Below are 230686 nucleotides of genomic sequence, written 5' to 3'. Positions count from 1 at the left end.
CGTTCCACCTCAGCGAATACCGCGCCAATTGGAAGGGCAAGGAGGCGGTTACCGCTCATGCGCCAGTCCGCAGGGTACAGGGAGTAACGGAGTGGCAGGCGTTTCAGGATATCAACTATCATTCGGACGACTTCGAGGCATTAGGGGCTTCGTTCGAAGCGCAGTGCCCCGATGCGTATATCCATGGACGCGTAGGAAAGGCGGACTGCATACTGGCTGAACAGCGGGCCATGGTGGATTATGCCGTGTCGTGGATGGAGAAGAACCGTTAAATGTTAGCGGCGCATCGCGCAAGCTTTCGGAGTTGCCGCGGGCGAGTGTTGGGGCCGACGCAACACAAGATATCCGGACATCACCACGGGCTATAGTCAGTTCTTGCCAGCTGCCAATGACCTCCAGGTGCAGAGGTGCCGTTTCGAGGGTAATAGGACGTAATGGCACGGCCTGCAGGTTGCGGGCCTCAAGCTGAAGGAGGGACTTGAGATGTCTTGGTGGATGTGGCTGCTCAATTTGGCAGGCTTGCTGTTGTTGATCTATCTGTTTTACAGCATGGACAAGAAGTGGTCCAGCAGGCCTTTGCTGCTGGCGCCGCTGCTCATTTATATCCTGATATCGGTCGAGGATCTGCTCGGCTGGATTGATCTCATGCATGTCGTACCCGGAGAAGGCGGCATGCGGGCCCTGATTCTGCTGTTTTCATTATGCTCCGTTATTTTCTATGTGCTGTATATCTTCGATAAGATTGCAGACTCTGTCCATCAGCATGTCGATATGAAAACGACCCTGGTTCGGATCAGCATGGCGGCGGGGATGTGCATTCTATTTTTCACGGTGGTGTATATGTCGATCTATAAGCTGTTCGGGGGCGTTTCCTTCGAAGGCGAGAACCTCGGTCAGGATTTGCTGAGCCAGTTCATTACCTTCCTGTATTTCAGCATGGCGACGTTTGTCACGGTCGGGTATGGCGATGTAGCCCCTGTCGATAATACGTCCCGGCTTGTCGTGGTGCTGGAGATTGCATTCAGCTTCGTTACCGTTGCTTATGCGCTGTCCATGCTGGGGACGCTGCGCCGGATCTTTAAGCCCGGCGACGACGGACTGGAGACGGAGGGCGGCGAAGTGAAGACAAAGGGCAATATGCCGCATCGCAGAAAACATTCATCCAAGTGAAACAGGCGCGCCGACAACGGTGCTCCTTTATTAGTTATAGCTAACGGGGCAGGAAAGCGAAGGCTGGATGAAAGCTAAGGCTTCATCAGCTTTTTTAAAATGCCCAGCCCGTTCTTGGAAGGATAACGGAATTTAAAATCAAACCGGTTGGTTTGCTTAAGCACGCTTTTTCTATGGGAGAACGTGTGAAAGCTGTATTCCCCGTGATACGAGCCGATCCCGCTCTCGCCGACGCCTCCGAACGGAAGGAAGGGGGTTGCCAGGTGCATCAGCGTGTCGTTGACGCATCCCCCGCCAAAAGAAACCGAGGAGAGCACGTAATCCTGCACATCTTCATTCTCGGTAAACAGGTAAAGCGCGAGCGGCTTAGGACGGGCTTGAATCGCTTGGACCGCCTCGTGCAGATCCTCATAAGTCAGGATCGGACACAGCGGACCGAAGATTTCTTCCTCCATGATCGGCATATCCCAGGTGATATCGTCAAGCACGGCGGGCTCGATGAGCAGCTTTTCCCGTGACGTGCCCCCGCCGTGGCGCAGGGTTCCGTTGTCCAGAAACTTGGAAAGCCGGTCAAAATGCTTCTCCGAAACGATGCGCCCATAATCGGGATTGGTTAGCGGGGTCTCGCCGTAGAATGAAGTGATGGCGTCTTTCAGGTGCGCGATGAACTTCTCCTTCACCTTGCTGTGCACAAGCACATAATCGGGAGCGACGCACGTTTGGCCTGCATTCGTAAACTTGCCGAATGCGATACGCGAAGCCGCCAGGGCAAGGGGCGCATCCTCGTGGACGATGCAAGGGCTCTTGCCCCCGAGCTCCAGCGTTACCGGTGTCAATTGCTTGGCGGCGGCTTCCATGACGATTTTGCCGACGTGGGTGCTGCCGGTAAAAAAGACATAATCCAAAGGCTGCTCCAGCAGGCTCGTGCTAACCTCGGGTCCTCCCTCTACAGAAACCACGTATTCCGGCTCAAACGTCTCCTTCGTGATGGCCGTAATGAGTCCGGATACGTTAGGCGTCAGTTCGGAGGGCTTCACAATGGCCGTGTTCCCGGCGGCCAAGGCACCGATCAGCGGGGAGATGGCCAGCTGCCAAGGATAATTCCAGGGAGCGATAATCAGAACCGTCCCATAGGGCTCCGGGTAGACCATTCCCTTGCTGCCCACATGCGTCAGCGCGGTTTTGACGCGGTGCGGCTTGGCCCAGCGCTTCAAATTCTTTATGATAAAGGAGAGCTCCTTGTAGACGATTCCGATCTCGGTCGTGAAGGCTTCCTGTTCACTCTTGTTCAGGTCCTTGCGCAGCGCCTCCATGATATCGTTCTCTCTGGCAATCAGGATTTGGCGCAGCTTGGTCAGCTGCTGGAGACGGAAATCCACTTCCTTGGTAATGTCTTTATGAAAAAAATGCCGCTGTGCCGAAACTATGGCTGCGATCGAATCGTTAACAGTCATATATAAACCCCTTTCTCTTGTTATTTCATGTATATGAATAAACATAAGAGCGTTAATACTTGAATTCTTTCATTATTATATAGGAGGATGTCCCCCTATGAGAAATCTATCTTCGGAGATGCCCCAGGGTACAGCCGGCGGGGAGGCGAAGCGAGATCTTAAACAGAAGAGGATGTCGCGCCGCCGATTTCTGAAGATCGGCGTTTCCGTCTTGGCCGGAGCTGGCCTTGCGGGCGGAGCTTATGCGTCGTTATGGGAGCCTCGTCAATTGGATATTACGAGACACACGCTAACGTTTCCTTCGCTGCCCAAGGCTTTTGATGGCATGAAGATCGTCCAGTTTAGCGATTTACACCTGGGCTTTCATGCAGGGGCGGACAACGCGGCCCGTGTGGTGCAAGCCATTCATCATGAAAAACCGGACATGATCTGTTTTACGGGAGATATGGTGGACGGCAATGCGGAAGATATGAGGGCTGCGATACAACCGCTCGCTCAGCTGAAAGCCCCGCTAGGCTTATTCTCTATATTAGGCAACCATGATTACGGGGACGTTCAGAAATTGATTGCTCTGGAGGAGGAGGCCGGGTTTCAAGTGCTGCGAAACGACGCCGTGAAGCTGAGGCGGGAGGGTGCCGTCTTCGCCGTTGCGGGTTTGGACGATGGCATCTGGGGAACGCCGGATCCGGAAGCCGCCATTCGGGATCTGCCCGAAGGCATGTTCAAGCTGCTGCTGATGCACGAGCCGGATTATGCAGATACTGCGGCAGCCTATCCCTTTCATCTTCAGCTATCCGGACACAGCCACGGAGGACAGATCCGCCTGCCTTGGATGGGCGAGGTGATCACGCCGCCTGGAGCCAAACGTTACGTGCAGGGCCTGTACACTATAGGTTCCCGAAGCATGCAGCTCTATGTAAACAGGGGAATCGGCACGACGCATCTGCCTTTTCGTTTTCTATGCAAGCCGGAGCTTACCGTGCTTACATTGCGGTCCATGGTTTAAGCGAAAGCGGAATATGTAATCTGAAAAGTTCAAGATGAAAGGATCACTTGGAATTTGTTACACAATTGAAATATACCTGTTATCAAACTCTAACAGCAGCGGGTTAAACTTATCACATGACCCCCTTTTGAGAATATATATTATGTTTTGGACCCGGTAACGGGTCCACTTTTTTTGCCTATTTTGCGGCCAATATACCGATATAAATGAAAAAAACAGAAGGAGTACCTGTTAAAGAGGTACGGGCACCTTCTGTTTTTGTTCGAAATAGACCCATTCCGTGTATCCGATTTCCTTAAGCACCTTGGCCACTTCGTCAAATTCGTCTCCGACCCGGGACGGTTTGTGGGCATCGGAGCCGAAGGTGACCTCGACGCCGTGATGGTGAGCTACTTCCAATATGGCGTTCGACGGATACCAGCCGCCGCACAGCTTGGTTTTGCCGGACGTGTTGATTTCGATGGCGAGGCCCGATTCCGCAATGACTTTCAGCGTTTCCTCGATCGCTTCATCGGCTTTGATCTCGGAGAACAGCGGATAATTGCCCTTCATCGCATCCATATGGGCAATGATCTGGAACATTCCGCTTCTGGCGGATTGGCGGATCAGATTGAAGTATTCCTCTTTATCCGCAACCTGCTGCTGAGGCGTCAGCTTCTTCCAGCGGTTCTTGTTGAAGATGCTGACATCCCTGACGTGATGGATGGAGCCGATGATGTAGTCAAAGGGATAGGCCGATAACGCCTGCTGGTAAACCTGGGCATGGTTCGGGAAATAATCGGATTCGATGCCCAGCAGGACCTTGATTTTCCCCTCATATTCCCGTTTTAAGTCCAAAACCTCTTGCACGTATGCCGCAAAGTCCGCTTTTGCCATGGAGATGGCCGGGAAGGGCTGCTCTTCCGGGCTTCCGAAGTATGGCGTATGGTCGGAGATCCCGATGACCTTTAAATCTGCCGCGATCGCAGCCTCGATGTAATCCCGGATATTGCCGTCGGCGTGGCCGCAGCGAAAGTGATGGGTATGCAGATCGAATTTCATATTGACCTCCTTCATGTCGATTGATTGGTTATGGTTCTAAGGGGCGGCCCGCATTATTCACTGCTGATGAATTGGGTCTCGGGCATGCCCTTCAGGTCGCTAAGGAATTGGCGCATGGCCGAGCTGACATAACGCCCGCTCTTATAGATTACGCCGACAGGGTGGCTGACTTCAAGCTCGCTTAGGGGAACGATCTGCAGGGTGCCGTTGCGCAGCTCCGTCGCGACGGATTGCTTCGATATGATCGCTGCGCCCAGATTGATCTCGACCATCCGCTTGATTTCTTCGCTGCTGGACAGTTCCATGACCACCTGAGGATCGACGCCGTGCTTCTTCATGACTTCATCGGCGAAGCGGCGGCCGACGGTGTCGCGCGTTAGCAGAATAAGGGGGGTTCCGGCCAGCACATCCATGTTGGCCGTGGAAAGCTTGGCCAGCGGATGCTGGGGTGATACGACCAGCTCAAAGGTATCGTAATACAGAACGGATGTGCTTAAGTTGGGATTGCGCTCGATCAGATAGCCGATCCCGATGTCGATGAGCCCGTTCTCCACGCTGTGGTAGATTTGGGAAGAGGCCATGGATTGAATGGTTGTTTTTATGTGAGGGAATTGATCCTGGAAGTAGGAAAGTACCCGCGGCAGGATCTGAATCGCTATGGAAGTGGTTGTGCCCAGCTGGATATGACCCTGGGGGGTTTGATCAAGGTCCGACAGCCGCTGCTTCAGCTCATCCACGATGCCGAGGATCTGCTCGGCATGGTCCACGAAGACCTGGCCCCGGTCCGTTAACGTCACGGGCTGGCTCCGGTCCACCAGCACCGTTTTAAATTCTTCCTCCAAGCTCTTGATCTGGGCGGATACCGCCGGTTGTGTCAGATTAAGAAGCTCTCCCGCTTTGCGAAAGCTCATCGTTTTGGAGATGGTAATAAGCGTTTCCAATTGGCTGATGTTCATAGCCTTCCTCCTTCTTGATTTATTCTTCCGCTCATCTATCGCGTGCAACCTGTATGTTTTAAATTATAGGTTATTCTCCCCGGTGGAGCAACGAAGGGAGCAAACCGGACGGTTTTCGGCCGAAAAAGATGAAAAACATTTTTATTTTCATTTTAATTATTATTAAAAGATGGGGAAACGATCCGATAATAGTAAAGTAGACATAGAAAAAAGGTAAGACCTAAGGCCCGTTTAAGCGAAAGGAATATCTTCGTACTAAAGCGTTCCAAGCGATAGCTGACATGGTAAGACCGTGGTCGGAATGAGGGCTGTCGCTATTTTGTGATGATTTATTACAAGGTATCCATTATAATGTTTAAATATATAGGTGGGACTTTGGGACCCTGACCAACAACCCAGTGAAAGGGGCGTAATGAGGAATGAAAGCGGAAGTCATCAATCCTTTTTTAGAGTCCGCACGACACGTTATCGAACAAGTCATACAGGTTTCACCCTCCACGGGGAATCTTGGGGTCAAAGAGATCGGATATATGGAGAATCATATCTGGATCCAAATCGGCATGACAGGCCAAATGAACGGTGACATTGTATTTGGAATTCAGGAGCAGGTAGCGCTGCAGATGGTATCGGTGATGATGGGCGGCTATGTCATTACCGAAATGGATGAGATGGGGCAAAGCGCGATTTCAGAGCTCGGCAACATGATCAGCGGCAATGCCAGCACCATTTTATCGAACCAGGGCGTCAGCGTGGATATCACACCTCCCAAGGTAATGAAGTCGGATAGCACCTCCAGTCTTATTCAGAAGAAGGCGCTTTGTATTCCGCTTCGAATGGAAGGAATCGGAGAGCTGGATATTCAAGTCATGATTTCATAAAATAGGAGTAATGAACCCAAGTCCGTGCGTAAAGCTGCTCTCTGGATATTTTAGAATGGAGGGCTGTGCCGGTGAGGAAAGGGATAATGAAATCATGCTGAATCATAAAGTTGTAGTTGTTACGGGAGCATCCAGCGGAATCGGTGCCTTGATCGCGGAGAAGCTCTCCGCTCAGGGAGCTTACGTTGTTCTGTGCGCCCGTTCGGCCGATCGTCTGCAGGAGGTGGGTGCGCGTTTATCCGGTCCCCACGAGCTGGCAACCATGGATGTTCAGAACTCTGAGCAGGTGTCGTCTGTCATGGAGGCCGTATTTCAGCGGCACGGCAGAATCGATGTGCTGATTAACAACGCCGGATACGGCAAGTTTGAAAGTATTATGGACATGCCGCAGGAAGAGTTTCAGGATATGATGGACGTCAACTATATGGGCATTGTACGCTGTACGCAAGCGGTGCTGCCGTGCATGCTGAAGCAAGGGGACGGCCAAATCGTCAACATTGCATCCATGGCGGGGAAGATCGGAACGGCCAAATCCACCGCCTATTCGGCTACCAAGCATGCCGTGCTAGGGTTCAGCAATTCACTCCGGCAGGAGCTGCGGAACACGGGCATAACCGTATCGACCGTAAATCCCGGACCGATTGATACTCCGTTCTTTTCCTTGGCCGATCCGACCGGCGGGTATGTCAAGAATGTAAGCTGGTTCATGATGAAGGCGGATTATGTTGCGGATCAGGTTGTAAAGCTGGTTCATAAACGCAAGGAAGAACTGAATCTTCCGAGACTGGCCTCCTTTGGCATAAGGCTGTATCAGCTGTTTCCGCGGTTTGCAGACCGTGTGTCTTACAAATGGATGAATAAGAAATGAGGGCCGTGCGCGCTACAAAGCTTCCGTTTCGGTTATAAGGTCCTGAAGCAGCGCAGTGGCTTGTTTTGTTTTTTCTGTATCCGATGAGAGCAGCGTGATCACTTGGTCCAGGCGTTCCTTGTAATTCGCCGGCTTGCGGAAGAAGGTCTCGATCATGGCCACCGCACGCTTCTCATTGATACAGTACATTTCATTTTTGGCAAAGAGCACCTGGTTCAAGCACGAAATGGAGCGGAAGCAGTGACCTGTAACATACGTGACGTCATCGCTGGAAGCCGTTTTACTCGCCAACATCAAAGAGAAGGATGCCTCGAAAGTGAAATAGCCGATCATCGCATCCTGCAGTGGCTTCGGATAGGGAGCCGTTTTGGCTTTCAGAGTCTGTATGCGGTTATCCGAGTCCCACAATATACGGCAGATCGCAATTTCCCCCATATACATGACATTCAGATAAGCATGCGGATGTCCGGTTTGGTAATGGGCGGACACCTTACCTCCCGAACAGTCGTCGATGATGCCGGACACGCGGTGCACATCCCGGAATAAGAAATCCACATGATACCCCTCGATCACTAACCAGCCGCCTCCGTTAACCCAGGCTCCCCATTCGCCCAATGAAGTGATAATCCCGTCCCGATGCTCGTCATCTAATTTCTTCGCGATTTTGGCGATGTCCTCCACCCTGAATCCTTGGGCTTCATCATAATAAATGCCGATATCGATATCGGAATCCGGTCTGGCGGTTCCTTTGGCCCTGGATCCCCCGAGAACGACTCCTGTAACGCCGGGTACCCCGCGAAGCTCTTCCGTTATCCGCTCAATTAAGCGATCCACTTGTGAAGTCATGCATATTCTCTCCTTCATTTCTCCCAACTGGGATTGAGTTGTCCTTATGTATACCTTAGCCTCATGGATTCAATTTTCTCCCGGGTCCATTGAACTGCTTCGGCTGGGGAGGTGATGACAGCCTCCTCTCCGAGACGCCATACATAGTCCGAATAAAAGTTGACGTCGGTTGCCGGTATTTCAAGCCGAACGACCCCGCTGCCGTCCGTGTTCCTATGGATATGGGAACCGAGCCGTGTATCCGTCTCGAGCAGCCAAACCCCTTTGGAAGTTAATTCTACCTCAAAAAACTTCATCTCGACATCCCCGATCCCGGGAATGTCCTGCAGCGTTTGACTCGCGATATCTTCACGGATCGATAAGGATTCATTGGGGCTGGCCGCCGTCATCCGGTCAACCCTGAATTGCCTGATGTCCTCTTGCGTAAAGCAGTAGGCGGGACAATACCAGTACCCCGAGCTTGCATACAGCCCGATCGGCTGGATATGCCGCTGGCTGCTTCCGGCGGAAGAACGATAGGAGATCGTGACCGCTTGCCGGACCATGACGGCTTGCATTAACGTTTGTAAAATATCGGCCGACATCGGACGGAACGGGCTGTGAATCATGACGCGATCCTTAAGACGGTCGATCTGCTCCTTAATATCTGCCGGCAGGTAATGATAGAACTTATGGAGTGCCGTGGCGGCTCCTTCACCAAAGGGCAGCGTACTGAAGTAGCTCAGGGATTGGCAGGCAAAAAAGATGGCAATCGCTTCGCTTTCCGTGAAACTGATCGGTGGCAGCATACGTTCCTGCAGCAATCTGTAGCCGCCGCCTCGTCCTTGCACAGAGTAAATGGGGACGCCGAGCCCGCTCAGCTCATCCAGATCTCTTGATATCGTTCGGACGGAGAGTCCGAATTCGTCGGCCAGCTCTCTTACGGTAAACGACTTTTTTGCATTGATCATCATCATTAATTGAATCAGGCGCTGCGATTTCTGCATAAATGCCCCCCCCATTCTTCATTATTTATTTTATCTTATTCTCTAAATAAGACAACATTTGTCTTATTTAGAGGATATGATGTTCTCAAGCAGCAAGGGTTCCATTGAATCCTTGGAACAAAGGTACATTATGGAAGGGGAATATGCATGACTAAACAACAAAAAATGATGAAGGAAGAACTGGGGTTTGTTTTTATACATGGGGCCGGAATGAACGGAGGCGTGTGGGATATCGTTGCGGAAGGACTGGGCTATCCGTGTCTGAAGGTTGATTACCCGTCGCGGGAAGAGGCTGCAGGGATGCCCGGGCATCATTTGACGCTGGAGGATTATGTAAGCCATATGGCGGAGCAGGTGAGGAGATGGGATACGGACAAGTTCGTCCTTGTGGCGCATTCCCTGGGCGGGGTGTTGGCCATGGAGCTGGCCGCCAGGTTAGCCGAACGGGTAGCCGGATTCGTTGCCATCGGTGCCGCCATACCTAAGCGCGGCGGTTCGTTTGTTTCGGCGCTTCCGTTTCCCCAGAGGATCATCATGCCGGTATTATTAAAAATGGCCGGAACGAAGCCGCCTGAATCCGTGATCCGCAAGGGGCTGTGCAGCGATTTGCCGGAGGAGCAGGCCTCCCGCATCGCAGCAGAGTTCATCCCGGAATCCCGTAGGGTCTATACGGATCGCGTTCAAGCATCCGTACCCCAAGTGCCTAAGCTTTACGTGAAGCTCACCCAAGACAAGGAGTTCGGAGAATCCTTGCAAGAGCGCATGGCAGCCAATCTGTCGGCGGACTGGGTGGAGAGCCTCAGCACCGGTCATCTGCCGATGCTGAGCGATCCCCTTGGTGTCCGGCGCATTCTGGAAGGCTTCGTTGGCCAAGTGAAAGCAAGCCGTGAATCAGCTATCTCATCATAATCTGATCCCGTCTCGGGCCGACGGAGATCGTCTTGACGGGTACGCCAATGGACGATTCAATAAACTGCACGTATTGCTGCGCGGCTTCCGGGAGCTCGTCGAAGGAACGGATATGCGACAGGTCGCATTTCCAGCCCTTCAGCGTTCGCAGGACAGGCTTTGCGGACTGCAGATCGGCCGTTACCGGAAAATGGTCAATGATGCTTCCATCCTCTAATTCATAGCCGACGCATACCGGAATGTCATCCAGATACCCCAGTACGTCAAGGTTGGTGAGAACGGCTTCGGTAGCTCCCTGAATCATGCAGCCGTAACGGGTGGCTACCGTATCAAACCATCCCATTCGTCTTGGCCGGCCGGTCGTAACTCCGTATTCGCCTGCATCGCCGCCAAGGCGGCGGAGTTCATCCGCTTCATCTCCATGCAGTTCGGTCACGAAGGGGCCTGCGCCGACGCAGCTTGAGTATGCTTTAACAACGGCAATGACTTGGCTGATAGCGTACGGCGGAAGTCCTGCCCCGACCGGTGCATAGCCTGCCAGCGTGGAGGAGGAGGTGGAAAACGGGTAAATCCCGTGATCCGGGTCGCGCAGTGCTCCTAACTGGCCCTCCACGAGGATCGGATCGCCTTTCATATAAGCTTGCTGCAGCAGCGTGGTCGTATCCTGGATATAGGAGGATAGGAACTGGAAAGGCTCCAATAGCTGCTTGACCATCTCATCAACGCTCAGCGGGTCCCTTCCGTAAAGATGCTGCAGCTGCACATTCTTGATGTCAAGCATCTGCTTGAGCCGTTCACGAAGTCGTTCGGGGTGTAACAGATCAGCGACCTGAATGCCCAGCTTGGCATATTTATCCGCATAGAAGGGCGCGATTCCGCGTTTCGTGGAACCGAATCCCCGGGCGCCGAGCCGTTCTTCCTCGAGTTCATCCAGCAGCCGATGAATGGGAAGCACGACCTGAGCGCGCTCGGATATAAACAGCTTGGGCGCGGGAACGTTTCTGGCTTCCAGTTCCTGCAGTTCCCCGATCAATACCTCCATATCCAAAGCCGTTCCCGGACCGATGATATTCGTTACGTTTGGATAGAATACACCCGATGGCAGCATATGCAGCGAAAATTTCCCGTAATCGTTGATAATGGTGTGCCCCGCGTTACTCCCTCCCTGAAATCGAACGACATACGACGATTGCGCCGCAAGAACATCCGTCATTTTACCTTTGCCTTCATCTCCCCAATTGGCTCCTACAATGGCTGTGACTGTCAACGTGTTCGCCTCCTACGATCATTTTCTTGTACAGGGCTCATTATATGAGCTGCTTGATTATAAATAAAATTGATATTAGTAATAGTGGACATTAGTTTGGCTTATGTTATACGATTCTTTAGAAAGAATACGGGTAGCGGAGGAATTCGAAGATGAACTCTCGAATTTCAATCCAAGGTTCCTGTTATCATTTGATAAAATCGAGGTCATCATGATGGAAATCAATATGGAGTGGTATCGCGTCTTTTATTGGACTGCGCGGCTCGGCAGTTTATCGAGGGCAGCGGATCATCTGCATATCACCCAGCCAGCCGTCAGCCATACCGTTAAGCATTTGGAGGAAACGATCGGAGGTCCGCTGTTCTTTCGGACCACCAAGGGAGTGAAACTCACGTCCGAGGGCGATGTGCTGTTTCGCTATATCGAGCAAGCCTTCGGTTTGATCGAAATCGGCGAGAAGGCGATCGCGGACATGCATAATTTGCACAGCGGCGAAATCAATATCGGGGCAAGCGATACGCTGTGCAAGTATTACCTGCTGCCGCATTTGGAGTATTTCCACGCCGCCTATCCGGATATTCGCATCCGCATCACCAACCGAACCACCCCGGAAACGCTGTCGCTTCTTAAGGAAGGGAAGATTGATTTTGGCATCGTCCATTTACCGGCTTCCGATAAACAAATCGACTTTCGCTCAAGCTCGCCGATCCATGATTGTTTAGTGGCCGGCAGGTCGTATGCGGAGCGGGCCGGATTACCGCACCCGTTGTCCCTTCACGATATCGGGAACTACCCGCTGCTTATGCTGGAGACCGGCGGAAGCACGAGGAGGTACGTGGATCAATTCGCCGAGCTCCAGGGCGTAAAGCTAAAACCGGAGTTCGAGCTTGGCAGCATCGAGCTGCTGGTACAGTTTGCCCGAAGCGGCTTCGGACTGGCTTTTGTCATTCGCGACTATGCCAACGACGAATTGCAAACAGGCCAGCTGATCGAGGTGCCGCTCGATCCGCCGATTCCCGAGCGCAGCATTGGAATTGCAACGCTTCGAGGCATTCCGCTATCTGCGGCGGCCAAGTCGTTTCTCGCTCTACTGCCCTAGGCATGACCATCAAGCATAGATGAAATAACCTGCATGAAACGCAGAGCACGTCCGTTTCTCATGTTTGATTTGGTGGCAACTCCTGTTTTGGCATATAATGAGAAAGAGTGAACAAGACTCGTTCGAAAAGACGCCTGCTGTACCTTCAATAAAGGAAACAAACTGCACGTAACGGAAGTTTCTACAGCGATATCAGGCAGACGCGCTTTGGAATCATAGACTTCTGATATCTAAAAAAAGGATGGACTAACATATGACTGGAACTACATTTCATACATTAGGAATAGCGGAGGATTTGTCCTCCCGATTGGCGGAGTTCGGCATTGTCACGCCTTCTCCCGTTCAGGCCGAGGCGATTCCTCCCATACTCGAAGGCAAGGACGTGCTGGCGACTTCCCAGACGGGCACGGGAAAGACGCTTGCTTATTTGCTGCCCGTTCTTCAGGGCATCGATCCGGAGATCAAGGGAGCCCAGAAACTGATTCTCGCTCCGACGCAGGAGCTCGCCGTCCAGATTGTGAGAGAGAGCGAGCGCTACGGGGAAGCCCGCGGAATCGGCGTGCTCGGCCTGATCGGCGGTGCCGCGGCCAAGCGTCAGATTGAGAAGCTGCGGCTGCATCCGCAGCTGATCGTCGGAACACCGGGACGCGTGCGGGAACTGATCGAAATCCGGAAGCTGAAAATGCACCAAGTGACCACGATCGTGGTGGACGAAGTGGACCAGGTGTTTAATCTGGGCGGCGCCGGCGATGTGGATCGCATTCTGCGCAGTGCCTTGCGCGACCGTCAATTGGTATTCTTATCCGCAACGGTGAGTCCGGAGACGGCCGAGCTCGTGAAGAAGGAGATGGATCAGCCCGTTGAAATCGGGATCGATCCGGAGCGTCGGACGCCGTCCGCTCTGGAGCATTATTATTTCGTCTCGGAAGAGCGCGACAAGCTGGACATGCTGCGCCGCGTGGTTCGGCATTACAATCCCGACCGTGCGATCGTGTTCGTCAATGCCACCGAGGATTTGGCAGAGGTGGAGGCGAAGCTGAATTACCTTGGATTAAACGCAGCTGCCCTTTACGGGGACGCCGACAAGATGACCCGAAGCCGGGTTTTGAACGCGTTTAGAGAAGGGCGCACCAAGCTTCTGGTGGCTAGCGATGTCGCCGCCCGGGGGCTCGATATCGAAGGTCTCGGCATGGTGATCAATTACGATCCGCCTATTGATGCCGAGCATTACACGCACCGCGCAGGCCGTACGGGACGCATGGGGCGGAGCGGCATGGCGATTACGCTTGTCACGGACCGTCAAACGTTCATCATGCGCAAGTTCAATCGCGAGCTGGGCATATCGATCGAAGAACGCGCCCTGTATGGCGGCAAGGTAAGAACCCCGCGTTCCGCGCCAACCGATCGGGGCCAAGGTCCCCGCGGGTCAGCTGCGGGGGCTGCCCGAAAAGACAAGCCTACCCGAAAGCCCGCTTCCATCAGCGTTAATGGCAAGTCCGGAAACGGCAAGGCATCGGGCGAGCGTCAAAGTGAACGGGAGCGTGACCGCAAGAACAAGGGCGCTCCGAAATGGTTGAAGAATAAGCCTCCACGGGGCTAAACGCTGCAGCCTCCGCGAGCGTTGGAGCTTGCAGTCATTAAGTTGTTTATGGGTCCGATTCAAGCGGATTCGGTAAGGTCATCATCCGTGTGGATTGGACTCTTTTCAGAATAAGAGGTGATCGATAATGAGCGAACAGCCGGTATTGTCTGTTCAAGGATTAAGCGGCGGATATAGCATAAACCGACCGGTTCTGCATGATGTAACCTTTCAGGTGGAACCGGGGGAAATGGTAGGTTTGATCGGCCTGAACGGCGCGGGCAAGAGTACGACGATGAAGCATATCCTCGGTCTGATGAATCCGCAAAAGGGGACCATCCAGGTCCAGGGGAAGAGCCGCTCGGAGCATTCGGAAGCGTATCACAGCGCCTTGGCTTTCGTTCCCGAATCCCCGCTGCTGTATGAGGAAATGACGGTGCGCGAGCATTTGGAATTTACGGCTCGTTCCTACGGCGTGTCCCGCGAGGATTATGAGACGCGCTCGGCGCAGCTATCGAAGATGTTCCGAATGGAAGAGAAGATGGACAGCCTGTCCACGCATTTGTCCAAGGGCATGCGCCAAAAAGTGATGATCATGTGCGCGTTCGTCGCGAGACCGTCGCTGTACATCATCGACGAGCCCTTCCTTGGGCTTGATCCGCTCGGGATCCGTTCGCTGCTTGACTTTATGCTGGAATTGAAAGCATCCGGTGCTTCCGTATTGCTAAGCTCCCATATTCTCTCGACGATCGAGAATTATTGCGACCGGTTCATCGTGCTGCACCGCGGCAGCATCATTGCTCAGGGGACGCTGAAGGAAATCCAGGATCAAGCGGGAAGACCGGGCATGTCCCTGGAAGAGCTGTTCAATGTGCTGATTCAGGACGGTAAGGGCGAATGAATCTGCGTGAGCTGTATGTCAAACGACGCGGGCAGTTCTGGGGTGAAATCCTTCCCTATTTGGGTTATGTCATACAGAGCGGCGTAGCCGTCGTATTCCTGTTCCTGCTGATTGCATTCGCGGCATGGTATACCGCACTTCTGCAGCAAGTTCCGCCAGATCTGCCGATACGCTGGATCATGCTGATTTTCCTTGCGCCCCTCATGATCAACAGCAGCATCCGCACGTATCTGCGCACGGCGGATACGGTGTTCCTCATTCCGCAGGAATCCCGAATGAAGGAATATTTCCGCAAAGCATGGTTTAGCGGAGTCATATATAAAATCATCGGCTTGGGATTGGTCCTGCTCATTCTATGGCCTCTATACATACGCAGCGATGTTTCGCCAAAGGCGCTGCTGGCTACGTTTGCTGTCCTGACCGTGTTCAAGCTGCTGTCCAGCTATGGCAGCTGGAAGGAGCAGCTTATGGTGTCACGGAACGCGGCAGCAGCCTATCGGGCACTCCGCTGGATCGTTCCGGCACTGAGCCTGGCTGCCTGGCTATGGCATCCAACGGGCCGTGCCCTTCTATTCATGGCGCTGCTCGGCCTCACGTATGTTGCTGCGTTATCCGTTCCCGTCAAACACTTGGTCGCCTGGGAGCGATTAATCGCCGTCGAGCAGCGGCAGGCAAGCCGGGTTATGATGGTGCTGAGCTGGTTCGTGAATGTGCCTCAGCGGGAGCAGCGCGTCCATGCGCGGAAATGGCTGTCCGGATGGGGGAAAGGATTGGCGTGGAAGAAGGAGAGCGCTTATCGTTTTCTTCTTATCAAGAGCCTGACACGCAGCGATATTCTGGGCATTCTGTTCCGTGTCGGACTGCTCGGAGCCTTTATCGTATGGGCCACCCGGGATGGCCTGGTATCGGCGCTTGTATATCTGATCAGCCTGATGATTGTCGGGCTCCAATTGTCTGCGCTGCGCAAGCTGCACCCGGAATCGTTCTGGCTGCACGTCTATCCGCTTCCGGAAGGAACTCGCCGCGACAATGAAGGCAAGCTGATCTTCCAGGTACAGCTGTTCTGGGCCGTACTGCTGTGGCTTCCGCTCGTTCCGGGCATCCTTAACGCGCCAGGGCGGGTCCTCGGGACGATGGCTGCAGGCATCGCGATTGTGTTCCTGTTCCGAAGCGCCGCTGCCCGAAAGAGCCGGCGCGAAGACGATGACGACGAATAAAACGGGAAGAGGCCGGGACATTAGTGTCCCGGCCTTCTATCGTTGGTTATCGTATGGGTTAGGGTTGGCTGTAGAAATCGCAGTGCGTCGTGTGGCGACCTGCGATTTCTAGTATAGGCTGTTATCTAGTTGTCATTACACCCAGAAAGAACGAGTGATGATAACGAGCAGGATAAAGAGAACCAGGATTGCTCCGACTCCGTATCCACCGCCGTATCCGCCGTATCCACCGTGTCTTACTTCTTCAACTGCACCCATGTTCATTCCCCTTTCAGTTCGTTGATTTATAGTACACGGTATTGTATGTAGCTATTGGTCTATGTGTATGGGCGAGCGTTTAGATGTGGCAGAAGAAAAAATAAAGACCGGGGAGAATCCCCGGTCTTTATTTTACCTAAAAGGTTATATATTCGGATGCAATGGATCATCAAGCCTTCTGCAGATCCTGAATCCCTTTGTATACCAGGTCGAACAGATCCTCCAAATACTCCTCGTCAATACAAGAGAAGGCGATCCGGAGATCATGCTCGCCGAGGGCGATGGTTCCTACGCCATACTCATGAATGAGATGGGAGCGGAGCTCCTCGGCGTTTACCGTGTTCAGCTTAAGGCACATGAAGTAGCCGGAGTTGAACGGATAATACTCCCAAACATCGCCGTATTTGCCGCTGTCGAGGATGGACTTCACTTTGTTGGCTCGGCCCTTCATGATGACGAATTTCTCTTCCTTCTGCTCGTGGAATTCAGGCGATTTCAGCGCTTCCAGAACAAAGGTCTGCGAAGGGTGGGAGGCACTGGATATCGTTGCGCGGATAATGCCGAGCGTTTTCTGCTCCAGAGCGTCCAGCACGTCTTTATCTTCAGCCGCATACGTAATGAAGCCGACCCGGAATCCCCAAACGAATTCTTCCTTCGTAGCACCGTCGACTTTCACGGGAAGCACGCGAGGATGAAGGCCTGCCAGGCGTCCGAAGAGCGATTCCTTCAGCGAATCTTCAAAGAACAAGCCGAAATACGCATCATCCGTTACGACGACAACGTTCATGCCGGCCTCGGCAGCTTCCTGGATCGCGGACACGATGGCCGCACCTTCTTCCGCGCCGGGCGTGTAGCCCGTCGGGTTGTTCGGGAAGTTCAGCAGAACGACGGCTTTGCCTTTATCCTTCTGGCTCAGCAGAGCCTGACGAAGTCCGTCGGCGTTAAATTTCATATCGTCCGTGAAGAGAGGATAGGTTACATGAATGCCATGGCGGCGAATGCCGAAGGTCAGCTCGTAATTTTCCCAGTTTTTGTCGGGATAAATGACGGCATCCCCTTCATCCACGAACAAATCGGCTACGATGCTAAGTCCATGCGTCAGCGCATTCGTGACGATTGGATTGCTGAAGCTCTTGCCTTCAAGCGAAGGATTTTCCTGAATCATCTTGTTCCGCCATACGGAGCGAAGCTCCGGCTTGCCGGCCGGAGGAGCATACGGGTACAGATCCTTCGGCTGGTATGCCGAAAGTTTGTCTTGGATGACGCCCAGATGCATCGGGATTCCGCCCTCGGTTGCAATGCCGATCGTAGCGTTATATTTTTTCGCATGGCTCGTCGCTTCCGCGGATTGGCTCAGGATGCCTTCCTTCGGGAAGTAGATTTCCCTGCCGAGTGTGGAGAGCATGTCGTACACATGCGGATTGCCAGCTTGCATTTTTCCATTCAATTGACCAACCAATGGGTTCATGAACTGATTCCTTCCTTCCGAATACTTTTGGTTAAGGTAAGAGCAGGTGACAAGTTGCCTTTACGTTTTCATTGCCTAACATTATACCACCTACCCCAGGAACCGTCACGGATAAATGTAATGCTTTAACGCGGTCCAGGGTGATACTTGCAAATCAGTCCTGCCGTCTCCTCGTCCCGATTCTTGCCGCGGCATTCCAGGCCTTCGACGACGGCTTGGAGCCGATCCGGCTTCAGGTTCTGGCCGAACTTGAACTTGGCGCTCATCCGCTGCGGAGTCAGCCGGATGACGGCTACCCCTTTCAGTCTGGAGGTGTAAGCCCGGTCGTTCGCGTCGATGGCGCGGTATCCGCCTTCAGGCTGCAGCTTTTGCATCAGCGCCTCCATCGCAAGCGCTTTTTCCTCCAGATCGTCTACAATCACGGCCTCGCCGATAGCGGTAACGCTTTTGAAATAGGCCGTGGCCGGGCATGCCATCTCGGGGTCGGAGAAATAGGAAGGGATGAGGGCATACTCATCCGCTATGGTGAAGCATACGGCGGGCGTCCGGCGGAGATGGTCCATTTTCTCACCCATCCGGCTGCCGTGAAAATAGAACGCTCCGTTGACATAGGCAAAATTCAAAGGCGTTACACGTGGGATTCCTTCCTCATCGGCCGTTCCAAGGAAACCAAAGCTCATCCCGCGAAGGAAGTTCTCGATCTCTTGGGGATCCTCCATCGCAAATTCGTCTCTTCTCATGGTTACATGCTCCCCCTATCATTTTGAATAACAGCATACGATGTTCATTGACAAGGAAAAAGCGCCAATTTAGAGTAATTTGTATAGTCCAATTTGATCGTAATCCCAAAATAGAGGAGACATCGCCATGGAGCTTGGATTGCCATTCGAGACCTATGTGGAACAATATCGATTTAAATATTTGGCTCTGTACCACGCGATTCGCGCTGCGATCCATAGCGGCAAGCTGCCGGAAGGCACGAGGCTTCCCGCAACCCGCGAGCTGGCCAAGCTCTACGGGGTGTCCAGGGGATCGGCCGCGCAGTGTTATGACATGCTGATGGCCGAGGGCTACGTCGTATCCCGGCAGGGCAGCGGAACTTACGTGGCCGAGGGGATCGCTGCCACGGCAGACCAGCCGCCATTGGCCGAGCGGGCACCGGCGCTCTCCGCTTGGGGGCAGCGACTGATGAGCCAAAGCGGGGAATATGTCTCGGCACAGCTGCTGCTGAAGGAGCCTCCCCCGGGTACGATCTCTTTCGCGAATGCGAGGATGCCCATGGAGGATTTCCCTTATTCGGAGTGGCGGAGCGCGTTATCCTATGCAGGCGGAAGCGGGGGAGCCGAGCTGCAGAACGGAGCGCCGCCGGAAGGGGATATCGAACTGCGCCGGGCGATAGCCGGACACCTTCGGTTCACGCGGGGCATACAGGCGGATCCCGAGCATATCGTGGTTTTCAGCGGTTCCATGCAGGGACTTGTCCTGATGTTTCAGCTGCTGGTTGATCCCTGCGATCACGTGGTGATGGAGGATCCGGGTTATCAGGGAATCCACCGGGGCATAAGCTTGAGCGGCGGGATTCCGCTGCCGTCCCCTGTCGACGACGCCGGATTGATTCCGTGCGAATGGGACGCAGGCCTGCTGGTCGTAAGCCCCAGCCGTCAATACCCGACGGGCGCGGTGCTGCCGCTGGAGCGAAGAAGGGCGCTGCTGAATTGGGCGCGAAGCCGCCAGGCCTTTATTATCGAGGATGATTACGACAGCGAATTCCGCTGGGGCGGCAAGCCGATCGAGCCTCTGAAAATGCTGGACGACGAGGGACGCGTCATCTTTGTCGGTTCATTCTCCAAAACGATGTTCACCGGCCTCCGCATCGGTTATGCCGTGCTTCCCCCGAGCCTGGTTGAGGCGGTCGTTCAGGCCAAGGCTCTGTACGAGCCGATCTCGCCAGCCGTATTGGAGCAGCGCGCCTTGGCCCGCTTTATTGTAAGGGGAGGTTACGGGCGGCATCTCAGAAGAATGACTCGGCTGTACGGCGCGCGGTATGAGGCGCTTCGCCATGGGATGGAAACCCATGCCTCGGGTTTGTTTCGCCTTCACCCCGGCGATGCCGGCCTGCACGTCTACGCGAACTGGCTGCGCTCCGCGGAAGAGTATGCCCTGTTCCAGAAGGCTGCCCGCAAGCGCGGCGTCATGTTTCGGGATGCAGCTGCCTATCATCGTACGCCCGGGCCGCCTGCCGCCTGCTTCGGCTTCTCGCATCTCGGCATATCCAGCATCGAAGAAGGGGTTGCCCGGATGGCGCAGGCATGGCGGGACATGCAAAAAACATAAAAAACGGGTATGATGGGAAAGAGGTCAATTTTTGAATGAGATGAGGGGGTTATGACGAGATGCTGAATGCATCGCCGTCTTCGTTTATAATCATGCCTGCGCTTGCCAAAATCGTTTGCGAGCCGGGCTGGAAATGGCAAAAACGCGAAAGGCCCATGCAGAACTACGATTTGTTCTATGTATGGAGCGGCGAAGGCACGGTCGAGCTTAATGACGAGCCCTTTACCGTGGGAAAGGGAAGCTGCTTCCTGTTCCGACCCGGAGATCATACGAGCGCGACGCATAATCCGCAGAAGCCGCTCGTATTGACATATATCCATTTTGACGTGACCGACCCGGTCGAAGAGATTCCGGCATCGTATCGCAAGCTGACGGAAACGATGGATTTCGAATATTTGCTTGCACGCTATGTGCGTTTGTATCTGGACAAGCCCTATGGTTCACTGGAAGAGGGCCAGCTCATTCTGAAGCAGCTGATGATTCATCTGCTGCGCTCGGATCTGGATGCGCCGGTGGTCAAAAAAGCAAGCAATCAGCTGTCCGAGGCGATCCATGAAATCGCGAATTACGTCCGCCAGCACCCGGGGGTTCCCCATCGGGTCGAGGATTTGGCGGCCAGAGCGGGGTTGTCTCCCCGCTACTTCTCGATCAAGTTCAAGGAGCTGATCGGCACGCCGGTGCAATCCTATATCATTCAGATGCGGATCGAGCGGGCGCAGCATCTGCTGCTGCATCAAGGGATGAACGTAACTGAAGTGGCCGACGCGCTGGGTTATCGGGATATTTTCTTTTTCAGCCGACAGTTCAAGCAGTATACGGGCAAGAGCCCATCCGAAATTCGGTGATTCCCCGCCCTTCCATAACTTACCTGCTTGGTGGAAGGGGCCCATGGGTTTCATAGCAAGCGATTTAGGGTAAAAACGACGTACAGTTTCATTTTATGAAGGGGGGAGAGGGGAATGAGCCCAAGAAGACGGGTGCGTGGACGTTTCTTCAGTCGTGGCGGCTGCGGTATATTCAGAAATCGCTTGCGCCGCATGAAGACAACGAATCAGGATCATCAGGACGTTTGGTTTTAAAGGACCTTGGCCTACATACGGGTGACGTTGAATCCCGTTATTATATACGCATTTCGCTGGAAACACGCAAAAGGGAGCTGACAAGCTCCCTTTTTTATTGGGATTTATTTTAAAAGTGAGGACGGACTCGGACTGCATTGCAAAAATTTGATATATTGGGAATATACATAAAGCGCTTAAGAGCAGAGCTCGAAAAAGTAAAGGATTAGGCATTTTGGATAAAGGAAGGATGTTGGCTGTGAGAGAAATAACGGCATCGGCGGAGCCGGCGGTGATCCGGTGGTAAAGGGGAGAGCAGGGAAGGCTGCGCTGGTCACGGGCGCGTCGAGCGGGTTCGGACTGCTGATCAGTCTGGAGCTGGCAAAAGCAGGTTATGACGTGGCCGCGGGTCTTCGCAGACCTGAGGCGGCGGCAGAGCTGTTGGCTCAGGCTGAACAAGCCGATGTTACCGGGCGCATTCACATCTTCCGACTGGATATATGTGCCGAGGAGCAGGTCAAGGCTGCTGCTTTGGCGCTGGAGCAGAAGTTCGGCCGCTTGGACGTGCTGGTGAACAACGCCGGCGAGGCGGTGGGCGGCATGGTGGAGGAAGTGCCGCTGGGCGGCTGGCGAAAGCAGATGGAGACGAATTTCTTCGGGACCGTATCGGTGACGCAGCATATGCTCCCGCTGCTGCGCAAGTCCGGACGGTCCAAAATCATTCTCATGAGCAGCATTAGCGGCAGGGTCGGCTTTCCGGGTTATGGTCCCTATGCGGCGTCCAAATTTGCGCTGGAGGGGTTCGGCGAGAGCCTGTCCATGGAACTGATGCCCTTTGGCATCGATGTCGTGCTGGTCCAGCCCGGTGCCTACGGCACGCCGATCTGGAATAAGAGCTTTGGGGAGTTAAAGGTTAAGGAAGGATCACCCTACAACGCTCTGCTGAAGGGCGTGCTGGACTATTCCGAGCGGACGGCCAAGGGAAGCGGGGATCCACAGGAGGTAGCCAGGCTTGTGGCAAGAATCGCGTCTATGTCCAAGCCCAGGTTCCGCTATACGCTGCCCCGAGGCACGCGGATGACCGCGCGGATCAAGGGCGTGCTGCCGGATCGGCTGTTTCAGCGGATCATTTACCGGCTGCTGAGCAGGCGGTAAACATTCATGCAGCTACCGCATGCTGGGCCGGCATTAATCATTCATCCGTCGAATGTTTCATGGAGTTTGTAGCGCGGTGCTTGGAAGGAGAAAGGAATTACCCTTTTCGGGCTGTGGAAGGGTGCAGCAAACCAAGCAGTTCCCCCATCTTCACCTTGGAGCCCGGCTCCAAGTCGCCGCGCGGAGTAAACGTGCCGTTCTCCGTCAAAAGCACGACGGTAGAGCCGAATTCAAAGTACGCAAGTTCGTCGCCGATGTCGTATTTCTTCACGCTCTCGTCGGCATAACGGATGCTGCTTACGTTCATGGCTCCGACCTTCACGACCGCAACTTCGCCGAATTCATGGGCAATATAGGTAATGAGACGCTCGTTGCGGCTGAGCACGTTCCGGATATGGGTCATCGCAAAATCGTTCACGGGGTATACCCGGCCCTTCAAATGCTCGCTTTCCGCTTGAATGCCGGTTACCGGGGAATGTATGCGATGATAGTCGGTCGGGCTTAAATACAATACGAATGCATAACCGTTGATGTAATTCTCCATTCTCGGTGACTTGGCGAGCAGCTCGCTCAGGGTATAATCCTGTCCCTTGACGCTGAGAATGGTGCCGGCGTTGACGGTGCACATCGCCGAAATCGTGGCATCGACGGGGCTTACCATGGCATCGGCGGTGTCGTCTATGGCGCGCAGGCCTATTTTTAACCGGCGGGAAAAGAATTCGTTCAGCGAACGGTATTCGTGGATCTCCTTCTCCGCTTCATGCGCCGGGATTTGGTAGATTCGTATAAATGCAGGTATTAGATGACGGCTCAGCCGGCTGTGGGAACAATGCCCCATAATGCGGGACAGCCACTTGCGGGAGGACAGCTCGGTCATCAGACGCAGCAATTGTTTAGCCATGTCATTCTCCTTTGTGCATAGGTGTCGGCAATAAAACGTTGGTGGAAAAGCCAATCACTCTGATATTGACATAGAATGAGCCGGAAATCAATAAATAGCCATTTTTGAAAAAAGGTTCTTGCTAATTGGGGAACGAATGTGTATTTTAAGATTAACATGAAACCGAATAGGGAATACGGGTGCTTGAGTGAATCAGGCTGAGATTGCAGCTGCTATCCGCTGTTGACCGTTAATCTGAACTGGGTAATGCCAGCGTAGAGAATATCCGACCCTGCCTATATAGGGCCTATTTTTCCGTCTGCGCGTTTTTCCAGACGGTTTTTTGTTGTGTTTATACAAAAATAGCGGTGGAGAGGGGAATGTGTTGTTATGGGAACGTCAGTGCAAGAGAAATTGGGGGTACAGCCTAGAAAAGGGCTGCGTTTAAGCGATATTTTGGTGACGGTGCTGTTATCGCTTGTGCTCGGCGTCATTTATCACTTCTGGGGATCGGTTTACAATCTGCTGAAACCGCTGTTCTTCGAAGCGGATGAACTGTTATACGGCATGTGGTTCGCAGCGGCCACGCTCGCTTACCTGCTGATCCGCAAGCCGGGAGTGGCTATCATCGCGGAGGTGGCGGCGGCCCACGTGGAAGTTCTGTTCGGCAGCGGCTGGGGACTGACGCTGCTGCTGTACGGCCTCATTCAAGGGCTGGGCGCGGAATTGGTATTCGCGGCGTTCCGTTACCGGAGCACCTCGGCGTGGACGGTGGCGATTGCCGGGGCCGGCGCGGCGGTCGGCTCGATGGTGATGGACTTCTATTACAGCTATACCGATGATCTGCAGACCTGGATGTTCCTGGCCAAGTATGGCATGCGGATTCTCAGCGGCGCCGTCATTGCCGGCTTGCTCATGCTGCTGCTGGCCAAAGCGCTCGACCGTACGGGCGTTACATCGCTGCTGCGCCCCGCGTCCAAGAAGGATTATGAAGCACTGGATGATCCGCGCCATGTCTAAAACCGCCGCCCGCTGGGTTTCGGCTTCAACCGCCGAGGCGGTTCCAGAGCAGGCCGTGCATGTGGAGGGATTGCGCCTGAAGTATCCGGGCGAGGAGCGTTTGATGTTTAAGGACTTGTCCTTCTCGGCTGCCCGGGGGGAGAAGGTGCTGCTGCTCGGTCCGAGCGGCTGCGGCAAATCCACGCTGCTTCAGGTGCTTAGCGGGATGATTCCCCGCGCCACGGAGGTGCCGATGAAATGCGAAGTCCAGCTGGTGCCTCGCTCTTGGGGATATGTATTCCAAGATCCGGATACCCAGTTCTGCATGCCGTACGTGGATGAAGAGCTGGCCTTCGTGCTGGAGAACCTCAGCGTTCCCCGCGACGAGATGAAGGAGCGAATGCAAGCCGTCCTGCATGAGGTAGGGCTTGACCTTCAGGAGCTGCATATGCCGATCAGTCATCTGTCGCAGGGGATGAAGCAGAGGCTTGCGCTGGCTTCGGCCCTTCTGCTGGAGCCGGAGGTGCTGTTCCTTGATGAGCCGTCCGCGCTGCTCGACCCGGAAGGCAGGGAGCAAATCTGGTCTGCGGTGAAGGCCGTATCGGAAAGGCGTACGCTGATTATCGTGGAGCACCGGATTGAAGAAATGGCCCAATACGTGGACCGCGTGGTGCTGTTCACCCCGGATGGCGCCATTCTGGGCGATGGCCCGCCGGCAGCGATATTCGCCGAATATGCGAGCGAGCTTCAGGCGTATGGCATCTGGTATCCCGGCGTATGGGAGGATTATGCGGAGTCTCGGGCAGGACGGGAGCTGTTTGCTCCGGTCGACGCGCCAGGCGATGAGCTGGGAAGTCTCATGCATGAGGCAGACTCATCGTACGACCACCTTGGGGAGCCTGTCATTCGGTTAGATGATTTCCGGGGACTGCGATGGGATAAACCGGTCATCTCCCTTCCTTCGGCTGAGGTATACCCCGGAGAGTTCATTGCGGTGATCGGTCCGAACGGCGCAGGCAAAAGCTCGCTGCTGCTCAGTTTGATGGGGCTCCTGCGCGCCGAAGGGACCTATGTGCTCTGCGGGGAGGAGGTCATCCAGGGCAAGAGCAGGAAGGTGAAGAAAAAGAGAGAGCGGCAGCTGCGCCAAATCGGATTCGTGTTTCAGAATCCGGAGCTTCAGTTTCTGACGGAACGTATCGGCGATGAGGTGATGTACTCGCTGCTGGTGGACCATATGCCGCCGGATGAAGCGAAGGCACGGGCCGACCGATGCCTGGAACGCTTTGGGCTGGACGGCATGGATAACAGGCACCCGTACCAGCTGTCGACAGGCCAGAAGCGCCGGCTGAGCGTTGCTACGGCCATGGCAAGACAGCCGGCCGTCCTGCTTTTGGATGAACCGACCTTCGGACAGGATGCGCGGAACACGTTCGCAATTCTGGAGATGTGCGAACGGCTGCGCCGCGCCGGAACCGCCATTCTCATGGTGACCCATGAAATGGAGATCGCGGAGCGGGCGGCCACGCACATTTGGGAGATTCGGGAAGGGCGGTTGACGTCAAGTTTGCCTTCCCCGCGCTGGTGTAGCGGGACGGAATTCGGACGGGAGACGGGCGAAGCGAATCACGCTGATGCTTCGCGGGATACGCTGGCAGCATCCGGTCATCTCCATACGGGGGTGAACGCATGAATATATGGAATCCTGTGCGGATCACTTGGCTGCACCGGGCGAATCCGGTGGTGAAGCTGGGACTGATCTGTGCGCTGTTTTTTATGACGGTGCTGACCCATGATCTTGATTTTGTCATGTATCAGGCCTTTATCTTTATGATTTGCCTCGTGGTGCTCAGCGGGGTGAAGCCGTGGAAGATGCTGCTGTTTTTCATTCCGTTCCTGCTTGCCTTCATATCGTCCGCCTCTTCCATGATGCTGTTCGGTAAGGGGGAGACGATCTGGTGGGAATGGGGGTTGTTCCGGGTATCGGAAGAAAGCTTCTATCGGGGGCTGCATCTGGGCTTTAAGGGGATTGCCTTTGCATCGGAGGGGCTGCTGCTCGTGACGACAACGTCCTCGGTGGATCTGTTCTACAGCCTGATGCAGAAGCTGAGGCTGGCGCCGAAGTATGCATACAGCTTCATGGCTTCGATCCGGCTGCTGCCGATGGTCTGGGAGGAATATGTGATCCGCCGCCAGGCCTTGAAGGTACGGGGAGTCCGCCCGATTCGGGGAGTTCGCGGCATGGTGAACCGTGCAGGCATGTATGTGGTGCCGCTCCTGGCGCAAAGCATCCGCCGGGCACACCGGGTAGCTGCGGCGATGGAGGCGAAGCAATTTGACGGGGAACGGGCGAAGGCCCGAACGTATTATTACCCGTCACGATATTCCCGCTACGATCTTCTGGTCGTCGGTTTACTGGCAGCAGCCGCCTGCTGCGCCTATATGGCGGCCGGATATTTTCCTTGGTTCGGCATTGGCGACGTGCGGTTTGATTAAACCGTTGTTCTCCGGGCAAGAGCCTGCTTACGGCTTGTAAGCAGGCTCTTTTTTTGTTGATAACTCTGGATTTTATGCTGATTGAGGCGTTATAATACTAATGGTACCGATATAGTATTTTTGGTACCAGAAGGAGGGTTTGGTCACTTGCGCGAGCGAATATTGAATGAAACGATCCGCTTGATTCAGCGGCAGGGGTTCACGTTTACGGTCAGTGATCTGGCCCGTGGCCTTGCGATTAGCAAACGGACGATATATGAGCATTTTTCATCCAAGGAAGAAATCGTTGAGCATATCATTGACGGGATGATTCGTCACATCCAGCAGCGCGAACGCGAAATTGCGGCGGACCAGACGCTTACCGTTCTGGAGAAAATCCATCAGATCCTGATCTGCCTGCCTCAGGAGATGGAGAAGATGGATTTGGGGATGCTGCCGGATCTGAAGCGGTCGCATTATCCGCAGTGGGAGAAGCTGGACACCTTTTTCCGAGAAGAATGGGGCATTGTCACGGAGCTGATGGAGCAGGGCATGGTAGAAGGCAGCATCAAGCGGATTCATATGCCGCTGTTCATCGACCTGTACCTCGGGTCGCTCCATCAGATTTACGATTCGAGGGCGACGGTGAAGCATCAACTGCCGCTGGGGGAGTTGCTGCAGTCCGTCATGGATATTTTATTGTTCGGCATAGCCGCTGAGAAACGGAAGGAGTCTTGAGATTATGCATTGGATATATCTAAGTTTGGCTATTCTGTTCGAGGTGGCGGGCACGCTGAACATGAAGCTGTCGGAAGGATTCAGCAAACCGCTGCCAAGCGTGCTGCTGGTCGTGTTCTATATTTGCAGCTTGAGCTTCCTGACATTGAGCCTGAAACAGATTGAAATATCCGTGGCTTACGCGATCTGGTCGGGACTCGGGATCATGATCATTACGCTGATCGGATACATGTTCTTTGCGGAGCAGATTAACGGGCTCAAGGTATTCTCGATTCTGCTGATCATCGCAGGGGTCGTGCTGCTCAATTTATCCGGCAGCGCGCATGCGCAGGAGCAACCGAAGACGCACCAGTCCGGTCATTAAGGGCGAACAAGCTGGAAACTCCCCTTCAGAATGTTCCACACGGGAATCCAAAGTACCCCGGTGCTTTCCATGGCAACATGGGAAACCTGGTGAGACTGAAGCCAATCCCGCAGCTGACACAGTTCGTTTGTAGTCGTTCCAAACGTTTTAACTGCTTGATTCGACTTTTGATTCAAAGGGGCCGGTTAAAACACAAGCAACAACCGTAGCTTGATGAACGTCCAGACCGCAACAACGTTCTAAAATAGCGTCCATTGTGCATCCCTCAGATTTAAAAGATGCGGGTCATGCAGCCTTCGATTTGTATTTTTGTACACGTGCTTCATGCGACACTCGGCGGTACGCAAGGCTGCAACAGATCAGTTTGTGGGGTTATTTTAGTTTGAGCGGTTATTTGAAGATGAATCTGAATATACCTTGGGGCCGTTGTATCCAGTATATTAGAGTTATGGACGTAAAAAGAAAGGCGTGAATGACGTGGCTTCGAACATACTTCTTGTAGAGGATGACAGCTCGATTGGCGAAATGGTAGAGAGCTATTTGACGATGGAAGGTTTTCAGGTGGTGCTTGCCAAAGACGGAGAGGAGGCGCTCGAGCGGTTTGCCGAACGAGATTATGACCTCGTACTGTTGGATATGATGCTGCCCAAGATCAGCGGTATGGATTTTCTTAAAAAAATCAGGGAGAAAAGCCATGTGCCGGTACTGATCGTATCCGCAAAGGATGGGGAAGTGGACAAGGCGCTCGGCCTTGGTTTTGGCGCGGATGACTATATTACGAAACCTTTTTCGATGATTGAGCTGACGGCGAGAGTGAAGGCCGCTATCCGCCGCGTGACGGCTTATGTAATAGCACCCCCAACGGAGCAAAATAAAATCATCCGGGTCCATGAACTAGAGATGGATCTGGATCATTTGACCGTGACCAAAAACGGCCAGGAGATCAAGCTGACGGCCAAAGAGCTGCAAATCTTAAAGCTGTTTATGACGAATCCGAAAAAGGTATTCACCAAGCAGCACATTTTCACATCCGTCTGGAATGAGGACTATTTCGGCGATGAAAATGTCATTAATGTGCATATGAGCCGTTTGCGCGATAAAATTGAAGATCAGCCCTCCGATCCGCAGTACATCAAAACGCTGTGGGGCATCGGCTACCGTTTGGGGGAATTTTAGTGGTTGCCGTTCTGCTGATTGTTGTGATCATGTTGGCGTTGCTGAATGTGATGCAGTGGATGGGTCGGAAAAAAAGAGCTAAGCAGCTCGGCTACATCATCGATAAACTGAATACGATTGGCGATTCGTCCTCGCAGGAGCAGCTGCTGCTTTTTACGGAGGATCCAGGATATCGTAGACTGTTGATTGCCATCAATCACTTGCTTTTGCAAACCAGGCAGTCCGAGACAGGATTTATGCGTACAGAAATCGCGATGCGCCGGATGTTGGCAAACATATCGCATGATTTGAAGACGCCGCTTACCGTGGTGCTCGGTTATATCGAAACGTTGAACCAGAAGGCCGACTTGCCAATGGAGGAAAGGGAGCGGCTACTGGATAAGGTGCATACGAAGACTGTAGAGATCGTAGAGTTGATCAACCGTTTTTTTGACCTGGCCAAGCTGGAATCGGGGGATAAGGAGATGCCCCTGACCCGCATACATATCAATGAAATTTCCAGAAACAGCATGCTGATGTTTTATGATCTGATCGAATCCGAAGGGTTGCGGGCAGACATCGATATTCCGGAAACACCGCTTTATGCATGGGGCAATGAAGAAGGGCTAAACCGCGCATTAAACAATGTGCTGAGCAATGCGATCCGTTATGGTTCACAGGGCAAGGTGATCGGCATGAAGCTGCGGGATGAGCAGGGCCGGGTGCTTATCGACATTTGGGACAAAGGCAAAGGTATTCATGAACGGGATCAGGAGCTTATTTTCGAGCGGATGTATACGCTGGAGGATTCAAGGAATAAAAGATTCCAGGGCAGCGGTTTGGGTCTGACGATTACGAAAAGACTGATCGAGCTGATGGGTGGGGAAATTCGCGTCGCAAGCAAGCCGTATGAACGGACCGTTTTCACGATTTCGTTAAAGAAGCTATCGTAGCGCGGCTTCTTAACATCATATTAGTGCTAGACAAAAAGCGAAAGTAGCGTAGGAGACGGGATCGATTCTTACGAAGCTGAAATAACCCTCTGATGTCACGCTACAATGGCTGGCGTCAGAGGGTTTTCTGTTTGATTCTCGTTCTTGGGAACGATCCCACCGTATTGGGAGACCATGAGAAATCTCTTAAACGAACGTGTCGGCACATTAATCTGACGGGTTGTGAGTGAACCGGTCTTTTTTATTCCATGTGATATGATTGTTTATAATCGAGGCGCTTTCTTCACTTAAGAGATTCGTAAGAATTGCGCAAGAAATATGAAAATGTTGGCGGTTATACTATGATCAAGAGATAAGTGAGAGGGGCAAATATAATGAGTTATGTCATCAGTACCCGCCATGTCAGCAAAACCTATAAAGGCAAAGATGTTGTCTCTGACGTCAGTATGAATATCAAGCAGGGGCAGATTTACGGACTGCTCGGTCCAAACGGAGCCGGTAAAACAACGCTAATGAAAATGATGCTGAATCTGGTCAAACCAACCAGCGGTGAAATTGAAATATTCGGAGAGAAGCTTACGCCTTCATCGGTTGAAATGTTTAAACGCATTGGCAGCATCATCGAGTATCCGATTTTTTACGATAAAATGACGGCGATTGAAAATCTGGAGATGCATGCGGAATATATGGGTTATTATAACAAACATGCAATTAACGAGGCACTTGAGATGGTTAATCTAACTTCCATCCAAGGCAAATCGGTATCCGAATTTTCGCTTGGCATGAAGCAGCGCCTGGGCATGGCCCGCGCCATTATAACCAAACCCGAGCTGCTCATTCTGGATGAACCAATCAATGGACTTGATCCGGTCGGGATTAAGGATTTTAGAAGTTTGCTGAGCATGTTGAGCAAGGAGTACCGGATGACGCTGCTGGTCTCCAGCCATTTGCTGGGTGAGATCGAACAAGTTGCAGATACGATCGGCATTCTTCAGGGCGGTAAATTTATCCGTGAAGTGTCTATGGATGAGATGCGCAGCGAAAACACAGATTATATCGAAATTGTGACCCCACAATGCAAACAAGCTTTATTTGTACTGGAAGATCAGTTGAAAGTCAGCAATTTCAAAATCGTCGGTGATTCAGCCATACGCATTTACGAGTCCAAATTTACGCAGCAGGAATTGACCAAGGCGCTGGTACTGAATGATGTGGCGATTGAATCGATAAACCATAAGCATACTTCGCTTGAGGAGTATTTTATGCATCAGATTAGCGGAGGTGAGCAGTATGCTTAAGCTGATCCGTATGGAGATGAAAAAGCAGAAGTTAGCCTGGTTTTACAGAGGGGCGGTTATTGCAACGATCCTATGCGCCGGTTTCATGTGTCTTATAGCCTACACGGAGGGGGGCGGAGATCCTGCATTCGGGAGTCTCGCCGATATAGCCTACACGGAGAGGGGCGGAGGTCCTGCATTCGCGAGTTTCGTCGATGCGTTATCGATAGCGGGGCTACTTTGCCGTGCGATATTTATCGTGTTTGCTTCAGTCTTGCTAAGCAGATTTATTATTGAGGAATACAAAAATAAAACGATCAGCTTATTGTTTACGTACCCGGTCGAGCGTAAAAAACTGATCATGGCGAAAATGCTGCTGGCTCTGGCTCTTACGTTTGGAGCGATGCTCATCTCGACTTTTATAATCTGTATATCCATTCTGGCTCTGAACAGCCATTTTCAGTTTATTCCGGGAAAACCGGAGGCCGGCGTACTACTGCATACGGGGATCCAATTGTTGATCCAAACATTGTCAGCAGCGTGCCTCAGCCTCATTCCTTTATTCTTCGGGATGCGAAAAAAATCCGTACCGACAACGATCGTATCCTCGATCATTATCGTGGTCTTAGTCAGCAACAACACCCAGGGCCTTTCGCTTAGCACAAATATTACGATACCGTTGATCTTGGGAGTTATCGGTCTCCTGATTGCTTATCTCTCGTTCCGTAACGTAGATAAGACGGACGTAGCTTAACTAAAAAAGCACTCTTCTTAACGGCAGCTTCGCCTGAAAGAAGGGTGCTTTTTTACGGAGATACCTACATCAATTTGGTGTTCATCTCAGGGGAATTCGGCCTGGCTTAGCTCCGGCAATTTTGCAGTGCATATCCATCTCGGATAAAAAAGCGATCAGGCTGGGCATGATGCCTTTGTTGGTGCGCGTATTTTCCGCCAGACTTCAGTACATATCCCCAGTATTAAGACTTAAGAAAACATTAAGAAACAAGAAAGGGAAAAGATAGAATCATTTTTTAAAATAATGGCATGGGTTTCTGGTTTTCCGCGATCTAACTAAACAAATGCCTTCCTGCAGGGAATAAAGGCGAGGTCTAACTGCAGAAGACCGATTCAAAAATGAAAAGGAAAGATGTGACCGATAATGAACATGTTAGCTACCATTACGAAGGCAAGCGCTCAGTCGGTATGGATGGCTTGGGAAGCGGTTTTTGATCAAATCACGAAACTGCGCAGCGCCGGACTAAAAAGATACGGGATTTGCAAGCTGGTCATCCGCCGGCATCATGGAAAAAACCTGAAGTGCCAGGACGGAGAGTGGATTTATTCGGGAGATTGGGTCGGTGAACTCCATTTGGACAACCGGCAGGTATTGGAGCTTTCCAAAGAGCTGGGGGCTGACCGGGCCGCACTTTTGACCGCAAGAATGCTGCGGAGATCGATCACGCAAATTAGCGAGGCGATGGAGACGGAACCGGAGCTTGCGCAGGTCAAAGCTTTGACTGGAATAACGCTGTTGCACCGCGGTATTATTCACGGGCTCGGTTTTGAGCTGCATCCGCTGGAATCCAAGGGGTTTCGACTGTTCTCTACTTATTATTTGCGGCTTTTACTCAAGGTGCTGCATCCGGTGGGCCGGGAACGCACAAAGAAAAATGCTCCCAAGCTTGTGCCCAAAATGCTGATGCTGACCAGAAAATCATTGCTTTTGCGTTATTCTAAGGAAACGGCATGAGTATGGTGATGCTGAATCTGCTGCTGATGTTTGTCTTTATCTATATGATCATTCCATATGTTATCACACGGATCTGGGGATTTGGAGTAACCCTGCGCGGTCGGCGTGGCCGGCAGATCGCTTTTACCTTTGATGATGGCCCAGACCCGCTGCATACTCCTAAACTGCTGGATCTTCTCAAGAAAAAAAGGATCAAGGTGACCTTTTTTGTACTGGGCAGCAAAGCGGAGCGATACCCGGAGCTTATGAAACGCATCCACATGGAAGGGCATCAAATCGGGATTCACAACTATTCCCATCTTCCCAATTGGCTAATGAGTCCGCGCCATATCCGGAATAAGCATGTCCACCGGTCTGCCGATATCATCGAACGAATCACGGGCGAGCGCCCGGCATTTTACCGTCCTCCATGGGGGATTTTGAATTTAGGCGATTTATTTGCTTTGCGAAAATACCGGATCGTGCTGTGGTCGATCATGGGGTGGGATTGGGGCAAGGGGAGCAAGAACAAACCGCTCAAAGAACGGATCTTGGATCAGCTTGAGCCTGGCTCGATTATTTTGCTGCATGACAGCGGAGATACTTGGGGGGCGGAGCCTGATGCCCCAAGCAGAATGATCGCAAGCCTTGAGGAAGTGATTGACACGGTCCATATCCAAGGGTATGAATGCGTCCGCGCCGATGAACTGCTGCATAAGCCGCATGATTCGCGCAGCGACCTTTCAAAAGGCTTCCGGGTTGGATGATGCGTGTAATATTAACAAAGAATGATCATTCAATTGTTTTCCGGTCCCATGATCGACCGTGTTCCGCTGCGGGGGCTGCTGGTATATACCCAGCTCTCTTTAGGCCCTGCTGCTGCTCATTGTGCCTGTGGCGCATTATTTCGGCTTTTTGACGGTCGGTTTAGTGCTTGCCATTACGCCGATACTAATGACGCTGAACATGTGGTTTTATCCGGCTCAAATGTCGGGGCTTCCCAAAATCCTTGATAAGAAGCTGCTTACGCAAGGAAACTCCTTGTTCTCCATTGCTATCAAGCATCGAAGTGGCCTGCAATGCGTTTTCCGGCGCTTTGATTATTGTACTCGGCGCTGTTTCGCTCTATTTATGGAACTCGTTGGGATTTTTCATCGGAGATCTTTTGTTTACCCAACTGAGAATCAAAATACCAATCAGTAATCCTTATAACAACGTTATTTCAATATTGGATGACGAGACGAATCGATCGAAAACACGCCGGGATCATTTGATATATCGGATATGAAAGAAAGACAGTTTTCTCGATTCTGCTGATCATCGCAGGGGTCGTGCTGCTCAATTTATCCGGGAGCGCGCATGCGCAGGAGCAACCGAAGACGCACCAGTCCGGTCATTGAGGGGCGGTGTCATGAAATGATTTTCGCTCAAGGGCCGTACTCATTACGGCTCTTGTTCTGCTGCAATAATGTACTATGCCCCGCTTCGCGTCCGGCTCTATAATGACAAAGGAAATTCCTTTGTTAGGAGCTATCATCATGAACCTGTCTTCGTTTTTTATTTATTGTTTTATCGTGGCCTTCTCGCCGGGACCGTCCAATATCGTCATTCTGTCTTCGGTTCAGAACTCCGGCATGAAGAAGACCTTGCGCTACATCGCCGGTGCCTCCATCGCTTTTTTCTTATTAATCGCCGCTTCGGTCGTATTAGGCCAGCTGCTGTCCTCCGGCATGCCGATCATTCTGCCGATCATGCGGGTAGCCGGCTGCCTGTTCATGCTGTATCTTGCGTATCAAGTGTATAATATGGACGTATCCAAGTCCGGCGTTAACCAAACGGCTTCTTTTACGTCTGGATTTCTGATGCAGTTTCTCAATCCGAAGGTGGTAATGTTCACGCTGACGGTCATTCCCAGCTACGTGATGCCGCATTATACGGCAGGCCCCGTCATTTCGGCGTTCGTTGTGGCGGTTTCGTTAATCGGGCTGTCCGCGTATATGACCTGGGCCGTGTGCGGTAGCCTTTTTCAAGGAATTATGCAAAAATATCGGAGGACGACCAACACGATCCTGGCTTTGTTTCTGCTGTATTCGGCCATCGTCGTATCCGGCATACCGGAGCTCATAAAGGGGTGAAGGAAGATGGAGCAGTTTATTTATAAAAAAGCGGTGGGCATCACCGCATTATCCGCGAGCCTGACGGATTTCAAATACAAGAAGCATTACCACGAAGAGTATGCCCTCGGCGTTACGCTGCGCGGCATACAGAAGTACTCCCTTGACGGCAGCCAGCAGGCTTCTTACCAAAGCGGGGTCATGCTGTTCCATCCGGAGCAGAATCATGACGGCTGGTCCCAGGAACGAACGGGCATCGACTATGTGATGATCTATATTCACCCGGAGCTCTTTCTGGAATTGACTCAGAAAAAGGATATCGTGCGGTTCCAATCTCCGATCGTATATCATGCCGGACTGCGGCAGAGCATTCTCAATGTGACGAGGTCGATCTTCACGGGTCAGCCGGAGGCTAAGAGCAGCGAGCTGCTGCTGGGCCTGGCGGCGCATTTTAACGAGGATATTCTGAACCCGGACAGCCGGAAGGACAGCGTATTTACGCGGAAGGCGAAAGACATGATGCACGATCATCTGGAGCATGTCCTCCGTTTGGACGAATTGAGCGGGGAGTTCGGGATGTCGAAGTATCAGTTCATCCGTACCTTCAAAGCGAATACGGGGCTGTCGCCCTACCAGTATTATTTGAACTGCAAAGTGGAGCGTGCCAAGCATCTGATCGAGGACAGCCGGGATGTATATCAAGCCGTGACCCAATGCGGCTTCACGGATCTTGCCCATTTGAACCGGCATTTCAAGAACGTGTACGGCACGACGGCGTTTGATTATATGTCCCATCTGGATAAGTAGAGGCGGCAGGAGACGATCATGCGCGCGATTTTTCAAGCCAGGCTTGGCATTTGTGAATAAACTCCGTTATAATGTGTATAGAATGTAAAAGGGACCGTGCGCGAACACGATCCCGGCGTACAACGTACCGCTATAAGAGCGGCCTTACTATAGGAAATCCGATCAGAAATAGACCGTGATCCTGACCAAGGGCGGTCTATTTCTTTTTAAGATTATAGAATTTATAAGTTTTCAGCGAAGCTGAACTCATTCGATAATCGCAAGAAAAACGTCCTCTAAACGCGGTCTGTCTTCTGTGAATGTACGTCGATAGACGGTTTTTCTTATGGAACGAAAGTATTAACACCACCAGCGTCGCGAACGAGATCATTAGCGTCAATGTTTGGTATACTTCCATGGCATCACCTCCCATCCTGGGGAGATTAGCCGACCGCCCTTATTAGCCGATATATTATACTTCCCAAATTATAGCATACAAGCCCTGCGTTCAGGGGCTTTTTATGGTCGGATCGAGAGAGGTTTTGAAGCTTCTGTTAGCTGTGATCATGCTTCCACCGCGACATTATTGCGGTTTTACGCGTGCCGAACCGACCTTTGGTCTTATCGAAGGGAAAGGTAAACCGTTCGTTGAAACTGTGAGCAGGGAGCCGGAACCGGATTTTGAGATATGGCCAAGGGATGTTAATCTGTATGAGGAATCATTGGAAACTACTCAGGCTTTAGCCGGATGGAAGGAATCGTTCGAATGGAATATATCTATGAATCAGCCCAGCGCAGCTACGAGGATTTCGCCAGCGGCCGGGTGCTGTATAATGCGCAGGGAACGACGTCGTTTCCCGTCAGGCTGGCTAGCGAGATTGCCCAGCGGTGCTTTCATATATTAGAGGAAAAAGGCGTACAAGGGCCATATACCTTATACGATCCCTGCTGCGGCGGGGCGTATCTGTTGACGGTGGTGGGCCTTCTGCACGGGCGGCGCATTCGCCGCATGATCGGCTCGGACATTAACGCGGAGGTGCTCGGCATCGCCGGGAAGAACCTGTCGCTGCTCCGTGAAGAGGGGCTGGAACAACGCACTGAACAGCTGAAAGAGCTGCTCGCGCTCTATCATAAGCCATCCCACCAGGATGCGCTGGAAAGCGCTGACCGACTGAGGGAGCTGATAAGAATGTCCCGTTTGGAAGAAGCGGTTTGTTTTCAAGCCGACATCACCGAGCCCCAACCGGAGGAAAGCCTGGCCCCCTGCAAGGGGACCCAGATCGTCATGACCGATCTCCCTTACGGGGACATGGTTAGCTGGAGCGGCGGAAGCCAGGCGCCGGTGGAGGATTTTTTTAACGGCATACATGCAATCCTGGACCCTGCCCGTTCGGTGGTTGCCGTCATTTCCGACAAAGGCCAGAAATTAAAGCATGACCGGTTTAAAAGAATTCAGCATCTGAAGATTGGCAAGCGGCAGGTTGCCATCTTTGAACCGTTATGAGCGCAGTTAAACGGACCGAAGTCTCTCTGCCTTCCTCACGGATAATTTCTTATCTAATGGAAGCATTGGCTTCCCCAGCAGCCCGCTTTTGGCGACAAGCCAAAGGCGGGTTCTTTTTTGCCCATCGATGGTCGAATGAACGCTATTAAGGAACGTATGTTCGTCTAAAATCTAAAAAAATATAGCATTTCTTGCGGAATGCCGGCTCTCAGGTAGAATTCGTGCAGGGACTCTCCCGCTCCGGGCACGAGACCTGCGGTCAACAGGGCAATGGCAAAGCGGTTTGCTTGCCGCTCCAGTTTGCCCGGGCTGAAATAGGAATGCTCCTCCAGAAAAAAACGGCTGATTCCCTTATGAAGACGGTCATGCCCCAGCTCATGCGCGCATACGAAGCGCTGCCACGGCGGCGGCAGCTGATTGTGGATGACGATGAATCTCCGTCTTAGTTTACGGAAATACAGTCCTTTGGTCGTCTGGCCTAAATCCGCGAACCGAATATGTATGCCCAAGGAAGCCGCTATTTCAAAGGGGCAGTTGGTGTGATGTTTTTTGATCAGCTGACGGATTAAAGGTTGTAAATGATCATCCATGGCAGTTCACCTGCAATATTGGTTTTGGTTGAATCGTAAGAATCGTTATGTATCTCCTTATGCATGTGGATTTATTTCTTGCGTTTGTTCATCTGCTTGGCTTCCCAGAACAGTCCGGTCAAGACGTCCTTGATGCGCTGCTTGTCCTCCCCGCTCAGAGGGACCCCGTCAAACATGAGCTCGCCGTCATCCTCGAGCATTTTCTTGAAATCCCGTTTATCCCTGGAGGTTGCCCAAGCGGGAGCCGGTATCTCTTCGTGCTTGGCGGCATCCTGCTGCAGATAACCTGCTTTGTTCATCAGCTCTTCATAGGGAACCTCGAGCGCCTCCGCCATTTTGCGCAGCGTTTGCGGCTTGGGTATGCCCCGCAGCCCATTCTCGATCCGCGAGATCTGCGATCCGCTGATGTCGGCGGCCTGGGCCAGCTGATTGATGCTCCAGCCTTTGTTCTCCCTCATCTCTTTCAAGTACGATCCAAATATGCGTTCCACGTTCCGGCCACTCCTCACCATAGTCCATCTGAAACATCTACTTATAGTATAAACGCACCCCCATCCTTTGCCAACAGGTAAAATAAAAGAGAGCATCATTGCCAAAAGGCAAGAAAACGAGAGGGATGTCCCATATACCTCTATTTAGTTCGTGCATTTGAAGGTTTACGCCGGTCTCCAAATAGTGGTATATTAATGAAAAATACGAACAACATACGAACATAGAATGAAGACCGACTTCTGCCAAATGGCAAAATGTAGCTTGACCATGACAATCAAAGGGGAGTGTTTCCGAATGAATCCATTGTTACCGGAATTGGATCGCAGAAAGACCCAAAGCGCCGTTGAAGCGATATTCGAAAAATATCGCATCTATAAAACCATTACATTCGAAGTCAGGGAGATGAGCTTGACCGCATCCTACACGGAACGGTTCCACGGGCCGACCAACGTCACCTCGGACCAGACGGCAGCGGTTGCCATATATAATGTAGATATGCCGGCGGCCAGGAAGCAGTATTGCGAAACGATCGAATCGATCGTGGAACGGCTTGGCGAGCGGGAGCAGATCCTGATTCGGGAACGGTACATGAAGCAGGACGACGTATTCGATTACAAAGTGTACAACCATATCCTTGAGCCGCCGGTCAGCAAGGACACATACACGAAGATCCGCACCCGGGCTTTTTATAAATTGGCCTTGGCCTTGGCGGACAGAGGACTGCTGAAGCTGCAGGAATTGGAGAAAGCCGCCAAGAGCAAAATGAGCTAACAAACGCGAGCATGGATCATCACATCGAGCAAAACCGGAGGACCTCATAATGGAGGTCCTCCGGTTTTTTATTCCTAATATAGAAGGCAGCATTTCACGGGAAAAGCAAGTTAAGACTGGGAAATCAACTATAAATACGAACATAGGTTCGTACTATTTTCCGCCGACATTCCGCTTAAAGTTCAGCATGAACCGTCCCATAAGGCGTCAGCGCATCCGATTTAGGGGTGTAAGATTGTATTATCGGAAATGAAGCAAAACAGAGCGTACCGAACACACACACAGTCGATGTGAGCCGGCCTTGAGAAGGACCGGTTTTTTGCTGCGGTTGATGCCTGGGGCGTCTCATTTCCGATTCTTTATACGAAAAGAAAGGAGGGGGTCATATTGCACAAGCATGTGATCGTTCTGAGCAGCTGGCTGTCCTATGGCCGACCGGAGAGCGTCCGGCAAACCGCGGAATGAGAGGGGCGGTCAAACAGGCCGTTGCATTCCTCATTCCGGAGCTTGACGGCCATGTATATGACGTGCATCCGCCGGACGGGGTAAGCGAACCGCTATATGCCGTGATCACGCTCGGCGAGGACGTCTGGAAATCCTCATGGGCCGGGTACCGGCAGGTGGTGCGATTGAAGCTGCATGGGGATCGTTCCGATCTGCCGCAATTGGATCGATGGGCGGATTTACTCATTCAGGGACTTCATCGCAAGCGGGTTTCCGGAGCGGAGGGCAATGCATTCAAGCTTCATTATTTGGGTGTTCCGGAGGCCGACAAGCTTGATCCTGTTTCAGGCAACCTGATCCGGGTCTTGCGATTCGGGATCTATATGCCGCAGGCATCCGGGACAGGCTCCGTCGGACAGCCGGATGAATGGCTGAATACGCTGACAGCCTGGACAGGTGATATGCTGGGTGGTCCTTGGCGCATCTACCATACGGCATGGCCTGCGGGGCGGGAGGATCACGCCGTATTATGGCGGATGACCGGCTGCGAGACCCGAATGGCGGGAGCTTCGATGTTCGAGGTCCGCAAAACCTTTATCGGTCATATCGCCTCCCTGGATTCCGCGGACGAGCAGCTCACGGCTGCAAGGCTGGTGGAGGAGCTAGGCACCCAGGTCCAGCTGGTTCTGGACTTACAGGAACGCCGTTATTTATCCGTTGCGGAAATTTCCTCCGATATGCAGGCCGATCCCATTCTGGACGGTCAGCTGAAGCTGACCCTGGCCCAGCGGAAGAACCGTTCGCCGGAGGAAGCCGCCTTGATCAGGCGCGTTAACATTCATCCTATCTTAAAGTGAGGTGGCCAGTATGGCTGTGAAAAAAACACTCAAATCCGAAGCTAGCGGGAGCAGCGCTTCCCGATATGCCTTGGCAGAACTTGAAGCACACGCCCATGAACTGTTCCAGGTTCGGGCGGAAGTGCTCGCAGGTGCCATGTATGGGGCAGACGGAGAGCAGTTCACGGTAACCGAGGTCAAAGAAAGAATCCAACAATTCATGAAAGCGAAGGTGGTCTAATCATGGCAGGTGGAACATGGGAAAGCACGAATAAACCGGTACTGCCGGGTTTGTATATGAATTTCAAGGCTGCAGCCGCGTCGGCTGTTCAGGGCGGCAGTCGCGGTACGGTCGTCGTGCCGGTCAAAGCCAATTGGGGACCGGTGCGGGAGTTCGTGGAAATCGGGAGCGAGTTCGCGATTTCCGAGCTGTATTCCGCAGATAGCCAGGATGGCGCTACCGCTTACGAGACGCTTTATCTGGCCTTGCTCGGCGGTCCGAAAAAGCTGCTGGCTTATCGTTTGGCGGACAACACGGCGGCAGCGGCTAGCGTGACGCTTCAAAACGCGGAAGCTGCGCCTTCGGACGTGCTGAAGCTTCAGGCCAAATACCCGGGCAGCCGCGGCAACGGCTTCTCCGTAACGGTGCAGCCGTCGCTGATCGACCCGGCCGCACGCGAGCTTCGCCTCTATGAAGGCGCCAAGCTGCTTGGCACCTATTCCAGCCCGGACGGATCCGCCGCGTCGATGGCGGCGCAGATCAACGAAGATGCCGAGAACCTCTGGGTGACGGCAATTGCACTGGAAACGTCCGGCGTTCCCGCTGACGTGAACGGAGCCGCGCTGTCCGGAGGCACGAGCGGCAACGGCGGCATGACGAATGCAGATTATATCGAGATGTTGGATGCAGTCGAAGGCCAGGAATTTAACGTACTCGCCTTGGATTACGCTGCGGATATGGCTCTGCTGCAGAGCTTTGCGGCCTGGGTAAAGCGTCTCCGTCAAGAAGGACGCGGCGTGATGGCCGTATTCGGCGGAAGCGCGGCGGACGACATCTCCAAGGATGCAGCCAAACTGGCTGCAGACCGGTCCCTTGCATTGAACCATGAAGGGATCATCAATGTGGGTACGGGCGTGCGTCTGTCCGGCGTGAACTACAGTTCCGCGCAGACGGCTGCTTACGTGGCCGGGCTTATTGCCGGTCAACGCTTGAACCAATCCGCTACATACGCGGTAACGCCGTTCGAGGATGTGACCCGCCGCTGGACTCGCTCCGAGCAGGAGCAGGCCGTACGCAACGGCGTGTTCGTCCTGTTCTACGACGGTCGTCAGGTCAAGGCGCTGCGCGGCATCAACACGCTGGTGAATCCGGCGGAAGGCCAAAACAATGCCTGGAAAAAAATCCGTTCCATCCGCGTGATGGATGCGATCCATGCGGATTTGCAGCTGGCCGCGGAACAGACCTACATCGGCAAGGTGAACAACACCGAGGAAGGCCGACTCGCGCTGATCGGCGCCGTGAAGGAATACCTCGCTTCGTTGTCGTTGAGCAATGTCATCGAGCCGGATGGTTATGACGTCATTCTCGATCCGGCCTACTATGGCGACTCCGCCGTGAACACGCCGGAACCGGACCAGGTCTTCCTGCAATGGAACGTGAAGCTGACCGACGTGATGGAGCAGCTGTTCGGCACGTTTTACGTGCAATAACGAGAACGTCGATCAGCTTATTTAAGATGAGAACCGGACTGTCTTCTGTGGATGCATGTCCATAAACGTTTTTCTTATAAACTTATCGAAATCGAGGAGGAACTTAACATGTTGGATGCTTCAAGAGTCATTATGGGGACATACGGCCAGGCATATATTGACGGGGTCTGGCAGACGCACATTAATAAGCTGGAAGCCAGCGTGGAATTGGAGAAGCGCGAGCTGAAGCTGGTCGGCAACGACTGGACGGTGCACAAAAACGGCAGCAAAAAAGGAACCGGCACGATGAGCGGGTACAAGGTCACTTCCGATATGATCTCCCGCGGCTTCACCAAATTCGATATCATCTCCAAGCTGGACGATCCCGAATCCTACGGCCATGAGCGCGTTCGCCTGATCCGCTGCATGCCGGACAAAATCCAGCTGGCCAATTGGACGGCCGGCGAGGAAGTGCAGGAGGAAACCTCGTTTACCTTTGAGGGGTACGAGCTGTTGGATCCGATTCAGGGGGATTAAGGCTGTATGCCTTAAGCACGGTTTGAGAGCGGTCAATAAGCGGGGCTTCGCCCGGCATGGCGTGTCTGGTTCGGGCGAACGTCCCCGCTAAGTTTAGGGCTACTATTTTATGAGTAAAGGAGATATACGCATGAGCTTGCACGAGAACATGAGCGAAGAGCAAATTTTGGACAGTCTGTTTGAAGCGGCAGAGAAGCTGCCTGAGGAAACGGTGCGCATTAAGCGGCTGGATATGCAGATGGTGCTGCAGGGCTTGACTTCAAGCAAGGTGGACAGCATCCGCGAGCGCTGCACGGTTCGCCGTACGGTGAAGGGTGCGGTGGATGAGAAGGTGGATACCGAAACCTTTAATGCGCTGCTCATCTCCGAAGCGACGAGCAGTTTGTCGGTGAAGGGCTTGACGCTGAGCGGCTGGGGCGATCCGCGGATTACGAGCCGCTTGAAGCTGTCGGGCGGTGAGCAGGCGGTCCGCCGCATGCTGCTGGCCGGAGAACTGGACGCCGTAGGCGATAAAGTGCTGGAGCTGTCCGGCTTCGGGGTTGAGATTGCTGACCTAAAAAACTGATCGGCTCCGGGGGAATGACGACGATGCTGTATCATCTGTGGGTCCGGCATCACCTTCGTCCCGGAGATTTTTGGCGGCTCCCGCGAGGCGAGCGCCTGCTGCTGCTTGCTTTCTCCCAGGAGGAGATCGAGGGCATGGCCGATCAGAGTGTGAAGTGAACAGGAGGTGAAACGAAATGGCTGAAGCCATGAACTACCGCATGAATCTGGTCATCGATCCGAAAAACGTGATCAAAGCCAACCGCGAGCTGCGGGCGATGGAACGTTATTTTGAGCGGATCCAGGGACGCGTCCTGCGAATCGGGCGTACCCGAATGGTGCCAGAAATCGTGCTGAAGGACAGCGCCTCGAAAGGGCTGGACAACCTGCTGGCCAAAATGCAGCGGGTGAAGTCGCAAGTCATCCAAGCCTCGGCGAATGTGAAGCTGAACGTGCAGAAGCAGGTTGAGTCGAGTGTTAAAGTGGATTTGAAGGCAACAGGGATTGATTTCTCACCGATGATTGATGCGTTGAAGGCGAATACGGATGCGGTAAATCAGCTTACAAGTACGCTTGAGTCGCAAAAGTCAGGGGACGGGAACGGTAAAAAATCTTTTTGGGATAAGGCGATAGTTGCGCTAGGAATCGTCTCTTTGGCTGGCTCCACGCTTCGAAACGGGGGGCTAATGAAGGATAAATCAAAAAAGATGTTTGATTCTTGGGGTAAAGATAAATCTGCAACAAACACGCGTCCTGTGGTCGACAAAAACAGAAGGGTTGGTCCTAGAAATAGAGGGCGCTCGGCCAATCAAAGCACGGTTGCTGCTCCTAAGACAGAACAAGCGGGTAAGCCTCAAACAAAGTGGGGCAAGGCTTTTAGCAGAGCTGAAAAAACGGGAGACGTTATTGAATCCGCTGGCAACCTAGGGAAAGGGGCATTGGATCTAATCAAGAAAGCCTCAGATTTCGCTAAGGGGATGTTCGGTGGCGGTGGTGCCAGCGGTATCGTTTCCGGAGGTGTAAGGGGTGCTGCCAAGACAAGTGTAGGTTCCAATGCAGCTAAACAAGCTGCGAAAGGCGGCACACAAGCGAGCGTGGTAAAGAGTGTTGGCAAAAGCACCCTAGACTCCGGCTTGATGAAGGGTATTGGCAAACGCGCCCTTGGCCCGTTGAGTTATATAGCTGATGCGGCCGCAATCGCTTCCGCTGCACCAGGGAAAGAGCGTAACCAAGCGATCGGCTCTGCTATCGGTGGCGGTATCGGCAGCACAATCGGCGGTTTCGTTGGCTCTGTGGTTCCGGGCGCAGGCACATTCGTTGGCTCCATGCTTGGCGGGACCGTCGGAAGTTTTGTTGGCGAGAAGGTGGGCGGCGCCATTACGGGTATCAGCGATTCGCTCAAAGAAAGCAAGGAGAAGGTCACCAAGTGGTTCTCCAAGACGTTTTCTTTCGGGAAAAAAGACAAGGAAGCCGTGCAGTCGAAGGATGCTCCAAAGATATCACCTTCCAGCTCAACGGCGGTTGCTGTTCAAGGACCGATAATTTCAAATGCTGCTCCCGCAAATGTAAGTGCGCCACTGCTTCCTAATCAAGCATCGAAACAGACATACGGCCCGTATGTGCCGCCTACTCATGCTACAAGCATGAGTACTTTGGGTCCACCTGCGAGTGCAGCGCAAAACCAAGCTTTTGCAGGGAAGCCGACGTCCCCGCAATCCGTTCAGATCAGCCCGGAGCAGATGAGCACGATATCCGGCTTGCTGATGGATTTCAAAACAGAGACAACCGTGAATTACAATCTACCTTCAGGCGCGGTACAGGTAACGGTGCATGAGGAGCACCCGATCGATGTAGAAGGATTGATTCTTCTGATCGGGCAGCGGCTAAGAGCCGAATTCAGCAAAGCAGCCCAGAACCGGAAGCCGACTCCGATGGCCTATTGAAGATGATGGTTAACGGCAAGTATGAAGCGGGTCCGAAGGCATCCATACAGAAAGGAGGGGCCCAAGGTGGAGTTTATTTTGAAGAACGGCAAAGGCATGACTTTCCGATTCCCGGTTAATCCGGAAGAGGTAACCATTTCAAGGCAAAAGGGACTGGAAACGGCCACGATTCTCAACTATGGGGAGTTTGATTTTCCACAAGGCCATCGGATTAAGGAGATATCGTTCTCTTCCTTTTTCCCACAAGAGTATGATGCAGCTTTTTGTAAAGGCCATGAGAGAGATCATATCAAACCGCAAACCGCGATGAATAAACTCAACGAGTTTCTGGCATATAAAACACCGCTGCAATTTGTCATTACCCAGACGGCGGTGAACGTACCGGTGTACGTCGCCTCCCATCAGTCCACGTTCCGGGGCGGGGAGGTTGGGGACGTATATTTTGACATCACGCTCCGGACATGGAGCGACATGAAGGTGGCCAAAACGGCAGGCAGCAGCGGGGCAGCAGGAACCAATAAAAAGCCCCGGGTCGACATGAAGGACAAGAACAAGACGTATATCGTGAAGGCGGGAGACTCCCTTTCCAAAATCGCCAAGCTGGAGCTCGGGGACAGCTCGAAATGGAACCAGATCTACAAGCTGAACCAGAAGAAAATCGGCAAAGACCCGAGCGCCATCGAGCCCGGGCAGAAGCTGGTGCTGTCATGAGTTACAAGGTGATTTTGCAGGATCAATACGATCTGTCTCCCTTGGTGGAAGCTATCAACCTGCGGGATTCGCTTGAACAAGTCGCATACCAGGGAACCGTCAATCTGGTTGTCACGCCGGATATGCCGCCGATTTCGCCGGGAATGGCGATCCGGATCAGCGGAATTCCATACGGTAAAAAAGATTATGTCCCCCTGCTGCACCCGGCTGTCGTGTGGGAAGTGGAAACCTCCAATAATGGGGTGAAGCGGATGACCCTCACACTGTACGATCGGACGGTATACCTCGACAAGTCGGAGGATGAATATCTGTTCCCGGCGAAGCAGACCGCCACCCAGCGGTTCAAAAAGTATGCGGCGGACTGGAACCTGAAAATTGCCGTTTTGCCGGATACCGAGAAGCAGCTGGGGCGTTCCGTTTACCGGACGCAGTCGATTTATGCCAGCATGTTCGCTGATTTGCGGGAGACGGCCAAAGCCGGCGGCAAGCTGTATCATCCGCGGATGATCTCTTCAGGGCTTGAGCTGTACGAGTTGGGAACGAACAAAGAAGTCTACATCCTGGAGGCTATCACGGATACCACGCAATCGCGGACGTTGGAGGGCGCGGCGACCAAGGTCAATGTGCTGGCGACAGCCGCCAGCGAGACCGGGCAAGAGGTTCCTTCCAAGGTAATGGCCATCGAGGAGAAGGATATCGCCAAATACGGCCAACTCCAAGCGATCATTCAGGATGATGAAGTGAAGTCGCCTGCGGCTGCCCGCCAGCTGGCACGGAGCAAACTGAGAGGGATCCGGGAGACCATCTCCCTGAATGCACCCGATATCAATACGATCCGTGCAGGTGATGCGGTCATGCTGGGCTCGATGAAGCTGCTCGTGATTTCCGTCAGCCGTGAGCTGGGAAGCCCGGGGAGCATGATGCTGGAGCTGGGGAGTTATGACGATGTAAAAAGGAGGTTTTACCTTGAATAAAGACCCCTATGGACAATTGGCGTCCTCCTTATATGCCTCTTTGAACAAGCAATCCCGTCAAGCCATGGGCGGCGTAGGGGCCGTGCTCGGCACGATAACCTCGACGGGACTTAAGCTGGATGATTTTAAGCATGAGCTGCAGGATTATATGGTGGCGGAGCTGCCAGGAATGCTGTCCTTGCCCCGTTATACGGCTGCTGGTACCGCCACTTTGGGAGGACAGCAGCAGGAAATGACATTTGATGTGGAAGAAAATGAAGTCGAAGATACCCTTTTTGAGCTAGGAAAAGGCTTGAAACCGGGGGACCGCGTTCTGGCCGTTCGGGTCAACAGCGGCAATGACGTGGTGGTTGTATGCAAGGTGGTGAGCAGCGGTGGCTAATTTGTTTCCCGAGAACGAGGACATGGTTTGGACAAATGCCACGGATCCGGAGGTACTGGAGGTTGAAGGAGCTGTTTTTGGACGGAGCTGGCGGTATGATTTTGAAGCCGGCGAGTTCGTGATGACTCCCACCCGGAAGATTCCGGTTGCGGACGACAAGGAAGCCTGGGTCATCTGGTGCGAAAAAGCGATCCGTACGCCGCGTTATCGCCATTTGATCTATACGCGCGATTACGGCAGCGAGCTGGAGGAGCTGGTCGGCAAAGGCTACGACCGATCTCTGCAAGAGAGCGAAATTCAGCGCATGGTAAACGAGACGCTGCTGGCGGACGCGCGGACGGAGAGCGTGGATCAGTTTCTTTTTGAATGGGAAGGAGAAGCCTGCCGTTTCAGCTGCCGCATTACGAGCGTACGGGATGAGACGGAAATCATAGAAAGCGTGGTGATCTGATGGCAGATTTGCCGTTGTATTTGTTGGATCAGACGGAAGAGAACATTATGAACCGCATGCTGAACAAAGTGCCTTCGGACATTGACAAGTCGGAGGGCTCTTTTATTTGGGATGCGCAGGCGCCGGTTGCCTTTATGCTGTCTGAGGCTGCCTTGTGGGCGCAGGAGCTGCTGCGTCGGGGCTTTGCGAGCACCGTGGCAAGCGATCATCCCGATATCCGGTCTGCCGAACTCGATCTGAGGACGGCAGAGCATGGGATTACCCGGAGGGAAGCGGTCGCTTCGTCCGGCAGCGTTGTGTTTACGGGGAAGCCGGGGACGATCGTTCCTGCCGGAACCTACGTAGCTACGCCAGCCGATGAGGGCTCCGGTGAATCCTCCGTGGAGTATGTGACTACGTCAGGGGTGACGCTGAGTGATTTGGGTACCGGCACGGCGCCAATCCGCGCGGTTACGCCGGGCAGCAGCGGGAATGTTCCTGCAGGCGTCATTCAGCTTATGATGACGTCGGTCAGCGGGATAACATCGGTTACGAACCCGGAACCGACGCGGAGCGGGACGGATACCGAAAGCGACCAGTCGCTTCTGGAGCGTTTTTACGCCAAAGTCCGCAGCCAGGGAACGAGCGGCAACAAAGCACAGTATATGCAGTGGGCCAATGAGATTGCCGGCGTTGGCGGTGTGGAAGTGGCGCCGTTGTGGAAAGGGCCCGGCACCGTTGGGCTATATCTCATAGATACGGACAAGCGTGCGGCAAGCCAGGATATCGTGGACGCCGTTCAGCAGTACATTGACCCGTCCCAGGATGGACAGGGCGAAGGCGTTGCCCCGGCCGGTCCGGTAATCACGGTGATGCCTGCGGCGGAAGTGGCGATTGATATCTCCGTCAAAGTGCAGCGAACGCAGGAGCAGCCTTCGACGATGGACGAAATTCGGAAGCTGATCGAGGACGGCGTTCGGGCGTATTTACAGCAGATTGCTTTTAATAGGAAAGATCCGTTGGTAAGATACACTCGTATTGCCGCCGTACTGCTGGATATCCCGATTATCGTCGACTACTCGGATTTGACGATTAACGGCCATACCGAGCAGCAAAACATCGAAATAGGCTCCGGTCAGGTAGCGGTGCTGGGGACGGTGAGCGTAAGTGAATAATGCCCGAATGAACAGCTTGCGCGGTCGCGAGCTGTTTTCTTATCTTCCGGCTTATTACGAGACCTCCCGCGTCATGCAATCCGATATGGATGCCAAGGGCAGCGAGCTGGACGCACTTTACCAAGCGCTGAACTCAGCCGCAGACCAGTTTTTCGTCCGTACAGCAACCTGGGGCTTGGAGCGCTGGGAGATGGAGCTTGGCATTCCCACCGACCAAAACAAGCCGATCGAGCAGCGGCGGGCGGTGCTGGGGTCCAAGCTGCGCGGAGCGGGAACCTTCTCCGGTGCGCTCGTGAAAAACGTGGCGGAGGCTTACGATGGCGGCACGGTCGAGGTGTCTTTTCAGCCCGAGGAATGGGGCTTTACGGTTAAGTTCGTGGATACGTTCGGCATCCCGCCGAATCTGGAGGATTTGAAGTCAGCGATCGAGGAGATCAAGCCGGCGCATCTGGCGGTGGCGTATGCATTCAACTACTTGCTGATACGCGATATTCATGACGTAATGACTTTGGGCGAGCTGGGGCAGACGCCGTTAAACAAATTTGCAGGAGGTGTTTGAGTTGTCCAGTAACACACCGAATTTAGGATTGTTGAAGAAAGACCCGATGGTGGATGGCAATGAAACCTTTAACATCGAGACGATGCTGAACGAGAATTGGGATAAGGTTGATGAGGCTGTGGGACAGGTCCGGGAGGAACTTGGAAATATCGATGTGGATATTCCGGAAGCTTCGTTGACAGAGAAGGGGATTGTGCAGCTATCCAGCGCCACGAATGGTACGCGGGAGAATGTGGCGGCTACGGAGAAGGCGGTGAAGGCGGCTTATGATCGGGGAAGTGAAGGCGTAACAGCAGCAGATGCGGCACAAGTAAAGGCAAGTGCAGCAGAAACAAATGCAAAAAACTATGTGGATGCAAAGCAGTGGCAGAAAAATAGGGTCACAAATGACAATGGCGTAACTCTTAACATTAGTAATCAGAATTTAAACTCCATCGTATCTACTGGATTTTATGCTGGAGAAAACATAGTAAATGCTCCTACAACTGCTGTTGGGGCTTGGTGGTATATCGAAGTGATTGCAATGAGCGGGTCGCATATTAAACAAATAGCTATGGATTTATTTAATAATTCCTATCAGCAAAGAACCAACAATGGCTCAGGCTGGAGTGCATGGTCACCGGAGCTTTTTACCTATGTCGCTAACGGGAAACAGGCGATCGCTACCGCCATTAGCGGCAAGGGAGTAACAGCATCAGGTAGCGACGAGTTTGCGGTATTAGCGAATAAAATATCTCAGATTAAGACGGACGTTAAAATTGCTACAGCCAGTCTTAATACTGCCGCTGGAACGATTGCGAACTTACCCCTAAAACCCATGATGATTATGTGTAGAGTAAATCCAAGGGCCTGGTCTTCCAGTGGAGGATCAGCATATTTTGGGGCGGGATATATAGGAGCTTATTTAAATTCTTCTTTGCAAGTTGTTAAATTAGCTCCTGTACAAGGGGGGCGTTACAACGACACCACGAGTTCAGTGCATCTAACCGATGTAACGTTCGGCGAAAATTCGGTTTATGTGAACTTAACTTACTACACTGAAGCCGGAAATTACACTCTCGACTGCACGATTTTTGGAACTTAAACGAGGAGGTACTGCAAATGAAAACCATTGAACCCCTCGGTAGGCGCTTCTTTTGGGTGAAGTCTACTGGGAATATCGTGGCACATCGTAACGAAATGCCCGCAGGCATAGAATCTACGAAAGAGGAAGATTTCGAAGTCTATATAGAATTAAAACCGTACGATCCGGATGCTATCGAGATGACGACACTCGAACATGGGCAATACTCGGAAGATTTCAAAAGAGCAAAGGACTGGCGATTTAATCCGCAAACCGGCGATATCGAATTTTCCTATAACGACCCAAACGCATCGGAAGAGCCACCAGTGTATCGTAGACCTTTGACAGAAGAGATCGAGGAATTGAACCTGACCTTCAGAAATATCGTTTTGGAGAGCACCAACGACAAGACAATCATTGCCTCCTTGGAGGATATGGTGGGGAATCTGTTGCTTGAGGTGGCGATCTTGAAAGGAGGTGCACAATAGTGTGGTATTCGGTCATCAAGCGATTCTATGATAACGGACATCCAGCTTACACAATAGAAGCCTTGAAGATGTTTGTAGTGGCGAGGATGATCACATCGGAAGAATACGAACAAATTATGGAGTAGAGGGGAAGATCAATCGTTTAAAGGGGAAGTGGCAAAGGAAGCGACAGGGTAAGCATTGCCTCAAACGGTTGTATCCCAATCAAAGAGGCGTTGATAATAACTGAGGACCTTCACAAGGACGAAAGATATGATGCATGCACATCAAGCACGTTGAGGAATCCAAGGAGTAAGCGCATAGGGTGTAATTTGTTTAAAGAACTGAGGATTGAAATCTCCTGCTCTTCTATAATGTAATGGCGTCGAATTACTTCAATAAAAATTGCTCGACTGTAGCTTATATCACTGAAAGGACTCGCTCATGACTACCCAACAAATATACAATCCATTGGTAACTAAACTTACAAGCTCCTTCCCCGACATCCCCTTCATCTCCAAAGAGGATGCCGAGCCACTACCCCCAACCCCATACTTCCAAACCGAGCTAACCCTAGCCGAGTTCGAGCCGATATCGACAAATCGATATGCGGCTCGTTTTCGTTTCAAGATCTATTATGTTCCGGTAACTGGGAAGCCAGTGGCTACGATCATGGACGAGATGCTGGAAAGCTTAACATCTCTTGATGTCGAAGGCCGGCCTTGCCGCGCCTCATCAGTGGCGTGGGAGCGGCCAACGGGGAATGATGGGACATCGGGAGAAGGATATTTTCGCGCAGAGTACGTCATTCAGCTGACGACCGATCAGGTCGAAACGGAAAGCAAGATGCAAACATTGAAACAGGGAGGCGGATTGAAATGAGTAAAAAAGAAGCAGCACCGGCGTTCAACAAACACCAGCTGGCCCAATCCAATCAATTCAGTAATCGCGAGAAGGATGTGCTGATCGCCATTCTCGAAGAGGGCAAAACGTACACCATTCAGCAAGCGAAAGAGCAACTCACCACATTTTTGAAAAAGGAGGTCATCTAAATGGCCGGAGGAACATGGACAACACCCAACAAAGTAAGACCAGGCGTTTATACCCAAATCTCATCGCAGGAGCAGCCGATCGGGCGCGTAGGTGAAAGGGGGATTTCCGCACTGGGCTTGTCCCTTCCATGGGGAGAGCCGCAAAAGATTCTGACGATCAAACCAGGTACCAATCTGGTTGAGGTGCTGGGTTATGATATCACGGCACAACAGGTGCTTATGGTAAAAGAAACCCTCAAGCGTGCAGGTACACTCTTGTTGTACCGCTTGAATAGCGGCGTACAGGCGGCCGGTTCTGTGGCCGGACTGAAAGCAACCGCTCTTTACGGCGGAGAGCGCGGGAATGACATCCAGATCGTTGTTGAGAACGCGGTGGATGATCCCGGCAAGTTTGTGGTCAGCACGCTGCTGAGCGGCAAAGCTGTGGACAAGCAGCTTGTAGCTAGTGCAGCCGAACTGCAGCCGAACCTGTACGTAACCTTTGCACCGGATACCGGCGATTTGGCGGCAACGGCAGGATTCGCTCTGACTGGCGGCGCCAACGGCACCGTGACGAACCAAGAGCATGTGGACTTTCTTGCCGCGCTTGAGGTCCAAGACTTCCAGACCGTTGGCCTGTTGTCTGCAGACCCAACGCTCAAGTCCTTGTATACCGCTTTCGTCAAGCGGCTTCGCGAACAGGAAGGCAAGAAGGTTCAAGCTGTAATGTCCGACTATCCAACTGCGGATTATGAAGGAATCATCTCCGTGAAAAATGGCGTTGTTCTCACCGACGGCACCATATTAGACAAGGTGAAGGCGGTGGCTTGGGTCACAGGAGCCACGGCTGCGGCAACGGTCAACGAATCCTTGACGTATGCGGCTTACGATGAAGCAGTGGATACCGATGTTCGTCTTAGCCACACGGAGATTGAAGAAGCGCTGACGAAGGGCGAGTTCCTGTTCAGCTACAGCGGCGGCAAGGCCGTGGTCGAGCAGGATATTAACAGTTTTACATCGATTGAGCCGGCCAAAGCGCGCCATTTTTCCAAAAACCGTGTGGTCCGCGTCCTGGATGGCATTGCGAATGATCTGAAGCTGATTTTCGAGAAATCCTATATCGGGAAGGTAGACAACAATGTGGATGGCCGGACGCTGTTTTGGGCGGAATGCGCGGCGTATTTTGCGTCTTTGCAGAACATCGGGGCTATCCAAAATTTCGATGCGAACGAAGATATTGTGGTGATGCCGGGCACGGAAGGCGATGTGCTGTTTGTGGACATCAAGGTACAGCCGGTGGATGCGATTGAAAAAGTATACATGAAAGTGAAGGTGGTCTAAGATGGCATTTTTGCGGGCAAGCGACACGATTTCGGGGCAAGAGGGCAAGGCATTCGTCAAGATTGGCGACCGTATGGAGGAAATGTTCTACATTAAAACACTGGAAGCTACGGTGGAGAAGGAAAAAGCCGAGCTGAAAACGATGGGCCAACGCGCTGTGCAGCACAAAGCCATTGGCTGGAAGGGCAGCGGCACGATGACCATTTATTACGTGACCACGCTGTTCCGCGAGCTGATGATGGAATACATTCAGACCGGCAAAGACGCCTACTTCATGATCGAAGTGCGCAACGAGGATCCGGGCTCGTCGACGGGACGTCAGACGGTGATTTTGGAAGGGGTCAACCTGGACAGCGTCATTATGGCATCTCTCGACACGGAAGCGGAGGCACTGGAGGAAGAAGTAGCCTTCACGTTTGAGAATGTGCGGATTGAGACGCCGTTCAACCCATTGGCTTAATACTTATTCATATATGAGGAGGAAGGAATATGAGCGATTTTAGTATGTTTTTTGCTGGCCAGTCGTCTGCGGAGATCACGGAGGAATTCGTGGTCTCTGTTCGTTTTAAGAACGCAGAAGGGAGCCCCGTTCCTTGGAAGCTGCGCAGCATCACGGAGGAGGAGAACCAGGAGTGCCGCAAAGCGGCTACGCGTAAGGTCAAGGGTAAGAATGGCGTCTTCACGCCGGAAATCGAGCCGAACGACTATATGGCGAAGCTGATGGTATCGAGCGTCATTTACCCGGATTTGAAAAACAGCGAGCTGCAAAAATCCTACGGCGTGCTCGGTGCAGAGTCCCTGCTCCGCAAAATGCTGCTGCCCGGCGAGTTTGCCGCGCTTGGCGAGCGGGTCCAAGCCCTGAACGGTTTTGACCGCGATATGAACGATCTGGTGGATGATGTAAAAAACTAATCAAAGAGGGCGACGGAGACGCGAACTATGCGTACTACGCCCTCCACGAATTGCACATCCTTCCTCACCAGCTCATGGCGATGTCGGTCCGGGAACGGGCCGCCATCTATGCCATGATCTCGATGCGGGTGGAGAAGGAGAAGCTGGAGCGAGTCCGGAAGCGGAGATAGGTTGTAGAAGAAGGGGGTGAAGGAATGGCGAGTGTAAAGGATGCGCTGTCGTACTTTAACAACATGGCCAATGATGTGTTGGTTGGTCAATGGCTGCAGTTTGAAAAGGGATACGAACAGGTTGTCAAACAGATTACTAAGGCTAAGGAAGAGCAAGAAAAATTAACGCGTTCAACGGCAAAATCTGTCTCGTATAAAGAAAAAATGCTTCAGATGACCGAAAAAGTCGTGGATGGAATCGAACAAATGAATCAAAAAATGGGAGAAGGCGAGAAGAAAGCGAGCGCCCTTAGCAAAGCTTTAAAATTTGCCAAATCGGCATATAAAGCGGGAGGAATTGTCGTCAAGGCGACTATTGCTCCTGCTGCTCAGGAACAGAAGCTAGAAGATCTATTTAAAGTAAAATCAGGCAATGCAGAAGTGGGAACTGCGATGTTTCAGACTTTTAAGAATAATGCGCTGAAGACGGGCTCGGATGTTAATCAATCTCTAGAAAACGCACTGACCTTTATGTCGGCAACCAAAAATTCGGATCAACTCACGCAGCTTACTGGCTTTGCCGATCGAATGAGCATGATGTCGTCAGGAAACAAGAGTTCTAAAGATGCAACAGAGGCAATTATGAGTGCAATGCGCGGAGATGCTAGTTCTTTAGCGAAAAATTTTAATATTCCTGATGCCCAAATCAAAAGCTTCAATGCGGAAATTACCTCATCTAAGGGCAATTTTACTGCGTTTCTCTCATCCATGGATAAGCTGCTTCAAAAATCCGGCATGACGCAAGAAGCATTAGGCTCAATGATGGATTCTCCCGTTAACAAGTGGCAGAAGCTGCTGGGACTAGTGGATAACTCGTTTGTTCAGATTGGAACTGGAGCTTTGGCAGCCATTATGCCGTTAATGGAAATGATAAGTGCCGCATTTGAATCAGGAGCATTTCAGCCGTTCATTGATGCTTTAACCATTGGGTTATCTGTATTGGTCCAAGTGTTTATGTGGATTGCAGAACTGGTGCCACCGGCATGGGAATTTATTAAAGGTGCGATTTCTGGCGTAGGAATGGCAATCTGGAACGTTATCAGCATATTTATGGGGTTACTGCCCATCATTACGTTTGCAGCTGTATTACTAGGAATCCTCAATATTGGGCTAATAACCAGTAGAATCGTTGCTTTAGGTTATGGAGCCGCTCAACTAGCTGCAGCTATGAAAACGAATCTCTTAACGGCAGCAACCAGCATCCAAGCCGGAGCAATGAGGATTCTTAATATGATTATTAATGCGAATCCACTTATGTATTTAATTGCTTTAATTATCGCCGTGATTTCAGCATTCGGTGTTTGGAGTGTAGTCACACAAGGACTGAAAAAGGTTTTTAGTAACGTGTTCGGCTTCATTGTCGATCTGGCGCAAAACACGGTCAACACGGTCATTTCCGTCATTAACGGGATCATTAAAGGTGTGAACGCGGTAGCGGGCTTTTTCGGTAAAGTTCTAGGCGTAGATACCAAGCAAATCGCCGAGATTGAGTATAAAGCAGACTTTACGAATTTTAAGGATACGGGACAGAAAGCGATAGAAGATTTTTCGATGGATACCTTCAAGGGTAAATTCATGCCTGATAAGAACTTGGGCAAGAACAACGAGGATCTTTTAAAACAATACAACAACGGCAAAACCGGATACGATGTTACCGTTCCGAAAACCACCCCAACCCCGTCCATGCCCGCCATGCCAACGGCTCCAATCCCGGTAGCCCCTGCGGGCGGCAGCATCGATTCCATTGGTAAAGTGGATAACTCGGTGGACGTGGCAAGCGAGGATCTAAAGGTGATGCGCGATTTGGCGGAAGTGAATGCGATCAGCAATATGATCACCCTGACGCCGACTGTGCAGATGACGACGGGAGATATTAACTCGGGGGCCGATCTCGATACGATCATGTCGAGAATTAACCGAACGCTGGAGGAGCAGTTTGTGTCCAGTGCCGAGGGGGTGTATTTGTAGCATGAGCGATTACGGATTTTTTCTGAGCTTCAATAACCAGGAGGAGGTTTTCCGATTTCCGGTGAATCCGGAGCGGATTGATGTCAAGGATAGCGGTGAAGGCAAATCCTATACGGTCGCGGGGCTTGGCGAAGTGAATGCGATTCTGCACCCGAAGCTGACGGAGATCTCGTTTGAAAGCTTTTTTCCGGGGAGAGTGTATCCCTTTGTCCATCTAGGGTCTGACCAGAAGCTGAAGCTTCCGATTGAATATGTAAATACCATTAAAGGCTGGATGGAGTCTCGAAGGCCTGTTCGCTTTGTCATGACGGGGCTTGTTCCCGATCCGCTGAGCGGTACGGATGGCAAGAATGTGGTGAGAGCGATGAAGTCTTTTGGCATCAACATGGCGGCCTCCATCGAAAGTTTCAACTGGAATACGATGTCCGGTTCGCCGGAAGATATCGAGTTCTCGATCACGCTTAAGCGCTATGTGTTCTATGGGGCACGCAAGGTTATGCCGGTTAAGGACAAAAAGGCCGCTGCGGTGAAAACCAAAGACAGGCCGGATGACCGCAAAAAACCAACCTCCTATACGGTTGCCAAAGGCGACACCCTGTGGAGCATTGCCCAAAAGCTGCTCGGCAGCGGTTCCCGTCATGCAGACATCCAAAATCTGAACGGAATCAAGGACCATGATGTCCGGAAGCTGGCCGTCGGCCGGGTTCTGAAAATTCCCTAAAGAGGTGGCGCTATGATCGAACTGATGATTGACCGCAAGAATGGAAGCGTGTGGGATTTGGGGCAGATCGTAACCGACATCACATGGAAAACAAGCCGTCAGGCAAAGCCGGCAAGTCTGGATATCAACTATGTGAACGATGGCCTGGCGCAGAGCAAGGCATTCGAAGTGGAGAACGGCGACATTGTGCGGTTCCGGAAGGATAACAAGGATCTGTTTTATGGGTATGTTTTTTCCAAAGAGTGGGGCATGGACGCCCAGGTCAAGGTGATGGCTTATGACCAGCTGCGCTACTTGTCCAGCAACGACACCTACCGGTTCACGAATGCCAAGGTGGAGGATATTATCCGGAAGATTGCCAAGGATTTTAATCTGAAGACAGGCACGCTGGCCGATACCGGCCATACGATCCCTGCCATGCTGGAAGCGGACAAGAAACTGATCGATATTATTTGCAAGGCCCTGGATTCCACGTTGATCGCGACCAAGCAGTACTATATGTTTTACGACCGGTATGGCGAACTGACGTTAACCAACATCAACGACATGCTGCTCATGCTAGCGGTGGGAGAAGACAGCCTCATGACGGATTTTTCATATAAAAAAAGCATCGACAACGAGACGTACAACCGCATTAAAGTCGTGCGGGACAACAAGCAGACGGGCAAGCGGGACGTTTACCTATACCAGCACGGACAAAACATTGCCCAGTGGGGCCTGCTCCAGTTGTATGAGGTTGCTGACGAGAACATGAATCCCGCTCAGTTAAAGCAGTTAGCGCAAAATTTGCTCGAGCTGAGGAACAGGGAGCAGCAGACGTTGTCGATTGAGGCTATCGGGGATTTGCGGGTCCGTGCCGGAAACACGATCTATGTGAATCTGCCGGAAGAAGGCTTGAAGCCGTATCTCATCGATGAGTGTACGCATAAATTCTCGGACGGTACGCACACGATGTCGCTGAATATGAAGGTGGTGTAAGCAGGGATGCTGGATATTATCAAAAAAGCCAGTCTCAGCGCCGTGGGCAGCACAAACCCGATGGCGGTGCTGTACGGCACAGTCACATCAATCCATCCTCTGGAGGTGAACGTGGACCAGCGTTTCAGCCTGACGGAGGATTTTTTAGTTATCGGAGAGTTGATGACCGAGTACAAGCTGAACATTGGCAGGGAGGAATATGTGATTCGAAAAGGGCTGGAAACGGGAGACACGGTGCTGCTCATACGTTATCAGGGCGGGCAAACGTATCTCGTGCTGGATCGGTTGGTGAAGCCGTCATGATCCCGCAAGGAGGAACGCTGCAGCCGGGTAGCGAGATTGTGGAAACCTTGGAGCAGCCTAGTTTGACATATGATTTGAATCTGGAGGAAGGGAAGATATCCGGTCACATTGATGCTCTTGAGGCCGTTAAACAGGCGGTCGTCAAAATCCTTCAGACTCGCCGATTTGAGCATCTGATCTACAGCAGCAACTATGGGCAGGAGCTGGACTCCGTCATTGGCCGCGACCCGCTGTGGGCCTATGCCGAAATCGAGCGGCATATCAAGGAAGCGCTGCTGCAGGATGATCGCGTGTTGTCGGTGGATGACATGAATATTACGTTCACGGGCGAGTTGGCCATAGCTGAGTTTACGGTCCGAAGCGTGCATGGAACTTACAGTATGACTAAGGAGGTGAGGGAGAGTGGTTGAGGAACAGACGTATGAAGCCATTCTGGAGCGGATGCTGGATCGCGTCCCGGAGGGTATGGACAAAAGAGAGGGCAGCATCATCTACGATGCGTTGGCGCCTTCTGCGGCTGAGCTTGCCCAGATGTACATGGAATTGGAGTATTCCATGAACCTGAAATTTGCCGCTACGGCATCGGGCGAATTTTTGGATCGAAGCATTGCCTGGTCGGGACTTACCCGAAAACAGGCTACAAAAGCACAGCTGCTGGGGCAATTTTCGGGCAGTAACGGCGCCCCGGTGGATGTGGCTATGGGGAGCCGTTTTTCATTGGATCCACTGAATTACAAAGTCATGACTCGGCTGGGTGCAGGGCAGTACGTGCTGGAATGCGAGTCAAGCGGGAAGGAAGGCAACCGTCGATTCGGTTCGCTGCTTCCGCTGGAATACGTAGAAGGTTTGGTTAAGGCCGAGCTGGTGGAACTCTGGGTACCTGGCGAAGACACCGAATCGGATGAAGCGTTATATGACCGATACCGCGAAAAAATCTCCCGGCCCGTGACCAGTGCGAACCGGAATCAGTATGAGTTATGGGCGAGGGAGAAAGCCGGAGTCGGAAAAGCCAAGGCTTTCCCGTTATGGAACGGTCCGGGCACCGTCAAGGTGGTGCTGCTGGATAACGAGATGCGATCGCCTACGCCTTCCGTTGTGGAATCGGTGCAGCAGCATATCGATCCGACTATGGATGGCATGGGAGAAGGGGCGGCTCCCGTCGGTTCGGTGGTCACCGTAGTGGGAGCGGCTGAAGTGCCAGTCCATATTGAAGTGCAGGTTACGCTGCTCGATGGGGCTGGCTTGGATGGTGTGCAGGGAGCGATTGAGCAGGGCGTGCGCCAGTATCTGAAAGACCTCGCCATGTCCGACCCGTTGGTCCGGTATAACCGGATCGCCAACGTGATTTTGGATATTCCGGCTGTCATCGACTACGAGGTATTGACCGTGAACGGAGGAACGGACAGCATTCCGATCGAACCGGAGGCGGTAGCCGTACTGGGGACGGTGACGGTCCGATGAGTAAAGCCTACGCCTGGCTGGGTTACTTGCCGTCCTTTTATCACGATGTTCGGGAAATGAAAGCCCTCGCCGGAGCCGAAGGGGCTGAGTTGGACAAGCTGGCGCAAGAACTGGAGGATCAGTTGGACCAGTATTATCCCGAAACCGCCACCTGGACGCTATCCAGGTATGAGCAGGACCTGAACATCCCGGTCAACTTATCCAAGCCGATTGAACAGCGGCGGTCGGTGATTATCTCGAAGATGCGGGGGAGCGGGAAGGTGTCTGCCAGCATGCTCAAAAATGTGGCGCAAGCCTATGAGCGGGGTAGCATCGAGGTATCTGTCCAGCCCGCGGAGTATAAAGTGACGATTCATTTTCGAGATACGCTGGGCATTCCGCCCAATTTGAGTGACTTGAAATCGGCCATTGAGGAGATCAAACCCGCCCATATGGCGGTTGATTACGCCCTGCGTTATCTCACCATTGCCGAGGTGGAGGGCATGACGTTCGAGGAAATATCAGCAACGACACAAGACAGATTGTTGGGAGGAGGAGCCTAAATGACGAATCCGGTTACGCCGAATATCGGGTTGAACAAAATTGATCGAACCTCGCCGTCCACGACGTATTTCGATCTGGAGAAGTATATTGATCAGAACGCGGATGCCGTAGATCGGTTCGCGGGTGAAACGAACGAGTCCATCAATGCACTGGGAAAGCGTCTGGATACCGAAGAACGCAGGGAAGTCGTGCTGCAGCCGGGGCTTCAGATCGTGAACGCGGAGCGGAGCGCGCCTTTTAAGCTGAGTGGGATTAAGGGGCGGACGTTGGTGAATTTGTTGGGGCGAGTGGGATCTTGCGACTCTTTGAGTGGTATTTCCCCATATAATACTTTGATCGAAATCGTTAATAATCAATCACAGGGTACGGCAGCATTAAAAGTAACAGTAGCGCAAGGTTTTCCGAGTGGGGCTGCATTCTTTCCAAATGTTAAATTCTCTGCCAATAAAAAATATGTTCTTATTGTCGAAGCTCAGGTGGCGAATGCCGAGTATGCAAGAATCCATCTGCCATCAGCGGGTGCGATTGGTAATAATGTAACTTCGGCTACCTTTAAGCCTTCCATAGCCCTATTTAGTCCTACGTCGGATGTAGTGTCTAACGTTGATTTAGCTTTAAAAGGGACAAGTGGTTCCGTTGGGTATTTTGATGCAGCCCGCATATATGAGATTACCGATGCAGAATACGCTACACTCTCCAGTATGACTCCTGAGCAAGTTGCTTCTAAGTATCCGTACGTCGATAGTGTTCAACCTGTGCGAAATCCGTATGCTATCCGGTACGGGGAGAATTTGCTGCCACCATTTTATAAGTGGGCCAGTCGCCAACCTTACCACACAGAAGAATTATACAAAGTTTTCAGTAAAGCAGCTCCAGCACAAGTAATCTATGTTGATATACCTGTGTGCCCAGGCATACTGTACACACTTTTATTCGAATCTTTAAAATGTGATTACGTTGCCGTTCATGATAATAGTGGGGCAAACGCCAGCAGTATGAGTTACCTCGTAAAAGTAGATAGGAATCCGGCCGATGATAGCCCTTATATCGTCCAATTTAATGGGCCTAAAAGTGGGGTAGTTCGCATTCATCTATACGCGTACGATTTGCAAGCTGAGATAGATGGGGTGGATAGAAATTCATTACCGGCATACGATATACACGCTACGAACCCTATCCTTACAATTGGCCTCACACCCAAACCATTCAAACCACGTGAAGACTCTATGCTCGCATTGCAAACAGACTTATACGCTGATCCAGTATCAGGTGCGGATGCTGATGAAGTGTTCGAAAAAGACGGACAGTATTTCAGGTTGGCGAAGTGGGTGAAAGCTACTTTAACCGACAAATTTAACTTTGTTGGTATTGGTGGGAAGGGAGCCGGATGGAAACAGACTTTCTTTGATTTACCCAGTAACACATCGGGACCGTATTCTGAAACAGTCATAAAATATGACGGCAAAAAACTCCAATCGAATCAGATTACCAGTAGCCCAGACATTAGTGCAATTGATTCAGGAAACGCAAAGCGTTGTTATATTTCAATAGCCAATACAGACAGCGGCTGGGGCGACAACTATTCACCTACAGCTGACGAGATTAAGGCGTATTTTATGGGATGGATGATGTACGACGGATCAGGAAGTAACGCAACGCCTGATTATCCGGTTAATAACTTTTACAACGGAACAGGGGTAAAAGCGTGGGCTTATCGGGCGGACGGTGTGACTAGAACGTGGTTAGGCTGGACAGATAAACTTCCAACAACTCAAGCTCCTAATTGGACGCCTTACCAACTATTGTACCGACTAGCTAATGAATCTATCGAACCTATCGTTTCCGAAGGCATGTTGACGTTTAACGAGGGGGATAATCAGATCGAGGTTGGAACGGGAATTGTGTTACGGGAGAAAGCGACTCCTGTTCTGAATGGCCCGCATTACAACGTGAACAACACAAATTATCCTTTGTCATTGTTAGATAATAAAACAGAAAGAATTATACGTTTTTACAAAAATAACGCTGATGATCCGTGGAGTAAATTTACTAATCTCGCATACGGAAATGAAGGGCTATATACACTTGCCGCCAACTTTGATCCCTCCGCTACCTATTCCGTCACGTACCTGATGCTGGACAAATCACCAATTGTTCCGTTCACTGGATCGTACGCATCCAACGAAAAGGCCATGATCGAAGAGTTAAACGAAGCCGTTCAGCAGAATGCGACCTCTGTATCGGTGCTGATGAATAAGAAGGTGGAAAAGAATGTGTCTGTCGTTCAAATTAAACCTACACTTTTGAATGGGTGGGTAGAATATCTAAGCGGGTATCATCATGTTCGGTATTATAAGGATTCATCTGGAATTGTGCATTTGACAGGGCTTGTCAAAACCGGAGCTATAAATTCAGAGATGTTTAAACTGGCTGAGGGCTATAGACCTGTAGCTACTATAGTTTTCGCACAACAAGCAAGTACGGGTAGCACTGCTCGTTTAGATATCTTTCCAGGAGGCGGTGTCTATTTCAACTACGCTGCTTCTTGGAATGCTGATTCGTGGGTTAGCTTGGACGGGATTTCATTCCTAGCCGAACAATAAAGGAGGCACCACATGAAAGCCGTACCTAAAGTAAATACAAACGGCCTCTATTTAGAGGACACGCTTGTGGACGATACCTTTTCTGGTGTCGTCCCTTTTTATTCCAACATGCAACAAGGAATATTAGATGTGCTAACGACAACAGAAAACGTAACTCAACCAGATGGCGAAGCACCCAACGATTATGAATCCAATATCACCGGCTACATCATCGGCATCCCGGTAACCCCCGGCTTGTTCCACCCGCGCTTTGATCTTGCAGCCTGGAATGCATACGAGGCTGCCGTAAGTACAGCACAAGATTCATTCCAACAAGCCTTGTCTAAATGGCATGCACTCCCGGAAGAGCAGCGTGGCGACATGCCGGTGCTGGAGTCTCCGGCCCAGCCGATATTTTGGGTAGAAGGCTTAACCTCAGAGGAAATCGAGGAGCTAACCAGACCTCAACCAGTAGAGCCTAATGAAATGGATCGCTTAGGGAGCGAGATGGTAACGCGGGAACTGGAGGTCTTGGAGCTGCGTCAGCAGAACGAGGCACAGGGCGCTCTAATCGTGGGACTTGAATTGCGGTTGCTGTCGCTTGAAAATAGCTGATCGAAAGGAGCGGGAGACGATGTTCGAAAACGATTTTGAACGCTTGAAGTATTACTATGAAAAGAAGTGGGCGCAGAAATCTCAATTGAGACAGTATGTTGCGTTTGGCGTGATCACCTCGTATGAATATGAAGTCATCACTGGCGAGGCATATTAAACGCTGCTTTGAAAGGCCTAGCATGAAGGGCTTCAACGGAGAAGGCGGAATCATGCTGGAGAAGCGGAGCGGTCGCCTTTGTCCACGGATTTTAACCCTATCTATAAAGGTACAAGAAAATCTGGGGGCTACAGCGATCGGAAGCATGATCCGCATGCGAAGTGGTGCACTGCTTAAATAAGGTTTTCAATCCAAGCCCTCGGCTCCCCCGAGGGCTTTTTCACACCTTCAAAACCATATAAAAGGAGGAAGAATTATGTATGAGCACATCGGTCAGTTTTTTAAGATGCTGGTGGCGGGGACGGGGGCCGTGACAGGGTACGTCTGGGGCGGATGGTCGCTGCCGCTGCATCTGTTGTTGTGGTTCGTGGTGATTGATTGGTTGACCGGATGGGGCGCGGCCTGGATGAACGGCGAGCTGCGCAGCCGTCTTGGTTATACTGGAATTGCACGCAAAATGACCATTTTTCTCATCATCGCCCTGATGCATCTGGTGGACCGGGTGCTGGGGGAGATGAATTATTTTCAGAATACGGTGATCTTCTTCTATCTCGCGAATGAGCTGCTGTCCATTATTGAGAACGTAGGAAGAATGGGGGTACCGATCCCCCAGTCCCTGCGTAATGTGGTACAGGTATTCCAGATCAAATCCGAAGAAGGGGAAAAGCCAACCGCAGGAAAGGAGGAGAAAAAGGATGAAGCCCTCTGAATTTATAGCCAAGCTGGCACCCATAGCTGCTCAGGACATGCTTCAATACGGGGTACCCGCTTCGCTTACGCTTGCCCAGGCAATCCTGGAATCCAACTGGGGAACGAGCGGCCTGACGCAAAAGGCGAACAATCTGTTCGGCATCAAAGGAACCGGCCCGGCGGGCAGCGTCACCATGCAGACAACGGAGTATCGGGGACAGACGCCCTATACGACCCAAGCCTCATTTCGAAAATACAACCATTGGCATGAATCGGTTGCCGATCATACCCGGCTGATCCTGAACGGTACGCGCGACAAGCCGCAGCGCTACCATGGCGTGTTATGGGCGGATTATAAAACGGCGGCAACGGAGATTTGGAGAGGCGGCTATGCCACAGACCCCAATTATCCCAAAAAGCTCATTTCCATTATGGAGCAGCATTCGCTCCATCAATATGATGTGCCAAGTCCGGAGGAGGAGGAACGCATGAAAATCGAACAATTAACAGCCGAGCTGCAAAAAACACAGGACCAGGTTCGGCAGCTTAACGAGCAATATGCCTCGGCAATGAAACTGCTAACCGAGCAGGACAATGCCATCAAGCAGATGAATGCCAGGCTTAAGGCGGCGGAGACGGATAAGCCTGCGAAGGTTCCGTCTTGGGCGGAACCGGCGGTACAAGCTGCAAAACAGGCAGGAGTACTTCATGACCCTGAGGGCAGCTTCGATTTTTACCGGATCATGACCGTGCTTTATCGTCTGGGGATTATCAATAAAGAGAGCAATTGAAATCTGAGTTTTCTGTAGGAGACGGTTCCATCTAATTAACATGGCAGGGGTTTATTCTTTTGAATGACTTTGGATACAACTTGAACTTGAAGTATAAGGAAAACAAAATAAGAAACCGCTTGGTCGCCAATAGGCGGCCTTTTTATTTGGCACGGGTTTTACAGGGAAAATCCCTGATTATATAAACCAGAAGGAGAACAATCATGATGGCAAAGTATCTGTTAACGCATGTAGAAGGGGAGAAAGCTTATCCAGGTGTGGAGGAATTCGACGGGGATATTCATGCTTTCATGGAATCAAAGGCATTGTATATCCGTACCATTCCCTTGACTAGCGGTGTGAACGGAAATTATGTCTACGCCGACGGTCAGAAGGACCGCTTTGGTGATTCCGTCACGCTGGGCCTTCTGACTTTTGTGCAGAATACGATCCCCGCCCGGCATATTCGCTGGATTATTGCCCCGTTGTAGAAGGAGCTGGCGCATTGGCGGTAGGCGCGATATAAATTACCGCTTATATGTAATATTTATCGGTCAATATGTTTAACCAAGCATGAATAGTCGGAAAAAGAAAAGTCGCCTAGCGGCGACTAAAATAAAGCAGCGATGAATTTATTTGATGATTTTTTCTACTCCGGGTTACCTAGCATGCGAAACAACTAATTTCTCGACGTAAAGCAGATTAACATGCCTCTCCATTACGTTTTTCACGTATTACACCTTACCTCACTTCACCCTCACCGTTCCCACCGCATTTGCTTGATTCCCCGCATGATCCGTAACGGTATAGGTCACCGTGTAGATTCGGCTTTGACCGCGTGCCGATTTCTCCGCTCGCAGCCGGAAATGAGTGTCATCGGTACCGAATTCGGCATCCTGAATATCCGGTCCTCGATCACCTCCCTTGCCTTTACTTTCGCTGATACCTGCATCCTTATCTTGCACAGTCAAAATATCCTGGATATCTCCGCTATGCCCCTTGCCACCTGTACTCTCGCTGGTGATGGAGGTTAGCATGATGGACGCAATGCCAGAGCCTTCATCGCTGGATTCGAGGCTAGCGCGAATATCGACCATTTTGTGATTCGGCGCCTTCAGTACGGAAGGCGAGAGCTTAACCGTAAGCACCGGGGCGATTTTATCGATGTTCGACACGGTTGCCGTTAGGGTGCCTTCGTTGCCGTCCTCATCCGCATATTCGAAGGTAAACGAACCGTTCTCCGTAAACCTGTAAGTTGGAGATCCGCCGTTATTCGTAACGGTAATCGGACTCTCCGACACCAAGGCTGCTACAACGTCCCCATTCGTTGGGGCCGTCGTGCTGTACTCCAGGCCCACCGTGAAATCGGTATACGTGACGCCAGGTGCTGCCGTGAAGTTCTCGCCGATATTGTCCAGCGTATTGCCGCTTAGCTTGATATTCTTGCCTGCCTGGAGCTGAATTCCGTTACTGTTGCCGGTGATGACGTTGTCCAGAATCTGCACGTTCTCCGGATCTCCGGCTCCGATGCCGCCCGCGTTGGTGTCCCCGTTGTCGTGCTCGAGCAGGATGGCCCAATAATGCTCGGCGGTGTTCTGGCGGATCGTGTTGCCTTTGATGATCGTGCCCGGCCCGTTCAAAATGTTGATGCCTGCAGCGTTAGGAATATCGACGGTATTCTCGATTCGGTTGTTCTCGATGATGGTATCCGGCGAGCCCATCGATACGACGATGCCTTCCCGCGCATTGCGGATCGTGTTGTCGTGGATATAGTTTTGCTGGCCGGATTTGCTGTGATTGGTCGGGGCGGTCCCCCCGGTATTCCCGATGCCGATGCCGCCGCCATACGGCATGTCGGTGATCAGGTTATCGTGGATCTCGTTAAAATACTCCAGCTCCCCGTGCAGATCAATCGCATCCAGCCGGACCTGGTGGAATTCGTTGTGCCGGATCACATTGTTATGGGCCACATATTGAATGAGTTCGCCATGGCGCAGGTAAGGTCCCTCGAAGGAGGAGTCTTCGACCAGATTCCACCTGGTATCGTTGGCAAATCCGTTGCGATCGACCTTCGGCACCCCCTGAATGGCTACGCCGTACCCGGCCCCGCCCGGGCCGAGATCCGTGGCATTTCGGAACGTGGTATTGCGGACGACGATATCATGGCTGTTCTCGATGCGGACGCCCATGCGGCTGAATTTCTCGATCGTCACGCCGTCGATCGTAATGTTGTATGAAGGCGCCTCGCCATAATTGGCGGCAATGATCATCATGTCCGGACCGCCGGCATCCGGGTTGTTGATTCTGTGATCGGTCGAATATTGGCCTTCCCATGCGGAGGTCAGCGTCAGATTGGAGATGGTCAGATCATGCTGCTTCGCGGATTTCAACATCGAGCTATTCCGGACCTTGTTCAGCGAGGTCTTCAGGATCGCACCCTTCTGGCTCTCCCCCCGTAAATTGACCTCCGATTTCAGCATTAGATTGGTCAGTCCATCGGGCGCACTGTTTAAGTTGTATACGCCATTCGGGAAAAACACCTCGTCGCCCGGGACCGCTTCATCCATTGCTCGTTGAATCGCCGGTCGATCGTCCGAGCCGTTGTCCGCAGGATCAGCCCCGTAATCGACCACGTTCAACGTTCTTCCGGTAGCAGCAAAAGCTTGGTGCACCGGATGGTCGCTGCCGTCCGCATTCTTCATGCCTGGGGCGGTAAAAGGAACGGTACCCTCCGGCGGCTGCGGCACAAAATCCGGAATGATCGCCACGGGCGTATCCCCGTTAGCGAAAGGCGGATAGATATGAACTTCCGTTAGGCTCGTATAGGCACTGCCGTCCGAATTTCCGCGCCCAATCAGCTTCACGTAACGCGCCCTCGTGTCCGGAACGTCAAAAGGCTGCATCGCGTTAGTGGTTCCGCTGCTCGAACCGTTGATAAGCGGAGACCAGGTCACGCCGTCATCGGAGGTTTCGATATCGATCTCCGTAGCGCGAGCGTCCCCTTTATAGAAGGCGATGCCCAGATAACCGATGTCCCGGGTCTTGCCGAGATCGTACATGATCCACGGACCGTCGCCGGCGGCAGACCAGCGGGTGTACAGATTTTGGTCCAGGGTATTATCCTCGATGTTGCCGTCGCTGCCGCTTGCCGTGACCGAGACCACGGGCCAAGGCGCTAAGGGAGCGCTAAGCGTCGTAACCGACAGCGTCAGCGGAACCGGACTGACGTTTCCGGCGGCATCCACGGCCTCGACCTTATAGCTGTACTCCGTGTGCGGAGATAGTCCTTCCGCTTCATGGCGGGTGATGTCGGAGCCGAGCTCCATGACTTTGACGCCGTTTTGATAAACGTTATACTTCGCGACGATCTTGTTGTCTTCCGCCGTCGGCCATGACAGATGCACATAATCTTCGCCAATGCTGCCGATGGACAGGCGGCTTCCGTCCGGCCAGGACGGCAGCGTTGTATCCTGACTGGAATCCACCCATTCGCTTACGACCATAGCAGGTCTTGGATTGCTGGAACCGTTGGCTTCCTTGGTATAGATATTGACGCTGACACCGGTTTGGGCCGCATCCGCCAGGAGGAACGATACGCTGCCATCTGTTAGATGACTGCGGACATAGTCCGTCACATCGACGCTGTACACCTCCGGCCGGCCGCCATTCTCGGCCGTAACGGTAAACGATCCAATATAAGCATTTGGATCGAGAACGTTCACGGGTGCATTGTTCCAGGTCAGTTGACTTTCGCTCCAGGCTGTATCCTCGATCCCATAGAGGGAGAGCTCAAGATCCGTGTTGCTGGTGCCTTTCTTCGCGGCGACCTGGAATTCGTAGCGGTATTCGGGATCGCTCAGAGTGGAAGCATCGAATTTGAAATAGACATACCTTTTGTTGGTTGTACCGGATGAAACGCTAAAAAGACCGACGCTTGTGCCTGTAGCGGAATTGATATTGGCGTCCGGTTTGGAGCTGTCGATCAAGGCATCGTCTGAGGGCTCCAAACGGCCAACCTCAACGGGGATGCCCGTTGAAGGATCGGTTGGGTCGGTGGGATCGGTCGGATCCGTCGGATCAGGAGGCGTGTAGCCGTCTTTGTAGAGAATCGGCGTCGTGACCTCCAGATTCTTTACGTGCTGCTCCATGAAGGCCCAAGCTTCCGCATCCGCGGTTGTTTTGGCTTCTCCGGTAAAGCCGTGGCCTTGGCCGGGAACGATTTCGAAATCGACCACAGGAACGCCGGCAGCCGTCAATTGATCGGCGAAGGTGATGCTGTCGGTATAAGGGATGGTGGCGTCCGCGTCTCCATGCCGAATCCAGAACGGCGGATCATCGGGAGTGGCGTACGTTCCGGGCATGGCAAGCCGTGCTTCAATCGGGACGGACAGGGCGTTATGTCCGCCGAGCAGCTTCGTAACCGAACTGTACCGGTCGGCAAAATCGGTCGTGAAATCGGCAGGTCCATACCAGTCCACCACGGCCTGCACCTTGGTGGAGTATTCCGGCCACCCTCCGGCGCCTTCGATATCGGGCAGATGCACCGTATCCCCGGTATCCAGCGTGACCGTATCCTCCAAGGTCAGGTCTCCCGTCGTTCCGAGCAGGGAAGCGAGGTGACCTCCAGCCGAAGTGCCCCAGACGCCGATTCGGCTCGGATCGATGTGGTATTGCTCGGCGTGGGCGCGCAAATAACGGATGGCCAGCTTCACGTCTTGAATTTGGGCCGGGTAAGGCGCTTCGGGAGTTAGACGGTAGCTTAAGGAGACCCCGATGTACCCGCGTTTAAGGACATAGTTGCAGATGCTGCCCAGGGCGTTTTTGCGGTCTCCCTTGTTCCAGCCTCCGCCGTGAATGTAGATCATGACCGGCATAGGCTCGGCCGGCGGAGTGCTCGGAACGGCGATGGACGTATAGAGGTCCCGGTCGCCGGCTTTGCCGATCAAAACGTCCTCTTAGAGGGTTACGCCTTCCGGAGCAGGGTATGGGCCGGTTTCGGTTGGCGGAGGCTCAGGCACGGGATCGATCGCAGGCGGAATGCCCGGTATAGCCTGACCGGACAGCGAGACGCTGTCGATATACATATTGGCGTTCATCGGATCACCTACCCGGAACTGGATTCGCACGTTTGGATTGCTGTTCGCTTCCGGCGGCAGCGTCCAGGTTTTTAAGGTGTTGGATTCGCTGCGCGGCGCTTCAGGCGTTCCAGGGGCCAGCTTGAAATCCTCCAGCAGGCTCCAAGTCGCGCCTTCATCGCCGGACCACTCTGCCACGATGCTTCCGCTGACATAAGATGAGGCTCTCGTATAATAACTCAGCTTGATGTTGCCATAACCCGTCGTATTGACGGGCAGATAGACGGAATCGGTCACGTCGATTTTCATGAGGTTTGGCGTGGACGGCGCGCTGCCGGATACGGAGGTCTTGGCTTTGCTTCCGCCTTCCCCGGTTTGAACCCAGGGCAGGGGAACGACGACTCCTCCGGTGGTGCCGTATCGCTCCGAATCGAAGTTATCGGAGAAGAACAGAATATCCGGACCTTCCGGCTCCGGCAGGGGATCGGAAGCAGAGGCAACAGATTCTGCCGCAAGATCGAATCCTGCAACAGATTGTGCAGATGTAACAGAAAGCTGCCCTGGGGATGCCATGACGCTCATGGTTATCAGCAGGCAGAGGACTAGGCATGAGAACCGGTAAAGTTTCTTCTTCAACGTTTCATCCCTCGCTTTTCGATTGGTAGTTGAAGCGTGTTTAAGAACGCCCGGAAGCAGGCGCTGGACTGCCCCGGGCATCGGATGGACAAGTGGAAGCTACGGATGCATGTGCGTCAGAGAGAAGAAAGTGGCTTTGACATGGTCGGATTGATCAGGTGTGGTATCGGATTTGTTTTGGTTATAGACGCCTGCCTTGAAGTACAGATATTTATCGTTATAACCGCTTGGAAGGGTATGGGTCACGGTGGTGGCCGATCCGCCCTCCGGGATTACTTTTACCGTCATGAGCAGTCCGGTCACCTTGATTTCATAGCTCCATGTCTGGCCGAGGGCAATGCCGTTTAAGGGGTTAAGCTGGTTCGGTCCACCGAGAATGTTCACCCAGGTGTTGTTGTTGTCGAGATCATCGGTTCCAAAATAAACCGCACCCCTGCTGTCCGAAGGACGCTTGTGGTAATAAAGCCGTATAGGCTCGGTGCTGGGGCCATGGATCTGCCCGACCACGACGCGGCCGATTTTATCGGCTTCGTTCCCGCTGACGGATACATGATCCACCCTTAAGGTAGCCTTCATCGTTCCATCCACACCGCCGGCCTGTGACTTAATGGAAGGGGAGGAGGTAGAGGTTACCCAGTTGTTGGCCCATGAGGAGGCGCTGTTCGTCGCCGGATTCAGCATTTCCCGAAGCTCGGAGCGGGTGTAGGTGCTGTTCGTGGTGGTCTCGCCGATATTAGGGGATGTGAACACCATGCCGCCGGTGACGGGATCGGTATAGAACCAGTCCGGATGCTCATAGCCGCCGGCGAGTGTGCCGGCCGGGATCTCGGACGCGTCAGGCAGGGTGATTTTCCACTTGGTTAGGTCAAAATTGCCCGAAGGGGGCTTCGCCGGGTCAAGGGTTCCGCCTCCTCCATCCGTAGTACCTCCCCAAATTTCGACCTCTGTGTAACTGTTCCAGTCATTGGAGGTGTTGCCGTAGCCCACAATGCGTACATACCGGGCTTCAGCGACGGGGATGGAGTAGGATTGCAGCTGGTTGTTTTGAGCGCTAGTGACAGCGTTCCGTGCTTGAAGCCAGTTGGAGCCATCCGATGAGGTTTGGATATCGAAGGTGAATGTACGCGAGTCCCCGTTGTAAAATGCGATCTTGACCAGTGAAACCGGTTGGGCGGACCCAAGATCCAGCCTCAGCCAAGTGCCGTCGCCTCCGCCGGACCAGCGTGTGCTAAGACTGCCGTCCACCGCTTTCGATGCATCGCAAGCACAGCGGGTGTCGTAGCTGCTGGCCGATGCGGAAGCGGGGTACTTGCTCTCATTAGCAGCCATGCTCTGTCCTTCAAACAGAGGAGCAAGCAGCATGGCTGCACTGATCAGGCAGAAGGTTATTCTTTTGGATAAAGCAAACCTTCGTTTCACGCCGATCCCTCCCGTAGGTTGATGTAATCGTTAATAAATATCATTTCCCTCCTTTCTGCGGTGCGCTTCAGACTGATATGACAGCGCTTACCTAAAACGTAGCAAGAATGTGCGCACAGGTCTTGTGTTAATCCTATAAGCACTTGGTATTTTTGCATAATGGGAGGATTTATTGCGCCTTCTGCCTCCAAGCAGCTTTCCTGGACGATGAAGCATCGTGTATTTGGATTTCGCCACACCTGACTCGGACAAGAAATATCTTGCTTGGCGATAACGGATATGATGAGCCGGGTATACAATGAGGGAACAGGCGGAAAGGGAATAACATTTTTCTTCGGATGCCGTATGGCATATAATCTAAAGAACGAACGATTCCGAATCGACCCTAAATAGATAAAAAAACAGGAGTGGGACAAATGACACTGAAGGAGCTTAGAGAGCATCGCCAATATCCGGAGCAAACGAAGTCGGATGCTTCGCGCGCGGTATACGAGCGGGATTATTCGCGCCTGATCCATTCGCCGACGTTCCGCAGGCTGCAAGGAAAATCGCAGGTATTCGGCGCCGGCACCGGCGATTACTACCGGACGCGCTTAACGCATTCGCTTGAGGTGGCGCAGATTGCGAGAGAAGCGGCACGGAGCCTGACGCGCCTTTATCCCGAAGTGCTGCCGGAGCAGGCCGAGAACGCAGGGCTGATGATTGATCCCGAGGTGGTGGAATGCGCTGCGATCGCCCATGATTTCGGGCATCCTCCGTTCGGCCACAAGGGCGAAGAGGTGCTCCAGGGCATTCTGGAGAAACTCATTGACCGCAGGACCGAGAAGGAGCTGACGCGCCAGCCCGGCACGCCGACACCGGAGCAGGCGTCCGAGGTGCAGCAGGCCATGCGGCGCAAATATGAGCATTTTGAAGGGAACGCGCACAATTTCCGGCTGATCATGTTTTTGGAGAAAAGGGAGAACGTAAACGGCCTCAACCTGTCGGATGCGGTGCTGCTTGGCATCAACAAATATCCGTTTTCCGGCCTGGATAATCCCAAGGGGATGTATCGGCATGAGTGGGAATACATTTCCCATATCCGGAAGGAGTGGCAAATACCCGGCACGCACAGAACGCTGGAAGCGCAGCTTATGGATCTGTGCGATGACATCGCGTATTCCGCGCACGATCTGGAGGATGGCATCAAAGCCGGGAAGATTGAGGTGCACGAGCACTTTCTGCGGGACAGCCATCTCAACAAATTGATCGTGCAGAAGATCATGACGCTGGAAGACGAGGTGTGGAAGGGATGGACCAAGGAGCAGATCCAGCCGAAGGTGGATTTGGTGCTGGACGAGTTTCTGAAAATATGGAACGAAAAAATGCCGACCTGCGAGAATGATTATTCACGTACCCGGCGCGAGGTCAAGGCCTACTGGGTCAGCCTGTTTGTGGGCAGCCTCGGTGTGATCGCGAACGGGGATTGGAAAAAGGTAACGTTTGTCAAAGACGGCGTCGAAGACGAGGATATGCTGCGTACCGTCAGCGTCCTGAAAAGTTTCGCCTGGGTGACCATGATTCGCGACCTGCGGGTTCAGCGCCTGCAGAAGCGCAGCGAATGGATCATCAAGCGCCTGTGGGATGCCTTTCTGGATCCTGTCGCTTCAACGGCGATCATTCCATCCGACTGGCTCCAGCGATACGAAGCGGACCAGAAGCGGGCGAATCCGATCTGGACGTGGGAGCATATGGTGATTGATTATATCGCAGGGATGACGGACGCTTTTGCCGAGAAAATCTATAACGAGTTGTATGGACTTAAGGTAGGTTCAATCTATGATTTGGATTAATAACGGCGATACAAGGGGGATGGCATGAATAGCCAATTGAAACTGAGCGTGCTTGATCTGGTTCCGCGATGGGGAGAGAGCTCGTTCGAAGAAGCCTTGCAGCAAGCGGTGATACTGGCGCAGTCTGCGGAACAATGGGGCTACGGGCGATACTGGGCAGCGGAGCATCATGATCTGGAGCATCTGTCCTGTGCGTCGCCCGAGATCCTGCTGTCCCATATCGGCGCCCGGACAACGCACATCCGGCTTGGTTCCGGGGCCGTGCTGCTGCCCCATTACAGCCCGCTGAAGGTGGCGGAGAATTTCCGCATGCTGGCGGCGCTGTATCCCGGTCGCATCGATCTCGGGATCGGGCGGGCGCCGGGAGGTTCGGCCCATACGAGCATGGCGCTTAGCGGGAATTTCCTGGGGCATGTGGCGGATTTGCCGCAGCGGATTCGGGCTTTGACCGAACTGCTGGAGGACCGGTATCGCTATGAAGACGTGCCAGTAGCGGCGAAACCAGTGCCCGCAGCTCCGCCGGTGATGTGGATGCTCGGCACGAATACGAAAAGTGCGGGGTATGCGGCCGAATTCGGGACGGGCTATGTATTCGGCCAGTTTATGAGCGATACGGACGGGGCGGAGATTCTCCGTTCTTACAGGGAAGGCTTTCAGCCAAGCGCTGATCTGAGAGAACCGCGTGCGATGTTGGCGGTGAGCGTGATTTGCGCGGAGACGGAGGAGCAAGCAAGGAAGCTGGCCGCGCAAATTCCACGGCCTGGGGAGAGCACCCATCCTTCGGAACCGACGGATTCCGATTCTTCCGGTCCATCCCGGAGGCTAATCATCGGCACGCCTGCAAGCGTGCGAGATAAGCTGCAGTTGATGGCGGAAAAATACCGGTGCGACGAGTTCCTGGTCGTTACCCCCGTGAGCGATTACGATGCGCGGCTGGAATCGTATCGGCTGTTAATGGGGCAGTAGCGACTGCTGCACACTGCTGCACATATATAATAGAAGAGAGACGAAATACATGATGAATACGAACGACTTTGACATGACCTTCGGTCCGTCCTCCATGAGCGATATATCATCTTATCTGTATACGTATGCCTGTCATGAAACCGAGCGGGCGCTATGCTTGATGGAGCTGACGGAGCTGTTCGGTCAGGGGCCTGACGGAGCGGACTGGCTGGAAAGCGAGCGGCGGGTCGATCCGGATCGCAGCCCGTTCCTATCGGCCTGCCTTGACGTCAAGATGATTGGAGAATCCATCGAAAGCATCGCCGAGCAAGCAGGCCGCATTCAACTGAACCAAACGACCTTCAAAGTCGTCTGCCTTAAGGCGGGCGATCGTTTCAGCTATGATCAATTGCGCGGTTTCGAACGGATGGTAGGTGGCCGAATTGAAGGAACGGCGAAGATGAAATCTCCGGATGTCACGCTCGGTTTGATATCCCTAAACGGAATCTGGCGATTGGGGGTAATGCACGAGCCTGAACGTGCTTGGCTGGAGCATAAGCGGAAGCCGCAAAATTATTCGACAGGCCTCAGCTCAAGGGTGGCCAGGGCGCTGGTCAATCTGGCCGTTCCTCGGATAAGCGGTGCTACACTCCTGGATCCCTGCTGCGGAATGGGGAATGTATTGATCGAGGCATTCTCGATGGGAATCCCGGCCGAGGGCCGTGACATCAATCCGCTGGCGGTTCGCGGAGCGAGGGTGAATCTGCGGCACTACGGCTATGATGACAACAAAGTTGCCATCCAGGACATGAATACGCTGCACGGACATTATGATGCCGCTGTACTGGATTTGCCGTATAATCTATGTTCCGTTTTTCCGGAGGAAGAGCAGCTGCGCATGCTGAAAAGCTTACGCCGCTTGTCAGATCGCGCTGTCATCGTTAGTACGGAGCCGCTAAGAGAGCAGCTGACGGACACGGGGTGGAAGGTGCTTTCTCATTGCACGACCCGCAAGGGGAGCTTCGCAAGAGATATTTGGCTGTGCGTATAAACGGCTACCCGAATTATTCGGCAGGATCATATCGATACTTCTCCAAATCAATGATGCCTTTATGATTGACGGCAACGCCTTCGTCCTGCAGATACAGCTCCTGCATGAGCCTGGACTCGTCGTCTTGGATGGCGATTTCTCCTTTGGCGTTGACGACTCGATGCCACGGCAGCTTATGAATATGACTGAGGGTGTGAAGTATTCTGACGACCTGTCGGGCACCCCTGGGGCTGCCGGCCAGTCTGGCCACCTGTCCATAAGTCATCACGTATCCTTCCGGAATGCTCTGAATCACTTCAATGACGCGTTTTGTATACGGCTGCATTTATGTGTGCTCACTCCATTTTCCATATAAATAAAAAGGGCGTCCCGACAGGCATGGAAAACCTCGGGACGTTCCTTTTTTTTGACAAGCTCCTTAAACCAACGCGTGGATCTAGATACGAAATGGTGCTTCACGACTTGTTGCCTGGTCTTAGTACGACTTGCTGTAATCGATCACATTGCGGGATAACGGCTCTCCGTTTACGTAGTGCTTTAAATTCTCCAGGAAAATATCCACGGCACGCTCGCCGTATCGATCCGTATCCCCTGCCATGTGAGGCGTCATGATGACGTTGTCCAGGTTCCACAGCGGATGGTCCGCAGGAAGCGGCTCTTCCTCGAAGACATCCAGTCCCGCGCCTGCCAAAGCTCCGGATTGCAGCGATTGAACCATGTCGTCCGTGACCACGGTCTGGCCGCGGCCTACGTTCACGAAGAAGGCGGAGTCCTTCATCGCCGAGAATCTTGCCGTATTGAACAGTCCGCGGGTTTCATCGGTGAGCGGCAGGATATTGACGATATAATCGCCTTGCGCCAGTGCTTCATCGAGCTGATCGACCTTATACATCGATTCCACGTTAGGATCGGACTTGCCGGAGTTGCGGACCCCAACGGTCCGCATGCCGAACGCCTGGGCCACCCGTGCCGTATGGCTGCCGATTTGGCCGACGCCGACGATGACGATGGTTTTGCCAGCCAATTCCGTGAACGTGCCGGATGTATCCCACTTGTTGTTCGACTGCTGACGGATCGCCAGATGAAGGTTGCGGTTGAAGGCCAGGATCATCGCGAAAATATGCTCCGTGATCGGAACGCTATGTACGCCGCTGGCGTTGGTCAACTGAATGCCTTTTTCCTCAAGTTCACGGAGCGGCATTTTATCTACCCCGGCCGACCAGGCTTGAATCCATTTGAGTTTACTGTCGGCGGACAGTACCTCCTCCTGCATGGAGCGTGACCAGCCGATCATGATCTCGGCATCCCGAACGATGCTTCCCGTCAGCTCTTTCGCTTTTGTCACCAATAGGTCATAGTCGGGGGCAATCTCCTTGATTTTTTGCTGCTGCTCGGCGGTTAAGTCGTGTATGGACAAGATGTTCGGCATGGTACTACCTCCTAAGGAATATGATGTTCAACCAGAATCATAGCGAAAATCTCTTAGGGAACATATTATCAGAAATCATCGCTTTGCGCATGAACGAACGGACGCGATTGGTAAATTTGTACATGAATTATTGTCCGATTTATGGTAAATTGAAGCTTCATCATATTTTTAGGCGAATTTGATGTACCCCTCATACTATTTTCAGATGTTCTTGCTCAAACTATAAACGAACCAGGAAAACATGGTGGCAGTGCTTAGACTGCTTGCGATTAAAAGATGATTGGAAGGAAGTGTCGTAGTTGAGCCATTCGGCTGAGGGAGCTATGGATCGTTTGTTTGTTGCCGTGCGTCTGCCTTCGGAGGTCTCCTCCCGGATACAGGATTGGACGGAAACATTGAGGAAGCAAGCCAATTTCAAAAAATGGGTTCATCCGCAGGATTATCACATTACCTTACAGTTTCTGGGCGATACGCCCTCTCATCGCATAGCGGAGCTTACCGGTGCGCTCCAGGAGGTAGCCAAGGAACGCAAGCCCTTCAAGCTCAGTCTTTATGATGCCGGCGTGTTCGGGGCAAGCGGCTCCCCAAGGATTCTATGGGCTGGGGTCGGCGGGGATCTGAATGCGCTCGCTGAGCTGCAGCAATCGGTCGTGTTGCGGATGGAATCTTTCGGATTCGTCCCGGAGGAGCGCCCCTTTCGACCGCATATTACGGTTGGCCGGAAATTTCAAGGAAATCAAACATTTTCTATGGATGTTATCGGAAAAGGACCCGAACCTATCCAGTGGGACGTGCTAGAAATGGTTCTTTTTCGAACAAATTTACATGCGAGCCCGATGTACGAAACCGTAGGTGTGGCGCGGCTTTCGACCATTTTTTGAAATTGAAAATAGAATGTTCATAAAATTACCATGTTTTCAACGCCTAAAAATGTGGTTACATAGTGTAGAAATGTGCCGACATCATAGGAGGAAAAATATGGTTATGAAAGTGCTACGGCAAAATCGCTGGGTTGCGCTGCTCATCGGAGCGCTCTTTGTGAGTTTGTCTCTTATAAGTTTGCTTGGAATGCAATCGAAAACGACGGAAGGGAAAGAGCCAAAGCAGGACATGCCCAAATTTGTAACGGCTGCTCCGGTTCCGGAAGGCGACCCTGATCACTACGTTAAAGCTGCGAGTAGGCAGCAGGATAGGGAACCTGTCAACATTTTGTCTTCAATTGTTTTCCAAGAGTGGAATAAGCCGGGGAGCAAGGTTCATGCTTTTTCAAACGCAAAAGGCATTGGTTTAGCCTCCGGGAAGATCGACTCGAAAGCATCATTGAAGACTGCAGATGAGAAGAAGAAAGCAACCAAATCTCAGGCTGCGGACGGGAAACCGGCAAAACAAAAGGGGACTCATGTCGTCAAATCCAAGGCGGAAAGCCTATCACCCCCCACAACTTTATTCTTCACAAGAACAAATACGTTAACCCAGGACCAAAAAGACAAAGCGACCTGGACCTATGATTTGTCAGCTGAAGAACTGCTTCTGCTCCAGAAGATTGTCATGGCAGAGGCGGAAGGCGAACCGTACGAAGGCAAGGTGGCAGTTGCCAACGTTGTCTTAAACCGGCTGCGGTCAGCCAATTTTCCCGATACGATTACCGATGTCATCTATCAAAAGCATCAATTTAGTCCTGTAGCGAACGGGCGTCTTAAACGTGTCCAGCCGAACGAAGAGACGATTAAGTCCGTGAATGCGGCGCTTCATGGCCAAAAAGAGGTGAAGGACGATACGTACTTCTTCCTGTCTTTGAAGCTGGCTCAGGATCTCACGGTGCATCATTCCAGGACTTTTGTTAAAAAAATAGGAAATCACTCTTTTTACAAGTAGTGCCCATAAGGGTAAACTAGGATGTAGGAGGTGTGTTTAACCATGAATATTACGTATTATGGCCATTCCAGCATATTGGTGGAGGAAGGCGGCGTTCGTGTCATCATCGACCCGTTGCTGTCCGGTAATCCGGGTTCAGGCATCGAACCCAGTGACGTGAAAGTGGATGCAGTGGTTCTGACGCATGGGCACTCCGACCACTTTGGCGACTGCATCGAAATTGCGAAGCAGAATGATTGTCCGATTATCGCCGTGTACGAACTCGCCGTGTATTGCGGCCAGCAGGGAGCCAAATCCCATGGAATGAATATCGGCGGAAGCGCGCAGTTCGACGGTTTTAAGGTGAAGTTTACCCCGGCCTTTCACTCTTCCTCCATCTCGGTGGGGGATACCTGGATCTATGCGGGGCAGCCTGGAGGCGTCATTCTGACCATGGGCGGAAAAACGTTCTATCATGCAGGCGACACAAGTTTGTTCGGCGATATGCGCCTGATCGGAGAGATGAACGACATCGATGCAGCCGCGCTGCCGATCGGGGATATGTTGACGATGGGCCCGCAGGACGCCCTGCTGGCCGCACAGTGGATTCGTGCGAAGCATGTCATCCCGGTGCACTACGACACGTTCCCGGGCATTAAACAGGATGCAAGGGCCTTCTGCGACGAACTGGCCCAAACGGGCATTCAGGGTCATCCGTTGAAAGCAGGAGAAACGCTGGAAATATAGATCGATTTATACTTAAAAAAGCTTCCCTGTCACATAGGACAGGGAAGCTTTTTGGTAGAGAATAAGTTCATAAGCGCGTGCTTGAAACAGGATACATATTAGGGCTGGTCCGCCAATATCTTGACGGCATCTTCGGGATAAACGGGTATGCGTCCTTCGGTCAGCAATCCCATCACCTGGCCGGCGCAGTGGTCGGGCTCCAGATGCGGCGTGCGCTGCCGGACCGCTCCGTTACGCTTCTTCTCCACCTGGTCATGATGGTCGGACAGCAGGTTCAGCCACTTGTCGATCACGGCAGGGGAGTCGAGAATTTCCCCGTAGCCTTCGCTGACAAAGAAGTGGGAATTCACTTCTTCCTGTCCCGGGATAGGCTCATAGAACAGCATCGGAATTCCCTTGGCGGCTCCTTCCGTGCAGGTCATTCCGCCGGGCTTCGTAATGAGAAGATCGGACACGTCCATCAGTTTATGTATATCGTCCCGATAACCGAGAACATGAATGTTGGGATGCTGGAAGATCGGATCTTCGCGCATGCTGGCAACCAGCTTATCGTTCTGTCCCATACAGAAGACCAGCTGGATATCATCGGCCCTGGCGGCCAGCTTGCTGAGCAGCTCCTTGTTGAATACGAGGCCCCATCCGCCTCCCATGATCAGCACGGTAGGCATGTTCTTTAATTCAAGCTCGGCCTGCAGCGCCACCCGGCTGGCTCTTTCCCAGAACTTCGGATGCACCGGAATGCCGGTCACATGGATGAATTCCGGCTCAATATCCCGCAGCATGAGCATTTTTTTCACATGAGGCGTCGATACGAGATATTCATCCACTTCCGGATTAACCCAGGTGCCGTGCGCATCATAGTCGGTAATCAGCGTATAAAGCGGAACATCAAGCCCCTGGCGCTTCAGGCGGGAGACCACGGCGTTGGGGAACGGGTGGGTGCATATGATCAGATCCGGTTTCAATTCCTCGATGACCCGCTGGGCCTGCGCATAGAAAATCCGATGCAGCGCGAGCCGCGTCAGACGGTTTAACGATTTCTTATATTGCGAACGGTACAGCATGCCGACAAGGCGCGGCCGGGTGCTGACGGTTTTTCGATAAGCGGACAAGATTAACGGCCCCACGGTGGGATTCAAAAAATTGCCAAGTTCAATGACGCGGCAGTGGATCCGGGGATTCATCCGCTGTATACCTTCAGCCAGCGCATACGCAGCTTGCGTATGTCCTGTGCCGAAACCCTCTGAGAAGAGGAGCACTCTTGTATATCGCATGGTTTCACCTACTTCTTTCTCCCTCTATCTTACAAAACAGGAATCATTTTTTGAAGAGCGGCGCGAAAAAAAAGAGTATGCATCCTAAGTATACGCGCAAAAGGGAAAAGCATTTCAATTATTTTACCGGCGGACTTTTTCTTTCATTAGACGTTATGATAAGATTTGAACCCTGTATCCGCATTTTCAAAAAAATTTAACGAAAGATATTGCAACGCATCCGATAATCTGGTAAAGTGATTTTTGACCGAATGACCAGAATTGTATTTTGGTCAGTTTCGAAAGAAAAGGCCAATCAAAAGAAGATCGTAGAAGGAGGGGTAAGCATGCCAGCTGTGGACCGACGGAAGCAGGTGCTAGATGCTGCCTCCAAGTCGTTTGCTTTGTTCGGATACAAAGCGACGACGATGGAACAGGTGGCGAAGATTGCAAATGTTGGGAAAGGCACGATCTACACGTTTTTCACGAATAAGGATGAGCTGTTCGACGAGATCCTGCTATCGGCCATCATGGAGATGAAGCGTCTGGCCGAACGGGAGATACGGAAGGACAGGGATTTCTTTGACAATCTCTACCGGGTGCTGGATGCGCTGCTTGAATTCCGAAGCGAGCATGAGCTGTTCATCAAGCTGTCGCAGGAAGTTCGGGACATCGGCACGCCGAAGGCGCATGAGGGATTGACGAAAGTGGAGAACGGAATCGTCGGGTATCTCAAGGGAATCGTGGAGAATGCCATGTCGATTGGTGAGATCAAGCCGCTGGATGCTCAGGTGGTATCCTTTGTGATGCTGAAGCTGTACGTTGCCCTCACGACCGACTTCAATCAGCTTCACAAGCCGCTCAGCAAGGAACAGATCAAGGAATATATGATGGTGTTCTTGGCTGACGGGCTCAAAGCCTCCTCGTAAGAGGAAGATGCAATCTCCTTCGTGATGAGGAAGGCGGACTCTCTTGGCTTGAGGGATCGCCTTCCTTGCCAGGGATCGTTTTTTTTGGTCTAAACTGACCAAATGAGCATATTGGTCATTGTGTACTGGAATGAAGATGTGATCTGCCGTAAGAGCAGATTCATGTCGGCTGGTAAGCTGCTGTATCTAGATAAAAAAAGGAGAGAGACTGGATGAAGTCATTATCTGTGTTTGCCAAAGATCTTGGCGCCGCCGTTCGGAACAAAAAAATATTGATTCCGATCATCGCGGTGCTGTTCATACCGGTCATGTACAGCGGTATGTTCCTCGGGGCCTTCTGGGACCCGTACGGAAAGATGGAGGATTTGCCCGTTGCGGTCGTCAATAACGACCAGGGCGCCGTTTTTGAAGGAAAGAGGCTTCACGCCGGCGAGGATTTGGTGGCCGAGCTGAAGAAGGGAAAAGATTTTAATTGGCAGTTCGTTAACCGGAGTGAAGCTGAGCAGGGCATGCAGGATAACAAATACTACATGACCATCAGCATTCCGGAAAACTTCTCGCAGCAGGCGACGACTTTAATGGATGAACATCCGCAGCCTGCGCAAATCGTATTCGAGCCGAACGAAGGCTACAACTTCCTTGCTGCCCAGATCGGCGGATCTGCCGTGAAGCAGATTCAGTCCAAGGTGTCGGCGAAAGTGACGGAAGCCTACACGGAAACCCTGTTCGATCAAGTGGCCAAAGTATCTGACGGCCTAAGCGAAGCGGGGGACGGCGCCACGAAGCTGTCCGAAGGTGCCGTGAAGCTGGACGACGGCGCGGTGAAGCTGAAAGAGAATCTGGCTAAACTCGTCAGCGGCACGCAGGAGCTGCAGGACGGCATCGCGCCATTGACGCAGGGCGTGCAGGAGCTGAATAGCGGTGCAGGCAAGCTGAACGCGGGAGCGGGCACCCTCGCCTCCGGCTTGGATCAGCTTAAGGCGGCTCACAGCCAGCTGCAAGCAGGGGCTGAAGAGGCCGGCAAGGGCGGCGCCAAGCTGCAGGCGGGCATTGAATCGGCCGCAGCCGGCAGCACGGCGCTGAATGAAGGCCTGCAAGCCAACCAGGCAGGGGCGGCCCAGCTTGCCGCTGGCGCGAAGAGCGCTCATGATGGCAGCGGCAGCCTGAAGGCCGGCCTGAATCAATCGCTGGAAGCCACGGCAGCGCTGGAGCAAGGCGCAAAGGCCGTTGCGGACGGCCTGAAGCAGCTGGCCGAAGGCAATCCGGAGCTGGCGCAAAGTCCGGAGGTGCAGCAGCTGCTGGCCGCGAGCCAGTCCGTCGCCTCCGGCACGAGTGAGCTGAATGCCGGTCAGAAGCAGCTGGCGCAAGGCGCAGCTGAGCTGAATCAAGGCACGCAGCAGCTGCAGGAAGGCGCAGGCAAGCTGAGCGCCGGCGCGAACCAGCTCGCAGATGGCGGCAAACAGCTCGCCGCGGGCGGCCAAGAGCTGCTGGCAGGCGCCAAACAGCTGAACGCCGGCCAAAATCAATTGGCCGACGGCATGAAGCTGTTCGGCACGAAGCTGAGCGAAGCGGCAGCCGGCGGCAAGGAGCTTGCCAGCGGAGCAGCGACCCTGTCGCAAGGCACGCAGCAGCTGGCAGGCGGAGCCGGTAAGCTGGGAAGCGGCGTAACGACCCTCGCCGACGGCTCGAAACAGCTGGATTCCGGGGCTGGCGAGCTGGTCAACGGTATGAACGAATTGAAGGAAGGCAGCGGGGAGCTTGCAGGCAAGCTGAACGAGGCTGCCGACAAGACTGGCGGTATCCAAACCACCGACGAGACGGTCACGATGTTTGCCGGACCGGTACAGGTGGATGAGCATAAAGTGAACGAAGTACCGAACTACGGTACCGGATTCGCGCCATACTTCCTGTCGCTCGGCTTGTTTGTCGGAGCCCTGCTCTGCACGATTATTCTGCCGATCCGCGAGGCATCGGTACCAAACGCATCGGGCTGGAACCGGTTTGTCAGCCGTACGCTGTCCTTTGCCGGCATGGGATTGATCCAAGCGCTGCTGGCTTCGGTTGTCATGCTGTACGGATTGAAGCTTGAGGTTCAGAGCGTTCCGCTCTTCTATCTTTTCTCCATCATTACCAGCTTGTCGTTCATGTTCCTGGTGCAAATGTTCGTCACATGGCTGGATCAGCCTGGACGCTTCGTCGTCATCGTAATCCTGATCCTTCAATTGACAACGAGCGCAGGCACGTTCCCGGTAGAGCTGATTCCGAACTGGATGAAGGCTTTGAATCCGCTGCTGCCGATGACCTACAGCGTAAAAGGCTACAAAGACGTCATTTCCACGGGAAGCTTCGACGGCATGTGGGCCAACGTGGGCGTACTGGCCGGATTCGGTCTGGTGTTCCTGGTGTTGACCGCCGTGTACTTCCTGGCAATCCGAAACAACAAGCAAGCTGCAGACGCCGATACAGCGGTGACTGCATAAGAAGAGCTTCTATATAATATGAAAGGAAAAGGACTTCCCCGAAGGATCGAACGGATCCAGGGGAGGTCCTTTTTTTGATGAGCCGATATAACGTGGCGACCATCGATGCGATAGCCGGTATGTTGCGTCAAGGTTCATCGGCTCCCCTCAACCTGCTGCTGGAAATATTCCCGAGAACCGATCATGAAGGAGCTTCATTTTATATAGGATGGATGGTCAGGATGACCCACGGCTTCACTGCCGGAGAGAGAGTGAGCGGCCAAAGCGGAGCGATTTGGTCACGAATCACGAAAAATGTGATGAAAACCGCTTGTTCGGAATGTTCTATTTGCATGTTTTTTTGCATTATTATACATAATATTTAACTATCTTTTGTGATTACTCTCACAAAAACAATTCTTATCAAATTCATAAAAACTTTGAATTGCCTGCATTGTATGACGGTGATAAAATATATATTACTAATTAATCTTACGTGTTAGGTAAATGTTAACCCTTGTCGCTTTTGCACAATACTGCATCGCCTCAAGACAGTGTGTCCACTGCAGGAGAGGATTGATGTCCAACCTTTACGTTTTTCTGTTATTGATCAGCAGCATTTTATTCTATAAAAAAGAAAGGTTGCATCTTATGAGACATACTGATTTTCCCCAGAAACAGGGCCTCTATGATCCGCAGTTCGAAAAAGATGCTTGCGGTATGGGTTTCGTTGCCCATATCAAGGGTAAGCCATCCCATGAAATCGTCAGCAGCGCGCTGACCATGCTTGCCAATATGGAGCATCGCGGCGGTCAGGGCAGCGAGCCGAACTCCGGCGACGGTGCGGGGATCATGTTGCAAATTCCTCATTCCTTCTTTGCTGCCGAAGCGGCGAAACTGGGCTTTGAGCTTCCCGAAGCCGGGCATTACGGTGCAGGCATGCTGTTCCTTTCCCATGATCCTGCCGTCCGTTCGGCACATGAGGAGCAGTTGGCTTCGATTATTGCCGAAGAAGGCCAGACCCTGCTTGGCTTCCGCGATGTACCCACCCATGATGAAATGCTGGGCAAGTCCGCAAAAGCGGCAAAGCCGTATGTTCGCCAAGTGTTCATCGGACGCAGCGCCGACATTCAGGATGATCTCTCGTTCGAGCGCAAGCTGTATGTCATCCGCCGCCGCGCCGAGCTGGCGATCCGTTACAGCGGCAAGCCCGAAGGCGACAGCTTCTACGTATCCAGCCTTTCCTGCAGAAAAATCGTATATAAGGGCATGTTGACGACGGAGCAGGTGGGGGAATTTTACCTGGACCTGCAGGATGAGGGCTTGGAATCGGCGATTGCGCTCATTCACTCCCGTTTCAGCACGAATACGTTCCCGAGCTGGGAGCGTGCGCATCCGTACCGTTTCATGATTCACAACGGCGAAATCAATACGCTGCGCGGAAATGTGAACTGGATGCACGCGCGCCAGTCCATGTTCGAGCATGAGCTGTTCGGAAGCGATCTGGAGAAGGTGAAACCTGTCATCAACCCGGACGGTTCCGATACCGGGATGTTTGATAATACATTTGAATTCCTGTACCTCAGCGGTCGTTCTCTGCCGCACGTGGCCATGATGATGGTTCCCGAGCCGTGGAGCAACCATGAGAGCATGGATAAGACCAAAAAAGCATTCTACGAATACCACAGCACGCTGATGGAGCCATGGGACGGACCAGCGGCGATGGCATTCACGGACGGCGTTCAGATCGGCGCCACCCTGGACCGGAACGGGCTGCGCCCATCCCGTTATTACGTGACGAAGGATGATCTGATCATCCTGTCTTCCGAAGCGGGCGTTCTGGACGTTGCGCCGGAAAATGTGCTGTACAAGGATCGCTTGCGTCCTGGACGCATGCTGCTTGTCGACACGAAGGAAGGCCGTATCATTTCCGACGAGGAAGTCAAAGCCAGCATCGCGGCGGAGCTTCCATATTCCGAATGGCTGGATGAGCATCTGGTAGAGCTGCATGATCTTCCTGATGCGCCGGAACTTCCGGATCCGAAGCATGAGAATGTGCGTCAGCTCCAGCAAGCGTTCGGCTACACGTACGAGGAACTGCGCAAAGTGATCGAGCCGATGGCGATCACGGGCGCCGAAGCGATCGCTTCCATGGGATATGACGCACCGCTTGCGGTGCTGTCCGACCGCCCGCAGCGGCTGTTCAACTACTTCAAGCAGATGTTCGCCCAAGTGACGAATCCGCCGATCGATGCGATCCGCGAGGAGCTGGTCACTTCGACGGCGACGACGATCGGCCCGGAGCGCAATCTGCTGAAGCCTGAACCGGAAAGCTGCCGCCACATCCGCCTGGATTCGCCGGTGCTGTCCAACGAAGAGTTTGCGAAGCTGCGTCATGTCCGCCGTCCGGGCTTCAAGTCCATGACGATTCCGATTTTCTTCCCGGCGGCCGAAGGAGCCGAAGGGCTTCGCAAGGCGATCGACACCCTCTGCGAAGCCGCGGACCGAGTCATCGCCAAGGGGCATAACATCTTGATCCTGTCCGACCGCGGCGTGGATAAGGACAATGCGGCGATTCCCTCGCTGCTAGCCGTTTCGTCGCTCCATCATCACCTGATTCGTCAGGGAACCCGGACCAAGGTGGCGATCCTGCTTGAATCCGGCGAGCCTCGCGAAGTGCATCATTACGCCCTGCTGCTCGGTTACGGCGTGAGCGCGGTCAACCCGTATCTTGCGTTCGAAACGCTGGACGACATGATTCAGGAAGGCATGCTTCGCGGCATCTCGCATGAGAAGGCTGTGAAAAATTACATTAAAGCGGCAAGCAAAAGCGTTGTGAAAGTGTTGTCGAAGATGGGGATCTCCACGATTCAGTCCTATCGCGGCGCACAAATCTTTGAGGCCGTCGGCCTGAAGGAAGATTTCGTGGAGAGCTACTTCACGCGGACGCCGTCCCGCATCGGCGGCATCGGTCTGGAGGAAGTGGCCAGGGAAACGCTGGCCCATCACGAGCGTGCCTTTACCGACAAGGACGGCAACGATAAAGCGCTGGATTCAGCCGGCGAATATCAATGGAGAGCGGACGGGGAAGAGCATTTGTTCAATCCGAGAACCATCCATTTGCTGCAGCAGGCCGTCCGGACCAATGACTACGCAACTTACAAGAAATACGCCGAGCTCGTGCAGGGTGAGAATGAGCAGCATCTGACGCTTCGCGCCCTGCTCAAAATCAAGCCGGCCGGCAAACCGGTGCCGCTCGATGAGGTTGAATCCGTGGCATCCATCATGCGCCGATTCAAAACAGGCGCGATGTCCTTCGGATCCATCAGCAAGGAAGCGCATGAAAGCCTCGCGATCGGGATGAACCGCATCGGCGGCAAGAGCAACACGGGTGAAGGCGGAGAGGATCCGGCCCGCTTCATTCCGGATGCCAACGGCGATTCCCGCCGAAGTGCCATCAAGCAGGTGGCGTCGGGACGTTTCGGCGTCACCTCCAATTACCTGGTGAATGCGGACGAAATCCAGATCAAGATGGCGCAGGGAGCGAAGCCGGGTGAAGGCGGACAGCTGCCGGGCCGCAAGGTATACCCTTGGGTGGCCGAGGTCCGCGGTTCGACGCCTGGTGTAGGGCTGATCTCGCCGCCGCCTCATCATGATATTTACTCCATCGAGGATTTGGCGGAGTTGATCTATGACTTGAAAAATTCCAATCCGCGCGCGGATATCAACGTGAAGCTCGTATCCGAAGTGGGCGTAGGCACGATTGCCGCAGGCGTTGCGAAGGGCCGCGCGGACATCATCCTGATCAGCGGCTACGATGGCGGCACGGGTGCTTCGCCGCAAGGCTCCATCCGTCATGCAGGCATGCCATGGGAGCTTGGCCTGGCCGAGACCCATCAAACCCTCATCATGAATAATCTGCGTGACCGCGTGGTGCTGGAGACCGACGGCAAAATGCTGAACGGGCGCGATTTGGTGGTGGCGGCACTTCTAGGAGCCGAAGAGTATGGATTCTCAACGGCACCATTGATTGCCGTCGGGTGCATTATGATGCGCGTCTGCCAAATGGACACCTGCCCGGTTGGCGTAGCCACGCAGAATCCGGAGCTGCGCAAGAACTTTACGGGGGATCCGGAGCATGTCGCCAACTTTATGCGCTTTGTCGCTCAAGACATGCGCGAGCTGATGGCTGAGCTTGGCTTCCGTACGATAAACGAGATGATTGGTCGTACGGATTGCCTGGATGCCGTCACAGCGGATCATCACTGGAAGAAGAAAGGCGTGGATATTTCGGCATTGCTGTATACGCCGGAGCTTCCGGAGGGCAGCACGCCTTATCGTACCCAAAGACAGAATCATGGTCTGGAACAGACGCTGGATATGCGTTCGCTGCTTAGCACCGCCGCGCCGGCATTGGAATCGGGAGCTGCTGTGGAGGGCACCTTCCCGATCACGAACGTGGACCGTGCCGTGGGAACCATCCTGGGAAGCGAGGTCACGCGCAAGTATGGGGCTGCCGGATTGCCGGAAGACACCATTCAATTCAACTTCGTGGGTTCCGCAGGGCAGAGCTTCGGCGCATTTGTGCCGAAAGGGATGACGCTGACGGTTGAAGGAGATGCCAACGACTATATCGGTAAAGGACTTTCCGGCGGCAAGCTGATCGTAAAGCCTTCACCTAAAGCAACCTTCAAAGCCGAGGAGAACATTATTGCGGGGAATACCGCATTCTACGGGGCTACAGGCGGAGAAGCCTATGTAAGAGGCATTGCCGGCGAGCGTTTTGCCGTTCGTAATTCTGGCGCGAGCATCGTCGTCGAAGGCGTCGGCGATCATGGATGCGAATATATGACCGGCGGCCGGGTGGTCGTTCTCGGAGAAACCGGACGCAACTTCGCGGCCGGGATGTCCGGTGGCATAGCCTACGTCTATGATCCTGAGGGTATCTTCGTGGATCGCTGCAATTTGGAGATGGTGCTTCTGGAACGGGTCGAGGACGGAACGGAAGCGGAAGCCCTCCACCGTCTTGTCCGGCAGCATGAGCAGTATACCGGCAGCGTACCGGCACAGCAAATTCTGGGAGACTGGGATCAAGCGCTCAGCCGCTTTGTCCGTATCATTCCGAAGGATTACAAACGCATGCTGCTGCATATCGAGAAGGTACAAGATCAAGGCCTGACGGGGGAAGCAGCGCTCCTCGCCGCCTTCGAGGCGAATATGAAAGAGCTGGCACGTACAGGGAACTAGTATGTCAAAACGAATTACGGGAAACCACATTGTATTCTTTAATGAATGCAATGTGGTTTTTCTTCATATATAAATAAATTACAAGGGTTTAAGAATCTTCTATGATGATGACAGGATTCACCAAAAGAAAATTCGACAAAATTAGAACCGGAAGCATAGGACAAAGGCTCCACAAGACGACAGCATCATGTGATTTCATTCGTTATAATATTGGTAAGTAAGTTGTTGGGAAGATATGCGTTATCATCGTGTTCATGCAGCAGGGATGGAGATGAAACTATAGATAAGCGAGGTAGTTGAAGAAATGAGTGTGGACAAGGAGAGAGGCTCCGGAAGCACCGAGCAGCGGCTTGACCAGCAGAAGACGAACATCGACATCAATAAGCTCATGACTCAATTGGGAATCCATCCTGATAAATGGCTGCAAATGGAGGAAGCTCATAACGATTAATACATTTGTCATCGCTAAACATGACTCTAGTGAAAATCCCCGATACCGCTATGTTTGAACATAGTGAGTAACGGGGATTTCCATCTTCATGATCTGCATTATTTCATGGAGCGTTCCATGCGAACAAAAGCAATGAATCTTTTGGCTTCCTCTTCGGTTAACTTGCGGCCATCCACCGTGAGATTGAAACGCTCCAGCAAATCCTGGTCCGAAAGCTCAAGTCCGTCCACAAATGAGCGAACCTCCGGATCAAGCACCGATTTCTCCAATGTTGTTCTCCCGATCAGATAATCTATGGATACGTCAAAGAGGTCTGCCAGGCGAGTCAATGTTTCAAAATCCGGCTTGCGCCGGTTTTTTTCGTAATGGGATAGTGCAGCACGAGTAATGCCGACAGAGGTAGCGAGTTCTTCTTGAGTCCACCCGCGCTGTTCACGTAGTTCTGCAATTCGTTCTCCGTAGTTCATGCTTTGATCCCCCTTTCAATTGCTTGGCATACCTGATGGTGTGATTAGAAAAATGCGTCGATTCTATATAAAGCAGCTTAATGTACGTAAAGTCACGGTTTGGTGATGAGAGGGTCGTAAAATTACGCAACATCCTAAATTTACACACGGAAGGTAGAAAATGACGATTTTTCTATTGACTCGATACGATATGTATCGTAAAATTGGAAAATAAAACGATACAATTTGTATCTGTTATCATTTTTTGAGTGACACTTAGTATCATTTTATCCATCGATAAAATGTCCCATACCAGAATTTATAGAAATAAAGGAGAATTAAATTCCTGATGTCAAGCGAAACGAAGCATCTTATTAAGGTAGGGATTAGAGTCATGGAGATTGGTCCCCTGAGCCTGCACGGCAGAAGCCACGATGTGACGCCGATCGAGCTGGGTCCGGAGAAGCTTGTTTTCCTGTGTTCCTGGGATATCCCCATGAGTCCCAAGATAAAGCTGCGTTATGAAATCGATGACATGTTTGATCATATTCAGGTTTATGGGAGGATACAGACTCAAGAGCCATTGCAGGATTATCGGTTGTATCAGGTTCAAATATGTACGGATCGTGATCAAAAAGCACGGATAACGGGCATGCTTAACCGGATGATAAGCAGTCATGTGGCGTTTAGCCATGCCGTTTATCAAAATTACATATATCGTTCGCCAGGCCAATATAATAAAAAGCTAATCATACAGTAACAAACTAGATACAGACATTTTACTATATTTAAGATGCTTGGTCATTAGTTCTTTTACCTTAAATCCGCTCACTCTTTTCACAGGGATCGGACTATTTTAATAGGCAGGTGAGTTAATTGGCGAGAAAATACAAAAATCCTCTGGTTACCGTCATTAATCCGAAATCTCCGGCAGCGGAATCGTATCGGGGGCTAAGGACGAACATTCAATTCTCCGTTCATGACAAACAGGTTAGGGTGATCATGGTTGGCTCGGCTCAAATGAACGAAGGCAAAACAACCACAGTTAGCAACTTGGCCGTCGCCTATGCGCATGAAGGCAAAAATGTGCTGTTGATTGAAGCGGATTTGCGCAAACCCTCACTGCATCATGTATTCGGCGTTTCGAACGATACCGGATTGACCAATGTCTTGGCCCAGCAGGTAGACGTTGAAGACGTCATCCGGCCGACGGCGGTTACGAATCTCTCCGTCATAACTTCCGGCTCCATTCCGTACAACCCTTCCGAAATGCTAGGTTCTCACAACATGCAAATGTTAGTTCACGATCTTAAGCAACGCTATGACATGATTTTGTTTGATACTCCTCCCATATTGGCAGTGAGCGATGCGCTTATTGTGAGTGCTTTATGCGATGGCGTCGTTTTGGTTGTACTGGGTGGGAAGGTGAAGAAATCCCAGGTGAGAAAAGCCAAAACTCAACTTGAGCACGTTAAGGCCCATCTTCTTGGGGTAGTGCTTAACAATATAACGATCAGAGAAAATGAAGCAGAGCAGCTTTATTACGGTAGTAAGTGGTTGAAATGAAGAACCGCGACATTCTGGTTATGTTTCTGGATGAGTTGTACCAGGGGAGGATTCCTTCCCTGAGTGAATCTCAATATGACAAACTGATGGAAGATGTCGAATTGTTTGATATCGGGCCCCAGGTTTTCTCAGAGCTTCAGCGAAAACACCTTCTTCTTCAAATCCCGGAAAAATTCCGGCGCAAATTAAGCTCTGATGCAAATACCGTACTCTTACAGAACCTTTTTATAAAAATCGAGCTCAAAAAGATCCTGCAGACCTTCGAAGCGTCCTGTATAGAAGCGATCCCTCTCAAGGGAACGCTGCTTGCAGAACGCTATTTTGGCGGTCTCGCAGCGCGCGGCACGACAGATATCGATCTGCTTGTGGGCAAGGAGGACTTGCATCGAGCTGCCACGCTGTTGACGAATGCTGGATTTGTTAAAGCTGCGGGCGATGCTACACATTTTCACGAAGAATACGTCAAATCATTGGATAACGATAATTTTCCCTCGCTAACCATTGAATTGCATTGGAATATAAGCAGAGAGGATTTTACGGCTACGGATGTGTCCCGTTTGTGGGACGAAGCTTGTGTGATAAGCGATTTTAATTACATTTACGAGCTAAGCCCGTTGCACACCTTTTACCATATTTGTCTGCACGGCATGAACCATCACATGATGTCGATGAAATACTTTGTTGACATTGCAACGCTTATACATTCCCTTGATACAAGGCTGGATTACGAGAAACTGTTGGATATGGCCGCTGCGGATCGAAATCTCTCGAAGGTATGGATCGCTTTGAACCTGGTTTACAGCATGTTCCCGCATCTTCAGGCACGATGGCCGCTGCCGCTGCTTTCATACAAGTTTAAATATCCAGGATGGAATCTTGAAAAGGCGCGTAAAGTTATGCAGGGTCGCAAAGGCTTTAGCTACTCATGGTTTAGAATGATGACCGCCTTCACGGTCCATGATACTTGGAGGCAGCGCTGGTCTCAGGTGGGATTCCTGATTTGGAATTTGCCGCTGCTGTGGATAAGAAAACGTGAAATTTTCAGATAGGATATTTTTACTATTTATTGGTTGTGGTATGTAGCATTATCTAGTTGACATGATACAAATTGTATCATAAACTAATGCTCAAGAAGGAGGTGTTAAGTATGAAAAAGACCTACGAGGCTCCAAAAATTTTGGCACAGGGCAAAGTGGAGTTTGGCACGACTCGTCCCAGCAACCCGGGCGGCGGCGGAAATCCTATTTGGTAGTATTTATACATTCCTTTGTTCATCGTTCCATAAAGCGCTTCGCTGGAATTGAATTATTATAGGTGGAAGTCGAGGTTGATCATATGTATGTAGCAACGGCAATAGTCGGAAAGTCCCGGGTGTCCTTTAAAACCGAATCGAAACGGATAGCCGAATTTGTCGCCAAGCGATTTAGGGTATCCGCCATTTCTGGTCAGGATCCTCAGGCTGATTTGTATGTTCGTATTCGAGGTGGGTACGGAGAGCCATTTGATGATGGACCTGTCCAGATTTCTGTATCCGAACATCTAATTAACTTCAAACGCTGTGATTATCATATGATTTCATCCCGGGATTACAGTTCGGCGGAAATCCATGTCTATGACGAGTTTGCCCTGAAGCATGCATTAATTAATTTGTACAGCTCATGGCTAATCCATGGAGAGCGCGGACTGCTGATCCATTCCTCTTGTGTGGTTCAAGACGGCAAAGCGTGGATGTTCGCAGGCCAATCCGGTGCAGGTAAGTCGACTGTCGCTGAGCTGTCGCGTCCCCGTCCGATTTTATCTGATGAAGCTACGTTTCTGTACATAGAAGAAAACGGACGTGTAACCGTGTTCGATTCTCCATTTCGCAGCGAGATGGAGAATCCCTGTGAACTTGAAGAAGCCGAATTATCCGGCATCCATTACATTATTCAATCCCCTGAAGTGGAGCGTGTGTCCATAACGCCGTTGGATGGATTCGCGCTAATGCTGGATAAGGTGTTTTATTGGCGTCATGATCCTGAGGAAACAAGAAATATGATTGCTTTATGCAAGAAGGTAGTGCAGCAAGTACCTTCCTATCAGCTTTATTTTCAGAAAAATGATACGTTTTGGGAGAGGATTTCATGAGCCAAACACAAACAAGGCTGCTGATAAGAAACGAGCATGTTGAAAGCGAAATGATCGGAAACGAATGGATACTGCTGAACATGAAGGAGCATGTGGCAACCAAGCTGAATGAACTCGGGGGGTATATCTGGAGCATTATTCCGGAATATGGGCACATGGAAGGAATCATTGAAAAAATTGCGGAGGAGTATGACATTGACAGTCATACTGCTGAGCAGGACGTAAAACCATTTATTGAAGAACTGTTGGGCAGCGGCCTTCTGACGTATGCTGGATGAGGCCAGAATCGCCAACGAATGGATGGAAAGACGCGGGGGGATCCAACTTCCCTCCTTGGGGCGCAGCATGTACCCCTTCATGGTGGAGGGGGAGCTAAGTTCTTTTGAAAAGCTCAATCATGAGGAAGCCAGAATCGGTGAAGTCTATCTCTTTGTTACAGGAGCGGGAAGCCTCGTCTGTCATCGGCTTCATGACATTCATGGCGAAGGCGGCTTGAAACGATACATATTTAAAGGGGACACCAACATTGTCCCGGATGAGCCGGTACGGAAAGAACAAATCTTGGGACGGTTTACCGGTACTTATAAAAGGAAGGGTTGGATTCCTGCCGATCATTGGAAATTGTCGATTCTAACCTGGATAACGCTCAACATACCGCTGTGGCCAAAGATGGTAAGGCGGTATTTGTCGTTAAGAAGGCTTTAAATAGAAAGATGTGATGATATGAGGATATTACGAAAACGAGGATCGAGGATTTCGGAACGATCGGAAACGCACGGCAAAGAGACGCCCTGGCTAATATTGCACGGAGACTTGAATCGTGATGTGCGTTTTGAACCGTTGCAGCTTGTGTTTACAGCTTCCAGTCTGCAGGTGCTGGATCGGGAAGGAAGGGAATTGCTGGAGATTCCCAAGCGTAAAATGATGAACATCGACCTGGTTGAGGTCATCGGCGGTGGTTGTCTTGTCGCCGGCACTGCGGATGGCCCGGTTGAAATTTTACGATTCACGGAACCGTACCTTGAGTCCTGTCGCAAGGCTCTGCCGCAAGTCGAACAGTGGATAACGGATTCATCGCCGCATCGAATGGACCAACGCGGCGATTTGGACGAAAAGAAGGGGAAATGTGACCGCTGCGGACGCGCAAAACGGACAGCTTCCGGTTTCTGCATACGCTGCAATCCCAAATGGAGTACGGTGTCCCATCTTCTTCAGCGGAGCAGAGCCTATAGATCTTCTATCATGATGATGGGAATCATCGTAATCGTTACCGTTCTTGTATCCCTGGCACCACCCTACGTAATCAAATGGATCATTGATGAAATATCATCGCCTACTCGCTCAGACGGGGATTCCGCGTCATTGATAGGGTTGGCCGTAATGCTCGCCGGTTTGTATATTCTGCAGGCTTTGCTTCAGATGATCGAAGGTTATACGGCCATTAGGATCGGTGGACGCTTCCTTGGGGAGATTCGCAGAGATATGTTTCATGCCCTGATGAAACAATCGATGCGTTTTTTTGATAACCGGCAGGTATCCCAATATATCGGACGCATTAATCAGGATACGGATGCGCTCAAAAATTTTATGTCGCAAGGGATTGTTCACCTGACCTCTCAGTTTTTATCTGCTATTTGTATTATGGGAATGTTGTTCTATTTGGATTGGCGTTTGACCTTGATGATCCTTCTGCCGCTGCCGCCGCTTGGAATCCTTGTGATGCGTCTGTGGCCGAAAGTCCGGGATATGTGGTATGCCCAGTGGCAGTCGTCCATTCACGTTCAAAATATGGTAGGGGAGGCTCTTCAGGGAATACGAATTATAAAAGCCTTCTCCAAGGAACAAGCCGAGAAAACACGTTTTGATCAGGTCAATCAAAAATATGTTCATCGCATGATTTCAATTCAAAACTTATGGATGTTCATGACGCCGGTACTCACGTTATTCATTTCACTGTTTGCAGCCCTCGTATGGTTTGCCGGAGGACGGAGTGTGCTGGAAGGCAGCATGACTGTGGGAACATTAAGCGCATATGCATCGTATTTGATCATGTTCTTCGGTCCTGTCAAATGGCTGGCGCAATCAGCCAGCTGGATCAATGAGGTGCTGGGATCGGCCGAACGAATCTTTGAGGTGATTCAAACGCCTGCTGAAGTGAAGGATGACGAGAAAGCTCCGCGCTTTAACAACGTTCAAGGTGAAATCGTCTATAATCAGGTGGCTTTCGGCTATACGCAAGATCGACGAATTCTCCAAGGGATCAACCTTCGAATAGCACCTGGCGAGATGATAGGCATCATCGGTCCGTCAGGAGCGGGGAAGTCGACCTTGATCCATCTGTTGTGCCGATTTTATGATCCGGACGAGGGAGACATCTATGTGGACGGACGAAGGCTTACCAGCATTAAGCAAGAGGAGTTAAGGAGAAATATTGGGGTAGTGTTTCAGGAAACCTTCCTCTTCGATGGGACCATAGCGCAGAATATCGCTTATGGATGCCCCGAAGCCAGTACAGAGGACATTATTCAAGCGGCAAGGACCGCAAATGCGCATGACTTTATATGCCGCCTCCCTGACGGCTATGAGACAAAGGTAGGAGAGAGAGGGCATCGGTTGTCCGGAGGAGAGAGGCAGCGTATAGCCATTGCCAGAGCCGTGCTGCTCGATCCCCCGATTCTGATCTTGGATGAGGCGACCTCCTCGGTCGATGTGGAGACCGAAGCTGTCATTCAGGAGGCGCTGGATACGGTGGTTCAAGGCAGAACGACTCTTGTCATTGCTCATCGGCTGTCGACTCTTCGGCGGGCGGATCGGCTTCTGGTTCTTGAAGGAGGGAGGCTAGTCGAGAGTGGAAGCCATGAAGAGCTTCTGAGACGCCAAGGGGTATATCATCGTTTGCTTCATGCAGCGCAGGCGAAAGCCCCAAAAGACGAATGGATACCGATGCAGGAGGTTGCTACATGATGGTAGCGCGAAGGGAAGCATGGGCTCAGGACCAAAGTCTTCGACTCTATCGTAACGGGAGAGGCGAACTAGAGGCGGAAATGAACCGAGAGACAATCGGTAAAGTGCGCCTTGTTCTGACATTTCCGGTCACGAAGCCGGAGGGGTACATTTCTGTACGCTCTGCATTGGATCAAGAGGTTCATTTTATTCTTTCGCTGGATGAACTGGATAAGAAAAGCCAGTCGGCTGCCAGGGAAGAACTGCAGCGAAGCTATTTGATACCCGAAATATTAAAAATTATGGGAATCAAGCGCCGGGGCAGGAATTGGCTGTGGGAAGTGGAGACGACGTATGGCAGGATCTCATTTCGCATAGACCAGCCGCAAGAGAGCATCGATTTCCTCTCGGAGAATGATTATACAATCAAGGATACGGAGGGCAGACGATACGTCCTCCGCGATGTAACACGTCTCGACAAACAGAGCAAGCTCTATTGGAATAAGATCAATTAGTTATAACGACTCACAAATGAGAGAATAGAGTACCAAAAAATGTAAACGCCTGCCGAATGGGGGCGTTTTTCTTTTTTGTTTCAGCCATGCATTTATATTTGTGTACGCTTACATGCCTAGAAATCATGTTGAAAGATCTGAATTTGCTTTCTGATTGTGTAACAAAATGTATCGTTTGTAGGTAAATAAGACCAAATCAGTATTGACACGATACGAATTGTATCGTAAATTGAAGATGCTAAATGATACAAAATGTATCTACGGAAGCACATTTGCTTATGGACGGAGGAAATTCAGTGGAACTTGAAATTAAAGAGTATGCAACCGTGTTGAAGAAAAGGCTGTGGTTAATTCTCCTCGTGGTTGCCGTGGTCTGCGTACTCGTTGGATTTTACAGTTATCGAATGGTTGAACCCCAGTACGAAGCAAGCAACAAGATGATCGTGACCAATAAGACCGAAGAAAAAAAGTCTGTCCTTAGTTCAGATGATATGGATATGGGGATGCGTCTGGTTTATACATACAAAGAAATTATCGGAACTAGCGTGATTCTGGAAAAAGTGGTGGAACAGCACCCGGAATTGAAACTAACCGTGAAAGACCTGATGGATATGATGGTGGTCGATACCGTACAGGATACACCTGTCATGACGATATCCGTCAGGGATTATAGTTACGATGGCGCGCTCAAAGTAGCCACGGCCGTTGCCGACGTATTCAAATCCGAAATATCCTCTATCATTCCCGGCGGGAACATCACCATCCTATATGAGAATAACGCCGATCCCAGACCGGTCACTCCAAGTCCTTTGCTGTATGTTGTGATTGCTTTCGTTGTGTCGCTGATGCTGTCGATAGGTTTCTGTTTCTTGCTCGAATATTTGGATGATTCCATCCGCACTGACAAAGAGGTTGAACTGGTTCTCGGACTTCCGACACTGGCCGTTATACAGCACTTCAAGTCAAGTGACTTCAAAGCGAGAGGCAGCTCCGTATCAAGACGCAGTCCGGTTGAACCGCCCGGTTCCGGAAAGGCCATCGTTAACGCTTCCGAATAAACGTTGTTACTTAAAGCATACATCAGGTAATGCCTACTGAACCTCTACCACCGTAGGCACTCGATTATGCTGTGGGCATCCGTCAAACAGGATGGCTTAGACGTTCATCGTCGATGGCGTAAAGTGAGGAAGGGTTAGATGCCCTCTCTTGTTTACATAGAGCTTCACATGGAATACCCAATTTTCCGGTAAAAACGAAAGAATTAGGATAGAGGAGGAACGTACAATGGCAACCATTAAAAAGGCTATCATTCCTGCTGCCGGACTGGGTACTCGATTCTTGCCAGCTACAAAAGCAATGCCCAAAGAGATGCTTCCGATCGTGGATAAGCCTACGATCCAGTACATTGTGGAAGAAGCGATTGAGTCCGGCATCGAGGACATCATTATCGTTACAGGCAAAGGCAAGCGGGCGATTGAGGATCATTTCGACCATGCTTTTGAACTGGAGCATAAGCTTAGGCAGACCAAGAAGCTTGAATTGCTTCATGAGGTGCAGCGCCCCTCTCGCATGGCGGACATTCATTATATTCGCCAGAAAGAACCCAAAGGGCTGGGGCATGCCGTATGGTGCGCACGAAAATTCATAGGCAACGAACCGTTTGCCGTCCTGCTCGGGGATGATATTGTTCGTGCGGAGAAGCCGTGCATCAAGCAGTTAATCGAACAGTATGAACAGACCCGGAGTTCCGTGATTGGCGTTAAGTACGTATCTCCTGAGGAAGTACACCGATATGGAATCATTGATCCGTATCCGGTGCCCACCATCGGAGGGCTGTCCAGAGTGCAAGGAATGGTAGAAAAACCGAAAGCCGAGGACGCACCTTCCAATCTGGCGATCATGGGACGTTATATTCTGACCCCGGCGATTTTCTCTTACCTGGAGCAGATGGAGGAAGGAATCGGCGGAGAGATCCAACTAACGGATGCCATTCAGCGAATGACCGAAATCGAGGAAGTGTATGCCTACCAATATGAAGGGACGCGCTATGATGTCGGGGAAAAGCTCGGGTTCATTCTTACATCGGTTGAATTCGCGTTGATGAAAGAGGAGCTGCGGCTCCCCCTTTTGCACGGACTTGAGCAAATGATACATAAGAACCGAACGTTGGCTAGATAGGAGATTGAATCAAGCCATGAATATCGAAACGATTGAAACAAGGACGTTGGAAACCGCTGCAGCCGAAGAATTTCCCGTTATGACAGGTGCGAGCTCTTTTCCGGTGAAGCCCCGTTTAGGGTACTTCCGGCTGAAACGGGCAACGGATGCGATGCTGTCCGCTGTTGGCCTTATTCTACTTCTGCCTCTGTTTATGATCATCTTCTTGTGCATGAAGGTGGAGAGCCCCCGAGGACCGATGCTGTTCTCGCAGATTCGGGTAGGCAAGAACGGAAAAACGTTCAAAATGTACAAAATTCGCTCCATGGTCGTTAATGCGGAACAGCTTCAACAGAAGCTGGTTCATCTAAATGAGGTTGAAGGTGCCATGTTTAAAATGAAGAACGACCCACGGATCACGAAGGTGGGACGCATTCTTCGAAAAACGAGCTTGGATGAACTCCCGCAGCTGTGGAACGTACTGAGAGGCGAGATGAGCCTGGTCGGACCGCGGCCGCCGCTCCCTGCGGAAGTAGAGGCCTACACCCCTTACGATATGCAGCGGCTGAGCGTGGTTCCGGGCTGTACCGGCTTGTGGCAGGTAAGCGGCAGAAACGCCCTGGGGTTCCGCGAAATGGTGGAGCTGGATTTAAGGTACATCCGTGAACAATCCACGACCCAGGACATTCGGATCCTGTTCAAGACGGTCCGGGTGTTCATGGGGTCCAAAGATGCTTTTTAGTTAAAGTGCATGTTCAAAAAGGCCGGTTTTCAGCACCGAGAAGGTTGGATGAAGCTAGGGACGTCAGGAGCGGAGCGTGCGTAGTTGTACGTGAGCACCGGAAGGCCCGGCTGAATTCAAGATTCGATGCCGAGTGGCTTCCTGATTCACTTCGTGATCAAAGGCGGGCTTTTTGAACAACCACTTAAAAGGAGATGGCGGTTATGAATTTAGATTCCCGAATATATGTGGCTGGTCATCGCGGTCTCGTGGGATCTGCCATTGTTAGGGCATTGGAGCAGCAAGGATATCGCAACCTGGTTACCCGTACCAGTCAGGAGCTGGACTTGCGTGAAGGTGATCGCGTGGAACGCTTCTTCAGCAGTGAAGGGATAGAGTATGTGTTTCTAGCCGCCGCCAAAGTCGGCGGTATCATTGCGAACCGGGATTACCCAGCGGATTTCATACGGGACAATCTTCTAATCCAGAATAATATCATAGATCTTTCCTATCGGTACGGGGTAAAAAAACTGCTCTTTCTCGGATCTACCTGCATCTACCCCAAACTGGCTCCGCAGCCAATGAAGGAAGAATATTTGATGACCGGCGCCCTGGAGCCTACCAATGAGCCCTATGCCGTTGCCAAAATCGCGGGAATCACGATGTGCCAATCATACAATCGGCAGTATGGTACCCGGTTCATTTCGGCTATGCCTACGAACTTATACGGCCCGAACGATAACTACGATCTGGAAACCTCCCATGTTCTTCCCGCGCTGCTGCGCAAGATACACGAGGCTAAGGAGACAGGCCAACGCGAGGTGGAAATTTGGGGTACCGGTCAGCCGAAGCGCGAATTCCTTTACGCTGACGATCTTGCCGATGCCTGTTTGTTCCTGATGAAGCATTACGAGGAGAATACAATCGTCAATATCGGTTGCGGAGAGGATGTGTCCATCCGGGAACTTGCAGAGAGCATAGCCTCCACTGTCGGTTATGACGGAAGTTTTGTCTATAACGCCTCAAAGCCCGACGGTACACCCAGAAAGCTGGTGGATGTCAGCAAGCTGACAGCCCTCGGCTGGAAGCCGTCGATCAGCCTTGAGCAAGGATTGGCCCGAACTTATGAGCACTATTTAGAATCGCAACAGATCTACAGTAAATCCGTTGGAGGATCAATATGAAAAGAGCATTAATCACTGGCGTTACCGGTCAAGACGGTTCGTATTTGGCTGAGTTTCTGCTAAGCAAAGGGTACGAGGTTTTTGGATTGCGCCGCCGGACCAGCACACCCAATTACGAGAACGTAACCCATATTAAAGATAAGATTCACTGGATATCCGGTGATTTGACCGATCTCGCCTCGTTAATCGAAGCGGTCCGTATCGCCGATCCGCACGAAGTGTATAACCTGGCAGCCCAGTCCTATGTAGCCGCTTCTTGGCCGCAGCCGCTGGCAACGGGCCAAATGACGGCGATCAGCGTAACCAATATGCTGGAGGCGGTCCGGCTGGTGAAGCCGGAGGCGCGTTTCTATCAGGCGTCCAGCAGCGAAATGTTTGGCAAGGTCGTGGAAACGCCTCAGAAAGAGACAACGCCTTTCTATCCTCGGAGCCCTTATGGCGTAGCCAAGGTATACGGCCATTGGATCACGGTGAATTATCGCGAAAGCTTCGGGATGTTCGCATGCTCCGGCATTTTATTTAATCATGAGTCGCCCAGAAGGGGATTGGAGTTCGTTACCAGGAAGGTCACGGATGCCGTTGCCCGGATCAAGCACGGTTTGCAGCAGGAGCTGCGAATGGGGAATCTGGATGCATTGAGGGATTGGGGATTTGCAGGGGATTATATCAAAGCCATGTGGCTCATGCTCCAGCAAGAGCAGCCGGACGATTTCGTGATATCAACGGGCGAAATGCACACCGTAAGGGAACTCCTTGAGGTAGCCTTCTCTTACGTGGGCTTGCATTACGAGGATTACGTCGTCATTGATCCCGAATTCGTGCGTCCTGCAGAGGTTGACCTGCTCCTTGGCGATTGCACAAAAGCTAAAGAGCAGCTCGGGTGGGAGCTTGAGGTCAGCTTCGAACAGCTGATTAAGATGATGGTAGACGAGGACATGAAGCGGGTGCGCGCAGAGATCAAATACCAAGAAGCGCTGTCGGCGGCATACGTGTGAGAAGCAAACGATCGTCCAGCACGCGGCATAAGTTAGAAAGGTTTCACGATCTTCGCAAACTCACCCGTAATCGAACGGTCAACGGCGGTTTGTGGATATTTGCAGGGCGGGCATTCTTTGCAGGGTCCGCGCTGCTCATTAATATCTTACTGTCCAGGGTACTGAATACGGCAGCCTTCGGCGCCTATTTGATGGCTTTCAATATCGCCTTTTTTGGCGGCGTGGTTGGCACGCTGGGTTTGAACCAGAGCATCATACGTTTTTTGGCCGAGCAGAGGGAGAAAGGAAAGCAGACATGGGCCCGTAAAACCGCGCTGCTGTCTCTGAAGATTGCGATGATCGGAGCAGCCGGTACAGGCATACTGTATACACTCCTGCAGCTGACGCTGCTTCGAGGCGTTTTGGGCTCGGAAATTATGGCATCGGCCGCGTTATGGACCGGGCTGTGGATCATGTTAACGGTTCTGCAAAATGTAATGGCCGAGACCTTTCGGGGACACGGTGATGTGAGGCAGGCTACATTGTTTAGCGGCGTTTTGTCCAACTTTCTCATGCTGGCAGGTTTAGGGTTGTTGATGTGGCTCGGGCGTTCATCATTATCGTTGGAGCATGCGCTCATCTTGGTTACGGTCTGCATGGGGATTAGCTGCTTCGTCGCCGGTTGGAGATTGCTGAAGCTTCTCCAGGGAGGGTTCCGGAACCAAACGAATGAGCCGGCCGCAGATCATGGGCCAAACGCCGGGCAGCTGCTTGCCGTCTCTCTCCCGATGATGGCTTCGAACGTCGCGCTGTTTATGCTCACCTCTAGCGATATCTGGATTCTGGGCGTTTTTTACGATGAGAGCGAAGTGGCGATTTATGGTGCAGCCGTACGCTTAATGGCCGTGCTTAATTTCTTCGTCGTGTTGATGAATACGCTGATGACAAGCATCATTTCCAAGTATTTCGGCAGCGGCCAGTTCCCGAGCATTCAAAATGCCGGCCGGATCATTGTTGGCATATCTACGCTGCCCGCAATCGTCATTGGAATGGTTTTTATGTTGATGGGCGAGAAAGTGCTTCAATTGGCATTTGGATCTGCCTATGGCTCAGGTCATGCCATTCTGGCTGTTTTGTCGCTGGGTCAGCTCATCAATTTATTCGCAGGCCCGTCAGGACTTCTTCTGACCTTAACCGGCCATGAGCGGGCCATGTTGAGAATCACGCTGATTACCAGTGTCGTGACGGTAATTGCGGCCGTGACGGTCGTTCATGCATGGGGGCCGTTTGCGCTTGCCGTCGTGATGGTATGCGGTTTGCTTGCGCAGAACGGTTGGATGTGGGTAGAGGTGCGGCGAAAACTCGGCATTTCGGTGCATTTCCACCCCGTTGATCTGATACGTCAGTTGATGCGTCTGGCAGGCAGGAACAAAAACATAGAACAGCAAGTTCGATTAAAGGGAGCCAGTTACAAATGATACGGACTCAATGGGTAGAAGACAGATCTGAAGTTTTTCTCTCCGTAGTCACGGTCTGCAGAAATAATCTACAGGGTCTGATCAAAACGTGGCAAAGCGTGAAGTCGCAATCCTGCTCGCTCGAATGGATCGTCGTTGACGGCAACTCGGATGACGGCACGCTGGCTTTTCTTCAGAATATTGAAGATGAACGAGTGTCCTTTGTCAGTGAACCGGATCAAGGGATATATGATGCGATGAATAAAGGACTGGAATGTTGCAATGGTCAGTATGTTGTCTTCATGAATTCCGGCGATCGATTTTATGATGATACGATTGGCGAACGGCTTCGTGTGCAAGCTATCCAGCATCAACTCCCGGATTTGCTGTATGGCGATGCGCTTGAAGAAGCGCGGTCGGGTGAACTGTTGTATAAGACGGCCCGCAGTCATAAGCGCATGTGGTACGGCATGTTTACGCATCACCAATCCATGGCTTTCAGGCGGGGAAGTTTGAGCAGCATCAGGTATCGTCTGGAATACCCGATCGGAGCGGATTATGCCCTGACAGCGGAACTCTTGTTGCAGGGCGGGACAACAGCGTACCTCCGTAAACCCATATGCATTTTTGAGCAGGGCGGTATCTCCCAAACCCAGCATAAACAAGGCCAACGGGACCAGTGGTTTATCCGTAAATCCATTCTCGGGATGCCAATCGTCCTCCGCGCTGCGATCGCGCTGCTGCAATGGGGCGTTCGTTTGGTTAAACATAGCTTTCCTAAATTCTATAAGAGGGTGCGCTTTTCCTATGAAAAATAAAATCCCGGTGTCCGTCATTATCATGACAAAGAACGAGGAAAAAAACATAGCCAAGTGCTTGGCTTCAGTATCCGCTTTTGACGAGGTGTTCGTCGTGGATTCCAACAGCACGGATCGAACATGTGCCATTGCAGGGGAAATGGGTGCACATGTTATCAATTTTACATGGAATGGCCAATATCCGAAGAAAAAGCAATGGTGCCTTGAGGAGCTGCCGTTCCGCAATGACTACGTGTTTTATGTGGATGCGGATGAAGAAGCCACTCCCCGGCTGGTCGCCGAGATAGAGGGGTTGTTTCAAGAAAAGCGGGATCTGGCGGCAGGCTATTTCGTGGCGTATGACTATGTATTCATGAACAAGGTGCTGAAGCACGGGCACAGGATGTATAAGCTGGTATTGTTCCACCGTCGGTTAGGCAGATTTCTGGACCATGACGATCTGTCGGCGTCGAACATGTGGGAAGTGGAAGGGCATTATCAGCCTCAGATTGATGGAAGTACCGGGGTGCTCAGCAGTTGTATGGTGCACTATGATCATGATTCTCTGTTTGATTATTTCGCGAAGCATAACCGTTATTCGGATTGGGAGGCGGTGGTGCGCACCAATGGCGGCTTTCGGAACCTGAACGAATCCCAAATTTTCATCCGAAGCCTCCAGAAGAAGCTGTTCGACCGGATGCCTTTGAAGTGGGCGGTTGCATTTATACACTCTTATATCATTAAGCTTGGCTTTCTCGATGGTTCCGCCGGCTTCCACTATGCTTTCGCACGTTCGGTTTATTACTGGCAGATCGGAATCAAGATGTCGGAGCTCCGGAAAGTAAGCCAGGGGACATGAACAGCCGTACTGCTATCGGTAATCAGTTGTCCCCGGTCCCGACTGGAGGAGGAATTATGGGGGGGCTTGCCTTTATTCTGGCCCTCTTGATTTACGCGATTTTCAGCGCGCCCTTTCCAGCCAATCCCGGCATGACGGAAGTGCTGATCGCGGCGTTGCTGGTATTGTTTGTTTCGCTTCCGACAGGAATTCTGGTCATGAGCGGCGGTTTTACGCTGTATCGCAGATATGACACCGTCCCCATGCCGCTGCATTTGGGCTTTTTTGTGCTGCTGTGGCTGGGGCTGTTGAATGGAGGCGTCATCTATCGTTGGGATTCAACGGATATACTACGTGATCTTATTCCGTGCGTATATTTGTTTGTCCCACTATTGTTGCTGCCCGCAATGAATCGTTCCAAATTCAAATGGCTGTCTATTCTTCCGTGGCTCATCGCGGTAATGGGCGTTATTTTATCGATCAGATTCTATATGGAAGTTCGCATTTCGCCGCTCGATATCGGGAAAATGTATTATTTCGATAATTTTCTGTATTTGCCGTATGACCCGAGCGTTTCGTTTGCCGGCGTCTTCCTGACGATTATGGCCGTGCATACGTGGAAAAGCACGAATCCGCTCCGCTGGCTAAGCAGCCTGGCCATGCTGATCGGCGGTTTTTTGGCGTTAGGCTCGCTCATGGCCGTAGCGCAGCGGGCCCCGCTGGGGTTGGCTGCCCTGTGCTTTGCCGTGTATTTCGGCGTAAGTTCCGGAAGGTCCATACGGAAGCTGATCGTCATTATCGTGATCTTGATTGGAGCCGGGATTCTGGCCCAGGAGCAGATCACGAGCTCGTTTGATTTGCTGTTATCCAAGCAGGTGAACTATGGAGCGAACGGGAAGACGGATGAATTGGCGGCTGTGCTTCAGGAAACGTCCAAGTCGGTGTATACGCTGCTGCTTGGTATAGGCTGGGGGGGACTGTTTTTTGATCCGACCTACATGTCTGAGGTCTCGTTTACTCATTCGGCGTTTACCTTCTTCCTGTTAAAGGGAGGGGTTATCGGTATTACTGTCTTTTTGGCTTATCTGAGCTGGATTATATGGAAGTGCTTAAAGCGCGTAAACATGCAGAATCTCCCGTACATGCTTGGGGCCGGGGTTCCGATCATGATCGGATTGTTGTTCCAGCCCAGTTTCAAGACGCTCTCCTACGGAATGCTCCTCACCGTTCTGATCTTAAAAGATAAGGAGTCAATCCCATGAATCACAATCTGAGTTTCCCTGCTGATACATTGCATAATCGGAGCAGAAGCTCAGTGGCCAACTTGGGGGGATTCGGATTTATAGCAGCGTTGCTGTTATATGCCTTGTTCAGTTCCCCTTTTCCAGCAGAGCCCGGCATCGCAGAAGCTTTGATTGCTGTTCTTCTGATCTTGTTTGTATCGATCCCGACCGGAATCATTGTTATGGGCGGCGGCTTCTCGTTATATCGCCATTACGGGACCGTGCCTGTCGTTATTCATGCCGGCTTCTTCTTTTTGCTGTGGATTGGGCTTCTGAACGGCGGTGTTGTTTATGGGTGGGATATGACGGATATTATTCGCGATTTGATTCCGTGCGTGTATCTGTTCGTTCCGCTCCTGCTCTTGCCGGCAATGAAACGCTCAACGCTCAATTGGCTTTCGATATTGCCTTGGATCATCTCCGTAATGGGCGTTATTTTATCCATCAGATTCTACGTGGTTGTACAGATTTCCCCTCTGGAAGTGGGCAGAATGTATTACTTTGATAATTTTCTGTATCTTCCGTATGATCCCAGCGTTTCGTTTGCCGGCGTATTTCTTCCCATCATGGCGATTCATACTTGGAAAAGCTCCAGCCCGTTTCGCTGGCTGGGGAGCCTCGTGATGCTGACTGGCGGTTTCCTGGCCCTCGGGTCTCTCATGGCCGTTGCGCAGCGCGCGCCGCTTGCGCTTGCTATGCTGTGCTTTGCCGTTTACTTCATCGTAAGCTCGCGCAAATCGATGAATAAGCTGATCATTGGTCTGATCATTCTCGTCGCCGCAGGGATGCTTGCCCAGGAGCAAATATCCAACTCATTTGAATTGTTGGTATCCAAACAGGAGGATTTCGGCGCGAACGGAAAGACGGATGAGCTCGCCGCCGTACTGGCTGAAACGTCCGCCTCTCCATATTCCATGCTGCTGGGAGTGGGGTGGGGAGGCCTGTTTCACGATCCGGCGGTAAACAACATTCTTGTATCCTACACTCATTCGGCGGTTAGCTTTTTCCTGCTCAAGGGAGGGCTGATCGGGATTGCAGTGTTGATGACTTATCTGATCTGGATCCTGTATAGGGCTCTTCAGCGGTTTACGATCACCATGCTCCCCTACATGCTGGCAGCCTTTGTACCTGTCATTATCGGCTTGTTGTTTCAGGTCAGCTATAAAACCTTGTCGTACGGAATGATCCTTACCATGATCTGTTTGATACATAAGGATCCCGGTAGCGTTCATTCAGGCGGCGAAAAGAACATTCCAAGACAGTAAGGGGACATGAAATGAAAAAAGAAATCGTGTTTGTGGCCAATTATTTTCATCCGGATTATGCTTCGTCCGGGCAGCTGCTAACTGAACTTTGTTTGGAGCTCCAGCATGATTTTGATGTGACGGTTATCGCCGTTCAGCCGGAAAACGCAAATCACGTCCAGAAGAAAAGAATGTTTGAATACGATCAACTGGAACGTATACGGATTATCCGTCTCCGTACTCCTCAAGTGAATAAGCGAAGCAAATTCAGCCGCATCCTGTTTATTCTCTCCTATTTTCTATTAGCTGTTATCGCATTGCTTCGCATTAAGAAAGTGGATGTCATCTATACGATATCTTCTCCACCGATTATCGGCGGATTGATTGGCGCCATCGGCAAGGTGCTGAAACGCGGAAAACTCGTCTACAACATCATGGATTTTAATCCGGAGCAAGCCGAAGCTATCAGTTACACGAATCGAAAATGGCTGTTTCGTCTGGCCAAGAGAATGGATAATTTGAGCTGCCGCATAGCCGACCATATCATCACGGTTGGACAGGACATGCAAGAGACGCTGAACAGCCGCTTTCGTGGACGCAGGGTACCGAGCAACAGCGTAATTAATAACTGGACCGACGAGCAGGATATCACGCCGCTGCCCCGCAGCCATGCTAACGTGTCGAAGTTTTTGAAAGATCATGATCTGCAGGGGAAATTTATCGTGATGTACTCGGGGAATCTCGGTCTTTATTACGATCTGGAGAACATTATACGGGTCGCTTCGGATTTTAAGGATCATCCGGATATCCTGTTCGTTTTTATCGGAGATGGCGCCATGAAGCCCGAGATGCAGCGATATGTGGAGGAGAAGGGACTGGGAAATGTTCGCTTCCTTCCGTTTCAGCCTAAAGAAAACATCAAATACTCTTTATGCGCTGCGGATGTCCATTTGGTCGTCAATCAGAAAGGGATCAAGGGCGTCTCGGTTCCGAGCAAAATCTACGGCGTCATGGCCGCGGGAAAGCCGATACTCGGCGTTCTCGAGCAAGGAAGCGAAGCCGCCGTCCTAATTAAGGAAAGCGGATGCGGAGTCGTTGTGGAACCGCAACAATACCGCGAAATCTCCCAACACATAGCGAACATGTACGCATGCGGTCCGGAAACGTTGGAATTGACCGGACGTGGCGGAAGATTGTACTTGGAACGGTATCTCGCTAAGGCTCAGTCAATCGACAAATACCGGACGCTCCTGCAGTCCATATAGAATGCTGTGATAAAAGGATGGAGGGAAGTAGTAAGATGAAGATTATTTTATTGTCCGGCGGTTCGGGTAAGCGTCTGTGGCCTCTCTCCAACGAGCTTCGCTCCAAACAGTTCCTTAAGGTGCTCCCTGGAGAAGAAGGAGAATCCGAGTCCATGGTGCAGCGCGTTTGGAAGCAACTGCAGAGGAGCAACCTGGCGGATTCATCCTTTATTGCCGCAGGCATATCGCAGATTGAAATTATTCGAAATCAGCTTCCCGGCAGGGTGCCGATCATCGTAGAGCCGCAGCGCAGAGATACGTTCCCAGCGATCGCGCTAGCCGCGGTGTATCTGTATTCCATAGCCAACGTCAATTTACAGGAAACCGTTACCGTACTGCCGGTAGATCCTTTTGTGGAGGAGCCGTTCTTTCATACATTATCTTCTTTGGATCGCGTTTTGGAAGAGTCCGGAGCGGATATAGCGCTTATGGGGGTGAAGCCAACCTATCCTTCGGAGAAGTACGGTTATATTCTCTCTGAACAGACGGAGGATGCCTCGGCTGGGTACCGCAACGTAAAAAGCTTCAAAGAAAAACCAAGCGAAGAGCAGGCTTCGCAATACATCGCTCAATCCGCTTATTGGAACTGCGGCGTGTTCTCTTTTAAGCTGGACTATCTGATCCAGCTTCTCATCGATAAGGGACTGCCGATTCAATATGAGGAAATGTCCAAACAGTATGCAAGGCTCTCGAAAATTAGCTTCGATTATGAGGTGATCGAGAAGGCTCAGCGCGTCGTTGTGGTTCCTTATGAAGGGAGCTGGAAGGATCTGGGCACTTGGAACACGCTTACGGAGGAAATTCCATCGCCGATCAACGGGAAAGGGACCATCAGCGACGATTGCTACAACACCCATTTGATTAATGAACTGGATATTCCGGTAGCGGTGCTGGGACTCTCCAATGTCGTGGTAGCCACTGGCGCAGACGGCATTCTGGTTACGGAGAAATCATCCAGCCCGCGGTTGAAGGAATTTATTTCCCATATCGAACAACGGCCCATGTATGAGGAACGCCGCTGGGGATGGTACCGTGTACTCGATCTGCAAAAGCATAAGAACGGACATGAGGTTCTTACCAAGCGGATTCGGATTGATGCAGGAAAGAACTCCAGCTATCATTATCATCTGCATCGCGAAGAATACTGGACGATCACCAGCGGTACAGGTGAAGTTTGCATTCAAGACCAGGTAAAGTCCGTTCAGGCTGGGGATGTGCTCAAAATACCCGCCGGCACCTTGCATGGGATTCGCGCGCTTGAAGATCTTGAATTCATAGAGGTTCAATCCGGTACCGAAGTATCAGAGGAGGATACGATCCGGTTAACCTTTCAATGGGAAGAGATGACCCAGTTCGTCTAAGGACAAAGGTAATTTCATGACGGGGGAGAATGCCGTGGGCAGAAACAGAAGCAGCTACAGGAGCAGGAGGCTCCTGTTTATAATCGTCATTGTTTTCGTTTGGATGAGCATCATTTTTTTCTTCTCCTCCCAGTCGTACCAGCAGCAGGATCTAAGGCCGTGGCTGCAGGAACACTTGCCAGAGGCGGCGATTGAACATTGGTTTTCATGGGTTTCGTTTACTTATGCCGGAGAGATCGTCAGCATCGATGCCAAGGGTGTGCCCGGTTTCGTTGAATTTTTTATCCGAAAGGCAGCCCACATCGGGGAATACTTCGTCCTTGGTGGCCTGTTGCTGCTGCTGTTGACGAATTTGCTGCGAATCAGGGCTAGCATAGTCATACCTGTGTCATGGTGCTTGTGCGCGTTGTATGCCGTTAGCGACGAGCTGCATCAAAGCACATCGGGGTACCGCATCTTTAAGGCACAGGATGTTGTCCTGGATTCGATTGCCGCATTGGCCGGAATAACGCTGGTCAGTGCATATACATATTGGAGGTCTATGAAATCGAGGCCGAGGGAAGTGTTAGACCGGAAAGGATGACGAGGCATGAAAAAATGGCTGAAGATTACGGCGGGAGCGCTCTTGAGTCTGACCGTGCTGGCAGGCGGTTACGGTGTGTATGTGTACCAGTCCGTCAAAGCGACGGCTGAACAAATTTATGAGCAGCGGGAACCCTCATCGCCTCCCGCTTTTATAACAGCCGATCCCATCCTGCAGGAAATCCAGACGGCGGATATTGATCGGCGTGAGCCCTTTACGGTGCTTGTGCTGGGAGTAGACGAACGCCCGAATGACCGGGGAAGGTCGGACGCGATGATTATGCTGTCCGTCAATCCGTCGAAACAGTCGATCCTGATGTTTAACATTCCACGAGATACTCGTACAGTCATCGCGGACCACGGCACGGAGGATAAAATCAATCATGCCTACGCGTTTGGAGGCATCCAAATGTCCGTTCGGACCGTTGAGGAATGGCTCCGATTTCCGGTGAATTATTACGTTAAAGTCAACATGGAGGGCTTTGCGAACATCATAGACGCGCTTGGCGGAGTCGATATTGATAACGCGTTGGCATTTGATTATGAGGGCCATCATTTTGCCAAGGGACAGCTGCATTTGAACGGCCGGGAAGCATTGGCTTTTTCTCGGATGCGTTACGAGGATCCCCGCGGCGATTTAGGCAGGAACTCCAGGCAGCGTCAAATCGTGAAAGAAGTGTTGAACAGCGCGCTTGACGTGTCAACGGTCTTCAAGCTTGAAGCTTTGCTTAAGGAGGTCGGGTCAAGCGTCAAGACAGACGTCCGATTTGATGAAATGAAGACGTTTGTAACCGACTATCGCCAGGACATGAAAACCATCAAACAGATCGAAATTCAGGGAGGCGGGCAGAAGATCGACGGTGTCTGGTATTATCAAGTGAGCGAGAAGGAACGCCAGCGTATCCATCAACTGCTTAAAGAGCATATGGATCGAAACGAATGAGACGATGAGTACATGGATGCTTTATGGCTCTGACAATGAAATAGCGGGCACGAAAAGAGGGGAAGACGTTAAGTCTTCACCCTCTCTGTGTTGTATTGCATCATGACCATCGCATCGATTATCCTAACTTGATCCAGGAATGGACGCCTTTTGAACGCTGTTTGCAAATATACAGCGAATCTACCCCGTTACTGTCCTCAACCATGATGATTCGGCCGCGGTGGGCAGCAGAAGCAGCCGGTATCGCAGGCAACGGACTGAGGATCATGCTGCTGGAGCGAACCAATTCGGTAAAGACAGCCGAACTTGCGATCGTTTCCTCCCCGTAAGGAATGTTATTTACCAGATTCGGCAGCACGAATATCGAATGGACTTGGAGATTAAGCGGCTCGTATACCACGAGGTCGACGATGTCCGTGTAGTATTTCTTGAACGTTTTCGTAATGGTAAATCGTTCGGAGCCGGAAGGAAGAATAAGAGTCAGATCGTTGGTGTCCCCGCCGATATCAATAAATAGCGGCGTTGATTTCCCCGACAGGTTCGTGCCAGACAGCACGAAGGTGTAATATTCATGCTTATGCAGACGTTCTACGGTTCTCATACGGAGCTTGGTCTTTGAGCCGGTCGAACTTTGGGTGACGATACAGCCGGATGGAGCCGCTTGTTTAAAGGCAAAATCCGGGTCAGGTTCGACGGAATACGGGACATCATTCGTAAACATGGCGCTGAGAGACGGGTTTCGAAGCAGGTTATGGCCAGAGGAGCCGATATAAGGTACGGTACGTCGTTCCGTTAAATAGAACGCATCCCGAAATGATGTCCGGTCCGCGATATTCTCGACAACTACGCAGCCGACAGGGTCCTTGATAAGCGTGCCGTGTGTCGTATTGGGATGATTGGCTTGAATCCGGTAGTTACGCGGTCCGAGGATGATATCCTGCGATGCCGTAGAACCCGGATCTACGGTGACGATGTATCCTTTATTGGGATTGTAATCCGTGATCGCGTAGTGATCCAGACGGCATCCGTCAATCCACACGCCTGACGTATGTCCGTAAATTCCCACAAAGCTCTCATAGGTCGCTTCCGCGTGGCATTCTTCGATCGAAACGGCACGGGCATTATCCAGCTTGATGAGTGGGGCGGTCATCACTTGATTCGCCGCAATCGCATCCCTCATGACATCTTCCTCGGTGCGTCCCTCTGCAGGAGAAGCAGGGGGGACGGTTTGTTCGCTTCTCTCAAAGGCCGTTGAGGTTATATGAATGCTGTCCGAATTCACAATTTCCAGATGGGGGTAATTTCGCACAGACCTGGAGAAGAAACAGCTATCAATCGTTGTGCACAACACAATATCCTCTAACTTTAAGCCCGTACCCAAGTAACCCGTCTCCTGCCAGAAACGGCAATCGCGAAACGAGATCATATAGCCTCCATAGCCCGAGGTGGGATTCGTCCCGCTTCGCATCCCCTGAATATAAACTCCGAATTTTCCTTCACCGCATGCGCTTGAGAAGAAACGCTCAAACATTTGGTGTGCGCCCTGCGGCAGATAGATGCCTCCACCCGCAGCGTGGTTAATATAAAAATCCCTAAATAAGATAGTCTCGGCCATGTCTTTATCACTGTATAGGGCAAAGTCTGTTCCCGTATAAATAATACCGCTGTCATACATTCCGTCCCCGTAGATGGTAAGTCCAATTCCTTGCGTGGCGTTGGTGTTGGGCCTTTCCTGTTTCGGTAATACCAAGGTTTGCGTTATGCGATATCGGCCTTTAGGCATATAGATGACGGAATATGCACCGGAGGCACACGCTTGGATCGCTTGTTGGAAGGCTAACGTATCATCTGAAACGCCATCACCTTTTGCACCGAAATTTTTCACATTGGCTTGACTGTTCAGTACAGGCATTTTCGTACCCTCCCATCTGTCGGAATGTTATCCTCATACAAAATATGATCAAGCATCGGTTGGAGTGATGCCAATTCACCTAATTGTCCTTAAATAGCCAAGAAATTTTTATGTTTTCGTTTGACAAAAGAGTGCAAATTTATTAGGATACATTCTGTATCAACAACCATTATATCAAGCCATTTCTCATTGGGAGTGGAACATTCATGGAAAATGAACTGAAAATGTACTGTATATGTTGTCGTCGGATCGTGTCGATGATCGAGGGAGTCAGCGTGTTTAAAACCGGTTTTTATCGATACGATATGCCTATGGGCATATGTGGAAAGTGCAAAACGGCTGCATCCAATGAGCTATTTTACATGGCGCAGGACCTTTGAATGATTGGCTGATTCAGACGGCTTTGAGCGGAGTCTATTAGACTCATGCTTGGTATTGTGTATAATGGGGAATATTGAACTTGTTTCGTTAGGGCAAAGGAGAATTCACATGAAGCAGGAACCGCTGGTAAGACTGCTCGGGGTTACGAAGAAAATATCGTCGAAGGTTCTGGTAGATGATGTGACCTTTGATATCGCACCTGGGCAAATCTTCGGATTCCTTGGGCCGAACGGGGCAGGCAAGACGACAACCATCCGCATGATGGTCGGGCTGATGTCCATTACCCAAGGGGATATAACCATCGGGGGATACAGCATTCGGAAAAATTATGAGCAGGCTGCTGCCCAGATCGGGGCGATTGTCGAGAATCCGGAAATGTACAAGTTTCTATCCGGTTACAATAATTTGAAGCATTTTGCACGCATGATGCAGGGGATTACGAAGGAGCGTATCGACGAAGTGGTGGAACTCGTCGGGCTCGGGAACCGAATCCATGAGAAGGTGCAGACTTATTCGCTGGGGATGCGCCAACGGCTCGGGGTGGCACAGGCGCTGCTGCACCGGCCCAAACTTCTGATCCTGGACGAGCCTACGAACGGCTTGGACCCGCAGGGCATTCGGGAGCTGCGTGATTATTTGCGGCGTTTGACGCAGGAGGAAGGGACCACCGTCTTCGTATCCAGCCATCTGCTGTCGGAAATGGAGCTGATGTGCGATACCGTCGGTATCATCCGTCACGGCAAGCTGGTCGATATCCGGCAGCTTCGCACGGACGGGGGAGAGCGGATGTTTGAAGAGACGGCATTTACCGTCAGCGACGCGGATGCCGCCGCAGCGCTCCTACAGGACTACCAGGCGATAGCCCGGGAGCATCGCGTCCTTGTTCGCGGTGACCGGGATATGATTGCGGACATCAATGCGGCATTGGTCGAAGCGGGCATACGCGTATATGCCATACAGCCGGTTACCCGGTCGCTGGAGGATCAATTTTTGGAAATGACGGGAGGGGGATCTCTTGTTGAATAACTTTACCCGTCTTGTTGCCAATGAGAATATGAAAATTTACTACCGCGTGCGGACATGGGTCATGCTGGGCATACTTGTCTTATTTAATGCGGCCATGCCTGTCATGCTGTACTTGACGGATGCGCCGATGGATGTCTGGACCGTGTTCACTTGGACGGAGAGTTTCACCATATACCTGAGCGCGATCTTCACGGTTGTCATCGCTGCGGATATCGTGGCCGGGGAATTTAGCGGGGGCACCATCAAATTGCTGCTGATCCGGCCGTGGAGCCGGGGGAAGATTCTGTTATCCAAATTTGCCGCCTTGTGTCTGTTCGGGCTGCTCTGTGCGGGAATCACCATGGTGGTGGGCATCGCTGTCTCGATGCTGCTGTTCTCCGGCAATGCCGGATTCTCGGACGGATTTGATGGATCGCCCATGAGCAATTCCCTCTTGCTCCTGCTGACGGATACGATCCAGGTGTTTGTCATTTCGCTGATTGCGTTTATGCTCTCCACGGTATTCCGTTCAGGCGGGCTTGCGATTGGATTATCGCTGCTGGTCCTGTTCACGAAGGATATCTTCGGTTTTATCTTTAACCCGGAGCGGTTTGTATGGGCGAAGTATTTGCTCTTTCTTCACACCGATCTGAGCGGGTACATCAGCTCGCCCGTCGGGCCGGGAGGCGTGGGGCTTGGCTTTTCCGTAGCGATTTTGGCCGTCTATTGCTTACTGTTCATGCTGGTCTCGTGGCTGGCCTTCACCAAGAGAGACGTAGCAGCATAATTCATAGCGATGAGAAAAGAGCTCCTTCCGCCGTGTGGATCACATGGATGAGAAGGGGCTCTTTGATTGTGTCGGCTGCAGGATCCGGCCGAAGCGGATATCGTGTTCGAATTCGGGTGGTCGTCCATACGCGGGGTTAACCTGCTTCCGGACGCTGAAGGGGCAGTGCGGCGTCAGTGGGTTTCGAGTCTTCCTGAGTAGAGGTCTGCTGATCCATCCGGCTTGCCCCGTGAAGAAGCCCGCCCTCCATAACGATAAGGGAAGCGGCGTGAACATCCCCGTACATTTGCCCCGTTGTCGTAATCGTCAGTTTATTTTCCGCCGTCACATCTCCATAGACCTTGCCGGCCACGATGACTTCCCGAGCGGAAATATTGGAGCGGGCAATCGCGGCTTCGCCTATGGTGACGCAGCCTTGGCTTTCGATGGAGCCGTTAAAGCGGCCGTCGATCCTCAGGTCATCCTCGCATTGCAGGACGCCCTCCACTTCGCTTCCTGGGCCGATCAGCGTATCGGTCCGCTCTGACGCCCGTTTTTTCTTGTTTTTCTTCTTCATATGTCATGCCTCCTATTCGAAATGGATGGTGTGCTTATTGCAGATAAGGCAAAGGGTCAATCGTCTGATTGTTTTTGACGACCTGGAAATGAAGGTGAGGGCCCGTGCTTCGCCCGGAGGAGCCCAGCTTGCCAATCGTTTCGCCCTGCTCGACATGATCGCCTGCCGACACGTCCAGGCTGTCCAGATGCATGTACCACGTCTCCAGACCATTCGGATGCCTGATGACGATATACAGCCCCCGCGCCCCGCTGCGTTCCGCTGCCGTTACCTCGCCGGCGCCTGCGGCATAGATAGGATCGCCGGTTTTCCCGGCAATATCGATGCCGGCATGATAGGCCGAGCGGCCGGTAAAAGGATCGCTTCGATAACCAAAATTCGAGGTGAGCCGCTTGGAGGTGGTTGGCCATAATGAAGGCGTGCCCTCACGCCTTTCCTGGGTTTCCTGGGCCTGATCCAGCGTACGCGGAATATGCTGCTCCATGCGTGAAATCAACTGCTGCATGTTCTCGAAATCATCCTGGGTCTCCCTGGCGAGGTTTAACATTTCATTCTCATGAACGGCAATGAATTCACCGCCGACATGCTGCTTATCCTCGTCAGCGATGGAGGAGGTCTGGCCGGACAGGCTGCCGTGCTTCTCAATAAACTGCTGAAGCTCCTGCTCCAGCTGCTGAACGCGCTCCATCTGGACCTTCGTTTGCTCTGCTTCACCCGATAGCTGAATGATCGCTTTATTTAGGCGTTCGATGGCTTCATCCTTATCGGTGACCGTCACTTCCATCTTTAAGGCTTCCAGGCTTTTCAGCGTCAGCTGCTGCTCCAGCCCCGAGATGGTCTGAGCCGACTGGATTTGGAGGGAAACGATCAGTCCGGCGATGGACAAAATAGCGGCCGCGGGCACCGCTATCATCAAAGGTTTGGATAGATGGACCTGTTTGACTGAATGCTGGGCATCCCGAAGCACCAGCAAGGTTAAGCGTTGTTTACGGTGTGCGGTTTTCATGGCATCTCCCTTCCATGCATTATTTATGGTTCACAAGGGTACCCGCTAGACTTGGCCAACTCCTTATCTAGTATGTATTCTATTCTTTCGAAGAACATGTCAAAAATTATTAGATAAGAGAACTTATTCAGTATGGCGCCGCATTGGGTAATTGAATAAATACATATGGAATTGGTCAATGATGTAGTGTAGTTAATTGCTTGTCTTTCATTTCAAACGTTTTGACAAAGGGCTGCTCAATATATTATTTATCGTGAGGAGGCTGCCGATATGGTGTGGCTTCTGGTTGCACTTATTACTTTTATTTTGCAGATGGTTGCGGTGCTGCTGCTTGAGTTTCGAAATCCGTCCAAGGCCGTGGCATGGCTGTTTATTTTATTTTGCCTCCCCTTTATCGGGTTTGTACTCTATTTCTTTGTGGCGCAGGATTATCAGAAGCGATTGAAGATTCGCAAGCGGGGTTCCCGTTTGTTTCAGGAAATCAGGGCACATTTGTGGGATCGGGCGGCGGTCGTCCGAAGAAAAGGAGATATGAACAATCCCGGCTTTCATCATAATGACCGTTTGTTCAATCTGCTCAATCACTTGTCGGAGAGTCCCATCACGGGCTGTAATCAAAGCCGGGTGTTGACCGATGGGGAAGAGACGTACGAGGCCATGCTGAACGCAATGGAGGAGGCCAAGGATCACATTCACGTGGAGTTTTACATTTTTCGTCATGACCGGATCGGCACGAAGTTTCAGGACGTCATGATCCGAAAAGCGCAGGAAGGCGTCAAGGTGCGCCTGGTTTGTGACGGGCTGGGCAGTTATAAACTCAAGAAAACGTTCATTCAACGCTTCAAAGAATCGGGAGTGGAGTTCTATTTCTTCCTGCCCGCAATGGTCTCGATGTTCAGCCGCAGAATCAATTACCGGAACCACCGCAAAATCGTCGTCGTGGACGGCACGATCGGTTTTCTGGGCGGCATTAACGTCGGGGACGATTATCTCGGCGAATATCCGAATATGGGCTACTGGCGCGACACGCATCTGGAAGTAAAGGGGGATGCGGTCTATTTTCTGCAAAATGTGTTTCTGCACGATTGGAAGCTCGCGTCCGGAGAGCGCATTGCGGATTTCGGGCTGTTTCCGGAGCATCAATGCACCGGGGAGGAGCAAGTGCAGATATTGAGCAGCGGACCGGATCTGAACTGGAATGCCATTCAGGAAATGTGCTTCGGGGCGATTTCCGTGGCCAAAGAACGGATATGGATCACCTCGCCGTATTTCATTCCCGATGAAGGAATTTATGAAGCCCTGAAGACGGCTGCGGTGAGCGGCGTGGACGTACGGATCATTATTCCGGATCACGCCGATTCCCGCCTCGTCAAGATGGCAAGCTTGTCCTACGTGGAAGAGCTGCTGGCAGCGGGAGTCAAGTTCTACGAGTATGAAAAAGGGTTCATCCATGCCAAGGTGCTCATTGTGGACGAGCTTCTCGGTTCGGTCGGTACGGCGAATATGGATATGCGGAGTTTCTTCTGTAACTTCGAGCTGACGGCCGTGCTGTTCGATCGGCTGCCTATTGAGCGGTTGGTTTCGGATTTTAAGGAGGATCTGCAACATAGCAGGCTTATTGATGCGGAGGTATTCCGTCAGCGCGGAAGATGGCAGAAAGCGGCCGAAATTATGTGCAGGATGCTGTCGCCATTGCTGTAAAAGTAATATTTTACATGAGATGTGAGAATGACGGAAATCCGAGTAAAAAGCAGGATAAACTGCGAAAAATCTATGTCCCGCTTTTATTTATATGATAGAATATTTATATAGGATCCACTTATAAATATATATTAGCTTGGTTTCATAAAGTTGAACGGGGGAGATTTATGTCAAGTGATGTGAAGATTCTGGCGCAAGTGAAAGCGGAGCAGCAGAAGCCGGAGAATCCCAAGGCAGGCTCAGCGACCTTGAAGCTTCTCCGCCGTCTGGTGTTCTTAACTTTCGGCGCGATTTTGATGGCAGTAGGGCTGGAAATCTTTCTGGTGCCGAACAAGATTATCGACGGGGGGATTACCGGAATCTCGATTATGGTTTCCCATATCACCGATATTCCGCTGGGTGTATTCCTGACTTTGTTCAACCTTCCGTTTTTGTTTATGGGATATAAACAGATCGGAAAAACCTTTGCATTATCCACGCTGTTCGCCGTATTGGTCATGTCCATCGGCACTTATTTCCTGCATCCCGTCGATCCGATCACGATCGATCCGCTGCTTGCGGCCGTGTTCGGCGGCGTGCTTCTCGGAATCGGGGTCGGCCTTGTTATCCGGTCCGGCGGTTCCTTGGACGGCACGGAAATCGTGGCCATTCTGATCAACAAGAGAACGCCGTTCTCCGTCGGCGAAATCGTGATGTTCATCAACGTATTCATTCTAGGCAGCGCAGGTTTCATTTTCGGCTGGGACCATGCCATGTACTCGCTGATTGCGTATTACCTTGCGTTTAAATTGATCGATATTACGATTGAAGGCATTGATCAATCCAAATCGGTTTGGATTATCAGTGATAAGCATAAGGAGATCGGTGATGCGCTGACCCAGCGGTTGGGACGCGGCGTAACCTATCTCGAAGGCGAGGGCGCTTATTCCGGAGACAGCAAGAAGGTTATCTTTGTGGTTATCACTCGCCTGGAAGAAGCAAAGCTCAAATCCATTGTGGAAGACTGGGACTCCCAGGCCTTCGTCGCCGTCGGCAACATCCATGATGTGAAGGGCGGCCGCTTTAAGAAAAAGGCAATCCATTAATACAATCATTTCAGGCTCCACCCGGTGCGAGAGTTAGCGCGGGTGGAGCCGTTTTTTTGTTTAAAGAGTATCGGCTTGCAGGCGCAGCGCCTTCTTCTCGCGCACATAATGACGAATGATTCGCGACATGGCCTGGACGGCGGCGGATTGACCGACGGCCTGGTTCACGGTTCCGGTGAAATAGAGGCCCGATTCCGGGTGATGGAAGGCGAATGCCCCGGATTGGCCCCAGTGGCCGATGAGTCCGCGTCCCAGACTGAAAGGAGATAGCGGCTGTCTTGAAATGCCGATGCCATAGAAGAAGGGGCCGGGAGCAAACAGGAAGTTCCACTGCCTCTGGAGCTCCCTCAAATCACCCAGCGGAAACAGATCCCCGTTAAAAAAGGATCGCAAAAACGTCATCGTTTCTCTTGCCGTGGAGACGATCCCGCCCTCCGCACCGACTGATGCCATATACAAGGGAAGGTCCAGTCGCTTCTGCTTGTAATGGAACGGAACGGGGGACGCATCCTCCGGGTCATGATAAAAATAGGTTTGCGTCAGCTTGAGCTTGTCGAAGATGTATTCCTGGAATACGGCCTGAATGGATTCGCCCTTGACATGCTCGATGATTTGGCCAAGCAGACGATAGTTGGTGTCGGAATATTGGGCTTTTTTCTTCTGCCCCGGTTTGAATTTTGGCGTTTTCCTTTTGGCCGCGGCCAGGACTTGGTCCAGGCTCCAGGCTTGATCCTTCCCGGCGATCAGATTCGAGAAAACGGTCCCCGAGAAATAGTCCGGGATGCCGGACGTATTGGACATCAAATGCTGGATGGTGATTTCTTCGCCGTAATCCCGGTTCTTAAACCTGTGGAGCCCGGTCATAATCTCTTCGGGCAGGTGCTTGCCAATGGGATCATGGAGCTCGAGCCGCCGCTCCGCGCGTAATTTCAAGAGTACGGCAGTCACGTACAACTTGGTCACGCTGGCAATGAAATAGCGGTCGTCAGGCCGCATATCACCTCCGCTGCTGACTATGGACAATGACCGCTCCTGGTCCTCGACGCACATCACCGTGCTAAACACATTTCTTTTATTGGCGGTTTGAGTCACACATGCATCCAGAACCGCTTGCTTCAGGGTTGTTCCCATTCCCGTCCTACCTCCCGCAAACCGTAATTTTTCGTTCCTTTAGTTAGTCTCAGTTCCTCTCAAGTTTCCGAGCATGCGCGGCACGTATGAACGCTTCAGCGGCTTCGTCCATCATATTCATCATCTGTTCGTCATCCACGTTCTTCGTGAACAGATCGTTTGCCACCATGACGCAGAGACCTGTCTGAAACACCTGCATGTTCAATAAAATAGATTGCAGCTCCTGATCCGAAAATTCCGCGAGCTCCGGATCCTGCCTCATCAGCCCGATAACCTCGCCCAGTTGTTCCGGCGTATTCTTCATATGGGGATTGTCCTTCATCATGAGATCCCGATAAAGCACGGGATATTCCTTGGCAAAGCGGAGACTTGCCATGCCGATATCCCGGAAGGGCTGTCCGGATTGCTCCTCCATGATCATGCCTCTGGCCACTTGCAAGGCTCTTTCGACCACCTGCTGAAGCAGTTCCTGGACGTCGTTGAAATTGACATAGATCGGCGCGATGGAGCTGCCGAGACGTTCGGCTACTTTTCGGATCGTAATGGACTCGATGCCATCCGTTTTGGCAATGTCGAATGCGGCTACCACGATATCTTGTTTGGTAAACTTCGTTTTTGGTGCCATGATGTCTACAGCTCCTTAGGTTATTTATATGTAGAACGTTAAATATATATCACTTGATATCTATTTATTATAAAGAGTACTTGGACCGATTTCAATCCAGTCATCATGAAGCATTCATGGAATCATGATTTGTAAATCCAGTAAAACCCACTTATAATAAGAACATATGTTTGTTAAAATGAATGATAATGATCTAGATCATGGCAGGTTCAGGGAGGAGGAGGAGGAAGCGGAATGGCTCGCACGCAATATGAACGCATAACCACCAAGCAAACATTAAACCGAGTGAAGGAAGAACGGATGCCCTTCGATTGGTCCATCAATCCGTATCGAGGCTGCGGACATGGCTGCAGCTTTTGCTATGCCCGCGCATTTCAATCGTTTATCGGGATGGGAGCGGAAGACGAGTTTCAGCACCATATTTTTATGAAGTCGAATGCGGCGGAAGCGCTGGAGAAGCAGCTGTCGAGCGCGGCGAGGAAGTTTAACTATGATATTGAAGCGATGCGGAGATCGATCGGACAGGTGACGATCGGAACGGCAACCGACCCGTACCAGCCGATCGAGGGCAAGGAGACCCTTACGCGGGAATGTCTGAAGCTGCTCGCTAAATACCGCATTTCTACCAGCATCACGACGCGTTCTCCGCTCGTATTGAGGGATTTGGATATCTTGACCCGGATGGAGAACGTGTCCGTCAACATAAGTCTCAACACGATGAGCGGGGACGTCACCCGGAAGCTGGAGCCGGCATCGCCTCATCCGGAGGCCAGGCTTGATGCAATCCACAGGTTATCGGCTGCTGGCATTAGAACAGGCTTGTTTGTGGCGCCTGTTCTGCCCTTTTTGACGGACGAGGAGCCGGAACTGAAGGAGCTCTTGTCCCAGGCAAAGGAAAGAGGCGTTTCCTTTGCGATGATCTCCTTGCTAAGACTGTCGCGCGACGTGAAGAAATGGTACCTCGAAACGCTGAAACACCACTTCCCCGAGGTGGTTCAATCCTACCGCGAGTTATATGGGCAAGGCGCTTATGCGGAAGAGCATTACGTTCGTTCCTTCAAGTCGATGGCGTCCAGGCTGTTGAACGAATATGGGATGAGCGGATTGACCATGGGGGCACCTGCTGCCGTCAACCGGTCCGGACCGATTGCAGCCTCGGAGAACGATACATCGGATGAAGGGGCCAACGATCACCCTGCGAGGGAATGGGCTGCTCCTGTACGTCCAAGGAAGCTTCCTCAACCGGCGGCCCCGGTTTCCGGAGAGGAGCTTACTCCCGATGTTGAGCAGCTATCCTTTCCTTTTTGACGCTGCCTTACCCTTTGGCAACAGATGCCGGATGACATTCTCGATCGGTTGGGGCGGCAGGGTCTGCAGCAGGTCGCCCTTTTCCCTCAGCCGTTCTTCGATGTTCAGCAGGTGAAACTCCGTGGGAGAAACGTCCTGGCGGACTTCGTCCCAAGTGAGCGGCGTGGAGACGGTCCCGAGCCGCCGGGCCCGCGGGGTATAAGGAGCGGCGAGCGTCCTTCCGCTGTAGTGCTGAAGATAATCGAAGTAGATTTTATCGCCGCGGTTCTTCTTCAGCCGCTCGATGGTGAACAGCTTCGGGAACTTCTCCGTCACGTACTGGCCCACGAATTGGCCAACCGTTCGAAGTTCATCGAAGGTTACGCCTTCCGGAATCGGAACGATGATCTGCACCCCGGTCGCTCCCGAGGTTTTCGGGACGGAGGACAGGCCCAGGGAGCTCAGCACGTCCCCTACAATGGCCGTCGCCTCCATAATCCGGGGCTCCTCCGGGAGCGTGGGATCCAAATCGATCATCCATTCGCAGGGCAGATGGCTGCCTGCCAGATGCAGGGAAGGGTGAAACTCAAGCGCAGCCAGATTCCCCAGCCAGAGCAGCTCCGGCAGCCCGTTGAGCAGCACGTAGTTTATATTTTCGTGCACATAAGTCTGAACAAAGGGCGGCAGCGGCTCAGGTGCATTTTTCTGGTAGAAGGATTCGCCTTGGGCTCCGTGCGGATACCGGATGGTCGTGAGCAGCCTGCCCCGGCAGTACCGGAGCAAGAAAGGTGAGATGGCCGCAAGCTTTTGCAAATACATTGCCTTGGTAATGCCGACCTCCGGCCACAGCGGTTTGTCGGGATTCGTAATTTGAATCTCTTGCCCCTCGATCGTCAGGGTGCCTTTAACGGTACGAGCCATATGGTTTACACCCCCTCAATCGATACGAGTTTGGGATGGCGCATCATGCCATCCTGGCTCCACTCGAGAAATGTGACCTGGACTGATAGAGGCTGGCTAAGCCAGGCCAGCTGTTCTTTCTTCAGGTCGGTATGGAGCGTTCTCCATATCGCGTCAGCACGATGGCTTTCGGCATATTGCAGCAGCCTCTTCTTCGTTTGCTCATTGAGCCCCAGGGAAGCACGGCCGATGTAGTTCCCATCGTCGCCTGCGATGACGAGGCTGGCTACGCGACCTTCCCTGATGATCATGGCGACGGCGGAGGCTGCCATGTTCACGGCAATTTTCTTTTTGTACCAATCCCGATGCTTTTTGCCCTCACGGTAAGGCGAGGAGAGGCGCTTCATGACAATGCCCTCCCAACCGCGCTGTTCCGCCCAGTCCCATAACGGTTCGCCTTCAAGAAACAGATCGGCGGTCAGCAGGCCCGGAATGTCGGAAACCGTCTCCTTGAGACGATGATGACGTTCCAGATAAGGCAGCTTGCGCAAGTCTTCGTCGCCATCCACCAAGATATCGAACAGCACATAAGTAAACAGAGGAGCGCTCGTACTGACCGTACGCGAACGCTCCCGCTGAAGAACCTTCTGAAAGACGGGGCGGCCAAGCTCCGGATGAAAATACACGACCTCGCCATCCAGGAGAAGACGCCGATCCTCCAGGAGGGATAAAGCCTGAACGATTTCGGGGTACAGGGATGTTTTGTCGAGCAGCTTGCGGGAATACAGGGATACGCGGTTCTGGTCAAGCCCGGCCAGAATGCGTACGCCATCCCATTTCAGCTGATAACCCCAATCTTCGCCGGTCGCAATCTGATCCGTCGAGATCGGAGCCATCGGCTCTTTCGGCAGCAAATTTTGCATCTGTCCCATGCGGCTTTAGGATGGGGAATCGGATTTCTTGGATTTGGTCGTCCGGCGTTTCGGCTTCGGTGCATCCGCGTCAGCTTCCCCGCCGCTGACCTTGGCTGCAGGCTCTTTGGCAGCGGTCTTCCGGGTCGGTTTACGCGGCTTCGGCTTGGTGCCCGGGTCCGTTCCGATCGGCTTTACTGCCTCGATGCTGGCCTGAAGGGCCGCCATCAGATCCACGACGTTGGTCTCCTGACGGGCAGGGGCAATCTTGATCTCTTCGCCGGACACTTTGCTGTTGATCAGATCCAGCAGGCGCTCGCGATAATCATCCGTATATTTTTCAGGGTCAAAGGGAGTCGACAACTGGTCAATCAGCAGTTTGGCCATATCCAGCTCCTTGACGTTGACCTCGGTTCGCTCCGGCAAATTCGGGACCTGCGAAATCGGCCGGATTTCATCCGGGTAGAAAATCGTCTCGATCGACAGGCATTCATCCAGCACGCGAATCGCAGCCAAACTGCTCTTGGAGCGAATGGCAATTTTGGCGATGCCGATTTTGCCGGACTGCTTCATCGCTTCCAGCAGCAGCCGATATGCATTGGCACCTGCTTGATCCGGCGAGAGATAGTAGGTCTTCTGGAAGTAGATCGGATCGATCTCGGTCAGATCGACAAAGTCCAGAATGGTGATGTTTTTGCTGTTCGCTTCGGCGAGCTGCTCCAGCTCCTCTTTTTCGAACAACACGAATTTCCCCTTCTCGTACTCATAGCCCTTCGTAATCTCCTCCCAGGCAACCTCCTCTTCACATACCGGACATTTGCGGATATAGGAGAGCGGGCTGCCGCACTCTTTGTGAATGTACCGCATCGAAATATCCTTGTCTTCCGTAGCCGAGAACATCTTCACCGGCACGTGCACCAGACCAAAGCTGATCGCGCCCTTCCAAACCGTATGCATTCTATGAAACCTCCTATCAAGTTCTAATATGTTTTGGGTATGACCGTGTAGTAAACGTTATAAACGACGACGATAAATTTTTGAACTACCTCTAGTAGTGCGTGTTCAAAAAGGTCGGTTTTCAGCACCGAGGCTTATGCTTCCGATGTGCGTTTTTTCAAAACGCTTCAGTTGGATGAAGCTAGGGACGTCAGGAGCGGAGCGTACGTTTTGGGTACGTGAGCACCTGAAATGTTTCCGCAGGAAACATACTTCGAAAGCATCTGCTTAGGCCCGGCTGAATTCAAGATTCGCTTCGTGTTAGATATAGGATTTATAAGTTATCAACGGAGTTGATGAAATTCTATATCGCAAGAAAACCTACTTCTGAATCGCGGTCGGTCAGCCTTGAATTTGCCTCGATTGGTTCTCTTATCAAAAGCGTGCTTTTTGAACTACCTCTAGTAGTGTGCCCAAAAAAAGACTCTAGTATGAGTTATAGCTCAGGATTGCATAATTAGAACCTGTTTGTGGCATATTGACGATGAACGCTGCCTGTAAAAGGAGGTAATCTTTTCATGATGGAGTCTAGAGAAACCGAAACGTCGGAAGAGATACAGAAGGACAGAGCCTCGGACCACTCCGCATCCGAACCGGTGAACGGCGACATGGTGGATTGGAACAGCCTGACCTCGGAGGAGAGCGAGATCTCTCGGGAATCTACCATGTTCGATATTGACCGGATGATTAACGAAGGCCTTGGCGGAGGCAATGTCACGATGGATAACGGACTGATCGGCCCATCCACCACCGATACGATGGAGGTCGTGGACGAATCGCCAAGAGAACTGGAAGAAGGAGGATCATAACGTATGGATATGCAGCGCGCCGTGGAGATTTTTAACTCCAAGGATACCTATAAGGTGAATCTGGAAGGGGAGCCGGTCTGGATCGAGCAGATCGATCCGCAGAACGGGATGGCTACCGTTCAGGTTGGTTCCCGTCCGACCAATACGCTGACGGTGAATGTGGACCGGCTGAAGGAAGGCGAATAGCCTGATTTAAAGGGGCTTAGCTTCCTTGCAGAAGCTTGAAATGGCATGAAAACACACCTTGTTCGGGGTTTCGTACTGTCGGAAACCGGATAAGGTGTGTTTGCTTTGCTTATATTTTGCCGTTAACGCAGCCCTCTGAAAAATAATTGGATATCATCCATCAGCAGATCAGGAGCTTCCAATGCGGCGAAATGGCCGCCCCGGTCGAACTCCGACCAGTGCACGATGTTGTATTGGCGCTTGACCATACTGCGGATCGAGAGGTCCTTAGGGAAAACCGCGACGCCGGTAGGTACCGAGGAATACGGTGCCGGCGCTCCCCAATTGCCGGAGCTTTCTTTGTAGATTCTTGCAGATGAGCCTGCTGTTGCCGTCAGCCAGTAGATCGAGACATTCGTAAGAAGAAGATCAAGGTCTACCGCCTCTTCAGGAAGACCAGCGGTTGGATCGGTCCACTCCTTAAACTTCTCTACAATCCATGCTAGCTGGCCAACCGGGGAATCCGTTAAGCTGTAGGATAGTGTCTGGGGTCTGGTCGCTTGCAAGATGGCATAGCCTGACCCGTCAAAGCCGCCTCCGGCTAATTCATCATAGCGCAGCTGCTCTGCAGCGGTAAGGTTCTCGGTTTCAGCCGGATCGCCACTCGGAAACACCGACAAACCATTGCAATGAACGCCAACGATACGCCCTGCGGCAATCCGGCCAAGCTCAGCCGAAACCATACACCCTGTATCCCCTCCTTGAGCTCCATAACGTTCATACCCCAGTCGACGCATAAGTTCATCCCATGCTTTTGCCACGCGCTCGATATTCCATCCCCGTTCCTTTGTGTGCCCGGAGTAGCCGAAACCCGGGAGGGAGGGAATAACGAGATGGAAAGCATCGGACGGATTTCCGCCGTACTTGCTTGGGTTGGCGAGCGGTTCAATCATATGCATAAACTCCACGACCGATCCCGGCCAGCCATGGGTAACGATTAGAGGCAGCGCATCGGGTTCAGGTGAGCGAACATGCAGGAAGTGAATGTTTTGTCCATCGATCGTGGTCGTAAATTGTGGGAATTGATTTAACATGGTTTCATATTTACGCCAATCGTACGAATCCTTCCAATAGGCGGACAGCTTCTTCAAGTAAGGAAGCGGCATCCCATAATCCCAGTGGTTATCCTCCAGATCATCAGGCCAGCGGGTACGGCCCAAACGATCCTTAAGATCCATCAGGTCCGCCTCCGGAATTTGAATGCGAAAGGGAGTTATGGTCGTTTCTGAAGAAGAGATTGCATTCGGTTGGTTTGTTCCGTTCATTGTCATCCTCCTATGGTTTTATATCATGGTTCCTCCGGGTGTTGGTTTCACTATAGTGCTTAAACTTTGACTACATCGTGTCAGTGTTTGAAATTCGAGTAACCCTTTCTTTTTTCATCTCTGCCAATCCAGAAAAACGCATGTTCTTGCAGCGGATTGGGAGGACCGATATAATGAAGATCAAGTATTTTGAGATATGGGCAAACTAAATAAAGGGTGGGTTATCAGTGAATAATGGCCGTACGGAGGGCCGGTTTCGAATGACTTCAAGCAGTCTGGAGGAGACGGAGCAGCTTGCTGCTTGGCTGGCCGCGAGGGCGGAGCCGGGGACCGTCATCGGTCTGGACGGGGATCTTGGAGCAGGAAAAACGGCATTCTCCCAACAATTTGCACGGCATCTTGGGGTGAACGGGGTTGTGAATAGTCCGACGTTTACCATTATTAAAGAATATGAGGGGCGTCTGCCGCTCTACCATATGGATGTATACCGTTTGTCGGTCGATGAGGCGGATGAGCTTGGGCTGGACGAATACTTTTATGGTGAAGGGGTTTGTCTCGTGGAATGGAGCAGCCTGATCACCGAGCTTATGCCTGAGCAGTATCTTCATATCCAGCTAGAAACGACGGGCGAAACGAACCGGATCATCACGCTTTCAAGCCAGGGCGGGCCTTATGGCGATTGGTGCCGGGATTTGAATGAAAAATGGGGTAGCACGAATGAACAACAATGACAAAAAGCCGCAGCAGCGGTTTTTGGCGCTGGATACGTCAACGGCTTCGCTGGCGGTATCCGTGATGGAGCAGGACAAGCTGCTGTCGGAGGTTAACACGAATGCGGACCGCAACCACTCGGTGCACCTGCACCCCGTGATGGATCAGGCGCTTGCGGAAGCCGGCATCGGCATGGACCAGGTAGACGGCATTGCCGTAGGATTGGGGCCAGGCTCCTATACGGGCATCCGCATAGCGGTGACCGCAGCCAAAACATTGGCATGGGCTAATCAGCTTCCGGTCGTCGGGGTATCCAGCCTGCATGCTTTGGCATGGGGGGGCTTGAAATCCGGATGGAGCGAGACGGCGGCTGAACAGGGAGTCCACTGGGTCGTTCCGCTGCTGGATGCCAGACGGGGACAGGTGTATACGGCATTATTCGCTGCGGATTCCGAACGCCAAGCGGAAGCGCCGGTACGTATGGAGACGGACGGCATCCGTCTGATGCAGACCTGGGTGGAAGCCATAAAGGAACGAATCAGCAAGCTGCCTGAAGAGGAGCGCCCGGTCTGCATATGGTTTATCGGGGAAGTGGACCTTCATGCGGAGGCCGCCCGAGGTCTGGAGCCGTCGTTTGGAGACGGGCTCCGGATTCATCCGTACTCGCTGGAGGGCCGCTGGATGGGGTATCTGGGAGCAGCCAGATTACTCGCCGGGGAAGCGGATGATGTGCATACCTTGGTGCCCAATTATACACAGCTTTCCGAAGCGGAAGCGAACCTGCTGCGCAAGCGGTGAAGGGAGCGTAGGATTCGTTATGGACGAGCAGAAGAAGCCGGCGGACGGTGAAGATGGTTTGTCCTTCCGGCTGATGACCCTGGAGGATATACCGGAGGTTCTCAAGGTGGAGCGCGAAGCGTTTACCGTGCCCTGGACCGAGGAAGCTTTTCACAATGAGCTGAAACTGAATCATTTTGCGCGTTATATGATTATGGAATACGAAGGCCGAACCGTAGGGTATGCCGGCATGTGGACGATCGTGGATGAAGCGCATGTCACGAATATTGCCCTGCTGGAGCAGTATCGCGGACGCAAGTGGGGCGATCGGCTGCTGACGGAACTGATGAAGACCGCTGCCTATATGGGGATGGAGAAAATGACGCTCGAGGTTCGGGTGTCCAATCACGTTGCCCAGCGTTTATATATCAAAAAAGGGTTTAAACCAGCCGGTGTCCGGAAGGGGTATTATTCCGATAACCAGGAAGACGCACTCATCATGTGGGCAGATCTGCCCCCTTATCGGGAGGACGATGGCGAGGAAGGAAGTCAAAGGCTATCATGAAGGATGAAAAAATAGACCGGCAGCATAGCTGCATATTGGCGATAGAAACGAGCTGCGATGAAACCTCGGTTGCCGTCGTAAAGGATGGCTGCGAGGTATTGTCCAGCGTCATTGCCAGCCAGATTGAAACGCATAAAGCATTTGGCGGGGTGGTGCCCGAGGTGGCCTCTCGCAAGCATGTGGAGAGCATTACGTTAATTATTGAGCAGGCCGTAGCCGAGGCCGGGATCGAAATGAAGGATTTGTCGGCGATCGCCGTCACGCAGGGTCCCGGTTTGGTCGGAGCGCTTCTCGTGGGCGTCATGGCTGCCAAAAGCCTGGCTTTTGCGCTGGGCAAGCCGCTGATCGGCACGCATCATATTGCGGGTCATATTTACGCAAACCGCTTTGTGGGCGATATCGCCTATCCTTCCATGGCGCTGGTTGTTTCCGGCGGCCATACCGAGCTGGTCTACATGAAAGACGAGGGCAGCTTTGAGTTAATCGGCAGGACGCGGGATGATGCGGTTGGCGAAGCGTACGACAAGGTGGCAAGGGCCCTTGGCTTCCCGTATCCCGGAGGCCCTCATGTCGACCGTATGGCCTTGGAAGCCGAGGAAGTCGTGGATCTTCCCCGCGTATGGCTGGAGCCGGATTCTTATGACTTTAGCTTCAGCGGTTTGAAATCGGCTGTATTAAATGTCGTCAATCAGAGCAAAATGCGTGGAGAGGACGTTCGGACGGAAGCGATAGCCCGGGGCTTTCAGGAATCCGTCGTGGAGGTGCTTGTGGAGAAGGCGGTTCGCGCGGTCAAAGCATACGATGCCAAACAGCTGCTGCTGTGCGGGGGCGTAGCCGCCAATCGCGGACTTCGTCAAGCATTGTCCGATCGGTGCGGGCAGGAAGGAATTCCGCTGACGATCCCGCCATTTCAATATTGCACCGATAACGGAGCGATGATTGCGGCCGCGGCGCATTTGAAATGGAAGCGGGAGAGCTTTACGCCGCTGGATATGAAGGCTGATCCTCAAATGTCGCTGGAATTTTGGGCGGAACATTAAGCTAAAGCTTCTTGACACGTTTCTGTCCAGAACGTATAATCATGATCAAATTCCAGAATGTTGAAACGCAAAGAACAGGACCAGTAAGGTGAACCTTGGAAGAAGAGAGCTGCGGGACGGTGCAACGCAGACGAAAGGAGCCTGAACTCACCTGGGAGCGGAGCAGGGGAACCTTGCGCAATGAAATGCCTCTAAGGCATAGATGAAATTGCGGAGTTTGACCTTGCTACGGGATGGCCTCCGTGAGAACGGCTGCGCACAAATCCTTTGCGATTTGGCGATGGAGGGGGCTTTAAGGTCCGGGTTTGCAATGACCTAGGATTAGAGTCAACAAGAGTGGTACCGCGATAGGATAGCCTGTCGTCTCTTGCATAAGAGATGGCAGGCTTTTTTGCATGCATAGGCAGCGGGAGGCTCGGATCAGGCAGAAAGCATATAACAACGAAGCCATGTTGAAGAGGCAAAGCTACCCGGTGAAGGGGAGCCGGATATCATGGTATTTGCATAACATCATATCGTATAAACGCGATGAACGGGAGCAGTAGAAGGGAGCTGTCTACAGAGAGCTGCGGTTTTGGTGCGACGCAGCGACAGCAAGCTTTGAATCTCGCCCGGGAGCGGAAGAGGGATCGTCTGCAGGTGGGGTGATTGGATCCATCCGGATCGGCTGCCAAGAATGCAGATAGGACTCTCTTACGGCGTTCCTCCGTCATCGGGAAGTCCTTTCTCTTCATGACCCGGCCGGCATGAGGAGATCATGGACGGTGAGTGGACACGTACGTGCGGCAGCATCGCTGCACAGCATGGCGTGTCAATTAGAGTGGTACCACGGAGGGTCTTTAGCCCGTCGTCTCTTATGATATAAGAGATGGCGGGCTTTTTTGCTGCCGGCAGCAGCAGGGTGGGAAGCGGACGCAAGTCGACGTGCGGACGTGCATTGAACATAACCAGTTGGATAGAACAACAGAATCCATCGAATGAAAATCAGGGTTATACCCTAACGAAGGAGGAATATCGGAAGATGAATGAATCCAAGAAAACGATCCGAATTTTCGATACGACATTGCGGGACGGAGAACAGGCACCAGGGGCAAGTCTCCAGCCTGAGCAGAAGATTGTGCTGGCCGGAAAGCTGGCGGAATTGGGCGTTGACGTGATGGAGCCCGGGTTTCCGGTGTCCAGTCCCGGAGAGTTCGCCGCTGTGCAGGCCATTTCAAGGCAGCTGCAGCAGGTGGAGATTTGCGGGTTCGCGCGAGCGGTAAAAGGGGATATTGATGCGGCCGTCAAGGCAACCCAGGATGCGGCCAGAAGGCGGATTCACCTGTTCATATCCTCTTCCGACATCCATCTTCGCCACCAGCTGCGCATGAGCCGTCCGGAAGTCGTGGCAAGGGCGCGTGAAATGACGGCTTATGCGAGGCAATTCAGCGATGTGGTGGAATTCACGGCAATGGATGCTTCACGAACGGGCATTGACGACCTGATCGAGATGGTGGAGGCCGTTATAGAAGAGGGAGCCACGATCATCAATCTGCCGGATACGGTCGGATATGCGCTTCCGAACGAATACGGCGAGATCTTCCGGCGCGTGCGGGATGGCGCCCGAGGCGGGAAGACGGTCGCCTACAGTGCCCACTGCCATAACGATCTCGGTTTAGCCGTGGCCAACAGCCTGGCCGCGATCGAGAACGGCGCGAGTCAAATTGAGGTCACCGTGAACGGGGTGGGCGAACGTACAGGCAACTGCGCGCTGGAAGAGCTTGTCATGGCTCTATCTACCCGGGGTGACATGCTGCGGGCAGAGACGGGCATTACGGCCGAGAAGCTGTACGAGGTATCCCGCCTCGTCAGCGGTGCGATGCATTTTCCGATCGCCTTCAATAAGCCCGTGGTCGGCCGGAACGCCTTCCAGCATGAATCCGGCATTCACCAGGACGGTCTTCTGAAGGATCGAAGCACCTATGAGATTATGGATCCGGAGAAGCTGGGCATTCCGCGAAGCATGATCGTACTGGGCAAGCACTCCGGCCGCCATGCCCTGAAGGATCGCTTGGCCCGTTACGGTGTCCGGCTCGAGGGAGCCGAGATGGAATCCTTGTACGATACCTTCAAGGAAGCGGCTGACCGTCAAAAGGTGGTCAGCGATGATCAGCTGCTGCAGATGGTCAGCAGCACATTGGGCAAGCCGGCACAGGTGTACGAACTGGCCGAGGCGCAGGTCATTTCCGGCACGGGAAGCAGCAGGGTTGCCGCGGTTACGCTGCGCCAATTGAGCGAACAGACGGAAGCCACCTACTCCAGCGTGGCGGACGGTCCCGTGCAAGCCGTCATATCGGCGATCAGCCAAGGAATCAGCAGCGACATCCGGTTTGGCGATCTGGAGCTCCATTCTTTAAGCAGCGGCGAGGACGCGCATGCCGAAGCGGCGGTAACGGTGGAGAAGGCCGGCAAGATCTTCCGCAGCACGGCCGTGCACCAGGATATCGTCATGGCCGCAGGCTTGGCATACGTTGCGGCATGCAACTCGGCGTTGATGTCGGTTTAGGCAGGAAGCGAATAAGGGAACTCAGCGTGCCTGCTTATATTTACTTTAGATTGCACAAGCGACCTTCAACCCGGTACGGGGAAGGTCGCTTTTTTCCATAATAATAAAAAGTAGGCCCTATATAGGAGCTAAATATATAGAACATCAAACTCTGTCAAGTTGTGAACAACGTTATCCACATATTCGCCAAAAAATGTGCATAACCGAGAAAAATGTCGATAAATCGGTCTTTTGCAAGACGCTGAAAAGAGGGGACAGGATTTTCACATTTCCCGGTGGAAACTGTGGATAATGTGAATAACTTAGTGGATAAAGCTGGATATAGGACCGGAGATCCGCGTATAACAACAAAAAAATGGCCATTTCGGCCATTTTCATGGTAAACTTATGCACCATTCCTGGGGATAAGTTTGTGTATAAACGTAAATCTCCATTTGAAACACTTTTGTGAATTTTTTTAGGCTTCCAGCAATGACTCCCATTCGGCAAAAATTTGCTCAAGCTGACTCTTTTTCTCCTCTAACGACTGCTGCCGTTCTTGGAGCGCCATATAATCCTGATAGATCTCCGGCAAGGTCATTTCGGTTTCCAATTGGGCAATGTCCGATTCCAGGACATGAATTTGCTCCTCCAGGCTGGCAAGCCTGCGCTGACGGTTTCGTTCCTCCCGTTTCGCCTGCTTCTCGGCTTCGAAGGAAACGGCCCCTTGCTTCTCAGGCATAGCCTCGGCTTTCCCTTCCTGTTTCAGGGTGTGGCGGGCAAACGGCTCGGAAGGCTCATTGTTCATATCAAGAATTTCCTGTTTTTTCTCCGTATAGTCGTCATAATTACCCAGGAAATGTTGAATACCGTCCGGATGAAGCTCGATGATGCGTTCCGCCATCTTATTAAGGAAGTAACGGTCATGGGATATGAACAATAAAGTGCCCTCGTAATCCATGAGTGCCGATTCCAGCACCTCTTTTGCAAACAAGTCTAGATGGTTCGTCGGCTCGTCCAAGATGAGCATGTTGGCTTCCAGAAGCATGAGCTTTGCAAGCGAGACGCGTGCTTTTTCCCCGCCGCTTAAGGAGCTGACCTTCTTGAGCACATCTTCGCCGCTGAAGAGGAAATTGCCCAGAACGGTACGAATGCGGGCTTCCTCCATCTGCGGATAGGTGCCCCACAGCTCTTCCAGGACGGTGTTGCTTGGATTCAGCTCCGATTGCTCCTGATCGTAATAGCCGATCTTTACTTTTGTACCCCATTGCAGCGACCCCGCCGTCGGCTTCATGGTACCGATCAAGCATTTCAGAAGTGTCGATTTGCCCACCCCGTTGGGTCCGATCAAAGCTACGGTTTCCCCGCGGCTGAGATCAAAGGAAACTTGCCGAAACAGCGGTTTGTCCTGCTCGAACGCAAGCGACAGATCACGTACATGAAGGACGTCTTTCCCTGACATATACTCGGCTTCAAAAGAAAAATGAGCTTTCTTAAGATCGCCCAGCGGTTTGTCGAGCCGCTCCATTTTATCCAGCGCTTTGCGGCGGCTCTGCGCACGCTTGGTCGTAGAGGCCCGTACCAGGTTTCGCTGAATGAAGTTCTCCATGCGGGAGATCTCGTCCTGCTGCTTCTCGTATTGCTTCAGCTGGGATTCGTATTCGGCTGCTTTCAGCTCAATGTACCGGCTGTAGTTGCCGGTATATTTTTTGGAATGGCGGCGTTCGATCTCCACGATGGTGGTCACGAGCCGATCCAGGAAATACCGGTCATGGGAAACGACGAGCAGCGAGCCGGAATAACCGCGCAAATAATCCTCCAGCCAGGTGAGGGTTGCGATATCCAGATGGTTCGTCGGTTCGTCCAGCATCAGCAGGTCGGGTGCCTGCAGCAGTATTTTTGCAAGGGCCAGCCTTGTCTTCTGCCCGCCGCTTAACGTGGCAATGGACGTATCGGGCGAAAAGCTGCCGAATCCCATGCCGTGCAGCACGCTGCGGATGCGTGTTTCGATCTCATATCCGCCTTGATCCTTGAACCAGTCCGAGCGGACCGCATAACGATCCAGAAGCTCCTGGTATTTCTTCGGATCTTCGCTCGACTTGGGGTCGGCGATTTGCTCTTCCATCTGACGAAGCTCACGCTCCATCTCCAGCAGGGGAGTAAAGACATCCAGCATCTCGTTCCATATGGAGGAATCGGACTGAAGCCCGCTGTTCTGGGCAAGATAACCGACGGTGGTTTCCTTGGCTTTGAAGATTTGTCCTCCATCATAGGACATCTCGCCGGCCAAAATTTTAAGCAGCGTCGATTTCCCGGCTCCATTGACTCCGACGAGGCCGATTCTTTCGCGTTCAAGGACTTGCAGATTGATCCCGTCCAGGACGGGCGTGACGCCATATAATTTCGTAATGCCATTGGCTTGCAGCAGCATGTTATGTGAAACCTCCATCTTTCTATATGATTATTCCATTAATTCTTCATTATAAGAAAAACGACTTCCGACGTACATGCTCCGACAGAACGCGCGTAGACGCTGTTTTATGGCAATCTGAATGATCGCGTGCTTTGGAGTTTATGCGTTTCTTCTATCTTAAATCAAGTGTACATGAAAATGACCGAACAATCGACCTTGATTGGCGACTTCCGTCATTCTTGGCTAAAGGAAGGAACAGTGGTAAACTAAACTTAATTATAAGCGTGAGAGGAAAGATCACGTGTGAACCCTGAGGAAGATTTGAAGCGGGCATCCGTAAAAGCCGCCCTGCGCAAAACGATGGCATTGCGACGGAACGAGTTATCAGAGGAAGAGCGGACCAAGCGGTCGAAGCAAGCCTGCGCGTTTGCTGCGGAGGTCATGGATCGTCTCCATCTTCAGAGCATGATGATTTATGTTCCCTTTCGTTCCGAGTTGGATTCCCGGCCTCTTATCGAATGGGCATGGAAACAGGGGATCCAGGTTATCGTTCCACGGAGCTTGCCCCAAGACCGTTCGATGGAATTGTATAAGCTTCAGGCATGGGACGAGCTGGTTGTCGGCGCTTACGGCATTTCGGAGCCCGATCCGTTGCGGTCGCAAAAATGGAATCATCCGGGACCGGATATCGTCTGGGTACCCGGGCTTGCGTTTGATAGAATGGGCGGAAGGCTTGGATACGGAGGCGGTTATTATGACCGGCTGTCGGACAGGCTTAACCAGGGAGCACAAGCCGACGCTCGTCGGATCAAGAAGCCTTTGTGGGTGGGGATCGGTTACGAGGTTCAGGTCTTGGAACAAGTTCCTATGGAAGAACATGATAGGGTATTGGACGGTTTGGTTACGGAACAGGGGCATAACGTGAAGACCAGACCTGCAGCGGAGGGATAAGAGATGGAACTGAGTCATTTTAATGACCAAGGCAGAGCACGAATGGTGGATGTCAGTGATAAGGATGTGACCGCCCGGACAGCGGTAGCGAAGACAACGGTCCGTATGCATCCGGATACGCTGGCCCGCATCCAGGAGGGGAAAATCGGCAAGGGAGATGTGCTTGCCGTGGCACAGGTTGCGGCCATTATGGCGGCCAAGAACACGTCGAACTGGATTCCGATGTGTCATCCGCTGCCGTTGACCGGCGTGAATGTGGCGTTCAGCGATAACGCCAAAGACGAATTATATATAGAAACGACCGTGAAAACCACAGGCAAAACCGGTGTTGAAATGGAAGCTTTGACAGCTGCTTCAGCCGCTGCGCTGACGGTCTATGACATGTGCAAGGCCCTGCAGAAAGACATGATCATCGGCCCGACCCTGCTGGTAAGCAAAACCGGCGGGAAGAGCGGGGATTACATACAAGAAACGACATAGCATAGATACAGGAGATTCGGATGAGTGGGAAGGAGAGAGGGCAGATGGTGTGGAAAACGGCGATCCTGACGGCGAGCGATAAAGGCTCGCGGGGGGAACGCGAGGATACGAGCGCTCAAGTGATCCGGGAATTGGTGGAGGAAGAGCTGAGCGGTGAAATCATCGAATACCGGATCGTACCGGACGAGCAGGACGAAATTATCGCGGCATTGATCGAGCTTACGGATTATTATCAAGTGGACCTTGTCCTCACGACAGGCGGTACGGAGCTGGCGGTGCGGGATGTTACGCCGGAGGCGACCAAGCGGGTCATCGAACGCGAAGTGCCCGGCATTGCGGAAGCGATGCGCGCTACCGTCATGCAGAAGAATCGGAGCGCGATGCTGTTTCGAGGCGTATGCGGCGTCCGCGGCCGTACCTTGATTGTCAATCTCCCGGGCTCTCCCAAAGGCGTGCACGAGAATCTGGCGGCGGTCATGGATCAGCTTCCGGAGGCACTGTTGATGGTAACGGGCCAGTATCGCGAGCAGCTTTAACGAGTACCTTATTAGATAATTATGTAAATAAACTGTCACGTTTCTGGACTGTATATGTGATTTACATTATGGTATGATGGCGGTATATGAGCTTGTTTCACTGCTGAAGTCGGATGATTTTCTTTAGTTAAAAACCTGTTGCAGCTGCAAGGCACGATGGATTAATGTCATCCTGAAGTCCTTTTGAAGGCATTAAGCAGGACGAGGAGGAGAACAGATATGAGTACAATTGGAGTGCCGGGCATTATTTTGCTCGTTATTTTGGCGCTGCTCTTGTTCGGACCGAACAAACTTCCTGAACTGGGACGTGCGGTCGGAAGAACATTCCGTGAGTTTAAGGATGGTGCGCGGGAGATTATCGCAGACGATGCACCGAAGAAGAAAGAAGAGGCTCCCCAGCAAGCCGTTGCCGCTGAGCCAGCCAAGATTGAAGACAAACGTCTTCCGGAATAGAATTAAAGCAAGGCTTGAAGTCCCTTCCTTCGGGAGGGATTTTGTTTTGTCAGGGTCACATACAGGGTGGTGGTTAACTTGTCGGAGCAAGTGAAAGATATGGCGCTTGTGGAGCATTTGGGCGAGCTTCGCAAACGAATTATAATCGTGCTCGTGGTATTCGTAGCAGGACTGGTCGGGGGGCTTTTCGTTGCGGACCCGATCTATCATTATTTGACGGCGGCCGAAGAAGCCAAGAACTTTGAGCTGCATGCCTTCTCCTTTTGGGATGGCATCGGAATCTACATGAAAATCGCCGCTATTTTTTCGCTCGTCATTTCCGTACCGCTGATCTTCTATCAGCTCTGGGCGTTCGTCAAGCCGGGGCTGCGCAAAGAAGAACAGAAAGCGGCCATACGTTACGTGCCGTATGCATTTATTCTGTTCATCGTCGGAATCACGTTTGGTTATTACATCGTATTTCCGATGACGCTGTCGTTTACCACGGCGATCACGCAGGGCATGGGGCTCCAGGAGACCTACGGCATTACCAATTACTTGAATTTTATGTTCAATCTCGTATTGCCGCTGGCCTTGCTGTTTGAGCTTCCGCTTGTGGTGATGTTCTTAACGAGAATTCGCATTCTGAATCCGCTGCGGCTTCGCAGGATGCGCAAGGTCGCGTATTTCGCGCTGGTCTTTATCGCGGTCGTCATAACGCCGCCGGACTTTATATCGGATTTCCTGGTTACGATTCCGCTGCTGCTTCTGTACGAATTCAGCGTGTTTCTGTCTTCCGTGATCTATCGCAAGCAGTTAGAAGCGGACATGGAACGGGACAGCCGCTACGTAAGGGCGGACGAAGAGGATTGACCGTATTGTTTTTGCAAAATAAGAGATCCTTTAAGAATAAAAACAACCCGCAAACTTCACTCCTCTGAGTATGGTTTGCGGGTTGTTTTTTTGTCCAATGAATGATGGATTAGAAATTATTGTTCATCATTGCCTCAGCCTTCGGTCTTCATGGGAATCATGTCATGGCGGCGTTCTAACCTTCATCTTGCGCATATCTCGCCAGAGCCAGCGCTGCGGTTTCTTGCATCCGGGTCTGCAGCGTGCTTCCTTCCACGACTTTCACCCTCAGGCCGAGAAAGCGAATGCGCGAGAGCAGAAATTCGCACTCATCCTCCAAATAGCAGACCTGAATGCGGTAGGTATCGGAAGCTTCCTCATAATGCACCGTTTTGTCAAAGCAGGAAAAGGCGTAAAGGATCCGCGACAATTCCCCGTTGTATCGCCGTTGGATTTCAATGATCGCTTGCTTTTCCCGGTTTTCCATCAGCCGCTGCAGCCGTTCCTTTATGCGATCGATCCGGAAGGAGGGGAGCGAAGTCCCTTGTATATATAAAATATGATCGAGTTTCGTGTACATGAGTCCTCTACGGCTTTTGCTGTACCAGATCAGCATCCATTCCCGTTTGATCATGGAATACTCCAGTTTGTACGGGAAACCGGACTGATTGCTGCGCGTTTCTCCAAGCTTCGTGCGGTAGCTTAGGCGAAAGCCCTGATCCTGCATGATCATTCTACGCAAGGTTCGAAGATGCGGATGGTATACGCTTCGTTCCTGTCCCTTGGCTTTCTCCAGAATGATCCCTTTCATCTCGGCACCGCTATGCTCCAAGTGGAGGAGCTGCTTGAGCCGTTCTAAGGTACCGGGCGTAAAGGCGTTTGCCGCCTCGGGGTGCATCAGCATCATTTTCAGCCATCCCCGTTCCTGAGCGGTAATGGCAATCGAGTCAGTTTCCTCAAGCCTTGTTATGATCTGGTAGTTAAATATCTTCTCGAATGGATTCTGGCTCATAATAAGCGGCAATCTCCTTCCATTCCTTAATGAACTCCTGCCGAAGGGAGCGTGGCTGGAGCACCTCGCAGCTGGAGCCGAAGCTGCGGAGCCAAGGCTTAATTTCGCTGGTGCCGTTCACTTCAATTTCGTATAAGAAAGAGCTCTCGGATTCCATGGTTACGGTCCCCCATTGCCCTTGCGCCTTAACCCGGTTCAGCACGAAATTCACTTTGCTGTCCTCCGGGTTAAAGAATCTGGCTACGACCTTGGTGGGATTCCGGGTATCGGTAACCCAGCTGTACTCGAATTCGGCCAGCGTTTCCATGAGTCGCTGCTGGAATACCTCTTCTTCAACTGCTTCGCCTTCTTCGATTTGAGTCAATCCTTCCATGCGAAATTTCATGAGCCCCTGTCTGCCGTTATGACCGATCAGGTACCATCGGCCGTATTGATGGTCATAGATCACGCGCAGCGGCAGCATCGTTTCCCGAAGCCCTTTGGATTCCCTATGGAACAGCGGATTCGTGTTTCGGGAAGCATAGCGTGAAGAGCTTTTTGGCGATAAATACAGGAAACGGAGTCTCGCTCTTTTGGTGATCGCCTGAAAAATGGTGTGCAGATGCGCCTCATCCAATATGCGTGAATGGTAATGATACTTATAAAAATAGGCCGGGGCCGAGTGTGCGGCGATGTCACGATTGCGCAAGGCCCTTTTTAAATTGTCTCGAAGCATATACCCCTGAACAGAGGGGAGCTGCGTGTTCGACATGACGTCCACATAATCGTAGAGATCAAGTAGCTCGTCATCCGACAACGAATCGATGAGATCACGGGCGCCTCTGTAACGGTACGGCCGTTCTGCACCTGTCTTTACGATGACTCCGACTTCTTCCAGGTATTTGAGATCCCCGCGTATCGTCTTCTCATCGGGCAGGGATTCTCCGCCCGGGAATTGATCGCCGCAGCGTTCGATGAGTTCCTTCGCGGTTAACTGCTGATGCTGCAGCTGGGTGAGGATCATGGATAGCCTCAAGCTTTCCGATGCTTTGAGCGATTTGCCGCGGAACAGCAGCAGCAGGAGCGGATCAGCGGTTTCATAGTATGAATAGCGCAGGCCTTCGGATAGGGTGAGACTTTGTTCTTCCGAGAGCTGCGGCTGAAGCGATTCAATCATATTTTTTAAATTTCGGAGCGTTTTGTCATAGGTATGTACTGAAATGCCAAGGCGATCAGCCAGTTGTTGCCGGTTGTATGCGCCGCCGGCCAGCGCCAGAATACGAAGAAATTGGATTTCTTTATCGAAGCTTTCCCGAGCCATGGCGCCCTCCTTCAAATCATATATTAGATCGTACGTGATCCAGTCTGTAACTATTGTAGCAAGGATAGGGAACCGCATAAAGGAATGATATTGTAACATCTTCATATGGTCGACAGCCAATCCAAGCATGCCCCGGACCAACACACCGTTCGCACAGGGAGCAGTGCGCGTTTTGTTATCGCCATACTTTTGCCCTGTTGAAATAGGAACGCATGGAAGACAATAAGGATATCGGAAATTTACACGGCAGCAACAGAAGGAGAGATTCTGGATATGAATATAACGCAGGAAATGAAATCGACGATTCAACAAGAACTTAAGCGGATAGAGCGGGAGGAAGGGGTCCTAATCCTGTATGCTTGCGAATCAGGGAGCAGGGCCTGGGGCTTCCCATCGACGGACAGCGATTACGACGTAAGGTTTATCTATATCAGACCCGTGGAGTGGTATTTATCGATCTTCGACAAGCGAGATGTGATTGAGCGGCCAATCAACGACAGTCTGGATATGAGCGGTTGGGATTTAAAAAAAGCATTGGGGCTTTTTCGCAAGTCGAATCCACCCCTGCTTGAATGGCTGGAGTCCCCCATCAAATATAAGGAGACGCTTGGCATCGCCCAGCAAATCCGAAGCATATCTCCGCTTGCCTTCTCGCCTAAATCTTGCATGCACCACTACCTGAACATGGCCAAAGGCAACTACCGGATGTATTTGCAAGGGGGAGACGTTAAGATCAAAAAATATTTCTATGTACTGCGTCCGATCCTGGCATGCGACTGGATTCAAACCTACAACGAGATGCCTCCCATGGAATTCGAGCTGCTTACGGATCGCTTATTAGATCAAGGAAGTGCGCTGAAACAGGAGATTGATCAATTGCTTCTTCGCAAACGTTCGGGTGAAGAGATGAATATTGAACCGAAGCTTCCTATCATTAACGCATTCATTGAAGAGAAATTGAACGAATATGAGCAGCTGGCCAAGGATAAGAAGCATCAAGATACGGATCTGGATCAAAGCCTGGATGCTTTGTTTCGGAACGCGCTGGTTGAAGCCTGGGGAGCCGGCGGACCACAGCTATTCACGGTTTGACGAAAGGAGAGGACCAATCTGGCAGTTATACAGCTCACATCAACGAATCCGCAGTTTTATGAAAGATGAAACCTTTCTGCGGAAGGGCATGCTTCGGGCTGTTTTTTTCTGCCGAATGATGACTGGATCTATAGTTCTAGCCGCACAGTGTTCCTAAAGTCTCAGGCATATTTTGGCTGGTCATGGATACAATGGTGAAGGGGGTTTAGGGACAACCTCTCCCTAAGTCCGGATTGCAAAAAAATGATCAAAAATTCATGCAAAGGACTTGAAATTTTAAGACAACTTGAGTATCATAAAATTGGTTGTTAGCACTGAGGGTTGTCGAGTGCTAATACATAAAGCTTTGAAAAAAGCATCACAACATATTTAAAGGAGGCTATTTTTTCATGATCAGACCTTTAGGTGAACGCGTATTGGTAGAACCGATCGAACAAGAAGAAACTACGGCATTCGGGATTGTACTTCCTGACTCTGCTAAAGAAAAGCCGCAAGAAGGTAAAGTTATTGCTGTAGGCAGCGGCTCCCTGAAAGACGGCGCACGTGTACCTTTGGAAGTTAAAGAAGGCGACCGCGTTATTTTCTCCAAATACGCTGGAACAGAAATCAAATACGAAGGTAAAGAATATTTGATTATGAAAGAAAGCGACATCCACGCGATCTTAGGCTAATGAATGCCTGAATATATCTTGTTTTACCATTCCATAATCCACTAGGGAGGTATGTAATACCATGGCAAAAGACATTAAGTTCAGTGAAGACGCCCGTCGCTCCATGCTTCGCGGTGTAGATGCTTTGGCAAATGCAGTTAAAGTAACACTCGGACCGAAAGGCCGTAACGTGGTTCTTGAGAAAAAATTCGGAAGCCCGCTCATCACGAATGACGGCGTAACCATCGCTAAAGAAATCGAGCTGGAAGATGCATTCGAGAACATGGGTGCTCAGCTAGTTAAAGAAGTAGCTACCAAAACCAACGATGTTGCCGGTGACGGTACAACAACGGCAACGGTTCTGGCACAAGCCATGATCCGTGAAGGTCTGAAGAACGTTACAGCTGGCGCAAACCCAATGATCATCCGCAAGGGTATCGACAAAGCGGTTAAAGCAGCCGTAACCGAGCTTGCGAATATCGCGAAAGAAGTGAAAAACCATCAGGAGATCGCTCAAGTCGCTTCCGTATCCGCAGCTGACGAAGAAGTAGGTCAACTGATTGCCGAAGCTATGGACAAAGTGGGTAAAGACGGCGTTATCACCGTTGAAGAATCCCGCGGCTTCTTGACGGAGCTTGAAGTAGTAGAAGGTATGCAATTCGACCGCGGCTACATCTCTCCATACATGATCACCGATACGGATAAAATGGAAGCTGTTCTTGAGAATCCATACATCCTGATTACCGATAAAAAAGTAACCAACACGCAAGAAATCCTGCCGATCCTTGAAAAAATCGTACAGCAAGGCAAACCGCTCGTACTGATCGCAGAAGACATCGAAGGCGAAGCGCAAGCGATGCTGATCGTGAACAAACTGCGCGGAACGTTCAACGCTGTTGCTGTTAAAGCTCCTGGCTTCGGCGACCGTCGCAAAGCCATGCTGCAAGATATCGCTGCATTGACTGGCGGCCAAGTGATTACGGAAGAGCTCGGCCTCGACCTGAAAACAGCTTCCATCGATCAATTGGGTACCGCTCGTCAAGTGCGCGTAACCAAAGAGAACACAATCATCGTGGATGGCGCTGGCAACAAAGAAGATATCGATGCTCGCGTGAAGCAAATCCGCAACCAATTGGAAGAAACGACTTCCGATTTCGACAAAGAGAAACTGCAAGAGCGTCTGGCTAAATTGGCTGGCGGCGTAGCGGTTATCAAAGTCGGTGCGGCTACTGAGACGGAATTGAAAGAACGCAAACTGCGCATCGAAGATGCCCTGAACGCAACTCGCGCTGCGGTTGAAGAAGGTATGGTATCCGGTGGTGGTACAGCGCTCGTTAACGTATACAACGCTGTTGCTGCTGTTCAAGTTGAAGGCGACGAGAAAACAGGCGTGAACATCGTTCTGCGCGCTCTGGAAGAGCCAATCCGCACGATTGCAGCTAACGCTGGCCAAGAAGGTTCCGTCATCGTAGAGCGTCTGAAAAAAGAAGAGATCGGCATCGGCTACAACGCCGCTACCGATACTTGGGTGAACATGTTCGAAGCAGGTATCGTTGACCCTGCCAAAGTAACGCGTTCCGCTCTTCAAAACGCTGCATCCGTTGCGGCCATGTTCCTGACAACCGAAGCGGTTATCGCTGACAAGCCAGAACCAGAAAAACCAGCTATGCCTGATATGGGCGGCATGGGCGGTATGGGCGGCATGATGTAAGTAAGGCCTTAAAAACCTTATAATACCGCTATTTAAAAGGCTCCCGAGAGGGAGCCTTTTATTATAAAATCACGCGAGCATACTAATATGTGCGGGGCTATCCCCATAGATAAAGGCGAGAATGACACGCTCGGCAGCATGAGGGCGTAACTCTTCTCGCCTTATTGTTATCTTATTCTATTATTAATCTTCTTCTCTCCTCATTTGGTAGTGGTGGTGAAAGTGGTGATGATGATGGTGGTGATGATGGATCATATGATGGCCTGACGGGTGACTATATGGATGAAAATGTGGGTGATGGTCATGCTCATGGCCGTAATGATAAGGCTGTGGTTCCCTTTGTTGATTACCTTGAATGCTATGGCTTTGTTGATTCATTTTGGTCTTCTCCCTTTCATCATGAGATAGTGCATATTATGTGTACAAATGAATAGTGACACTTGACCCAAATAAATTGGGCAATCAATATAAGTATTAAAATAATGAGCAATAAACAGAGAGGAACGACGACATGCCAAGACAGCGACAATTACAGAGAAGTGATTTACAAATATATGCCAACTTGCTTATACTAAACAAAGTAAACTGAAGGCATCGGTAAGAAAATTCCTGCTGACCTATACTGGCAGGGATTTTTTTATTTGGATGGGGGAGCAATTTGTATGAAAAAGTTATTCATGAAATTTGGAACAGTGGTCTTATCTTTATTACTGGTTTGGTTGGTCCTTAATTATTTTCCGGAGTTAGATGACAGTGATGTAAACCCACCAATACGGGGTACCGTTGTCGAATTAGAGTTTCCAGCGGATAAATATCCTGAGACGGCGGATCACATAAAAAAGGCCATTGAATCCGGCCATTCCGATGTTTGTACCATTGATCGAACTGGTGCAGAGGATAACAGGAGTTCTTCACTAAAGGGAATCCCTACGAAAAAAGGATATGATCGGGATGAGTGGCCGATGGCCATGTGTGCCGAAGGAGGAGACGGTGCAAGTGTCGAATACATAGATCCATCTGACAATCGAGGAGCAGGCAGCTGGGTAGGTAACTATTTGGAGGGATACCCGGACGGTACCCAGGTACATTTCATTTTTAGATAGCAAAAGAACCTACTAGCTAATGCCAGTAGGTTCTTTTTTTATGTTTAGCCGTATTAATCGACTCACATGCTTTACTTCATCTAATGGCACCCAGACTGGCCCATAAACACTACGCATCTTTAAGCGATCTGTACAAGAATCCGGTATGCCTTGTAATACTTCGCCATTGGTAAGGTATACGGTTACGCTTTGCTTCTCTCGAATGGCTATTTTTAGTTCTTTATCCCACATCTGATTGATCACGCACCCATGACAATAGTAATAATGTCAGTATATCAGAGGTAGGTAAAATTTACTACAATGCATTGAACACGCGGCAGTTGCAATTTCCACTACGACTAGAAATGTAGCTACAAGACTAACAGCCTATACTATTGCATAGGCAGTTGTTGCTGGCATTACAACAGCTTTGATCGATAACTTACTTGCAGGTAATCATCAGGCATGAATGCAATCGAAAAATACTATGATATCGAAACGGGCGCGCATGTTGCGTATATTTTCAGAGTAGTTTCGGTGTCATCATGACCACACACGCTGCATGCTTGTAATTTAGAGCAGCTTCTGCCATGTGCGAATACTAATATGTGGTGCCTTATTATGCGTATAATCTATGATAATCATAGAAATGATAATATTGATGAATGATTATAAGGGGCATAGAATTGAGTTCGTAAGCCACAAGCTGACTCTAAAAATGTAAGGAGTGTCCATCATGTCACATGTAGTTGCAGAAATCCAAATACCGGACAGTACGTTGACCAAAGCAGCCGCAGAGTTGCTTCGTGAGCACGGAAACGATTTACTGTGGAATCATTCCCACCGGGTATATCTATTTGGTGCACTTATGGGGAAACGAAACAATGTAAAATATGATGTAGAACTGCTGTATATCAGCGCATTGTTCCACGACTTAGGACTCACCAAGCACTACAGCAGTCCGGATAAACGTTTTGAGGTGGACGGAGCTAACGCCGCACGTGATTTTTTACGAAGTTATGGAGTGCCAGAAGAATCTGCTCGGCTCGTATGGGATGCGGTCGCCTTGCATACAACTATTGGAATAGCCCAGTATAAAGAACCGGAAGTTGCCTTGATTAACTCTGGCGTTAGCTATGACGTTGTTGGGGAAAATTTTGATGCATTTACCGAAGATGTGCGAAACCAAGTAACGATGGCATATCCGCGTAATGGATTTAAGAACAAGATTTTACCCGCATTTCTTGAGGGTTTTGCTCACAAACCGGAAACGACCTACGGCAATATCAAGGCAGATGTATGCGCTCGGTTACTCCCGGGCTTCAAACGCAAAGATTTTTGCGATAGTGTACTTCATTCGCCATGGCACGAATAAGTTTTTTGGCGAAGCAATGGATGGATAAGCTGCACATCTTAACAATCCCCTTCGGATAGAAGTCGGGGATTGTTTTGTTAATGAAAATAAATTTTCTATAATGCATGCTGAATATGAAACAAATCGTTGATAAAGAAGAATGATCTCTTTAAGACTCGCAGAAACCGGGGGTGCAGGATATGGAAATCCGGCAATTAGAATATTTCATGGCTGTTTGCCAAGAGCTGCATTTTACAAGAGCATCCGAGAAATTGGGGGTCACGCAGCCTACCCTAAGCCACCAGATAAAAGCAATTGAGGACGAATTGGGAATGCCTTTATTCGATCGGATAGGCAAAAAAATAGCAATTACTGATGCCGGATTCATTTTGCTAAAACATTGCCACACTGTTTTTCACAGCTTCAAGAGTGTACGTGAAGAAATTCAAGAATTGCAAGATATCAAACGGGGACGCCTTTCGATTGGGGTTTTACCGGGTGAATTAAATTCGCTTGTTTGCCGGCTGCTGCCGGAATTTCATGAGGCCTATTCAAAAGTTCAGGTTAGGGTCATCAGCGCGGACAATGTTGCGGAACGCTTGCTCAATAACGAGATCGACCTGGCTCTTACTATTATTCCTGTTCATGATGAACGTATCGTTTCCCAACTGCTGTACAATGAAAAGCTTTATTTAGTAGTCAATGCCGACCATCCCTTAGCAGAAGGGCCCGAAGTAAGCTTAGAAGTTCTTATGGACCTCCCTCTTGTTTTGTTTCCTAAAAATTATCGGTGTCGACATCAATTGGATTCTATCTGCAACTTGAAGGAAATTGAATTGCGACCAGTCATCGAAATTGATTCCATTGAATCAATGATCACCCTGATAGAAGCAGGGGCAGGCTGTTCCATCCTTTCCGAAACCTTGATGAAGCAGTGGGACAAACCTGGGATAAGAATAGTGAATATAGCAGAAAACCCATTTTTACGGCAAGTTGGACTAATTTATCACAAGGATAAGTACAGGGGGCAAGTTGTCCTAAAATTCACCGAACTTCTTCATAAACAAATAAGCCAATTAGGAATATCCTATACGTTTTAACGCCTAATTGTTTTTTCTACATAATTTCCTAACATAGCATATTGAAACATGCCATCCCCATATACATTGTATCGAGCCACTATAAAAATGGTTGTCTTATTTCGTGTGCCGAAAGGTGGGGTAGGTTTGTCGGATCCTTTTGTAGTCAGATCATTAGACGAAATACGTTTTTGGTCACGCATTATGAAAGAACATTCCTTTTTTCTTCGATTAGGATTTAGATGTGAAGATACGCAGTTAATCAATGAGGCTAATCAATTTCATGCCATCTTTGAGGATATTGAAAGAAGATCACATGCATATCAAGCAGATACCGATCCACAAACGATTCGACAGTTTAATTCAGAAGTTCACAATGCCGCTGCACACATTTGGGCATTTAAGAGGAAGGTTCTTGGACTTATACTTAGGTGCCAACTCCCTGGGGGAACAAATTTCCCTTTGCTTGTAGATCATGTTAGCCGAGAAGCGAATTACTTTAGAAATCGGTTAGAGGAACTCAATAACGGGAGACTTGAACCATTACCTGATGCAATTATCGATGAAAATGTCTTTTTCCTAAAAATCATGGCTGACCATGCAAAATTTATAGGTCATCTGCTTGATCCATCGGAGCGAAAATTAGTGGAACAAGCAAGGGAGTTTAGCCAAGATTTTGATACGTTGATGTTTCAAGCCATTGACCTAAGTTCCATGCGTCCACAATCGCAAACCCATCCATTACTAAGTCAATTTGTTGATGAAAACCGCGTTTCAGTCAAATCATTGCGCGATTTTAAGAAAACTGCGCGCGACTTAATTGAAGAGTGCCGAATCAAAAGTATCATTCATCCTTTATTAGCAGATCATGTTTTTCGTGAAGCTGAACGATTCTTATTTATCCTAGACATGTTCGATCGGTCATTATCTGGCATGAAGGTAAACAAGAAAGAAATCATGCATTAATATAAGGGAGGCACTATAGGATGGAAATAAAAATCACGGGCTTTGTTGTTCATTCCGATAACTCTGATTCCAGTCATTCACATCAACTCTTTCTAACATCTTGGGATGGAAGACCGGTTAACGTTCATGTCCATCCCTTTCAAGGAGATACCTCTTTTGACGTTGGGCATTTCCATCATTACGTGGGTATAACTGAACCAGCTCCAAGCGGCGTGCCACACGTCCATAATTACCATGCCCAAACATCATTTAATGACCAGCACAAGCACATGATTAGAGGAACAACTGGACCCGCCATTCCATTGGCAGGCGGCGGGCACTATCATTATTTTGAAGGTTATACCACCGTAGATGGCAGGATCCCACATGCTCATCGTTATAGCGGAAACACAGGTGATGAACAAGGGTAAATAATAGTTTCATCCACTATGCTTTTTTGTTTTAATATAAATTATACTTTTGACTATTAGCTCATGCCTTTGCATTATCAGACGCCCTTACATAATATGTAGTATTCCAATTAGGAAGGAGTAAGGGAAAATGAGTGGATATGAAGGTTCTGGGTATGGCGGTAGTGTTGGTGTTATTCTCGTTCTCTTTATTCTGCTTGTCATTATACTCCGTACTTGGGGATTCTAAGTAAATATATAGAGGTTTTGAAAAACACCCAATAAGCGGCAAGCTAAGATGCTATTTGAGCCTTGGTTTGCCGCTGTTTTTATTAAATGGCCATCTCCGTTGGCTGTAAAGAAACGTTTTCCGCGAAACAGAAAAATCCTCTTCTCCTCAGCACATGTCAAACCAATAAAATGATCAGGCCAAGTACAAAAAAAGCGGATCCGAGGCAAATGGAAACCAATCCGCCGAATTTTACTAAATCCATGTAAGTATCGCTTCGTTCCGAATCCCCTTTGACTTTCCAGCCTTCATCCCTGCTCCAGCCGAATGTCGGATACCTTCTGGCAAGGAGCCCTATACCTAGGAGGATCACAGCAAACCCGAAAAGGGCCCCCCACGACATAGGGGTACCGCCAGGTTGAACAAGCGTCGCTAACCCGATTAAGACCAATACGCCGCCAATAAATCCACCTATTGCCGCACCAACCTGGTTTTTTAACAAATCATGATCGTCCTGCTCGTAGTCTTCCGGTAACCGTTTATTCCATCGTATCCAATCCGAATCCGGATTCATGTAGTTATAACGGCAATTTAGAATGATAACCACGCCAAATAACATCCATAGCATTGAAATCAACCCCTTGAAGATTCATACGGAGTAACAAAATGGAAGTTCCGGTAAAGTGAAGTAAAACATGAAGAATGGGGATCTAAAGTTACACGTTTAAGGTACCTAAATAGAAAAAAATCCTGCTCTTATGTGAGCAGGATTTTGCCTGTGTTCCCTAGGCTCATCGCAAAAATTAATGGCGCTCCGGGGTACGGCGTCTTAACCCAACAAGGCCGGCAAGACCGATTAACCCAAGCCAACCCCAGTCTGTATCGTTATCATTGGTGGCTGCGTTGGTGTTATAACTTCTAGCGTTAACGTTGTTTGTGTTCATGTCATTTGCATTCCTGTTGCTTTCGGCGGAAACAGGGACAACTAACGTGCAAGCAATGCTCATAGCCGCGAGAAAAGACATGCAGATTTTCTTCATGTTAAGGACCTCCTTTCTCTGTTCGTCTGAAATGCATGGGCAGGTACCAAAATTATCTTGCCCCAAATTATCTTTAACGATTCTTTACCAAACGAGTGTACTTCTGCCTTCCGAGTAGTGAGACTGTGCTAATTTTTCCTTTTTTCCGCAATTTCACCGGATTAATGTCAATCCATTTCGAAATGGACCGAGCCGCTGTCTCGCGGATCGGTTATTGTTTTGCGGGCGACGGCAGAAATACGAACCAGATCATTCTTCCAGCTTCCGCAGCAGTCAGCTTAGCGTTATAACTACCTTTGCCCTTGATTTTGACGCTTACTTTTTTTATCGAGGGGTCCAGAATATCCCCGAACACCATGGGAAAAGGGGTAGAGAGATGGTCTAATTCAGGCATGCCCATGTAATTTAACGCTGCTATGGATTGTGAAGATTCGCCGATTCCATATCCGCCGCCCCAAGCCCATTTCCAACCGATCCGAGTTTTTCGTACATATTCTACTTGCAAATTATGGCTTCCCGCTTGGTAAGGTCGTTTCATAAATAAAAGAGTGCCCCCGCTCACGGGCTCGCGGTGAATGACATGCATGGAGGATGGGCCTCTAAACTGTTCAACTGCGTTATCCGGGGTCTTCCCGAGCGGGATATGAAGGATATTGTCCTGCCCCAGCGCTCGCGACATGCGCCGATCCGTTAATCCGCCAGGGCGTTCCATCACATTTAGCAGTGCGGTGTAAAATAGATAAAGGCCAGTGTAAGTTATAGATGAAACGTGTCGTTTACTCGATTCCAGCAGGGAACTCCCGTTTTATGTCGAAGTTTGAAATTAGGGGGTGCTTATATGCTAAAAACATTGAAGGTCGAGCTCTTTAGCGATTCCAATCTGGACGATTTGCAGGATCAGGTGAATGAATTCCTGTATAACATTCATCCTGACGATGTGAAGGATATTAAGCTTTCATCGGCAGACGGAACGTATGATATTTTGGTCATATATAAAGAATAAGAAAAAGCACCTTAGAAGGTGCTTATCTCTATTCTGCAATGACTGAGCTGAAAAAGGCGCTATCCAATAAGGGGCAGTTCCATTTTCAACTATGGGGTTTTTTCGATGGTCGAAACTCCTATAAGAATGGAATTGGTAGTTCCGCCGCTAATATTTTCGAATGAATAATAGGTTGCCGGAACGCCCCTCATCGTTACATTATCGTCTTGTAAAATATCGCCGGTAGAGTGGGCATAAAAACCGATAATGGAGTTGTCGTTATCATCGACGATGTGAATTTCGGTAACGGTAACTCCCTCGTCGAGTTCCTCTTCGATGATATCAACTACGTATCCACTGACCTCGAACATCTGGTCCAAATAGGGGCTCAGATTTTTGTTGAGGTGACGTGACGTGATGTTGGGATCGACTTCAGCCTTCGCTCTCTTTTGAGCTTCAGGCGTAAGCGCTGGAAATAACTCATAGTGCTCGACAAAGTAGTTGTAGGTTAGCTCGTCAAGTGCGCCGTCTTCAATCTCTATTGGGATAATATAAGCCATGATTTCAGCGAATAGGTTTTGTTCTGTCAATTCCTCGGCACTACTGCCATCATTAGTATCCGAGAGTGCAGGCTCTTCGCTAATTTTAACGATTTCGAATGAATTCATTATATTTTGGACAACCGCTTTACCCCCGTTATCGTAAGCTGTTTTGGAATAGGAAATCGAAAGAGTGTAGAGCTCATTGCCGTTCGAAACAAAATATTGAGTCAATACCACTTGCGCGTTTAACTCTCCTTGGGTGTATTCGCTCTCCAGGATCCCGGCTGCTTTCTCGGGAACGTCGATGTAATTCAATTTTTGAAAGTTTTGTATCACCTCTCCGCCAGCTCCATTGGATAAAGCATGGACTGAGGAGTTAGCTGCTTCCTCGGGAGTTGCTGATGATTCCTCGACAATCAAATTTAGATTATCGGCAAAATTGCCCTTGGGATTCGAGTCGACAAATGCAGCAACGATTTGAGGCATGTTAAGCTGTGCATCCTTCCATGTAGAAGGATATGAAAAGGAGAAGTTCTCGCCCGTATAGGGTTGGGTTTCCATGTTTCCTGTATCCTCTGCACTTACAGCAGCCGTGTTTTTCGCCACTTCCTGGTCTGCCGGTGCAGGGACGGATGAAGGTTGTTCGGTTGTGTCTTTCTGAGGACTGCACGCAGTCAGGATGACAAGTAAAAGAAATAGTACGGATAATTTTGTTGGGTGCTTCATGACTAGGCTCTTTTCTGTTGTCCCTATCGGCTAGGGTATTTGCTCGACGGAAGAATTCCGCTAGTTGCTGGTAATCTGGTACGCAAGCTTTTATCAAGAATAGGAAGATTATAGAATAGTCTATCAGAACTAGGTATATATTTCTATGATTCATGATAAATTCCGAGAAATTTGTAGAAATACCGATGATTATGGGATAAAAGAACCATGTTTTATGTTGATATAACCGTTTGATATCGGACGTCAGAGGTGAAGCCAGCATCCCCAACTTTTTATGTCCCCCTAATGAAGCTTTAAGGTTCCATTAAGCTACGTATCTTATGATGGAATCACCTCTTAACAATAGATTAGGAGCCCCTCTAATTCCGTGGTTAGAGGGGCTTCTCTTGTTTACATATCTTTTTTGTGCCATTGAACAACGGGGCTTATCGTCTTTCCGGCAGCTCCATGCACCAACGATGACTCTGCTCGTGGTTTGATTCTTCCTGTTTTTATGAGATATGATAGACTAGTATTTTTTATAAGCTATACCCATGTTGCAAAGAAAGTAGGAGAGTAATGGAAGATTTCATCTTGTGGTTGAAGTACCTGCTGCTGGGGATTGTGCAGGGGGTTACGGAGCCGATTCCGGTATCCTCCAGCGGTCATTTGATTGTCGCCCAAAGGCTGATGGGCATGGAGCAGAACGGGCTGTCGTTCGAAATACTGACCAATACAGCCTCATTGATTGCGATCGTGTTCATCTTTCGCAAGGATTTGCAGAGATTGATTGTGAATGGCCTAAGTTATGTTCGGACACGACGACCGGAGTTTAAATCCGACTTCATGTTCATTCTGTATATTATTGTGGGTACGATTCCGGCTGTCATCATCGGACTGTTGTTCAAAGACCAGATTGAGGAAATATTCGCTTCGGTTCGCACGGTAGGCGTCGCGCTGCTATTTACGGGAGTCGCCCTTTGGCTGATTCGGAACCTTCGCGGCCGCAAGCTGGATAATGATTTGTCGTTCAAGGACGCGCTTATCGTAGGCTTGGCTCAGGCGGTGGCGCTGATTCCGGGGATCAGCCGATCCGGCTCGACCGTCATTACGTCGATCGCCGTTGGGATGAAACAGGAGACGGCCCTGCGGTTTTCCTTTATGCTGTACATTCCAATAAGCCTTGGCGGCATGGTTCTGGGCGTGTCGGATATCGCATCGGATCCCGATTTTTCACCGCTGTTCATTCCCTATTTGATCGCATTTATCGCGACGCTCATCTGCACCTATTTTGCGATGAAATGGTTCATGAATATCATGGCGCGCGGGAATCTGAAATATTTCGCTTATTATTGCTTTGTTGTCGGCATTTTGCTGCTTGTCTTCTTATAAGAATGAGGGAAGGCTTCTCATAAGGTTCCTAGAACTTGTGAGGAGCTTTTTTTCATACTGTGGAAGGGAAGCAAGACGATCATTGCGTAGTATCGGAAATAAGAAAGGTATAAGATGAAGTTAATAGGAGGGTGGTTGTGATGTCAAAAATTCCGTTTCAATCGGTCGTTTCATCGGAGGAGGAGCTCCGAAACTTGTTCGGCGATTCCAATCGCGTGGTCAAACACAAAACGATTCATCGATTGGACCATCACTGCAAAGACTTTATTTCGAAGAGTCCCTTGTTGTTTATGGCTACTTCCGACGCATCCGGAGCCTGCGACGTTTCGCCTCGGGGAGATGCGGCGGGATTCGTGCATGTGATCGAGGAATCCTGCTTGGTCATTCCGGAGCGTCCGGGCAATCGACGGTTTGATTCACTGCGGAATATCCTGTCCAACCCTAAAGTCGGGATCGTGTTTGTCATACCGGGTTTGAAGGAGACCTTGCGAATCAACGGCAGCGCCGTCTTGGTAAGGGACGAGGAAATCCTGGATCGGCTTAGCGTACAAGGCAAACGCCCATGGCTTGGCATTGCGGTCTCGGTCGAGGAATGCTATATGCACTGTGCAAAAGCTTTCATGCGTTCGCAAGCATGGGATCCCGATTCCTGGATTCCCAGCGAACAGCTGCCGAACCCGTCCAAGATCATCGCGGATCATGTGAATCAAGATCACGTGACGGAGGAGATCGTTGCCCGGGGAATGCAGGACAGTTACACGAATCGGCTCTATTGATTTTCATTTATAATAGGTATAGCGATATAAGGAAACGATGAGATATGACGGTCAGATTGAAGATAAGGGGACCAATAACTTTGATAACGACCAGAGAACAGGTATTGGATCGATTACATAGGGGGATACAGACCCAGGAGCGATTGATCGGGGTAGCGGCAGGGGCAGGAATATCGGCAAAATATGCGGTCAAGGGCGGCGCCGATCTGATACTGGCCTTGAATTCGGGCCGTTTTCGGCAGATGGGGCTGGGCTCCCTGGCGGGCTTCATGCCCTATGCGAACTGCAATGAAATGGTGATGGATTTCGGCTCGCGCGAAATTCTGTCCGTGGTCCGCGACGCACCGGTGATATTCGGTTTATGCGGAACGGATCCAACCGTTCAGCTGCCGGGATACTTGGATGCCATTCGCGGAAGCGGTTTTGCCGGCATCATCAACTATCCGACGGTGGGAATGATTGACGGACAGTTCCGCGAAGCCTTGGAGGAAGAAGGCATCACGTATCTGCAGGAGGTGGAAGCCATCCGGATTGCCCATGAGCGCGATATGTTTACGATGGCCTTCGTATTCAATCCGGAGCAGACGACATGGATGCTGGATGCGGGAGCGGATATCATCTGCGCCCATCTGGGCGTTACGGCAGGCGGGATGATGGGGACCTCGAAATCATGGTCGCTGGAGAAGGGCGCCGAAATAGCCAGAGAAATTTTTGCCGTCTGTGACGACTCGGGCAAGCAGCCGATCAAGCTCGTATATGGCGGTCCGGTCCATACGCCCATCGATGTCCAGTACATGTACGACAACACGTCCGCCATGGGGTACGTGGGCGGCTCGAGCTTTGAGCGAACGCCGACGGAAGAAGCCATCGTGGATGCGACGCATCGTTTTAAGGCTACGGGCCATCTGGAGCAGGACCGGCAGCTGATGGACAAGCTGACGCAGCTTGATGAACCGATGGACTATGTTGCCTTTGTGAAAGAATACGTAGCCGAGCATTATGCAGACCCGATTTCAATGACGGAGCTGGCCGAACGGATCCACGTTTCAAGAACGCATCTTAGCGCGCTTTTTAACAGGGAAGTGGGGTGCAGCTTTCCCGAATATACAGCCAAATACCGTATTCACAAGGCGCAGGATATCATGAAGCACAGCAAGCTGTCCCTGGGCAGAATAGCGGAGCTGGTCGGTTACCCGGACTATGTTCATTTCAGCAAGACCTTCAAAAAATACGCGGGGATGTCTCCCCAGGCCTATCGCCAGCATATGAAAGACAAATATACATAAAGATCGTACATGGATACGATCCTTTTTATTTGAAAGCGCTGTATTATGGTCTTGCAGGGATCACATGCCGGACCCGTCATTCAGAACGGGGCAAGCGATCCTGAGAAGAGACACGGGGAGGTCTTTACGGTGAAAACCATAGCCATTGCGGGGACGTTTGATACGAAGGGTGCTGAGTTTTTACACGTTAAATCGGTGATCGAGAGCTTGGGGTTAAAGACGTTTACGATTCATAGCGGCGTGTTTGAGCCGATGTTCACGCCGGATGTAACCAACATCGAGGTTGCAGGTGCGGCAGGTGCGGATCTGCGCGAAATCGCGGCCCGGAAGGACCGGTCGGAAGGTACTGAAGTATTGGCTCAAGGGATGGAGCAAATCGTGCCGAAGCTGTATGCAGAGGGCAAATTCGACGCCATACTGTCATTCGGCGGTACGGGGGGAACTTCCATCGTCACCGCCGGCATGCGCGCATTGCCGATCGGCGTACCGAAATTGATGGTCTCCACCGTCGCTTCCGGCAATACGGCGCCTTATGTAGGGACAAGCGACATTATCATGTTTCCGTCCATCGTGGATGTATCCGGCCTGAACTCGTTTTCCACCAAAATATTCACGAACGCGGCACACGCGATAGCCGGCATGGTTAAGTTTGAATCGGCTGCGCCGATGGATAAAAAGCCGCTGATTGCAGCGACGATGTTCGGGGTAACGACCCCCTGCATCGATTATGCCAGAGAGCATCTGGAGTCACATGGGTACGAAGTGCTGGTGTTCCATGCAACCGGCACGGGCGGGCGAACGATGGAAAGCCTAATTGAGGCCGGATTCATTGACGGTGTATTGGATTTGACGACAACGGAATGGTGCGATGAGCTGGTTGGCGGCGTTTTGGCGGCAGGGCCGAATCGGCTGGAAGCAGCCGGACGCTGCAAGGTGCCGCAGGTCGTATCGACCGGGGCGCTCGATATGGTCAACTTTGGTCCGTACGATACCGTGCCGGAGGCATTCCGGGGACGAAACCTGTACAAGCATAACCCTTCGGTTACGCTGATGCGGACCACGGTGGAGGAGAACCGGCAGCTTGGCGGGATCCTTGCGGATAAACTGAATTCGTCGAAAGGTCCTACGGTGTTGATGCTGCCGCTGAAAGGCGTATCGATGCTCGATGTGGAAGGCGAAGCATTCCATGGAACGGAAGAGGATAAGATGCTGTTCGACACGTTAAGACAGCGGATAGACCGTGAGTCCGTTGAGCTGATCGAGATGAATACCGATATTAACGATCAAGCTTTTGCAGTGGCCGCGGCCGATAAGCTGATGGAATTGCTGAAGCGGCAATGAGAAGGGAAGCCACAGTCCACAGTGCCAAGAATTTCAACTCAAGGAGGAACATATCATGGCCATGCAAACAAGAGCAGAAGTATTAGCGAAACTAAAATCAGAGGTTGCAGCGGGTAAGGTGTTGTTGGGAGCTGGAGCAGGGACAGGGATTTCTGCCAAGAGCGCCGAAGCGGGCGGGGTAGACTTAATCATTATTTATAACTCGGGCCGTTACCGGATGGCCGGGCGGGGATCTCTCGCTGGACTGATGGCTTACGGGGATGCCAATCAGATCGTGGTGGACATGGGGAACGAGGTGCTGCCGGTCGTGAAGCATACGCCGGTGTTGGCGGGAGTTTGCGGCACGGACCCGTTCCGGATCATGGATATTTTTCTGAAGCAGCTGAAGGAGCAAGGGTTTGCGGGCGTGCAGAACTTTCCGACGGTGGGCTTGATTGACGGCGTATTCCGGGCGAATCTGGAAGAGACGGGCATGGGCTATGATCTTGAGGTCGAGATGATCCGGAAGGCGCATGAGCTGGATTTGGTGACCACGCCGTATGTGTTTGACGTCGATCAGGCGAAGAAAATGGCTGAAGCCGGAGCCGATGTTCTAGTTGCTCATATGGGTCTTACCACGAAAGGCACCATAGGCGCGAAAACGGCACTAACGCTCGACGATTGCGTGGACAAAATTCAAGCGATCTGCGATGCCGGAAAAGCCGTCAACCCGGAAATTATGATTCTGTGCCATGGCGGTCCGATTGCGGAGCCTGAGGACGCGGCGTATGTATTGTCCAGAACCCATGGAGTGGAAGGATTCTTCGGAGCATCCAGCATCGAGCGTTTTGCCACCGAGGTTGGCATCAAGCAGCAGACAGAGGTATTCAAGAATATTTCGAAATGAAGTCGTAAGCTGGAAAAAGCATGGTTATGATCCTAAGGAACGCAGAAGACTCCCGTCAGGGAGTCTTCTTGGTGTTTTATTGTCCGTTGGACTGAACCGACAAGGCCTGCAAGCGAATCGAAAACAGCGCATGAAATGGGAATTCCCTTCGCGCCAGGCGGCTCGCCTGTTGCCCGGGATCAATCCTCATCCTTGCGTTTGCTCTTGGATGCAGCCACGGCAAAGGCAATAACGACAAGCGGAATGAAGATAAACCATGGGATCGTAATCGTGGTCCCCAATAGCAGGGCAAGCAGCAGCAATACCACCATGCCAATGATCAAGTACAGGCAGCCTCTGCCGAACGTCTCCATCATCCATCATCTCCTTTTGAGAAGGATAACGTAATGGACAAGTCGCAGGTTTCGCAAAACATGGCAAAAAGGCAGAAGCCTTGCCCTTGCCATCACGCCCTTTTTTGGTCACGCTGACAATGAATGAAGGTTTCCACCCAATCACAGTGTAAAGTATGAAAAGCATACCAGATCAAGATCAAATTTTTTATCGCTGTTCATCTTTTGCGTTCATTTTATAATCCTTCAAAGCGCTCAGATTGGCTCGGGAATTCCCAAGCGGCGGCTTTTTGTCGCCTGGTTCCGGAGGCAGACGGTGAAGCACTTCCCGAAGCAGGGCATGATTCTCCCACACGATTTCATGAATTTCGCCCACCGTATAGAATAAGGCGCCCAAGATTGCGCCGCCAATAAGCCAAGCGATGCCTGTCAGCCAATTGCCCTCCATGATGATATGAATGATGACTCCTCCGATAAAACCGCCGATGAACCATACAGCGCCAAGCGTCTTGAACAGTTTCGACATGCCGATACCTCCATAGGGATGATATCATCAATCGTACCAAAAAAAGTAAGTCATGGATATGAGGCAATACGAACGCAGAGGCCTCAACTGCTGGAGGCTTAATTTTGAATAGAGGAAGCAATCATGATAGTATCAGGAATGAACCAGTGGATGAAGGGGGCATATCGATTGTGGCCAATATTAAAGAGATAGCCAAGCTTGCAGGCGTGTCGGTATCAACTGTATCCCGGGTGCTGAATAACCACCCTTATGTCAGAGAAGAGAAGCGGGCACGCGTGCTGGAAACGATGAAGCAGCTGAAATACGCCCGGAATATGAATGCGGTCCATCTGATTACAGGGAAAACGATGAATATTGCCATTATGCTTCCGTTTATTAATCATGCCTACTTCTCCTTGCTGATGGAAGGAGCCGGCCAAGAAGCGCTTGCCGCTAGCTATCGCCTCATCCTGTGCCAAACCGGGTATGCGCCGGATAAGGAAATGGAAGTGCTGGAGATGCTGCGTAACCGCGAGATTGACGGCATCATTATTCTATCATCGGCCGTGACGCCTAAACAGATCGAAGCCTATTGCGCTTACGGACCGATTGTATGCTGTCAGGATGCAGGGGAACGCTTATTTTCTTCTATATATATAAACCATGCTGAGGCATTTCGCAGTGCCATGCATTATTTGATAAGGCGGGGACATCGCCGCATCGGCTTCACCGTAGGAAGACTGGACAGTCCGAGCACGAGAGCGCGCCAAGCGGCCTATGAAGAAGTGCTTCAGGAAATCGGAGAGCCTTACCGCGAGGAATGGATCCTGGACGGCTGTATTGATCTCGAGGACGGTGCAGCGATTATGGATCGGCTGTCGGGTATGGAGGAACGTCCCAGCGCCATATTGGTGACGGGTGACCATGTGGCCGCCGGGTTAATCTATGAAGCGGAGAAAAGAGGGCTGTCCATCCCGCAAGAGCTGGCCGTCATCGGATTCGACAACCAGCCGATCGGCAAAATGCTGGGCCTTACTACGATCGATAACCGCCTGTTTGATATGGGTACGGAGGCTTTCAGGATACTCTATGTCCATATTCAAGGGGAGCAGAAGGAGCCGATTCGCAAGGAGCTTGCTTTCGAGCTGATTGAACGTTCGTCGGTCTAAATGGCTGCAAAACCAAGTTCTAACAAACGGATTACAAAGTTCGACAATTGTGATATTCTTATCTATGCAAGTGCTTTGTTTCACAACGCTAAACGTCTGCAAGCGATTTGCAGGCGTTCTATTCTGTATCATAGAAGGGAAAGGAGCATATCAAACGTGGATGCCCTTACACAGTTTAAAAAAGCTTCCCGAATCAAAGTGATTCCCGTCATGCTGATTCCGGTCGCTTTGGGAGCGCTCGGGGCTTACGTATGGACGGGTACATTTCATATAGGCCTTTTTTTATTGACCTTGATCGGGAGCGGCGCTGCCCATTTGTTCTCCAATATGGTGAACGATTTATGGGACTATAAGAACGGAACGGACACGGAAGCGCAGGAGCATGTAGATGCGATCTCCACCAACTCCGGGTTTTTGACCAAGGGGGTCTGGTCGCTCCGTAAGTTCGAGGTCGTCACCTGGACGCTGTTCGGGATCGCGGCGCTGAGCGGCATCATCCTCAGCTTGATCAGCGGCTGGTGGGCTTTTGTCTTTGGCGGGCTCGGCGGGTTGATCGCTTACTTTTACGTCGCACCGCCGATCCAATTCGGTTATCGAGGCAAGGGCTACAGTGAAATTGCGATTTTGCTGTCCTTTGGTATTTTGCCGGTGATGGGCGCATACTACGTTCAAACCTCACATATGGATGTTCGGGCCTTGCTGCTGTCACTGCCCATCGGGCTGCTGACAACGTTGATTTTGTTCAACCATCACTTTTTGCATTGGCAGGCAGACCGTCAGGCCGGGAAGAAGACCCTGGTCGTGGTATGGGGCGAAAAGAGAGCGCTGAACTTCTCGCGAGTTCTGCTGCTGCTGGCCTGCCTCTCCTTGATAGCCTGCGTATTGGCCGGAGCACTCCCGCCTTACGCACTGATTGCGCTGCTTACGATTATTCCGTTGTATCTTGTCTATGGAAGGCTGAAGGACAGCAACCGTTCCGAGGCGTATTTACCGCTGATGGGCGCGTCAACGATGACCACCATGCGCTGCGGCGGCGTTCTGATCCTGTCATTGATCATTCAGGGAATCATTCAGACTTTGTAAGGAAGAAGGGGAAATAGATGGAACAACAACGCGTTTTTGGTGATTTTCACTCCATCCTGTCCGAGAGCGGGACGTGGAAGATCGGCGGTTTTCCGCTGCCGGACGGTTCATTCTGGGAATATCGCGAGCCGAATGCGGTCGTTATCGTCCGCAATGGCATTCTGTACGTGCGCGCACCGCTGAGCCGCCAGAATAACCAGATCCAAATTCTCGATAACGCCAAGCATATGTATTATTCCAACGAAGAAGTGGACGTGCCGGAATCCGGCGAGGTGACCTTCGAGCTGCAAATTCGGGCCCGCACCCAAGGTACGGTGCCCGGCGACTTGTATGACGGCTACGTATCTTTGAATCTGCTTGATTTCAGCACCGGCGCGGCACTGGACTTTTTTGCCTCGAACGACAAATACGCCAGCGTGTATGCGGTCCTGCCGTTCCCGGGCGTGCAGGTGCCGGAATCGGACAAGACCCGTTACTTCTGCATTTTCAAAGAGGAAGATACGCACTTTACGCCGCGTGAATTCAACACGTACAAAATCACGTATAACCGTGCCGAAGACGAAGCTGTCTTCTACGTGAACGGCGAAGAGATCCGCCGGGAGAAAAACATCCCGATCAAGTTCAACAAATTCACCATCGCGCTTGGCATCATGACCGAAAAAGACCTGACGCCGGAGGGCAGCGTATCCGTGCATGGACAAACCGTCATTGCCGAATACTCTCCCGTGACGGTCACGATAAAAGAGTAGACTTATATAATGAAAAAAGATCATGCCATGTTGGTATGGTCTTTTTTCATTCGTTAGAGAAGGGCCTGCGGCAATGCTCGAGGTCGAATCGGGGAAGCTGAAGCCCCCGAAAGCCAAAGAAGCCGAGCCGGCAAGCCTGTGAGTCCCAAGGGGATTCACAGCATGTTCGGCTATTCGGGTGTAGGAAGATAGAGGGGAGCCAGTGGCAGTCCCACAAGCCGAGCCGGCAAGCCTGTGAGTCCCAAGGGGATTCGCAGCATGTCCGGCCATAAATCAGGCTAAGCTGACCGTGTGGAACTGATCAGCTTAGCCCCTTCCCCGCCCAGCCCCAAAAAGCCATCCTTGAAGAATGGGTTGGCTCTCATTGCGGGAAAGATTGGAGGCCGAGCCCAAGAAAAGAGGATGTATCCGTGGAGGAGACCTGGCGTTCGCCTTTGAAACCGGGAAAATACCGCAAAATATCATCCTGTTTTCCTGGTTTCAACAGCGACCGGAACGGATACATCCTCCCCAGACCAGGCCGACTAATCTTGACATCCAAAAAAGAAAGCCATCCCACAAACCATGGGATGGCTTTCATTCATCATTATTTCAGATCCTCAATCGAATTGGCTTCCACGTAAGACGGAACCACCAGTCCGGTTTTTACGCCTTCCATGTTGGCGCCAAGGTCTTCCACTTGGTCCTTGAATTTATCCCAGTAGTCCGCATGCGTCAGTGGCAGCCAAGCAGCCACGGTGGCGTCCACGTCGCCGTTGGCAACGCCGGTCCACATAGGGCCTGCTTCAACTTGAAGGGCCTCAACTTTGTAACCCAGCTTTTCTTCCATGATCACTTTCAGCAGGTTGGTGCTGGCAATTTCGGAATCCCAAGCCACATAACTGAATTTGAAGCTTTTGCCGTCAACCGGCTGAACGCCTTCGAGCCAAGCATCGACTTTCTCCGCATTGCTGTCCGCCCATTCTTTAGCAGCAGCCTCAGGGTCTTGGCCTTCTTGGATCGCGGTCATAATCTGACCCATATCGTCGGACGTCCATTTGAAATTGCTCAGGAACTTATAAGCTTCCGGATGATCTTCCTGAAGTCCAAGGCGGGCAACGGTGTGGATCTCTTCCGCTTCACCGTAGACCTTCTTCGGATCTTCCAGATACTTCAGATCGTATTTGGCGAACATCCAGTGCGGAGTCCAACCGGTAATAATGATCGGATCTTCGTTCTTGATGGCTTTATCGAGAGTTGCCGTCATGGCCGCGCCGGAACCTTCGATCAGTTTCCAGTCGGTCAATCCATATTCCTCAATCGCAGCAGCCGTTGCTTTCATAATACCCGCGCCAGGATCAATACCGATGATTTCATGTTTGACTTGATCGCCGAGGGAAGCGGTGGAACCGCCATCAGCCCCGTTGTCCGTCGTTCCATTCGCGCCACCGTTTCCGCCCTGACCGCAAGCGGACAGGACCAGAATAGCAGCCAAGCTCAGCAGCAACCAAAACTTCTGTTTCTTCAAATTAAGCACCCCTTTTTTTCGATTTAAATATATTTTGAGTAAAGCGGTCGAGGACAATCGCCAAAATGACGACGGCCAAGCCGGCTTCAAACCCTTTACCGATTTGCAGCTGCGTTACTGCACGATATACCTCGGCACCGATACCTTGGGCACCGATCATCGAAGCGATAACCACCATCGACAACGAGAGCATGATGGTCTGGTTGATGCCGGCCATCAAGGTTGGCATGGCCAGCGGCAGCTGCACCTTGAACAATTTCTGCCCGGAAGTCGAACCGAATGCATCCGCAGCTTCCGTCAATTCACCGGATACTTGATTAATCCCGAGACGGGTCAGGCGAATCGTTGGCGGAATAGCGAAGATAACCGAAGCAATAACCCCCGGAACCACACCCAGACTGAAGAACGTGACGGCAGGCAGCAAGTACACAAAGGCCGGCATGGTCTGCATAAAGTCCAGAACCGGTATGATCACGCGGGATGCGGACTTGCTGTAGGCCGCCCATATCCCCAGCGGAACACCCAGTATAACGGAGATCAATGCGGCCGTGATGACCAGACTGAGCGTGCTCATCGTCTGTGACCAGTAGCCCAAGTTGTCGATCAGCAGGAAGCCGATGGCCGTGAACAAGGTCAACGGCAGGCGACCCAGCAGGTAGGCAATGACGGCCAGGATAACGATGAACAGATACGGATGAGGAAGCATGAACAAATCCGTAAACAACTGCACAACGTTCTCGATAATGAAGGAGATGGCATCAAAGAATCCGGAGAACACGTCTCCCATCCAATCGACCAAGGAATCAACCCAGCTGGCAAGAGGGATCTTAGGCATCTTGCGTCACCTCCTCGTTCTTGGTTTCCCCGGCCAAGGCACCAAGGACGGCACCGCGGACGATAACGCCCATCAGTCGGCCGGTGTCATCCACAACGGCCAATGGCACTTTGGACATGCTCGTAATTTCAAACAATTCATTTAGCAGCGTGTCGGGTCCGACGCTCGGTCCGTCCGTGATGAGAATATCCGCAAGCTTGCGGTTATTCTTCATGGCATCCGATGCATCTTCCGCCGTAATGACGCCGAGCAGCTTCTTCGAACGGTCGATCACGAACAGGTTCGAGATGCCGCGTTCACGCATAAGCTCCAGCGCAACCCGAGGCCCGCGATCCATCGTGATGGTTTCCGGACGGCGCATAACCCGTGAAGCGGTAAGCACCTTGGACAGATCCACGTCTTCCACGAACCGTTCAACGTAGTCGTTGGCAGGCTGGGTCAAGATCTCCTCCGGCGTGCCGATCTGCACGATCGAGCCGTCCTTCATCAAGGCAATGCGGTCGCCGATCCGAAGAGCTTCGTCCAAGTCGTGGGTAATGAACACGATGGTTTTTTTCATTTTGTCCTGGAGCTCGATCAATTCGTCCTGCATATCTCTGCGAATGAGCGGATCCAGTGCGCTGAAGGCTTCGTCCATCAGCAGAATCTCCGGATCGTTGGCAAGCGCACGGGCCAGACCGACGCGCTGCTGCATGCCGCCGCTGAGCTGATCGGGCATTTTTTCCTCCCAGCCCTTTAAACCTACAAGCTCAAGCGACTTCATGGCGGCTTCGCGGCGCTTGCTCTTGTCTACCTTTTGAATCTCCAAACCGTATTCCACATTGTCCACAACCGTGCGATGGGGGAACAAGGCGAACTTCTGGAACACCATGCTGATTTTTTTGCGGCGCACTTCCCGAAGCTGTTCCTTGTTCATTTTTCGCAGGTCCTTGCCGTGTATCAAGATTTCACCCGATGTTGGTTCAATCAACCGATTTAGCAAACGGACGAGTGTAGACTTTCCGCTGCCCGACAGCCCCATGATCACGAAGATCTCGCCTTCCTGAATATCGAAGCTGACACGGTTAACGCCAACCGTTATATTTTTCTCTTTTGCAATTCGCGCTTTACTCCAGCCTTGCTCAAGCAATTGAAGCCCTTGTTCCGGGTTCGCGCCGAACAATTTGCTGACTTTGTTAACTTGCAGAATAGCCAAAAGTACTCCTCCTTTTATTGTATAGAGACGCGTCCATTTGACCGAGTCTTTGCCGCTGTCATCTCGTAAACCCATGTCACCCATTGTAACAACCGATACGCAAAGTATCAAACGTTATATCCGTACGTAAAGTACGTACAGTAAAAACTGTACAAAGTTATCCTTTGAAATGCTCTCATATGCTCCGATATCCTCCAAAGCGATCTTCTTTACTTTTAAAATAGCTTTCCCTACAATAGATCAGAGAATGTGTGTGGATTCGGCTTGTTTAGATTTCATTGAGATCGTTCACACTACACTTCGAGTCCACCTAGTTTTGTTATGTTGACATGACTTCTTGGATGGCTACAGTATAGAGGAGGCTGCAAGCATGGGCTTGTACCATTTAGATGATGAACGGCAGGCAGCCGTGCAGAAGATTCGTAAGCGTGTCATTGAAAATATTGGACGGAATATGGACTTGTACGGCATTCCACACTCAACGGGACATTTATACGGATTACTTTATTTTGCAGATAAACCGATGAACCTGGATGAAATGGGACAGGAAATGAAGATGAGCAAGACCAGCATGAGTACAGGCGTGCGGACGCTGCTCGATTATAAAATGGTCAACAAGGTATGGGAGAAGGGCTCTCGCAAGGATTTGTATGAAGTGGAGTACGACTGGTACCAGACCTTCTTTGATTTTTTCGATATTAAATGGCGTAAATCGGTGGAGAGCAACATTTTGGTCCTTCGCAAAGCGCTTGACGAAACGGAGAAGCTCTGCAAAGCGCATGAGGATGACGAAGAGCTGGTAGCGGTGCTGCAAGAGGATCAGGCGAAGATGCGTGAGGCCGTTGCTTACTATAAATGGCTGGAGCGATTGATTGATACTTTCGTGGATGGCGAAATCTTCAACTATGTGCCGAAAGAGCCGCCTGAGGGCAAATCCTGATCTTGAATATGGGGAAATTCCCCAGTATAATGTGAAGTAAGGCAATGCTTACCTAAGAGGTACAACCTGATTTTATCGGGTTGTGCCTTTTTTTGTTATATGGCGCTGCCTTAAGCCAATAATCCGCATGTTAATCGCACATGTGGTGCAAAAATAATCAGGAGGGGTTAGAATGGTCAGTATGTCCTCAAGAATGGTAGAGATCGCAGATTTTCCATCGGTTAGCTTAAGCAATACCCGGAGTTTGTATGTATATCTTCCACCCAGTTATCACGAGAATACGGAGAAGCATTATGCCGTACTCTATATGCATGACGGGCAGCACGTATTTTCGGCGGATGAACGTGGCGGCTCGTGGGATATGCACATCACCGCGGATCGGCTGGTTTCCGAAGGGCGGATGGAGGAGATTATCATCGTTGGCATCGCCACGGTTCCCCATCAAAGGCTGAACGAGTATTTCCATGACAACCCACGGATGCATCAGGTGTTCGATCCGCCGTTTGCCGGCGAACGGTACGAAGCCTTTATCATTGAAGAAGTAATGCCTTATATCAACCAGAATTTTCGCACGTTGAGGGGCCCGGAGCATACGGCTATGATGGGTTCGTCCGCGGGCGGGATCGTCACCTACAACATCGGTTTCCGGAGGCCGGATGTGTTCGGTAGCATTGCGGTCATGTCGCCTTATTTCGTCAGAGCCCAATTCGATGAACGGGGCGAACTGAAGGAACATACCTTTTATGAAAGATACGGTACGCACCCGAATCTTCGGGTTTGGCTGGATATGGGCGGTGCGGAAGGAGTTTTCATGGAAAAATACGCCCGGGCGGAAGCGGAACGCTTGGTTCAGGACGGTTTTGTGCCGGGGGATGATCTTATGCTGTTCCTGGATCCGGGAGCGGCTCACAGCCAAAGCGACTGGGCAGGCAGAGCACAGGCGCCGCTGCTGTATTTTTTCGGAAACATTGGTGAACCGGTCTCGATCAAGCTGTATGGCGACGGCGTCGCAGGGGTAAACGGCCCCGTCAAGCAACTGAATCCGGTCATTACATACGACAGCGGATTTGTTCAAACGTTGATGAATGGAACATATCATGTTGAGTCTCCGGAATTACTCACGATACTGCCGGACGGAACGCTCAAGCCTCGGACTCCCGGCAGCACCCGGATTACGCTGCACATGGGAAGCTTAAGCGCGGATAAAGAGATTACGATTGTTGAAGAACTTCCGGAATTCGTGAAAGTCGCGATTGAGGTGAAGGTCCCGCCTGCAACGCCCGTTTCTCCAATGATCTATGCCGGATTTGAGATTCCGTACAGCGGAGAGGGCGTTTACAGGGGAAGCGCGATGGTACCGCATGGTTTGTCTTTTACGTTCAAGGTATCGCGAGGGTTTGGATTGCATGAGAAGATCGGGGATCCCAAAGTGAAACGGCGTTCGTTTACGGCATCGTCCGACTTGGAGCTGTTTTACGAGGTTGAGGACTGGGATGTTTAAAGATGGATTAGCAATTGGAGGTTGAATCAGCATGACCATCAGATCAGCAAGGCCACAGGATGCGGTTGCGGCAGCCAGGCTGCTGTATGACGCACTGCACGATGTAGCGCATCGGTTAACGGGGGAAGAGAGCGAAGAGAATGCGATTGAAGTGCTGGAGCAATATTTCCGGGCGGAAGAAGGCAGGCTCAGTTACCGTCAGTCTGCCGTGAAGGAGATCGACGGCGAGGTGGCCGGCATCATCGTTGCTTACGGCGGCGATCAAGCGGCGGAATTGGATCGTCCCATCCTGGATCGGCTGCGGAAGCTGAAGAACGACCCTTCCGTAACGCTGGATCAAGAAGCGGATGAGGATGAGTACTATATCGATACGTTATCCGTTTCCCCGCAGTTTGGAGGCAAGGGGATCGGTTCGGCGCTTATACTTCATGCGGAGAACCGGGCGAAGGAGCTGAAGTACCATAAAATTGCCCTCGCCGTGGTGACGGACAATCATCGTGCCCATTCCTTGTACGACCGAAAAGGATATAAAACGGATAAGGACATCATGATTAACGGGCATGTTTATCATCATATGGTCAAGCCCGTGTAGAAAAAAATAAACAATTTATAAACCGCCTATTTACAAATGGTAATAGGTGGTTTATTATTGTGACATACCGATCTGGAAAATTAGATTGATAAACTAAAATAGATCAAACGAAAATAATCGTATGAATAACAAGTTTAGAATGAATAATTCAATTAGAATGGAGAGCTGCATGATGGATCAAGATCAAAATCAAAGCATCGAAATATCGGTGGAACAAGCGAAGCTGCTCGGCAGCGCCCAGCGGGTGAAAATTCTCGGAACCATGCTGGATACGGCCAAAACCTCCAAGCAAGTCGCGGATGAATTGGGAGATTCGCCGGGAAGCATCCATTATCATATCCAGAAGTTATATGACGGCGGGCTGATAGATTTGGTGGAGACCCGAACGGTCGGCGGCATCGTTGAGAAATATTATAAATCCAAAGCGAAGTGGTTTAACACCAAGGGAACGCAAACGATGGACCCGGTTCTTGCCGAAGATTATGACGCGGCGACCCGAACCCGAATTAGCTTGAGGCTGCAGCTGAATGCCGACCAATATGAAGAGATGACAAAGGAATTCAAGGAACTGCTCGAAAAATGGGTGAATAAGACCATCGCGACCAAAGGGGAAGACAGCAAGGAGTATGCCGTTGGGATCAACGTGGTTTCGACGGAAACGTCCAAATAGGAAGGGGCTTCACAGCCTCTTCTCCTAAACGATAAAATTTTATAATAAGGGAGTGTTTCTCTGTGGAGATTTTAAAGAATCGCAATTTTCTGCTGTTGTTCATTGGCCGAATCCTTACGAATATCGGTGACAGCCTGTATGCCGTGGCGGCCATGTGGCTGGTATACGATCTGGGAGGTTCGACGCTGTATACAGGACTTGCCGGCCTCCTCTCGATTCTCCCCCGGATCATTCAATTGTTGTCCGGCCCGATGATCGACCGCGTTCCCATCCGAGGGCTTCTGGTGTACACCCAGTTCATTCAAGCGCTCCTTCTGTTGATCGTTCCGCTTGCATTTTATTTCGACTTTCTGACGGTCGGCCTTGTACTGGCGATTACGCCGATTCTATCGACGCTGAATATGTGGGTATATCCGGCTCAAATGTCGGCCCTTCCTAAAATTCTCGAAAAGAAGCAGCTGACGCAAGGCAACTCGCTGTTCTCCCTGGCTTACCAAGGCATCGATGTCGCTTGCAATGCCATATCCGGCGTATTGATTGTCGTGCTGGGCGCCGTATCCCTTTACTTATGGAATTCCATTGGATTTTTCATCGGAGCTTTGTTATTTGCGCAATTGAAAATCAAGAAGTCCATTAAGACTTCTGATAACAACGATAATAGAACAACTGCGAAAGCAGCCGTAACTTCAAAAACGATGCAAAAGGCTCTCAGCGATTATTGGGCCGACATGAAAGAAGGTCTGCGCTACATCCTGGCAACCCCGCTCGCACGGGTACAGATGGGGATTATCGTCATCAATGCCGCAGGCGGCGCTACCTTCACGGTGATGCCTGCGTTCGCCGACAGCCTCGGCGGAGCCGGCGTGTACGGGATCTTGCTCATGGCCCAGGCTTGCGGAAGTTTGTTGGGAGCGATCCTGGCTCCGTATTTGAAGCTGGAGCGCCTGCCGCTTGGATATCTTTTTGCCGGAGCGTTTTGTTTATCGGGTGCTGCCTGGTGCCTCAGCGTGTTCACCCCTTGGACTTGGCTTGTCGTTCTGGTGTACGGCCTGGCATGGTTTCCCGGAGGCATTACGAACGTCATCATCAATTCGGTCATTCAGAAGGCGATACCCGAGAAAAGATTGGGCACGGTGTTCGCAGCAGCAAGCGGACTCAGCGGAATTGCCATGCCGCTGGGCAGCCTGATTGGAGGTGCCCTTGGCGTGGTTGCGGCAAGCTCCTCCGTTATCGCGGGATGCGGAATCGCCGTGTTCTGCGTAGGGATCTTCTGGGTCTTCGACTCGACCACCCGCAGCCTTCCGGCACCTGACCAAGTGGATGAGGAATGGTTCGCGCCTTATACGAATGCAGCGCCTGAGAAGTCCGTTTCGTTGCATGCCGCCAATTAAGATGGCTTACGTGAATAAGGTTGATGCTTGCAGAAGTCTAAGTCTCGGATAGGGAAACCCATGCTGCAATTTCAAAACGAGCCCCGGATGAATCCGCGATCGAATGGATTCCTCCTGGCTCGTTTTTTACGATGTGAGCGATCTTAAGCCCATGCCGCAGTCCGCTGTAATCCTGCTTGTCAGGCTAGTCTGCATAATGTGACCAAGTCCCTCATAGACATGTATCAATCAAGTCAAAACAAGTGTTGAAGGGGATGATGACATGCGCCGGATTTCATGGGTGCTGCTCGCGGTAGTATTATGCTTAACTACAATACTGGCGGGATGCGGGAAGAAAAATGCAGACAGCGTTGTGAAGGATCTGGGTAAGGTGGCTGATAAGCTGGAAAGTGCCAAGGGCGCTTACCAGGGAGCGGGCGTTATGACCATACATACCGGTTCGGCGCCGCAGGAGTATCAGGTTGAGGTATGGTACCAATCTCCATCTTACTATCGGATCAGCTTAACCAACGGGCAAAAGGATATTACGCAAATCGTGCTTCGCAACGATGACGGCGTGTTCGTACTGACGCCAAGCTTAAATAAGAGCTTCCGCTTCAAGAGCGACTGGCCGGATAATCAGGGGCAGGTATATCTGTATCAAACGCTGCTTAGCAGCATTCTGAGCGACAATACGCGCCAGTTTGCCGAGGACCAGGACAGCTACGTGTTTGATGTTGCCGCCAACTACCACAGTCATTCCTTGATTCGTCAAAAGATCTGGCTCGCCAAGGACAACTACACGCCGAAACAGGTACAAGTATCGGATTCGGAAGCCAATGTCGTCGTTGAAGTGAAGTTCAATACCTTTACATTCGATACGAACCTGACCAAGGATTCGTTTGATACCAACAAGAATCTGAGTGCCATGAACGATGCGAAGGGGACGATTGCGGAAGTGGACGAGAACGGGGTACCAGTTGCTTCCACTACGGATGGGAACGGCGCTCAGGGAACCGAGGGCCTGACGGAAACGGCTGCCGGCGGCGACATGGGATCCTTCGGCATCATTTATCCGGAATATGTGCCTGCAGGGGTTACCAACAAGGACACCATGGAAGTTCCGGAGAGCAAGGACCATGCGGTTATTCTGAAGTACGACGGCGTATACCAATACACGATCATGGAATCCAGACCGTCGGATCGTGCGGTTTCACTCGTTCCGGGCGAAGCGGTTTATATTGATTTCACGACGGTCGGCCTGCTCACCGGCGATCAGCAAAGAACGCTGACTTGGAGTTCGGAAGGCGTGGAATACCGGATCACGAGCGCTAATCTGCCAGTCGAAGAAATGAAGAAAGTCGCTGCTTCCATGCAGGGAGAATCGGGTAAATAATACGAAGTAGGCGGATACCAAGCATTGAAGGAGGGCAGTCTTCCGACAATGAGGCCATTCGCCTATTTTCTCCAAATAAAGGAATTTGGGCAGGGGACTTCATCGATATTTTGCAGATATTCCGACGTTTCACCAAGTTTCGCCGTCCGGATGGAACCACGAGCTCCATAAATAAGCAGTTTGTCTCAATTGACAGTTGCTCCCGGGAACATTACCATTAATCTATTGTAAAGCATAATGCTTTTTTCAAAATGGTAAGAAGGTGACTGGAATTGCAAGCGATATATCGACCTACCCTGGCGGAAATCAACCTGGACCATCTGCGCGCCAACTATAACGCTTTTCGTGAGGCGCTGCCGGATCACATGAAATTGCTTGCTTGTGTGAAGGCGAACGCTTATGGTCACGGAGCCGTAGAAGTGGCACGCGAACTTCAGCAACTGGGTGCGGCATACTTAAGCGTGGCTTTCCTTGATGAAGCGCTTGAGCTTCGGCAAGGCGGCATCTCTGTCCCGATCCTGGTGCTCGGTTATACCCCACCGGAGGCTGTAGAGATCGCTTACGAGTATGATGTAACCATAACCCTGTTCAGTTCGGAAGTGCTCCAAGCGATAAAGGCACTGCCGGTCAAGCCGGAGAAGCCGCTTAAGGTACACATCAAGATTGACAGCGGAATGGGTCGTTTGGGCCTGCTTCCCGGCGAAGATGCGATTTCTTTTATAGAAGAAGCGTTTTCGCTGCCGCAGGTTGTGGTCGAAGGTATGTTTACCCATTTTGCAAGAGCGGATGAAGAGAACAAAGACTATACGTTGGGACAGTATCGCCGTTTCCAGGGCGTTGCGGACGCTCTTCGGGATAAGGATTACCATATCCCGATCATACATACGGGCAACAGCGCTGCTGCGATCGATACACCTGAACTATCCTATAATATGGTTCGTGTCGGCATCGGCTTGTACGGACTATATCCTTCGGACGAGGTGAATCGAAAGACAGTAAGCCTCCGCCCTGTCATGACGCTAAAGACAAAGCTTGTCTACGTCAAAAATTTACCTCCGCATTCCGGCATCAGCTATGGGACGAAGTATGTAACGGAGCAGGAAGAACGAATTGGAACCCTTCCCATCGGTTATGCCGATGGCTTCTCTCGTATGCTGAGCGGTAAAGCGGAAGTGCTGATACGCGGCCGCCGCGTCCCTGTAGTCGGAAATATCTGTATGGACCAATGTATGGTATCGCTCAAATCTTTCGCCGAGGAGGCGGAACAAATCAAAGCTGGTGAAGAGGTTGTACTCATCGGCCAGCAATCTGGCGAATGTATTACGGCAGATGAGCTGGCAGCCAAGCTGGGGACGATCCACTATGAGGTCGTCTGCATGATTGCCCACCGGGTACCGCGTCTTTATATACGCGATGATATACCGGTAAAGACCGTAAACGCGCTCTGGAACAACCTTTAAAAAAAGCATGTCGCCATAAGTTATTTATTCAGGAAAGAAGGAATACGTACAGATCTTCCCGAATTAGGAATATGTCGTTTAAGTCTGTACGAAAGTGTCGATTGTAGTTTATAATGATATGCAGCATACTTGATATACCTTCGGCATATATATTCTTTTGTATAATTTTCCTTGAATAATGTAATACTGGTGCACAGGGCGAGAAGGTTGTGGGGGTGTAATAGAAGGTGGCCAATATGCAGAACACCAAACGAATCATGATCAGTTTACCGGATCATCTTTTGCAGGAAGTGGACGGGATCGCTCAGCTGGAAAATTCCAACCGCAGTGAGCTTATTAGGCAGGCCATGAAGTTGTACCTGAATGAACGGAAGAAACGTTACATTCGTGAATCCATGCAGCGGGGTTATATGGAAATGGCCAAAATTAACCTGACCATGGCTTCTGAGGCGTTTCACGCGGAGGAAGATGCAGACAACACTCTAGACCGCTTAGTAAGCGGGGTGTAGACAGTGATCGTTAAACGGGGCGACGTATTTTTTGCGGATTTATCACCTGTTGTCGGTTCTGAGCAAGGCGGCGTGAGACCGGTCCTTGTCATTCAGAACGATATCGGCAACCGGTTTAGTCCGACTGTGATTGTTGCAGCCATTACGGCACAGATTCAAAAAGCCAAGCTGCCGACTCACGTCGAAATCGACGCGGCGTCGCATGGATTTGACCGGGATTCCGTCATTTTGCTAGAGCAGATCCGGACGATTGATAAGCAGCGGCTAACCGACAAAATCACCCATCTTGATGATGAAATGATGAGCAAGGTGGATGATTCCCTGCAAATAAGTCTGGGCTTGATTGATTTTTGATTCAATCCAAGCGTTGCATGTTCCACATAGAACGGTTACGGCCAAAAAACCCTCAAGGAGTACTCCTTGAGGGTTTTTATGTGGCGGCGAGGCGCGTTTATCCCTTAGGGACGATCGATTACGCGTTTGTAGGTATGAGCACGTATGCCGTCGTGACTGCTGCTGCAATGAACAGAAGGCAGACAACAGACCAGGCAATCGCATGTTTGTCATTCATCGAAGGTGACCTCCCGATCGTAATGGGGTGTGGATATCCGGCAGCAGCATGTTCGTAGTAACAGAATATAAGCCGAAACTTAAAATCAGATGAAATTGACATTAAATGCAGCTTAAAGCCTTGCGAAGTGAGCGATGGAGTGGAAATACGCGCTTAAGTTTGGGATAATAGCAAATATAGTTTCATTGAAGAAAGAGGGATATCATTGTCTGAATTAGAAGCTGTTGTGGAAGTAAATGAAGAACAGATTCGCAAGGAAGAATCGAAACGGATCGTGAAGCAGATCGCGAAGGAGCTTCAATTGTCCGAGAAACAGGTGCGCACGACCGTTGAACTTCTGGATGAGGGCAATACCATACCGTTTATTGCGCGTTACCGTAAAGAAATGACAGGCGAACTGGATGAGAACCAATTGCGTGATATCGAAGAGCGGACAGGCTATTTGCGCAATTTGGAGGTCCGTAAGCGGGAAGTCATCCGCATCATAGAAGAGCAAGGCAAGCTAACGGAAGAGCTGAAAGCATCGATTACGGCGGCTGTGAAGCTGCAGGAGGTGGAAGATCTCTACCGTCCGTATAAGCAAAAACGCAAGACGCGGGCGAGCGTCGCCAAGGAAAAGGGACTCGAGCCGCTGTCGGAGTGGATATGGTCGCAGCCGAAGCAGGCCGATGCGATGGTGGAGGCTGCGAAATATATCGATGAGGAGAAAGGCGTGGCTTCGGCAGAAGAGGCCCTCCAAGGCGCGATGGATATATTGGCGGAGAACATTGCCGATGATGCAGCCGTTCGTTCCTGGGTACGCCGGTTCAGCCTGGACCATGGCATTTTGACGTCGGAGGCAAAGGATACCGAAGCGGAATCCGTGTACGAGAACTATTACAATTACCGGGAATTGGCGAAGAAAATGCCGCCGCATCGAATACTGGCCATTAACCGTGGCGAGCGCGAGAACATTTTGAAGGTGGGGCTGGAGGTTCCTTCCGAATCCATACACGGGTATATCGGGAAGCAGGTGCTTAAAGGGCCATCGGCCGTGACGGACATTCTGACGGCTGTGATCGAGGACTCCTACAAGCGTCTCATTGCCCCATCGATAGAGCGCGAGGTGCGCGGGGAGTTGACGGAAAAAGGGGAGAACCAGGCGATCTCCATCTTTGCGGGAAATCTGCGCAGCTTGCTGCTGCAGCCGCCGGTAAAGGGGCGCTGCGTGCTGGGCGTCGATCCGGCTTACCGTACCGGATGTAAGCTTGCTGTAGTTGATGACACGGGCAAGCTGCTTGAGGTAGCCGTCACGTATCCGACGCCGCCGGCCAACAAGAAGCGGGAGGCTGCCGCGAAGTTCAAGGAGCTGATTGCGAAATACGGAATCAAGCTCATTGTCATCGGGAACGGTACGGCATCCCGCGAAACGGAGCAATTCGTAGCGGAAGAAGTCATTGCGGAGCTCGCCGACCCTGAGCTTGCTTACCTCATCGTAAACGAAGCCGGGGCGAGCGTGTATTCGGCCTCGAAGCTGGCGCAGGAAGAATTCCCGGATCTGGATGTGGCCGAGCGCAGCGCGGCCTCCATTGCACGCCGCGTGCAGGATCCGCTGGCCGAGCTGGTGAAGATTGATCCGAAGTCGATCGGCGTGGGCCAATATCAGCATGACGTAACCCAGAAGCATTTGGAGGAAAGCTTGAAAGCGGTCGTGGAGTCCGCGGTGAACCATGTCGGGGTAGACGTGAATACGGCATCGCCATCGCTGCTCTCTTATGTGGCCGGCATCAATGCCACCATTGCGAAAAATATCGTGAAGTACCGGGAAGAGAACGGGAAGTTTGTCAGCCGGAAGCAGCTGCAGAAGGTTCCGCGTCTCGGCGCCAAGACCTATGAGCAGTGCGTGGGCTTCATGCGGATTTCGGAAGGCGAGAACATCCTGGATCGTACTCCGATTCACCCGGAATCCTATGCGGTGGTTGACCGTTTGTTCCAGGAGCTTCAGGTCGGCCTGGACAAGCTGGGAAGCAAGGAGCTGGCTGGGCTGCTGGATGCCCAGCAGCCGGAGAGCCTGGCCGTGAAGCTTGAGGTGGGCGTGCCGACGCTTCGCGATATTCTGGACAGCCTGCAGCGTCCGGGACGCGATCCGCGGGAGGAACTGCCGCTGCCGATTTTCCGCCAGGACGTGCTCAAGATCGAGGATCTAGTGCCGGGAATGGAGCTTCAGGGAACGGTACGCAATGTCATCGATTTCGGCGCCTTTGTCGATATCGGCATCAAGAGCGACGGCCTGGTGCATATCTCCCAGCTGAGCGATGGATTTGTTAAGCATCCGATGGATGTCGTCTCCGTAGGGGATAACGTGACCGTTTGGGTGCTGAATGTGGATTTGAAGAAGGGGCGCGTCGGCTTGACGATGCGCAAGCCGAAAGACCAAGGATAGAACTAAAATGAGCTAAAGAAGAGCCGTATTCTCCTTTTGGGAGAAACGGCTTTTTTTGGGGCTCTTTTTTTTCATCATTGGCTGGATCGACTGCGAATAAAGTTTATTCTGGAGGGAGGTTTTGTCATGACTCAGCTTTAGAAGCAGGACGTTTTTATCGTAAGTTTCGAGACACCAGTGATACGCACGCCTATTTCCCGGGCTCTGACTGCTGCTTTTTCTTCGCTCGAAAGCGTCTGACCTTCATCAGATTGCCGCACATTTTATCGTCGCAATAACGTTTGGAGCGGTTTCGCGTATCGTCGTAATACACCCAGAGGCAATCCGGATTGGTGCAGATGCGAAATCGCGACAGCTCGCCTTGCTCGATGGTTTGTGCAAAGGAGCCGGCGATCTCGGCAGCGGCTGCTTGCAGGCCTGGATTTTGCGGTATATAAGAAAGTGCCCCTTTTTGATCCTCATCGATCTTGAGCTGTCGAATGACCGGCCCTGTCGCCATCCAGCGGTTCAACTCCTCTACTTGCTGGTGGGAGGGAAGAGCACCCCCAACGATGCGCTGAACGCATGTTCGCAGGAAGGATCGAAGCTGCCGGAGAAGTTCCAGTTCATCCGAAGTCAGCGGAACGGCGATGTGGAGCTCATGCTCGCTAATAAATTCAGTGAGCCAATCCTCACGGGCGAGCCGGTCCTCGGATCGGCCGCTGCCTCTCCAGTCATGCCATTCGCTGTTTATAAAATCATCCCATAACATGAAGCTCATCCTTTCTTGTCTCATTATTGTAACAAGTAAATATTCATGTTGCTAGTTACTTGTAATGGAATCTGAAGTGTGTTAATTTTTATGTAACGCTCTATTTTATTTATGGTAGTTACAATCAAAGTGGAGGCGATGGACATGAACATGAAGGAATTGCTGCTGCAAAATTGGGATTATGCGATGGATCAGGAGGATTGGTATCCTCCGATTCTCCCCGCGCTGAAGGAGGTTACGCTTGAGCAGGCATTGTGGAAGCCGGAAGGGGAGGCGGCGAATTCCATCTGGGAGAACGTGCAGCATTTGCTGTATTACAAGCAGCGTCTGCTCGGAAGATTGGAAGGGAGACCGCTTCATAATGAAGGGATAGGAAACGACGAGACGTTTCTGATCCATGACACCAACGAGGAGGCCTGGGATACGGCCCGGAATCAGCTTCAGGAAGTTCATGCAACGTTAAGACAGAAGTTCGAGGCGATGACGGAAGCCGAGATCGAAGAATCGCCGCAGCGGATACTCAGCTTAATCATGCATGACGCATATCATACGGGGCAAATCGTTTTTATTCGGAAGCTTCAGGGCTCCTGGCCAGCTAGACGAAGCGAATTATAGGAGCGGATTCGACGGATGCAGTCCACCTATTACAATGCAAAAATAAGCCGGACAGAGCGTCCGGCTTATTGTCAACCTTATGGATCGATTGCAGGCCCTAGCGGGCATTCGAATTTTCTTCACCCGGGGAATTTCGGTAAAAGTACCAGCATTCGTTCAGCAGCTTGATCTGACGTCTGTCCTTCTTGCGGAAAGCGCGTGTCAACTGATTGCAGAGCCATTGCGGCAAGGGTATCTCCTCCTCTTGCTATTTCCATCTGTATGGATAGCATATGGGGAAAATGCCCAAAGCGTGCAGGTCTACCTCGATTATTGCGCTTCTTCCTCGTACCATTGCTCGAGCTGAGCTTGAAGGGCCCGAATTTCGGTAAGCAGCGAGATGAGCGGATATTCCTTTTCGTTCAGGGAAGCAAAGGCCTGCTCAAGCTCATTTATGTATTCAAGACCACCCTGAATGCTCAGCGATTCCTGCAGCAAATCCAAATGGTCGCATTCGGCTACGGCAAGAGGCAGCTGAGGTTTGCCTGCGGCGGTGAGTTTATCGATTTCCTTGTTCAGGCGTAAATTCAGGGCACTGAGCTGGTAAGCATAGTCACTGGGCATTTCGACAAAGAACAGCTCGTCCTGACCCTTTAAAATAACGTAGCGCATATTCGGCATGATTGCAGGTTCTCCCTCCATACTTTCTACTTGACAGTGTAGCCCAGAGAGAAGTTAAAATTCAAGTAGCATTTATCAGGGCAAAGGAAGGATCAGACATAGTGACAACGAACGAGATGAGTAATGAGGAGCTGCAGGCCTGGGTCGAGAAAATCTCGCTGGAGAGCTTTCGGGTTCCGTTCAGGCATCAGGCTACGTTTAACCGGCGATTGTCCTCGACCGGCGGCCGCTATTTCATGAAAAGCCATCATATCGAGATCAATCCGCATCAGCTGGCCACGCACGGCAGGGAAGAGGTGGAGAAGATCATCAAGCATGAGCTGTGCCATTATCATCTGCACATTGCGGGCAGGGGATATCGCCATCGCGATGCCGATTTCAAGAAACTGCTGCTGGCCGTTGGAGGAAGCCGTTTCTGCAAATCGTTGCCGAAGGGCAAGGCGGCGGGCCGACGTCAACCGGAACCGTACCGATACATGCTTCGCTGCGGCGATTGCGGGACTGAATACCTGCGTAAACGGAAGATGGATCCGGCCCGGTATCGGTGCGGAAAGTGCGGCGGGCGTCTTACGCTTCTGAAGCTTGACTCCCCTAAGAAGTCATGATAAATTATTAGTATTCAACTTCACGTTCCCTGATAGCTCAGTTGGTAGAGCACTCGACTGTTAATCGAGTTGTCACAGGTTCGAGTCCTGTTCGGGGAGCCATATGGAGAGATACCCAAGTGGCTATAAGGGGACCCTCTGCTAAGGGGTTAGACTGCGTAAGCGGTGCGAGGGTTCGAATCCCTCTCTCTCCGTTGAGCATTACATCGAAGAAAGCTCCCATCACCAAGTGATCGGGAGCTTTTTTTGCATAGGGATGAGAACCCTGATAGGGTTCGTCGGAGCTTAATCAGCGTTAGGGATACTTCGCAGTCTCGACCGGAGGGAGAGTATCCCTCTCTCTCCGTTGTATGACATCGAAGAAAGCTCCCATCACCAAGTGATCGGGAGTTTTTTTGCATAGGGATGAGAACCCTGGATAGGGTTCGTCGGAGCATAATCAGCGTTAGGATACTTCGCAGTCTCGACCGAAGGGAGAGTATCCCTCTCTCTTTCGCTTTAGCATGAATGGGGGAATAGAGCTCAATGAAACAGATTATTGCAATGGGTGGCGGCGGTTTTTCGATGGAACCTGATAATTTGCTGCTGGATCGCTATGTTTTGGCACAAGTATCGAAAGAAATGCCTGAAGTGTGTTTTGTTCCGACGGCAAGCGGGGATGCGGATGGGTATGTTGAACGTTTCTATCATGCTTTCCGGACACTGCCGTGTATTCCCAGTCATCTGTCGCTGTTCCAGCCGAACTTTGCCGATCTTCGGTCTTTTGTACTCGAGAAGGATATCATTTATGTTGGCGGGGGCAATACCCGGAATATGCTGGTCTTGTGGAAGGAATGGGGCCTGGATCAGATACTCAAAGAGGCGTATGAACAGGGTGTCATTTTAACCGGGTTAAGCGCTGGCTCCATTTGCTGGTTTGAGCAAGGGGTGACGGACCCGTTGAACGGGCCTTTATACAAGCTTGAGGGTTTGGGTATATTACAAGGCAGTCATTGTCCGCATTATGATGGAGAGAGCAAAAGAAGACCCGCCTATCACAAACTCGTGCTTCAAGGTGAAGCAAAAGCAGGATATGCTGCTGATGACGGGGTTGCATTGCATTTTATGGATGGACGGTTGCATCGAATCGTAAGCTCAAGGGAAAACGCACATGCATACCATGTGAAGCGTGAAGGAAATAGCGTTCAAGAAGGGAAGTTGACACCTGTTTTTTTAGGCTGATTTATGGGCCGAAAAAGCTAAATAAATAAATTTGAAAATTCGCGAAAAAAAAGCTTGCCAGCATTTTTAAATTTATGCTATACTCAATCTTGTCGTCACGGCGACGTGGTTAAAGTGGCCCGTTGGTCAAGGGGTTAAGACACCTCCCTTTCACGGAGGTAACAGGGGTTCGAATCCCCTACGGGTCACCACTTTCTATATAACTTCGGGATGAGAAACTCGTCGGTTCGTCGGAGCATAAACATCGTTAGGATAAACTTCGCAGTCTCGAACGAAGTGAGAGTATCCCCTACGGGTCACCACTTTCTATATGGCAGCCGCACGATTGTCATCGAGAGCCATTAGCTCAGTTGGTAGAGCACCTGACTTTTAATCAGGGTGTCGAAGGTTCGAGTCCTTCATGGCTCACCATTTTTACTTAGTACGAAAAGATTTGTCCCTTATATTATGCGGTAGTGGTGGAATGGCAGACACGCTATCTTGAGGGGGTAGTGGGTGTATACCCGTGGAGGTTCGAGTCCTCTCTACCGCATACCATGTTGAAGAAAAAGCTTCACGCATAGCGTGGAGCTTTTTTTATTTATATATCAGGATTTTCATAGAAATTATCCAGATTTTAGATATTTTTCATTGCGCGTTTATGCAAAACCGGTGTTTCATCTCTAGTCAAGAGGTTAATATCATATCGTGGACGAGCAACAACTTCCAAATACCTATTAAGGAGTGATTCAGAATGGCTAATAACAATAATGGAAAGATGAGCCGTGAAGAAGCAGGACGTTTAGGTGGAGAAGCTACAGCGAACAACCATGATAAAGAATTTTACCAAGAGATCGGACGGAAGGGCGGCGAAGCGACATCCCGCTCCCATGACAAAGAATTTTACCAGGAAATCGGCAAAAAGGGCGGAGACTCCACGTCAAACTCCCATGATAAGGAGTTTTATCAAGAGATCGGCCAGAAGGGCGGCGAAGCGACTTCCGACTCCCATGGCAGGGAGTTCTATGAGGAAATCGGCCGCAAAGGCGGCGAGGCTACCTCGGATTCCCATGGTCGCGAGTTCTACCAAGAAATTGGACAGCAGGGCGGCGAAGCCAGAAACAGCAGCGGCAGCAACGGGGATGGCAAGATGAGCCGTGAAGAAGCGGGCCGCAAAGGCGGCGAGGCTAGAGCCCGGCAGCGCCAACGGGGAAATTAATGAAAATTCAGCTGATGTGAGAAGAGACTCTCCTTGGAGGGGGCTGAAACTCTCTCATTCTAAAGATCCACCTTCAGGCACACTAGTAAATAGCAGCAGCCATGACTCCTTAAAGGGAGGCATGGCTGCTTTCTTTTTTTAGCCTGAGTATCATGGGGCATTATGGAAAAGACGAAGAACTTGCTGGACATTTGATACGGTGTATGATAATTATATGATAATGATAACCATTCTCATTTAAGGTTGGGGTCTGCAATGATGTTAAACCTATCCATGAATACCAGCAAGGAAGAGCTACGCGAATGCAGCGGGTTCATGGCCCGTTTATGGAATATGGACATTGTTCATGGGCAAGGGATGTCCTTGGAACAACAGTTGGCCGTGCAGCCGGCCTTGATCGTCCCGCTTAGTGGAGAGACCTGTTTGCAGCAGGCAGAGCAAGTGACACGCATGAATAAGGGGTGCGTTTATTTTTGCGCGGCTGGATCTACTTTCGGTATTACGAGCGGCGAGTACTGGAGTTCCGAGGAACAGGAACAGACAGCGGTTGCGATCCTTCATTTTGGCTTCTATGAAGGGATGTCGGGCTGCGGTCGGTTGCATGAAGTGGACGGCTCCGCATTCATGCCCTATGATGGCATCTTTGTCATCAGCTCTCCGGACCGCTTGAATCTCGTCTGCCGGGCGATGTATAAGGATTTTCACAGCAAGGAGCCCATGAAGCAGTGGAGGGCTCAGCTGGATTTTCAAGAGCTGCTGTACACGATGATGGCCGAATGCAGCCCATATGCCAAGAATGATAAACGGCAAGCGCTGGAGCGGGTGAAGGAGTATATCGAGGAGCATTACGATGAAGATTTAACGATCGAGCAGCTGGCGAATCTCTCCGAGCTGAGCCCCAAGTATTTTGTAGAGGTATATAAGAAGACCTATGGGCACAGCGCAATGGATTATTTGGCGAGCGTCCGTTTGAACAAGGCCAAACAATTGATGCTGGGTTCGGATTCCTTGCTGCGTGAGGTTGCCCATATGGTGGGGTATAAGGATGAATTTTATTTCAGCCGCAAGTTTAAGAAAGCTTTTGGGATCTCGCCCTCCGCCTATATGAAGACAAGGAAAAATAAACTGGCGATGTATGGCTCAACGAGCCTATTGGGTTACGCCATGCCGCTGGATTTCACGCCGTATGCGGCTCCGCTTCATCCGAAGTGGTCACAGCATTACTATAACAATCTCGGCCCGGATATTCCGGTCCATCTGGATGCATACCGCCAGAACCATAACAAATATGCGAATCTGGAAAAGCTGGCTACGGCACGTCCGGAGCTCATCGTGTGCGCGCAGGGGGTCGAGGAGTGGGAGAAGGAGCAGCTTCGGCAGATCGCCCCTCTCTATGAAATGCCGGGAGAGCAGGAAGGATGGCGGTTCAATCTGCTCAGTCTCGCCAAAATGCTGGACAAGCTGCCTGAAGCAGAGCAGTGGATTGAAGCGTTTCATCACAAGATATCGGCTTACCGGGAGAAGCTCCCCTCTAGCAATAGGGAAGCCCGCACGCTTTTGACCGCGCGCCTGCATCAGGATGAACTTCGGGCATACAGCCATCCGGGCATGAAGGAAATACTATTCGATGATTTCGGTTTTCAGCCGGCCCTGCCTATGGATCAGCAGAATGAGGGGTGTTTAACGATGGAGCAGATCAGGGATAGCCGTGCAAACCATCTGCTTCTTCTGATCCGTCAAGATTCCGAAACGCTTGCCTATTGGAGAAGACTGCAGGCGACGCCGGAGTGGATGACCATCTCCGCGGTGAGGGAGGGAACGTTCCATCAATTATCCTCATATCCTTGGCGTGAGTATTCGCCCATTGCAATGGAGCAGATGGCGGAGGAGGCCTTCCGGTTGTTTTCCGGAAAATGTCCATGAGGAATCCGGTTATTTGTCCATGGTGCATAGAGAGCAAATCCGATAGTATGATCAATAATGATAATCATTATCAATTATTAAATGATCATGGATCATGGAAGGGGTAACTGGAGAGAGATGAAACGGATGAAAATGGTCTTGGGGTTATTGCTGGTATTTGCTTTGGTACTATCTGCTTGCGGCGGAGGTAACGAGGCTAAAGATACAGACGGAGCAAGCACGAGTAATGCAGGAAGCACGAACACCGCTGAGGAGAATAAAGCCTCGAACGAAGAAACACCCGCTGCGGGCGAAACCAAAGTTGTGAAATATCTTGATCAGGAATACACGCTTCCTGCCAAAACGGAGCGGATCGTTATCACGGGTGCCGTCGAAGCCATGGAGGACTCTATTGTACTGGAAGTGAATCCGGTCGGAGCGATCAGCTTCTCGGGCTCTTTCCCTCCATTGTTTGAGTCGATTACGAAGGATGCCCAGTCGGTAGGCGAGAAAACGGAGCCGAATTTCGAAACGATCCTCTCGCTGAAACCGGACGTGATTTTGGGATCTTCCAAGTTCAAGCCGGAGGTCGTGGAACAATTGAATAAAATTGCCCCGACGATACCTTATTCTCATGTATCCACCAACTGGGAGAGCAATTTGAGATTGCTGGGCGAGTTGAGCGGCAAGCAGGAACAGGCTGAGCAAGAGATCGCTAAATATAAAGAGGATCTGGAAGCCGCAAAGGCAACCATCGGAGACGGCCTGAAGGACAAGAAGGTTTTGGCGCTACGGGTTCGTGCGGGGGAGATGTACATTTACCCGGCTGGGGTATTCTTTAATCCGGTATTGTACGAGGATCTGGGAATCGCCGTACCGGCTGAGGTAGAAGCCGCGCAAGCGCAGGAGCTGGTCTCCAAAGAGAAAATGGCTGAGATGAATCCGGATTACGTGTTTGTCCAGTTCTCTCCGGACGAGAACAAGGATACGCCGAACGCACTGGAAGAGCTGCAGAATGATCCTATCATGAAAAACCTGAACGCGTTCAAGAACGGAACGGCTTTTGTCAACGTGGTTGACCCGCTTGCTCAAGGCGGTACCGCGTACAGTAAAATCGAGTTTCTGAAAGCTGCCGTCGAAAATCTTACGAAGTAATATCAAACATTTCAGTATAAACGTATAAGGCGTGTTGTTCATGGGGTTCAAAAAATCGCTGCCGGCTGTCATCCTTGTGATGGCCCCGGCAGTCTGCTTATTGCTCATAGCGGCCTCCATCCTGTATGGAGCCAAGAATATTTCGATGGATACCGTCTGGGATTCCATCTTTGCTTTTGACCCGGAGAGCATCGACCATCAGATCATTATGAGCTCCCGGCTGCCCAGAGTCGTCGGGGCTATGCTGATCGGGGCTTTTCTGGCGGTTTCGGGCGCTCTTATGCAGGGGATGACAAGAAACTATTTAGCCTCCCCCTCCATTATGGGGGTATCGGACGGTTCGGTGTTCGCGGTGACCTTGTTCATGGTATTCATTCCGAATGCCAGCTCCAATATGTACATTGTCAGTTCATTGGTAGGTTCCGCGATCGGCGCAGCCGTCGTGTTCGGATTAGCATGGCTTATTCCAGGGGGGCTCAGTCCGGTTCGGCTGGCTATACTCGGAACCGTGATCGGGACGTTTCTAAGCGGAACGGCTGAAGCTTTGGCAGCATATTTTCAGATTTCCCAAAGCATCAGTTTTTGGTACAATGCCCGGCTGCATGCCATGGATCCCGAGCTGATTAAGCTGAGCATTCCGTTTGCGATCGTCGGTTTGTGCCTCGCCGTGGTCTTGTCCAAATCGATCACGCTGCTCTCCCTCGGGGACGAGACAGCCAAGGGGCTTGGCGTCAAGACATGGCTGGTGAAAGGTCTCGCGATGCTGGCGGTTGTGATCCTGACGGGCGTATCGGTGGCGCTGGCAGGGAAGGTTGCCTTTGTAGGCTTGATTGTCCCTCATATTGCACGGTACTTATCGGGCTCCGATTACCGATGGATCGTACCGGTGTCGGGCGTGCTTGGCGGCATGTTCCTGGCGCTGTGCGACATTCTCGCCCGGTTCGTGAACAGCCCGTTCGAGACGCCGGTCGGTGTCATCACTTCGCTGATCGGCGTGCCGTTCTTCCTCTATCTGATCAAGACGAGGGGAGGGGCTCAGCGTGCGTAACACATCTTATCGGTTCCCGATAGTGCTGGCAGGCGGGATAGCGGTCGTATTGGCAGCCGTTTATTTCAGTCTGACCAACGGAACGTTTGACATGTCCATCAAGGAAGTATTCCAGACGCTGTTTCGGATGAAGCCCAATTCGGACTTTGATCTTGTCGTGTTTGAATTCAGGCTCCCCCGAATCGTGCTTGGCGCCCTTGTCGGGTTTGCGCTGGGTATGGCCGGTGCCGTCATCCAAGGGGTAACCCGCAACGGGCTTGCGGATCCGGGCATCCTCGGCATCAATGCAGGCGCCGGCATGGCGGTCGTATTGTTTATGTTCCTGCTGCAAGGGCAGATCACGATGACCGGCTGGCTCGGGGTGATGATGATGCCCATGTTCGGCATCGCGGGCGGTTTGGCAGCGACAACGGCCATATACATGTTTGCTAGAGAAAACGGAAAGCTGGATCCCCAACGGCTCATACTTGTGGGCATTGCGATCGCATCCGGCTTTGGAGCCGTTACCATGTATGTTTCGCTTAAAATGAACCCGAAAGATTATGAGATGGCGGTTGCCTGGCTCGCCGGCAGCCTTCATAGCGCCAACTGGAAGTTTGTGGTGACCATGCTGCCGTGGCTCGTTATTTTGCCGCCTGTCATCTGGCTTCGCTCTCAAGTGCTCGACTTGTTCCAGCTGAGCGAGGAAAGCGTGAAGAGCGTCGGGGTATCCGTCGAGCGCGAGAAAAATATATTGCTTCTCTGCAGTATCGGCCTGGTGAGCGCCAGCGTAGCCGTATCCGGCAGCATCGGGTTTGTCGGTCTGATTGCTCCGCATATGGCCAGGCAGCTTGTGGGACTTAGGCACAGGCATATCATCCCGATCAGCGGCATTGCGGGCATGGCGATTGTTGTCATAGGCGACTTCATCGGCAGGACGATATTCGCTCCGGCCGAGCTGGCTGCAGGCATTGTGGTATCCGTGATCGGGGTTCCGTATTTTATCTATCTATTAATTCGCATGAGAAAATAAAAGCAGCTTTCGGGAGGATCACATGAATCGTTACAAGCAGCTGGTAGTTGAGGGCAGAGAGCTTACACTGTATCTGCCTCCTTCCTATCTGGAGTCTGACCGTTCCTATCCTGTTGCCTATGTTCAAGATGAAGGAGATATGTTCATGGACTGCCTGAACTATTTGAATCATTTGTTTGCGGCAGGCCGGCTGGGAGAGGTCATCCTGGTCGGAATCTCGACAACGAACCGGAATCGTGAATATACGCCTTGGCCGGCTGAGCCTTTGCTGGCGAGCAACCCTCCTTTCGGCGGGGAGGGGAGAGCTTATGTCGATGAGGTAGCGGATGTCATCAAAGCATACATAGACCATCAGTACCGAACGCTTCCAGCGCCTGAGCATACGGCCATCATCGGAGGTTCCTTTGGCGGATTGATCTCGATGTTCGCCGGATATTGGCGTCCCGGTACCTTCGGACGAATCGGCATGCTGTCGGCTTCGTTATGGTACGAGGGGGTGATGGACTACATCCGGCAGCAGGGAAAATGGCCGGCTGAGCAGCGGGTGTATATGTCCGTCGGGCAGCTTGAAGGGGCGTACAAGCAAAATGCGCAGAAAAACATGTTTGTGAACAACGTGGAGGCCCATCGGTTCTGGCTTGAGCAAGGGGTGAGCCCTGAGAGGCTGCAGCTGGCGGTAGATCCTGACGGAACCCATGATCCTATCTTTATGTCCAGAAGATTTCCGGATGCGCTGCGGTGGCTGTTCGTCGGGGAAGCAGAGGAGCAAGTTTCGGCGAAGGGGCGAGCTCAACATGAGGATCCGGATATTCAGGAAAAGCACGAATTGCATAATGACCAAGATAAACAAGATAACCAAGTAAAGACCCCATTGTTTTCCGTACCGGGAACCCTGACCTGGTCCATGCAGTCCGACGAGACGGGCCGCGAATACCGCATTTTCATCGCCGAGCCGATGGGACCGCCTCCTGAGGGAGGTTATCCCGTGTTATATTCATTGGATGCCAATGCCACCTTCGGCACGCTGGCCGAAGCCATCCGCCTGCAATCCCGTACGCCGCGGGGCATTCCCTCGGCGCTCATCGTCGGCATCGGCTTTGACAGCGACAGCCCCATCGTGAGCAGCGAGCGCTTCTATAACTTTACGGAATATGCCGATCCCGCTGAACTGCCTGTCCGGCCAAACGGCATGAATTGGCCGGAGACGGGCGGCGTGGAGGCGTTTCTTACCTTCATCGAGCAGCAGCTGAAGCCGGCCGTGGAGCGGCGGTATGCGGTGAACCGTTCGAAGCAGGCGCTGTTCGGACACTCGCTCGGTGGATTTTTTACCTTATATACCTTATTCACCAGACCGGATGCCTTTTCGCGGTATATTGCGGCATGTCCCTCGGTGTGGTGGAAGAACTACGCGCTGTACAAGCGATGGGAAGAGGGGGAGGCTTGTTTAAGGCAGAGCGGGGAGCGCAAGTCGCTCCGCTTGTACGTGGGGGCCGAGGAGAAGCCGTCCATGGTGAAGGACGCAAGGGAGCTCTATGCGTTTCTCAAAGGGCATGAAGAGGTGCTGGAGACGACGTTCGACGAAATTGAGGGTGAGGGGCATGTTTCGGTACTGCCGACCCTCATAAGCCCCCTGCTTCGTTTTGTAAACGCGTAATCAACCAAAGAATGACTCAATCATAAATAAGCAGCTTCGAATCCAGTGATCATCGGGATATCGAAGCTGCTTATTCTGTGTTGTATGCAGACGGGACGTTAATCGGGCAATTCCGGATCATCGAGGATGGAAGAATATTTCGGGTATAATCTGCGAATGCAATCCGGACAAATATCATGGGTAAACTCAATGGGGAGACGGCTCTCCAAATAGCTCTCCACAGGCTCCCATTCATCCGCATGGCGAACATATTTGCATACGGCACAGATTGGGATATGTCCTGGAAGAGGGAAGCTGTGAGCCAGCGCTTGTTCCAGCAGCAGTTCCTTGTGCTTGAACTTTGTAATATCCGTGAATGATATCATGGCTCCGTGGACGCGGCTGTCCTTGTTCATCATCAGCGGCAGCACCTCGCACAGAACCCAGTTCTGCCGTTCATTCCATTCCACGGCATATTCAAAAGAATAATCAGGCAGCTTACCCAGTATAACTTCCCTTACGGAGGGTATATCCAGCTCATGGGAAAAATGATCGAATACAGAACCAAGATGCTGGGAAGTCATATCAAAAAAAGATGCCCCATGCCACCTGAAGTCAGGCGGGACACCGTATCTTTCGGCCATGGTAATGAGCGGATCGTTGATTTTGTCTATGATGCCATCCGGAGTAATGACCATCAGCCCCTTATTCAAGGAGTGAACCGCATTATTCCAGGATGTGGTCATGGTATCGTAGGGCAAATTACTCGCTCCTCGTATGGAAATAGACTCATGAGTAAAAGATACGACGATCCATGAGTACTATGGTATAATTTAGGCAATATATATTGATTATACACGTAATTAAGTCATTGTGCAAGAGAAAAATACGTACATAAGATATTTTCTTTCAAAGAGAAATAGGAAGGCGGTTGTTTGATGCAGTCTATTTACCAACGAATCGAACATCTCATAGAAAGCCGGGGTATGACCAAGAAGGCGTTTTGTGAAACCCTCGGGATCAGCACAGGAAATTTTGGTGACTGGAAGAGGGGAAAAACAACGCCGAGCACGAATAAATTGATTGAGATCGCAGCATTTTTTTCCGTCAGCCTAGATTGGCTCATTATTGGCAAGGGCAGTCCAACCAACCGTGTCAAGGAAGCCCGCGGGGAGTATGAAGTGGATCCGGAATCATTGGATCCTGCCTTAATGTCCGGTCTGGCTGAGCATGAGAAGGAGTTTATCCGCGAATACATCGAGTTTTCGGCCTATCGGAAGGATAAGCGGGGCGATAAGAGCTAGCTGATGCAAACGGCCAATTCTAAAGCCCAGATTTTGGCGCTTTACTTTTACCTAAAGGGGCAGTATAATAGGGAATGTTCGCTGCAGAACATCCCTTATACATGCGGTAGTGGTGGAATGGCAGACACGCTATCTTGAGGGGGTAGTGGGTGTATACCCGTGGAGGTTCGAGTCCTCTCTACCGCATACTTCATAAAGAAGTCGTTTATCAAATGGAAATCCCATTGATAAACGGCTTTTTTGTTATGTCCATCGCGTGCCGTGAAAATGCTGCAACTATGGCGAATTGCCGTGTTTATCGTTTCAATTTGCGCTGAAAGTATAAAGAGTACATGTAGAGACCATAATAGGGCATGAAGGAGATGAACGAGCATGAAACCATTATACACAGCAGATGTCAAAGTCATTGGAGGGCGGGAAGGCTCCGTAGAATCTACCGATGGCGTTCTCAACCACAAATTAAGCATGCCGAAGGAGCTCGGAGGTCCGGGTGGAGACGGAACCAATCCGGAGCAGCTGTTCGCGGCCGGTTATGGGGCCTGCTATGAAAGCGCCCTGGCCAACATCGCCCGCAAGGAGGGCGTCGAGCTGAAGGATGTCGTGATCCACTCCCAGGTGTCGATCGGAAAAGACGAAGGCGCTGACGGCTTTAAGCTGGCAGTGAAGCTGAAGATCGAAATGCCGGGCATCGAACGAAGCCAGGCGGAGGATCTCGCGAAGAAAGCGCACGCGTTTTGCCCGTATTCCAAAGCAACCCGGGGCAACATCGACGTGGAGTTAAGCGTAAGCTGACGATGGAGGATTCGGATGGCTCTCTAAAATGGGGGTCATCCTTTTTTGTCGGCTAAAGACGCTCAATATGAAACTTTTTACATGATACGCCGTACTTCAGTTAAAGCTATGCATTGAAAGGGGCGCTTGGAATGCGAATAGAACAAATGATAGAGGAACGGTTTGTATGCAGCAAATGCGGAGGGAACCACTGCGAGACGAAAGAGGTCTCGATGTCGGGGGCAGGCTTGAGCAAAATGTTTGATATTCAGCACAATCATTTCCTATTTGTTTCCTGTACGAACTGCGGATATGTGGAAGTCTTCAACCCGGATATATTGGAAGGTAAAAAGAGGGGGCAGTTGGGCTCGATCCTGGATGTGTTCTTCGGTTGACATCACCCCTAAAATTCTTTAATATGACTAAGTACCAGAAAGTACAAACCAGTCATAAGGAATTTAAATAAAATAAACGGGTGATGAACATGCCATACAGACCGCAGATTGCAAATGTGACCACAGCTGGAAGCAATGAAAAGGAAGGGCTTTACGAATTCATTATCCACACGGCTGACGGAACGGATATTCGCGTATTCTATAACCGCTTCCCGGAATGGAAACTGACTGCGCTTAGCCGACTTGGGAAAGTACCTTGCCCGGTTTGTCGTAAGGATTTCATATGCAAATGCATGGAGAAATTCTCGAACGAATTCGACCAGCAGATGAGAGACGGCGAGTGGCTGAACAAAGCTGCTGAGTAATAAACCAATAAGCGTACTTGATCAAGCGTAGGAGAGGGCTCCTGCGTTTTTTCTTTTTTTATGGTGTGAAGGGAGCGAAGAAAATATGAAGGATCGTGCAACCGAAAATCATGAGGAATATGCAATTGTGCTGATTGATGGCGTGTGCCATTTGTGCCAGGGGCTGACTCAATTCATTATCAAGCGAGATCCCGCGGGTGTTTTCCGGTTCGCTTCGCTGCAATCCGATATCGGTCAGGAGCTGTTGAGGCAGGGAGGGCTCGATGGAGATTCGCCGGAGACGATGGTGCTGATTGAACAGGGGAGATATTACACCAGATCGACGGGAGCTCTTCGGATTGCGCGGCGTCTTCGTTTTCCTTGGCCGCTGTCGTATGTCCTGATCCTGATTCCCCCTTTCTTACGGAACCTGGTGTACCGCTGGGTGGCGAAGAACCGTTACCGGTGGTTCGGGCAATCCAGTGAATGCATGGTTCCGACGCCGGACATTCGGCGCCGGTTTTTATCCTGATTCCGCCTGTTTTAATGATGATGCTCTGCCGTGCCTTCTTGGAATGTCGGAGTTCCCGCCTCCAGGTAGGCAAGCTCGGCCTCGGACAGTTTGCCGACGGCGAACGGTTTCTGGGGAATGATGATGGAGCCGTTGTTGCCGCTGTGCAGCTTGATGAAATACAGCCCCTCTTTATCGAAGGTTTTGGTCACCGTATACACGCCATCGCCCACCTCGACCGCATCCGTCATGGGATCCCGTAGGGAACCGTCATGGCTCCACAGCTCGTAGTGGACAAAATCCGCACCGGGCACTCTTTTGCCGTCTTGGGTAAGAATAATCTCGATGGTCTCCGGCTGTTGGACGGATAATGCATCCGGAATGTTCACCTCGGCCATCAACGGGATTTCTTTTTCATACCGGTCGGCTGCCTCGGGACTGGCCGAACAAGCGCTCAGCAGCAGAACCGATAGCAGTACGGTTATAATAATACGGCCTTTTACGATCATGAAACCGCCACCCCTTATTTATGATTGAGTCCTAAGCGAATCAGGCGTTCAGGAAAGCCTTGATCGCCGGTATCTTCCGCACAATGACAGAATCGATGATCCACACGATGATGAGAGACAAGCCCACAAGCGGGAACAGAATCCCCAATGCGATAAGCAGCAGCAGGAACAGCCTCATGCTCTTGGCGCCTGCCTCGGGCGCTTTCGGAGCCCCCAGTCCGTGATCCGGTTTTCGTTTCCACCACAAGTACAAACCGCTTACCGCAATGAGAATGATGCCTTGGCATATCAGCAAACTGAAAATCTGGTTGACGATGCCGAATTGGGTTCCTTTGTGCAGGGTAATGCCCAGGGCAACGGCTTTGCCGACGAATCCGTAATGATCATAGCGATAATCCGCCAACACCGCGCCGCTGTACTGGTCGATATGCATGGTGGCTTCGTCCTGCGCTTTCGGCGGATAGGCCGACAACGTGTACACCCCGTCCGCTTGCTGCGGGATGCTGATGGTGTAACTCGGATGCATTCCCTCGCTTCGGGCTACGTACATGACATCTTCAATCGGAAGCGGCATAAAGTCGGAGATGGTGGAGTTGGGAACCTCCAGATTTTCGGCCGCCCAAGGCACCTCTGCCACTTCCTTCGTCTGTACCACATGGGAGGATGGCGCACTGCCCGACCAGATGGAAGGAGGATAGCCGGCACCGGTATTGGTTGCCACGGTTTGGAAATTGCTGCCCCACAGGCCTGACCAGGGTAATCCGGTCATGACGAGAAACAGCATGCCAGCCGCAATCCAGAATGCGGGAACGGCGTGCAGGTCCCGGCGAAGAATTTGCTTGCCCTTGCCGAGCCTCGGGTACAGGATGCCTGCAAGGCTTCTTTTCTTTTTGCTTTTGTTTTTATTTTTCGGGAACCATAAAAACAAACCGGTGATGATGAGCACGATCGCCCAGCAGGCGGCAAGCTCCACGATCCGGTCCCCGATGGTCCCGACCATCAGCTCGCCGTGGAACTCCTCGATTTTGTCCATGATCCGGTCGTTGTCTTTCAGTTCGCCTATCTTTTCTCCCGTATAGGGGTCCATGAAGACGGTCATGGATTCGCTGCCCGAGGTCAGACTGATTTCCGTGGAGCGGGAATCCGACTCGCCGGGGCGGTATTTCGTGATGGTAGCGTCAGGGTAGAGCTCTTTCACTTGTCCGACCAGCTTGCTGGGCGTTACCCGTTCGACCTGAGGGGTTACCGTGTAGTAGTCCCGATATAACGCTTGTTCAATCTGGGGCTTAAATAAGTAAACGGAGCCGGATACAGCCAGGATGATCAGAAAAGGAGCGAAAATGATGCCGGCATAGAAATGCCATCTCCAGACGGTTTTGTACAATGCGGCAGAGCTTGGATTTGCTGGTTGATTTTCATTGGGTTTGGCTGCCGGCGTTTTCTTTTTCCCCATGGCTCGTGGCTCCTTTTCAAATACGGCTAAAATTTATATAAGATGAACATATGCGTTCATTTCATATATGCAAACAGGTTCATAGCTACTTAAGCGGTGCCCGGAAACCGGCTTGCTCGGCTTCTTCCTCGCTGCAGAACCACTGCTCCTGCTTCGTGCGCTCGTAGTACGGGGATTCGGGCGTATGATAGATTTTCTCGCCCTTGGAGTTGATGTTGCCTTTAATGTCGCAGGCTTGCTTGGACGGTTGTGGCTTCTCGGTTGGCGCTTGGGGTGGTGTAGTGTCATGGTTGTTGTTCTTATTCGTGTCGTCCTGTTCTTCCGGATGGAATCCGTCTTCCTGGGCGTAGTTCTCTACGCTCCATATGCCGAGCCCCTTGTCTCGGCTGATCCGCTGCAAATCATCAAATTTGTCCACATAGCGCGTGTTGGGCGGATAGATGTAGGCGACACGGGCCAGTCCTTCTTCAAGCAGCGATTCTTGGACCATTTTCCCATCGGCATACACGTAAGCGAGCAGCCTGGAGTATTTATCCCGGTTCGGACCGATATCGAACTCCAATTCAAGCCGATCGGCTTGTTCCACGAGCTCCTTCGTAAAAGCCTTGGCCTCGGGCCCGAACGGCTGGACGCCCAGTTTCGGATGGCTTGTCTCGGGCGTGTCGACCAGAAGCATGCGAACATTCTCTTTTTTGCCTTCGAACATGACGCTGATGGTGTCGCCGTCAACGGCTTTGACCAATTCCACGGCAACCCGCGGCAGGTTCAGATCATCGGTGGGATAGGTCGTCTGCTTGGCATTCGTTGTGCCGGCGTCTGTCTTGGCTTCGGATGTACGGGTCGTTGCGGTTTCTTCGTTCGATGTCGCCGGGGACATCAGCGGCTGGCTGCAGCCGGATAATAACAGCAGGGCGGTTAGAAACGCGGCTAGTAAGCGTTTGTTCATGGGTGTCACTCTCCAAGCTTGGAAGTATTGGTTTAGATGGTTTAGGAGTTTATATATGTTAATTCTATATAAGAAGTTTCTATATAGAGAACACTCGTTCTAAGCCTATATAGTAGGACATTTATCCTTGTTTTGACAATAGTGATTAAGGGCTATCTCTACATAAAAAATAAAATCTTGCCGTTCTCCTGCAACTGTGATATTCTAATGTCAAATTATAACAGACAACGGAAGCACCGTTCATTGTCCGCGATTTCGCGGCTTTGACGGTGTTTTTTTTGCGTTGTTACAGAAGAGGGGGATTGGCATGATGATACCGGCCCGACTTGTGCTGGCAGTGCAGGATTCCCGGTATGTCGAACCGCTGCTGAATTATGTGCATGGAAGCCCCTACGGATCGGCTCTGCAGGTGACCGCATTTACCCGCGTAGAATCATTCCTTCATTATATGGACTCGGGGGAGACGCCAAATTTGGTCGTGGGGGATACGGATATGCTGGAGAGCTGGCTCAGCCGGGGGGAGGCATCGGTTCCATGGCTGCTCCTAAGCGAAGGCCATTCAGCGCTTTCTCTTATGGAGGGCTGCGACAGCACCCCCAAATACCAGCCGCTGCCTCAGCTGCTGGACATCATGGTAACCCGTTGCAAGCGAAGCGGGGGAACGCTGGAGAAATTGAATTCGGGATCAACATCGGTGATCGGCATCGTATCTTCCCTGGGCGGGAGCGGGAAATCAACGATTGCCATGAACATGGCGAAGCAGCTTGGCGTGCTCGGTTTGAGAGTTTTCTATCTCAATTTAGAGAGCGTGAACAGCAGTGCGTTGTTTCCGTCCGGATCCGTGGGCATGGAGGGGAGCTTTTCGCGATTACTGTATGACGTTAAGGCCTCCCAAGAATCGGCTTCCGAGACGGAGCTGTCAATAGTTCCCTATATCATCAGGCATCATGGCTTGAAGTGCGATTCCTTTGAGCCCAGCTACAACGTTAAGGAAATATCGGAAATGACCGTGGACGATACATCCCTGCTGTTGACCTCCCTGATCGAATGCCATCATTACGATGCCATTGTGGTGGATACCGAAGGGGATTCGGGGGAACGATTGCAGGCGGTTCTCGGACAGGCCGGACTGCTGATCTGGGTGCTGTTGGATGACTTGATCAGCATGCATAAGAGCGGCGTATGGCTGGATCAATTAGAGCTCAAGGATTCCACGCTTTTCGAAAGCCTGAAGAAGCGGAGCCGATTCATCGTCAACCGGTACACGGGTCAGCTTGTTAACGGGCTTCCCCGCAAGGATATGAGCATAGACGGGGTGCTGCCTTATATACCTTCATGGAAGCAGCTCCATCGGGAAGATCTGCTGTTGTCCTCGCCGATCTATCAAAGGGAGGTATTGAAGCTCTGCCAGCAGCTGCTGGAGGGCTCGGGTATCATGCCGGTTCATGCGGGCGGTGGGAAGTGATGCCTGAGGATCCGTTTAAATCGGTTCGGGATCAGGTTCGGTCCGAGCTTGATATGAGTGCGAGCGTTAACAACTCGGAATTGATGGCCCGCATCGAGGAACTGGTGTGGAGAAGACGCGAGCTTATGGAGCTGACAGCCGCCGAGAAGCGGAGGCTGGTGCGGAGGGTATTTGATTCATTTCGCGGGTTGGATGTGCTCCAACCATTGGTGGATAATCCCCGAATTACGGAAATTATGATTAACAGCCACCAGGATATATTCATTGAGCAGGATGGCGAGGTGAAGAAGCTGCCGCTTCAATTCGAATCGCAGAGCCGCCTGGAGGATATCATTCAGAGCATTGTCGGTACGGTAAACCGGGTGGTGAATGAATCGACGCCCATCGTTGACGCAAGATTGAAGGATGGCTCCCGGGTAAATATCGTGCTCCCGCCCATCGCGCTGAAAGGGCCAACCATGACGATCCGCAAGTTTCCGGAATCGCCGATGACGATGGATGACCTGGTTGGAAGGGGAGCCCTGACGGAGGAGGCGGCAGAGCAGCTTCGCATATTGGTTAAGGGCAAGTACAACATTTTTATAGGCGGCGGGACGGGGTCGGGGAAGACGACTTTCCTGAATGCGCTGTCGCAATATATTCCGCCTGATGAACGTGTCATTACGATCGAGGATTCGGCGGAGCTGAAGATCGTGACGGTCCCGAACCTCGTGTCGCTGGAGACCCGGAATGCCAACACGGAAGGCCGGGGGGAGATCGCGATGCGCGATCTGATCCGTTCCTCGCTTCGGATGCGTCCTAATCGGATCGTGGTAGGCGAGGTGCGGGGCAGCGAGGCGCTGGATATGCTGCAGGCGATGAATACCGGGCATGACGGAAGCTTGTCGACGGGGCATGCCAACAGCACGCAGGACATGATCAGCCGTTTGGAGACGATGGTACTGAGCGGTGCGGATCTTCCGATCAGCGTAGTCCGCCAGCAGATTACCTCGGCGATTGATATATTTGTGCATTTATCCCGCTTAAGGGATCGCTCGCGACGCGTAACGGAGATTAGCGAAGTGATTGGAATGAGCAGCGGCGAGGTAGTGCTGAATCCGCTGTACCGGTTCCGTGAGACGGGCGAATCGGGCGGCCGGGTGATTGGGCGCCTGGAGCCTTGCGGCAACCCGCTCCAATCGGCGGACAAGCTTCATATGGCCGGGATTACGGCTTGGCCGCTGCAGAAGATGATGGAGGTGACCAAATGAAACGCTCCGGCAGTTCAGCCTGGATGTCCGAAGAGGGCCAAGGCGGCCAAGTGATCAAGAGGAGCAAGGCCTCCGGTAAGCCCGAGCATGCAGCCACGGCCCGAACCCATGCCCTTCCGGATTACAGTGTCTATCACCTGTCGATGATGCAGAGAACGGCATGTGTCATCCTTGGCGGCCTTTTGTTTTGCTTCATCGGCTATCTGTTTTATCACAATCTGATATTGTCGCTGTTGCTGGGAGCTGGAGGACTGATGATCCCTAAATTGTGGCGGCAGTTTATGCTGGAACGCAGACGCAGGACGCTGAATCTTCACTTCAAGCAAGCTCTCTACTCCCTGTCCTCGTCCCTGTCGGCCGGCCGCTCCGTGGAGAACGGATTCAGGGATGCCGTTCAGGACTTGCTGCTGCTGGATCCCGGAGGAAGCAGCGATCTGATCTTCGAACTCAAAGTCATTGTGTCCCGTTTGGAGTACGGAGAGCCTATCGAAGCGGCACTGCAGGATTTTGCAAGAAGGGCGGGGATGGAGGATCTAACGAATTTTGCCGATGTCTTCTCGACTTGCAAACGCACAGGCGGCGATTTGGTCGAAGTCGTGCGCAGAACCTCCTCCGTCATCGGGGAGAAGCTGGATATTCAGCAGGAGATATCCGTGATGATTGCACAGAAGCGGTTCGAATCCAAGGCGCTTCTAGCCGCCCCGTTCCTCCTGCTGCTGTTCATGAATATGACATCCCCCGATTATATGGAGCCCATGTACAGCGGATCGGGGATCATGATCTCTACTTTTGCACTGGCGGCTTTAGGAGGCTGTTTCTTATGGATCACCAAAATGATGAATATCAAGGTGTAAGGAGGTGAGGCGGGGATGCTGACATGGATGTCCGGCGCGCTGATGGTTCTGCTTGTGGGTGGTTGGGTGGTGCTGAATCAAACGTGCGGCGAACGATACCATCGTCTTGGAAGATTGTCCATGGATGGGCTCAGGCTTCAGCGGTTAGCGCCGCCTCTGTTGTTCCTGTTGGAGCGGGGGAAGGTTCCGATGCGCCTCCCGATTGTATTTTACCGGATGCAGGGCTCCGTTCAGAAGATCCATGGTCTGCGGCACAGCGCGGAAATGACGTTATTATTTATGGCTGAGGCCCTTGCGTATACATGGCTTATTTTGATCGGCGGCTGCTTGTGGTCGTTGCTGTCCGGGGACGTAATCGGACTTCTGGCTGGATTCGCATTGGGGGCATTGCTGCCCGTCGCTTTGGTGAAGGACCTCCATAAAAAGGTCACGCTGCGTGAGCAGGATATCGTGATGGAGCTGCCGGAGCTTCTGAACAAGATTGTGCTGCTTGTCGGCGCCGGCGAGACGGTGCAGCGTGCGATCATTCATTGCGTGGAACGGAACAAGGACGCGAGCCATCCCCTGTATGCTGAGCTGAAGAGAATGGTGCTTGAATGGGAGGGAGGCCATCCGTTCCAGCAAGCCTTCGAGCAGTTCAATAAACGGTGCGGCGTTCAGGAAGTATCGATATTTACAACAACCGTCCTGCTTAATTTTCGGCGCGGCGGGAATGACTTTGTCCTGGCACTGCGGGATTTGTCCCGCGTGCTGTGGGAGAAGCGCAAGGCCATTGCAAGAACAAGGGGCGAGCAGGCCTCCTCAAAGCTGGTGCTGCCAATGGTGGTCATCTTCATGATCGTGATTGTTTTGCTCGGAGCGCCTGCATTTATGATGATGAACATGTAGAAGGGACCGGTGTACGAAATATGATGTTAAACATGGCGAAGAACGGGATGAAAGCTTTTTGGAAGGATGAGAAAGGGATCGGAACGCTTGAGATGATCCTGATCCTCGTCGTTATTTTGATAATCGCGCTTATATTTAAAGATCAGATTACGGCCTTGGTGAACAACTTGTTTAAAAACGTGAACAACAAGAGTAAAGAGTTCCTTGAATAATTGGCTAAAGAGAAGATGGAAGGACGATACGGGGAGCTTCACGGTTGAAGCCTCCCTGGTTCTTCCCATCGTGCTGATGGTGACGGTTTTGCTTCTGTTCCTATGCTTGTATATCTATCAGCAGTCCATACTGGTCCAGGCGTCGGCCGCGGCTTCCGAAAGGACCGCGTATAACTGGGACAACAGCCATAAGATCGCTGCCTCGGGATCCGTGGAACAGGGACGCCATGATGCGTTATATTGGCGGTTAACCGACGATAACGTTGTCGGAACCTTATTCGGTTTGGCGGGGGGAGACAGTACGAGGTCGATTGCACTGCCGCAAGGGGAGGCTGAGGGCGGAAAATTGCCCGAGCTTAAGATGTCCAAGGGCGGCACGGCCGTGCCTTCCAGCATGGCTGGGGAGATGCGTTATACGAATCAGCTGCTCATACGAAAAGTAACGACGTCGTTAAACGAGCAGGTCTCTCTGACGCCAATCAGCCGAATGATGGACGATGGCGGCCGGATCAAGGTCAACTCACAATCGATTGTGGTTGATCCCGTTGAATTTATCCGCACGGTGGATTTGATGCGATATTACGGATCGAAGTTTCAAGGCGGGAGAAACGGAACGGATAAGGCAGCCGCAGGTGAAGTTCTACAAAAGTTCGGAGGTTCGCGATAGTCATGACGAAGCATGGGAAAGCGAGGTCTAGTCGGAGAAGGAGAGAGGTGGGCCGATCGTCCGATGGATCTGTATCTGTTTTTTTGATTATCGCCCTGGCAGCCGTATTTATGTTTGTAGCCATATTCATTGATTTCTCGCGTATCGCGGCCATGAAGGCGCAAAGCGAGAGGCTGACAAGAGCAGCCGTACGCTCCGTGATGTCATCCTACGATCCGCAGCTGCAGAAGGAATACGGACTGTATGCCCATGGGGGCACCAGTGGGGATCTCATTATGGGCAACGTGCTGAATGACAGCTTGAAACCGGGAGACCGCAGCGACGCGTTCCGGTTAATGGCGATGGAACTCGATAGCTCGGGGCTTGAATTGCAGCGTCCATTGGGAACTTATGACATCTTCAACCGGCAGATCATCGAGGACATGAAGTATAAAGCGCCCATCGATTTCACTTTGGAATTAGTGGGTAAGTTCAAACCTTTATCGCAGTCCATGAAGGAAGCTTCCAATACGGTCGATGTGCTTAAGAAGCTGCGCAAGCTGTATGACAAGCGGGAAGCGGCGCTGGATGAGATGCTGGCAAAGCAGCGCAAGGCAGGTGAGCATGCGATCCAGCTATCGAGACTGGTTATGGATCCGCCTGGACAACCGATCAATGATACTTCGCTTGGGGGCAGCATCCAAACGGCTGCCGACGGGGCATCGCAGTATGAGGATTATAAAGATAAACAACAGGAGGACGCGGACAGGCCTCCCAAGGAGAAACAGTATACGCTTTTGCTCGTGGCTTACAGGAGCGGAATGTCTTCCATCGGCTCGAAGATATCGAGAGAGGACGGGCGGTTTCAGCGAGAGAATGACAAGCTCCTAGCGGATGCGCAGCAATTATGGGAGGAAGCCAGGAATTTGAACGAGGAGATGAAGCAGGTCATCAAGGAATCCGAGAACCGTTCATCTAATGTGGGGTATGACCAAGTGACGAATGACGTAACGCCGGGGTCTGCTGCTTCCTCCGGATCGGAAGCGGAGATGATCCAATCCATTCGGAAGCAAGCGGACAAATTAATTCATAGCGATGACTTCTTAAACGGCTTTCGGCAAGAAATTGACAACCAGGAGCGTCGATATCAACAGGTTGTCCGAGCTGTGGCCGCGCTACAGTCTTCATTGGGCGGAGAGGGGATGAAAGGAGCCGTACTCGGAGCTAGCCGCGAATTGCAGAATTATATTTCTAATTATGGGGTATCAGGCAACGGAAATATCATGGATCGGCAGCAGGCGGCATTGGAGCAGTTTCGCACATCGGATAAGGAACGGAAGGCGATGGAGAAGCTGGCCAATCAGAAGCTGAAGCAGGCATCCAAAGCCATCGAGGCGATCAACGGGCTGAATGGGCAGCATCAAGCCATTATGGATGAGTTTCGTGAACTCCAGCAGTACTATGACGAAAGCCTTCAATTCAATGCGGAAGGAGACAGCATGAGTAAGGGAAAGCCGCTGGACGACGATCCGTATGATGCCGGCAAACAAGCAATGGATAATATGGACGGTATGTTTGGATTTATGGGGAACGTGCTTGGCGGTGTTAGGGATGAACTGTTTCAGAATGAGTACGCCGTTCATTATTATCAGCATTTCGATGTCGGGAACTTATCCGGAATCGTTGACGGCTCCAGCACGGGAGAGGAGATGCTGCAGGAGTTTGCTATTGGGAACCAGGAAGTGGAATACATTCTGTACGGATTTCACAATCCCGCCGGGAATATATCGGCGGCTTATGCAGAAATCTTCGCTTCCAGGCTCGCGATTCGGACGATGGAAGGATTCGTCGTCAACAGCAAATTAGGAAATCCGTTGGCGGTTTTGGCGGCAGCCATCCTGTATGGGATTGAGAAGGCTATCGAGGATATGATCCAGCTGTGTCAGAAGGGAAGCGTTCAGCTTTCCAAGTATGTACCCGTTGAGCTTACCTACAGGGATCATTTACGAATATTTTTGTTTATTCACAGCAATAACGAGAAGAAGTTATCACGCATGCTGGCGCTGATACGATTAAACACCGGCATCAATCCTGCGGAGCGATTTACTTATGCTACAGGGGAAGTTAGGACGGCCATGCGTTTATGGTTTCTTCCGGGAGTGACGAAGTCGATCGGCGTTGTATTCGGAAGCGATGGGGATGAAGTTCAAGGAAGTCGGTACTTGGTCAAGCGCAAGGCGGATTTTTCCTATTAGGATTAGGGGTTACTTGAATGAAATGTTTATCGGTATTACGAAAGCCTTTGCGTAAGAGTAAGGCGTCGGCGGAGCAAGGAAGCATGGTCGTGGAAGCTGCGCTTGTGCTGCCGATGTTTATGTTTTTTGTCATTTTTCTTATATATATCGTGCAGATGACGTTGATATCGACGGCGCTCCAAAGCACCGTTTCCGATACCGTCAAAACCGTAGCGGCCCATATGTATCCTGTTTCTCTAGCCGTGCAGGCGAATGCAGGCGGTAACGGAACAGGCGTAGGCACGCCCAGCACGTCCCATTGGGAAATACCCAAATTGTCGCTGTCCGATTGGGTTTCGAAATATAGCGACTCGCTTCCTTCTCCTGCTAAGGAGTGGATCACGGAAGCCGTCGCTTCGGGTGAGGAGCCTCTGCAACAGCTTAAGAACCAAGCCGTGGAAGCCGTACTTGATCCCGTGGTCAAGCCGATGATGAAGCCGTTCATGCCTGACCGCCTTCTGGATTATGACCGAATCCATGTGTCCAATGTTCACATACCCAATTTGAAGAGCGGCACGAGTCCTTATTTTGGCATTGAGGTGAATTATGCCCTTCCAATCCGAGTTCCTTTCTTGAACAAACGCATCGTGCTGCAAGCGAAGGCTCAGGAGAGGCTGTGGATTGGAGACACCGGAGAAGGCGGGGGCGATTCAGGGAACGGGGACGGCTCAGAGAACGGAACCATTGAGCTGATGGAGAAGCCGAATCCGGCCGTCGCAAGCAAGCAGGCTAAGGTGAAGGTGAAAGTAGAACCAGGGGCCAGCGCTCAATTATCAGTCTATTATAAGAGCGGCCAGAGCACGGCTAAATATTTGGGTTGGAAGACCGCGGATAGTAACGGCTATATCGATTGGGAATGGAACGTGGGATTTAATACAACGCCGGGGACTTGGCTGTTTGTGGTTGAGACGGCCGACGGGCAGCGGATCGAGGTGCCGTTTACGGTGGTCGCGCGGTCGGGTTGATGAGAGGTTCGAAAGTACAAATTATGAAATAAAGGGTTCCAAAGAAGAATCGCATTATAGAGGCGCACAGAATTTGCAATCTAAAGGCAATCTAATGAAGCGCTCTAAAGAAATATCCAAGAAAAGTCTTTCCAATAGAAGCAATTCGTTGTGCATCCATAGTTAAAGTTCTATTCAGGCTATTTCTTTGAATAGTCGCGCAGGGGGAGTGATGCGTGTGGCCGTTGCCTTTGGTATTTGTGCCGTTTATCTGATTGCGGCCTTTATTACAGACCTTCGTTCCATGAAGATACCGAATGCTCTAACCGTATCGGCAATGCTGTCCGGTCCGGTTTATCATGGCGCTCTAGACGGGTGGGAAGGCCTGCTCTTTTCTTTGAAGGGTCTTGGAGCAGGGTTTCTCATCTTATTGATCATGTATTTTATAGGGGCTGTAGGAGCAGGCGACGTTAAGCTGTTCGGTGGGATCGGCGCCTGGACCGGCTTGTGGTTTACCTTGCAGGGCATTATGTATTCTGTCCTTTTTGCCGGTGCCATCGGTTTGCTCATTCTGCTCTGGCGGCGGGAGACGATGAAGCGAATACGCCATGTCGTCGGCAGTATCGCCGGAGTTTTTGTCATGAAGAGCTGGTTGCCATGGCGCAACAGCCAGGAGGAGCACTTGCGATTTCCCTTTATGATGGCTGTCCTTCCTGGCATGATCAGCACGTATCTAGTACTGCACATGTAGGAGGCGGCGCTTATGTTCGGATTAAAGGCGGATTTTATGCAGAACGGCGGAACGATCATGGTGCTGGACCGGGATGAAGGGATCCAGTCAGCAGAACTGAATCATGTGCAGCTGGGCATGATCCGTTCTTCGAGAATCCCGCACTTTTTGAAGCTGCATATGAAAGAAGTCGATTACAAAGTAACCTTGGAATATGATATCACCGGCAAAAAGATGCTGTCACAGGCATTGAAGAGCGAGCGCATGACGTTGACCGAGTACTACGGGTTGCTGCTGCAGATCGCTACCGCATTGGAGGACAGCAGGCTGTATATGCTTCAACCCGAGAATTACATACTTCATGAGGATTTTCTGTTTGTTGAAGGCTCCCTGCATCTTGGCACATTATATTTAACTTACGTTCCCCTTGCCGTTAATGAGAAAAGCAGTAACCGTCTCCCTGTAACGCTTAAGGAGCTTATGACAAGGCTGCTCTTATCGGTCTCGGAGCTGAAAGGAGGAGGGATACAAGCATTGATGTCCTTCTGCAGTGAACAGAGCTTCAGTTTGCCGGGACTTAAGCGGCTTGTCATTGAACTGCTTGCAGGAGAAGATGGTGAAAGCGATCAAGCAGGAACGCAAGCGAAGATGGCAGTGCCTGCACGTGTGAATGAAGGATTGCCTTATACCGATAATCCCTCAAACAGCAGCGTCTTCAGGCCTGCCTTCTCATTTGCAGAGCCGGCTCACAGCCGGAGTGCGGCATCGCAGACGGAGAATGACGGCAACACGGATAAACAGAGTTTAATTCGAAGCCTGACGGAACGTACCAACGAGATGTTTGGAAAAAGCGGCCGAAACGAAGAAGATAATTCTCACGCCGGTCGAATCCCATCAGGTCTTCCCGCGTGGTCATCTGGCACAGATGATTCAAGTCTTGATGAAGCGGAGCATGGCAAATCTTCGCCGGTTCGGACCTATATTTTGCTAGGATGTTTGCTCGCCGCAGCGGGAGCTTGGAGAATGTTGTACATGAATCAACCGGGTCCGCTGATGCTGGGGCTATCGGTAGGGATTACAATTCTGCTTGCCGTGATCGCTTGGCTCGGCTACACGGGCAAACTCCGGCTGCTCTCACGGAGAGCGGAGGATTGGTCCGGTTCATTGCCCGTGTTTGAATCCACAGAGCTGAGTCCGCAGGAGCATGCCAAGTGGAAGTCCGTCCCGCGTTTTGAGGCAGATCCCTTATCAGGTCTTCTTACGGGAAAACAGGCAGCGGATTCAGGGAAAGCGGCAGAAGCAGAGCTTGGTGAGAGGAAAGAGCATTGGAGATGGCAGGTTCCTAAATCTCCATTTAACCTTGAGCGGGATCAGCCTTCAGCGGGATCTTCCGTACAGTCTTTGCGGGACCAGGCTTTTTCGCGTTCGCCTAACGCCGGGGCAGGAGATTCTTATGGGGAAGAAGGGGATTATTATGCCCAGTTGTCCCAACGGACGGAGGTGCTTTCGTCCTCTGGTGGTGGGGGAGCTACCGTGCTGTTAAGTCCAGAGACCGCCGTTCGTCCGCCCGGGCAACATTCGGCCAGGGACTATCTTGAGCTTACCGAACCGAATGCAGCCGTCCCGCAGCGAATTGAACTGCATCAGCCCCATTTCATCATCGGCCGCTCTCCCGACGTCGCCCAATTCGTAGCTGAAGGTGTGGGGACTTCACGGGCACATGTCGAGCTCTCTCGCGAAAGCGGTGGATACGTCCTGAAGGATCTAGGTTCCAGAAACGGTACGATGTTGAAGGGAGAATCCATGGTGCCTTATAAAGAATACCCTTTGATGGAAGGGGATGCCTTTATTATTGCCGGATGGACGTTTACCCTTCGCAGGGGGTTATATTAATACGGGATTATTATAGTAGAAGTAAGATTTGCGAAGCCATTATTCTATGAAGTTTAGAGGGAATTCGGATTATTGCAGAAAACCAAAGGTGTACCCTAATTTTTAGAGGGGCCTTTGGTTTTTTATTTTTACTAGATCCATAAAAAACATCTGGTATGATGATTATGGTAAAATGTACCGATTAACTATACATGACTAGCTTTGTATATGTTAACGATTAAATGAAAAACATCTTGTGTTTTTTGATTCATGTGTATAAGGAGGACTTTGATGTGTCTGAAGATCTAAATAGAGAAATATTGAGAGAGCTAAAAGAAATCAATAATAAACTAGACACCTTGAACTCGTCAAAAGGAATATCAGGAACTCTGAAAGTTATTGCCCTGATATTCGGGTTTTTAGTGATAGGACCTTTGCTTGTAGGGATAATGGTGTATCTATTTAATTTAATTGGCTAAGGTAAATAGCCCCTGTTAGAAGCCCAGACGGACAATCCCGGAAGGGACTTTATAAGCTTCAACAAGAGTAACTCGTCCAGCGATGCTGGTATGGCGGGTAGTCGATGCTTTTTTGTGTAGAATCATCTATAGGTAAAAATGAATTCTTTTTGTATTGTACCTTGAGAACAGCACTCGACTCATTGAGGTCACTGTCATAGCTGGAGCTGGAAATTTAGCCACAACACCAGTTTTTCTCGCAAACCGAAAGCTCTAATTTGTTTATTCTCCAGCCCTTTCATTGCCTCTTATCGCCTCCTGCTCGCGGAAGACGGAAGGAGTTAGGCCGTATTTTTTCTTGAATAGAGTGGAGAAGTAAGTGATATTGTACATTCCGACCGATTCACTGATTTTGGCTGCAGTCTCATGGGTGGAAGCAAGCAAATCCCTAGCTTTCTCCAGCCTGGTGTGATTCAGGTATTCACTGAACGATTGACGGGTTGCTTTTTTGAAGAGCTTACCCAAATAGCTTGGCGACAGGCCGGCAATGTTAGACACCAGCTCCAGAGATAAGTTTGGCTCGGCATAATGTTCCTGGATGTAATTCTGCACTTTTTCAATGATAACATTGTGCTTCTGGGCATTCATCCAGAGATTCTTCTCTTCGATTAATGTGCAGATATTAAAACAATAGCGATTGAAAGTTTCCTTGATTTCCGTCAGATGTTCGGCGGATTCAATTTCGGTCACCGCATCCAGATACTCGTTGAAATTGGAATCTGGCACATGTTGCAAATAGTCAAAGTGTTTAAGTAAGGATAGCATGAGCTGGGTGCTGTATGTAATGACCTGATTGATTGAACCGTTAGAGATCTGTTCCACGAATTGTCCGATTGCATCCCGGATTGCTTCCGGCTTCCCGGACTGCACAGCATCGATTAGCTTCTTCTCGAAGGCGCTGGGATAACTTAAGGCCGTCATCATATGGGGCCGTGTTGTTACGGCATCCAGGATCGATTCCTTCCCGTAGATTAGCCGGTATTTAACATACTGCTGCGCCGAAGTATAGGAGAAAGAAATATTTTTCCTGCCGTAACTTATATCCCCTATGCCAATGGATACCGTCACCTTGAAGTAACGGTTCAGAAAACTCTGAATATTGCCCAAGGCAGCCTCGAGCTCCTCAGGCTGTTGGTTGTTCGTACACTGAAGGATTGCGACGGCTTCATTTCCCCCCATAAACAGGTAATCACATGCTCCGATAGGCTCCAGCATCTCTTTTGCGATATTGCCTAGAGCGAAGAGCAGCAGCGGCTGCTGTTCCGTCTCCATCCTCCCTCTTGTCGGTTCCAGCGCATTGATTTTGAATACAAGCACGCAAAAATAAGGCCCCGATACTTTCTTGTCGATATCCCGAATTAATTCGCTCGGAACAGAATGTTCCAGCGGATGACCCCAGAGTAACGAAAGTAAGTAATGCTCACGAATCGTTCGGGAAGAGCGGTTGATCACGAATTGCATCGATTTTTCACGTTCCTCCAACGAATGGAAAACCTCGGTCATCATCTTATATTCATCTATGAACGGCGAATCGGAGACTGGAGAATCCGTGTCCGGCATGATCCTTTCAAACAGCGTCGATAACGGTCTATAAATGCTCTTGGTCAGAAAAATAGAGATCAGCAGACCTGTCAGTACAATTCCGGCTGTCACAAGCAGCGTAACGTTGCGGAGACGGTCAATGTTGGAGATGAGTCCGGAGTAGGGGGAAACGCTTACAAAATACCAGTCCATTTTTTCCGACTTCACATAAGTGACCAGATGCTTTTTATTTAGAATATTTGTTGTGAAGCTGTTCTCTTCCTTGTCCTGATTTAGAATTTGCTGCACATACTGTTCCTCGGACCAATCTTTCAGAAATAAACTTGAATCGGTATGGGAGAGCACTTTGCCCTCTTTGTTGATGACAAAAACGTTGTTGGCGGAATCCGTTTTGCTGATTTTGCGGATCGTCGTCAGAATCGACTTTTCTTCCACATTGATATAGATAAGCGGGTTGTCGGAGGTCTTAAATGAAAAATCCGGGTACAGCAGAAAGGTCAGGAGCTGAAGCGGCGCATCGTTGTTGCGGTCGGCAACGGTCAAGCTACGTGGATAGAATTCCATGTACCGCTCCGCGCCAAGGGTGATGAGCGAGGAGTCGAATGGAAGCCCGGCAGTATCGACGGCTGTTCCCGTAGAAGGCCGGTAGATCCCGGCACTGTAAATATAAGGATACACACTTATAATCTGGTTCATTTGTTGGAATATCCGATAATTGTTCGTCTTGTCCTCCAACTTGTCATTCAGGAATGAGGTGATCTCCGGCTGGATGAGCAGCGCATTGCCGATTGTCATGACTTGGTTATAGACGACCTCCGAGGCGTAAGTGATTTGGGATAACATGGCTTTGGAATTGCGGTCGATCTCCTTGACGGCGCTTTTGGAGAAGAGAAGGAAGAGGACGCCGGACAGCAGGCTGACGGTTAGTAGAACGAGCAGGAAATATGAAATTGTAAGTTTTTGAAACGCCTTGTATCGAACAAGCCGATTCATGGTGTTCCGCATGAAGAATTCCTCCCAATGCCGTTAATATAACCTCTTCACTATAGGACATATCTGGCTAAAAAGGTACTCCTTCTCGCAAAAATGAAAGCCGTTTCGATAATTTGAAAGGCTTGTGCTTTATATCAATAATTTCCATTCTTGTGCAATGAAAATCAATTCGAAATTTGAAAGCCCTTAATCGAATCGTGAAAGCGATGTCCGGTATTTGAAATTGGAAACGCTGACCCGCTGCTATAGAGTTAGAGCAAGCGTCAACGCAGCCCAAAAATGTACACTGCAAAGAAGGAGGATAAGAAATTGGAAAAGAGACAGCGACCGGCATTCGGCATGTTTTCTGATATCCGTAGGAATGGAACATCTTACTTGCTGGTCCTTCCGGCGATGGTTTACACGTTTATTTTCGGGTATATGACGTATCCGTATATACTGATTGCTTTCCAACGATTCAATTATACAAAGGGCATATTTCATAGCGAGTGGGTAGGATTAAAGAACTTCGAGTTCTTTTTCGGGTCGAGCAAGGCGTTTACGGTCACCTTTAACACAATCTTTCTAAATTTGCTCTTTATTGTCTTTGGAACGCTGACGGCACTGGCCATCTCACTGATCCTGAACGAGCTGCGCAAGAAGCTGTTCGTCAAAATCAGCCAATCCATGATGTTGTTTCCGAACTTCATTTCCTGGATCGTCATCAGCTATGTGCTGTATGCGTTTTTTTCTATGGATATGGGGATCGTGAACAAATTGCTGAACCAGCTTGGCCTCGTCTCGGTCAACTGGTACACCGAGCCGAAGGTATGGCCGGCTGTTCTTACCGTCATGCATGTGTGGAAAGGAGCAGGGATGAGCGCCATCATTTATCTGGCTACCATCACCGGGATCGATGAGACGTTGTATGAAGCTGCCGAGATTGATGGGGCTAACCGGTGGCAGATGTGCATGCGCATTACGATTCCGTTGATGATGCCTACAGTGGTTATATTGATGCTGCTCTCGGTCGGCAAAATCATGTACGGCGATTTCGGGATGATCTACGCCTTGATCGGTGACAATGGCACCTTGTATTCGACCACGGATATCATCGATACATATGTATTCCGCTCTTTGCGTCAGATTGGCGACCCTTCCGAAGCAATGGCTGTCGGACTGTTCCAGTCCGTCATCGGGTTTATCCTTGTCTTCGGCACAAATGCCATTACCCGCAAATTTTTTAAAGATGGGGCGTTGTATTAAAATCCGGTTTCGGCAATAGCTTCCCGAAGGAAGGCTTTAGGAGGAATAGAAATGAAGGCGTTTTCACTCAGCAAAACGATCATGTATGCTCTCATTACGGTTTATTCGGCGCTTTGTTTGCTTCCGATGCTTCTGGTTCTGATGATCTCGGTCACGGATGAGGATGCCATATTAAAGAACGGCTACAGCCTTTTCCCGGAGGAGTTCTCTCTGTATGCCTATAAGTTAATCTTTACGGGCGGTTCCCAAGTCATGCAGAGCTACGGTATTTCCATCTTTGTCACGATTGTCGGCACGGTGCTGGCTATTCTGATTACTTCTATGGCCGGCTACACGTTGGCGAACAAAAATGTGAAAAACCGCAATCTACTGGCGCTCTATTTCTTTATTACCATGATTTTTTCCGCGGGGATTGTGCCCTGGTATCTGATGAATCGTTCGCTCGGATTGACCAACAACATCCTGGCTTTGATCATTCCGTCGCTGCTATTCAGCCCGTTCAACCTCTTCCTTGTGCGAAATTTCATGAGCGGGATTCCCGACTCGCTGCGAGAGTCGGCAAACATAGACGGGGCCAGCGATATTACGATTGCCTTCCGGATCTATCTTCCTTTATGCAAACCGGTATTGGCGACGATTGCGCTATTCTACGGACTTGATTACTGGAACAATTGGTGGAATGCAATCATGTTGATTGACAGCAAGGATTTGTACCCGCTGCAATTTATGCTACTGCAAATGCAATCGGAGATCAGCATGCTGAACGAGATGACGATGCTGGCCGGAACAAGCGACATCACGCTTCCTTCAGAATCGGTCAAGATGGCAACAGCGATCGTGACGATCGGGCCGATCGTCTTACTCTATCCGTATTTGCAAAAGTACTTCGTCAAAGGCCTAGTTATTGGTTCTGTCAAAGGCTGATATACTCCCCTTCGGGGTTAACATAAATTAAGCACTTTATAGAAGGAGGTCAATATTTAATATGAAAAAGTATGGTGTGTTTCTATTGGCTGTGGTTCTTGTGCTTTCGACTTTAATTGGATGCGGTAAGGGAGACAATTCTTCAGTCTCCAATTCAGAGAATGATGACAAGCCTGCCAATACGGTCAAAATCAAATATTTAGTTCCAGGCACAGAGCCGAAAGACTACAAGGAAGTGTTCCAAAAGGTCAATGAGAAGCTGGCTGCGGACGGTGTCGGCGTTGAGGTGGAAAAAATATATATACCGTGGGATGCGTGGGATCAGAAGCTGAACTTAATGCTGTCCACTGGGGAAGATTTCGACCTGTTCCACGTCATGCAGGACCGCACGCCGTTCTCGAGCTACTATAACCGCGGTGCACTGGCGGATATCACGGATGCAATCGAAAAGCATGGAGAAAATCTGAAGAAATATATTCCTGATGATATCTTCGAGGGAGCTAAAATCGATGGCAAGTATTATGCCGTTCCCTCTTATTGGGTTGAAATGGCGAGTGAAGGTCAATTCAATATTCGTCGTGACATTCTCGCTGAGAATAATCTCAAAGAGCCGACGACTCCAGCTGAATTGATTAGCGCTTGGGAGATTGTCATGAAGAACTGGAGGGGAAGCAATAAGCCCTATCTTGGCACTCGCGCTGACTTTGACCCGATCTACCTGCATACGTCCATCCTGCACCGGACTTATGACACGTTCCCGTTTACCGTGAAGGATAAGTTCTTCTATGTGAATCAAAGCGGTGAGGTTAAGTCTTGGATTGAGACCGAAGAGTTCAAGAAAGATGCGTCTTTCATGCGCGAGCTGTACACAAAGGGTATTACCAATCCCGATATCCTGGTCATGAAGCAAGAGCAGGTAGATGCACAACTCGACAGCGGTGAATGGTTCGTCCGTTTGGGAACTGGCGGAAGCTTGAACGGGCTGAAGAAGTACAATCCAGAAGCCACTGTAAACGATATCGGCGTTGTATGGTTTAACCCGGAGAAAGAATATATGCGTCCGCTCACCTTCAAGAACGGAAATGCAGTACCGGTAAATAGCAAAAATCCGGAAGCGGCCGTCAAATTCATGGATTGGATGCTGGCAAGTCAAGAAAATTATGATCTTGTACAATATGGCATTGAAGGCAAGCACTACACTAAGGACGGTGAGACGGGCTTTAAGCCGATCAAAGATCCGAATAACAATAATAATCCGGGGTTTAGAGGTTCTGATTCGCAAAACGGCAACGTAAACTTCATGCGATTTGACTTGGAGAACAGCATTCCAGATAACAACAAAGTCTTGTTTGAGCCAAATCCGAATGCAATCAACAGTATCGCGGCGAACTTTATTTTTGACCCGACGAATGTAAGGGCCGAATACACCAATATTTTGTCGGAAGCTTCGGCAAGCATCACTCCGATTTATATGGGGGTTCAAGAATACGATAAGGCCTTCCCGGCTGCACTAGAAAAAATGAGGAAAGCCGGTCTGGATAAAGTGGTTGCTGAATACCAGAAGCAATTCCAGGAGTATCAAGCTTCACTCAAATAAACGAGTTGAAAAACTAAAGGAAGGTGTGGAGGAATTTTGACTTTGAAGAAGCAACGAATTGAATTTGAAGCGACAAAAACGATCTATGAAAGTGCAACCTTGAAATTTCATGGCGTGGATGGTTTTGATGTCTACAATATTTCGATTCCATTCAAACGGGATGGGAAGCGCTATTTGTTCGGGCGGGTAGAACGTCGCGAGGAATGGGCCCGCTCTTGGGTTCGCCTGTTCGAGGAAACGGGACAGGACGAATGGACGTTGGTGAAAGACAGCATGATCTATACGCTGGAGGACCCTTACATCAGCGAAATCGGTGACGAGCTTGTCATGGGCGGAACTCATGTGCAATATCAGAGCGGAAAATACAGCACGTTTTTCGGCTATTTCTTCCGGGGCACCGATCTTCATGATTTGTACTACTTCACTACCGGCCCCGACAAAATGAAGGATATTCGCCTTGTTTCGTTGTCGGACGGCAGGATCGGCGTCTTCTCGCGTCCGCGCAGCGCCGAGATGAGGGGCAAATTTGGGAGCGAATCCATGATCGGCTTTACGATCATTGACCGGCTGGAAGAGTTGACTGCGGAGGTTATCGGGAACGCGCCGTACATTCACGGCATCTTCGGGGAAGGCGAGTGGGGGGGCGTGAACCAGGCCTATCTGCTGGACAGCGGCAAAATTGGCATCATAGGCCATATTTGCTACCCGGATCAGGATGAGCACGGAGGGGAAGTGAAGGTATATCTGAACATGGCCTTCGTCTTCGATCCGACAACCCGAAAATCCTCTAACCTTCATCTGATCGGAAGCCGCTCCTGCTATCCGCCGGGACCCGCCAAGGCGCCGCAATTGGTCGACTGCGTCTTCTCTTCGGGCATTGTGATGCGCCCGGACGGCAAGGTCGATCTCTACAGCGGCATAGGCGATTGTCAGGCAGGGCGCATCACGATTGACGATCCGTTCGCAGGATACGGACGCCTTGTTTAGAGGAAAATTGTAATGACTGCGCCCTCGCATGATGACTATGACGCACCAAGACTACTAAGCCCATGATTCGGAGGCGAGTTTTGCTCGAAGCTGATGCCTGAAGCAACGCTCACAAAACTTTTAGGAGGATGCTAATTGTTGAAAACCACAAATATACCTATCATCGGAGCGCTGGCGTCCAGCCCGATCATTCGCCGTCATCCGGCAAATCCCGTACTGGACGCGGCTCGCGTGCCGTATCCTACCGCGCTCGTCTTCAACGCGGGCGTCGCCAAGTTCGGCGGCCGTTATTGTATGGTATTCCGCAACGACTACGGTTCGCTGGAGAAGCAGACGATCGAGCCGAGCCATACGACGGATCTCGGCATCGCCCTCAGCGACGACGGCATTCACTGGACGGCGGGGCCGAAGCCGATCTTCAAGCTGCACGACGAAGAGATCGTGCGCGCCTATGATCCGCGTCTGACGGTCATTGACGGCCGCTGCTACATGTGCTTTGCCGTAGATACGCGGCATGGCATCCGGGGAGGTATCGCAGTAACGGACGATTTTGAATCCTTTGAAGTATTGAGCATGTCAACGCCAGACTTGCGAAATATGGTGCTATTCCCGGAACGGATCAACGGCAACTACGTTAGGCTGGAACGGCCGTTCACGGTGTATAGCCGCGGCGGAGTGGACCGGTTCGACACCTGGATCTCGGAGTCGCCGGATCTGATCTATTGGGGCCGTTCCGAGCTCCTGCTGGCGGTGGAGCAGGTGCCGTTCGCAAATGACAAGATCGGTCCGGCCGCACCGCCCGTGAAGACGGATAAGGGCTGGCTCACTACGTTCCATGCGGTGGATATTGATTCCGCTAGAGGGAAGAACGGCTGGGAGCCGACCTGGAAGAAGCGGTATACTGCCGGCATTATGCTGCTCGATCTTGACAATCCGAAGAAGATCCTTGGCATGAGCGCATCGCCCCTGCTTGCGCCTGAGGCACTGTACGAGACGGATGGGGGCTTCCGCAATGATGTCATTTTCCCCGGCGGCATGGTGCTGGAGGAGGATGGAGAAGTGAAAATCTATTACGGGGCCGCCGACACGGTGGAATGCTTGGCTACCGCTCATGTGGACGATCTAATTCGGCTCTGTTTGGAGGGATAAGGATGGGGCAGGCGGAACGCCGCATCTTTCCTCTTTCCGTCTTCAAATTAGTCAAGAATGGCATGATACCTGCGGTTCGGATTATATCCTGATGTGGAACAAACCAGCCCGTGGGGCATGTGCGGAATTCAACCGCCATGCACCACGGGCTGGGCTTTGTTTCTCTTTTTTTGTAAGTCTGGCCGATCCATTAAACTCAACAGACTTCTACTTATTGATCAAATGCTGATAAGGCTTATAGTCGATTTCCTTCTTCTGGAGGAAGTTCATCAGGAATTTGTAATCCCGCTTCGGCGTAGCCACGATGTAACCTTTGATGCAGTGATCCCGGGTGACTTCGGTTGCGCCGGATTCGACGGCGATTTTGCCGATTTCGGCTGCAATGGAGTGTTTGGCGATATCCCGGAACGGTCCCGGAACAGGCTGCACCAGCTCGTCCAGAAATGCTTTGGATTCATCCGTCCACAGCGGGCGGCTTCGCTCTACCCAGTAATTTTGCCAATCGAGCTTCGATTTGCCGTCGGCCTTGGGAAGCACTTTCAGAAACTTGCGGAACATGAAAAATCCGCCGATGCCCATCAGCCCGAGCATGACCCATCCCCAGAAGGCAATGGAGTTCATGAACCATGACGGCGGCGCACTGGACGACAAATAGCCCATGACGGCCCCTGTGCTCTTCATCTGTATATCACCTCAATGATTATTGTCACATGACACTTTCATGAGAATTATAACGCATTTCTAGATTTATTTCGATATACAAGCTAAAATAGGTGTAATTGTGTGTTAAAAAAGGGGGATGCAGCATGTTGAAAATTGGTTCCCACGTGTCGTTTTCGGACAAGGGATTGCTGACAGCGACGGCTGAAGCCACGTCTTACGGCTCAAGCTCGTTCATGATATATACCGGCGCACCGCAAAATACGCGCCGCAAGCCGATCGACTCCATGTTTATCGAAGAAGGCAAAGCCGCCATGCAGGAAAGCGGGATTGAAGAAATCGTGGTCCACGCGCCGTACATTATCAACCTCGGATCGTACAAGCCCAATACGTTTGAGCTGGCGGTGAGCTTTCTGCAGGAGGAGATTCGCCGCACGCATGCGGTCGGCGTGAAGAACATTGTTCTCCATCCCGGCGCATATACCGACAAGGATGCGGAATACGGCATCGACCGAATTGCGGAAGGTCTTAATGAAGTGCTCGGCGGTACGGATGAGACCGAAGTGAAGATTGCGCTTGAGACGATGGCCGGCAAAGGCACCGAAATGGGACGCAGCTTTGAAGAAATTGCTTCCATTATTGATAAGGTGAAGTACAACGACCGTTTGGCCATTTGCCTGGACACCTGCCATATTCATGACGCGGGATATGACATCGTGAATGATCTGGACGGCGTGCTGGAGCAGTTCGACAAGCTGATCGGACTCGACCGTTTAACGGTCGTCCACGTGAACGATAGCAAGAACCCGCGCGGAGCAGGCAAAGACCGTCATACGCCGATTGGAACCGGATGGATCGGGTATGAAGCCATTCAGAGAGTGGTTCATCACGAGAAGCTCCAGGGCAGACCGTTCATTCTCGAAACGCCGTGGATCGGTAAAGATCCAAAAACCCAGCGTCCGATGTACGAGATCGAGATTGCGCTTCTGCGCGGGGGATGTGGAGGGCCGTTTCGGTCCAGCTTTCACGCAGCAAGTGGAAGAGCTGGGTGCTTTCTTTGCCAAGGAAGGCATCGAGTCCCGTTCATTTGTACTGGATACCTGGACGCTGCTGAAGAATGATGCCAAAGCCAAAAAGGCCGATCCGCGCGAACCGATGGAGCGCCTGTACGATATGGTCATGGCGGCCGGCCTGCTGTCCGACATGTCGGAGGAGCAGATCAATCAGCGCCTGATCGCATGGTTGTCTGGTGCTTCCCTGACATCCTAAGCTTCATTAGAAATGGCATGTTAGTAAGAAACTGAGGCATTCTCAAGAAAACGTCCGCATGCTGCGGATTGTTTTTCTTGAGAGGTGCCGTTCATGTTCATTGCAGATTTAAAAGGAGGATCACCGAGTCTCATGGAAATTCACATCAAGAAGGATCTGCCGTCTGCGGCAGGTCAGTACCCTAATCGTGCCCGCATGCTGATCTCCTGTCCGGATGGACCGGGAATCGTGGCAGCAGTATCCCAGTTCCTGTACCAGCATGGCGCGAATATCGTTCAGTCTGACCAATATACGATGGACCCGGCCGGCGGCATGTTTTTTATGCGGGTTGAGTTCGATCTGGAGGACTTGAACACGAAGCTTCCCCAACTGGAGGAATCCTTCCGGGAAGTAGCCGATCAATTCCGCATGGAATGGAATATCTACCATGCCGCCCGCAAGAAACGCCTGGCGATTTTTGTTTCGAAAGAGGATCACTGCCTTGTAGAGCTGTTGTGGCAATGGCAGGCTGGCGACCTGGATGCGGATATCGGTTTGGTGGTCAGCAACCATCTGGATATGAAGGAATACGTGGAATCCTTTGGTATCCCGTATCACCATATTCCGGTTACGGCAGATACGAAGCCTCAAGCGGAGCAGCGTCAGCTGGACGTGATCGACGATGATATCGACGTGATCATCCTTGCGCGTTACATGCAGATTATTTCGCCAACCTTTATTGATCATTACCGGAACCGGATTATCAACATCCACCATTCCTTCCTCCCGGCCTTCGTCGGAGGCAAGCCTTATGCGCAAGCATATAACCGCGGCGTCAAGATTATCGGGGCAACCGCCCACTACGTAACGGAAGAGCTCGATGGCGGACCGATTATCGAGCAGGACGTGCAGCGCGTAAGCCACCGGGACGACGTCAATGAGCTGAAGCGCATCGGACGTACCATCGAACGCGTGGTGCTGGCAAGAGCCGTCAAATGGCATGTGGAGGATCGGATTCTGGTCCATAACAATAAAACGGTTGTATTCAGCTAGTCCCGGTCATTCCGACGATTCATCATAGAGAGTATAATGGAGCAGCCTGACACTTTAACGCTGCAATGGATTACCCCTTGATCCCGCTCCTCTTCTTGGAGCGGGATTTTATTTTATATTTGACTTAAGTAATAACGCTAATTTCTTGCCAAAAGCTGAAAAAATGGTTCCGTGGAGCTTTTTATGGAAGTAAACGTCAAACTTTTTATAAATTCGACTCGTCAATATAGTTGAGCTTGTGAAGAGAGTCTTTACATACATCTTCTAAAACCTATGTATTGTTTGTCTTTGAACAGCAATTTATATGCGGAGAGGGGAATCATCAGTTGTCGTTTTATACAAAGAAAACGTGGATGCTGCTGCCGATGGTGGCGCTGCTGATTGTGGCAACGTTATCTCTGTCGATTCCGGCAGGAAACGTCTACGCCGACGGAGCGAAGATTGGCATTCAATCCGAAATGGGCTACCAAGGCAAAATCAAACATGAGAAATGGAACCCGCTCAAACTCACCCTAACGAGCGACCGGGATATATCCGGCGATGTGGTCGTGCAGGTTCAGAACTACAACGGCTTCGGGTATCAGACTTCTTATGTTCAGCAGGTGGACCTACCGAAGGATACGCCGAAGGAAGTCGTGATCGGCATTCCGGGAGCCGTACTGAATAAAGACAATAACCAAATCCTTTTCTATGAAGGTTCTTATACGAAGGGGAAGCAGGTACCGTTTGCCACCGGCAAAAATTACGTGCAGGCTTCTCCGTATCAAGGCGCACTCATGGCCGTTTTATCCGATGATCCGGACACGATGAATTTCATGAACGTCCTGAACGGCAAAGGCAGCAGCGTGAACGTGTTCCCGCTTAAGGACGCAAGCGTTCCAACGGATGCGATGCTGCTGAACGGGCTGGATGTCATCGTAATGAACAATTATGCATCCGATACGCTGTCAGAGCCTCAACAAAAGGCGATTACGGATTGGGTCAATGGCGGCGGCACCTTGGTTCTGGCCGGGGGCGCGGGGTATGCCAAAACGGCGGCGCCGTTTGCCGACATATCGCCGGTCGCTGCGAATGGCACCACGACCGTGAACTCGCTGGATGAACTGGAGAAGCTTGGCGGGAAACCGCTGAAACTGGATGGGCCATTTACCATTTCTACGGCGAAAGCGGTGGAAGGCGCCCAAATCGGGATTGCCGCGGACGGACAACCTTTGTTTGCCTCGAAGGCTTATGGCCAGGGCAGCGTTCAATATGCCGCTTACGATCTGGCGATGGAGCCGGTAAGCTCTTGGGCAGGCCATCCGGACGCGTGGGCATCGGTACTGCGCAATAACCTGCCGATGATGAATTCGCAGAATGGCATGTATTACAATTCGCTCATGGACAATTTGAATTATGTTCTGGAGTATTTCCCGTCGCTGAAGATGCCTTCCTTCACGCTGCTACTGTGGATGCTCATTATTTATGCGGTCGTCGTCGCACCGCTGCTCTACTATATATTGAAGAAGGCGGACAAGCGGGAATGGGCGTGGTTCTTGATTCCGATCATTGCCGTCATCGCGAGCGCTTCCGTCTATGCGGTCGGCTCGTCGGACAAGACGCGCGAGCTCGCGCATACCATCAATCTGATTGAACTAAATGGCCAGGGAGATGCGGTGAAATCGACTGCTTCTGCATTCTTCACGCCTCGAAGCGGGAACTATGCCTTGGAGTTTGGGGAGAATACGTATTTGAAAACGGGGCAGTCCCGGAACACGTTTGGGGGAACCGCCGAGAACAAAAGTTTTGTCCGGGTAGGTCAGGAGTCCACGACGCTGGAGCTTCGGGACATGTCCCAATGGTCGTTGGCCAAGGTTTGGGTGGACCATCAGGGTACGGAGGAGATGGGGCGTCTGGGCATGAATTTAAAGCTGGATGCCAAAGGGGGATTAAACGGCAAGATCACCAATGACACCATTAACGATTTGACCGAGGTGGTGCTGGTTGTCGGAGGCAGTGCCTATAAGCTGGGAGATATCAAGAAGGGCGAGGCGGCAGCCATTCCTCAGGATCCGAAACAAATCATCAAATTTACGGGCGGTGACTTGTCCGGGATGCTGTACCCATACTCGCAGAATGATCCGAAACAGCGGGAGCGCGACATTTTGTCCAACTACGGATACTCGAAGGGAATGGTCAACAAGGATGCTTACATTCTGGGATGGAGCAAAGACCATTTGACGAATTATACCCTGAAAGGCGCCGAGGTGGACAGTGATCAGCTCAATTTCTGGATACAGCCGGTGGAAATGGATTGGGGACTGAGCGGGGAAATCAACATTCCTTACGGCTTCCTGTCTCCGGAGATATCGCAGGTGAATTCGCCGATGTTCGGGGTATATCCGCACGGGGTTGAAATGGGACAAGGCAATCTGATCGCCGAATTCCCGCTCATATCCGAAGGCCAAGTAAAGTATTCCGAATTGTCCATCAAAGGCACCAAATTCAACAACAATGTCACGATGGAGATCTGGAACTCGAAGAAGAGCGAATGGGAGCCTGTTACAGACGCGAACAATGTGCATACCATTAACCAGAATCCGGAGCAGTATATCGTGGGGAATCGAATCCGATTCATGATCACTGCCAAGGATCAGACCAACTTTATGATGCCGGAGCTGTCTGTGAAAGGGGAGGCCACTCAATGATCGAGATTAGAAATCTGAGCAAAAGATACGGAGCGTTCCATGCGCTGAAAGATATCAGTCTTCATATCGAAAAAGGGACGGTATTCGGATTTGTCGGTCCTAACGGAGCAGGCAAATCCACGACGATGTCCATATTGGCTACCCTGATGCTTCCTACCTCGGGCGTTGCCAAGGTCGGCGGCTATGACGTGACCCAGCATCCCAAAGAGGTCCGCAAGCGGATCGGTTATATGCCCGATTTCTTCGGCGTGTACGATCAGCTGAAGTCTACAGAATATCTGCATTTCTACGGGGCAAGTTACGGCATCCCGCGCGCCGAGCGGGAGCAGCTCATTCCGCAGCTGCTGGAGCTCGTCAATCTGAGCGACAAGGCGGATACGTACGTTGACAGTCTCTCGCGGGGGATGAAGCAGCGTTTATGCCTGGCCCGGTGCCTGGTGCATGATCCGGAGGTATTGATCCTGGATGAGCCGGCCTCGGGGCTGGATCCGCGGGCGCGGATCGAGATGCGCGAAATATTGAAGGAACTGAAGCTTATGGGCAAGACCATCATCATTTCATCGCATATTTTGCCTGAGCTGGCCGAGATGGTGGATGAGATCGGGGTAATCGAGCACGGAGAGATGGTTGCCCAAGGCAAGGTAGCCGATATTCAGAGCCGTCTTCGCGTAAAAAAAGTCATTCATATTCGCACGCTGGAGCGTGCAGAGGAGCTGGCCGAGAAACTGCGTGACGAACCATTCGTCACGTCGGTATTAACGGATAACACCGGCGTCCATGTTCATTACGGCGGGGATGACGCGCAGCAAAGCGCCCTGCTTCGGCAGGTGGTTTCCTGGGAAATTCCGATTGTCTCGTTTCAGGAAGCGCAGAGCAATCTGGAGGATGTATTCCTCGAAATTACCAAAGGAGGGCCCCGCGAATGAATTGGAGCAGAAAGCTGATCAATCCGGTCATCGACAAGGAATTCCGGCTGCGGATGCGTTCTACGCGTTCCATGCTGTCGGTGTTGTTTTATGTATTGGCGCTAGGCGCCATAGCCATGGGCTTCATTTATCTCTTCTTATATTTGGGGCAGCAGGGGCCTCAGCGATTCGATCCGCAGATGAGCCAGATGATGTTCTATGTCCTGAGTTTTGCCCAGCTTGTCCTTATCGCGTTCATGGCCCCTGCGCTTACGGCGGGCGTCATCAGCAGCGAGCGGGAGAAGCAAACGCTGAGCATGCTGCTGACGACGCAGCAGAGCTCGGCTACGATCGTGCTGAGCAAGCTGGTATCGGCACTCAGCTTCATGACGCTGATCGTGCTGGCTACGCTGCCGATCTACAGCATTGTGTTCCTGTACGGCGGGATTTCGCCGAAGCAGCTCGTTTCCGTGTTTGCCTTTTATTTATTCGTGATGCTGCTGCTCGGTTCGCTCGGCGTGATGTTCTCCACGTTATTCAAAAGAACCATCGTCGCGATTATCGTCACCTACGGGGCCGGCCTGATCATATTCCTTGTTACAGGCCTGCTGTACCTGTTCTTCATGGGAATCGAACAGCGGAATATGTATCAAAGCGGGCAGCCGATCGTACCGGGCAGCTATTCTTGGGTCGGTTATGTGCTGGGCCTGAACCCGGCCGGGGCGATGATGAGTTTGTTCAACCCGTCTTTTTCGGAGGACGCGTTCTTGCTGCGCGGAGGAAGCCTGAACAGCAAAGCGCCGATCGAATTGTGGCTGGAATTTTTCATCGTGTATTCGGTGGTGATCGTTCTTGCCCTGTGGGTTGCCGTACGGAATATCCGTCCTGTCGCAAGGCGCAAACGCAAGGATAAGAACGAAACCCAGCTGCCGCAGGAGTCGGAAACGGCGGGGAACGAAGCGTAACATCATGCAAGGAGTACGGTAAGGAGGGAGAGCAATGGACAACATCATGCGTTTTATCGAAGCCGCAAGACGGCGGCTGCAGCGGTTCCGCGTCATCACGTATGCATTATACGGGCTTATGGCAGGGTTGGCCGCGCTGCTGCTGCTTCTGGTGCTTGGGAGATTCGTGCCTATAGCCTGGCTTCCCGTCGCATCCGTGGCCGTTCCCGTGGGGGCGGGCTTCATAGGCTTGTTATGGGGATGGCTGCATCGGGTGCCGATCGAAGAAGCGGCTTCAGCGATGGACCATGTTCCGGACGGATCGGAGCGAAGCGATATGATGGTGACGGCGCTGTCGTTCAAGGAGGAAGAATCGTTGGCCGCCAAATGGCAGCGCGAGCAGGCGGAGCGTTACGGTGCGCGTTTTGCGGAACGGCTGCCGGAGCGTCTGCCTTCCCCTACCCGAAAAAAACAGCTTCTGATCTGCGGTGCCTCGCTTGCTGCCGTACTCATCCTGGTGTTCGTTCCGAACCCGATGGATAAGAAGGTGGAGGCTGCCAAAGAGGCGCAGAGCTGGATGAAGGAGCAGGCAGCCAAAACCGAACAGCTGGCGGAGGAGCTCCAGAAGGAAACGCTGGATCCTGCCGATCGAAAAAAGCTTCAGGAAAAGCTGGATGAACTGAAAAAAGCGCTGGAGCAGGAGAAGCATCCTGAGCAAGCGCTGGAGAAGCTGGAAGAAGCCATGAAAGAGCTGGAGAAACTGGCGAAACAGCAGGAGGAAAAAGCGAAGGCGCTGTCGGAGCTGGCTAAGCAAATGCAGCAGGAGAAGGCGCTGTCCCAGGTGGGGAAAAAGCTTGCCGAGGGCATGGCCGATGAACTGAAGCAGGAAATGAAGAAACTCACCGAGCAGGTGAAGAAGATGTCCCAGGAAGAGAAGAACGAGCTGTCCGATGCTTTGAAAAAGCTGGCTGAGGAAGCTGCCAAGCAGATGGAAGACGGCAAGCTGGAGCAGGAGCTCAAAAAAGCGGCCGATGCGCTGAAGGAGGGCAAGCTGCCGAAGGAGCTGGAAGAAGCGCTCCAGCAGCTGGCCGAGGAGCTGGCGAAAGCAGCGCAAGCCAAAGCCGCGTCGGACAGCCAGTCGCAGTCCGCGTCCTCGCTAGCGTCCTCCCTTGCTTCGCAAGGATTGAGCTTGGCCGATCAGATGGCGGCTGCAGGAATGTCGGTATCCGATGCGTGGAGTAACGGCGGCAGTGCCGAGGCGTTGGCTCAGGCCGGCTCCGGTGCAGGCTCGGGCGAACAAGGAGAGGGCTCGGAGGGAGCCCCAGGTGAAGGCGGCTCCGGTGCAGGCCAAGGTCAAGGCTCCGGCACAGGCAGCGGCTCCGGATCGGGAAGCGGCTCGGGCTCAGGAGCAGGTTCCGGATCGGGCGGCAGCGGCGGATCGGGAAGCGGCACAGGCAGCGGAGCCGGTCTTGGCTCAGGCGGCCGTGAGCTCGTGACCATCCCTAGGGATTATAAGGGCAGCGGCAATGTGCAGAACGATTCCGGCGAGATCAAGGGCAGCGGCGGAGATATACAGAAGGGCGGCGTATCGCCGACGGTCCCGGGCATGTCGAGGCCTTATGAGGAAGTGTACCGCGATTATGAGACCGAAGCGCGAAAAACATTAGACCGCAATCAGCTGCCGGACCAGATGCAAGGTTTGGTTGAGGAATATTTCATACAGATCAATCCGAACCCGTAGGGATCGAAGAGCCGAGCACCAAGGCTAGAATGAGAACTTGAACTTTACCAAGAAGATGGAGGTTTCGTCCATGTCGGATATTGCAGTGAGACCACAGGAATGGATGGAGAAAATATCAGGCCTGCGCGAACATATCGGCAAGGTGATTGTCGGACAGCAGGATGTTGTGGAGCAGATGCTTTGGTGTATCTTTGCGGGGGGCCATGCCCTCCTGGAAGGGATTCCGGGTCTCGGCAAAACGATGCTCGTCCGCACCGTTTCGGAGGCTTTGGACCTGTCCTTTTCCCGCATACAGTTTACGCCGGATTTGATGCCGAGCGATATAACGGGCACCAATATCCTGTCGTTCGGACAGCATGGGGACACCGGGATGACCTTTCAAAAGGGTCCGCTGTTCAGCAGCATCGTGCTGGCCGATGAGATTAACCGCGCCACGCCCAAAACCCAGAGCGCCTTGCTCGAGGCGATGCAGGAGAAGACCGTCACCGTGGGGGGCGTAACCCATCAGCTGCCAAAGCCTTTCTTCGTTCTGGCCACGCAAAATCCCTTGGAGAACGAGGGGACGTATCCATTGCCGGAGGCCCAGCTTGACCGCTTTCTGCTGAAGATCGAAGTAACGTATCCCAGCGCGGACGAATTGAAGGAAATCGTGAAGCGGACGACGTCCTCACACGAATTCCAGGTGGAACGGCAAATGACCGGGGACGAGCTGCTGGAAATCCAGCGCGGGGCGAAGGAAGTGTTGGTTGCCGAAGAGATTCTGGATTATGCGGTTCGTCTGCTGATGATGACGCATCCGGAGGAGGCGGCCGCACCGGAGGCTGTCCGTAAATACGTCCAATTCGGTTCCGGACCGCGCGGCATTCAGTCCATCATCTCGGTAAGCAAAGTCCGGGCCTTGTGCAGCGGGCGGATGCATGTATCCACGGGCGATATTCGCGCCGTGGCTTTATCAGCGCTGCGCCACCGCTTGTTCCTGAATTTCGAGGGGCAGGCGCTCGGCATTACCACGGACCATGTCATTCGGGAGGTTCTGCAAACGCTGGAGGCATCCGCGTGAGCGGGGGCGCGCACCTGCTTCCTCCGGAATGGCTTCCCCGTCTGGAGCGCTTGAGCCTGGATGCCAAACGACGGGTCGCCGGAACGCTGCAGGGAAAGAGGCGATCCCGCCGGCTCGGCTCGTCCCTCGAATTCGCCGATTACCGCGTGTATTCGCCCGGGGATGATGTCCGCAGGTTTGACTGGGGCGTTTATTCCCGTACGGGAAAAGCCTTCGTTCGTCAATTCATGGACGAGCAGGAGCTGACCGTGAGCCTTTTCGTGGATTGCTCCGCATCGATGGGGGCCGTCATGTCATCGCCTACGGAACCAAGCGCCGCCGATCCGGCGGGAACGAAGGGCAGCTCTAAATGGCTGCTAGCGCGTCAACTCGCCGCAAGCATCGGCTACATGGCGTTGTCGTCTTACGACAGGCTGCAGGTTGCCTGTTACAGCCGTTCGATTAACGCCCGTCTTCCGATCATGAGAGGAAAGGGCTCGGCTCATCGCCTGTTTTCGTTTCTGCAAGGGGCAGAAACGGGTGGCGAGGGCAGCTTGGGCGCAGCGCTTGCGGTTCCTGGCGCACTGCCCCGGCAGCCGGGAATGACCTGGGTGTTCTCCGATTTTTGGCTGGAGGGCGGCGAGGAGGAATTGTTCAGGTCGCTTTCCCTTTTGTCAGGTACCGGACAGGAAGTGGTGCTGGTGCATGTATTGTCGCGGGAGGAGCTGGAGCCTAAATTATCCGGCGATCTGCGGCTGGTGGACAGCGAAACGATGAGCGGCAAGGAAGTGGCGCTGACGGGCAAAGTGCTGGATGCTTACAAGGAGGAGCTGGAGCGATACCGGACGATGCTGTCCCGCGTATGCGCGGAACGGGGCATGTCTTACGTGCTCATTCCGGCGGATATGCCGCTTACGGACGCGATGTTCGGGGTGCTTGCGGGAGCTGGTCTGGTTACTGGATAGAGCGGGACTCCTGTAGAGGCTCTGTCCATGCATTTGCCGGATCTTTTGTGCTTTCGGAGGTTTGTCGACAGGATAACACAGATGATACACAAGCGATTGCTTAACAGGCTTCACCAGGACCTGCCTGTGATCTCAAGAAACGAACAAGCTGAAAACTGGTTCGAAAAATAGGAAGAGATGGATAGGCCTTCATCCGATGCTCGGGGAAAGTACAGGCATGTCTCGTTAGTCAGGGTCCATGGGAGTAAGGAGGGGACACGTTGGGGATTCAATCTTGGCTGAGTCTATGGTTCGGTTTAACGCTGCCGGCCATCGTGCTCATGTATATGTTCAAGCGGAAATATGTGGATACAACCGTTCCCAGCCACTTGCTGTGGGAGCGGGTGCTCCGGAACCTGGAGGCCAACAGGCCGTGGCAGAAGCTGCAGAACCGGCTTCTGCTGTGGCTCCAGCTGCTTGCTGCGGCATTGATGGTCTTCGCACTGATGCAGCCCTTTATGCAGGTGTCCGGCGGAGGCAGCGCCCATGTGGTCATCGTTGCCGATACCTCGGGCAGCATGAGCGCGCAGATGCAGCCGTCCGCTGAAGGCGGAGCCGCAACCAGGCTGGAATGGATGCAGCAACGAATTAAGGAATATGTGAAGGACCGGGGGAGACGGAGCGAGATTACCCTGCTGTCCGTAGGAGCAAGTCCCATGACGCTTGTATCCCATGAAAGCGACCGTGCCGCCATCGATAAGGCCGTGGATGATTTACGTCCCTATTACGGACAGGCGTCCTACAGGGAAACCTTATCGCTCGCTTCGGCGATGACGCGGGAAGAACATGATGCAGAGGTCGTAATCTTTACGGACAGCTACTGGAAGCCGGACACGGCCCCCATAGCGTTTCAGGTTCCGGTTTCCGTTGAGAAGGTGCAGGGCGAGCTCCCGCATAACGTGTCCATTGATCAATTCGGCATTTCACCTAGAGATAATGCGGATTCATCATATGCGGCGGTCGCCGTCCTCAGCACGAATGCCGAGGCATCTGTATCGGCCGAAGTAAATCTTTACGGAGATGAAGAGCTGCTGACCAGCAGGATGCTTGAATTGGAGCCGGGGAAGAGATTAACCGAATCCTTTTCCGATCTGCCGTTTGCTGAAGTGTACCGACTTGAGTTATCTCAGGATGACGGGTATACGGCAGACAATCATTCCTTTGCGTTCGGTTTGGGGCACGGATCTTCGCGCGTCCTGCTGCTGACTTCAGGCAATCTGTTCTTGGAGAAGGCGCTTCAGCTGAGCAGTGCCGAAGTCACCCGGGTAGCTTTGGACGAATCCAAAGATAAGACCGCCGAGGATAACGGCAGTGCGGAGAAGGAGGCGGGCAGCGCAGCTGCGGATGTGCCGCCCGTGCCTGAAGGCGAATTTGATCTGCTTGTCATTGACGGGAACGTGCCGGAAGGGTTCCGGCAAGGGAAGTGGGCGGATCTGACCGCCAAGACTCCGTTATGGACGATTGGCGGAGAAGGTGCCAAAGTCGGCAACCAAGGAGGACGCGCCGTGCTGGCCAAGCATCCGGTGACTGCCTATGTCACCTTGTCCGGAGTCTATTTCGGTACGCTGGTGGATCAGGCCCCTGCTTGGGGGGAACCCGTCATCAAGCTGGGGGATCAACCGATCGTCTATGCGGGAAGCGAAAACGGACGGCCTCGATTATCCTTCAATTTCCTGCTTCAGGATAGCGACCTTCCGTTATC

The 230686-nt window shown here is 51.5% G+C and carries 229 protein-coding genes, 6 tRNA genes, 1 pseudogene, 1 riboswitch and 1 other annotated feature (2 of these 238 cut by a window edge); of the genes and pseudogenes, 186 read left to right on the top strand and 50 right to left on the bottom strand.

Annotation, left to right across the window (positions count from 1 at the left end):
- Both M1D70_RS26710 and M1D70_RS26705 read left to right on the top strand, forming a co-directional pair.
- Window positions 1-272, top strand: the 3' portion of a protein-coding gene (locus M1D70_RS26710) for an aminoglycoside N(3)-acetyltransferase (RefSeq protein WP_456288426.1). Its footprint begins 529 nt before the window's first position; 272 of the gene's 801 nt are visible here — the last part of the coding sequence; its start codon lies off the left edge, out of view; it ends in the stop codon at window positions 270-272.
- 211 nt (window positions 273-483) lie between these two features.
- On the top strand, window positions 484-1170 hold the full coding sequence (locus M1D70_RS26705) for a potassium channel family protein (RefSeq protein ID WP_456288425.1): 687 nt from the start codon (window positions 484-486) through the stop codon (window positions 1168-1170).
- Window positions 1171-1244: 74 nt separating this feature from the next.
- On the opposite strand, the gene M1D70_RS26700 is transcribed toward M1D70_RS26705, so the two are convergent.
- Window positions 1245-2624, bottom strand: coding sequence for an aldehyde dehydrogenase (locus tag M1D70_RS26700; RefSeq protein WP_456288424.1), 1380 nt, complete (start codon window positions 2622-2624; stop codon window positions 1245-1247).
- A gap of 97 nt (window positions 2625-2721) precedes the next feature.
- Here M1D70_RS26700 and M1D70_RS26695 point away from each other — a divergent pair, with 97 nt between their 5' ends.
- On the top strand, window positions 2722-3630 hold the full coding sequence (locus tag M1D70_RS26695; RefSeq protein ID WP_456288423.1) for a metallophosphoesterase: 909 nt from the start codon (window positions 2722-2724) through the stop codon (window positions 3628-3630).
- A 231-nt stretch (window positions 3631-3861) separates the two neighbouring features.
- Here the strand turns inward: M1D70_RS26695 and M1D70_RS26690 are convergent, their stop codons facing one another.
- A complete protein-coding gene (locus M1D70_RS26690; protein ID WP_090908850.1) occupies window positions 3862-4671 on the bottom strand; it encodes a histidinol-phosphatase in 810 nt (269 codons plus the stop codon).
- Window positions 4672-4724: 53 nt separating this feature from the next.
- Window positions 4725-5627, bottom strand: coding sequence for a LysR family transcriptional regulator (locus tag M1D70_RS26685; RefSeq protein ID WP_009593067.1), 903 nt, complete (start codon window positions 5625-5627; stop codon window positions 4725-4727).
- Window positions 5628-6046: 419 nt separating this feature from the next.
- Here M1D70_RS26685 and M1D70_RS26680 point away from each other — a divergent pair, with 419 nt between their 5' ends.
- Both M1D70_RS26680 and M1D70_RS26675 read left to right on the top strand, forming a co-directional pair.
- The gene (locus M1D70_RS26680; protein ID WP_009593072.1) at window positions 6047-6505 is read left to right on the top strand and encodes a chemotaxis protein CheX; all 459 of its coding nucleotides are present in this window, start codon (window positions 6047-6049) and stop codon (window positions 6503-6505) included.
- A gap of 94 nt (window positions 6506-6599) precedes the next feature.
- Window positions 6600-7373 (top strand): SDR family NAD(P)-dependent oxidoreductase, encoded by a 774-nt coding sequence (locus M1D70_RS26675; protein ID WP_456288422.1) that lies wholly within the window; start codon window positions 6600-6602, stop codon window positions 7371-7373.
- A gap of 12 nt (window positions 7374-7385) precedes the next feature.
- On the opposite strand, the gene M1D70_RS26670 is transcribed toward M1D70_RS26675, so the two are convergent.
- Both M1D70_RS26670 and M1D70_RS26665 read right to left on the bottom strand, forming a co-directional pair.
- Window positions 7386-8219 (bottom strand): nucleotidyltransferase domain-containing protein, encoded by an 834-nt coding sequence (locus M1D70_RS26670; RefSeq protein WP_456288421.1) that lies wholly within the window; start codon window positions 8217-8219, stop codon window positions 7386-7388.
- A gap of 44 nt (window positions 8220-8263) precedes the next feature.
- Window positions 8264-9205, bottom strand: coding sequence for a helix-turn-helix transcriptional regulator (locus M1D70_RS26665; protein WP_456288420.1), 942 nt, complete (start codon window positions 9203-9205; stop codon window positions 8264-8266).
- Window positions 9206-9352: 147 nt separating this feature from the next.
- Here M1D70_RS26665 and M1D70_RS26660 point away from each other — a divergent pair, with 147 nt between their 5' ends.
- Window positions 9353-10114, top strand: a complete 762-nt coding sequence (locus M1D70_RS26660) for an alpha/beta fold hydrolase (protein ID WP_456288419.1) — start codon at window positions 9353-9355, stop codon at window positions 10112-10114.
- Here the strand turns inward: M1D70_RS26660 and M1D70_RS26655 are convergent.
- Entirely contained in the window at window positions 10101-11381 is a 1281-nt protein-coding gene (locus M1D70_RS26655) for an adenylosuccinate synthase (RefSeq protein ID WP_456288418.1), read from the bottom strand. The genes M1D70_RS26660 and M1D70_RS26655 overlap by 14 nt on opposite strands.
- Window positions 11382-11595: 214 nt before the next feature.
- On the opposite strand from M1D70_RS26655, the gene M1D70_RS26650 reads away from it, so the two are divergent.
- From M1D70_RS26650 to M1D70_RS26635, 4 genes are all read left to right on the top strand, one after another.
- Complete coding sequence (locus tag M1D70_RS26650; RefSeq protein WP_009592116.1) at window positions 11596-12480, top strand: LysR family transcriptional regulator; 885 nt, start codon at window positions 11596-11598, stop codon at window positions 12478-12480.
- Window positions 12481-12733: 253 nt separating this feature from the next.
- Window positions 12734-14080 carry a DEAD/DEAH box helicase gene (locus M1D70_RS26645; protein WP_456288417.1) on the top strand — a complete coding sequence of 449 codons (1347 nt, stop codon included), beginning with the start codon at window positions 12734-12736 and terminating at the stop codon, window positions 14078-14080.
- Between the two features lie 127 nt (window positions 14081-14207).
- Window positions 14208-14960 carry an ABC transporter ATP-binding protein gene (locus tag M1D70_RS26640; protein WP_009592122.1) on the top strand — a complete coding sequence of 251 codons (753 nt, stop codon included), beginning with the start codon at window positions 14208-14210 and terminating at the stop codon, window positions 14958-14960.
- A complete protein-coding gene (locus M1D70_RS26635) occupies window positions 14957-16177 on the top strand; it encodes an ABC transporter permease (protein ID WP_456288416.1) in 1221 nt (406 codons plus the stop codon). The genes M1D70_RS26640 and M1D70_RS26635 overlap by 4 nt, the downstream gene beginning before the upstream one ends.
- A 135-nt stretch (window positions 16178-16312) precedes the next feature.
- Here the strand turns inward: M1D70_RS26635 and M1D70_RS26630 are convergent, their stop codons facing one another.
- The 3 genes from M1D70_RS26630 to M1D70_RS26620 all read right to left on the bottom strand — a co-directional run bounded on the left by M1D70_RS26630 (window position 16313) and on the right by M1D70_RS26620 (window position 18643).
- On the bottom strand, window positions 16313-16435 hold the full coding sequence (locus M1D70_RS26630) for a hypothetical protein (protein WP_009592125.1): 123 nt from the start codon (window positions 16433-16435) through the stop codon (window positions 16313-16315).
- Between the two features lie 169 nt (window positions 16436-16604).
- Entirely contained in the window at window positions 16605-17903 is a 1299-nt protein-coding gene (locus tag M1D70_RS26625) for an aminotransferase class I/II-fold pyridoxal phosphate-dependent enzyme (protein WP_009592117.1), read from the bottom strand.
- 125 nt (window positions 17904-18028) lie between these two features.
- A complete protein-coding gene (locus M1D70_RS26620) occupies window positions 18029-18643 on the bottom strand; it encodes a pyridoxamine 5'-phosphate oxidase family protein (protein WP_009592119.1) in 615 nt (204 codons plus the stop codon).
- 127 nt (window positions 18644-18770) lie between these two features.
- Here M1D70_RS26620 and pdxR point away from each other — a divergent pair, with 127 nt between their 5' ends.
- The 3 genes from pdxR (at window position 18771) to M1D70_RS26605 (ending at window position 22450) form a co-directional block, all read left to right on the top strand.
- On the top strand, window positions 18771-20237 hold the full coding sequence (gene pdxR / locus M1D70_RS26615; protein ID WP_456288415.1) for a MocR-like pyridoxine biosynthesis transcription factor PdxR: 1467 nt from the start codon (window positions 18771-18773) through the stop codon (window positions 20235-20237).
- A gap of 59 nt (window positions 20238-20296) precedes the next feature.
- Window positions 20297-21082, top strand: coding sequence for a helix-turn-helix domain-containing protein (locus M1D70_RS26610; protein ID WP_009594561.1), 786 nt, complete (start codon window positions 20297-20299; stop codon window positions 21080-21082).
- A 513-nt stretch (window positions 21083-21595) separates the two neighbouring features.
- Entirely contained in the window at window positions 21596-22450 is an 855-nt protein-coding gene (locus M1D70_RS26605; RefSeq protein ID WP_456288414.1) for an SDR family oxidoreductase, read from the top strand.
- A 97-nt stretch (window positions 22451-22547) separates the two neighbouring features.
- On the opposite strand, the gene asd is transcribed toward M1D70_RS26605, so the two are convergent.
- Window positions 22548-23351: an archaetidylserine decarboxylase gene (gene asd / locus M1D70_RS26600; RefSeq protein ID WP_009594614.1), complete on the bottom strand. Its 804-nt coding sequence runs from the start codon at window positions 23349-23351 to the stop codon at window positions 22548-22550.
- Between the two features lie 165 nt (window positions 23352-23516).
- Window positions 23517-23629: riboswitch (TPP riboswitch) on the top strand.
- A 91-nt stretch (window positions 23630-23720) separates the two neighbouring features.
- Between asd and M1D70_RS26595 the strand changes: the two genes are divergently transcribed.
- From M1D70_RS26595 to M1D70_RS26535, 13 genes are all read left to right on the top strand, one after another.
- Entirely contained in the window at window positions 23721-24350 is a 630-nt protein-coding gene (locus M1D70_RS26595; RefSeq protein ID WP_456288413.1) for an ECF transporter S component, read from the top strand.
- Window positions 24343-26019 (top strand): ABC transporter ATP-binding protein, encoded by a 1677-nt coding sequence (locus tag M1D70_RS26590; protein WP_456288412.1) that lies wholly within the window; start codon window positions 24343-24345, stop codon window positions 26017-26019. Before M1D70_RS26595 ends, M1D70_RS26590 begins: the two co-directional genes overlap by 8 nt.
- Entirely contained in the window at window positions 26016-26822 is an 807-nt protein-coding gene (locus M1D70_RS26585; RefSeq protein WP_456288411.1) for an energy-coupling factor transporter transmembrane component T family protein, read from the top strand. The genes M1D70_RS26590 and M1D70_RS26585 overlap by 4 nt, the downstream gene beginning before the upstream one ends.
- Before the next feature lie 147 nt (window positions 26823-26969).
- Complete coding sequence (locus M1D70_RS26580) at window positions 26970-27539, top strand: TetR/AcrR family transcriptional regulator (RefSeq protein WP_456288410.1); 570 nt, start codon at window positions 26970-26972, stop codon at window positions 27537-27539.
- A gap of 4 nt (window positions 27540-27543) precedes the next feature.
- Entirely contained in the window at window positions 27544-27903 is a 360-nt protein-coding gene (locus tag M1D70_RS26575; RefSeq protein WP_304147111.1) for a DMT family transporter, read from the top strand.
- A 525-nt stretch (window positions 27904-28428) separates the two neighbouring features.
- Window positions 28429-29079, top strand: coding sequence for a response regulator transcription factor (locus M1D70_RS26570; protein ID WP_456290506.1), 651 nt, complete (start codon window positions 28429-28431; stop codon window positions 29077-29079).
- Complete coding sequence (locus M1D70_RS26565) at window positions 29079-30011, top strand: sensor histidine kinase (protein ID WP_456288409.1); 933 nt, start codon at window positions 29079-29081, stop codon at window positions 30009-30011. The genes M1D70_RS26570 and M1D70_RS26565 overlap by 1 nt, the downstream gene beginning before the upstream one ends.
- A 374-nt stretch (window positions 30012-30385) precedes the next feature.
- Window positions 30386-31309 carry an ATP-binding cassette domain-containing protein gene (locus tag M1D70_RS26560; protein WP_433941388.1) on the top strand — a complete coding sequence of 308 codons (924 nt, stop codon included), beginning with the start codon at window positions 30386-30388 and terminating at the stop codon, window positions 31307-31309.
- Complete coding sequence (locus M1D70_RS26555) at window positions 31302-32042, top strand: ABC transporter permease (protein ID WP_456288408.1); 741 nt, start codon at window positions 31302-31304, stop codon at window positions 32040-32042. Before M1D70_RS26560 ends, M1D70_RS26555 begins: the two co-directional genes overlap by 8 nt.
- A 405-nt stretch (window positions 32043-32447) precedes the next feature.
- Window positions 32448-33038 (top strand): YkoP family protein, encoded by a 591-nt coding sequence (locus M1D70_RS26550; RefSeq protein ID WP_009594563.1) that lies wholly within the window; start codon window positions 32448-32450, stop codon window positions 33036-33038.
- Complete coding sequence (locus M1D70_RS26545) at window positions 33035-33784, top strand: polysaccharide deacetylase family protein (RefSeq protein ID WP_009594593.1); 750 nt, start codon at window positions 33035-33037, stop codon at window positions 33782-33784. The genes M1D70_RS26550 and M1D70_RS26545 overlap by 4 nt, the downstream gene beginning before the upstream one ends.
- 771 nt (window positions 33785-34555) lie before the next feature.
- Window positions 34556-35152 carry a LysE family translocator gene (locus tag M1D70_RS26540; protein ID WP_009594608.1) on the top strand — a complete coding sequence of 199 codons (597 nt, stop codon included), beginning with the start codon at window positions 34556-34558 and terminating at the stop codon, window positions 35150-35152.
- Window positions 35153-35158: 6 nt separating this feature from the next.
- Window positions 35159-35938: a helix-turn-helix domain-containing protein gene (locus tag M1D70_RS26535; protein WP_456288407.1), complete on the top strand. Its 780-nt coding sequence runs from the start codon at window positions 35159-35161 to the stop codon at window positions 35936-35938.
- 196 nt (window positions 35939-36134) lie between these two features.
- Here the strand turns inward: M1D70_RS26535 and M1D70_RS26530 are convergent, their stop codons facing one another.
- Window positions 36135-36308 (bottom strand): hypothetical protein, encoded by a 174-nt coding sequence (locus tag M1D70_RS26530; RefSeq protein WP_456290505.1) that lies wholly within the window; start codon window positions 36306-36308, stop codon window positions 36135-36137.
- 357 nt (window positions 36309-36665) lie between these two features.
- Between M1D70_RS26530 and M1D70_RS26525 the strand changes: the two genes are divergently transcribed.
- Window positions 36666-37421: a hypothetical protein gene (locus M1D70_RS26525; protein ID WP_456288406.1), complete on the top strand. Its 756-nt coding sequence runs from the start codon at window positions 36666-36668 to the stop codon at window positions 37419-37421.
- A gap of 164 nt (window positions 37422-37585) precedes the next feature.
- Here the strand turns inward: M1D70_RS26525 and M1D70_RS26520 are convergent, their stop codons facing one another.
- Both M1D70_RS26520 and M1D70_RS26515 read right to left on the bottom strand, forming a co-directional pair.
- Window positions 37586-38011 (bottom strand): ImmA/IrrE family metallo-endopeptidase, encoded by a 426-nt coding sequence (locus tag M1D70_RS26520; RefSeq protein ID WP_456288405.1) that lies wholly within the window; start codon window positions 38009-38011, stop codon window positions 37586-37588.
- A 71-nt stretch (window positions 38012-38082) separates the two neighbouring features.
- Window positions 38083-38502, bottom strand: a complete 420-nt coding sequence (locus tag M1D70_RS26515) for a helix-turn-helix domain-containing protein (RefSeq protein ID WP_009594555.1) — start codon at window positions 38500-38502, stop codon at window positions 38083-38085.
- A 295-nt stretch (window positions 38503-38797) separates the two neighbouring features.
- On the opposite strand from M1D70_RS26515, the gene M1D70_RS26510 reads away from it, so the two are divergent.
- The 35 genes from M1D70_RS26510 to M1D70_RS26340 all read left to right on the top strand — a co-directional run bounded on the left by M1D70_RS26510 (window position 38798) and on the right by M1D70_RS26340 (window position 65799).
- Entirely contained in the window at window positions 38798-39274 is a 477-nt protein-coding gene (locus M1D70_RS26510) for an ArpU family phage packaging/lysis transcriptional regulator (RefSeq protein WP_456288404.1), read from the top strand.
- 461 nt (window positions 39275-39735) lie between these two features.
- Window positions 39736-40575 carry a hypothetical protein gene (locus tag M1D70_RS26505; RefSeq protein ID WP_456288403.1) on the top strand — a complete coding sequence of 280 codons (840 nt, stop codon included), beginning with the start codon at window positions 39736-39738 and terminating at the stop codon, window positions 40573-40575.
- A 10-nt stretch (window positions 40576-40585) separates the two neighbouring features.
- On the top strand, window positions 40586-40795 hold the full coding sequence (locus M1D70_RS26500; RefSeq protein ID WP_009594564.1) for a hypothetical protein: 210 nt from the start codon (window positions 40586-40588) through the stop codon (window positions 40793-40795).
- Window positions 40796-40797: 2 nt separating this feature from the next.
- Window positions 40798-42264, top strand: coding sequence for a phage tail sheath family protein (locus M1D70_RS26495; RefSeq protein ID WP_456288402.1), 1467 nt, complete (start codon window positions 40798-40800; stop codon window positions 42262-42264).
- A 108-nt stretch (window positions 42265-42372) separates the two neighbouring features.
- Window positions 42373-42780, top strand: a complete 408-nt coding sequence (locus tag M1D70_RS26490; RefSeq protein WP_009594594.1) for a phage tail tube protein — start codon at window positions 42373-42375, stop codon at window positions 42778-42780.
- Between the two features lie 130 nt (window positions 42781-42910).
- Window positions 42911-43345 (top strand): phage tail assembly chaperone, encoded by a 435-nt coding sequence (locus tag M1D70_RS26485; RefSeq protein ID WP_009594601.1) that lies wholly within the window; start codon window positions 42911-42913, stop codon window positions 43343-43345.
- Window positions 43346-43359: 14 nt separating this feature from the next.
- The gene (locus tag M1D70_RS26480) at window positions 43360-43503 is read left to right on the top strand and encodes a hypothetical protein (RefSeq protein WP_456290523.1); all 144 of its coding nucleotides are present in this window, start codon (window positions 43360-43362) and stop codon (window positions 43501-43503) included.
- Between the two features lie 17 nt (window positions 43504-43520).
- Entirely contained in the window at window positions 43521-45266 is a 1746-nt protein-coding gene (locus M1D70_RS26475; protein ID WP_456288401.1) for a hypothetical protein, read from the top strand.
- 66 nt (window positions 45267-45332) lie between these two features.
- The gene (locus M1D70_RS26470) at window positions 45333-45977 is read left to right on the top strand and encodes a LysM peptidoglycan-binding domain-containing protein (RefSeq protein WP_456288400.1); all 645 of its coding nucleotides are present in this window, start codon (window positions 45333-45335) and stop codon (window positions 45975-45977) included.
- A complete protein-coding gene (locus M1D70_RS26465) occupies window positions 45974-46951 on the top strand; it encodes an XkdQ/YqbQ family protein (protein ID WP_456288399.1) in 978 nt (325 codons plus the stop codon). Before M1D70_RS26470 ends, M1D70_RS26465 begins: the two co-directional genes overlap by 4 nt.
- Window positions 46944-47333, top strand: coding sequence for a hypothetical protein (locus M1D70_RS26460; RefSeq protein WP_456288398.1), 390 nt, complete (start codon window positions 46944-46946; stop codon window positions 47331-47333). The genes M1D70_RS26465 and M1D70_RS26460 overlap by 8 nt, the downstream gene beginning before the upstream one ends.
- Complete coding sequence (locus M1D70_RS26455; RefSeq protein ID WP_456288397.1) at window positions 47326-47784, top strand: DUF2634 domain-containing protein; 459 nt, start codon at window positions 47326-47328, stop codon at window positions 47782-47784. Before M1D70_RS26460 ends, M1D70_RS26455 begins: the two co-directional genes overlap by 8 nt.
- Window positions 47784-48938, top strand: a complete 1155-nt coding sequence (locus M1D70_RS26450; protein WP_009594581.1) for a baseplate J/gp47 family protein — start codon at window positions 47784-47786, stop codon at window positions 48936-48938. The genes M1D70_RS26455 and M1D70_RS26450 overlap by 1 nt, the downstream gene beginning before the upstream one ends.
- 7 nt (window positions 48939-48945) lie before the next feature.
- A complete protein-coding gene (locus tag M1D70_RS26445) occupies window positions 48946-49497 on the top strand; it encodes a YmfQ family protein (protein ID WP_456288396.1) in 552 nt (183 codons plus the stop codon).
- 1 nt (window position 49498) lies between these two features.
- Window positions 49499-50581 carry a pyocin knob domain-containing protein gene (locus tag M1D70_RS26440; RefSeq protein WP_456288395.1) on the top strand — a complete coding sequence of 361 codons (1083 nt, stop codon included), beginning with the start codon at window positions 49499-49501 and terminating at the stop codon, window positions 50579-50581.
- 17 nt (window positions 50582-50598) lie between these two features.
- A complete protein-coding gene (locus M1D70_RS26435; protein WP_456288394.1) occupies window positions 50599-51048 on the top strand; it encodes a hypothetical protein in 450 nt (149 codons plus the stop codon).
- Window positions 51048-51173 carry an XkdX family protein gene (locus tag M1D70_RS26430; protein WP_176502530.1) on the top strand — a complete coding sequence of 42 codons (126 nt, stop codon included), beginning with the start codon at window positions 51048-51050 and terminating at the stop codon, window positions 51171-51173. The genes M1D70_RS26435 and M1D70_RS26430 overlap by 1 nt, the downstream gene beginning before the upstream one ends.
- Window positions 51174-51498: 325 nt before the next feature.
- Window positions 51499-51909 carry a phage tail terminator family protein gene (locus M1D70_RS26425; RefSeq protein ID WP_456288393.1) on the top strand — a complete coding sequence of 137 codons (411 nt, stop codon included), beginning with the start codon at window positions 51499-51501 and terminating at the stop codon, window positions 51907-51909.
- Entirely contained in the window at window positions 51906-52079 is a 174-nt protein-coding gene (locus M1D70_RS26420) for a hypothetical protein (protein WP_456288392.1), read from the top strand. Before M1D70_RS26425 ends, M1D70_RS26420 begins: the two co-directional genes overlap by 4 nt.
- The gene (locus M1D70_RS26415; protein ID WP_456288391.1) at window positions 52080-53399 is read left to right on the top strand and encodes a phage tail sheath family protein; all 1320 of its coding nucleotides are present in this window, start codon (window positions 52080-52082) and stop codon (window positions 53397-53399) included.
- A 1-nt stretch (window position 53400) separates the two neighbouring features.
- Window positions 53401-53859: a phage tail tube protein gene (locus M1D70_RS26410; RefSeq protein WP_009594586.1), complete on the top strand. Its 459-nt coding sequence runs from the start codon at window positions 53401-53403 to the stop codon at window positions 53857-53859.
- A gap of 29 nt (window positions 53860-53888) precedes the next feature.
- On the top strand, window positions 53889-54311 hold the full coding sequence (locus M1D70_RS26405; RefSeq protein ID WP_433941369.1) for a phage tail assembly chaperone: 423 nt from the start codon (window positions 53889-53891) through the stop codon (window positions 54309-54311).
- A gap of 194 nt (window positions 54312-54505) precedes the next feature.
- Entirely contained in the window at window positions 54506-56488 is a 1983-nt protein-coding gene (locus M1D70_RS26400; RefSeq protein WP_456288389.1) for a hypothetical protein, read from the top strand.
- A 1-nt stretch (window position 56489) separates the two neighbouring features.
- On the top strand, window positions 56490-57209 hold the full coding sequence (locus tag M1D70_RS26395) for a LysM peptidoglycan-binding domain-containing protein (protein WP_456288388.1): 720 nt from the start codon (window positions 56490-56492) through the stop codon (window positions 57207-57209).
- 12 nt (window positions 57210-57221) lie between these two features.
- Window positions 57222-58187, top strand: a complete 966-nt coding sequence (locus M1D70_RS26390) for an XkdQ/YqbQ family protein (protein ID WP_456288387.1) — start codon at window positions 57222-57224, stop codon at window positions 58185-58187.
- Window positions 58188-58193: 6 nt separating this feature from the next.
- On the top strand, window positions 58194-58490 hold the full coding sequence (locus M1D70_RS26385) for a DUF2577 domain-containing protein (protein WP_456288386.1): 297 nt from the start codon (window positions 58194-58196) through the stop codon (window positions 58488-58490).
- Window positions 58487-58900, top strand: a complete 414-nt coding sequence (locus M1D70_RS26380) for a DUF2634 domain-containing protein (RefSeq protein WP_009594560.1) — start codon at window positions 58487-58489, stop codon at window positions 58898-58900. Before M1D70_RS26385 ends, M1D70_RS26380 begins: the two co-directional genes overlap by 4 nt.
- Window positions 58893-59951, top strand: a complete 1059-nt coding sequence (locus M1D70_RS26375; RefSeq protein ID WP_456288385.1) for a baseplate J/gp47 family protein — start codon at window positions 58893-58895, stop codon at window positions 59949-59951. Before M1D70_RS26380 ends, M1D70_RS26375 begins: the two co-directional genes overlap by 8 nt.
- Window positions 59948-60493 (top strand): YmfQ family protein, encoded by a 546-nt coding sequence (locus M1D70_RS26370; protein ID WP_456288384.1) that lies wholly within the window; start codon window positions 59948-59950, stop codon window positions 60491-60493. Before M1D70_RS26375 ends, M1D70_RS26370 begins: the two co-directional genes overlap by 4 nt.
- Window positions 60494-63097 carry a hypothetical protein gene (locus tag M1D70_RS26365; RefSeq protein ID WP_456288383.1) on the top strand — a complete coding sequence of 868 codons (2604 nt, stop codon included), beginning with the start codon at window positions 60494-60496 and terminating at the stop codon, window positions 63095-63097.
- Between the two features lie 12 nt (window positions 63098-63109).
- The gene (locus M1D70_RS26360; protein ID WP_456288382.1) at window positions 63110-63691 is read left to right on the top strand and encodes a hypothetical protein; all 582 of its coding nucleotides are present in this window, start codon (window positions 63110-63112) and stop codon (window positions 63689-63691) included.
- Window positions 63678-63848: an XkdX family protein gene (locus M1D70_RS26355; RefSeq protein WP_456288381.1), complete on the top strand. Its 171-nt coding sequence runs from the start codon at window positions 63678-63680 to the stop codon at window positions 63846-63848. Before M1D70_RS26360 ends, M1D70_RS26355 begins: the two co-directional genes overlap by 14 nt.
- 256 nt (window positions 63849-64104) lie before the next feature.
- A complete protein-coding gene (locus M1D70_RS26350) occupies window positions 64105-64557 on the top strand; it encodes a phage holin family protein (protein ID WP_009594599.1) in 453 nt (150 codons plus the stop codon).
- Window positions 64544-65329: a glycoside hydrolase family 73 protein gene (locus tag M1D70_RS26345; RefSeq protein WP_456288380.1), complete on the top strand. Its 786-nt coding sequence runs from the start codon at window positions 64544-64546 to the stop codon at window positions 65327-65329. The genes M1D70_RS26350 and M1D70_RS26345 overlap by 14 nt, the downstream gene beginning before the upstream one ends.
- A gap of 203 nt (window positions 65330-65532) precedes the next feature.
- Entirely contained in the window at window positions 65533-65799 is a 267-nt protein-coding gene (locus M1D70_RS26340) for a hypothetical protein (RefSeq protein ID WP_009594565.1), read from the top strand.
- Window positions 65800-66054: 255 nt separating this feature from the next.
- Here M1D70_RS26340 and M1D70_RS26335 read toward each other — a convergent pair whose 3' ends face one another.
- The 3 genes from M1D70_RS26335 to M1D70_RS26325 all read right to left on the bottom strand — a co-directional run bounded on the left by M1D70_RS26335 (window position 66055) and on the right by M1D70_RS26325 (window position 72438).
- Window positions 66055-70254: a CBM96 family carbohydrate-binding protein gene (locus tag M1D70_RS26335; protein ID WP_456288379.1), complete on the bottom strand. Its 4200-nt coding sequence runs from the start codon at window positions 70252-70254 to the stop codon at window positions 66055-66057.
- 9 nt (window positions 70255-70263) lie between these two features.
- Window positions 70264-71019, bottom strand: a complete 756-nt coding sequence (locus tag M1D70_RS26330; protein ID WP_456288378.1) for a hypothetical protein — start codon at window positions 71017-71019, stop codon at window positions 70264-70266.
- A 99-nt stretch (window positions 71020-71118) separates the two neighbouring features.
- Window positions 71119-72438: a polysaccharide lyase family 7 protein gene (locus tag M1D70_RS26325; protein WP_456288377.1), complete on the bottom strand. Its 1320-nt coding sequence runs from the start codon at window positions 72436-72438 to the stop codon at window positions 71119-71121.
- A gap of 416 nt (window positions 72439-72854) precedes the next feature.
- Here M1D70_RS26325 and M1D70_RS26320 point away from each other — a divergent pair, with 416 nt between their 5' ends.
- Genes M1D70_RS26320 through M1D70_RS26310 form a run of 3 tightly spaced genes read left to right on the top strand, consistent with a single transcriptional unit; the run spans window position 72855 to window position 76266 of the window.
- Entirely contained in the window at window positions 72855-74270 is a 1416-nt protein-coding gene (locus M1D70_RS26320; RefSeq protein ID WP_456288376.1) for a deoxyguanosinetriphosphate triphosphohydrolase family protein, read from the top strand.
- Between the two features lie 24 nt (window positions 74271-74294).
- Complete coding sequence (locus M1D70_RS26315) at window positions 74295-75236, top strand: MsnO8 family LLM class oxidoreductase (RefSeq protein ID WP_456288375.1); 942 nt, start codon at window positions 74295-74297, stop codon at window positions 75234-75236.
- A gap of 49 nt (window positions 75237-75285) precedes the next feature.
- On the top strand, window positions 75286-76266 hold the full coding sequence (locus tag M1D70_RS26310; protein ID WP_456288374.1) for a TRM11 family SAM-dependent methyltransferase: 981 nt from the start codon (window positions 75286-75288) through the stop codon (window positions 76264-76266).
- A gap of 13 nt (window positions 76267-76279) precedes the next feature.
- Here the strand turns inward: M1D70_RS26310 and M1D70_RS26305 are convergent, their stop codons facing one another.
- Both M1D70_RS26305 and M1D70_RS26300 read right to left on the bottom strand, forming a co-directional pair.
- Window positions 76280-76591 carry an MGMT family protein gene (locus M1D70_RS26305; protein ID WP_009590419.1) on the bottom strand — a complete coding sequence of 104 codons (312 nt, stop codon included), beginning with the start codon at window positions 76589-76591 and terminating at the stop codon, window positions 76280-76282.
- 150 nt (window positions 76592-76741) lie between these two features.
- Window positions 76742-77695 (bottom strand): D-2-hydroxyacid dehydrogenase, encoded by a 954-nt coding sequence (locus tag M1D70_RS26300; RefSeq protein WP_456288373.1) that lies wholly within the window; start codon window positions 77693-77695, stop codon window positions 76742-76744.
- Between the two features lie 299 nt (window positions 77696-77994).
- Here M1D70_RS26300 and thpR point away from each other — a divergent pair, with 299 nt between their 5' ends.
- The 3 genes from thpR to M1D70_RS26285 all read left to right on the top strand — a co-directional run bounded on the left by thpR (window position 77995) and on the right by M1D70_RS26285 (window position 80296).
- A complete protein-coding gene (thpR, locus tag M1D70_RS26295) occupies window positions 77995-78576 on the top strand; it encodes an RNA 2',3'-cyclic phosphodiesterase (protein WP_456288372.1) in 582 nt (193 codons plus the stop codon).
- 97 nt (window positions 78577-78673) lie between these two features.
- Complete coding sequence (locus tag M1D70_RS26290) at window positions 78674-79570, top strand: cell wall hydrolase (RefSeq protein WP_456290504.1); 897 nt, start codon at window positions 78674-78676, stop codon at window positions 79568-79570.
- A 42-nt stretch (window positions 79571-79612) separates the two neighbouring features.
- Window positions 79613-80296 carry a metal-dependent hydrolase gene (locus tag M1D70_RS26285; protein ID WP_090908896.1) on the top strand — a complete coding sequence of 228 codons (684 nt, stop codon included), beginning with the start codon at window positions 79613-79615 and terminating at the stop codon, window positions 80294-80296.
- 98 nt (window positions 80297-80394) lie between these two features.
- On the opposite strand, the gene M1D70_RS26280 is transcribed toward M1D70_RS26285, so the two are convergent.
- Complete coding sequence (locus M1D70_RS26280) at window positions 80395-81570, bottom strand: MGDG synthase family glycosyltransferase (RefSeq protein ID WP_456288371.1); 1176 nt, start codon at window positions 81568-81570, stop codon at window positions 80395-80397.
- Window positions 81571-81896: 326 nt separating this feature from the next.
- On the opposite strand from M1D70_RS26280, the gene M1D70_RS26275 reads away from it, so the two are divergent.
- From M1D70_RS26275 to M1D70_RS26255, 5 genes are all read left to right on the top strand, one after another.
- Window positions 81897-82478 (top strand): TetR/AcrR family transcriptional regulator, encoded by a 582-nt coding sequence (locus M1D70_RS26275; RefSeq protein ID WP_009590436.1) that lies wholly within the window; start codon window positions 81897-81899, stop codon window positions 82476-82478.
- Between the two features lie 212 nt (window positions 82479-82690).
- Window positions 82691-84958, top strand: a complete 2268-nt coding sequence (locus tag M1D70_RS26270; protein ID WP_456288370.1) for a YhgE/Pip family protein — start codon at window positions 82691-82693, stop codon at window positions 84956-84958.
- Window positions 84959-85032: 74 nt separating this feature from the next.
- Complete coding sequence (locus tag M1D70_RS26265; RefSeq protein WP_456288369.1) at window positions 85033-85323, top strand: hypothetical protein; 291 nt, start codon at window positions 85033-85035, stop codon at window positions 85321-85323.
- 265 nt (window positions 85324-85588) lie between these two features.
- Window positions 85589-90184 carry a glutamate synthase large subunit gene (gene gltB, locus M1D70_RS26260; protein ID WP_456288367.1) on the top strand — a complete coding sequence of 1532 codons (4596 nt, stop codon included), beginning with the start codon at window positions 85589-85591 and terminating at the stop codon, window positions 90182-90184.
- A gap of 304 nt (window positions 90185-90488) precedes the next feature.
- Window positions 90489-90635 (top strand): hypothetical protein, encoded by a 147-nt coding sequence (locus tag M1D70_RS26255; RefSeq protein ID WP_009590439.1) that lies wholly within the window; start codon window positions 90489-90491, stop codon window positions 90633-90635.
- A 98-nt stretch (window positions 90636-90733) separates the two neighbouring features.
- Here M1D70_RS26255 and M1D70_RS26250 read toward each other — a convergent pair whose 3' ends face one another.
- Window positions 90734-91102, bottom strand: a complete 369-nt coding sequence (locus M1D70_RS26250; protein WP_009590422.1) for a helix-turn-helix domain-containing protein — start codon at window positions 91100-91102, stop codon at window positions 90734-90736.
- A gap of 328 nt (window positions 91103-91430) precedes the next feature.
- Here M1D70_RS26250 and M1D70_RS26245 point away from each other — a divergent pair, with 328 nt between their 5' ends.
- From M1D70_RS26245 to M1D70_RS26140, 22 genes are all read left to right on the top strand, one after another.
- Complete coding sequence (locus M1D70_RS26245; protein ID WP_009590430.1) at window positions 91431-91841, top strand: hypothetical protein; 411 nt, start codon at window positions 91431-91433, stop codon at window positions 91839-91841.
- Between the two features lie 116 nt (window positions 91842-91957).
- Window positions 91958-92647, top strand: coding sequence for a CpsD/CapB family tyrosine-protein kinase (locus tag M1D70_RS26240; RefSeq protein ID WP_009590428.1), 690 nt, complete (start codon window positions 91958-91960; stop codon window positions 92645-92647).
- Window positions 92644-93696: a nucleotidyltransferase domain-containing protein gene (locus tag M1D70_RS26235; protein WP_456290503.1), complete on the top strand. Its 1053-nt coding sequence runs from the start codon at window positions 92644-92646 to the stop codon at window positions 93694-93696. Before M1D70_RS26240 ends, M1D70_RS26235 begins: the two co-directional genes overlap by 4 nt.
- A 286-nt stretch (window positions 93697-93982) precedes the next feature.
- Window positions 93983-94774 carry a hypothetical protein gene (locus M1D70_RS26230; RefSeq protein ID WP_015737326.1) on the top strand — a complete coding sequence of 264 codons (792 nt, stop codon included), beginning with the start codon at window positions 93983-93985 and terminating at the stop codon, window positions 94772-94774.
- The gene (locus M1D70_RS26225) at window positions 94771-95052 is read left to right on the top strand and encodes a PqqD family protein (RefSeq protein WP_456288366.1); all 282 of its coding nucleotides are present in this window, start codon (window positions 94771-94773) and stop codon (window positions 95050-95052) included. The genes M1D70_RS26230 and M1D70_RS26225 overlap by 4 nt, the downstream gene beginning before the upstream one ends.
- Window positions 95042-95479: a signal peptidase I gene (locus M1D70_RS26220; RefSeq protein WP_009590442.1), complete on the top strand. Its 438-nt coding sequence runs from the start codon at window positions 95042-95044 to the stop codon at window positions 95477-95479. The genes M1D70_RS26225 and M1D70_RS26220 overlap by 11 nt, the downstream gene beginning before the upstream one ends.
- A gap of 108 nt (window positions 95480-95587) precedes the next feature.
- Window positions 95588-97738 (top strand): ABC transporter ATP-binding protein, encoded by a 2151-nt coding sequence (locus M1D70_RS26215; protein ID WP_456288365.1) that lies wholly within the window; start codon window positions 95588-95590, stop codon window positions 97736-97738.
- Window positions 97735-98232 (top strand): DUF1854 domain-containing protein, encoded by a 498-nt coding sequence (locus M1D70_RS26210; RefSeq protein ID WP_433941344.1) that lies wholly within the window; start codon window positions 97735-97737, stop codon window positions 98230-98232. The genes M1D70_RS26215 and M1D70_RS26210 overlap by 4 nt, the downstream gene beginning before the upstream one ends.
- Window positions 98233-98528: 296 nt before the next feature.
- Window positions 98529-99290, top strand: coding sequence for a YveK family protein (locus M1D70_RS26205; protein WP_009590440.1), 762 nt, complete (start codon window positions 98529-98531; stop codon window positions 99288-99290).
- Between the two features lie 226 nt (window positions 99291-99516).
- Window positions 99517-100410, top strand: a complete 894-nt coding sequence (gene galU / locus M1D70_RS26200) for a UTP--glucose-1-phosphate uridylyltransferase GalU (RefSeq protein ID WP_015737322.1) — start codon at window positions 99517-99519, stop codon at window positions 100408-100410.
- 16 nt (window positions 100411-100426) lie between these two features.
- Window positions 100427-101131: a sugar transferase gene (locus tag M1D70_RS26195; RefSeq protein WP_009590434.1), complete on the top strand. Its 705-nt coding sequence runs from the start codon at window positions 100427-100429 to the stop codon at window positions 101129-101131.
- Window positions 101132-101334: 203 nt separating this feature from the next.
- Window positions 101335-102294, top strand: a complete 960-nt coding sequence (locus M1D70_RS26190) for a GDP-L-fucose synthase family protein (RefSeq protein ID WP_456288363.1) — start codon at window positions 101335-101337, stop codon at window positions 102292-102294.
- Window positions 102291-103289, top strand: coding sequence for a GDP-mannose 4,6-dehydratase (gmd, locus tag M1D70_RS26185; RefSeq protein ID WP_009590886.1), 999 nt, complete (start codon window positions 102291-102293; stop codon window positions 103287-103289). Before M1D70_RS26190 ends, gmd begins: the two co-directional genes overlap by 4 nt.
- Complete coding sequence (locus M1D70_RS26180; protein WP_456288361.1) at window positions 103286-104746, top strand: lipopolysaccharide biosynthesis protein; 1461 nt, start codon at window positions 103286-103288, stop codon at window positions 104744-104746. Before gmd ends, M1D70_RS26180 begins: the two co-directional genes overlap by 4 nt.
- A 98-nt stretch (window positions 104747-104844) precedes the next feature.
- Window positions 104845-105543 carry a glycosyltransferase family 2 protein gene (locus M1D70_RS26175; protein ID WP_456288359.1) on the top strand — a complete coding sequence of 233 codons (699 nt, stop codon included), beginning with the start codon at window positions 104845-104847 and terminating at the stop codon, window positions 105541-105543.
- Window positions 105533-106381: a glycosyltransferase family 2 protein gene (locus tag M1D70_RS26170; RefSeq protein WP_456288358.1), complete on the top strand. Its 849-nt coding sequence runs from the start codon at window positions 105533-105535 to the stop codon at window positions 106379-106381. Before M1D70_RS26175 ends, M1D70_RS26170 begins: the two co-directional genes overlap by 11 nt.
- 56 nt (window positions 106382-106437) lie before the next feature.
- Entirely contained in the window at window positions 106438-107622 is a 1185-nt protein-coding gene (locus M1D70_RS26165; protein ID WP_009590894.1) for a hypothetical protein, read from the top strand.
- Window positions 107623-107684: 62 nt separating this feature from the next.
- Window positions 107685-108908, top strand: coding sequence for a hypothetical protein (locus M1D70_RS26160; RefSeq protein ID WP_085981263.1), 1224 nt, complete (start codon window positions 107685-107687; stop codon window positions 108906-108908).
- An 11-nt stretch (window positions 108909-108919) separates the two neighbouring features.
- Window positions 108920-110152 (top strand): glycosyltransferase family 4 protein, encoded by a 1233-nt coding sequence (locus tag M1D70_RS26155; protein ID WP_009590889.1) that lies wholly within the window; start codon window positions 108920-108922, stop codon window positions 110150-110152.
- Window positions 110153-110187: 35 nt separating this feature from the next.
- Window positions 110188-111552 carry a sugar phosphate nucleotidyltransferase gene (locus M1D70_RS26150; RefSeq protein ID WP_009590896.1) on the top strand — a complete coding sequence of 455 codons (1365 nt, stop codon included), beginning with the start codon at window positions 110188-110190 and terminating at the stop codon, window positions 111550-111552.
- Window positions 111553-111655: 103 nt separating this feature from the next.
- Window positions 111656-112135 carry a VanZ family protein gene (locus M1D70_RS26145; protein ID WP_456288357.1) on the top strand — a complete coding sequence of 160 codons (480 nt, stop codon included), beginning with the start codon at window positions 111656-111658 and terminating at the stop codon, window positions 112133-112135.
- Between the two features lie 6 nt (window positions 112136-112141).
- Window positions 112142-113077 (top strand): LCP family glycopolymer transferase, encoded by a 936-nt coding sequence (locus tag M1D70_RS26140; RefSeq protein WP_009590897.1) that lies wholly within the window; start codon window positions 112142-112144, stop codon window positions 113075-113077.
- 118 nt (window positions 113078-113195) lie between these two features.
- On the opposite strand, the gene M1D70_RS26135 is transcribed toward M1D70_RS26140, so the two are convergent.
- On the bottom strand, window positions 113196-114989 hold the full coding sequence (locus M1D70_RS26135; protein WP_009590893.1) for a glycosyl hydrolase family 28-related protein: 1794 nt from the start codon (window positions 114987-114989) through the stop codon (window positions 113196-113198).
- 489 nt (window positions 114990-115478) lie between these two features.
- Here M1D70_RS26135 and M1D70_RS26130 point away from each other — a divergent pair, with 489 nt between their 5' ends.
- Together M1D70_RS26130 and M1D70_RS26125 are read left to right on the top strand one after the other, a co-directional pair.
- Entirely contained in the window at window positions 115479-116396 is a 918-nt protein-coding gene (locus M1D70_RS26130; RefSeq protein ID WP_119846533.1) for an ABC transporter ATP-binding protein, read from the top strand.
- Window positions 116389-117162, top strand: coding sequence for an ABC transporter permease (locus M1D70_RS26125; RefSeq protein ID WP_235201877.1), 774 nt, complete (start codon window positions 116389-116391; stop codon window positions 117160-117162). The genes M1D70_RS26130 and M1D70_RS26125 overlap by 8 nt, the downstream gene beginning before the upstream one ends.
- Window positions 117163-117298: 136 nt before the next feature.
- Here M1D70_RS26125 and M1D70_RS26120 read toward each other — a convergent pair whose 3' ends face one another.
- A complete protein-coding gene (locus M1D70_RS26120) occupies window positions 117299-117718 on the bottom strand; it encodes a bactofilin family protein (RefSeq protein WP_009590902.1) in 420 nt (139 codons plus the stop codon).
- Between the two features lie 34 nt (window positions 117719-117752).
- On the bottom strand, window positions 117753-118724 hold the full coding sequence (locus M1D70_RS26115) for a M23 family metallopeptidase (RefSeq protein WP_009590895.1): 972 nt from the start codon (window positions 118722-118724) through the stop codon (window positions 117753-117755).
- A gap of 270 nt (window positions 118725-118994) precedes the next feature.
- Here M1D70_RS26115 and cls point away from each other — a divergent pair, with 270 nt between their 5' ends.
- Both cls and M1D70_RS26105 read left to right on the top strand, forming a co-directional pair.
- Window positions 118995-120425, top strand: coding sequence for a cardiolipin synthase (gene cls / locus M1D70_RS26110; protein ID WP_009590913.1), 1431 nt, complete (start codon window positions 118995-118997; stop codon window positions 120423-120425).
- A gap of 167 nt (window positions 120426-120592) precedes the next feature.
- Window positions 120593-121510, top strand: coding sequence for a YitT family protein (locus M1D70_RS26105; RefSeq protein ID WP_009590915.1), 918 nt, complete (start codon window positions 120593-120595; stop codon window positions 121508-121510).
- Window positions 121511-121570: 60 nt separating this feature from the next.
- On the opposite strand, the gene M1D70_RS26100 is transcribed toward M1D70_RS26105, so the two are convergent.
- Together M1D70_RS26100 and M1D70_RS26095 are read right to left on the bottom strand one after the other, a co-directional pair.
- Window positions 121571-122641 carry a serine hydrolase domain-containing protein gene (locus M1D70_RS26100; RefSeq protein ID WP_456288354.1) on the bottom strand — a complete coding sequence of 357 codons (1071 nt, stop codon included), beginning with the start codon at window positions 122639-122641 and terminating at the stop codon, window positions 121571-121573.
- Between the two features lie 49 nt (window positions 122642-122690).
- Window positions 122691-123266: a TetR/AcrR family transcriptional regulator gene (locus M1D70_RS26095; RefSeq protein WP_009590887.1), complete on the bottom strand. Its 576-nt coding sequence runs from the start codon at window positions 123264-123266 to the stop codon at window positions 122691-122693.
- 234 nt (window positions 123267-123500) lie between these two features.
- Here M1D70_RS26095 and M1D70_RS26090 point away from each other — a divergent pair, with 234 nt between their 5' ends.
- The gene (locus tag M1D70_RS26090; protein WP_456288352.1) at window positions 123501-124574 is read left to right on the top strand and encodes a radical SAM protein; all 1074 of its coding nucleotides are present in this window, start codon (window positions 123501-123503) and stop codon (window positions 124572-124574) included.
- On the opposite strand, the gene ligD is transcribed toward M1D70_RS26090, so the two are convergent.
- From ligD to ku, 3 genes are read right to left on the bottom strand one after another with little or no spacing between them, the layout of a single operon-like run.
- Window positions 124557-125474 carry a non-homologous end-joining DNA ligase gene (gene ligD / locus M1D70_RS26085; RefSeq protein ID WP_009590907.1) on the bottom strand — a complete coding sequence of 306 codons (918 nt, stop codon included), beginning with the start codon at window positions 125472-125474 and terminating at the stop codon, window positions 124557-124559. The genes M1D70_RS26090 and ligD overlap by 18 nt on opposite strands.
- Before the next feature lie 5 nt (window positions 125475-125479).
- Complete coding sequence (locus M1D70_RS26080) at window positions 125480-126385, bottom strand: ATP-dependent DNA ligase (RefSeq protein WP_456288350.1); 906 nt, start codon at window positions 126383-126385, stop codon at window positions 125480-125482.
- A gap of 6 nt (window positions 126386-126391) precedes the next feature.
- Complete coding sequence (gene ku, locus M1D70_RS26075; protein WP_456288349.1) at window positions 126392-127321, bottom strand: non-homologous end joining protein Ku; 930 nt, start codon at window positions 127319-127321, stop codon at window positions 126392-126394.
- Window positions 127322-127878: 557 nt separating this feature from the next.
- Here ku and M1D70_RS26070 point away from each other — a divergent pair.
- Together M1D70_RS26070 and M1D70_RS26065 are read left to right on the top strand one after the other, a co-directional pair.
- On the top strand, window positions 127879-128169 hold the full coding sequence (locus M1D70_RS26070) for a hypothetical protein (RefSeq protein ID WP_456288348.1): 291 nt from the start codon (window positions 127879-127881) through the stop codon (window positions 128167-128169).
- A gap of 3 nt (window positions 128170-128172) precedes the next feature.
- A complete protein-coding gene (locus M1D70_RS26065; RefSeq protein WP_009590903.1) occupies window positions 128173-128355 on the top strand; it encodes an H-type small acid-soluble spore protein in 183 nt (60 codons plus the stop codon).
- Between the two features lie 122 nt (window positions 128356-128477).
- On the opposite strand, the gene M1D70_RS26060 is transcribed toward M1D70_RS26065, so the two are convergent.
- Window positions 128478-129659 (bottom strand): epoxide hydrolase family protein, encoded by a 1182-nt coding sequence (locus M1D70_RS26060; protein WP_456288347.1) that lies wholly within the window; start codon window positions 129657-129659, stop codon window positions 128478-128480.
- Window positions 129660-129919: 260 nt separating this feature from the next.
- On the opposite strand from M1D70_RS26060, the gene tsaE reads away from it, so the two are divergent.
- The 5 genes from tsaE to M1D70_RS26035 all read left to right on the top strand — a co-directional run bounded on the left by tsaE (window position 129920) and on the right by M1D70_RS26035 (window position 135297).
- The gene (tsaE, locus tag M1D70_RS26055) at window positions 129920-130390 is read left to right on the top strand and encodes a tRNA (adenosine(37)-N6)-threonylcarbamoyltransferase complex ATPase subunit type 1 TsaE (protein ID WP_009590900.1); all 471 of its coding nucleotides are present in this window, start codon (window positions 129920-129922) and stop codon (window positions 130388-130390) included.
- Window positions 130377-131168, top strand: coding sequence for a tRNA (adenosine(37)-N6)-threonylcarbamoyltransferase complex dimerization subunit type 1 TsaB (gene tsaB / locus M1D70_RS26050; protein WP_456288346.1), 792 nt, complete (start codon window positions 130377-130379; stop codon window positions 131166-131168). The genes tsaE and tsaB overlap by 14 nt, the downstream gene beginning before the upstream one ends.
- Before the next feature lie 19 nt (window positions 131169-131187).
- A complete protein-coding gene (gene rimI / locus M1D70_RS26045; protein ID WP_009590890.1) occupies window positions 131188-131712 on the top strand; it encodes a ribosomal protein S18-alanine N-acetyltransferase in 525 nt (174 codons plus the stop codon).
- Entirely contained in the window at window positions 131709-132752 is a 1044-nt protein-coding gene (gene tsaD / locus M1D70_RS26040; protein ID WP_456288345.1) for a tRNA (adenosine(37)-N6)-threonylcarbamoyltransferase complex transferase subunit TsaD, read from the top strand. The genes rimI and tsaD overlap by 4 nt, the downstream gene beginning before the upstream one ends.
- A 519-nt stretch (window positions 132753-133271) precedes the next feature.
- Window positions 133272-133610, top strand: a binding site (T-box leader).
- 163 nt (window positions 133611-133773) lie between these two features.
- Window positions 133774-135297 carry a 2-isopropylmalate synthase gene (locus M1D70_RS26035; protein ID WP_456288344.1) on the top strand — a complete coding sequence of 508 codons (1524 nt, stop codon included), beginning with the start codon at window positions 133774-133776 and terminating at the stop codon, window positions 135295-135297.
- A gap of 457 nt (window positions 135298-135754) precedes the next feature.
- Here the strand turns inward: M1D70_RS26035 and M1D70_RS26030 are convergent, their stop codons facing one another.
- The gene (locus M1D70_RS26030; protein ID WP_009593984.1) at window positions 135755-137707 is read right to left on the bottom strand and encodes an ABC-F family ATP-binding cassette domain-containing protein; all 1953 of its coding nucleotides are present in this window, start codon (window positions 137705-137707) and stop codon (window positions 135755-135757) included.
- 285 nt (window positions 137708-137992) lie between these two features.
- Between M1D70_RS26030 and M1D70_RS26025 the strand changes: the two genes are divergently transcribed.
- From M1D70_RS26025 to tatC, 5 genes are all read left to right on the top strand, one after another.
- Window positions 137993-138640, top strand: coding sequence for a 5-formyltetrahydrofolate cyclo-ligase (locus tag M1D70_RS26025; RefSeq protein ID WP_456288343.1), 648 nt, complete (start codon window positions 137993-137995; stop codon window positions 138638-138640).
- Window positions 138641-138643: 3 nt separating this feature from the next.
- Complete coding sequence (gene moaC, locus M1D70_RS26020) at window positions 138644-139120, top strand: cyclic pyranopterin monophosphate synthase MoaC (RefSeq protein WP_009593966.1); 477 nt, start codon at window positions 138644-138646, stop codon at window positions 139118-139120.
- Between the two features lie 44 nt (window positions 139121-139164).
- Complete coding sequence (locus M1D70_RS26015; RefSeq protein WP_009593970.1) at window positions 139165-139656, top strand: MogA/MoaB family molybdenum cofactor biosynthesis protein; 492 nt, start codon at window positions 139165-139167, stop codon at window positions 139654-139656.
- A gap of 219 nt (window positions 139657-139875) precedes the next feature.
- Window positions 139876-140109, top strand: coding sequence for a twin-arginine translocase TatA/TatE family subunit (gene tatA, locus M1D70_RS26010; RefSeq protein ID WP_456288342.1), 234 nt, complete (start codon window positions 139876-139878; stop codon window positions 140107-140109).
- A 78-nt stretch (window positions 140110-140187) separates the two neighbouring features.
- Window positions 140188-140961, top strand: coding sequence for a twin-arginine translocase subunit TatC (gene tatC, locus M1D70_RS26005; protein ID WP_009593965.1), 774 nt, complete (start codon window positions 140188-140190; stop codon window positions 140959-140961).
- 175 nt (window positions 140962-141136) lie between these two features.
- Here tatC and M1D70_RS26000 read toward each other — a convergent pair whose 3' ends face one another.
- Together M1D70_RS26000 and M1D70_RS25995 are read right to left on the bottom strand one after the other, a co-directional pair.
- Complete coding sequence (locus tag M1D70_RS26000; protein ID WP_009593975.1) at window positions 141137-141952, bottom strand: WYL domain-containing protein; 816 nt, start codon at window positions 141950-141952, stop codon at window positions 141137-141139.
- Window positions 141921-143252: a helix-turn-helix transcriptional regulator gene (locus M1D70_RS25995; protein ID WP_456288341.1), complete on the bottom strand. Its 1332-nt coding sequence runs from the start codon at window positions 143250-143252 to the stop codon at window positions 141921-141923. The genes M1D70_RS26000 and M1D70_RS25995 overlap by 32 nt, the downstream gene beginning before the upstream one ends.
- A gap of 273 nt (window positions 143253-143525) precedes the next feature.
- On the opposite strand from M1D70_RS25995, the gene M1D70_RS25990 reads away from it, so the two are divergent.
- The 10 genes from M1D70_RS25990 (at window position 143526) to M1D70_RS25945 (ending at window position 151825) form a co-directional block, all read left to right on the top strand.
- Window positions 143526-144344, top strand: coding sequence for a nucleotidyltransferase domain-containing protein (locus M1D70_RS25990; RefSeq protein WP_009593976.1), 819 nt, complete (start codon window positions 143526-143528; stop codon window positions 144342-144344).
- 389 nt (window positions 144345-144733) lie between these two features.
- A complete protein-coding gene (gene groES / locus M1D70_RS25985) occupies window positions 144734-145015 on the top strand; it encodes a co-chaperone GroES (RefSeq protein ID WP_006212454.1) in 282 nt (93 codons plus the stop codon).
- Between the two features lie 61 nt (window positions 145016-145076).
- The gene (gene groL / locus M1D70_RS25980) at window positions 145077-146705 is read left to right on the top strand and encodes a chaperonin GroEL (protein ID WP_009593977.1); all 1629 of its coding nucleotides are present in this window, start codon (window positions 145077-145079) and stop codon (window positions 146703-146705) included.
- Between the two features lie 164 nt (window positions 146706-146869).
- Complete coding sequence (locus tag M1D70_RS25975; RefSeq protein ID WP_433941314.1) at window positions 146870-147139, top strand: hypothetical protein; 270 nt, start codon at window positions 146870-146872, stop codon at window positions 147137-147139.
- Between the two features lie 228 nt (window positions 147140-147367).
- The gene (locus M1D70_RS25970; RefSeq protein ID WP_251498442.1) at window positions 147368-147808 is read left to right on the top strand and encodes a NucA/NucB deoxyribonuclease domain-containing protein; all 441 of its coding nucleotides are present in this window, start codon (window positions 147368-147370) and stop codon (window positions 147806-147808) included.
- Between the two features lie 715 nt (window positions 147809-148523).
- Window positions 148524-149162, top strand: a complete 639-nt coding sequence (locus M1D70_RS25965) for an HD domain-containing protein (protein WP_456288340.1) — start codon at window positions 148524-148526, stop codon at window positions 149160-149162.
- 179 nt (window positions 149163-149341) lie between these two features.
- A complete protein-coding gene (locus tag M1D70_RS25960) occupies window positions 149342-150241 on the top strand; it encodes a LysR family transcriptional regulator (RefSeq protein WP_456288339.1) in 900 nt (299 codons plus the stop codon).
- A gap of 87 nt (window positions 150242-150328) precedes the next feature.
- A complete protein-coding gene (locus M1D70_RS25955) occupies window positions 150329-151186 on the top strand; it encodes a DUF2935 domain-containing protein (RefSeq protein WP_049788741.1) in 858 nt (285 codons plus the stop codon).
- Between the two features lie 20 nt (window positions 151187-151206).
- Window positions 151207-151596: a YmaF family protein gene (locus M1D70_RS25950; protein ID WP_083829990.1), complete on the top strand. Its 390-nt coding sequence runs from the start codon at window positions 151207-151209 to the stop codon at window positions 151594-151596.
- Window positions 151597-151726: 130 nt separating this feature from the next.
- The gene (locus M1D70_RS25945; RefSeq protein WP_015737277.1) at window positions 151727-151825 is read left to right on the top strand and encodes a YjcZ family sporulation protein; all 99 of its coding nucleotides are present in this window, start codon (window positions 151727-151729) and stop codon (window positions 151823-151825) included.
- Between the two features lie 157 nt (window positions 151826-151982).
- Here M1D70_RS25945 and M1D70_RS25940 read toward each other — a convergent pair whose 3' ends face one another.
- The 3 genes from M1D70_RS25940 to M1D70_RS25930 all read right to left on the bottom strand — a co-directional run bounded on the left by M1D70_RS25940 (window position 151983) and on the right by M1D70_RS25930 (window position 153523).
- A complete protein-coding gene (locus M1D70_RS25940) occupies window positions 151983-152432 on the bottom strand; it encodes a hypothetical protein (RefSeq protein ID WP_009593991.1) in 450 nt (149 codons plus the stop codon).
- Window positions 152433-152607: 175 nt separating this feature from the next.
- On the bottom strand, window positions 152608-152844 hold the full coding sequence (locus M1D70_RS25935) for a WGxxGxxG family protein (protein WP_456288338.1): 237 nt from the start codon (window positions 152842-152844) through the stop codon (window positions 152608-152610).
- A gap of 211 nt (window positions 152845-153055) precedes the next feature.
- On the bottom strand, window positions 153056-153523 hold the full coding sequence (locus M1D70_RS25930) for a hypothetical protein (RefSeq protein ID WP_456288337.1): 468 nt from the start codon (window positions 153521-153523) through the stop codon (window positions 153056-153058).
- Between the two features lie 159 nt (window positions 153524-153682).
- Here M1D70_RS25930 and M1D70_RS25925 point away from each other — a divergent pair, with 159 nt between their 5' ends.
- On the top strand, window positions 153683-153847 hold the full coding sequence (locus M1D70_RS25925) for a sporulation protein Cse60 (RefSeq protein WP_009593971.1): 165 nt from the start codon (window positions 153683-153685) through the stop codon (window positions 153845-153847).
- Window positions 153848-153936: 89 nt separating this feature from the next.
- On the opposite strand, the gene M1D70_RS25920 is transcribed toward M1D70_RS25925, so the two are convergent.
- On the bottom strand, window positions 153937-155094 hold the full coding sequence (locus M1D70_RS25920; RefSeq protein WP_456288336.1) for a PsbP-related protein: 1158 nt from the start codon (window positions 155092-155094) through the stop codon (window positions 153937-153939).
- A 558-nt stretch (window positions 155095-155652) separates the two neighbouring features.
- Between M1D70_RS25920 and M1D70_RS25915 the strand changes: the two genes are divergently transcribed.
- The 5 genes from M1D70_RS25915 to M1D70_RS25895 all read left to right on the top strand — a co-directional run bounded on the left by M1D70_RS25915 (window position 155653) and on the right by M1D70_RS25895 (window position 160754).
- Window positions 155653-156465, top strand: coding sequence for an undecaprenyl-diphosphate phosphatase (locus tag M1D70_RS25915; RefSeq protein ID WP_456288335.1), 813 nt, complete (start codon window positions 155653-155655; stop codon window positions 156463-156465).
- A gap of 140 nt (window positions 156466-156605) precedes the next feature.
- Window positions 156606-157241, top strand: coding sequence for a pyridoxamine 5'-phosphate oxidase family protein (locus M1D70_RS25910; RefSeq protein WP_433941308.1), 636 nt, complete (start codon window positions 156606-156608; stop codon window positions 157239-157241).
- Between the two features lie 80 nt (window positions 157242-157321).
- The gene (locus tag M1D70_RS25905; RefSeq protein WP_456288334.1) at window positions 157322-158527 is read left to right on the top strand and encodes a phosphoenolpyruvate hydrolase family protein; all 1206 of its coding nucleotides are present in this window, start codon (window positions 157322-157324) and stop codon (window positions 158525-158527) included.
- Between the two features lie 129 nt (window positions 158528-158656).
- A complete protein-coding gene (locus M1D70_RS25900; RefSeq protein ID WP_456290502.1) occupies window positions 158657-159868 on the top strand; it encodes a Tm-1-like ATP-binding domain-containing protein in 1212 nt (403 codons plus the stop codon).
- A gap of 55 nt (window positions 159869-159923) precedes the next feature.
- Complete coding sequence (locus M1D70_RS25895; protein ID WP_456288333.1) at window positions 159924-160754, top strand: phosphoenolpyruvate hydrolase family protein; 831 nt, start codon at window positions 159924-159926, stop codon at window positions 160752-160754.
- Window positions 160755-160933: 179 nt separating this feature from the next.
- Here M1D70_RS25895 and M1D70_RS25890 read toward each other — a convergent pair whose 3' ends face one another.
- Window positions 160934-161110 (bottom strand): hypothetical protein, encoded by a 177-nt coding sequence (locus M1D70_RS25890; RefSeq protein ID WP_456290522.1) that lies wholly within the window; start codon window positions 161108-161110, stop codon window positions 160934-160936.
- A 184-nt stretch (window positions 161111-161294) separates the two neighbouring features.
- A complete protein-coding gene (locus tag M1D70_RS25885) occupies window positions 161295-161612 on the bottom strand; it encodes a hypothetical protein (RefSeq protein ID WP_009593992.1) in 318 nt (105 codons plus the stop codon).
- A gap of 170 nt (window positions 161613-161782) precedes the next feature.
- Here M1D70_RS25885 and M1D70_RS25880 point away from each other — a divergent pair, with 170 nt between their 5' ends.
- The 3 genes from M1D70_RS25880 (at window position 161783) to M1D70_RS25870 (ending at window position 164592) form a co-directional block, all read left to right on the top strand.
- Window positions 161783-162760, top strand: coding sequence for a LacI family DNA-binding transcriptional regulator (locus tag M1D70_RS25880; RefSeq protein ID WP_456288332.1), 978 nt, complete (start codon window positions 161783-161785; stop codon window positions 162758-162760).
- Window positions 162761-162916: 156 nt separating this feature from the next.
- Complete coding sequence (locus tag M1D70_RS25875) at window positions 162917-163843, top strand: prenyltransferase (RefSeq protein ID WP_009593967.1); 927 nt, start codon at window positions 162917-162919, stop codon at window positions 163841-163843.
- Window positions 163844-163860: 17 nt separating this feature from the next.
- Window positions 163861-164592 carry a DUF6081 family protein gene (locus tag M1D70_RS25870; protein ID WP_433941304.1) on the top strand — a complete coding sequence of 244 codons (732 nt, stop codon included), beginning with the start codon at window positions 163861-163863 and terminating at the stop codon, window positions 164590-164592.
- A 586-nt stretch (window positions 164593-165178) separates the two neighbouring features.
- Here M1D70_RS25870 and M1D70_RS25865 read toward each other — a convergent pair.
- From M1D70_RS25865 to M1D70_RS25855, 3 genes are read right to left on the bottom strand one after another with little or no spacing between them, the layout of a single operon-like run.
- Complete coding sequence (locus tag M1D70_RS25865; protein WP_009594437.1) at window positions 165179-166099, bottom strand: glycine betaine ABC transporter substrate-binding protein; 921 nt, start codon at window positions 166097-166099, stop codon at window positions 165179-165181.
- A gap of 1 nt (window position 166100) precedes the next feature.
- The gene (locus M1D70_RS25860) at window positions 166101-166934 is read right to left on the bottom strand and encodes an ABC transporter permease (RefSeq protein ID WP_009594457.1); all 834 of its coding nucleotides are present in this window, start codon (window positions 166932-166934) and stop codon (window positions 166101-166103) included.
- The gene (locus M1D70_RS25855; RefSeq protein ID WP_009594445.1) at window positions 166927-168129 is read right to left on the bottom strand and encodes a quaternary amine ABC transporter ATP-binding protein; all 1203 of its coding nucleotides are present in this window, start codon (window positions 168127-168129) and stop codon (window positions 166927-166929) included. Before M1D70_RS25855 ends, M1D70_RS25860 begins: the two co-directional genes overlap by 8 nt.
- A 370-nt stretch (window positions 168130-168499) precedes the next feature.
- Between M1D70_RS25855 and M1D70_RS25850 the strand changes: the two genes are divergently transcribed.
- The 10 genes from M1D70_RS25850 (at window position 168500) to M1D70_RS25805 (ending at window position 179560) form a co-directional block, all read left to right on the top strand.
- A complete protein-coding gene (locus M1D70_RS25850) occupies window positions 168500-169069 on the top strand; it encodes a GbsR/MarR family transcriptional regulator (RefSeq protein ID WP_009594429.1) in 570 nt (189 codons plus the stop codon).
- Between the two features lie 172 nt (window positions 169070-169241).
- Window positions 169242-170570, top strand: a complete 1329-nt coding sequence (locus tag M1D70_RS25845) for an alpha/beta hydrolase (protein WP_456288331.1) — start codon at window positions 169242-169244, stop codon at window positions 170568-170570.
- A 31-nt stretch (window positions 170571-170601) separates the two neighbouring features.
- On the top strand, window positions 170602-171162 hold the full coding sequence (locus M1D70_RS25840) for a GNAT family N-acetyltransferase (protein ID WP_009594407.1): 561 nt from the start codon (window positions 170602-170604) through the stop codon (window positions 171160-171162).
- A gap of 169 nt (window positions 171163-171331) precedes the next feature.
- On the top strand, window positions 171332-171832 hold the full coding sequence (locus tag M1D70_RS25835) for a winged helix-turn-helix domain-containing protein (RefSeq protein WP_009594455.1): 501 nt from the start codon (window positions 171332-171334) through the stop codon (window positions 171830-171832).
- Between the two features lie 62 nt (window positions 171833-171894).
- A complete protein-coding gene (locus M1D70_RS25830; protein WP_456288330.1) occupies window positions 171895-173223 on the top strand; it encodes an MFS transporter in 1329 nt (442 codons plus the stop codon).
- A gap of 262 nt (window positions 173224-173485) precedes the next feature.
- Window positions 173486-174598: an outer membrane lipoprotein-sorting protein gene (locus M1D70_RS25825; protein ID WP_009594425.1), complete on the top strand. Its 1113-nt coding sequence runs from the start codon at window positions 173486-173488 to the stop codon at window positions 174596-174598.
- Between the two features lie 272 nt (window positions 174599-174870).
- The gene (alr, locus tag M1D70_RS25820) at window positions 174871-176058 is read left to right on the top strand and encodes an alanine racemase (RefSeq protein ID WP_009594420.1); all 1188 of its coding nucleotides are present in this window, start codon (window positions 174871-174873) and stop codon (window positions 176056-176058) included.
- A 227-nt stretch (window positions 176059-176285) separates the two neighbouring features.
- Window positions 176286-176567 carry a CopG family ribbon-helix-helix protein gene (locus M1D70_RS25815; protein WP_028406492.1) on the top strand — a complete coding sequence of 94 codons (282 nt, stop codon included), beginning with the start codon at window positions 176286-176288 and terminating at the stop codon, window positions 176565-176567.
- A gap of 3 nt (window positions 176568-176570) precedes the next feature.
- Window positions 176571-176921 (top strand): type II toxin-antitoxin system PemK/MazF family toxin, encoded by a 351-nt coding sequence (locus M1D70_RS25810; protein WP_006212388.1) that lies wholly within the window; start codon window positions 176571-176573, stop codon window positions 176919-176921.
- Between the two features lie 422 nt (window positions 176922-177343).
- A complete protein-coding gene (locus tag M1D70_RS25805; RefSeq protein WP_050802852.1) occupies window positions 177344-179560 on the top strand; it encodes a Tex family protein in 2217 nt (738 codons plus the stop codon).
- Between the two features lie 190 nt (window positions 179561-179750).
- Here the strand turns inward: M1D70_RS25805 and M1D70_RS25800 are convergent, their stop codons facing one another.
- On the bottom strand, window positions 179751-180311 hold the full coding sequence (locus M1D70_RS25800; protein ID WP_456288329.1) for a CGNR zinc finger domain-containing protein: 561 nt from the start codon (window positions 180309-180311) through the stop codon (window positions 179751-179753).
- A gap of 144 nt (window positions 180312-180455) precedes the next feature.
- On the opposite strand from M1D70_RS25800, the gene M1D70_RS25795 reads away from it, so the two are divergent.
- A complete protein-coding gene (locus M1D70_RS25795; RefSeq protein ID WP_456288328.1) occupies window positions 180456-180926 on the top strand; it encodes a DinB family protein in 471 nt (156 codons plus the stop codon).
- A gap of 97 nt (window positions 180927-181023) precedes the next feature.
- Here the strand turns inward: M1D70_RS25795 and cmpA are convergent, their stop codons facing one another.
- Together cmpA and M1D70_RS25785 are read right to left on the bottom strand one after the other, a co-directional pair.
- Window positions 181024-181155 (bottom strand): cortex morphogenetic protein CmpA, encoded by a 132-nt coding sequence (gene cmpA, locus M1D70_RS25790; RefSeq protein WP_015737250.1) that lies wholly within the window; start codon window positions 181153-181155, stop codon window positions 181024-181026.
- Window positions 181156-181235: 80 nt separating this feature from the next.
- Window positions 181236-181586: a hypothetical protein gene (locus M1D70_RS25785; protein WP_009594449.1), complete on the bottom strand. Its 351-nt coding sequence runs from the start codon at window positions 181584-181586 to the stop codon at window positions 181236-181238.
- 116 nt (window positions 181587-181702) lie between these two features.
- On the opposite strand from M1D70_RS25785, the gene M1D70_RS25780 reads away from it, so the two are divergent.
- From M1D70_RS25780 to M1D70_RS25720, 13 genes are all read left to right on the top strand, one after another.
- Window positions 181703-182191 (top strand): SprT family protein, encoded by a 489-nt coding sequence (locus M1D70_RS25780; RefSeq protein ID WP_175320799.1) that lies wholly within the window; start codon window positions 181703-181705, stop codon window positions 182189-182191.
- A gap of 26 nt (window positions 182192-182217) precedes the next feature.
- Window positions 182218-182293 (top strand) — tRNA-Asn (locus tag M1D70_RS25775).
- A 3-nt stretch (window positions 182294-182296) separates the two neighbouring features.
- A tRNA-Ser gene (locus M1D70_RS25770) sits at window positions 182297-182385 on the top strand.
- 331 nt (window positions 182386-182716) lie between these two features.
- Complete coding sequence (locus tag M1D70_RS25765) at window positions 182717-183412, top strand: Type 1 glutamine amidotransferase-like domain-containing protein (protein ID WP_456288327.1); 696 nt, start codon at window positions 182717-182719, stop codon at window positions 183410-183412.
- Window positions 183413-183528: 116 nt separating this feature from the next.
- A tRNA-Glu gene (locus M1D70_RS25760) sits at window positions 183529-183603 on the top strand.
- Between the two features lie 144 nt (window positions 183604-183747).
- Window positions 183748-183823, top strand: a tRNA-Lys gene (locus tag M1D70_RS25755).
- Window positions 183824-183861: 38 nt separating this feature from the next.
- Window positions 183862-183944 (top strand) — tRNA-Leu (locus tag M1D70_RS25750).
- 201 nt (window positions 183945-184145) lie between these two features.
- Window positions 184146-184610 (top strand): KGG domain-containing protein, encoded by a 465-nt coding sequence (locus M1D70_RS25745; RefSeq protein ID WP_009594406.1) that lies wholly within the window; start codon window positions 184146-184148, stop codon window positions 184608-184610.
- A gap of 273 nt (window positions 184611-184883) precedes the next feature.
- Entirely contained in the window at window positions 184884-186533 is a 1650-nt protein-coding gene (locus M1D70_RS25740; RefSeq protein WP_456288326.1) for an AraC family transcriptional regulator, read from the top strand.
- A 117-nt stretch (window positions 186534-186650) separates the two neighbouring features.
- A complete protein-coding gene (locus M1D70_RS25735; RefSeq protein WP_009594408.1) occupies window positions 186651-187667 on the top strand; it encodes an ABC transporter substrate-binding protein in 1017 nt (338 codons plus the stop codon).
- Between the two features lie 40 nt (window positions 187668-187707).
- Window positions 187708-188715 (top strand): FecCD family ABC transporter permease, encoded by a 1008-nt coding sequence (locus M1D70_RS25730; RefSeq protein ID WP_009594414.1) that lies wholly within the window; start codon window positions 187708-187710, stop codon window positions 188713-188715.
- Window positions 188708-189727, top strand: coding sequence for a FecCD family ABC transporter permease (locus M1D70_RS25725; RefSeq protein ID WP_009594423.1), 1020 nt, complete (start codon window positions 188708-188710; stop codon window positions 189725-189727). Before M1D70_RS25730 ends, M1D70_RS25725 begins: the two co-directional genes overlap by 8 nt.
- A 22-nt stretch (window positions 189728-189749) precedes the next feature.
- Window positions 189750-191381 carry an alpha/beta hydrolase gene (locus M1D70_RS25720; protein ID WP_456288325.1) on the top strand — a complete coding sequence of 544 codons (1632 nt, stop codon included), beginning with the start codon at window positions 189750-189752 and terminating at the stop codon, window positions 191379-191381.
- Window positions 191382-191479: 98 nt separating this feature from the next.
- On the opposite strand, the gene M1D70_RS25715 is transcribed toward M1D70_RS25720, so the two are convergent.
- The gene (locus M1D70_RS25715) at window positions 191480-192121 is read right to left on the bottom strand and encodes a PAS domain-containing protein (protein WP_009594409.1); all 642 of its coding nucleotides are present in this window, start codon (window positions 192119-192121) and stop codon (window positions 191480-191482) included.
- A 177-nt stretch (window positions 192122-192298) separates the two neighbouring features.
- Between M1D70_RS25715 and M1D70_RS25710 the strand changes: the two genes are divergently transcribed.
- The 6 genes from M1D70_RS25710 to M1D70_RS25685 all read left to right on the top strand — a co-directional run bounded on the left by M1D70_RS25710 (window position 192299) and on the right by M1D70_RS25685 (window position 194706).
- On the top strand, window positions 192299-192664 hold the full coding sequence (locus M1D70_RS25710) for a helix-turn-helix domain-containing protein (protein ID WP_036673429.1): 366 nt from the start codon (window positions 192299-192301) through the stop codon (window positions 192662-192664).
- A 103-nt stretch (window positions 192665-192767) separates the two neighbouring features.
- Window positions 192768-192850 (top strand) — tRNA-Leu (locus M1D70_RS25705).
- A 186-nt stretch (window positions 192851-193036) separates the two neighbouring features.
- Window positions 193037-193456 carry an organic hydroperoxide resistance protein gene (locus M1D70_RS25700; RefSeq protein ID WP_009594448.1) on the top strand — a complete coding sequence of 140 codons (420 nt, stop codon included), beginning with the start codon at window positions 193037-193039 and terminating at the stop codon, window positions 193454-193456.
- A gap of 131 nt (window positions 193457-193587) precedes the next feature.
- Window positions 193588-193830, top strand: a complete 243-nt coding sequence (locus M1D70_RS25695) for a zinc ribbon domain-containing protein (protein ID WP_036673425.1) — start codon at window positions 193588-193590, stop codon at window positions 193828-193830.
- 89 nt (window positions 193831-193919) lie between these two features.
- Complete coding sequence (locus M1D70_RS25690; protein ID WP_009594434.1) at window positions 193920-194195, top strand: hypothetical protein; 276 nt, start codon at window positions 193920-193922, stop codon at window positions 194193-194195.
- Between the two features lie 85 nt (window positions 194196-194280).
- Complete coding sequence (locus tag M1D70_RS25685; protein WP_009594418.1) at window positions 194281-194706, top strand: thiol-disulfide oxidoreductase DCC family protein; 426 nt, start codon at window positions 194281-194283, stop codon at window positions 194704-194706.
- Between the two features lie 11 nt (window positions 194707-194717).
- Here M1D70_RS25685 and M1D70_RS25680 read toward each other — a convergent pair whose 3' ends face one another.
- The 3 genes from M1D70_RS25680 to M1D70_RS25670 all read right to left on the bottom strand — a co-directional run bounded on the left by M1D70_RS25680 (window position 194718) and on the right by M1D70_RS25670 (window position 197593).
- Window positions 194718-195194: a FixH family protein gene (locus M1D70_RS25680; protein WP_009594424.1), complete on the bottom strand. Its 477-nt coding sequence runs from the start codon at window positions 195192-195194 to the stop codon at window positions 194718-194720.
- Between the two features lie 40 nt (window positions 195195-195234).
- Window positions 195235-196647, bottom strand: a complete 1413-nt coding sequence (locus M1D70_RS25675) for a PepSY-associated TM helix domain-containing protein (RefSeq protein ID WP_456288324.1) — start codon at window positions 196645-196647, stop codon at window positions 195235-195237.
- Between the two features lie 85 nt (window positions 196648-196732).
- Complete coding sequence (locus M1D70_RS25670) at window positions 196733-197593, bottom strand: thermonuclease family protein (protein WP_456288323.1); 861 nt, start codon at window positions 197591-197593, stop codon at window positions 196733-196735.
- Window positions 197594-197900: 307 nt separating this feature from the next.
- On the opposite strand from M1D70_RS25670, the gene M1D70_RS25665 reads away from it, so the two are divergent.
- The 11 genes from M1D70_RS25665 (at window position 197901) to M1D70_RS25615 (ending at window position 209227) form a co-directional block, all read left to right on the top strand.
- Window positions 197901-199058, top strand: a complete 1158-nt coding sequence (locus tag M1D70_RS25665; protein ID WP_456288321.1) for a hypothetical protein — start codon at window positions 197901-197903, stop codon at window positions 199056-199058.
- Entirely contained in the window at window positions 199058-200308 is a 1251-nt protein-coding gene (locus M1D70_RS25660) for a CpaF family protein (protein WP_456288320.1), read from the top strand. Before M1D70_RS25665 ends, M1D70_RS25660 begins: the two co-directional genes overlap by 1 nt.
- Window positions 200305-201162: a type II secretion system F family protein gene (locus M1D70_RS25655; protein WP_456288319.1), complete on the top strand. Its 858-nt coding sequence runs from the start codon at window positions 200305-200307 to the stop codon at window positions 201160-201162. Before M1D70_RS25660 ends, M1D70_RS25655 begins: the two co-directional genes overlap by 4 nt.
- A 15-nt stretch (window positions 201163-201177) precedes the next feature.
- Complete coding sequence (locus M1D70_RS25650) at window positions 201178-202050, top strand: type II secretion system F family protein (RefSeq protein ID WP_456288318.1); 873 nt, start codon at window positions 201178-201180, stop codon at window positions 202048-202050.
- 20 nt (window positions 202051-202070) lie between these two features.
- A complete protein-coding gene (locus M1D70_RS25645) occupies window positions 202071-202262 on the top strand; it encodes a Flp1 family type IVb pilin (protein WP_015737227.1) in 192 nt (63 codons plus the stop codon).
- Window positions 202255-202929, top strand: a complete 675-nt coding sequence (locus M1D70_RS25640; protein WP_456288316.1) for a TadE family protein — start codon at window positions 202255-202257, stop codon at window positions 202927-202929. Before M1D70_RS25645 ends, M1D70_RS25640 begins: the two co-directional genes overlap by 8 nt.
- Before the next feature lie 83 nt (window positions 202930-203012).
- Window positions 203013-205163 carry a hypothetical protein gene (locus M1D70_RS25635; RefSeq protein WP_456288315.1) on the top strand — a complete coding sequence of 717 codons (2151 nt, stop codon included), beginning with the start codon at window positions 203013-203015 and terminating at the stop codon, window positions 205161-205163.
- 83 nt (window positions 205164-205246) lie between these two features.
- Window positions 205247-206167: a TadE/TadG family type IV pilus assembly protein gene (locus M1D70_RS25630; protein WP_456290501.1), complete on the top strand. Its 921-nt coding sequence runs from the start codon at window positions 205247-205249 to the stop codon at window positions 206165-206167.
- Window positions 206168-206384: 217 nt separating this feature from the next.
- Entirely contained in the window at window positions 206385-206897 is a 513-nt protein-coding gene (locus tag M1D70_RS25625) for an A24 family peptidase (RefSeq protein WP_456290500.1), read from the top strand.
- Between the two features lie 12 nt (window positions 206898-206909).
- Window positions 206910-208769 carry a DUF6382 domain-containing protein gene (locus M1D70_RS25620; RefSeq protein WP_456288314.1) on the top strand — a complete coding sequence of 620 codons (1860 nt, stop codon included), beginning with the start codon at window positions 206910-206912 and terminating at the stop codon, window positions 208767-208769.
- Between the two features lie 272 nt (window positions 208770-209041).
- Window positions 209042-209227 carry a hypothetical protein gene (locus M1D70_RS25615; RefSeq protein ID WP_456288313.1) on the top strand — a complete coding sequence of 62 codons (186 nt, stop codon included), beginning with the start codon at window positions 209042-209044 and terminating at the stop codon, window positions 209225-209227.
- 261 nt (window positions 209228-209488) lie between these two features.
- Here the strand turns inward: M1D70_RS25615 and M1D70_RS25610 are convergent, their stop codons facing one another.
- Window positions 209489-211813 carry a helix-turn-helix domain-containing protein gene (locus tag M1D70_RS25610; RefSeq protein WP_456288312.1) on the bottom strand — a complete coding sequence of 775 codons (2325 nt, stop codon included), beginning with the start codon at window positions 211811-211813 and terminating at the stop codon, window positions 209489-209491.
- A gap of 297 nt (window positions 211814-212110) precedes the next feature.
- Here M1D70_RS25610 and M1D70_RS25605 point away from each other — a divergent pair, with 297 nt between their 5' ends.
- The 5 genes from M1D70_RS25605 to M1D70_RS25585 all read left to right on the top strand — a co-directional run bounded on the left by M1D70_RS25605 (window position 212111) and on the right by M1D70_RS25585 (window position 217703).
- Window positions 212111-213046: an ABC transporter permease gene (locus tag M1D70_RS25605; protein ID WP_456288311.1), complete on the top strand. Its 936-nt coding sequence runs from the start codon at window positions 212111-212113 to the stop codon at window positions 213044-213046.
- A gap of 51 nt (window positions 213047-213097) precedes the next feature.
- Window positions 213098-213970 (top strand): carbohydrate ABC transporter permease, encoded by an 873-nt coding sequence (locus M1D70_RS25600; protein WP_430200751.1) that lies wholly within the window; start codon window positions 213098-213100, stop codon window positions 213968-213970.
- A gap of 61 nt (window positions 213971-214031) precedes the next feature.
- Window positions 214032-215567 (top strand): extracellular solute-binding protein, encoded by a 1536-nt coding sequence (locus M1D70_RS25595; protein ID WP_456288310.1) that lies wholly within the window; start codon window positions 214032-214034, stop codon window positions 215565-215567.
- A gap of 42 nt (window positions 215568-215609) precedes the next feature.
- Entirely contained in the window at window positions 215610-216554 is a 945-nt protein-coding gene (locus M1D70_RS25590; protein WP_456288309.1) for a DUF1861 family protein, read from the top strand.
- A gap of 138 nt (window positions 216555-216692) precedes the next feature.
- Window positions 216693-217703 carry a glycoside hydrolase family 130 protein gene (locus M1D70_RS25585; RefSeq protein ID WP_456288308.1) on the top strand — a complete coding sequence of 337 codons (1011 nt, stop codon included), beginning with the start codon at window positions 216693-216695 and terminating at the stop codon, window positions 217701-217703.
- A 207-nt stretch (window positions 217704-217910) separates the two neighbouring features.
- Here M1D70_RS25585 and M1D70_RS25580 read toward each other — a convergent pair whose 3' ends face one another.
- The gene (locus tag M1D70_RS25580) at window positions 217911-218384 is read right to left on the bottom strand and encodes a DUF2621 domain-containing protein (protein ID WP_009594427.1); all 474 of its coding nucleotides are present in this window, start codon (window positions 218382-218384) and stop codon (window positions 217911-217913) included.
- A 125-nt stretch (window positions 218385-218509) separates the two neighbouring features.
- On the opposite strand from M1D70_RS25580, the pseudogene M1D70_RS25575 reads away from it, so the two are divergent.
- The 9 genes and pseudogenes from M1D70_RS25575 to M1D70_RS25535 form a co-directional block, all read left to right on the top strand.
- A pseudogene (locus M1D70_RS25575) lies at window positions 218510-219632 on the top strand (deoxyribonuclease IV).
- Window positions 219633-219764: 132 nt separating this feature from the next.
- On the top strand, window positions 219765-220664 hold the full coding sequence (gene purU / locus M1D70_RS25570) for a formyltetrahydrofolate deformylase (protein ID WP_456288307.1): 900 nt from the start codon (window positions 219765-219767) through the stop codon (window positions 220662-220664).
- 326 nt (window positions 220665-220990) lie between these two features.
- Window positions 220991-223351, top strand: coding sequence for a DUF7408 domain-containing protein (locus M1D70_RS25565; protein WP_456288306.1), 2361 nt, complete (start codon window positions 220991-220993; stop codon window positions 223349-223351).
- On the top strand, window positions 223348-224277 hold the full coding sequence (locus M1D70_RS25560; protein ID WP_009594456.1) for an ABC transporter ATP-binding protein: 930 nt from the start codon (window positions 223348-223350) through the stop codon (window positions 224275-224277). The genes M1D70_RS25565 and M1D70_RS25560 overlap by 4 nt, the downstream gene beginning before the upstream one ends.
- Window positions 224274-225221 (top strand): ABC transporter permease, encoded by a 948-nt coding sequence (locus M1D70_RS25555; protein ID WP_456288305.1) that lies wholly within the window; start codon window positions 224274-224276, stop codon window positions 225219-225221. Before M1D70_RS25560 ends, M1D70_RS25555 begins: the two co-directional genes overlap by 4 nt.
- 34 nt (window positions 225222-225255) lie before the next feature.
- A complete protein-coding gene (locus M1D70_RS25550) occupies window positions 225256-226941 on the top strand; it encodes a phage tail tape measure protein (RefSeq protein WP_456288304.1) in 1686 nt (561 codons plus the stop codon).
- Window positions 226942-227011: 70 nt separating this feature from the next.
- A complete protein-coding gene (locus M1D70_RS25545) occupies window positions 227012-228001 on the top strand; it encodes an AAA family ATPase (RefSeq protein ID WP_456288303.1) in 990 nt (329 codons plus the stop codon).
- On the top strand, window positions 227998-228945 hold the full coding sequence (locus tag M1D70_RS25540; RefSeq protein ID WP_009594412.1) for a DUF58 domain-containing protein: 948 nt from the start codon (window positions 227998-228000) through the stop codon (window positions 228943-228945). Before M1D70_RS25545 ends, M1D70_RS25540 begins: the two co-directional genes overlap by 4 nt.
- A gap of 260 nt (window positions 228946-229205) precedes the next feature.
- Window positions 229206-230686: the 5' portion of a vWA domain-containing protein gene (locus M1D70_RS25535; protein WP_456288302.1), read on the top strand. The gene runs 520 nt beyond the window's last position; 1481 of the gene's 2001 nt are visible here — the first part of the coding sequence; it begins with the start codon at window positions 229206-229208; its stop codon lies off the right edge, out of view.

It is taken from the genome of Paenibacillus sp. AK002, assembly GCF_053903045.1.
This window is presented reverse-complemented; position numbering and strand designations above follow the sequence as displayed.

What these genes read in the sequence shown, in the direction of transcription:
- M1D70_RS25955 (WP_049788741.1), top strand. Translation starts at nt 150,329, where the DNA reads ATGGTTGTCTTATTTCGTGTGCCGAAAGGTGGGGTAGGTTTGTCGGAT.
- M1D70_RS26155 (WP_009590889.1), top strand. Translation starts at nt 108,920, where the DNA reads ATGAAAAAAGAAATCGTGTTTGTGGCCAATTATTTTCATCCGGATTAT.
- M1D70_RS25745 (WP_009594406.1), top strand. Translation starts at nt 184,146, where the DNA reads ATGGCTAATAACAATAATGGAAAGATGAGCCGTGAAGAAGCAGGACGT.
- M1D70_RS26360 (WP_456288382.1), top strand. Translation starts at nt 63,110, where the DNA reads ATGAAAGCCGTACCTAAAGTAAATACAAACGGCCTCTATTTAGAGGAC.
- M1D70_RS26685 (WP_009593067.1), bottom strand. Translation starts at nt 5,627, where the DNA reads ATGAACATCAGCCAATTGGAAACGCTTATTACCATCTCCAAAACGATG.
- M1D70_RS26280 (WP_456288371.1), bottom strand. Translation starts at nt 81,570, where the DNA reads ATGCGATATACAAGAGTGCTCCTCTTCTCAGAGGGTTTCGGCACAGGA.
- M1D70_RS26550 (WP_009594563.1), top strand. Translation starts at nt 32,448, where the DNA reads ATGAACATGTTAGCTACCATTACGAAGGCAAGCGCTCAGTCGGTATGG.
- M1D70_RS25670 (WP_456288323.1), bottom strand. Translation starts at nt 197,593, where the DNA reads ATGAACAAACGCTTACTAGCCGCGTTTCTAACCGCCCTGCTGTTATTA.
- ligD (WP_009590907.1), bottom strand. Translation starts at nt 125,474, where the DNA reads ATGGCTCGTACCGTTAAAGGCACCCTGACGATCGAGGGGCAAGAGATT.
- M1D70_RS25620 (WP_456288314.1), top strand. Translation starts at nt 206,910, where the DNA reads ATGTTCGGATTAAAGGCGGATTTTATGCAGAACGGCGGAACGATCATG.
- M1D70_RS26435 (WP_456288394.1), top strand. Translation starts at nt 50,599, where the DNA reads ATGAAAACCATTGAACCCCTCGGTAGGCGCTTCTTTTGGGTGAAGTCT.
- M1D70_RS26495 (WP_456288402.1), top strand. Translation starts at nt 40,798, where the DNA reads ATGGCAGGTGGAACATGGGAAAGCACGAATAAACCGGTACTGCCGGGT.
- M1D70_RS26120 (WP_009590902.1), bottom strand. Translation starts at nt 117,718, where the DNA reads ATGAAGAAGAAAAACAAGAAAAAACGGGCGTCAGAGCGGACCGATACG.
- M1D70_RS25765 (WP_456288327.1), top strand. Translation starts at nt 182,717, where the DNA reads ATGAAACAGATTATTGCAATGGGTGGCGGCGGTTTTTCGATGGAACCT.
- M1D70_RS26505 (WP_456288403.1), top strand. Translation starts at nt 39,736, where the DNA reads ATGAGAGGGGCGGTCAAACAGGCCGTTGCATTCCTCATTCCGGAGCTT.
- M1D70_RS25545 (WP_456288303.1), top strand. Translation starts at nt 227,012, where the DNA reads ATGTCGGATATTGCAGTGAGACCACAGGAATGGATGGAGAAAATATCA.
- M1D70_RS26675 (WP_456288422.1), top strand. Translation starts at nt 6,600, where the DNA reads ATGCTGAATCATAAAGTTGTAGTTGTTACGGGAGCATCCAGCGGAATC.
- M1D70_RS26390 (WP_456288387.1), top strand. Translation starts at nt 57,222, where the DNA reads ATGATCGAACTGATGATTGACCGCAAGAATGGAAGCGTGTGGGATTTG.
- M1D70_RS26510 (WP_456288404.1), top strand. Translation starts at nt 38,798, where the DNA reads ATGAATCCATTGTTACCGGAATTGGATCGCAGAAAGACCCAAAGCGCC.
- M1D70_RS26650 (WP_009592116.1), top strand. Translation starts at nt 11,596, where the DNA reads ATGGAAATCAATATGGAGTGGTATCGCGTCTTTTATTGGACTGCGCGG.
- M1D70_RS25660 (WP_456288320.1), top strand. Translation starts at nt 199,058, where the DNA reads ATGCCTGAGGATCCGTTTAAATCGGTTCGGGATCAGGTTCGGTCCGAG.
- M1D70_RS26195 (WP_009590434.1), top strand. Translation starts at nt 100,427, where the DNA reads ATGAATATCGAAACGATTGAAACAAGGACGTTGGAAACCGCTGCAGCC.
- M1D70_RS26560 (WP_433941388.1), top strand. Translation starts at nt 30,386, where the DNA reads ATGAGTTATGTCATCAGTACCCGCCATGTCAGCAAAACCTATAAAGGC.
- M1D70_RS26410 (WP_009594586.1), top strand. Translation starts at nt 53,401, where the DNA reads ATGGCATTTTTGCGGGCAAGCGACACGATTTCGGGGCAAGAGGGCAAG.
- groES (WP_006212454.1), top strand. Translation starts at nt 144,734, where the DNA reads ATGATCAGACCTTTAGGTGAACGCGTATTGGTAGAACCGATCGAACAA.
- M1D70_RS25665 (WP_456288321.1), top strand. Translation starts at nt 197,901, where the DNA reads ATGATGATACCGGCCCGACTTGTGCTGGCAGTGCAGGATTCCCGGTAT.
- M1D70_RS25970 (WP_251498442.1), top strand. Translation starts at nt 147,368, where the DNA reads ATGAAAAAGTTATTCATGAAATTTGGAACAGTGGTCTTATCTTTATTA.
- M1D70_RS26255 (WP_009590439.1), top strand. Translation starts at nt 90,489, where the DNA reads ATGAGTGTGGACAAGGAGAGAGGCTCCGGAAGCACCGAGCAGCGGCTT.
- M1D70_RS26405 (WP_433941369.1), top strand. Translation starts at nt 53,889, where the DNA reads ATGAGCGATTTTAGTATGTTTTTTGCTGGCCAGTCGTCTGCGGAGATC.
- M1D70_RS26235 (WP_456290503.1), top strand. Translation starts at nt 92,644, where the DNA reads ATGAAGAACCGCGACATTCTGGTTATGTTTCTGGATGAGTTGTACCAG.
- M1D70_RS26670 (WP_456288421.1), bottom strand. Translation starts at nt 8,219, where the DNA reads ATGACTTCACAAGTGGATCGCTTAATTGAGCGGATAACGGAAGAGCTT.
- M1D70_RS26210 (WP_433941344.1), top strand. Translation starts at nt 97,735, where the DNA reads ATGATGGTAGCGCGAAGGGAAGCATGGGCTCAGGACCAAAGTCTTCGA.
- M1D70_RS25860 (WP_009594457.1), bottom strand. Translation starts at nt 166,934, where the DNA reads ATGCCTAAGATCCCTCTTGCCAGCTGGGTTGATTCCTTGGTCGATTGG.
- M1D70_RS26170 (WP_456288358.1), top strand. Translation starts at nt 105,533, where the DNA reads ATGAAAAATAAAATCCCGGTGTCCGTCATTATCATGACAAAGAACGAG.
- M1D70_RS26575 (WP_304147111.1), top strand. Translation starts at nt 27,544, where the DNA reads ATGCATTGGATATATCTAAGTTTGGCTATTCTGTTCGAGGTGGCGGGC.
- M1D70_RS26300 (WP_456288373.1), bottom strand. Translation starts at nt 77,695, where the DNA reads ATGCCGAACATCTTGTCCATACACGACTTAACCGCCGAGCAGCAGCAA.
- M1D70_RS26480 (WP_456290523.1), top strand. Translation starts at nt 43,360, where the DNA reads ATGACGACGATGCTGTATCATCTGTGGGTCCGGCATCACCTTCGTCCC.
- M1D70_RS26230 (WP_015737326.1), top strand. Translation starts at nt 93,983, where the DNA reads ATGTATGTAGCAACGGCAATAGTCGGAAAGTCCCGGGTGTCCTTTAAA.
- M1D70_RS26035 (WP_456288344.1), top strand. Translation starts at nt 133,774, where the DNA reads ATGAATGAATCCAAGAAAACGATCCGAATTTTCGATACGACATTGCGG.
- M1D70_RS26395 (WP_456288388.1), top strand. Translation starts at nt 56,490, where the DNA reads ATGAGCGATTACGGATTTTTTCTGAGCTTCAATAACCAGGAGGAGGTT.
- gmd (WP_009590886.1), top strand. Translation starts at nt 102,291, where the DNA reads ATGAAAAGAGCATTAATCACTGGCGTTACCGGTCAAGACGGTTCGTAT.
- M1D70_RS26275 (WP_009590436.1), top strand. Translation starts at nt 81,897, where the DNA reads ATGCCAGCTGTGGACCGACGGAAGCAGGTGCTAGATGCTGCCTCCAAG.
- tatA (WP_456288342.1), top strand. Translation starts at nt 139,876, where the DNA reads ATGAGTACAATTGGAGTGCCGGGCATTATTTTGCTCGTTATTTTGGCG.
- M1D70_RS25685 (WP_009594418.1), top strand. Translation starts at nt 194,281, where the DNA reads ATGAAGGATCGTGCAACCGAAAATCATGAGGAATATGCAATTGTGCTG.
- M1D70_RS25735 (WP_009594408.1), top strand. Translation starts at nt 186,651, where the DNA reads ATGAAACGGATGAAAATGGTCTTGGGGTTATTGCTGGTATTTGCTTTG.
- M1D70_RS25595 (WP_456288310.1), top strand. Translation starts at nt 214,032, where the DNA reads ATGAAAAAGTATGGTGTGTTTCTATTGGCTGTGGTTCTTGTGCTTTCG.
- M1D70_RS26340 (WP_009594565.1), top strand. Translation starts at nt 65,533, where the DNA reads ATGATGGCAAAGTATCTGTTAACGCATGTAGAAGGGGAGAAAGCTTAT.
- M1D70_RS26150 (WP_009590896.1), top strand. Translation starts at nt 110,188, where the DNA reads ATGAAGATTATTTTATTGTCCGGCGGTTCGGGTAAGCGTCTGTGGCCT.
- M1D70_RS26530 (WP_456290505.1), bottom strand. Translation starts at nt 36,308, where the DNA reads ATGATCTCGTTCGCGACGCTGGTGGTGTTAATACTTTCGTTCCATAAG.
- tsaE (WP_009590900.1), top strand. Translation starts at nt 129,920, where the DNA reads ATGACTTCAAGCAGTCTGGAGGAGACGGAGCAGCTTGCTGCTTGGCTG.
- M1D70_RS26640 (WP_009592122.1), top strand. Translation starts at nt 14,208, where the DNA reads ATGAGCGAACAGCCGGTATTGTCTGTTCAAGGATTAAGCGGCGGATAT.
- moaC (WP_009593966.1), top strand. Translation starts at nt 138,644, where the DNA reads ATGGAACTGAGTCATTTTAATGACCAAGGCAGAGCACGAATGGTGGAT.
- M1D70_RS26420 (WP_456288392.1), top strand. Translation starts at nt 51,906, where the DNA reads ATGAGTAAAAAAGAAGCAGCACCGGCGTTCAACAAACACCAGCTGGCC.
- M1D70_RS26030 (WP_009593984.1), bottom strand. Translation starts at nt 137,707, where the DNA reads ATGCTGCTGCAAGCCAATGGCATTACGAAATTATATGGCGTCACGCCC.
- M1D70_RS25925 (WP_009593971.1), top strand. Translation starts at nt 153,683, where the DNA reads ATGCTAAAAACATTGAAGGTCGAGCTCTTTAGCGATTCCAATCTGGAC.
- M1D70_RS26190 (WP_456288363.1), top strand. Translation starts at nt 101,335, where the DNA reads ATGAATTTAGATTCCCGAATATATGTGGCTGGTCATCGCGGTCTCGTG.
- M1D70_RS25690 (WP_009594434.1), top strand. Translation starts at nt 193,920, where the DNA reads ATGCCATACAGACCGCAGATTGCAAATGTGACCACAGCTGGAAGCAAT.
- M1D70_RS25915 (WP_456288335.1), top strand. Translation starts at nt 155,653, where the DNA reads ATGGAAGATTTCATCTTGTGGTTGAAGTACCTGCTGCTGGGGATTGTG.
- M1D70_RS25890 (WP_456290522.1), bottom strand. Translation starts at nt 161,110, where the DNA reads ATGATGGAGACGTTCGGCAGAGGCTGCCTGTACTTGATCATTGGCATG.
- M1D70_RS25990 (WP_009593976.1), top strand. Translation starts at nt 143,526, where the DNA reads ATGAATATAACGCAGGAAATGAAATCGACGATTCAACAAGAACTTAAG.
- M1D70_RS26490 (WP_009594594.1), top strand. Translation starts at nt 42,373, where the DNA reads ATGTTGGATGCTTCAAGAGTCATTATGGGGACATACGGCCAGGCATAT.
- M1D70_RS26415 (WP_456288391.1), top strand. Translation starts at nt 52,080, where the DNA reads ATGGCCGGAGGAACATGGACAACACCCAACAAAGTAAGACCAGGCGTT.
- M1D70_RS26285 (WP_090908896.1), top strand. Translation starts at nt 79,613, where the DNA reads ATGAATATTACGTATTATGGCCATTCCAGCATATTGGTGGAGGAAGGC.
- cls (WP_009590913.1), top strand. Translation starts at nt 118,995, where the DNA reads ATGGTGTGGCTTCTGGTTGCACTTATTACTTTTATTTTGCAGATGGTT.
- M1D70_RS25740 (WP_456288326.1), top strand. Translation starts at nt 184,884, where the DNA reads ATGAATACCAGCAAGGAAGAGCTACGCGAATGCAGCGGGTTCATGGCC.
- M1D70_RS26520 (WP_456288405.1), bottom strand. Translation starts at nt 38,011, where the DNA reads ATGGATGATCATTTACAACCTTTAATCCGTCAGCTGATCAAAAAACAT.
- M1D70_RS26145 (WP_456288357.1), top strand. Translation starts at nt 111,656, where the DNA reads ATGAGCATCATTTTTTTCTTCTCCTCCCAGTCGTACCAGCAGCAGGAT.
- M1D70_RS25930 (WP_456288337.1), bottom strand. Translation starts at nt 153,523, where the DNA reads ATGTCGCGAGCGCTGGGGCAGGACAATATCCTTCATATCCCGCTCGGG.
- M1D70_RS26635 (WP_456288416.1), top strand. Translation starts at nt 14,957, where the DNA reads ATGAATCTGCGTGAGCTGTATGTCAAACGACGCGGGCAGTTCTGGGGT.
- M1D70_RS26645 (WP_456288417.1), top strand. Translation starts at nt 12,734, where the DNA reads ATGACTGGAACTACATTTCATACATTAGGAATAGCGGAGGATTTGTCC.
- M1D70_RS25675 (WP_456288324.1), bottom strand. Translation starts at nt 196,647, where the DNA reads ATGGGGAAAAAGAAAACGCCGGCAGCCAAACCCAATGAAAATCAACCA.
- M1D70_RS26225 (WP_456288366.1), top strand. Translation starts at nt 94,771, where the DNA reads ATGAGCCAAACACAAACAAGGCTGCTGATAAGAAACGAGCATGTTGAA.
- M1D70_RS26220 (WP_009590442.1), top strand. Translation starts at nt 95,042, where the DNA reads ATGCTGGATGAGGCCAGAATCGCCAACGAATGGATGGAAAGACGCGGG.
- M1D70_RS25895 (WP_456288333.1), top strand. Translation starts at nt 159,924, where the DNA reads ATGGCCATGCAAACAAGAGCAGAAGTATTAGCGAAACTAAAATCAGAG.
- galU (WP_015737322.1), top strand. Translation starts at nt 99,517, where the DNA reads ATGGCAACCATTAAAAAGGCTATCATTCCTGCTGCCGGACTGGGTACT.
- M1D70_RS26620 (WP_009592119.1), bottom strand. Translation starts at nt 18,643, where the DNA reads ATGAGAAGAGACGAATTTGCGATGGAGGATCCCCAAGAGATCGAGAAC.
- M1D70_RS26250 (WP_009590422.1), bottom strand. Translation starts at nt 91,102, where the DNA reads ATGAACTACGGAGAACGAATTGCAGAACTACGTGAACAGCGCGGGTGG.
- M1D70_RS26245 (WP_009590430.1), top strand. Translation starts at nt 91,431, where the DNA reads ATGTCAAGCGAAACGAAGCATCTTATTAAGGTAGGGATTAGAGTCATG.
- M1D70_RS26545 (WP_009594593.1), top strand. Translation starts at nt 33,035, where the DNA reads ATGAGTATGGTGATGCTGAATCTGCTGCTGATGTTTGTCTTTATCTAT.
- purU (WP_456288307.1), top strand. Translation starts at nt 219,765, where the DNA reads ATGGAAATTCACATCAAGAAGGATCTGCCGTCTGCGGCAGGTCAGTAC.
- M1D70_RS26060 (WP_456288347.1), bottom strand. Translation starts at nt 129,659, where the DNA reads ATGAACGGAACAAACCAACCGAATGCAATCTCTTCTTCAGAAACGACC.
- M1D70_RS26500 (WP_009594564.1), top strand. Translation starts at nt 40,586, where the DNA reads ATGGCTGTGAAAAAAACACTCAAATCCGAAGCTAGCGGGAGCAGCGCT.
- M1D70_RS26535 (WP_456288407.1), top strand. Translation starts at nt 35,159, where the DNA reads ATGGAGCAGTTTATTTATAAAAAAGCGGTGGGCATCACCGCATTATCC.
- M1D70_RS25965 (WP_456288340.1), top strand. Translation starts at nt 148,524, where the DNA reads ATGTCACATGTAGTTGCAGAAATCCAAATACCGGACAGTACGTTGACC.
- M1D70_RS26345 (WP_456288380.1), top strand. Translation starts at nt 64,544, where the DNA reads ATGAAGCCCTCTGAATTTATAGCCAAGCTGGCACCCATAGCTGCTCAG.
- M1D70_RS25695 (WP_036673425.1), top strand. Translation starts at nt 193,588, where the DNA reads ATGCGAATAGAACAAATGATAGAGGAACGGTTTGTATGCAGCAAATGC.
- M1D70_RS26450 (WP_009594581.1), top strand. Translation starts at nt 47,784, where the DNA reads ATGGCAGATTTGCCGTTGTATTTGTTGGATCAGACGGAAGAGAACATT.
- M1D70_RS26485 (WP_009594601.1), top strand. Translation starts at nt 42,911, where the DNA reads ATGAGCTTGCACGAGAACATGAGCGAAGAGCAAATTTTGGACAGTCTG.
- tsaD (WP_456288345.1), top strand. Translation starts at nt 131,709, where the DNA reads ATGAAGGATGAAAAAATAGACCGGCAGCATAGCTGCATATTGGCGATA.
- M1D70_RS25850 (WP_009594429.1), top strand. Translation starts at nt 168,500, where the DNA reads ATGGGCTTGTACCATTTAGATGATGAACGGCAGGCAGCCGTGCAGAAG.
- rimI (WP_009590890.1), top strand. Translation starts at nt 131,188, where the DNA reads ATGGACGAGCAGAAGAAGCCGGCGGACGGTGAAGATGGTTTGTCCTTC.
- M1D70_RS25960 (WP_456288339.1), top strand. Translation starts at nt 149,342, where the DNA reads ATGGAAATCCGGCAATTAGAATATTTCATGGCTGTTTGCCAAGAGCTG.
- M1D70_RS25655 (WP_456288319.1), top strand. Translation starts at nt 200,305, where the DNA reads ATGAAACGCTCCGGCAGTTCAGCCTGGATGTCCGAAGAGGGCCAAGGC.
- M1D70_RS26475 (WP_456288401.1), top strand. Translation starts at nt 43,521, where the DNA reads ATGGCTGAAGCCATGAACTACCGCATGAATCTGGTCATCGATCCGAAA.
- M1D70_RS25940 (WP_009593991.1), bottom strand. Translation starts at nt 152,432, where the DNA reads ATGCTATGGATGTTATTTGGCGTGGTTATCATTCTAAATTGCCGTTAT.
- M1D70_RS26315 (WP_456288375.1), top strand. Translation starts at nt 74,295, where the DNA reads ATGAATAGCCAATTGAAACTGAGCGTGCTTGATCTGGTTCCGCGATGG.
- M1D70_RS25845 (WP_456288331.1), top strand. Translation starts at nt 169,242, where the DNA reads ATGGTCAGTATGTCCTCAAGAATGGTAGAGATCGCAGATTTTCCATCG.
- M1D70_RS26365 (WP_456288383.1), top strand. Translation starts at nt 60,494, where the DNA reads ATGACGAATCCGGTTACGCCGAATATCGGGTTGAACAAAATTGATCGA.
- M1D70_RS25945 (WP_015737277.1), top strand. Translation starts at nt 151,727, where the DNA reads ATGAGTGGATATGAAGGTTCTGGGTATGGCGGTAGTGTTGGTGTTATT.
- M1D70_RS25840 (WP_009594407.1), top strand. Translation starts at nt 170,602, where the DNA reads ATGACCATCAGATCAGCAAGGCCACAGGATGCGGTTGCGGCAGCCAGG.
- M1D70_RS26310 (WP_456288374.1), top strand. Translation starts at nt 75,286, where the DNA reads ATGATGAATACGAACGACTTTGACATGACCTTCGGTCCGTCCTCCATG.
- M1D70_RS25950 (WP_083829990.1), top strand. Translation starts at nt 151,207, where the DNA reads ATGGAAATAAAAATCACGGGCTTTGTTGTTCATTCCGATAACTCTGAT.
- M1D70_RS25560 (WP_009594456.1), top strand. Translation starts at nt 223,348, where the DNA reads ATGATCGAGATTAGAAATCTGAGCAAAAGATACGGAGCGTTCCATGCG.
- M1D70_RS26320 (WP_456288376.1), top strand. Translation starts at nt 72,855, where the DNA reads ATGACACTGAAGGAGCTTAGAGAGCATCGCCAATATCCGGAGCAAACG.
- M1D70_RS25550 (WP_456288304.1), top strand. Translation starts at nt 225,256, where the DNA reads ATGGACAACATCATGCGTTTTATCGAAGCCGCAAGACGGCGGCTGCAG.
- M1D70_RS26700 (WP_456288424.1), bottom strand. Translation starts at nt 2,624, where the DNA reads ATGACTGTTAACGATTCGATCGCAGCCATAGTTTCGGCACAGCGGCAT.
- M1D70_RS26080 (WP_456288350.1), bottom strand. Translation starts at nt 126,385, where the DNA reads ATGGGACAGATGCAAAATTTGCTGCCGAAAGAGCCGATGGCTCCGATC.
- M1D70_RS26660 (WP_456288419.1), top strand. Translation starts at nt 9,353, where the DNA reads ATGACTAAACAACAAAAAATGATGAAGGAAGAACTGGGGTTTGTTTTT.
- M1D70_RS26680 (WP_009593072.1), top strand. Translation starts at nt 6,047, where the DNA reads ATGAAAGCGGAAGTCATCAATCCTTTTTTAGAGTCCGCACGACACGTT.
- M1D70_RS26595 (WP_456288413.1), top strand. Translation starts at nt 23,721, where the DNA reads ATGGGAACGTCAGTGCAAGAGAAATTGGGGGTACAGCCTAGAAAAGGG.
- M1D70_RS26665 (WP_456288420.1), bottom strand. Translation starts at nt 9,205, where the DNA reads ATGCAGAAATCGCAGCGCCTGATTCAATTAATGATGATGATCAATGCA.
- M1D70_RS26070 (WP_456288348.1), top strand. Translation starts at nt 127,879, where the DNA reads ATGATGGAGTCTAGAGAAACCGAAACGTCGGAAGAGATACAGAAGGAC.
- M1D70_RS25680 (WP_009594424.1), bottom strand. Translation starts at nt 195,194, where the DNA reads ATGATCGTAAAAGGCCGTATTATTATAACCGTACTGCTATCGGTTCTG.
- M1D70_RS26090 (WP_456288352.1), top strand. Translation starts at nt 123,501, where the DNA reads ATGGCTCGCACGCAATATGAACGCATAACCACCAAGCAAACATTAAAC.
- M1D70_RS25885 (WP_009593992.1), bottom strand. Translation starts at nt 161,612, where the DNA reads ATGTCGAAACTGTTCAAGACGCTTGGCGCTGTATGGTTCATCGGCGGT.
- M1D70_RS26400 (WP_456288389.1), top strand. Translation starts at nt 54,506, where the DNA reads ATGGCGAGTGTAAAGGATGCGCTGTCGTACTTTAACAACATGGCCAAT.
- M1D70_RS26385 (WP_456288386.1), top strand. Translation starts at nt 58,194, where the DNA reads ATGCTGGATATTATCAAAAAAGCCAGTCTCAGCGCCGTGGGCAGCACA.
- M1D70_RS26610 (WP_009594561.1), top strand. Translation starts at nt 20,297, where the DNA reads ATGCTGAATGCATCGCCGTCTTCGTTTATAATCATGCCTGCGCTTGCC.
- M1D70_RS26290 (WP_456290504.1), top strand. Translation starts at nt 78,674, where the DNA reads ATGGTTATGAAAGTGCTACGGCAAAATCGCTGGGTTGCGCTGCTCATC.
- M1D70_RS26065 (WP_009590903.1), top strand. Translation starts at nt 128,173, where the DNA reads ATGGATATGCAGCGCGCCGTGGAGATTTTTAACTCCAAGGATACCTAT.
- M1D70_RS26540 (WP_009594608.1), top strand. Translation starts at nt 34,556, where the DNA reads ATGAACCTGTCTTCGTTTTTTATTTATTGTTTTATCGTGGCCTTCTCG.
- M1D70_RS26630 (WP_009592125.1), bottom strand. Translation starts at nt 16,435, where the DNA reads ATGGGTGCAGTTGAAGAAGTAAGACACGGTGGATACGGCGGATACGGC.
- M1D70_RS26015 (WP_009593970.1), top strand. Translation starts at nt 139,165, where the DNA reads ATGGTGTGGAAAACGGCGATCCTGACGGCGAGCGATAAAGGCTCGCGG.
- M1D70_RS25710 (WP_036673429.1), top strand. Translation starts at nt 192,299, where the DNA reads ATGCAGTCTATTTACCAACGAATCGAACATCTCATAGAAAGCCGGGGT.
- M1D70_RS26140 (WP_009590897.1), top strand. Translation starts at nt 112,142, where the DNA reads ATGAAAAAATGGCTGAAGATTACGGCGGGAGCGCTCTTGAGTCTGACC.
- M1D70_RS26690 (WP_090908850.1), bottom strand. Translation starts at nt 4,671, where the DNA reads ATGAAATTCGATCTGCATACCCATCACTTTCGCTGCGGCCACGCCGAC.
- M1D70_RS26095 (WP_009590887.1), bottom strand. Translation starts at nt 123,266, where the DNA reads ATGGCACCAAAAACGAAGTTTACCAAACAAGATATCGTGGTAGCCGCA.
- M1D70_RS26525 (WP_456288406.1), top strand. Translation starts at nt 36,666, where the DNA reads ATGGAAGGAATCGTTCGAATGGAATATATCTATGAATCAGCCCAGCGC.
- M1D70_RS26695 (WP_456288423.1), top strand. Translation starts at nt 2,722, where the DNA reads ATGAGAAATCTATCTTCGGAGATGCCCCAGGGTACAGCCGGCGGGGAG.
- ku (WP_456288349.1), bottom strand. Translation starts at nt 127,321, where the DNA reads ATGCATACGGTTTGGAAGGGCGCGATCAGCTTTGGTCTGGTGCACGTG.
- M1D70_RS25825 (WP_009594425.1), top strand. Translation starts at nt 173,486, where the DNA reads ATGCGCCGGATTTCATGGGTGCTGCTCGCGGTAGTATTATGCTTAACT.
- M1D70_RS25580 (WP_009594427.1), bottom strand. Translation starts at nt 218,384, where the DNA reads ATGAAGAGCACAGGGGCCGTCATGGGCTATTTGTCGTCCAGTGCGCCG.
- M1D70_RS26305 (WP_009590419.1), bottom strand. Translation starts at nt 76,591, where the DNA reads ATGCAGCCGTATACAAAACGCGTCATTGAAGTGATTCAGAGCATTCCG.
- M1D70_RS25780 (WP_175320799.1), top strand. Translation starts at nt 181,703, where the DNA reads ATGAGTAATGAGGAGCTGCAGGCCTGGGTCGAGAAAATCTCGCTGGAG.
- M1D70_RS25795 (WP_456288328.1), top strand. Translation starts at nt 180,456, where the DNA reads ATGAACATGAAGGAATTGCTGCTGCAAAATTGGGATTATGCGATGGAT.
- M1D70_RS25800 (WP_456288329.1), bottom strand. Translation starts at nt 180,311, where the DNA reads ATGTTATGGGATGATTTTATAAACAGCGAATGGCATGACTGGAGAGGC.
- M1D70_RS26135 (WP_009590893.1), bottom strand. Translation starts at nt 114,989, where the DNA reads ATGCCTGTACTGAACAGTCAAGCCAATGTGAAAAATTTCGGTGCAAAA.
- groL (WP_009593977.1), top strand. Translation starts at nt 145,077, where the DNA reads ATGGCAAAAGACATTAAGTTCAGTGAAGACGCCCGTCGCTCCATGCTT.
- M1D70_RS26625 (WP_009592117.1), bottom strand. Translation starts at nt 17,903, where the DNA reads ATGAACCCATTGGTTGGTCAATTGAATGGAAAAATGCAAGCTGGCAAT.
- M1D70_RS26585 (WP_456288411.1), top strand. Translation starts at nt 26,016, where the DNA reads ATGAATATATGGAATCCTGTGCGGATCACTTGGCTGCACCGGGCGAAT.
- M1D70_RS25700 (WP_009594448.1), top strand. Translation starts at nt 193,037, where the DNA reads ATGAAACCATTATACACAGCAGATGTCAAAGTCATTGGAGGGCGGGAA.
- M1D70_RS25995 (WP_456288341.1), bottom strand. Translation starts at nt 143,252, where the DNA reads ATGGCTCGGGAAAGCTTCGATAAAGAAATCCAATTTCTTCGTATTCTG.
- M1D70_RS25555 (WP_456288305.1), top strand. Translation starts at nt 224,274, where the DNA reads ATGAATTGGAGCAGAAAGCTGATCAATCCGGTCATCGACAAGGAATTC.
- tsaB (WP_456288346.1), top strand. Translation starts at nt 130,377, where the DNA reads ATGAACAACAATGACAAAAAGCCGCAGCAGCGGTTTTTGGCGCTGGAT.
- M1D70_RS25870 (WP_433941304.1), top strand. Translation starts at nt 163,861, where the DNA reads ATGGAACAACAACGCGTTTTTGGTGATTTTCACTCCATCCTGTCCGAG.
- M1D70_RS26445 (WP_456288396.1), top strand. Translation starts at nt 48,946, where the DNA reads ATGAACAGCTTGCGCGGTCGCGAGCTGTTTTCTTATCTTCCGGCTTAT.
- pdxR (WP_456288415.1), top strand. Translation starts at nt 18,771, where the DNA reads ATGGAGCTTGGATTGCCATTCGAGACCTATGTGGAACAATATCGATTT.
- M1D70_RS25920 (WP_456288336.1), bottom strand. Translation starts at nt 155,094, where the DNA reads ATGAAGCACCCAACAAAATTATCCGTACTATTTCTTTTACTTGTCATC.
- gltB (WP_456288367.1), top strand. Translation starts at nt 85,589, where the DNA reads ATGAGACATACTGATTTTCCCCAGAAACAGGGCCTCTATGATCCGCAG.
- M1D70_RS25785 (WP_009594449.1), bottom strand. Translation starts at nt 181,586, where the DNA reads ATGCCGAATATGCGCTACGTTATTTTAAAGGGTCAGGACGAGCTGTTC.
- M1D70_RS25600 (WP_430200751.1), top strand. Translation starts at nt 213,098, where the DNA reads ATGAAGGCGTTTTCACTCAGCAAAACGATCATGTATGCTCTCATTACG.
- M1D70_RS25730 (WP_009594414.1), top strand. Translation starts at nt 187,708, where the DNA reads ATGGGGTTCAAAAAATCGCTGCCGGCTGTCATCCTTGTGATGGCCCCG.
- M1D70_RS25610 (WP_456288312.1), bottom strand. Translation starts at nt 211,813, where the DNA reads ATGCGGAACACCATGAATCGGCTTGTTCGATACAAGGCGTTTCAAAAA.
- M1D70_RS26590 (WP_456288412.1), top strand. Translation starts at nt 24,343, where the DNA reads ATGTCTAAAACCGCCGCCCGCTGGGTTTCGGCTTCAACCGCCGAGGCG.
- M1D70_RS26465 (WP_456288399.1), top strand. Translation starts at nt 45,974, where the DNA reads ATGAGTTACAAGGTGATTTTGCAGGATCAATACGATCTGTCTCCCTTG.
- M1D70_RS26570 (WP_456290506.1), top strand. Translation starts at nt 28,429, where the DNA reads ATGGTAGAGAGCTATTTGACGATGGAAGGTTTTCAGGTGGTGCTTGCC.
- M1D70_RS25935 (WP_456288338.1), bottom strand. Translation starts at nt 152,844, where the DNA reads ATGAAGAAAATCTGCATGTCTTTTCTCGCGGCTATGAGCATTGCTTGC.
- M1D70_RS25630 (WP_456290501.1), top strand. Translation starts at nt 205,247, where the DNA reads ATGGTCGTGGAAGCTGCGCTTGTGCTGCCGATGTTTATGTTTTTTGTC.
- M1D70_RS26350 (WP_009594599.1), top strand. Translation starts at nt 64,105, where the DNA reads ATGTATGAGCACATCGGTCAGTTTTTTAAGATGCTGGTGGCGGGGACG.
- M1D70_RS26105 (WP_009590915.1), top strand. Translation starts at nt 120,593, where the DNA reads ATGTCAAGTGATGTGAAGATTCTGGCGCAAGTGAAAGCGGAGCAGCAG.
- M1D70_RS26115 (WP_009590895.1), bottom strand. Translation starts at nt 118,724, where the DNA reads ATGAAAACCGCACACCGTAAACAACGCTTAACCTTGCTGGTGCTTCGG.
- M1D70_RS26130 (WP_119846533.1), top strand. Translation starts at nt 115,479, where the DNA reads ATGAAGCAGGAACCGCTGGTAAGACTGCTCGGGGTTACGAAGAAAATA.
- M1D70_RS26380 (WP_009594560.1), top strand. Translation starts at nt 58,487, where the DNA reads ATGATCCCGCAAGGAGGAACGCTGCAGCCGGGTAGCGAGATTGTGGAA.
- M1D70_RS25720 (WP_456288325.1), top strand. Translation starts at nt 189,750, where the DNA reads ATGAATCGTTACAAGCAGCTGGTAGTTGAGGGCAGAGAGCTTACACTG.
- M1D70_RS25650 (WP_456288318.1), top strand. Translation starts at nt 201,178, where the DNA reads ATGCTGACATGGATGTCCGGCGCGCTGATGGTTCTGCTTGTGGGTGGT.
- M1D70_RS26555 (WP_456288408.1), top strand. Translation starts at nt 31,302, where the DNA reads ATGCTTAAGCTGATCCGTATGGAGATGAAAAAGCAGAAGTTAGCCTGG.
- M1D70_RS25645 (WP_015737227.1), top strand. Translation starts at nt 202,071, where the DNA reads ATGATGTTAAACATGGCGAAGAACGGGATGAAAGCTTTTTGGAAGGAT.
- M1D70_RS26100 (WP_456288354.1), bottom strand. Translation starts at nt 122,641, where the DNA reads ATGGGAACAACCCTGAAGCAAGCGGTTCTGGATGCATGTGTGACTCAA.
- M1D70_RS25910 (WP_433941308.1), top strand. Translation starts at nt 156,606, where the DNA reads ATGTCAAAAATTCCGTTTCAATCGGTCGTTTCATCGGAGGAGGAGCTC.
- M1D70_RS26000 (WP_009593975.1), bottom strand. Translation starts at nt 141,952, where the DNA reads ATGAGCCAGAATCCATTCGAGAAGATATTTAACTACCAGATCATAACA.
- M1D70_RS26370 (WP_456288384.1), top strand. Translation starts at nt 59,948, where the DNA reads ATGAGTAAAGCCTACGCCTGGCTGGGTTACTTGCCGTCCTTTTATCAC.
- M1D70_RS26270 (WP_456288370.1), top strand. Translation starts at nt 82,691, where the DNA reads ATGAAGTCATTATCTGTGTTTGCCAAAGATCTTGGCGCCGCCGTTCGG.
- M1D70_RS26165 (WP_009590894.1), top strand. Translation starts at nt 106,438, where the DNA reads ATGGGGGGGCTTGCCTTTATTCTGGCCCTCTTGATTTACGCGATTTTC.
- asd (WP_009594614.1), bottom strand. Translation starts at nt 23,351, where the DNA reads ATGGCTAAACAATTGCTGCGTCTGATGACCGAGCTGTCCTCCCGCAAG.
- M1D70_RS25835 (WP_009594455.1), top strand. Translation starts at nt 171,332, where the DNA reads ATGATGGATCAAGATCAAAATCAAAGCATCGAAATATCGGTGGAACAA.
- M1D70_RS26705 (WP_456288425.1), top strand. Translation starts at nt 484, where the DNA reads ATGTCTTGGTGGATGTGGCTGCTCAATTTGGCAGGCTTGCTGTTGTTG.